This is a genomic window from Psychrobacter sp. 1Y11, assembly GCF_052259045.1.
In the GTDB taxonomy this organism is placed as follows: domain Bacteria; phylum Pseudomonadota; class Gammaproteobacteria; order Pseudomonadales; family Moraxellaceae; genus Psychrobacter.
Window position 1 is genome coordinate 57672 of sequence record NZ_JBQQER010000001.1, and the last position, 230686, is coordinate 288357.

Sequence of the window (230686 nt, forward strand, 5' to 3'; positions counted from 1 at the left end):
CACCGGAGAGGAGTCACTGGCACAAGTCGCTATGCGTGCCAAACGTTTAGACTTGCCAGCCGATAGATTGCGAGTATTGGCTGAGACTAATGTAGAGACGATTTGTGCAGCTTTGACTCAAGAGCAGCCCGCTATTGCCATTATCGATTCTATTCAGACTATTTATACCGATGCTATTAATTCGGCTCCCGGCGGGGTCAGCCAAATCCGTGAGTCAGCGGCGATCTTGACTCGCTATGCCAAGCAGACGGGGACTGCACTATTCTTAGTGGGTCATGTGACTAAGGAAGGTACATTAGCAGGACCTAGGGTACTTGAGCATATGGTCGATACGGTACTGTATTTTGAGGGGCAGTCCGACTCGCGCTTTCGTATGATTCGCGCGGTCAAAAACCGTTTTGGAGCGGTGAATGAGTTAGGGATTTTTGGTATGACCGATATGGGTCTCAAAGAAGTCGCCAATCCGTCAGCGATATTTTTGAGCCGTTATGATAAGCCTGTAGCAGGGTCGGTAGTTATGGTGAGCCGTGAGGGTACTCGGCCATTATTGGTTGAAGTGCAAGCCTTGGTCGATGATTCACAAGGGCAGCCAAGGCGTATGGCGCTAGGGCTTGATTATCAAAGGATGTCTATGCTGCTAGCGGTGATGCACCGACACGGAGGTATCCATACGAGTGGTCAAGATGTCTACGTCAACGTCGTGGGCGGCGTAAAGGTTATCGAAACAGGCTCTGATCTAGCAGTGCTGCTAGCTTGTGCTTCTAGTATAAAAGAGAAACCGCTACCTTCGTCGCTAGCGGTATTTGGGGAAGTTGGGTTATCCGGTGAGATACGCCCTGTGCCAAATGGACAAGAGCGCTTAAAAGAAGCGATGAAGCATGGCTTTAAACATGCCATTATTCCTAAGTCAAATGCACCCGCTGCCAACTCGGCACAGTTTAAGGGCATCAATGTCATAGCCGTAGAGCGTCTCGATGATGCTATTGAAAACGCGTTCGAGATAGAGTTTTAGGTACCCAGCTCCGTGGCCGTTCATTATACGCAATAAAAGAGCGCCTAGTTCATCAAACTAGGCGCTCTTTTTAGGTTATCAAGTTAGGTTATCAAGCTATCAGCTGCAAAAGTAATAAGGGCTAATCAAGATTAGGGCCCAGCAACCCGTTCGATTGAGACGTTGCCTACGCCTTTACTGGTAATGCCCAACTGTTTAGCTGCACCGTAAGATAAGTCCATAACGCGCTTACCATGGAAAGGGCCACGATCATTAACTTTTACAACGACACTTTTTCCATTATTTTTATTGGTCACTTTGACATAACAGTTCAATGGCAATGAGCGATGGGCGGCGGTCAAAGCATTCATATCGAAGGTTTCGCCGCTAGCCGTCTTGCGACCATGAAACTTACGGCCATACCATGACGCCAGGCCTGTTTGCTTAAATTTGCCGACAGAGTTTGAAGCGACAGCCGTTAGACGTTCAAGCACATCTTCGTCATTGCTCGCTTGTGAGCTGTCACTAGTAAGAAGTGGGCTATTTAGTGCCAAGGAGGTTGGCTGACGGGCTGATTTGACTAAACTCGATGCACCATCGTGTTGACGAGTTAACTCGCCCAATACGCGATCGATATGAGAGGCGTTATCTTGAGACAATGCGGATAGCGAAGGGCTCGTTTCTGCTGCTTGAGCGTTAGAGATTACAGCAGAGCCAGTAAACAGAACTACTGACATTGTAAGTAAACCAGATAGACGCTTATTCATATATACCTCTTTGGCTTATACTCTAAAACTTGAGCACGACAATATTAAAGAATAATAACCTAAATGGGTTATCAGTAAGCCATAAATCGGCTTTAATCGCGCTGACTTTTTAGAGTGATGCTGCTACTGTGTTCTTATAGTAGTAGCAGGTATAAAGGCCATTAGTTTTAAAGTAGGGTAAGTTTGTTGTTATACAAACAATTCAATAACAAATAATATAATCAACATCGGACTATACTGGCAAGTTATGACTTTATTATATACTTATGAAAAGTTGCTTAGCAGCTCTGTATAAGTTATGTACCACATTACGATTTAAACAGGTTAACGCAATTAAATCGTAATGACAAGTATAAAAACCTTGCGGTATTATACAAATTACATGATTAGTTAAGGCTAACTAATCAAAGCATCTCTTTTATAAAGTTATTTAGGTCTTGAAAACTTTAATATAACAATAAGGCTATCGAATAATTATAAAAAAATGCTAAATGATAAAAAAGCTAAGTGGATCTATGGGTATGGATAGACATTAACAGACCGAAGCCTGCCATCAGGGTGACAATCGCCGTGCCCCCATAACTGACAAAGGGTAGCGGAACACCAACCACAGGCAAAATACCGCCGACCATGCCTACGTTGACAAACACATAGACAAAGAATGACATAGCGATAGCTCCTGCCAATAGCCGACTGTAGCTATCAGGATGCGTAAAAGCGATGAATAAAGCACGGCTTAATAAACAGGCATAAATAAACATCAATAACATGACGCCGACTAAGCCAAACTCCTCTGAGAATGCCGCGATAATAAAGTCTGTATGACCCTCAGGCAAGAAATGCAGATGCGATTGAGTACCATCTAAATAGCCTTTACCCGTTATACCGCCTGAACCGATAGCAGTCTTAGACTGAATGATATTCCACCCAGCGCCTTGGGCATCTGCATCTGGATTGAGTAAAGTCAAAACTCGCGTGCGCTGATAGTCATGTAATAAAAAATACCAAGCGAAAGTCACCAACGGTATCGATAAAGCGATAGCACCGCCAATCATCCACCACGACAGACCCGCCAAAAACAACACAAAAATACCACTAGCAGCGACCAGCAGCGATGTCCCTAGATCGGGCTCTTTTGCGATTAATAAAACAGGAATAATAATCAGAGCCAGCGTTCCTGCAATACTAGTCATTGAAGGCGGCAACTCACGTCTTGATAGAAACCAAGCGCACATCATTGGCATACCAAGCTTCATAAATTCAGAGGGTTGCACGCTACCAAAGCCGGGTAAGTTGATCCAGCGCTGTGCCCCCATACGTACCTCGCCAATAATATCGACTAGCACTAACAAAAACAGCCCTAACACATAAAATATAGGAGTAAAGCTACGGTATATAGTCGGCGGTATCTGCGCCATAGCGATCATCACAGCAAAAGCTACCACGTAACTGATCATCTGGCGCATGACCATATCTACATTCTGAGTAGAAGCGCTATAAAGAATCGTCAGACCGATACAACACACCGCTAGTAGTAATAAGGTCAGCCAAGGATCAATGTGGATGCGCTGCCAAATGTTGGGCTCATGCCGCTGGCCGAGGTGATGGCTTTGACGTGAAAAACGATATTGCAAATTAGAGGACATAGATAAAGCCGATACTGAAGAAAGAAAAGTCTATAAGACGCCACTGATAACGCTAAGCTATAGAGAAGACGCAAAAGTCACGTGATTATGAAAATTATGATGATAAATGTTAAAAGCACGGCTATTGCCTATTATGACAGCCGATATTTTAGCCTGCTTACTCAAAATTTGATAGTATCCATAAACTATACTACAGCAATAGACTCAATACTCTTTGCTAAAGCTTGCTGGCGATATTGACTTGATAGTATAGCGACAGACGCTGTGTCCTAATAAATTCGATAAATATTTAGTGGTAATGATTGCATATGATGAACAAAAAAAATATTGCAGCTCTCAGTAAATTGTCGCTGATAACGCTGACTTGCACGACTAGTATTTATGCCAATGCCGCTATCCTAAATGACAGTAGCGAACGCCGTATTCAAGTGCGTCAGGGCAGTAGTGCCACTAATAATCAGGTTTATATCACCCCTGCAAATACAAATGTCATTAGAGGCGATAGTATGCAAGGGCTTATTGCCCAAAAAAATCGGCAGTATAATCTTGACGCCAAGCTGTCTATCGAAGAGAGTCAGCGCACTATCACGCCCAGCCGCTCACCACGTTATAATACCTCTTACAATACGCATTACAATAATCAGTACAGTAACCCGAGTAGTAATAACGGTAGCTACTATGGTGATAGCGCTACAGACTTTAATACTTGGTTAAATAGTAATCGCTATCGCGCGCAGCAAGTCGCCAACTATCAGCGTTATCTAAGCTCACAGCTAGGGGCGCAAAACGTGCCACCGATGGAACAGTTGCTGACTACTGCTCGCAGTTGGGATCGCTGTGGCTATGAGCCTTTTCAGCTACCGCCGCAGGAGCTTTGGTCAAATATGGTGCCGACGCTAAGCTTATATAGTCAGCTAAAAAATCAAGGCGTGCTGCCAGCCAGTACCGAGATTCGTTCCGTTTACCGCAGCCCTAACCTCAATGCCTGTGCAGGCGGTGCTACTAACAGTAAGCATATGACGGCCGGCGCGATCGATATCTGGGTGCCTGAATATGATGGGGACTTATGGCAGCTTAGCCGTATGCAAGATAACTTATGCCAGTTCTGGCAATATCAAGGGCAAGCTATGGACTTTGGCTTAGGCTTATATTCGACAGGAGCAGTGCATTTAGACTCGCAAGGCTATCGCAAATGGGGATTTAATAATGCTAGTAGTAGCTCGTCTTGTCGCTACTAGCGCTCTATTCTGAATAATTGTTTGCTTTTTAGACCTATTAGTCATTTATTAACGCTTAATAAAAGCCTAAAGTATGTTTTAATGCTTAGCTTGCATAGCAGAGATGATAAGTTTTTTCTTCTGTTGTCAATTGGCAGTATTGTCAAAATATTAAAGCTAGCAATAAAATAGTTTATCTTAAGGTTAAAGCGCTCAAAGAGGCTAAAAACGCAAAGGGTATAAAAGTGTCAGATCAAAAACTGCCTCGAGTAGCGAATAGCTTTTCGGCTCAAAATAATCCAGTAGGGCTAGCAAAGAAACGTCTGATATCTTTGGCTCTGGCAGTCAGTGTAGGCTTGCTCTTTATCGCTGCTTGTACTCCTGAGAATTCCAATTTACCTATAACAGACAAACCAGCCGTAGCAAGCGAGCAAGTCCAATCTGATATTGAAGATAAAATTATCAACTCGTATGCTCGCGTTGCTTCTCAGCAATCGCATCTATGTCCAAAGCTCGTGCAAAAAGAGGTAGATAATACCGTTATCGAACGCAAGGCTGAAATTATGGTAAATAACAGCTGCGATTATTTCTTATACCCTAAAGTAGGCGAGCGTATCGCGGTTAGTCTCAACAATAACCAGATTGAAGCGTTATTAATTACTCCAAAGACTTATAATTTTGCCAATGGTGACTACGAAGTGAAGTCTTATGATAAGCATGTGATACGCCTGGCTTATAATGGCGCAGGCTATAAGCCTGAGCATTTCAGTTATGACGTAACGATAGCAATCAAAGAGTAAGGTGTCTTTTTAGTCATAAAATTAGTAATCATAAAACTAGCAAGAAGAGCTATCGATCGATAACAATGAGGCTTGCTAGCGATGGTTTGCTGACTATTATTTGCTTATCTTTTTTATCACCCCTTACTCTTTAATGCTATCGCCTTTATCCTGCCAAGGATCATCCGCCCCTACAGTCACAATCAAAAACTTATCGGTATCTAGTGTGCTGCGCATCGTCTCATTGACTTCTGTTAGCTTGACGCTATTAATACGGCTCATATAATCGCTCAGATAGCTGTCAGGTAAGTTATAAAAGTTCATCATCCCAAGCAAGCCATTGATTCCCGCATTACTGGCAAAGCTCATAGGGAAGCTGTTTTTTAGATTATCGGTCGTGAGAAGTATCTCATCCTTAGTAATGCCTTCCTCTAAAGTGTTGTTAATAACGCCTAAACTGGCATCAATGGCTGCGCGGGCTTTATCATTGCGGGTTGAAAATCCAATCTGATAGGGACCGCGCGCAAGCATTGGATTCATCGAGCCTGAGATACCATAAGTGTAGCCCAAGTTTTGGCGGATCTCAGTCATTAGCCTAGCATTGAAATCCCCGCCTGCTAGGACATCATTACCTACGGCGAAGTTGGTCTGTTGCTGCTGGGCAATAGGATCAGTGGCACGCTTAGTACCCAATTGCCCCATCAAGACAGTCGTCTGCGTACTGGGAAAATCAATATGAATATTTTGCGACTGCGTTAAGGGTTTAGGCTCAGGTAATATCGCCGCCGTTTTGCCTTTCGGCAAATTATTGGTGATGTCATTTGCCAGCCGCTTCGCTTGAGCTAACGTTAAATTACCAGTCATCGCCATAGAAGCATTATTTGCGACTAAATAGCGATCCTTAAAATCTTGCAAATCTTTTTGGTTGATAGTCGGCACGGTGTCAAGGGTACCAGAGGAGGGGTGAGCGTAAGGGTGCGTGCCATATAGAGTCTTGTTAAAAGCGAGACTGGCAAGGCTACCCGGATCTTGTTTTTGTTGCTGTAGACCGACTAGGAGTCTGGCTTTATTGCGTGCCAATATTTGCTCATCAAAAGTAGGCTGAGTAAGAATCTGAGTCATCAAGTCGCTGGCGGGTAGTAAATGCCCATCATCAGATAAACTTCTGAGCGAGACGATAAACATATCCTTATAAGCGCTACTATTTAGAGTAATACCTAAAGTCTCCACCGCGCGAGTGAAGTCATCTTCGTCCCTTGTTTTGGTGCCTTGCGTGAGCATAGTAGCGGTCATGTTAGCGATACCAAAACCTTGCTCACGAATACTGCCATCACGGGCGCTACCCGCATTGAAACGCAAATCGATATCGATGATAGGCAAGGCGGTGGTACGGACGAAAGAGACTGGAACGCCAGCGCTAGTCGTGAAATGCTCAATATCAGGAACAGTCATTTTCAAAGGAGCGACGTTATCAAGGCTAGTGAGTTTTGATAGCGCGGCAATAGGTGCACTGCTATCAACATTCGTAGCCGAACCTTTATACTCTTCAACCATACTAGCATCGGCAAAAGCAGGATTGGAAAACACAGCTAGTCCTAACAGGAGGCTACTGGTTAAAGCGGCGAGTAAGGAGCTTTGAGTAGCCTTTGCAGTAGTTGTCTTGGTGACCAATGACGATTTCTTATTCATAGCTTGTTTCTTATTTGTAGTAGATATTTGAGTAGCGGTGTTCTAATTAATTATGCTTTTTGATCGCATTATCAGTACTAGTATTATCCGTGCTGTTAGGCGGCACGATATGCATGACAGTTAAATTATCTTTGATTAGATACTTTTGACTAGCGGCCTTAATATCAGCCACAGAAACCTCATCGAGCTTAGCTGGTAGAGTGGCAAGTAGCTTATCATCGAGACCAATCGTCTGTAGCGAGCCAATCATACGCGCTTGCCCTGCCATACTGTCTTGCGCGTAGACGAGACCGGTCACGGTATTAGTTTTTGCCCGTGCAATCTCATCAGCCTCGATAGGATCGCGCATCAGCTTCTCGATCTCCTCCGTGATAGCTTGCTGCGCCTGCTCTAAGCTGACGCCTTCGCGTGGGGTAGCCTGAATAAGAAACAGACCATCGCCGCGATCAAACAAATCATAAGAAGTACCGACGCTGGTGAGCAAGTTACGCTCACGTATTAATCTGCTCTCAAGTCTGGCAGAGAGTCCGCCATCTAGTACATCTTGCGCTAACGATAAAGCGTAAGCTTGGTTTTCATTACCTGAATCAACGGTTAGCAGACTAGGCACGTTATAGCCCATCAGTAATACTGGCACTTTTACCGCTTGTACTGAGTCGACTTGCTGATAACCGCGAAAGCCTCGTTGCCGCACTGCCGGACGCTCAGGCAGTTGGCTTGGCTTTAATTTGCCAAAGTAGCGTTTGACTTGTGACAATACCGCTTCAGGCTGCACGTCTCCTACGATGACTAACGTAGCATTATTAGGAGCATACCAAGCTTGGTACCAGTCTTTGAGCTCGCCAAGCTTGATAGATTCAAGCTCGCTCATAGGGCCAATTATCGACTCGCCTTTAGGACTATCAGGTAAGGCGAGCAGACGAAACGATTCATAGGCCTTGGCTAGCGGATTGTCGTCAGTGCGTTGGCGGCGCTCCTCCATGACCACTTGATGCTCTTTAGCAAATGCTTTTTCATCGAACAGTAAGTTAGTCATGCGATCTGCTTCAAGCTCTAATGCTAGCGGCAAGCGATTAGCCGGAAACAGCTCGTAGTAGCCAGTATAATCGTAGCTGGTAAAGGCATTGTTTGAGCCGCCAAACTTAGCGATTAGGCGCTCATAGTCATCGCTTGAAACGTCAGCGGTGCCTTTGAACATCATATGCTCAAGTAAATGCGAGATACCGCCTTTATTCACCGGTTCATCTGCTGAGCCGACACGGTACCAGATCTGGGTCATAGCGACAGGTGCGCGATGATCTTCTTTGATAATGACTTTAAGACCATTATCTAAGAGATACTCATGACGGCCTGAGAGATCAATTTGCAGATCAGAGGCGCTATTATCCGTCTCGCTATCCATGACTGGTGGGGTAGCGGTTTGCGCTGCTGGAGTTGCAGTCGTTGTTGTGGTCTGACAAGCGGCAAGCGTGGCTGATAAGCTTAGTACGCAAGCAGTGTGCCATAATAAACGAGACGGTTTGGATGAAAAGTGGTGACGCTTAGCAAGCATAGTATTCTCAAAGTATAAAAACGATAAATAGGCTCTAACACAAAGATGCTAGTTAATTAAATAGACTTATGTCCACCAACCATTACGCTCGCGGTAGGCTTAAAACCCTGTGTAGTGTTACAACCACTAGTCGCCAAAGCGGATACCGCGATAACTATAGCTAAACTACTGGTCACGATTGTCTTAGAAGCAGTAGCTTTCGGCTGAAGTTTTTTATTGCGTTTTTGAGTTGATAGAGTAGATGACATGAGCGTTCCTAATAATAAAAGCCTGAGCATAAAGGCAATAAATAAATCAAAGACTAAGGATAGGCGAAACTTATTTAAACTGAGGTCAGAGTTTTGTGTCTAAATCTTAAGCTAAGCTTGCATAGCTCTTTATTGAATGAGTTTACCGCTATTATCATATTTGCTATGGCGTCTCATTAGACTCCATAAAGTCTGTTTTTTATAAGCATAGACAACTACCATTAATGAGCCAGCGCCGAATTATGCTAAACTAAGATAAACGCATCTGACGCTATACTGTTAGTTATAACGTTTTTTATAAAAATGCAATTCATTAAAAATTAAATAATACTTTGATCAATTTTAGGGCAAGTTTATGAATAATGCTGACAATCCCAATCGCGTGGTTATCAATCTGGATGGTGATCTAGATAATTTAGATGACGATGATATTACCTTACCCAGTTTGCCGACGCAATCGGTAGCTATCGTTGATGAGGAACAGACCGCGAATACTCCTCCTAATGAGCCTATCAATAATGATGTTGAGAGCGCTTCAGATAAAGCCGCTAATGCTACGCAAGTGGGTAATATAGCCTTAGGTTCACCTATTTTGTCGCCTGAAGCCGACAGTGAGTCGTCAAAACAGTCCGCCGAAGTAGCGGCTAGTGAAAAAGTAGCTAATAATGACTTATCTCACTCTGATACTTCTAAGATTGACGTCCCCAAAATGCCCTTACAAGCGCAGTTAGGGGAGGCCGCGAACGCTAGCAAAGAGAGTACTCATTCAGAGCTAAGCGCCAAGCCTACAGCGCAAGACGATCTACAAACCACTGATTCTACTGAGCCTAAAGGCCGTCAAAAAGGTAGTTGGTTCAACCGGATGAAGTCAGGTCTGAGCAAGTCGCGAAAGAATCTAGCCGAGGGTATGGTTAGTATTCTTATCGGTGGTAAAGAGATTGACGATGAGCTGCTAGAGGAGGTAGAGGATCAGTTGCTTGTTGCGGATATTGGGGTAAATGCCACTAACCGTATTATCAAAAGCTTAACCGAGCAGACCGCTCGTGGTGATCTGATTTACGCGCATTCTCTCTATAAAGCCCTACAAAGCGAGCTGGTCGATATTTTAACGCCGAAAGTCGCGCCTTTGATGATTGATACGAGCAAAAAGCCCTTCGTGATCTTGGTCGTCGGGGTCAATGGAGTCGGTAAAACCACGACTATAGGTAAGCTTGCCAAACGTCTGCAAGGTGAGGGCAAATCAGTAATGCTCGCTGCTGGGGATACGTTTCGAGCGGCGGCGACTGAGCAGCTACAAATTTGGGGCGAGCGCAATAACATTCCCGTTGTGGCGCAAGGCCATGGCTCTGATAGCGCCTCGGTTATCTTTGATGCGATGCAATCGGCTAAGGCAAAAAATATCGATGTACTGATTGCCGATACCGCTGGGCGCTTGCAAAATAAAACCCATCTGATGAGCGAGCTTGAAAAAGTCGTCAGGGTCATGCGTAAAGCGGATGAGACAGCACCGCACGAAGGCATGATCGTACTCGATGCTGGCACGGGTCAAAACGCCATCAATCAAGTCGAGTTATTTAATAAAGCTGTACCGCTAACGGGCATTACGGTTACTAAGCTTGACGGTACTGCCAAAGGCGGCGTGGTCTTCAATATTGCCGAGACCACTGAGGTGCCTATTCGCTATATTGGCGTTGGCGAGTCGATTGATGACTTGCGTGCCTTTAGTCCTAAACAGTTCGTCGCAGCGTTATTCGAAACGGATGATAAAGAGTAAAAGAGTAGGGGCTGGTACTTAGGGTTTAAACATTGGTTTTTGAGAATAAGGAATAATGATGTTAGTCACCACGACCAAGCTACAAACTTATATGCTCGTTTTGATGGTCACTGAAAGTGATATCAGCTCAGCTGATGAACATGAGCCAAAGCTGGTGCAAGTCAGCTGGCTGTCACAGGATCAGTGGTGGACGGACTCAAAATCATTTACTAAGCTCAAAAAACACTATCAACTGGCAGATAGCGACTTTAAGTTTATTGAAAAAAATAGCCTAAGCATAGACGATCCTGCACAAGCGCTATTAATTAAGACTATTAAACAAATCAATGAGTATGCGTTAGATGAAAGAAAAGACTTTGACTTACCACTTGATTTGACACTAGGGACTGAGTTTCAGCAGCAAGTCTGGCGAGCACTGCAAAAGATCAAGCATGGCGAAACTATAAGCTATGCCACTTTAGCCCACCGTATCGGTAATCCCAAAGCATTTCGGGCGGTCGCCAATGCCAACGGCAATAATCCTTTTAGCCTCGTTATTCCTTGTCATCGAGTGATAGCTAGCGATGGTAGACTTGGCGGTTATACTGGTGGCCTAGATAAAAAAGAGTATCTGCTAGCGCTCGAAGGCGTGAAATGTAAGATATGAAATAACGGTTAGTTTTATATAAAAATAAAGGCTGAACGTGTAAAACGTTTAACCTTTATAAGTATTGGAATAAGTATTAGAGTCTAACCAAGCTTAGTTATTCTGTTTCCAGCTGCGCTATAACGTCATCTGAGATATGCACATTGCTATAAACCTCTTGCACATCATCGATGTCCTCTAACATATCAATCATTTTCATCACTTTTTCGGCGTCATCAATATTGTCAATCTCAGCACTAGTAGACGGCGCCATAGTGACCTCAGCACTGTCAGAAACTAAGCCTGCTTTATTAAGCGCATCTTTGACTTGACCGAAACTTTCCCACTCGGTAGTGACTAGCAACGACTCGCCATCATTTTCGACATCGAGCGCGCCAGCATCAAGCGCAGCTAGCAGCACTTCATCCTCAAGGCTGACATCATCAAAACGAATCTCGCCGCGTTTGGTAAACAGATAGGCGACGGAACCGGTCGTTCCTAAGTTGCCATCAAACTTAGTAAAAGCATGGCGGACTTCACTGACTGTGCGGTTAAGGTTGTCAGTCATCGTTTCTACGAGTACCGCTACGCCGCCGACACCGTAGCCCTCATAGCTAACTTCTTCCATGTTTTCGTTTTCACCGCCGCCAGCGCCGCGATCGACAGCACGATTGATGGTGTCGCGGGTCATATTGACAGAGAGCGCTTTTTCGACAGCGGCTCGCAAGCGCGGGTTTTTATCAGGATCGGCATCGCCTTGCTTGGCAGCTGAAACAATCTCACGGATGACTTTAGTAAATATTTTGCCTTTTACCGCATCTTGACGGGCTTTTTTGTGTTTAATGTTGGACCATTTTGAATGACCTGCCATATTACATCCTTAAAGTTTACCTAAACGGCTGATGTCTAAGTGTGCGATTTGTATATTGTTAAAAGCTATTTTTTGCTACACTGTGACAACCTGACTGCGGGTTAGTACGCAAATTAGCCTTAGTGAATGAGCAGTATTATAAACCACTTATGGCTATTTTGACAAAACTCCCCTTTGGCGACTGAGCCTATTTATCAGAATCACCTTCCTACTTAAGCCCTAAACTCTATGAAGCAACCAACCGCTGAAGCTATCACTCATATGCGTAATCGCATTCATGTCATCATCGAGGGCACCGATACGCGCTTGGGTAAGCTTTTTGATATCGTGTTACTGATTGCCATTTTGACCAGTGTAGCCGTGGTGATGCTAGATAGCGTGCTTTATATGCGTTTGCAATATGGCACCTTGTTTTTTTATGCTGAATGGTTTTTTACTATTTTATTTACCATTGAGTATTTGCTGCGTTTATTTTCAGCGCCCAACCGTTTTCGATACGTCTTTAGCTTTTTTGGTATCGTTGACTTACTATCGGTACTCCCAAGCTATCTAAGCTTACTGTTTGTGGGCGTGCAGTATCTGTTAGTTATCCGGATCCTAAGGATCTTACGCGTATTTCGGGTGCTCAAGCTCAAAGCTTATATGCAGCAAGCGGGCTTTTTGGCCTCAGCACTGAAGACCAGTCAGCAAAAGATTACGGTCTTCTTTTTATCTTTAGTACTGCTCGTGACTATCTTTGGCTCAGTGGTATACGTAGTGGAAGGTCCGGAAAACGGCTTTACTAGTATTCCGCTCTCGATCTATTGGGCGGTCGTGACGGTAACGACTACCGGTTATGGCGATATGTCACCGAAAACGCCAATCGGGCAGGCGATTGCATCGATGGTGATGATTACCGGTTATGCGATTATTGCCGTACCTACGGGTATTTTTACTGCAGAGTTGGCGCGTAATATGCGTCCCCAGCTCAATCCCATTACTTGTCCGAACTGTGGTAAGTTCGGCCATGCGGTAGGGGCTGAATACTGTGATCGTTGTGGTCACGCGCTACATGTCTAATCCGCTATCGGAGTGATTGGTAGCAGAGTTATTGCCAAAGCCTACTGGTTTTGAGTCTCAGTAAGCTGCGGCGATTTTGTCGGTTATGGCTCTACTTTGGCTAGATTCGCCGCTAGGGATTCTGGTTTAGCGACTCCTAGATACTCATCAACCAAAGGCGACAAATCAATCTCCACCCCAAGGTTAACTAAATTCCAGTACTGTCCCGACACCGTACGATCGAGCATCATCGTAGTCGCTGAGGGCTGGAATTGGCTAAAATACTTCAAAGAAGTCCGCATTTGAGTGATCGCTTCGTGATGGACTTGGCTGTTAGCAAAGTCAAAATCGCCTTCGTGATAAGGGGCAATAGATAAAGGTTTAAGACCGATAGCTAGCCACTGTTTATAAAACTCTCCTGGAATATTAGTATCATCGTTACGACGTATGCCTAGCGCAATAAGGTCTTGCTCAAGTGCGGTAACATCGCTGCGCACGGCATGCTGAGCAAAGCGGCGAAACAGCTGAACTTCATTATCGCTATAACTACGAATACCGCCGAAATCGTAAGCAATGACGCTGCCATCTGGGCGAAATGCAAAATTACCTGGATGCGGATCGCAGTGCATTCGGTACAAGCTAAAAAGCTGCCCGGCACTAAAATGAAATAAGCGTTCAGCGATTTTTTGTTTAATGTCGTTATCCCAAGTAGCAGCGGTCGCTAAGTTCTCGCCCATCTCTTCAGTCAAAGTAAGAATACGCTTTGAGGAATGACTACCGATCACTTTGGGGATAATAAGTCCGGCATCGCTAGCATGAAACGCGCCAAACACTCTTAGATTGCTCGCTTCTTTAATATAATCAAGCTCATCGTATAAGCTCTTACGAATCTCATCGAATAACTGATTTTGCAGCTCGCGACTCATATTGAGCACGCCAGCGATTTTCAGCGCCATACGTACCTGTTTTAGGTCGCTATCGCAGTTCTCATCAACATTCGGGTATTGTACTTTGACCACTACATTTTGACCGGAAGGCAAAGTCGCTTTGTGTACTTGACCGATAGAGGCAGCAGCAAAAGGCGTCTCTTCAAAATCAATAAATAGCTCATCAATAGGGGCTTTTAGTTCGCGCTCTACTTGCGAGCGTATCTGCGAGTAGGGCATAGGCGGCGCATCTTTTTGTAGCTTTTCAAGCGCCGCCGCGACTTCCGGTGGAAAGACGTCTTTGTATTGTGAGGCAATTTGACCTACCTTCATCACCGCGCCTTTCATCTCGCCTAGGGTGTCAGCGATTTGAATACCGACATCTTGCATCAACTCTGAGCGTGCTTGCATACGCTTTTCTTCGTCGCTAGATAAGTGCTTTAAGGAGTTTTTAGCGGCTTTGCCTGCAATGCTCGCGGTCATACCTGCAAGCTTCATAAAGCGTTTTCCGGACGTTTTTGCCATTCATATCACCATCTATCGAGTATTGATTCGTTACCCTTTTTATTAAGGCATTTTTGTTTTAATCAAGCGATTCCAGTTGTATTAGCCACAAGAGTTTACGCTTAAATGTTTATACTGAATCCTTTAAGTTTGCTTGATATAAGTGTGCTAGCCAATACTCTAGCGCCATCTGATAGCCTAAATGTCCAAGACCGCAGATGACGCCAGTTGCGATATCGCTTAGATAAGAGTGCTGGCGAAACGGCTCGCGGCTATGGACATTGGATAAATGCACTTCAATAAAAGGCTTTTGTATGGCGAGTAGGGCATCGCGTAGCGCCACTGAAGTATGCGTAAAGGCGCCAGGATTGATAATGACGGCATCGACTTGCGCTGCTATATCCGCTAACAAACCATAGTGCTGAATCTCATCGATGAGTTGTCCTTCGTGATTTGACTGAATACAAATCAGCTCAATATGATGTTTCGCCGCTTGCGACTGTAGGCGAGACTCGATATCAGCCAAAGTGGTATGGCCGTATATCTCAGGCTCGCGTTTGCCTAACAAGTTTAGATTGACGCCATTGACTACGAGTAGCTTATGGTTATAAGTAGATGCATTCATAACGGCCTCGGTAAATAAAAATAGCACAATGATGATAAGTAGAGAATATAAGAAGTAAATAATACAAGATGAAAAACAGCAGCTACTAAAATTTGACTTGCTAGTAGCCAATCATAATAACAGTTTAGCTGATTATTACTAAAAATTTATCCAAAAATTCTTTAACCCGCAAAAATCATGCTAAAAGTCTTTAAGTTACTAAAAACCCGTGCTATGATATTTTCAAGCAACATAGGTTACAAATTTATTACTGGTGAGTTCACTAATAATTTTCGTCGCCTGCCTACCATTACTGCGTATCTTTGTAGCTATCTGATACAAACTAATGGGTCTGTAATTCTAATATCATTATCTTAGTACCCGTTTATATGCAATGTTGCAAAGGAATTTGGGGCTAAGCGCACTATTTAGGAAGTTTTATTATGTCAGCTCGTGAGCAAGGTATCGTTAAGTGGTTTAATGACTCAAAAGGGTTTGGTTTCATTCAACGTGATGGCGGCGAGGACATCTTTGTCCATTTCCGCGCGATTCAAGGCGATGGTTACCGCTCCTTGAAAGATGGTGAAAAAGTAGAGTTCAGTGTAGTTGAGGGCGAAAAAGGCCTACAAGCTGAAGAAGTTAGAAAACTAGAAGAGTAGTCGCTGCAGACGTTATGGCATTTTGTCATAATATTTGTAGCAATTACGCTATACTATCGAGTCAAACCTGTCTCATCTAGCCAGTATTGTATGTATTATCGTATATATGTACAGGTAAAGATGAGCCACTAGGTTTGGCTTTTTTGTGTTTTATAGCTAGGATACTTGCTTCTGCTTTGCATTAACACTAGCAAACGCTCTCATTACTCTCAAAGTAATCGTAGTGTTGACTAGTATTGGCTGTAGGCGTTTTAATAAAAAGACGCTTCACCTAATAAGGATAATTTTTTGAGTAATTTTACGACTTTTAAAGACTTACCATTATCAGCGCCGACCTTACGCGCGATTAAAGATTTAGGCTTTACCGAACTTACCGCTATTCAAGCGCAAATATTGCCTCATACTTTAGCGCATCAAGACGCTATTGGTCAGGCACAAACGGGTACTGGCAAAACGGCAACGTTTTTGATTACTATTATGGAAGCGCTGCTTAATCGACCTTTTAGTGAGGATGAAGAGCGTTATCTTGGGGAGCCGCGGGCGGTTGTCATGGCACCGACGCGGGAGCTTGCGCAGCAGATATTTGATGATTGTGTGGAGTTGACTAAATACACCGACTTGCATAGCGTTTGTATTATGGGCGGTACTAGCTATGATGCTCAGCAGCACGAGCTTGAGCGCAAACACATCGATATATTAATCGCCACCCCTGGACGGCTGATTGATCTGATGCATAAAGGGATGGTGTATTTGGATCGGGTAGAGGTATTAGTGTTAGATGAAGCCGATCGTATGCTCGATATGGGCTTTATCCCTGATATCAAGCGACTGGTCGGCCGGATGCCGGCGAATAGCGATCGTCAAAGCTTATTATTTTCAGCGACTTTCAATCAAGACGTGATGAATCTAGCCTATCGCTGGCTACATGAGCCGCAGTTTGTAGAGATTGAGCCTGAGCACAAAACTAGCGAGCTGGTCGAGCAGCATTTTTATCTTTTGACAGAAGAGCAAAAGTTGGCCGCTTTGCAGGGTATTATTGCAGATAATAGCGTCGATAAAGTGATAGTCTTTGCCAATCGTAAAGATCAGGTAAAACGTCTATATCATAAACTGCGCCAATCCCACAAAGTCGTCATGCTATCGGGTGATGTGATCCAACAAAAGCGTGAGAAGTATTTGCAGCGCTTTAAAGATGGCCATGCCTCAATTTTGGTTGCGACTGATGTCGCAGGGCGCGGCATCCATGTCGATGATATCAGCCATGTGGTCAACTATACTTTACCCGATCAGCCAGATGATTATGTGCACCGTATTGGCCGTACTGGACGCGCCGGACAAACTGGGATCAGTATCAGCTTTGTGAGTGAAGATGACGCTTTTAATTTGCCCGCCTTGGAGAAGCACTTGGATACTAAGTTTAGTCTTGAGCAGTGGCAAGAGTAATAGGGTAAGCTTTGTGCTTATACTCTCAAGCCTAAACAAAAAACCTTCTACAAGAATCATTTGTAGAAGGTTTTTTTAGATATTTAACAAGGTTTAAGGCTTATGAATTAATGCTTACTGGCTATCCATATTATGCATACTATGACTGCTATCACTCATACTTTGATGGCTATTGTTAAGGTTGGATATCATAGAACTAGAACTCTCATGAGTCATATGGGCATCACCATGAGTATCTCCATGACCGGTATGCATACTCGCCATAACTATAGGGACAAAAACGACGGCTAAGCCCGATAGCACCATAATAGCGCCATTGAACTGGCGTAAACGCAAGCGGCCGATTTGACTACGTAGCCAGCTCACTGTTTCGTGAGTCGCAACCAACATCGGGATAGTGCCTAAGCCAAATACAAACATTAAGGCGGCACCGCTGAGAGGATCATGAGCGACGACAGCAATTAAGAGGGCACCATAGACTAAGCCGCAGGGTAAGTAGCCCCATAATAGCCCTGCTGCTAAGGCGCGCGGATAAGTATTAAGCGGAAATACTTTTTGGCGTATTGGACTTAAGAATTGCCAAAAGCGCATACCAACGCGCTCAAGCTTGGTCAAAAATGGCAAGCCAAGCATAGTAGCGCCAACAAACACCAAAACTAGCCCCAATAAAATACGCGGCATGCTATTGCCCATCATTAAAGGAGCCAGTACGGTGGTGCCAATCAGTCCGGCGACTAAACCTAACACGGCATAACTGGTCAAGCGCCCAAAATGATAAGTAGCGATTAGGGCGCGGCGCTTGGCGGGGCTGACATCCTTCATCGATAGACTAAAAGCGGCGACCAAACCTCCACACATACCTAAGCAGTGCGGAGAGCCAAAAAAACCCATAAATAATGCCGCAACGAGCAAAGCTGTGGTCATAAAAAACCTCTCCTACCAAACAAGAGAACTATTAGTCTTGAACTAAGGGTAAATAGAAATTAGGAATCAGGGTGCTGATTATCTTTGTTATTATTGATATTAGTATCAGCGGCATCAGATGGTTTATTCGTACCCTCTTCATGGGCTTGAATGACCTGACGACGCTCTTGACGATCTTCTAAGATAATACGCTGAGAGGCATTATCTAAATCCTCGAATTGATTGGATTTGACCGCATAACGCACCGCCCAAATGGCGACGACAAATAGCATTAAACTCAAGGGAATCAATAAAAAGATACTGAGCATCATGAACCTCTAAGGGATAACTCTAAAAACATTTCTCAGCTGCTATTATACGCTTAATAACGCTGAATCAGTTGAACGCGTTAGGCTTATAATGCTGTTTTATGACTAGTTAAAAGTCTTTACTGCCTCGCCTCTAGGAGTCAATAGCTCCTCATTACTCATCTCTTTAGCTTCACGGCAATTATTTTGCGGGCGAATGATATCGCGTAAGTAAGCCGCAATCTCATAAACCGCGCGCCTCGAATGGGTCAGGTTTTGCGCCGGTTCCATCCAATCACGCTTAACCGGCAACGGAGCGCTCAAAGCAGTGCTATTGATACCATTTAGAGCAAACTGCCTGCGCGCGCGCGGCATGTGATAACGATCAGTTATTAAATAAACGTGATGCAAAGGCACGCGTTTAGCGGTAAAACGCGCGTTTTCGCAAGTATTCATACTGGCGTTTTCACTAATCAAACCATCGATGCCGTGCTCAAGCAGCCACTGACCAAGCCAAGGAGCCTCAGCGCCGCTAAGTACAATAGGTAAGGGCAGATCATGATAAGCCGTAGCCGCAGTTTGCGCCCGATTGAGACTATAGCCATTAAGGACAATCTGATTATTATTATCATTAGTTAACCCGCCGCCTAGTACCACGTAAGCGGTTGGCGGCGAATTCATAGCCGATGAGGTCATAGCAGGGAGAGGCAGGCGCGTCAGCACATAGACAACAGCTTGCGAAAACAGGGGGGTAAATAAGCTAATAAGCACTAAAACAACGGCAGTTGAACCCACCAAAAAGGTGATATTAATAATACGAAATACTTTGACCATACGCTCAGCGGAACGTAGATAATAACGCCATAAACGTTTTGATAATGGTCGCTTAGTCGGCATATGCACTCTGTCCAATACTAGCGTTAGCATTGACCCAAATAGGTTCACGAGTTAAAGCCACCTTGAACTTATCATAGACTTGGCTGCTAATGAAATCTTGGGATTTTGCGACATCTATTTGCCGCGCTTGGTAGGGCTGCTGATTGGTCAAGACTAATGCTTGCTGCTGATGAGTGAGAATAGGCGCAATGCCGCCGCCCTTTAGCCCAGCATGCTCAATCAGCCAACCTGCAGCTACTTTGACCTTTTGCTCTGGCATCGGGTAGCCGACTATATTAGGATAGCGGCTTTGCAAATTGGCGAATTGCTCATTATCAATAATAGGGTTTTGAAAGAAGCTGCCACAATTAGGCAGCTGCTTAGGATCGGGTATTTTTTGTTGACGAATATGGATAATGGCCTGCATCACATCGCTAGGCTCAGGCTTAGCTCGGTTTTGCTGCTCAGCAAAGCTTTGCGCGACTGCTTTGACATCACCATAATTGACGGATATTCGCGCCGGATCGGTGTGCAAACGTAAGCCCAATCGGCTAATGAGCCAAGTATTAGGCGCGCGTTTAAATAGGCTATCACGGTAGCCAAATTGGCAGTCGTTAAGGGATAAGTCATGCCAAGTTTGGCTGGATAGATGGTAAGCTCGCACCGATAGCAAGCAGTCTTCTAATTGTACTCCATAAGCACCGATATTTTGGACGGGAGCCGCGCCAGTCAAACCTGGAATCAGCGCTAAATTCTCTAAGCCATACCAGCCTTGAGCGACCGTATAAGTCACTAGCTCATGCCAGTTTTCACCTGCCATCACTTCAATATCGACATATTCTGCTGTCTGTTTGATTACCTTAATACCGCGCATAAAGGGACGCAGCACGATAGCATGGAGCTGTGAAGGGAGTAACACGTTACTTCCGCCAGACAAGACAAATAAAGGCAGCTTATTAGATTGCTGATGATAATGAATCATAAACGCATCTAGCTGAGTTTCTTCAGTTATCACTACTGCTTTGTCCGCTACGCAAGCTAGTGCCATAGTATTAGCATGTGACAAATCGTGCGCCAAATCATATAAATCGCATAAGTTCTCTGTACTAACGCTTGGGCTATGGGGTAAAGCTGAGGCCATAAATAGTCCTATGCGAATAAAAGAGCATGATCTAAGAGTAAGGTTGAAAAAACTTATCAGCAAACCAAGCAACTGAAGGCAGAGTATTATAGAGGATAAGTCTCATCAAAGGAGCTAAAATAGTTCAATTAACAACCATTCAGTTAAAAAAAGCTTTTACTGGATTTTTAACTATGACTACAAAAGCTAATAGCAAAATTCAGTCAACTTCTAAGCACCTTAATTGGTCTTCCAGCTCTCAATCCAAGCTTGCGTACTAGATTCAATACGTTCAATAACGTCCTCAAACGCTTCGCTTTCCCCTTGATAAGGATCAGGCACATCATCACCGCCATACGTGGGGTCTTCTTCGCTAAATAAAGCCAATTTAGCTAAGGTTTCTACAGGTTCTTCTATCCCATCTTTTATGGCCTGCAAGTCATCTAAATTCTGAGTGTCCATAGCCAAGATTAAGTCAAACTCCCGGAAGTCATCAGCAGTCACTTGGCGAGCGACTAATTTGCCAATATTATAGCCATTGAGTTTGGCATGACGCTGAGCACGCGCATCAGGAGCATGACCTATATGCCAATCGCCCGTTCCTGCAGAATCTATTTTCATCGTTAGACCGGCTATAGCAGCCTGTTGACGAAAAATCTCTTCAGCGGTAGGTGAGCGACAAATATTGCCCAAACAAACCAAGAGTACAGATGAGGGTGCAGAGGCTTTAATCGGCATAAAGTAACCTTTTTTATCAGCATATTTACTATGTGTTGATTCTATAGCACACAAGCTATCTAGAGAAGAACAGCTGGCGTCTATTGTAAATATAAGATGAATTATTTGAAATTTTTTGAATAAGTAACGATCAATCACACTGTCATAAAATAGCCACTAGCGTAACGATAAATGGTGACAAAGGCAAGGAGAGCAATGAGATAAACGCTAGTGATAATAAGGGGTGCAGCGTTAGCATGTAGTAGATACTAGCGATATTAACACCAGCTTTAGTCTTGTTTATCTTTAAAACGTTGTAACTCTCGGCGCTGCTTCTTATTAGGCTTATTATCAGGACGTGCTAGATTGGCCAGTTTACGCTGCTCCGCATAATAGGCGCGGCGCTCGGTACTTTCATCCGTCTCTGAATAGAGCACTTGCGCAGCAGAGGCGTTACCACGCTGGGCACTTAAGGCCTCAACGATTACCGTTTTTTCGGTCATTGCTGTCGCTGATCCTTGCCGAATCTGCAGCTCATCGCCAACGGCAACTTCTTTGCTAGTTTTGACTCGGCTACCGGCATAATGCACACGCCCGCTTTCGATCGCTTCTTTGGCGAGCGTACGTGTACGATAAAAGCGCGCCGCCCACAGCCATTTATCGATACGCATGCGTACCGCTTCAGGTTTGCTATGGCTTGGCTGATTATGGTTTTTATTATGTTTACGCATCAAAACCTCATTGATATCAGTATATTAAGATATAAATGGTGATTTATTTGACAATTAAAAGAGTGTGATGCCTTAATTATAAAACCGCTACTTTAAAAACAGCTGATAAGCGACATTATCGTTAAGCATAGTACAGTCATAGCCGATATCTAATAACGCATCTTGTAGTTGACGCGAGTTACTTGTCGAAGCCTGTAAGCCGACCAACACGCGACCTTCAGCCGCGCCATGATTGCGATAATGAAACAAGGTAATATTAAAATCATCGCCAAGTTTTTCTAAGAAAGTCAGCAGCGCGCCAGGACGCTCTGGAAATACCACTTTTAATAGCTGCTCGTTTTCTACATGCGCATGACCACCAATGAGGTGTCGGATGTGAGATTTGGCGATGTCATCGTCGGTGAGGTCATGGGCAATGTAGCCATCGTCTGCCAGCTGCTTGCTGATGGTGTGTCGCTCTTTTTCACCCTCTTTTAGCGCGATACCGACGAAGATTGAGGCAGGCTCCATCGAGTCTGGTGATTTTTGGCTATCGGCACGGTAGTTAAACTCGGTAATGTTACGTCCATGCAAGCTACGGCAGAAATTTAAAAAGGCACCAGTCTGCTCAGGAATTGTTACGCCAAAGATGGCTTCTTTTTTCTCGCCGATTTCGGTACGCTCGGCGATATAACGTAAGCGGTCGAAGTTCATGTTGGCACCGCAGATGATACCGACGCAGTTTTTGCCTTGCAAATCATGCGCGGCGATATACTTTTTCATCCCAGCAACCGACAAAGCACCCGCTGGCTCAACGATGCTGCGATTTTCTTCGAAGATATCTTTGACCGCAGCACACACTTCATCGTTGCTACAAGTGACTACTTCAGGCTCGACAATAGGCCCTGAGCGATCACTTTTTTGCGTACGTACGACTTCAAAAGGCAGCTCACCAATTTGAGCCACTGCCACGCCATCGACAAACAGTCCGACTTGTTCAAGCTTAACACGCTCATTTGCTTCAAGTGCAGCTTTCAAAGAAGCAGATTGCTCAGCTTCTACAGCGATGACTTTGACGTGCGGCGCCACTTCTCCCAAAAACGCGGACACACCAGAGATGAGGCCGCCACCGCCAACCGCCACAAACACATAATCCATGTTGCGCCACTGCTGGGTGAGCTCAAGCCCGATGGTGCCTTGTCCAGCGATCACCAGCTCATCATCATAAGGCGGGATAAAGGTTAGGCCTTCAGTCTCGGCGCGGTTGATCGCGTAGCGGTTGGCCTCATCGAAGCTGTCTCCATACAAATCGACATTACCGCCTAGAGCTCTGACAGCTGATACTTTGATATCAGGGGTGGTGGTGGGCATGACGATAATATTATTTAACATGAGTTTGCGCGCAGAATAAGCAACCCCTTGTGCATGGTTGCCTGCTGAGGCACAAATGACGCCGCGTGCTTTTTGCTCATCGGACAACTGACTGATGCGATTATAAGCACCGCGCAATTTAAAGGATTTGACCGGTTGCAGGTCTTCGCGCTTAAAACGAATGTCATTAGCAAAACGTTGGGTCAGCTTGGGGGCAGCTTCTAGTGGCGTTTGAATAGCAACGTCATAGACGGTGGCTTGCAAGATGGCTCGTACCCAGTGTGATAGCATAATGATTCCTAAACGAAGTATGAATGACTATAAAAACGAAATAGATTAGCCTATGCTGATTTTGACTGTCTTGCAAGATACAATTGCAATTTTTATAGCAGTTTCACTGCACTGATAGTTTTTAATTAAAAAAAAGCCTTTTTATAGGGTCGTGGATTTAAACCTATTGAATTATTTTTATATGTCTGTATTATTGGACATATGGAAATAACTAACGCTATCGCAAGCTTTGCTGCGCTCTCTCAAGATACTCGACTTAAAGCCTTTAAATTATTGGTCAGTCAGGAGCCTGAAGGCTTACCTGCGGGTGAAATAGCCCGTCAGCTGTCGGTGCCGCATAACACTATGTCAGCGCATTTATCGGTGCTGGCGCGAGCAGGCTGGGTGGTGTCAAAACGCCAAAGTCGGCAAATTATATATCGCGCGTCGCTGTCACATATGGAGGCGGTCGTGCAGTTTTTATTGCAAGACTGCTGTGCGGGTCATCCAGAGCTGTGTGCCTCGCTTATAGATAATTTGAGTGGTTGTGAGACTACTAAACCTAACAGTCAAAACAGTCTGTAAAGCAAGCGCTAAGCCGATAGCTGATTCAATACCTATCTCTCAATAAATAGATTCTTAATAAACGTCTTTTGAACAAATACATTCTTAATATCCATAAAATAGGTGAGATTGCTATGAAACCGTTAATTTTTCATAACCCTAACTGCGGTACTTCTCGTAATACGCTTGCCATCATGAAGGCATCAGGCGAGCAGCCAGAAGTGGTGGAGTATTTAAAGAATCCGCCGAGCCGTGGCGAGCTGGTTGACCTATTGGCAAAGATGGATATCTCGCCAAGAGAGCTGTTACGCAGTAAAGAAGCCATCAATGATGAGCTGGGCTTAGATAATCCTGAGTTATCTGATGAGCAAATTATTGATGCAATGATGGCCCATCCTATTTTAATCAACCGTCCTATTGTGGTCACAAATAAAGGTGCAGCGTTGTGCCGACCATCAGAGCGAGTGTTTGCAATGTTAGAAAACCCAGTGAGCAGCTTTACTAAAGAAGATGGAGAGGTTCTACATCATGGTAAAGGTTAATACAGGGCAATCTGACGTCGATGACTTATCCAATCTAGATGACTTATCCAATCTAGATGACTTGCCTAATATTGATGCCAGTCAATTACAACCGATTGATATTGAGTCATTGATTGCGCCAAATGATCCGCGTCATCCGCCTAAAATACTAGTGCTATACGGGTCATTACGTGAGCGCTCGTTTTCGCGGCTGGCGGCTGAAGAGGCAAGCCGTCTATTACGTTGGTATGGCTGCGAGGTGCGGATGTTTAGTCCATCAGGTCTACCGCTACCTGACGATGCTGATAGCGATCATCCAAAGGTACAAGAGCTGCGCGAGCTGGCTCAGTGGTCAGAAGGCATGCTGTGGGTGAGTCCAGAGCGCCACGGCAGCATCACCAGTATTATGAAAGCACAAATCGATTGGATTCCGTTATCACTGGGCGGCGTACGTCCAACGCAAGGCAAAACCTTAGCGGTGATGCAAGTCAGCGGTGGCAGCCAAAGCTTTAACACGGTCAATCAGCTGCGCATTCTGGGGCGTTGGATGCGCATGATTACTATCCCCAATCAATCGTCTATCCCGAAAGCCTTTTTAGAATTTAATGATGACAATCGTATGGATATGTCGCCTTTATATCTGCGACTCGTTGATGTCTGTGAGGAGCTGGTGAAGTTCACTTGGCTCACTCGTGGACGTTCAGCATATTTGACAGATAGATACTCTGAGCGAGTGGAAAGCGCAGAAGAGCTATCACAGCGCGTCAATCAAAAGTAGCTGTAATATCTCCTAGTTATAATCAACACGCTGTAAATAAGGTTGCTCCATGCTCGCATTCATTATCTTTATCGTGACTTTAGTTTTGGTGATATGGCAGCCTAAAGGCTTGGGCATTGGTTGGAGCGCGCTGGGCGGGGCTTTAATCGCCTTGGCTTTTGGCGTGGTGCAATTATCCGATGTCGGTATTGTGTGGGATATCGTGTGGGATGCGACTTTTACCTTTGTGGCACTGATTATTATCTCGCTTATCTTGGATAAAGCGGGATTTTTTGGTTGGGCGGCACTACATGTAGCCAGACTTGGCAATGGGCAAGGGCGCTTGTTGTTTCCTATGATTGTCATACTTGGCGCGTTTATCTCTGCATTTTTTGCCAATGATGGCGCGGCTTTATTATTGACACCGATTGTCATCGCTATCTTGCTCCGGCTTAACTTTTCACCACCATCGGCATTGGCTTTTATCATAGCGACTGGCTTCATTGCTGACACCGCTAGCCTGCCGTTAGTGACCTCCAATCTGGTCAATATCGTTAGCGCCAATTACTTTGATATTGGCTTTGGACGTTATGCCGCGGTCATGGTGCCGGTAAATATCGTCTCTGTCATCGCGACATTAGCGGTACTATGGGTGGTCTATGCCCGCCAAATTCCAACACACTATTCCATTGCCAATCTTAGCGCGCCTGCATCCGCTATCGAAGATCCGCTGGTTTTTAAAGCCGCTTTTCCGCTGTTAGCATTATTACTTGTTGCTTATTTTGTGACTGAGTCATTAGGTATCCCTATCTCTGTTGTCACGGGTGTGGCGGCATTAGTATTAATGGCAATTGCAGGGCGCTGGTGGCAAGGTGGTCGAGATGCCGTTGTTTCTGTATCTGATGTTGTACGTAAAGCACCTTGGCAAATCGTGTTGTTTTCAATCGGTATGTATCTGGTAGTTTATGGCTTGGGTAACGCAGGACTGACGGCTTATGGTGCTCAAATACTCAACTGGCTAGGGCAGCAGGGCAATATCATCGCGACAGTAGGGACTGGATTTCTTTCGGCGATCGTGGCTTCTATCATGAACAATATGCCATCGACCTTAGTAGGTGCATTGGCCATTGATAGCGCGCAAGTACCCGCAGCGACTCGCGAGCTGATGATTTATGCCAATGTCATTGGTAATGATTTGGGACCGAAGTTTACGCCCATCGGTAGCCTTGCGACCTTATTATGGCTACATGTGTTGGCAGAGAAAGACTATAAAATTAGCTGGGGGCAGTATATGAAAATCGGGCTACTCATTACGCCGCCAGTATTACTAGCCACGCTGTTGGCCCTGGTGTTTTGGTTGCCTCATGTCTCTGGGTTTTAGAAGTCATTTATATTGGTTATCAATTCCAGGTGGAATACCTCATTATTAGAATCGGTTTTACGCTGACATATATCAAGGTCATCGGTTATAATAGCCGCGCATTTTACCTTTTTTAGTTTTTAATTTTTTAAGACATTACGTTTATTCTGCCAAGGATTTATGATGAGTGATCAGCAAGCACAAAAGCAAGCCGCAGCCCAAGCTGCTCTGAGTTATATCGAAGATGACATGATACTTGGCGTAGGGACGGGTAGTACGGTGAACTGCTTGATTGAGCTGCTGCCGACCCTCAAGCTTGCTGGCGCGGTGGCCAGCTCACAGGTGACAGAAGATAAACTACGTGCTTTGGGTATCGAGATTGTCGATCTAAACTTTGTAGGCCAGCTTGATGTCTATATCGATGGCGCTGATGAAGTTAACGCGCATTTGCAACTGATTAAAGGTGGCGGCGGGGCACTGACGCGTGAAAAAATCGTCGCCGCAGCTTCTAACAAGTTTATCTGTATGGTCGATGAAAGCAAACGTGTAGATATATTGGGCCGCGACTTTCCCGTACCGATTGAAGTATTGCCGCAAGCGCGCTCGTATGTGGCGCGTCAACTAGCAGCCTTGGGCGGTGAGCCTGTGTACCGCGAAGATTTTATCACCGATTATGGCAATGTCATTCTCGATACTTACGACCTAGATGTCAGCAATCCTATCGCTCTTGAGCAGCAGCTCAATAATATTGTTGGTGTGGTCTGTAATGGAATTTTTGCCGCCAATCAAGCCGATGTTTTATTAAAAGCAAGCAGTGAAGGGGTAACGACAGTCACTCGCTAATTGGGTCGGTAACCGACTTAAGCATTATTGGCTAACGAGATCTTGCTAAGCGCTTGATGACGATTAACTGATAAAAAAAGGCAGACCGTAATAAATGCGGTCTGCCTTTGTTGTATCTTATTTATGAGAGTTTATGCAGGCAGCTTGATTTTGTCTTTAAGCAAAAACTCCATCAAGGCTTTTTGTGCATGTAAGCGGTTTTCGGCTTCGTCCCAGACCACTGAACGCGGATCATCGAGCATGTCGTGTGATATCTCTTCGCCGCGGTGCGCGGGCAAGCAGTGCATAAACACCACTTCCGGATCGGCTTTATCTAACAATGACGGCGTCACTTGATAAGGCGCAAAACGACGGGCGCGAGTGTTCTGCTCAGACTCTTGTCCCATACTGGCCCATACATCGGTGACAATCAGGTTGGAGTCTTTAGCTGCGTCTTGCACGTTTTCGACTAAGCTGACGCAATGCGAGAAACGCTTCATCAGCTCAGGGTCCGGCTCAAAGCCATAAGGCGCGGCCACGCGCAGCTCAAAACCGAACTGATTAGCTGCTTGCATAAAAGAAGAGCACATATTATTGCCATCGCCGACCCACGTGACAATCTTATTCTCGATACTGCCGCGATGCTCATAAAAGGTTTGCATATCAGCGAGTAGCTGACAAGGGTGAAAGTCGTCAGTCAAAGCGTTAATAATAGGCACGCTAGAGTATTTAGCAAAAGTTTCGACCTTTTCGTGACCAAAGGTGCGAATCATTATAATATCGACCATACTCGATATGACGCGAGCTGAATCTTCTAAAGGTTCGCCGCGACCTAATTGGGTATCATTCGGCGATAAAAAAATCGCACTGCCGCCAAACTGCCCCATACCGGTCTCAAACGAGATGCGCGTACGGGTAGAGGACTTCTCAAATATCATGCCAAGCGTTCGGCCAACAAAGGGCTGATAAATCTCGCCTGCGTGTTGCATTTTACGTAGCTCGCTGGCTCGTTTAATTAGGGTTTCTAGTTCTTGTTTGCTTAAATCAGATAAGGTCAGAAAATGGCGCAAGCTCATAGCAGTCCTAGCAGTCGATCACGGTCAATTAAATAATGGGCTATCAGCCGTTGTTGGTAGTAGTGCCTCAGGACACTGACCGCGGTGATAACAAACTTTTAGTATAGCGTAATTACTTTTAATGTAAATGCCCAATTTTTGCGGATTGAGCATAATAAGATGAGGCTCAAAAACTAGAAAGGTTAGAGGGCTTGTTTACGTGCAGGCCGTGCACTCAAGCGGCAAAGCAGCTCGTAGCCGATAGTCCCTGCTTGGGCGGCGATGTCATCGACATGTGGCGCGTTACCCCAAAGGATCACTTTGCTATCTAAAGCAATATTGTTAGGGACGCTACTGACATCAATGACTATCATATCCATCGCCACGCGTCCGCGCACCGGGCAGAGATAGCTTTTATAGTCTTGATAGCTCTGATAGCTTTGACAGTTTTGTTCAGAGCCAACTGACTTATCTTTAACAAGTACACAAACGTGCGTCTCGTCATTTACCACGCGAGGATAGCCATCACCATAACCTATGCTGACCAGAGCCGTTCTAGTGGGCTTATCTGCAATCCAGCGACTGCCATAACCGATAGCCTCACCCGTATTTACGGTAGATAGCGCCATAATTCGGGCACTAAATTCCATCGCCGGTTGCAGCTCTAACTCGGATGCTGACTTATCGATGACGGGCGAGCTGCCATAAAGCATAATACCGGGGCGTACCCAATCATAATGACGATCTGGAAAATTAACGAGTCCTGCTGAGTTACAAAGCGAGCCTTGGATGTCTTCACTAACCGTACTTTTCAGTAGCGCTAGCATCTTATCAAAGCGTTGAATTTGTAGGTCATTCAAAGGATGCTCGCGGTCATCAGCATTGGCAAAATGCGTGGTTAAAATAAGCTGATAACCGGCTTGATGTAGCTGTTTTGCCGCTGTAATCGTCTGCTGATCATCAAAACCTAAGCGGTTCATACCGGTGTTATATTTGAGCCAAACGCTGCGAGTTGCGCTATCAGGGCTAGGTACATTAGCAAGCGCCCAATCAAGCTGCGGCTGATGATGAATCACGCAGCTGCACTCATAGTCAATAGCTTGTTGCCACTCGTCCGCGCTGAATACCCCTTCGACTAGACCAATGCTTTTCTCCCAGCCCAACTGACGCGCCTCGAACGCTTCGGTAAAGCTTGCGACCCCAATACCATCCGCTTGCTGCAAGGCCGGCAATACCATAGCGACGCCATGGCCATAAGCGTTGGCCTTGACCATCGCTAGTACTTTTGACTTAGGCGCTAGGCGTTTAACCTGCATCAGGTTATGAGTGAGGGCTTGAGGATCAATAATGACGGTAGCGGTACGCATAATAGGTTTCTTTCTGGCAAAATTTTTTGGGAATGTTTAGGGTATAAGCAGTTTTTTCAGCGAGTTCAAAGCCCCTAATTGGGTAGATGGCAAGCATTACTCATCATCGAAAGTGACGCCTTGATAGTATTCAGGTGTCAGGTTAGTAAAGCGGGTAAATTGTCCTTCAAAAGCTAGGCGTATTGTACCGATAGGGCCGTTTCGCTGCTTACCAATGATGACTTCGCCGACGCCTTTATGGTCAGAGTTTTCATTATAGACCTCATCGCGATAGATAAACATAATCAAATCCGCATCCTGCTCAATAGCGCCAGATTCACGAAGATCAGACATAATTGGTCGCTTGTTAGGGCGATTTTCTAGACTACGGTTCAGCTGTGAGAGCGCAATAACTGGACATTCAAGCTCGCGTGCGAGCGCCTTTAGACTACGTGAGATCTCAGAGATCTCGCCAACGCGGTTGCCATCGAGGCTAGGGACTTTCATCAGCTGTAAGTAATCAACGATAACCGCGCCAATTTTGCCATCATGGTTTTTGGCAATACGGCGACAGCGTGAGCGCAGCTCTGAGGGTGGCAGCGCAGTACTGTCATCGATGTACAGATGCTTGGATTGTAGATGCTGAATAGCATTCATCATCTTTGCCCACTCATCTTCATTCATCTGTCCAGAGCGCAAATGCGTCTGGTTAATCGCGCCCCAAGAGGAGAGCAGACGCATGACGATAGATTCAGCGGGCATCTCCATCGAGAAGACCACCACGGGTAAATCTTCGTTGAATAAAATCCCTTCAGCCAAGTTCATCGCAAAAGTAGTTTTACCCATAGAAGGGCGCGCCGCGACAATGACTAAATCACCTGCTTGCAAGCCTTGGGTCTTATTATTGAGCTCAGTAAAAGGCGTTTGCAGGCCTATCATGCCATCAGGGTTGGATTTGAGTTCTTGAATTTTGTCGATGACATTGGTCAGTACGGAGGTAATACCGACAGGGCCACGCTGTTCGGCGCGTTTATTATGCTGCTCGTTAATACTAAATATAGTCGCCTCAACGCTATCTAAGATATCACTAACCGACTGATCTTTTGGATTGTAGGCGAGGCTGAGCATATCGTTACTAGCGGCAATCAATTGACGTAAAGTCGACAGCTCGCGGACGCGCTGGGCATAAGCGGTCAGGTTAAATAAAGTCGCTGGGCTTTGACTCAAAATGTCAGCTAGATAGCTATCACCGCCGGCGCTTTTGAGGAGCTTTTGCGCCTCTAACCAATCGTGTACCATCACCGTATCATAAGGCTCATTCACTGCTGCCAAATGTGCGATAGCAGCGAAAATATGCTGATGCCGCCCAGCATAAAAATCGTTCTGGGTAACGATATCGGCAATCTTGTCGTACGCCTCTTCAATACTCATCAAAGAGGCCAGCAAGGCCTTTTCGATATCGATATTGTGTGGAGGCTGCTGATTGAGTAAGTCGTCGGTTTTGTCGTTATCTGCCATGAGCGCCTAATATTAAAATGAAAAACAATACAAAATGATGCAATAACTACTATATAGATTAAGTCAATTATTTATAAGCGAAGATTGCTGAGACTTCTAAAACGAAAAATAAAATTTAGCTTATTGATGCTACAATTAACAGCGAAGTTTAACACATTATGCCCTTTTTTTAGCGGAGAACGTTAATTATCTCTATCTTGGTCAGTCGTTAATCATCGTCTTATTGTTTTTTTAAGTTTTAAACTAAGGTAGAAGAAATATAATAAAAAACTAAATAAAATCAATTATTTAATAAAGAAGGATAGTTTAATATGCAAGATTTATTACCAAAACGACCCTTACTAGTTACCACAGGAGAGCCTGCTGGCATAGGCATGGATATCGTATTGATGCTTGCTGACGCCGATAAGCTACAGGATTTCGATCGGCCTATTTGGGTCACTGCTGATAACGAGGAGATGACCGCGCGAGCTGAGGAATTGATCAAAGCAGGTACGCTAAAAAACTGCCCTAAATGGCAGGTTGTTGATTGGCAAATGCTAAAAGACGATAACGATAATAGAGTTAACAATAAAAGTGATCTAGCAGCGTCAGCAGGCGCTCAGATTAAGCCGAATGATAGCGGTTTTACCTTAATCAATATACCTTGTCATGCTCCGGTAGTGGCTGGTCGTATTGATACCAATAATTCAGCAATGGTCGCGCAGCAGCTCACTTTAGCTCACAAGCTTGCCGCTAGCAAAAAAATAGCGGCCATCGTCACCGGTCCGCTGCAAAAGTCGGCGCTAATAGATGCTGATATCAAATTACCTGATGGCACCATGTTTAGCGGTCATACTGAGTTCTTTATGCAGCAGTGTGGCTGCGATAAAGTAGTGATGATGCTAGCCAATCAAGCCATGAAAGTAGCGCTAGTGACCACTCATCTGGCGCTTAGAGACGTGCCCGCTGCTATTACCCCGGATAACGTGCGGCAAACGGTACAAATCGTCCTCGATGATATGCGTACAAAGTTTGGTATGGATAAGCCGCGTATCTTGGTTTGTGGTCTCAACCCGCATGCTGGCGAGGGTGGTCATTTAGGACTTGAGGAGATCACTATTATCAATCCAGTATTGCAGGAGTTTATCGATACGGGTGTCGATATCTCTGAGGCGATGCCAGCTGATACTTTATTTACTACTAAGCATCTAAATAACTGTGATGCGGTCATCGCTATGTATCATGATCAAGGCTTGCCAGTGCTCAAGTCGCATGGTTTTGGCGATACGGTGAATCTAACTTTAGGGCTGCCTTATATCCGCACTTCAGTCGATCATGGCACCGCGCTTGACTTGGCAGGGCAAGGCGGCGCTAATGACAGCAGTCTTTACCAAGCGCTGTCAATGGCTAATGATATGGCAAATAAAGCGTTATAGCTAGAGGGTTGCCATGACGCTATAAACGCTAGGTCGCTAATACAGCTTAATTATGAGCTATGTTATAATTCTGGTCATGTTAAATGCTTCAGCTGATAAAGCTTCGTTGCACAAAAAATTTACCCTTATTCATTTTAAATTCTATATAAAGAACCTTTATGTCAAAACCTTCGTTCGACGCTCAAACCCTCTCGGCCAGTTTGCGCACTGCCAAACATCAACCGCGTAAACGCTTCGGTCAGAACTTCTTGCATGACAGCAGCATTATTCGTCAGATTGTCGATAGTATACGTCTGGAGCGCGATGATAATTTGATCGAAATTGGTCCAGGAATGGGCGCTTTGACTGAGCCGTTGCTAGCGGAGGTGGACGCTATGACGGTGGTGGAGCTCGATCGCGACTTAGCAGATAGCTTACGCATCCGTATCGGTGCCAACAGTCATCCTAATTTCACTATTATCAAAGCCAATGCCATGCAAGTAGACTATCGTGAGCTTTATAGTGCAGACGAAGGCAAGCTGCGAGTCGTGGGCAATTTGCCTTATAATATCTCTACGCCGATTTTGTTTCATTTACTTGAGTTTGCTGATGTAATCAAAGACATGCATTTTATGCTACAAAAAGAAGTGGTTGAGCGAATTACTGCGGAGGTCGGCAGCAAGACTTATGGGCGTCTATCAGTCATTATGCAGTATCACTGCGAGACCGATTATCTGCTGACGGTACCTCGCGGCGCGTTTAATCCACCGCCGAAAGTAACGAGCGCAGTTTTTCGTTTGACTCCGCATACCACTAAACCTGTAGTCGCTGAAGATGAAGAACACTTCGCTATCGTCGTTCGCGAAACCTTCAACCATCGCCGTAAAACCCTACGCGCTATTTTTAAGCAATCCGCCTTGCTGCCTACACTGAGCGCAGATGACTTTGCGGCTTGTGAGATTGATCCGCAAGCGCGGCCTGAGACTTTGAGCGTTAGCGACTTTGTCACCCTTAGTAATCGCTCTGGCACTTTATTGAGAGCAGAGTAATGAGAACAAAGTAATAAGAACAGCGCAAGGTATCAACGTTTTTTAGCTTTTACTTTTAAAATGTAAGTTCTCAGTTTCAAAAATAATAATCGACTCTTGAGGTTTTATGAGTTTTCGTCATCAATATGTCATAGGCGATCTACAAGGTTGCTATAAAGCCTTTAAGCAACTACTAAAGACTTTAGATTTTGACCCAAAACAAGACAAGTTATGGTTTGCAGGCGATATAGTCGCACGTGGTGAAGACTCACTTAGTACGCTACGTGAGGTCAAAGCGCTGTGTGAGCAAGGCGCTGCTGCCACCGTGCTCGGTAATCACGATATCAATCTAATCGCAGTATGGCGCGGCGCGGCAAAACTTAAGAAAAAAGATAAAACCGCGCCTATCTTTGCTGCAGAGGATAAAGATGAGCTATTAGAGTGGCTGCGTCATCAGCCTATCTTAGCCTATCCAAATGAGCAAACGGTGCTAGTGCACGCGGGCATTCCCCCGCACTGGGCGATTGATGAAGCGGCAGGCTACGCTAGAGAATTAGAAGCGCAGCTGCAAGGCAGTAGAAAGAATCTCGATAAGCTGCTACCGCATCTATACAGCAAAAAAGCTGACGCTTGGCACGATGATATCAGTGGTTACACCAGACTGCGCGCTATTAGTAATTACTTTACGCGGATGCGTTTATGCCAGCAAGATGGCAGCTTAGAGTTTAGCTTTACGGGTAAATTAGAGGAGGCTATGCCAAAAGACTATCTGCCTTGGTTTGAGTGGCAAGTTCCCCGCGTCCGTAAGATCCTTTTTGGGCACTGGGCTGCGCTAAAAGGCGATGTGGATCTGCCGCATGCCAAAGCTCTGGATGGCGGCTGCGTTTGGGGTAATTATCTACTAGCCTATCGATTGAGCGATGGCAAGGTAATCACCTCAAGCGCTTATTGTCCTAAGCCCTAACAAAGGTTATATAAAGGATAAAAGGAAAGTCTAAGTTCCACTTGCTGTCTCTAGCCTATAGCTAAGCCATCCAAATTATCTTTATTAATTAGGTAATTTAGGCGGTTTTTTGGGCTTTGGTAATGGCGATTTAGCATTGTTAGCTGTCTTATCCTCAGAGTCAGTTGCTGCTTTGGAATTCAAAGCTTCAGACTCTAAAGTCTTATTCATTTGCTCATATTGAATATCATCAGCATAAGGCACGCTATTTAGCTCTTCATCTTTTAGCCCATCATCCAAATCGATAACTTTCTTAAGTTTATTGGCGGCAGTGTTTTGCGCGGTATTTTGTGTACTGTTTTGCATTGAAGCGTTTGTAGCGTCTACCTGCGTAGCAGAGGAGGGGTTGTTGTAATGAATATCGGTATTTTCTTGCGCGACCGATTGCACCACCTCGGGCGATATTTTGACATCAGACAGCCGCCTTATCACATAGTTGCTTGGTAGGGCTTGCTTACCTTTTTGCGCCGAGCTGTCCTCAAATATCATATGCCCTTGTCTATCGATACGAGCATAACTCATTGGCTTGGGACGGGGCCAAAAGAAGTCAGAAGGATGGCTTATCACATGACCGAAGACAAGCCGTATGAGACGACTCCATTCAAAGAAGCGCACTTCTTTAGAGCGTAAAGCCACAAACAGTGCCAGTGAAAAACTCACCATCAAGTTGACGATACCGATTAAGGCAACACCCAAAATCGATATCGCAATAAGCCCCCAACTCATATCAGCAGCGGGTAAGTTAAATAACCCATGGGCTAGGTTGGCTGAGGCAAAGGCGATGTGGCGAATATCAATAGGTAGACCAAATATATAGCCGATCGTTGCTGTACTGCCTAAGAATACGCCGAATAAAAAATTGCCCATAATCGCTCCGAGATTGGCTTCCACGAAGCCGCCTAAACGCATGAGCCAAGATTTTGGTAAAACGAGCTTTAGCAGCCTATGGCGCTGAATACGCGCGCCTATATTGTTATAAACGGCCAAATTATCATAGTAGCCGGCGATCAGACCTGATAAGAACAAATACACTCCAGCAATGGCAGCATGAGGTAGCGCGAGCGAGCGAAAGGGGTCAAGATCATGCAGTAAGCTGGCTGCCTTATCGGGATCGATCATCGGCACGCCACTATATTGCCACCAAGCAAAAGAGATAAGCAGGGCGACTGGCATCGCGAGCATAATGTTACCCATAATAGCGATAAACTGCGTGCGCAAAATATCGACGACCAACTCAGAGAGCTTAGTCAGCTGATGGGATTTTTTGCCGGAGCCATCAGAGATAGTAGACGCAATAGCCGCTGCCGTCATCGCCGGTTGTTTGGTCGCAACCGTACCATGGACGACGTGGATAAAGACAAAACCTAAGCCATAGATCATGCTATTAATAAAAGCGCGGCCCATAGGGGCAAGGGCTAAGTGATAAGCGGATATCTTTAAGGTCGCCATAAACGCGATAAAGAAACCGCCGATAGAAGCCTTTTTGAACATCTTTTTATAGCCGGCTTTGTCAGTGCTAATATAGTGCTCACCAACACGGCTGGCATTTTCGGTGACTTTTTTGGAGAGCAGCTTAGTATTATTATCGATCAGATAGCCAATACTGTAACGACGACTGGCGGTACTAATTAATGATTGAATCAGCTCAATGATAGCGCCGTCACGCTTATGGTCTACATCTGAAACCAGCTCTGTCAAGATACGAATACGCTGCAGACTTTGTTCAAGGCGCATCATCATGTTGGTTAAGCGAATAGAGATACCCGTCTTGTAGATACGCTTACGAACAGTCGCTACTACCTCTTCACATTGCTCTAACATAACCAATAACGGCGCCGCATCCACTGCTTGCTCAGGAGTGATATCGGTCAAGGTATCAAGCTCATGTGCTTGACGATACTGATTGACAAATAGTACCGCTTCTTGATTTTGGGCCACAAAAGAGGCGGAATAATTCAATATTTGTGGATAAGATTCCATCAGTTCGGGATGGAGTCCTATGCCGCTGACTCGGTAAGAGAGAATAATAATAGCGTTTAATATGCTATTTTTGGCGGTAGCGACTAAGTATAAATGCTCCTCTTTGATCTGGAGGAGGGCAACCAGCTTATCCCATTTATCCTTGTCAATATGAGCAAGCCAGCGCTCATCAGTGCTTTTATCAAACAGATAGCCGACCAGCTCGACGACAGAGTCCTCTTGTGGCAGCAAAGGTAAAAATCTATGTCCTATGAGGCGTCGTAAACTACTAAAAAACCCCTGATCTGACATGATACCGGTATCGGTATACAAGGCAATTTGACGATACTCAATGATCAGCTTTATCACGAAGCTGGCAAGCCCGTCTCCGTATTCTGGATGTTTTTGCAAGATATCGATAAGTGCTTGTATCTTCTGATTGGCAAGCGCAGGCTCTTTATCAGTCACTCGCAGCTCATCGATTAAGCGTTTGAGCACCGAAGGTTCTGGCACATCACTTAAGGCAGTAATTTGCTGTAAAATACGTTTTATTTCAGACACATGGTACCCTTAGTTATTTTTATAGAGTAGGCCGTTGAGGAATAAAAATTAGCAAGCATTAAGTCAGTTGCTGATCTACGTAAACTCACACGATATTTTAATCGCAACCCAGAGTTTAAGGTTAATTATTTTGTTAGCAGTTATTTATAGGACTAAAAAAGTAATACAGACAAAAAAAAGGACAGCTCAAAACTGTCCTTTCTTCTTATAAAATTTATGGTACTACTTATGGTACTAAGTCATACGAGCATAAAGCTTGAAAATACACCATGCTACGTTATCTGCTTAGATAATAGCCGTATTAACTAGTAGCGGTGTCAAAATAAGCAAGATCAAAGTCCATCATCGGATCGCTGCCAGTTTCGACCATCTGTACATGGGCATCGATGCGCGGCAAAATACGACCGACGAAATAATCCGCAAGCTTCGCTTTATTGGTATAAAACTCACCTTCCTTACCGTCAGCGGCTTCGACCATCATCGCAAACATATAAGAGTAGCAGAGATAACCAAAGGCATGCATAAAGTCTACCGCACAGCCATTGATCTCGTTTTTGCGATCACTGATGTTAGCGAGTACCGTTGTGGTTAAGCTCTCAATTTTGTCAGCAGCTGCTAGTGTCGCTTGCTTAACTTTATGATCCGCTTGCATGTTATTCACAAAATCACGAATTTCGTTTAAGAAGTTATTGATATATTTGCCATTATTACGCGCCACTTTTCGGCCTAATAAATCAAGCGCTTGAATACCGTTAGTGCCTTCATAAATCTGAGCAATACGCGTATCACGAACGATTTGTTCCATACCCCATTCACGCACATAACCGTGACCGCCGAATACTTGCTGACAATCAATAGTAGCTTCAAGCGCTTTATCGGTTAAGAAACCTTTGGCAACCGGCGTCAATAAAGCCACGCGAGCTGCTGCTGCTTTGGCAACTTCAGGATCATCACTGAACTTTTCTTTGTCGAGATTCTGTGCGACATACATCGCAAAGCAGCGTGACGCTTCCGAGTTAGCTTTTGCATTAAGTAACATACGGCGCACATCAGCGTGATGGATAATGGCATCGGCAGGTTTTTCAGGGCTTTGCAATTGAGTATCGCTACGACCTTGACCCCGATCATTGGCATAGATAACGGCGTTTTGATAAGCCAGTTCAGAGCCGCCAAGACCTTGTAGGCCCATAGTCACGCGCTCGTAGTTCATCATCACAAACATTGACGATAGGCCCGTGTTTTCAGCGCCGACCATCCAGCCTTTAGCATCGTCGAAATTCATCACACAAGTAGCTGATGCTTTGATACCCATTTTATGCTCGATAGAGCCGACGGCTAAGGTGTTGCGCTCGCCTAAGCTACCATCTTCATTGACCAAGAATTTAGGAACGATAAATAACGAAATACCCTTTGAGCCTTCTGGTGCGTTTGGCGTTTTGGCCAATACCAAGTGAATGATATTGTCAGTTAAATCATGCTCACCGCCGGTGATGAATATCTTAGTACCAGAAATCTGATAGCTACCGTCATCATTAGGCACGGCTTTGGTTTTGATAATACCTAAGTCTGTACCAGCATGGGGTTCTGTGAGGCACATCGTACCTGACCATTCGCCATTGTACATCTTCTCAAGATAAGTCTCTTTTTGCTCTTCACTTGCCGCCGCGTTCATACACAGCGTCGCGCCAACCGTTAGGTTAGGGTAGAGGGCAAAAGATTGGTTAGTGGTAAAGATCATCTCTTCGGTCAGCATCGTCACCATTTTAGGAAAGCCTTGACCACCGTACTCAGGATCACCGCTTAATCCCACCCAACCGGATTCAGCATATTGCTTATAGGCTTCTTTAAAGCCAGTAGGGGTGGTGACTACGCCATCACCTTCAAAAGTTGCGCCTTCTTCATCACCGCTACGGTTAATGGGTAATAAGACATTTTTTGATAACTTTGCCATCTCTTCTAAGATCATATCGACAGTATCCATGTCAACATGAGCCAGCTTATCAGTACTTTGCCAAAATTCATGGGCACGAAAGACATCGTTTAAGATAAAGCGCATGTCATTAAGAGGGGCATTATAAACAGCCATAAAAAATCCTTTCATTCAAATGTAGTAGAAAATCGGCAAGTATCAGTGGCGAAATTGGCCTAGAGTCCAACTTAGAATCTAATATTGATAAGTGTGACAAGTTAGGCCGGTATATCGATTATCAAAAATACTAAGAGCGTTGCAATCATTAAAGTTTAGCAAATTAGCGCATTATCATGTGTATTTGTTCGTGAATACTGGGTGCACCAAAAGTTTCACAACAGCCTTGTGGTCCTTAAAGCTGCCTTAAAAGATAGTGAGGCATATAAAGCGCAGTTAATAGACAGCTGAAGCTAATCAATAAAAACAATCACAACACTAAAAAGGCAACATACCTAAATATGTTGCCTCTGATAACACCAGCTAAACAAAGCGAATTAACCGCTCATTATAGCAGCAGCTTAAAAAGCAAACTGTTCAACATCCATACTCATATATGGCGCAACACCTGTGCCGATACGCTGTGCATGGGTAGTGGTGCGAGGGAGCAGTTTGGCAAAATAGAACTGCGCTGTTTTAACTTTTGCATCATAGAATGCTTGTTCGCTATTGCCATTGGCAAGCTCAGTGTGCGCTACTAATGCCATACGCGCCCATAGATAAGCTAGAGTGACATAACCACTGAAATACAAGTAATCGACTGCTGCAGCACCAACTGCTTCTGGGTTTTCAGCCGCTTGCTTACCTATTTCAGTAGTCAGCTCGCCCCATTGTTTGACATGCTTGATGAGCGGCGCTGTAAACTGTGTCATGTCGTCATTGTCTTTATTATCATCACAGAACTTTTGAATGATAGTGACAAAGTTGGCAAGTAGTTTGCCTTGCGAGCCCAAGACTTTACGGCCCAATAGATCAATAGACTGAATCTCAGTGGTACCTTCGTATAAGCAGGCAATACGCGTATCACGGACGTTTTGCTCCATACCCCATTCGCTAACAAAGCCATGCCCGCCATAGACCTGAATACCGTGATTGGCAGATTCAAGCCCAGTCTCAGTTAAGAAAGCTTTGGCAATCGGTGTGAGCAGTGACAACATTTGATCAGCAAACTCAAGATCTTCGCCTTCACCTTTGGCTACCGTATCGGCAAAATGTGAGAGATAATAAACTAAGGCGCGTCCGCCTTCTGCAAATGCTTTTTCGGTCAAGAGCATATTGCGTACTGCTGGATGAACGATAATAGGATCAGCTGCTTTATCTGGCGCTTTGGCCCCAGATAGTGAACGCATCGCTAAGCGATCTTTTGCATAAGGCAGTGAGCCTTGGAACGCATATTCAGCAGCAGTTACCCCTTGAACGGCAGTACCAATACGCGCCACGTTCATAAAAGTGAACATGCACTGCAAGCCGCGGTTTTCAGGGCCAATCAGATAGCCAGTTGCGCCATCAAAATTGATTACACAAGTGGCAGAAGCTTTAATGCCCATCTTATGTTCAATTGATCCGCAGGTGACTTTGTTTGGCTCAGCTAAGCTGCTGTCTGCATTGACATTAATTTTTGGAACAATAAATAACGAGATGCCTTTAGTGCCAGCAGGGGCGCCTGGCAGACGGGCTAGCACGATATGAATGATATTATCAGTTAAGTCATGCTCACCGGCTGAGATAAAGATCTTTTGACCAGTGATGCTGTAAGTACCATCGTCGTTAGGCTGCGCTTTAGTACGAATAATACCTAGATCAGAACCTGCATGCGCTTCGGTAAGACACATAGTACCTGACCATTCGCCGGTAACCATTTTTTCTAGATAACTGTCTTTTTGAGTATCGGTACCGTGGTGTTCGATGGTTTGGATAGCGCCATGCGAGAGTCCAGGATACATAGAAAATGACCAGTTCGCTGTACCTACCATCTCATTGATAACCGTAGATAAAGAGAACGGTAGGTTCTGTCCACCAAACTCTTCTTCGGCAGATAAAGCGGGGAAGCCCAGCTCACAATACTGCTTATAAGCTTCTTTAAACCCTTTAGGAGTGGTTACTTTTCCATTATCAAAATGGCACCCTTCGGCATCACCGCTTTGATTCAATGGCGATAGTTCATTTTCTGCAAAGCTTGCGGCCATCTCAAACAAGCTATTCATCAGATCGCGATCCGCTTCTTGGAACTTTGGTAGACGCTTATAGTGACTTTCACTGTCAAGCAGTTCATGCATGACGAATTGGATATCACGTAGGGGCGCTTTGTATTGCATGTTATTTTGTCCTTTGTTTTTGGATGTAACCAATAACGACCTATAGCCGTTAATTATCGATTAAAAGTGCTGATATTAGCTATCTAAAATTGCCATGATAACCATCAAAGAGGAATACTGTAATGATAACAATAGCGATCTGAAGAGTAGTCCAGTGACAGCATCACTCGACCTTCAACGCTTACCCTTAAAAGATAGGCTTTCATAAACAATTATACAAGTTTTGAGCTAATACTGATAAGTCATCAACCTGCCTTGCAACCTTTACAGGAGAAGCATTAGCGACAATTTTTATTAAAATAACGAGGCTTTGTTTAGTGATTTGAGGCGCTGAGCAGCTGAGTGGCGGCATCTGCACTAACCGGACGACTCAACCAATACCCTTGTCCATATATGCAGCCCATCTCGCACAGCCGCTCATAGTGCTGCTCAGTTTCTATGCCTTCAGCGACGGCTTGCATATCCAAAGCCCGCGCTAAGTCTAGTATCGCCTGAACAATAGCTTGCTGAGTTTGATTCGAGTCAAGCTCTGAAACAAAGCTTTTATCGATCTTTATAAAATCAAAAGGATACTGTTGTAAATAGCTCAAAGAGGCATAACCCGTGCCGAAATCATCTAGCGCCAAACAGACCTTGAGAGCCTTAAGATCGGTGAGTCGCTGCTGTATATTATCGTTACTCGGCAGTAGCGACGATTCAGTCATTTCTATATGCAGCCGATAAGGCTCGATATGATATTTCACTAATAGCTGACTAATGGTCTGATTAAAATCAGGATGACTAAATTCGGCGGCATCAGCATTGATGCAAATGTGTTGGGTAAACCCCATACTCTGCCATTTGACTAACAGCTGCGCGGCTTGTTCTGATAACTGAGAAAAGAGCGCGAAGGAGAGACCATGACTGATAATATCAGCGATAAAGTCTTTGGGTTTTAAAAGGCCACGAGTCGGATGTTGCCAGCGTACTAATGCCTCAAAACCAACAATAGATTTGGTCTTTAGGTTGAATTTAGGCTGATAATAAGCTTCGAATTGGTTATCCGCAATAGCTTGGGCTAATAGTTGCTTTTGATCGGGTAGACTTGCCGAGAGTTTATTGTTTATTGCAGTATTATTTATCGTATCTTCATCTAGTAGATATGCTGATTGCGGCTCCTTGACTATCTCAGTGTCAGTATCTTGTACCGCGCCAATATAAAAAACCTTATCGTCGACGGTAAACTTTTTAAAGACAATAAGATGATCTAAGATTTGATGGTTTTTATTCGGTAAGGTAAAGGTTTTTTGGTAGCTGCTGTTATTTTGCAGGTGGCTGGCAAGATCTTTTAAAATCTCAGGCTTATGCTTTGTGAGGCACTGAGTGATAAAAGTGCCAAAAGGGTAGCCAATAAGCAGGTTTTCACAGTAGCCGGTCAACCTCTCATAAGCACTATTCATCGATAAGTAGCGCTTGTCAGCATCCAAAATAAAGACGGCCTGATCTAACTGCTGATAGTAGTTAGTGAGCAGTTGTTGTTTGCTGGTGGATGAGAGAGGCTTAAAGGAAGTCATAGCGAATCTCGTAATAGAAACAGAGGCTTTATGCCAAATAATTGTGCCAAACAATCATTATAGACAAAAAAGCTCATAGAGATGTTACTGTAGATTGAACGAACTATTGTTTTATAATGCTTGACTCACCCTTTTTTAAAAGTAAAATTCAATACACTTTAAAGATAATCTTACTAATCAAAGGCGACTTACTCAGTTTTGTTACACATATTGAGACAAAGCATATAAGGTAGACAGCGCTACGACGGGCGCGGTTTCGGTACGTAGTACGCGCGCGCCGATTTGCCAAGGCAAAAATCCCACTTGCTCTGCTTGCTGACATTCTGCTGCGCTTAAGCCTCCTTCAGCACCTATGAGGAGCTGAAGATAAGGGCTTGGTATCACTAACACCTCTCTGAGCGCAACTGGCATCAAGGGTTGATCAGCGGCGGGTACGCTCAATTGCAAACGTAGATCTGCTGGGCGCTCTAGTATTTCGTAATAGCTATCTTGAATTAAAGTGGAAATACTAGCGCTGACTGCTGATGACGAGGACGATACAGACATGTTTGCTGCGTCCACACTGTTGTCAGCCGCGCTTTGTGCTAACCATTGCTGGATGGGCAAAGGAGCTAAGATCAGCGGCGGACGATTCAAGCCACATTGCTCACAGGCCGCAATAGCAATCTGCTGCCAATGCGCCAGCTTCTTTTCGACTTGCGCCGGCTTGAGAGTGACTTCACCATGCTGACTGCTGAGCAGTTGAATAGCGGTTACACCAAGCTCTGTTGATTTTTGAATCGCATAATCCATACGCTCACCGCGGCTCATAACCAAGCCGATCTTCGTAATTATCGGCGCAGTACGATCGGCATCATTATAAGCGAGTAGGGTAACTGTCGCTTGCTTCTTACTGATGGTTTGTAGCTGGACTTGATATTCGCCGCCAAAACCGTCGAACAATATACCTTGATCGCCAATATTGGCCCGTAGTACACGGCACCAATGATGAGTGATGGCTTCGGTTAACCCAAGGCTTTGACCTATAGCTACGCTGCTAAGCTTTGGATACTCGTTATTGTTAGTGGCATAAAAAAAACGTCGCACGTTGAGGGATTCCTGTTAGGGTAAGATACGATATAAAAAATAGCCAAAAAAAACTGGCACTCCTAGAGTACCAGTAATTATACTTTCTTAAGCTAATTTAGCAATGGACTAGCTTATTTATAGCCTTATACGCTAGCCGTCTCAGAGCCTAAAGAGTTAGAGCCTAAAGTTTCAGGGACTAGGCCTAGAGCTTCAACCAAGCGCTTATTCGGCTCAACCTTGTTCATGCTGTAAAAGTGCATGGCCGGCACGCCCTCGCTTATTAAGCGCTCACAGAGACGATAGACGACATCAAAACCAAACTCGCGAATGGCTTTGCGATCATCGCCAAAGTCCGCTAACTGTTTGCGCACATAGCGCGGAATATCAGCGCCGCAGCTATCGGCAAAGCGTATGAGATTGCTCGAGTTGGTAATCGGCATAATACCGGCAACCAGCGGTTGAGCGGTAGTGTCAATACCGCGCTGCTCAAGCGCATCGCGTAGATGCAGATAACTATCGGCGTTATAAAAAAACTGCGTAATCGCTGTATCAGCGCCCGCTTTATACTTATTGACTAAGTTATCAATATCGAATAAAAAGCTTTTGGCTTGCGGATGCATCTCTGGATACGCGGCCACTTCGATATGAAAGTGGTCCCCTGAATGCTCACGGATAAATTTGACTAAATCCAGTGCAAACGGTAGCTCGCCCATGCCAACTTGACCCGAAGGTAAGTCACCACGCAGCGCGACCAAACGGCTAATGCCTAAGTCTTTATAAAGGTCTAGCAGCCCAGCAATCTCTACCTTATCATCGCCGATACAAGAGATATGCGGAGCCACTGGCGTATCACTGCGCTCGCATAGCGTCTGCACAATATCTAAAGTGCGATTACGAGTCGAGCCGCCAGCGCCATAGGTCACTGAAAAATACGTTGGTGACAACTGGTTCAGCTCATCAAAAGTAGCGATTAGCTTTTCATGTCCCTGTTCAGTTTTGGCTGGGAAGAACTCAAAGGAGAAAGCAGGCTTACTCATAGTCACATTCCTTGGGTTTAGTATTTGTATTCTTCAGGCTTAAACGGCCCTTCGACTGGGACCCCCAAGTATTCTGCTTGCTTATCGGTCAGCTTAGTCAGCGTACCGTTGAAGCCGGCTACCATAGCAGCGGCGACTTCTTCGTCAAGCTTTTTGGGTAGGACTCTGACATATAAGTTGTCGAAACGCTCATCGACTGGAAGGTCAGCGAATTTTTCATCGAATAGATACATCTGCGCGAGTACTTGGTTAGCAAATGAGCCGTCCATCACTCTTGATGGGTGACCTGTAGCGTTACCTAAGTTGACTAAGCGGCCTTCAGCAAGCAAAATCAAATAATCATCAGCATCGTCCGAGCGGAAGATTTGATGAACTTGCGGCTTCACTTCACTCCAGCGCCAATTGTCACGCATAAACTGCGTATCGATTTCGGTATCGAAATGACCGATGTTACAAACCACAGCGCCAGGCTTAAGTGCTGCGAGCATGTGTTTGTCACAAACGTGATAGTTACCCGTAGTGGTGACAATCAAGTCAGTATCTTCTAGCAGACGCGTGTTGATACTGTCGCTACCACCAGTGTTATCACCATCAATATATGGGGATAAGACTTCATAGCCATCCATACAGGCCTGCATGGCACAGATAGGATCAACTTCTGAGACGCGTACGATCATGCCTTCTTGACGTAGGCTTTGCGCGCTGCCCTTACCGACATCGCCATAACCGATGACCAAGGCGCGTTTGCCCGCCAAAAACATATCAGTACCACGTTTGATGGCATCATTTAGGCTATGACGGCAGCCGTACTTATTATCATTTTTGGATTTAGTAACCGCGTCGTTGACGTTGATGGCTGGTACTTTGAGCGTGCCGTTTTTGAGCATCTCAACCAAACGGTGTACACCAGTGGTAGTCTCTTCAGAGATACCATGAATGATATCTAGCATTTGCGGATAGTCATTATGCACAAGGGCGGTCAAATCACCACCATCATCTAGAATTAAGTTAGCATCCCAAAGCTGTCCTGATTCTTCGCCGCCAACGTGGATTTGCTGACGCAGGCACCATTCGTACTCTTCTTCAGTCTCGCCTTTCCAAGCAAATACCGGAATACCAGCTGCGGCAATAGCAGCAGCAGCGTGATCTTGAGTAGAGAAGATGTTACAAGAGGTCCAGCGCACTTCGGCACCAAGGGCGATCAAAGTCTCGATAAGCACAGCAGTTTGAATGGTCATGTGGATACAGCCGGCGATTTTGGCGCCTTTAAGCGGCTGATCGGCTTCGTAGCGACGACGCAAACCCATAAGGGCAGGCATCTCAGCTTCGGCTAGAGTGATTTCACGGCGGCCATAATCAGCAAGGCTGATGTCAGCCACTTTATAATCGGTGAAAGTGGGGTCGATTGTATGGACAGATGGGATATTAGACACTGCGTCCATCATATGCTCCTATTAGTAATAGATGTATGATAAAAAATAAAACGCAGGTGCCGTTGTTCATGCTTTTAATAAAAAGCTACCGAGCCTAACATAAAGAGCGATTAGCATAGTTTTAAAAGTTAAAATTACGAATCAGCTTTTATGGTGCAACACCTCTCGGAGGTCGTTATTGTAATATATGCGCTGCAGATTGTCACCTTTTGGTGGATATAATTAGTGAACGCTTATGGCATTAAAGAGCATAAATAAAGGCTATCGAGTGATAGCCTTTATTCTTGATAAACTAAGTTTTAACCGGTGCTAAGTAAGCTTAATACCAGTCATAGGTTAGTGAGGTGAAATAACTAGTACCTTCTGTGGCATATTCATTACCGAATTGACTGGCAAGGGTATAGTCCTCATCAGTGATATTATCTATACGTAGATTAGCCCGAAGATTAGGATTGATATAAACACTACTACTTAAATTGACTAGGGTATAGCTATCTAGCTTGGTTTGATTGGCTACGTCTGAAAACCTATCATCAGTATGCTTAGCTTCAAGACGCAAATCATAGCTAGGTTGCTGATAACCAACATAGATTAAACCACTATTTTTGGGACGGTAGACAAGCTCGTTACCTTTATTAGAGCTTCCTGAGGTATTATTCTCTGCTTTTAGGTAATCATAGCCCAAGCCAAAAATGAAAGAATTTACTTGCCAATCTGATGTCAGGCTCAACCCCTTAATTTTTGCTTCAGCAGTGTTAGTATTGCCGCCAATCAAATCTTCAACATCGGTATGATATCCTGTCAGACGCGACACCTGATTGCCTTTATTATATTCGACAAACACTTCTGTATTTTTACTGGTTTCAGGCTTCAAATCTGGGTTGTTATAGCCAGGATAATATAAATCATTGAAGGTTGGCGCGCGAAATCCTGTAGAGTAGCTAGCACCAATACGCATACCGTCTAACGGAAGAATAGCGGCACCTATATTGTAAGTACTTTCATTACCATATTGTGAATTGTCATCAACGCGGTAGTTGGCTTGTAAGTCATAATAAGTATCTGCTAATTGATAGCCAACAAAAGCACTTTTGACCTTTCTGTCATCAGGGTTATATGCGGTTTGAACAGGAGGTGTAGTGTCAGGGTAAGGGGGATAGACCAATACGTCTGAGGCATCCAATTTTTGCGATAACCATTCTGCACCAACGATAACTGTGCCAGGTTGCGCGTTAATGCTAGTCTCTAAGCGTGCCTGCTCTTGAGTAGTATCAAACTGGCTACCCTCGTTGTAATCAATGGAATTAGCATCATAAGAGGTGGATTTATCTATACTTTGACCATAGCTTAGCTTAGTAATCGTCAATGGAGTTTGATACTGAACAAAAGCATTAGCACTGCCATTTTTCTGATCTGAATGAACATCAGGAAAAGCATTTCCTCCTGAATCAAAATCAGTTGTAGAGTCTGAGTATAAACCGCTGACTCCTGCAGTTAATTCGTCAGTGAACCGATGCTGTAAGACCAAACTTGCGTTAGTAGACTCAAAGCCATCGTCATCATCGTTGTAATCATAAGAGTCAGAGTTAGCAATCGCATTAAAACCATCCGTTTCATTGCGACTGACACCTAAACTTAATGAGGAAGTATCATTTTTGAGCTGACCAGTTATACCCACTTGATAGTGATTGTTACTGCCGTAACCAGCTGTAGTAGAAATATTAGACTGCTCTACGTTATTACCTTTCGTAAAAATTTGAATCACACCGCCCATAGCGTCTGAGCCGTATACACTAGAACCTGAAGCACCGTATAAAATCTCAATGCGCTCGATTTGGTCAGCGGACAACAGATTTAAAGAAGGAGCGCCTGTAGAGATAGAACTATAACGAATGCCATCAATGATAACGAGAACCTGCTTACTATCATAGCCACGCATATAAAAATTACTAATAGTTCCCATACCGCCGCTTTGAGAGATGTTTATACCAGATTGACTCTTAAGAACATCTACGATCGTCTGACCTTGATAACGCTGTAACTCCTCTTTATCAATCACTCGTGTCTGCGCAATGATATTACTGGTTTTAGTTGGCGTACGCGTAGCGGTTACCACGATTTTGTCTAGCTCGACTTCTGGTAATGAGTCATCGCTAACAGGGCTAAGAGTCGTGGCGGCAGTAGCGCTCATAGTACATAAACCGAGCGTGCTCAAAATACAAAGTCGTAGGTAAGGGGTAGAAGAAGCTAACAACAGCATAGTGTTTTCCAAAGTTATCAAATCAAAAGGAAGCAGAGAAAAGTACCAATCATACAAAAAGGTCAAAAGTAATAAGGAATAAAAATAAAAGGGTTTAAAGTAATAAAACCAAAACATAGAGCAGCTAAAAAAGCCATGCCTTTATCAAGGGCTATATTATTGCTGAATTATAACGGTTTGTAAGCTGTTTTAAATGAATAATTATTCAGTATAAGCTGAGTGCTACTCAGCCTAACTAGCACGTAGGTAGCTAAGATAAGTCCTGTTGCGAATTGCTAGGTTAGTTTGTTCAATATAAAAAGATACCGCGTGGCTAGAAGATATTTTTTGTAGCTTACAAGAAAATTTGCCTAAAAGTAGGTAAAGATAAATAATTTAGTGATAAATAGTTGTTATCATAACGATGATTTTAATGCTGCAATAATTTAAGTGTTTTATATCCAACTCAAATGTCAGATTACTTAACCCAATAATTAAATGATGAGGCCTGTTTTGTCTATCGCGCGTCACAAAGAATCAGCCACAACACCAATACCGTCTCCCAAAGTTTTCACTATCATTGCGCTTATGCTAGCGATATTTATAGGGGTGCTATCGGCTCCTGCATTTGCGGCAGAGCCAAGCGCCTTGGGTGTCGGGAATAGTGCTGGCGAGAACAGTGAAGAGAGCGCTAGATCACCGATACCAGACTCTTTTGGGCGCGACACCCCTAGGCAAACGGTACAAAGCTTTATCAATGCTTTGAGTGAAAACGATTACTTACTGGCGAGTAATTATCTTAATTTATCCAAATCAGACAATCCAACGCCTATCGTTCGCCAATTCAAGCAAGCCCTAGATGCAGGAGGACGTTTCCAGCCCGATTTGCAAATCAATAATACGCCAGAAGGTAACCTTGCCGATCAGCTGCCGCCCAATCAAGAAAAAGTCGGTAATATCAGTATCAATGATAAGAATGTCTCACTCATCCTAGAGCGTGTCGTCGCTGAAAATGGTAAAAAGTATTGGCAGTTCTCTAGTGGTACGTTGAGCTTAGTGCCGGATGTTATCGAAAACACTGAGCCAACACTGATATCGCGTTATACCATGGAGAGCTTAGAGGACGAAAAGTTATTTGGCTATCAGTTGGCAGATTTGGTTGCCGCCATCATGCTGGCTTTAGGTAGTTTTTTAGTCACTTATATCGCGGTATGGCTCTGCTATCACTTTTTGCGTGTGTTCTATCCACGAGTGCGCGGTGAACCGTTGCCGTTGCCAGATAAGATTATACTACCGCTGTCTGTAGTCATTATGGCGCTAATATTGTCTGAGGTCATGGTCTACTCAGGGATATCTGTGACGCTGCGTGAGCCGATCAATCGCTTCACTGATATCGCTTCTTGGTTAGCAGTAACTTGGCTACTGCTGCGTATGGTAGATGTGCTGTTTACCCGCGCCGTTAATTTAAGCTATAAAAAGAACTACATTGAGCGAGTCTCTATCCTAGGACTGATGCGTAAGATAACCAAGGCGCTGCTGCTCATCTTTGCGGTGATTGTCATCTTCGGTAATTTAGGCTTTGATCTAACAACCGGTATTGCTGCTCTAGGTGTCGGTGGTCTTGCCTTAGCACTTGGTGCGCAAAAGACGATTGAGAACTTAGTCGGTAGTGTGGTGGTGGTCGCGGACTCACCAGTACGGATAGGCGATTATTGTAAGTTTGGCACTTATGAAGGAACGGTGATCGATATCGGTATTCGCTCTTCACGGGTGCGCACCCTAAACCGTACTATCGTCACCGTACCTAATGGTGATTTCTCCTCCATGCAGATTGAGAACTTTACCTCGCGTGATATGTTTCATTTTTTGCATAATTTATATATCAAACGCAGTGCTGATATCAACGTGATCTTTGAGATGGTCAATGATTTAGATACGCTACTCAAAGAGCACGAACTGACCAACAAAGAGTGGAATCAGGCAAATATCTTAGAGCTGCGTCAAGACTGTTATATTATTCAGTTAAGAGCCTACGTCAATTCCTTCGATGTGATTGAGTTTTATGGTAAACAAGATACTTTGCTAGTCGATATATTGACCAAAGTCAAAGACTACAAAGTGGAGCATGCGCTACCGACACAGCAGTTACTCGTCAATCAAGCTGATCTTGACGATCATTCAGAGCCTGAGACTGCTGATGATATCGCTCAAGACCAGCCTGATAATGGGTCAGATGGTGAAATGAAAGCTTCAGCTACAATGGCTGAGCAGAATAGCGGTTCGCAGCTCAACCAAACAGCGGTTCAAGCAAATAGCTTTGATAGTAGTAAGATAGATAGTAGCCAGACGAATAGTAGCAAGAGTGCAGTAAAAGAGAGAAAAGAGGCTAAACTGGCTAAAAATAAAGTCAGTAATCCTAATAAGTCTAAGCAAATTACCACGCTGAGGCTGGCCAAGCGCCACTTTAAACGCACTAAAAAGAGCTTCAATATCTCTATTTGGAATCAGCCTTGGAACAAGCATTAACTCTCATCATCACCTATGCACAAAACGGCGATAAAAGAAGCGACTGTAGCGATGTTACCGGCACTTATACCGGTATAGCTTCTTTGTTTCGTAGCCAGCCATAGTGTGCCCATAACAGTAAGCTGGCAGCGCTAAGATAAGGAGACCAAGGCTGCGCTGCTATCTTTAGCTGTTTTGGAGTAGGGCGATCGGGCAACTCTAACAGCGCCATAGCGGCTACTCGAATCGCTAAGTCATCGACAGCCAAAACATCAGCGCGGCCTAAAGAGAATAGCAAATACATCTCAGCGGTCCAGCGTCCTATACCAACAACCGCGGTCAAAGTGTCAATGACCTCGCTATCACTCATCGTTTTTAGTGCCTGATAATCGATATCATGCTCCACTAAAGAGCGGACATAGCGGGTTTTTTGTCTAGACAGACCTTGCGCTCTCAAACGCTCATCATCGGCTTGCATAAGCGCCTTGGGCGTTACTAAGTCTGCATCAACCAATCTTTGCCAAATACTACTAGCGGCAGCGACGGATAGCTGCTGCCCGACTATCGCTCGTAGTAAAGCTGCAAACCCGCCTTCATTACGCCGTAAACTTGGCACGCCCACTTGTTCATAGACAGGCGCAAATCTTGGTTCTATCTCGATAAGCGCTTGGATATGGGTTGTTAGCTCGGCTGAGGTATCAAGGGTATTAATGCTCATAATGATTCTTCCCCAATTATAGAATGAGTCATAAACTAGTCATAAAAAAGGACCGCGTTATGCAGTCCTTTTTTAAACTATTGTTAACTATAGTAATAATAACTTATTCACCATCGGCTTTAGGCTTTTTTAGCAGTACTAAAACCGCGCCATTACCACCGTCTTTTGGCGGCGCTGAGCAAAAAGCTAGTACTTCTGGTAGCTGACGTAACCAGCCATTGACGCAAGTTTTTAGGATAGCCTCAGAGCCTTTGCCATGAACGATTTTTACCATTGTCTCGTTATTTCGCTTAGCTTGCACCAATAATTGGGTCATGGCTTCGCGCGCCTCTTCGATGGTACAGCCGTGGATATCTACGGCATCATACCAGCGAAGCTTGCCTTGTTTAAGCTGAGTGAAGACTTTGTTTTGTAGCGTAGGCTGCTTGTAAGATAAATAAGCTTCGCTCGCTACTGGGTTCAATAGCGCTTGCATATCAGATAAGCCAGTACTTAAATCACCGTCTTCGTTACCTTGCGCTGCCGCTCGTTTCGATAGGGTGGCGGCGTCAGGTTTGCTGGCTTTATTCGCTTTGACCGGCGAGCGCACATTTTTGTCTTCTAATTGATCGACGCCATGCATCGCTTGCATAAACAGTACTTTGTCATCGTCGACATGCTCGCTGTCCATTTGCTTGACCGTCTTTTTGACCTGTTTTTGCGTGGGCAGAGAGACAGGCTCAGTCGGCTTTTGATTTTCGCCTTCAGGGCTATTGGTATCACGGCCTTTACTGAGTTGTCCTTTGAGCTCTTTGAGCTGGTCTTGCATTTCTTTTGAAAATAGAGAATTTGCCATAATGAGTATAAATCTGTTTGGTTGATAAAAATGAATGAGTAATTAAGCCTTTTAGGCTGCAGTACAGTGTTCTTACAATGCTCTCACAATGCTAATAGTAGGTGTACTTTACGCTTGTATATTCACGCTCGCAAGTAAGGATTGTAACGCCTGTCCTGGATGATCGGTTTTCATAAACTGCTCACCAATTAAGAAATGCTGAATACCTTGCGCTAGCATCAGCTCAATATCGTCGCTGCTATGTATGCCACTTTCGGTGACGATAAGTGGCTCTACAGTCGCATCATCATTAGCTAGGGTTGCAAGCAATCTATCCTTCAGCTTTAAGGTGTTTTGTAGATCCACCGCAAAAGTATTTAGATCGCGGTTATTGATACCATAAATATTATGGACAGAGCGCGGCAACTGTAGTGCGCGCTCAAGCTCATCGCTCGTATGAACTTCTATCAGCACATCCATACCCAGCTCAATACTTAGTGCGTGCAGCTCGTAAGCTTGCTTGTCATCAAGACAGGCCATAATCAATAGGATGCAATCAGCACCAAGCAGATAGGACTCATAAATCTGATAGGCATCGATCATAAAGTCTTTACGTAATACCGGCAGGCTAGCGGCATTATAGGCTTGCAGCAAGTACTGATCATCGCCTTGAAAATAGTCACGATCGGTCAGTACGGATAGACAACTAGCGCCGGCTTGCTCGTATTGCTGGGCAAATAAAGCAGGCGAGAAATTATGGTTAATCACCCCTTTAGAGGGTGAGGCTTTTTTGATCTCAGCGATAATGCCAATATCAGCTGCGCGTAAAGTATTAGCAAAGCCGCGGCGAGGCTGGGTTTCCTCTTTGGTTTTAGCTTGTAGCTCCGCAAGCGAGCGCTGTTTTTTGGCAGCAGCCACCTCTAATGTTTTAGTAGCGACAATGCGCTGTAATACTGAGGGAATGTCGATATCTGTTGTCGTATTTGCAGTCATGGGAGTATCCAAATTAAGAACGATAGAGTAGTGGCTAGATGACAGTTAAGCTTGAGCGGCTAGTTGCTGGGTATACGCGGCTAGTGAATCAAGCTTAGTCAAAGCGCTACCGTTTTGAATCACCTTTTGTGCGCGGCTAACGCCATTAGGATAGTTGCTAGCGAGTCCTGCGGTGTAGATAGCTGCGCCGGCATTAAGGGCTATCATATCACGCGCTTTGAGAACGGAGCGATCGTGAGTCTCTTCGCCTGATAAGGCGGCTTTAATGAGCGCCAGACTTTGCTTAGGTGAGTCGACATCGAGGCCGATAAGGGTTTGTGATTCGACACCGGCATCTTCTGGCATCATCTCATAGACCGTTATCTTCCCATCTTTGAGCTCAGCGACGGTGGTAGATGTGGCAAGACTGATTTCATCCAAGCCATCTTTGGCACCGACGACCATCACATGCTGGGCGCCTAGGTTTTTCATAACCTTAGCAAGCGGCTCACAAAGCTGGGCGGTAAAGACGCCAATAACCAGATTGGGCACGCCAGCAGGGTTGGTCAAGGGCCCTAAAATATTGAAGATAGTCCGCGCTTTTAAGGCACGGCGCACCGGATTGGCATAACGCATGGCGCTATGATGATTGGGGGCAAATAAGAAGCCAATCCCTTCATCCTCGATACATTTAAGGGCTTGGGCGGGGTCTAGCGCTAAGCTAATACCGGCCTGTTCTAATAAGTCTGAGCTGCCAGACTTCGTTGAGACTCCGCGGTTGCCGTGTTTAGCGACTTGTGCGCCCGCAGCGGCGGCGACTAAGGCAGATGCGGTGGAGACGTTAAATAAATTCGCACCATCACCGCCAGTACCGACGATGTCGACCAGATAATCGCACCCTTTAGGCTCGATATTCTCCGCTAAGTTACGCATCGCACTAGCCGCAGCGGTAATCTCGTCGATAGACTCGCCTTTCATTCGCAGGCCGGTCAAAATAGCGCCCATCAAAGCGTCGCTACATCTGCCTTGCATGATCACTAGCATCACTTCACGCATCTCATCAAAGGTTAGATCAATACGCTGCAAGATCCGATCTAAAGCCGAGGTCAGTAGTTTATGGACTTGCTCCTCTGAGAGCTCGGTAATCTGTTCTGGCGTGTTTTGGGATAGGGTGTCAGTCGTATTTTCGGCGCTCATGATGCCTCGCTTATTATTATGTTTTTCGTTTATTATAGGGTTAATTTTAGCAGTCTTAAGTTATTAACAAAATTTAGTTATTAGCAACCTGTCATTATCGACTGCCACTAACCAACTTGCGGTAACTCATCCGCGTCTAAAATCGCTAAATTATGGGTTTGCAAAAAGTTATTTAATAGCTGGTAGCCCGCCGTACTTAAGATCGACTCAGGGTGAAACTGCACCCCTTCGATAGCAAATTGCTTATGACGCACGCCCATAATCTCCTCAATGCTCCCATCGGCGTTTTGTGTCCAAGCGGTGACCTCTAAGCAGTCAGGCAGGCTCGCTTTATCTACTACTAAAGAATGATAACGAGTAAAGTCAGTAGGATTAGCCAAATCTTTGAACACGCCTTCATAATTATGATAAACCGAGGATAAGCGGCCATGCATGACTGCGCCGGCTTTGACGACTTTGCCGCCAAAGGCTTGACCGATAGCTTGATGACCCAAACAGATACCTAGTATCGGAATCACGCCTTTGAAGGTGTCAATCAGCTCCAGTGAAATACCAGCACGATCTGGATCGCAGGGGCCAGGGCCGATGACAATCAGCTTAGGAGCGAGCTTTTTGACTTGCTCGATTGTGGCCTGATCGTTACGCCAGACGGTGATGTCCTGCTGGAGTTCACCGAAGTACTGTACAATGTTGTACGTAAAGCTGTCGTAATTGTCGATCATTAGAATCATTGGCGTTTACTCATGTAAAAAAGGGAGTGTTTGGTGCTTGGTTAGTGCTTTGCTATCTTACCACTATTTTTAGCGCTAGCAAGTTTCTAGGGTGTTAACAAACAAATGGCATCCGCGATTAATAGTATAAGATCCATTATATACAGAGTCATTTTAAGTACGGATGCTGTAGGAGGATTATAATTATCTGCACTATTTTGGCTTTTACTAAATAAAAAAGCACTTATATAGTGCATTTTTGCTCTGTAAAGAGGCTTGTATTAACAATATTAAAAATAATTATACCTAAGGTTGTCTCCTTAACATGATAAATTAGCTTGATTTGAGACGGCTTCATGAGCACAGGCACTTTTATTAGGGCTTAAATAACATTTTGGCATAGCAGTTGCACCGTTACTATTGTAGACGGCGGTTGATATAACTGTATAACAGTTGAGCAGCATTGATAAGATGTTGTTAAAATAGCGTCTGATAACTGCCTTATTATATTTAGTGCATAAAGTGGTTTAGGATATAGCGACTCTTAGACTAAGCGTCAAATCACAAAACCGTAGCAAACTTTAATAACCAAAACCTAATAACCCAACGGAGATTATTCATGTCGAATAAATTATTAGACCTTATCGAATCCTCAAATGCTAAGTGGGTGGATTTTCGTTTTACTGATACTCGCGGTAAAGAACAGCACATCAGCTTTCCAGCGCATAGCGTTGATGAAGAGGTGATGGAAGATGGCAAAATGTTCGATGGCTCCTCCATTGCAGGTTGGAAAGGTATCGAAGCGTCAGATATGATCTTAAGACCTGATCCAGAGACCGCTTTTTTGGACCCTTTCTTTGATGCCGTTACCGTCGTCGTGACTTGCGATATCATAGAACCGTCAACGCTACAGGGCTATGATCGCGATCCGCGCTCTATCGCTCGCCGCGCTGAAGAGTATCTGAAATCTACTGGCATTGGTGATACCGCTTACTTCGGTCCTGAGCCAGAATTCTTTGTTTTTGATGATGTGAAATGGTCAATTGAGATGTCTGGCGTCAGCCATAAAATCACCGCTGAAGAAGCCGCATGGTCGACTAATGAGTCCTATGAGTGGGGCAATATGGGGCATCGTCCGCGTGTGAAAGGTGCGTATTTCCCAGTACCACCTATCGACAGCTCACAAGATATGCGCTCGGTCATGTGTGAGCGTATCGAAGAGATCATCGGTGAGGGTAGTGTTGAGGTACATCATCATGAAGTGGCGCCATGTCAGTCTGAAATCGGTGTCGCGTTTAACACGCTTGTGCGTAAAGCGGATGAAGTCCAACAATTAAAATACGTCGTCCATAATGTCGCCCATCAATTTGGCAAGACTGCCACCTTTATGCCAAAGCCGGTAGTCGGCGATAACGGCTCTGGTATGCACGTACATATGTCAATCTCAAAAGATGGCGTCAACACTTTCTCCGGCGATGAGTACGCAGGCCTATCTGAGACCGCTCTATATTTTATCGGCGGCATTATCAAGCATGCGCGCGCGTTAAATGCCATTACTAACCCCTCGACCAACAGCTATAGACGCCTAGTACCGCATTATGAAGCGCCGATTAAGCTTGCTTATTCAGCCTCTAACCGCTCAGCGTCTATCCGTATCCCACATGTGAGTAGCCCAAAAGCGGTGCGTGTCGAAGCCCGTTTCCCAGATCCTGCGGCTAACCCTTACTTAACTTTTGCCGCACTGCTCATGGCAGGCCTCGATGGTATCCAAAATAAGATACATCCAGGCGATGCCGCGGACAAAAACTTGTATGACTTACCGCCAGAAGAAGAAGCGCAAATCCCAACGGTTGCTGAAAATCTAGAAATCGCGCTACAAGCCCTGCGTGATGATCATGAGTTTTTATTAAAAGGTGATGTGTTCACAGAAGAGATGCTAGAAGCCTTTATTGCGCTTAAAGAAGAGGAAGTGCAGCGCGTCAATGTCACCGTGCATCCGGTCGAGTTTGACTTATACTATAGCTGCTAGTCGCTAGGGGATAAGCGAAACCATTTAGGATAAGCAAAACCAGCTAAGGTAATCTTAGCTGGTTTTTTTGGTTTATACATATTGGTTTATACCGTTTCAAAGCAATTACGGTATTAGCCGCAAAAATAAAGCATAATAATAACTATCACTATTATCTAGGTCAACCGACTATGACTCTCGCACTGAAACAAAAGCTTAAGATCAAACCATCAGCGATAAGCTTGCTAACGTTTTTCTCAATAATGACGGTTGGGGGCCATATCTTGTCAGCAAACGCAGCGCCCATCTATAAAGTCGTCGATGAGCGTACCGGTCAAGTTACCTTTACCGATAGTCCGCAGTCGTATGAGCAGCAAGCGGACAAGCGGATTAGTCAAACAGGTATTACTACTGGCAACACTATCGGCAATAGTAGTAGCTTTAATGCTGCTAGCACCAACCGCACAACTACTAGCGCAAATGGCAACGATCAGGCGAGTCAACTGGCAACAGCGCCAAAACCAACCTTACAAGCCGCTGTTAATTATCAGCTGACTATGGTTGAGCCTAAGGCCGAACGCGCTTATCAGCGTCCAGGGCAAATTATTACCGTCAATCTGCAACTGAGCCCAGCGCTGCAAGCAGGCGATCGCATTAGTATCTATCTAGATGATAAGTTGATCTCGCAAGGCGTAACTGCGTCAATCGCCACAATCGATCTCAATCCAGGAGAGCATACGATTCAAGCGATAATAGAAAATAAGGCAGGTCAAATTATAAACCGCCTTAGTCGTAAGGTTTATGTCATTCAAAATACCTCTATATTAAGACAAAAACAGCAGCTTGCGCAGCAATTACAAGCGTATCAGCGCTTGCCTTGGCAGCAAAAGCTACTACTAAAATTACGCCAAAAAGATATTGTCACTAATGATAAGTAATAATTAGCTCAACTGAAGTTTAATAATAAATATGACTCAAGCGTAAATAAGAGTATTATTGAACTAGCAATTAATGATGTGCTATCATTCTTAACTAATCTATCGTGGGTTTAATTGATTGGTCATGTTATTTTTTATAATGAATAACATGACCAATCTTGCAACTTCCAGCACGATGTAAAATAATACTGGTAAAGCGCATGAGCTTGTACTCCGACACTCTCATCTGTGCCTAATTTGTTTGTCAAAATGCATAATGACAAACCATATCACTTATTGTCGGAGTTGCAGGAGTTCACCATGCCTACTAGCTTTAACTCGACAGCTAGCCAAGATAGCTGCTTTTCTATATATACTCGGCACTACCAGCCGCGTCACCTTTTAGCCCTGCAAATCATTCAGCAAATACATAAGCTTGAGCTACGACCACAACATATTACTCAAAAGATGGGGTATCTACCCAAGCATACGCTACCTGCCTGTGAGCGCTTACGGCATGTGTTGTCGAATCAGTATTTAGGACTTGACGGTAGTTATATCGATGGGCGCTTCACCGCGCAGGAGTTTTTAGCCAAGCTGTTGTCGGTGGTGGAGATAGCCTATGAGACGGTTGAAGATGACCTCGCTCATATCCAATATCAAATAAGTATTGATGCTGATAATAGAACGAATACTGATAGTTTACAGAATAAGTGCTCAAGGCTAAAGATAGAGGCTGATTATAGTTAACTTGTATACAAGTTAACCGCACCTACCTTAAAGTCGATACGCTAATAGTAAGGTATCGACTTTTAGATAGATCAGCTATCATATGATTGACTACAAGTTAGTTAATCACTTGATAGCTGACTGTAGGTTCAGTGCTAGGAATGGCACTTGCTATCTTAATGTTATGAGTGATAGCAGAATCGGCTATAAAGAGCGAGATAGCGGTTAGCACTAGCGAGGTTAGCTCTTGCCCGCGGCAAACATCATCGCTTGCATTTAGTGTTTTATACTGCTGATAGTAGCTGACGGCTAGCTCTTGCATAGCGAGACTAGCAGCTGAGTCATTAGCATTGACAAAGGCTTCGCGTGCTTGCTCAAGCCAGCGATCCGCCATGCGAAAGTGAGAGCCTGAGCTGCGAGAGCCATGCTCACAATGATCAGCGGCGGCCCACACTAAGCTCACCTCACTAAAAGCAAGCTCGCGCGGCGCACTAGCGATACCGCCACTATCTTTTAGAGCACTGATATTGGCCCAAATATCTGGGCGCATCAGCGCAGAGGTCTTGGGGATATCGACCATTAAGTTTAAGCTATCTTCCCTGCCGCTTTGTAATGCTTGTAAAATGTTTTTTGCCTCATCAAAGGCATAGTCTCCGGCGGCGGTACTGCTATTGATGCTGTCCTCGTGATTGGTATAATTAAGCCAAGCCTGCGCTTTATAAGCAAAGTACTGCTGGCGGGCGCTCATGCTAGCGAGCTGGTAACTCTTGAGCTGTAGCTGCATACAAGCGATTGCGCGCTGACGGTTGCCTTTATAGTTGTTTTGAAGTTTTGTAGCGCCAATATGACAGTTGACAGCGGTAGGACTAATGACGACATCTTCATCAAGCGAAACGGCAGCCTGTACCGTAGAAATTCCAGTCAACCCTAACATTAGCGCAAATGATGAAGATGCTGCTGAAAGTAGGGTAGTCTTTAAAGTGCCCGATTTGTTTGTCATATTAGTCATAGAGCAGACCTCAAATTAAGGTAAAAGTATCGCTAAATAGCTTATAAGGTAGAGTTAGGGTCTAAACGTGGGTTAGTGCTAGTATCTTTACCTTTAAATAAGTCTTCGTCAAACTTAAAGCGTAATCTAAAGTAAGCGCCTTCTTGAGTTGTATCATCGTAGGCAATATCATCATCTTCAAAGCCCATAAAGTTATAGCCTAGTGACAACCATAGGTTAGTCATCGGGCTATAGCCGACTTCAGCGCCCAGCATATAAGACATATCATTGGCTTGCTCATTCCAATAAGTGCCCGCTTGCAGGCCAATATCCCAGCGCTCAGTTAAGTCATATAGACCACGACCATATAGAGCATGGGCAGTATTATCGCTGCTAATATTATCGGCATCGAACTGCGTGTATTTACCGGCATAACGACCCGATAAAGTCAAAGGACGTGTTGGATGATAGTTACCACTCAATGACCAGATAATCGTGTCTTTTTGATAAGTATCATCGCCGGTATTATTATCGTCTAAGCGGTATTCAAGCTTAGCTAAAGCGTCTAGCTGATTACTATCATAGTCACGGTATGCTGCGCCTAACTGGAAACGATTGACAGTACGATCGCCATCATCATAATCCACTTGTGAGTAGATGTCTTTAGCAAGTAAAGTTATCTCATTAGTATAGCGATAAGCAACACCCGCGCTACCGAGTAGAGTATCACTAGTCTCGCCCCAACGCTTCTCTAAACGTCCTGAGACTTTATAGTCCTCCTGCGCTAGATACTCAACGCCTACGCCTACTGCTGTAGCGGTATTTTCCGTCTCACCTTCTAAGGATTCGACACGCTCAAATAAGGTATTTACAGTCAGACCTTGCTGGATATACCATTTGTTTTTAAGACCGATAGCGGCTTCTGCTTCGCGAGCACTGATAGCATCACGCATACGGTATTCGCTATAGACTTTACCGTCTTTCATGTAGTTGGCATCAAAGCCAAATACTGTGCGCTGACGTTCTTCGGTATCATCGAGACCATAGCTGCCAGAGAGACTATTGATCAGATCGTGACGAGCATATAAACGGCCCAAATTACCGAGAGGCGTCTCACCACCGACAGAGGTGGCATTGCGCTCGCTGTTATCGATATCTTGCTCATATTCTGCAAACACTAATGAGTTATTGAGCTTAGGCAGACGCGCGGTGATACGAGCGCGCGCGGTAGTGCCTTCAATATCTTTATCAGCATTATTGACGCCGCTAAGCGCCGATTGGTTAATAATGTCATCATTAAAGAGAGTATCGTCAGTGACATCGACGACATCAGTGGCGTCTTGAATATTGCGAGAAGCGGCTGTCGCGTCCTGCTTATAATAACGGACACCAATCTCACCGACGACATTGGTGCTCAAACGCTGCTCGATACTCGCTAGCACTCCTTGACGACTAGCTTCGGTAGTCAAGTCTTTAGTACGTACACCTTCTAGCTTTAACGCGGTTTTCTTATCATTGATGAGATGTGCGACCTCAAAGCCAGACTCTTGACGACCCGCAGTTTGCGGAGAGGCTCCGGTGACAAACCCTTCATCCGTATCATTATAGTAAGCTTTAGCACGAGTGTTTTTCTTATCGTCATAATCAAGCTCGATACGTAGAGCATCGCCATCAGTATCATTAGCGTCTAATGCTGAAGCGTTAATCTGATTGCTAGGCTGAAAGTTTGGATTTTCCGCCTTGTTCATCGCATATTCAGCGACGAGCTTGAGCTTATCGTTCATTTTGACAACGGTGTTGACACTAGCCAATTGCTCTTCGTTTAGCGGATCATCACTATTGATATAGCTGCCACCGATGGCGATTTTTTCGGTGAGCTGTTGCTTAACTGCGATACCGCCCACGATATAATCGTCGCCGCCTTCGTCGACTTCTACGGTGACACGTAGGTAAATAGGATTACCCGCTAAATCTTGGCTTGCAATAGGAGATTTTAGAAATAAGCTGCGGCTAATTGGGTCGATCTCATAATCAGCAAAGCGCGTAAGGGTCTCGCGGCTGATAATTAAGCCTGGATTGTTGGCATCACGAGTGATAACTTCGATAGTTTCTGAGTTTTCTAATACCGCATCGAAGTCCTCCGCTAAAGGATAAGGGCCTGAGATACCTAAACCGCGAGTTTCATTAACGCGCTGGCTAGTGCTGGTCTCAGCGACGAAGGCAGTAACGCGAGTATTGTTGTCTTCATATTGAGCTTTTAGACCCGTTAAAGTACGGTTGTATTGACCGAGCTTGATGCCTTCATCATTATCGATTTGCGTCTTGAGATCGCCATACATAGCGAACGAGCGGCCTTTATCAACGCGCACATAAAGCTTGCTAGTCGACTGCGCATCGAAGCCTTTTGCTGAGCTATCACCATAGACTGGATAGTATTCACCCGGTTCGATGTCACGGAACAGGCGTTCGCCTTTTTTGTCGCTATCATAAGCTAATGTCAGCAGATAATCACCGCGTACTTTACCTTTGAGGAACATAGCGGCGCGGCCCGAGGCGGCGTAATCGTCATCACCTGAGATTTCATGTAGCTCTTGTTCAAATGCGCCTTGAGCATCAGTAATTTGACCACCATCGAAGTCTTTAAGTGAGATTGCGCCTTCGACGATACCGACGGCGATGAGCGGACGCAGCTTAGCGGTGAACTGTAGCGGAATGATTTGTTTGCTGCTACCAGTATCGATAACCAGCTCGCCTTTGCCGGGAACGCTTGGCGCGGTGACAGGTATCAACAGCTCGCCGCCATTAACGGTAATTTGTGTGCCTGCTTTGTCTTTGCTGCTATCTTTTAGATTAATGCGGCCGATATTGGTATCGATGGTGATCGGCGTAGAGGCGACGTAAGGGCTACCATCACGATCTTTTAGGCTGATAACTATTTGATATTCGCTGATGCCATCGGCAGGAACGAGCTGATCTTGAGTACGGTAGTCAATCGCTTGCAAGCTATCTGGCGTTGTTACTTTAATCGTTTGCTCAGAGATGACTTTACCATTGACGTCAGTTGCAACGCCGCGCAAGGTATTATTACCGCGCTTTAGATCAACTGCATAATAATCAAAAGCGGTTACCTTTTGCTTTTCTTGCTCAGCGGTTTTACCGATTTGCTGCTCTGAGACCGCTTTACCGTTAGCGTATAAAGTAAAGTTAGCACCGAGCGGCGCTTGTACTTGCACCATTTGCTTATAAGTACTGAGCTGCTGGCCTTCGCTTAGATTAATAAAAGCGACGTCATTATCGGAGACTTCTTTTAGAAACTCTTCGAGTACTTTTTCTTTTGGTTGGGCGATAGTATTGACTTTTAAGTCGATACGCTCGTTAGCTGGATTAACCATATCATTGACAATAGCTGAGTCACAGTTAATACCTTGATCTAAAGCATCGTTAGACTTACAGCCGCTAGCATCGACATTATCATCATAATCACGATCGTAGATTGGCTCTAGATCCAGCTGACTTTTTACCGCTTGCTCAAGCGCATTATTTTTGGCGCTGATAGACTTACTACGAGCGATGAGCTCAGCATTTAGACGCTCAGTGCTATCACCCATACCGCCGACGATACCGAAGTCAGCGCGGTGTAGCTCGCCATATTTCAAATCGACGAAACGGCTACCAGCGTCGCCAGCATTACGGTTACTTTGGATCACTAGCTCAGTGGCGCGCGGAATGGTAGTGCGATCGACTTTGAGTACGTGTGTCTTGGCACTCACGCCATAAAAGTTATACTTACCTTCAGGATCGGTGACGATGAAGTTACCGTTTTCCATATAGATGCGCACGCCTGCGACGCCAAGCTCGCCATCTTCTTTTTGTTGGATGCCGTCACGGTTGATATCGTGATAGACCTTACCGACGATGATGCCGTCAGTATTCATCACGCCGCGTTCTACTTCGATCTGCCACTGCGCTTCTCTTGAGACTAGGCTCTGACCTTGTTCATTATTGGCTACAGCGATAGCGCGGTTGATTCCGTCTCCGCCTAATGCTGAGGCACCGATCAATACTCGATAGGTGATCTCTTTAGACTCATTAGCAGCTAAGTTGCCTAGGCTTAACACCTGATATTTGCCTTCAGCGCTAAACTCAGTGGTCTGAGGCTGATTGATATCGATACCGTTATCAGTATTATTGTTATCGATACGGACGCTGTTGGCGACCATATCAAAACCGCGCGGCAAAGCATCTTTTAGCGCTACATCATAAGCGGTAGAATTACCATTATTAGTCACGCTAATCGTGTAGTTGACATAATCGCCAAGCTCAGCGCTCTTAACTTCACTTTCTTTGGTAACGACTAAGGTTGGGTTGTCATCGACGATATCGACTTTTGTGTCTAAATCTTCGATACGAAGGGTGAAGTCGCCTGTACTTGGTAGCTGTTCAGCGCCAGTGCCAACAGAAGGAGCGATACAAGCGTCTAGGCTCGCCGTTAAAGTATCGTTTGCTAAAGTCTGAATAATTTTATCATTGATAGCATTGGCGTTATTTTGAGTAGGCGCGGATAGCTGATATTTACCGGTACTGTTACCTGTCTCAAGCGCTTTTAGTGAGTATTTATCACCTGTCAACGAAGAGGTAACAGTGACCCAAGCTTGATCAGGTTTATCTAGCTGCACATTACACTGCGCGTAGCTGGCTTCGATATAGACGTCATCACCAAGTTGTGAGGTGGACTTATTGCCATCGAACTTAGGAGTCGTAAAGTTAATCTCAGGCTCAACAATAACTAGATTGTCGATAGCTGATGCAGTAATTGATTCGTCTTCTAATACCACAGCGCCAATCTTAATATCAGCGGTATCTCCGCTTTTACCGTTCACATCTGATAAAGCTTGAACAATAAACTGAATATTCTCGCTCTGACCAAGCTTGATCTGCGTGGTTAAGCTGTCGAAGATGATCTCGCTATCTTCCCCATCGATGATGCCGTTTTTATTTAAATCTTGATAGACTTTGACATTTGAGAGCGCCGGGGCAATATCAAGCGTTAGCTCGACAGTCTGATTGTTATAGCTGGTATTTTTGAGGACGTTTACCCAACTGACAGTAGTGCCAGGCTCGACGGTCTGTATTAGCGGCTGAGTTAGTTCAATACCATACTCAGGTAAAGCGGAAGACTTAACTTGTACTTGGTTTGAGGAGTTGCTTTGCTCAACCGAACCAACGTCATAGCTGGCGTTTGCCGTGTTTTTGATGATTTGTAAATTCGGGTTTGTATCATCTGCGGCTATGGCGATATTTGATTGCATAAGCAACATAGCAAACGACAGCGCAGATATCTTAGCTGTTGAGTGCGTGATGTGTTTAGACGTATTTATTACATGAGATGTCATAATATGTCGCTTATCCAATAAAACATAAAGGGTGGTAATGCTCTAGCTTGGCTGATATAAAATGCTTAGTTCAAGCTAGAGCGTTGTTTTATAGGCCTCAAGCGAGACTTATAGAAATGTCTAAAAATAGAATAGACCTTAATATGACCATAATTATTAAGGATTTGGAGCTGCTACAGGATCATTTTTGATTTTCACACGGAACTGTAAAGTTGCTGTTTCTTGTGGTGCAAGTGGGCTCACAGTAGTAGTGATAGCCGTGCCATTATCAGTAGCATCCGCAGTGACAGGAGCGTCACCTGTTGTGGCAGCAGAGTTATCTACATAAATTGCCCCATTAGCAAACTGTGCTTTAACATCTGAGATGACAACATCTGCGATCTCAAAGCCTAAGTATGGATTCGTTGTAGTAGGCACCGAAGAGGTGTTAGTCGCATCAATGTTGTAAATAACACATTGGTTTGGCTTTGCAGTGAATTTAGGACTCTGACTAAATGCTGTATCGGCAGTGCCATCACAAAATTCATCTAAAGCTGCAGTTTTAGCTAATGCCAAGCCTTTGATAGTTGTGGTATTAGTGGCGGCAACTGGATCTGAGCCATCATTACCTTGAGGATTAACTGTCACTACATTATCTTCTGTTGTATCAAGCGCATCTGGATCATCTGCATCTGCGACAACATCATAACGAATATCAACGCTCTCAGTAGGGGCAATAACGACAGAATCAGGAAGACGATATACACCATTCGGCGCATCAACTGGTATCAAGGCTTGCTCAGTACCGCTATCATCGATATAAACAGGGTTGTTGACTTTAAGCGCATTGCCAGCAGGGTCAGTAATAGTGATATTAATCTGACGTTTAGCACCACCTTCATCAGCATCGCCTTTATTGGTAATGGTATGAGTAAACTCTACTGTACCCTTTGGTGCAATCTCTTTATTCGTCCCTGGTGAGATAGCAATATTACGCTTGTTGACTTCTAACCCTTCAGTTGAGTCACCACCTGGTGTGGTAGGAGGTGTGCCATTGGTGTTTTCATTATCATCATTAGCAGGGTAATAAGTACCTGTGTTCTCATCAGTATCAGTATTATTTGTACTATCAATGATTGTTACGCCGTTCTTTAACGTATCTTCGACACGCGCATGGTTGACGACACCATTAGCAGGTGCAACATCTGGATTTTGCTTGACATTAAAGGTGATAGTCACGCTGTCACCTACTGCCAAATCAATGCCTGAGTAGACAAATCCTTGATTGGGGCCAGTGGTAGTTTCTTGTGCAGTAGCGCCAGTAGTGGCATCAACTGAAGTTACTGAATCTGGTACAAGGATCAGACCAGGTGGTAAGGTGTCACGGACAATAATATTTGTGGCATCAGCAGCATAATCGGCATCACCGTCGTTAGTGACTGTAATGCTATAAGTAGCAGTATCATTAAGATCGTTTAGGTTGAGCGTGTCAGTAATGGACTTGACGATACTAAAGACAGGCAATACTGTATTTGAGGTATCGGTATTAGTCAGTGTTGCGTCAACCCCTGTAGGCGTATTAGTGGATAGCGCTGTACTGGTAGCCGTAAGCGTTAGATCTTGAGTGTCACCGCCTATGTTGCCATTGGTCTTAGCATTGATAGTAAAGTCAACATATTGACCTGCTTCTAGCTCAAAAGCTATATTATTTATATCAGATACCTTAAGACCAGTACCCGATGCATTTGGTACGTTAGCATCTTTACCATCTTCGTTTTTGATCTGGTAGTCAACAGTGGAAGCACTAAGATTATAGTTAGCCTCATCACCTGAGCCGTTCAGTACGTTACTTAGTTTAACGGTGTACTCATCAGTACGGTTACCTGTATTTTGTAATCGATGCTTAAACTGTACGATTTCCTCGGGAGAAACATCACCGCCATCATTTAAGTCATCTTCTGGATCGTTATCAGCATTTTGCGCAGTTAAAGCAAATGAGATCTGCTCTGTAATGTTAATAGTAACGGTATTTGAGTCGACTGGTTCTTGGGTAATGCCGCCCACACTATAGCTAGCGCTAGCTTGGTTAGCTATAGATGGCTTGTTTTCAGCTTCGCCACTCGTTGCTGCCATCGCACCAGTAGAAACGCCCATCAGCGCAGCAACGCCAACAGCAAGCAGGCTATAGTTAAAAGTATTTGATCTCATGTATTGCTCCAAAGTGTTAAAGAAAGCTAGGGTGAAGGGTGGAAGGATCGCTCGGTTAAAAATAGTTCAATCAATTAACAGTAGTGTTCAGCGCAACAGCTGCTGATTTCTGTGCGGGTAATAATTTGATATTCCAGCGCAGCGTACGGTATTCAGAATAAGGAATTTTGATCATCTTGCCGTCGACCTTGCGCATCAAAGGCATATCGGCGTAGTTCTTACCATCAATGCTCGCTTGCGCACTGGCAGGGCTAGCTTCACCGGTGAAAGTCATGTTGGCCGGAATAGGCAACACGACTTCTAAATCTTGGATGTCTTCATCGATGGTATTAGAGTAAGTGGCTTTGTACTGTACAACCGTACCGGCAGGTGCGGTATTGACTGGTACGTAAGAAACCTTGCCCTCGCTATTGGTCACAACCTTATTAGCAGACAGTTGCATCTTTAGCGCGTCTTCAGCATGAGCAAAACTCATCAAACTGATAGAAGCTAAAGTAGCGATTAGAACCTTACGTAGGGTAGTGGTGTATTTCATAAATGTATCCTTGCTTATGTCATGATCGTTAGTAACAGTTATGTTTTTAAATTACTTTTGCTTGTTGCCGTCTTTACCGCTGATCTGCTATTTGCGATCTTTGATAATAACTTCAGATAGCTGTTTGAATTTATACAAGCAATATCTATGCCAAAATAAAATAATAGTTGCAATAATGCTAACGAAAATAAGGCGTTTGATTACATGGTGCATTTTTACAGAGAAAGGCCAGATAAACACCTAAAAAGCGATAGATGGTATTAAAAATCTGCTAAATGGTTAACTTATGAAGATATAAAACAGTTGTCGAAACAAGGACATAGAGAAGTCACTCAAGCCACGATAGCTGTGATTTGAGTATAGATAGTGGGATGAGAGATAGGGCTGAAGTTAAGGATTATTACCGTTAGTGGTGCCGTACTTAGTGTTAAAGTAGAAGTTACGACTTTTTCTTGGGTCCAGGCTAAGCTTTCTAGTTATCACCGTTCCATTCTCATCTATAGCGATACTATCGGTAGCGTAATCATCGGCATTATGTATAGGCCCTATCAACACCGAAGTGATTAAAGCACCTTTAATTCCCTTTTTCTGTAGAGTATCTTGCATCACAAAGTCGCTAATAGGAAGGTTGGCACGATTGGTTGCTGTGATTCTATAAGCAATACACTGACCAGGAATAAGGTTACTCCCATTGACTCCATCTTCACTAAAGCCACTTCTAGGGTTTGGATTATTTAGAGTGTTAAGGGTGGCTGCACTATAATCCAAAGTAGTAGGGCAATCATTGACATATTGAGCTTTTCTGAGAACTAAAGCTCTATTCGCTGCAACCACTCTGCCGAAGTTATCATCATAATTTAAGGTGTCGGGCTGAATAGTGATAGCTTTAGTAGCTAAGGTAGTCCGAATCGGATAATCATTTCCAACCCTTTCTTCTACGAGACATATATTATTTGAATTAGAATTGATAACGCCAGCTGGAGCAGTTATTTCAAAAGCACCTGTGCTAGATACAGTTTGGGTGCCATAAACAGTAGTCGACGTTGCACAATTGACTAAACTGACTGTACTATCAGTAATACCTGACTCTAAAGACGTATCGAATAGACCGTTAAAGTAACTAGAGTTGTTAGAATAAGGACTACTGATACTGGTGATATCTGCATTGTCAGCATCTGCTTGCATATTGGAGATACCGCCATTATCGTTGAACACTACACCTGAGAAAGTGTAGGCGGTTGGGGTGTTAGTAATAGTACAAGTTATCTCATCCCCAAAGTTCAGATTAGACAGCGTAAAAGAGCGGGTATTGTCTGAACTATTATAAACAGTACTACCGCTGGCAGAAGAGAGGTCGGTAGCGCTTAGAGTCGTGGCGTTACTACAGCTATACGTGGCATCGTAGTTTATAATATCACCGCCGCCTATCACGCTCTCGACAATAGTAAATGTTGTATTTGGGTCAACGGCCACTGCAGTCGCTGTAGTGTTATTGTCAATCGTAGAGCCTGATCCGGTAGTCGTGAAGTTGTTTGTAGGGACTGTATTATTGCTAGTTACCTGTAAACTAAATTGATCCGTCGTCTGAACACGAGCACCTGTCAACACTTTTTGGAGTACTATCCTAGGTGGAGCTAAGCAATAATAAAAATCTGAATAGCCAACTGCATGAGGACTATTTATGGAAGTCTCTGTAATACCATGTTCTAAAACGACTTCTGTGTTAGCAGGTGTATAGCCCCAAGCTGCATCGATATTGCACTCGTTAAGCGAGCAGTTGCGACCGGCAATACCAGTAATTGTACTACCGCCATTACTTACATCATGAAAAGGTAAGGCAGGAGGAGTATATGCCAGACTTAACTTACCGTTGTTAAGTGCTCTTGCTTGTTCAATATAAGCAAGGGAAGCTCCAGTATTAAGTGACGCATCCAAGTCTTGAATTTTAAAACCAATTTTGCTCATTGGCCAATTACTACTGAGCCTTACTGTATTATTGGTATTACGAACAGCAGGGGAGTTATGTGCTAAATTGATTGCATTAGACGTTGCACCGGTTATGCCACCGAAAAAAGGTGGAGTATTACGTCTATTGTTGTCTTGGTTGTTGATTTGATTATTATTTAAGTCAATACCAGTAAATTGCATAAAAAATATTTTATTGGTAGCGCCTTCATCAAAAGTAAATCTATCTCGTTCTTGGTTACCCTGTTTCCAGACCAAACCACGAGTCTCTTTAAGTGTGTAGGTAGGATTAGATCTCCCAATATAGTACATTTTGTGATCGGCTGGACACGCATTGGGAGCTGAATTAGGTATATTATTAGCGAATGGATTAGCTAAAGCAGACACACTACTCAATACGAACAGTAAAATCCCCACCATAATCAACATTTGTTGCAAATGCCTAAGATAGGTATAAATATCGGTGGCTTCGAAAAACTTTTGAGACTGTCGCATTTTGTCACCTTTAATATAGTTATCTATTCGATATCTTTGGCGTAGGTAGTAGATTTCTTACTGATTTATTTCTAATAAATGCCATGGTTTTAGCTATATTTGTGCATCTTGTTAAACTTTTCGACGAACGGTAATAATTAAAAGATAGGAGGGTGTTATAGTAGACTTAAGTTTAATTCTAAGATTATGAAATTTAATTTGTAGAATATAACTTTTCCATACCTTCCTGATAAACGGTCAGATAAACCGATAGAGAATTCATTCAATTATTACTGACTATAAATACAGCAACAAATATGCCAAAGCTATATTTAATCGATAGTATTCTTGTATATATATTAGCTACAAGCCTTTATTTATAAGGTTTTATTTGTCTTAAATATGACAATGCGAAGCTTAGAATGAATAGGGTGTGATGAGATTGGACAATAACTTTCAGTTATACAAAACGGGGCGGGCATTTACCAAAAATTGTCACTAGCGAAGATGATAATGTCAAATTTAGTTTTATGTGTGATGGTTTTATCGAGATAAAGGACGCAAAATGGTCAGGTCAAACTATCAAACTATGATAATTTAACAAACTTATGTTCTTAATATCAATGATTAAGTGGTGGAGAGAGATAGTAGAAGGAATAGATTTATCATCTAGTATAGCTAGCTCTGAGAGCGCTATTTTTCTAAAAAATGCTTAGCGTATGGGTATTTACCAATAGCCATAAACATTTAACTCATAAGGGCTTATAATAGAGGTCAGTGATTATATGTAAACTGACTTTTAGATTGTGATGTCTTATTAAACGAATCGACAAAGTCACTCTCATGCTAACCTCGCATTTAAACTCAAATCAGTAGACAGTATCCCTAAGCAGCACAAGGAAGTTGCAAAATTGTCTGTTTCTTCATTATTTTAATGAATAACGGTTATACATAAAGTAATATAGAAGCCTTAATTAAAGGCTTTAATATTGCTTTATATAACTCATAAATCTCACCCTTGCTTTTAAGGGAAATAACCTATCCTGTAGCAAACAGGAACTACTCATAAAAAGGACAAGTAAAGATGAATTATTACAAGGATGCCGATAGCACCGAAACACAGGAATGGCTAGATGCTTTTGAATCGGTGATTAAGCATGCCGATAAGGATCGTGCCCAGTTTTTATTAAAAGCGCTCTATAATATGTCGGTACAAGAAGGCCTGCCTTTTAACCGTTTGGACACCGCTTATATCAATAGCATTGCTGTTGAAGACGAGCCGATGTATCCCGGCGATTTGGGAATAGAGCGTAAGATTCGAGCGCTCATTCGCTACAACGCGCTAGCTATGGTCATGCGCGCTAACAAGAACGACGATGATTTGGGCGGTCACTTAGCGACATTCGCTTCCAGTGCTACGCTTTATGAGACGGGTTTTAACCACTTCTTCCGTGCCGCAAGTGATCACTTCGGCGGTGATATGATCTATTATCAAGGTCACTCCGCGCCTGGTATCTACGCGCGCTCTTATCTAGAGGGTCGCCTGAATGAGGAGCAATTAGAGAATTTTCGCCGTGAAGTCGGCGGCAAAGGTCTATCGAGCTACCCGCACCCTTATTTGATGCCGGACTATTGGCAGTTCCCAACAGTCTCTATGGGTCTTGGACCCATTATGTCCATTTATCATGCACACGTGCATCGTTATATGGAAAACCGCGGCTTGCTTGAGTCGGAAGGCCGCAAGATTTGGACCTTCTTAGGTGATGGCGAGACAGATGAGCCAGAGAGCTTAGGAGCTATCTCCCTTGCTGGCCGTGAAAAGCTTGATAACCTCATTTGGGTGGTCAACTGTAACTTGCAGCGCCTTGATGGACCCGTACGCGGTAACGGCAAGATCATTCAAGAGCTAGAGTCGGTATTTCGCGGTGCCGGTTGGCACGTTATTAAGGTCATCTGGGGTGGCCAGTGGGATAATCTACTCGATAAAGATGATACTGGTGTGCTCAAGCACCGTATGGAAGAAGCGGTCGATGGCGAATATCAGTTATATGAAGCCCGTGATCCAAGCTTTGTCCGTAACGAGTTCTTTGGCAAATATCCCGAGCTCGAGGAGATGGCGAATGAGCTATCAGATCAGGATATCTCCCGCTTGAATCGTGGCGGTCACGATCCTGTGAAAGTCTACGCCGCTTTTAGTGAAGCCATGAAGACCAAAGGTCAGCCAACCGTTGTGTTAGTCAAGACAGTAAAAGGCTATGGCCTATCTACGCAAGCACAAGCGGTAAATAAATCGCATCAGATCAAAAAGCTCGATCATGAGTCGTTGATGTATTTCCGCGATCGTTTTGATCTACCCTTTACTGATGAGCAATTAGAGACGCTGCCTTTTTATCGCCCAGAAGAAGACTCGGCGGAGATGAAGTATCTAAAAGGTCGCCGAGAAGCATTAGGCGGGCATCTACCTAATCGCCGTAGTGGTCATATTCCGCTCAATATCCCTGATTTGTCTATTTTTGATCGCGTGCTTAAGGGCAGCAAAGGTAAAGAGCAATCAACGACGATGGTGTTTGTGCGTCTGCTATCAGCGATGCTCAAAAACAAAGATATTCAAGACCGCGTCGTGCCTATCGTTCCTGATGAAGCGCGTACTTTTGGTTTGGAGGGTATGTTCCGTCAGTTAGGGATTTATTCTGCTTCTGGACAAAAGTATACGCCAGAAGATAGCGAAGCGCTCATGGGCTATAAAGAAGCTATCGATGGACACATGCTAGAGGAAGGCATCAACGAAGCAGGCGCGATGAGTACTTGGATTGCGCTAGCGACCAGCTATTCAGTCAATGCTCTGCCAATGATTCCGCTTTATATTTATTACTCAATGTTTGGTTTCCAGCGTGTCGGCGATCTTGCTTGGGCGGCAGGCGACTGTCAAGCACAAGGCTTCTTATTAGGCGCAACCGCAGGACGCACCACTCTAAACGGCGAGGGCTTACAGCATCAAGATGGTCATTCACAGATTTTATTCGGCGTAGTGCCCAACTGCGTAACCTACGATCCGTGCTTTGGTTATGAGCTAGCCGTCATCATGCATGATGGTCTGCGCCGCATGTATGGTGAGGGTGAGCGCGTTTATTATTACTTGACGCTAATGAATGAGAACTATGATCAACCTGCTATGCCAGAAGGTGTGGAAGAGGGTATTAAGCGCGGTATGTATTTGCTCGAAGATAATGGCTCAAGCCAAGTGCAGCTACTCGGCTCGGGGGTAATCTTGCGTGAAGTACAAAAAGCGGCGCAGATCCTCAACGATGAGTTTAATATTACTGCTAACGTCTGGAGCGTGACCAGCTTCAATGAGCTGACTCGTGATGGCATGGCTTGTGATGACTATAATCGCTTGCATCCTATGGATGATGAAGTCGTGCCTTGGGTTACAGAGCTGCTTGCACCGCACGAGGGCATCGTGGTAGCCGCAACCGATTATATGCGTAACTACTCAGAGCAGATTCGCGCTTGGCTGCCTGACAACCGTCCTTATACCACACTAGGTACAGACGGCTATGGTCGCTCAGATACTCGCGAGCAGCTGCGTAGCTTCTTCCACGTCGATGCCGCTCATATCGTCGTCGCCACGCTTAAGCGCTTGGCAGATGAAGGTGAAGTAGAGATGCGCTTAGTCAAAGATGCTATTTCAAGCTTCGGTATCGAAGTCGATCAGCCGCCCGCTTGGCAGACGCAGCCTCATTATGATCATTTCCCAGATGCACCCGCACCTGATAACGTCAATCCAAATCCTGTTCCTGATTTTGTCGGTGAAGATGATGATGAAATCTCTAGCGAAGGTCGCGCCGAAGATCAAGCCGACGCCGAATTGCTAAACGATGATGACATCAAAGAATAGCCCACAACTACATGACGAGATAATAAGGAGAAACTAGGATGGATATTAAAGCCCCCGATTTAGGTGTCGAGAGCGCCGAAGTCAGTGAGATCATGGTAGCAGTCGGTGATGTCATTGCTAAAGACGACAATATTATTTTATTAGAGTCTGATAAAGCCTCGTTTGAAGTGCCTAGCTCTGCTGCTGGTAAAGTGAGCAAAATCAGCGTTGAGGTTGGTGATCAAGTTAGTGAAGGGATGGTGCTCATTGAGGTCGATAGTGACGTTGATAGTGAAGCAGCTGATGAGTCTAGTGACAGCTCTAAAAATGAGCCGAAACCGTCTAAAACCGATACAGAAGACAGTAAATATACAGAAGCTGAAGATGCAAATAATGAGCAAGCGCAGCAGACAAAAGATAATGCTGATTCTTCTAAGACTCAGAATAATACCGGCAGCGCAACGACTCACGCTTTGCCTGACTTAGGCGTTGAAGAAGCGCAAGTGGCAGAGATTATGGTCAGCGTTGGTGATAAGGTCACTGCCGATGACTCTATCTTACTCATTGAGTCTGATAAAGCCTCGGTCGAAGTGCCCGCGCCCGAATCCGGTACAATAGAGAAGATCCTCGTGAAAGCAGGGGACATGGTCGCCAATGGCCAAGACTTTATCGTTATTATCGGTAGTAACGCTGATACGTCTGATAGTTCGGCCGCGGATAATAAAGCATCTGAGTCTGAGGACTCCAAACCACAGCAGTCAGCAGATAAATCCGAGCAAGCGACTAATGAATCCAAGCAAGCAGCATCGCCATCGAAAGATGATGCCGCTACTGATAGTAAGGCTGCTGCAAAAAGCGCAAGCAATAAGCTGACCGAAGCACAAGTGAATGAGAAACTCACTGAAGTTTACGCCGGTCCTGCTGTGCGTAAGCTTGCGCGTCAACTAGGCGTAGATATTACGCAAGTATCGGGCTCAGCGATTAACGATCGTGTCTTAAAAGAAGATCTGTTTGCGCATGTGAAAGAGAGCTTGACCACGCAAAAATCGGCAATCAATAGTGGCAGCGGAGCGGCTAGAGCGAGTCTACCAAGCTTGCCGGATATGAGTAACGTAGAGATTTGGGGCGAGACTGAAATAGAGGACTTAAGTCGTCTACAAAAAGTCTCGATTCCCCAGCTCAATTACAATACTTACTTACCACAAGTGACGCAGTTTGATCTGTCTGATATTACCGAGACTGAAAAACTACGCAGCGAGCTCAAAGGTGGAATGAAAGCGGAAGGCATTGGCTTTACGATTTTAGCTTTTATTGTCAAAGCCACGGCTTATGCTTTGACGCAGCACCCGCGTTTTAATAGCCATTTGAGCGATGATAATACGCAGATTATCTTACGTAAAACGGTTAATATGGGCATTGCGGTGGCAACCGATGACGGTCTTATTGTGCCAGTGATAAAAGACGTGCAGGATAAAGGTCTAAAGCAAATCGCTATCGAGATCGGCGAGCTGGCAGGCAAGGCTCGCGATAAAAAGCTCAGCACTAAAGACCTGCAAGGGGCGAGCTTTACGATCTCAAGCCAAGGTAACTTGGGCGGTACGGCGTTTACGCCACTAGTAAACTGGCCACAAGTCGGTATCTTAGGCGTCTCTGAGGCGAGCATGCAGCCGCGCTGGAATGAGAGTAAGCAAACCTTTGAGCCGCGTCTGATGCTACCATTATCTTTGTCCTATGATCACCGCGTGATTAATGGTGCTGATGCTGCGGTATTTACTCGTTATATCACGACTTTGCTAGCGGATCCGCGCCGTATTTTATTATAGATAAACGCTAACGAATATTTATAGTTATGATTAGAAGATCGTCTTAGGGCGGTCTTTTTTTTATGGCTAATTATTCAACACCCTCGGGGTTGTTAGCTATGATAAATGCTAGTCACTTGCTATTTTTCTCAATCATTAGATACGAAAAAGCCAGCATTAGCCGGCTTTTTGATGTTTTATTAGATCGTATTTTGCTTTATGTTAGAAGCTTTTTACGAAAGCAACGCCATAAACCCAAGGGCTGATATCCACTGAGCCAATATCGTCGCCATTTAAGCTAACGTCTGGCTCGATATCCATGTAACGCGCATCGATACGGAAGGCTTCGGTTGGCGTGAATGGAATATCAACACCGATATGACCGGCGACACCAACGCTGTCATCGATATCTAAATCGTTACCATTGCCTAGATAAATTCTTTCTTTAAAGAAAGTGGTGTAGTTAACCCCAACGCCAACGAAAGGTTTGACGTTCATAGGTAGGTTATAGTCATCGAAGTGATACTGCAGCGATAGCGTAGGCGGTAGATGCTGAGTTTTTGCATCGACCTTATTGCCGTTTGCATCGGTTAAGGTAATGTCATGATGAAACGGAATAGCAGCTAGTAGCTCAATACCGACATTATTTGCGACAAAATACTCGCCACTTACGGTTGGGCGAATATCATCATCAACTTCTACAGAAAAAGCACCGTCGGCTAAGGTACCGTTATCGCTTTTTGGGTCAACCATATGAGCGCCGGCGGCGACCGTCCAAGTACCAGCAGGTACAGCAAAAGCAGAAGTCATAGTCAGGGTAGTAGCAGCAGCTAAAACTAGGGATTGTAGTTTCATCATTTGATCCTTGAGGTAATAAATGATTATCAGCGTATTACTGGTGAGGGATGACACCAGTTCTGATATCCTATGTTACAGTGATAAGATAAAGTATTTATCTTGTATTTATTATAATATAAAAACCCTACAAAGAGTAGTGAATTAAAATAATCTAGCAATATATTATGGCCTAGAGATAGTTTTTCGAAGGATTTATACGGTTATTGAGGATAAAAAGATAATAAGAATAAAGAGGTGATGGGTATAGAAAGATAATGAAGCTCAAGAGATTGAGATAAAGGGTTGATAGAGGTTTTGAAATAAGGAGGAACAGATGACAGGCTATTGTAGTAATTCGCCGCTTCGTTGCAGCAAGGCGATGTCAATGACGATCTTAAATGAGACGAGTAATAGCTGCCCTCAGTGCGGTCTAGCGTTAATCTCTGATAGTAGCAATAGCAGCTCACTTATAGAACAGCGCGCTCTACAATTAGGTTTAGTGGTTGTTATCATATTACTGTTAACACTCATTTATAGCTATTATGCGCTATTAATCTAAGCCGATTTTCTTGGTTAGTCTTATGGGTTGGTTATTCTATTCTATATCAGCTTTCGTAAGCTTTCGGATCTTCTCAATTAGTTTTGACGATCTTCTAAGCTCACGATTTTTAATCAAAACTGTCGCTATTTTCTATGAGTTTTGTTTTGTTAAATATCAGCTGAGCGTTTAGAGTGGTAAACTTTATAATTCGTAATTTCTCTTCTTTATTCAACTATCGCTCTTGTTAAAAGGATCAGCATGGCCTTTCATCCCATTCGGCAATTACGTCATTTCGTTTACAATGTTTTGCAAAATGATGAACATGACACGCTATTTAGCCGTAGTGTTGATTACTTTCTAATTTTCTTAATCATGGCCAATGTCACAGCGGTGATTGCTGAGTCTGTTGATCAATGGTATTACCCTTATCAGGAGTATTTTACTTTATTTGAAAATTTCTCAATCGTGGTGTTTTCGATAGAGTATCTATTGCGGTTATGGAGCGTAGCCGAGGCCAAACCTGATAATACGACTTGGCGTCAACGTTGGGAGTGGCTAAAAAGTCCTTCTGCTTTAATCGATTTGGTTGCGATTGCGCCAGCCTTCTTAAATTTCTTTGTGACTATCGATCTGCGCTTCTTAAGAATATTGCGCTTGTTCCGTATTTTGAAGCTCACTCGCTATTTTGCTTCAATGCGTATTTTGCTCGTGGTCATCAGTAAAGAAAAAGGCTCGTTCCAAGCGGTCATTTTTATCTTAATCATTATGATAGTGACCGCGTCCAGTGGTATCTATTTGGTTGAGAATCATGCGCAGCCAGAAGAGTTTGAGTCGATACCTAAAGCGATGTGGTGGGCGGTTGTGACTTTAACGACGGTCGGCTACGGGGATGTGACGCCGATTACCAACGCCGGTAAAATACTCGGCGCTATTATCACTATTTTGGGGGTAGGTTTGGCGGCGCTACCGGCAGGTATTTTGGCGACAGGTCTTGCCAACGAGCTGGCTCAGCGCCGTGATGAGCTAGAACAAGACTTTCGCGAGCAGCTGATTGAGAGTGATTTTGATCTGGTGCAAAATCAGACAATGATCGACAAAATCCGCCGCGAGTTGGGACTTGATAGAGAGCAAGCGCAAGATATTGTGCTACAAGTATTGCGTGAGCAGGAGCTTGAGCGCCGAGAAAAAGAAGTGTCTAAAGCAAAAAACTTCTGCCCGCACTGCGGAGAGTCATTACGCTAACGGTTATCTTCTGGGTATCTAAAGGCTAGTTGTCGTTGGCTGCGCTATCGGTAGCGCGCGGGCTAGTTCGTGGGCAACTTGCTGCGCTAATTTTTCGATATTTTCAGCTTTTAGAGGCAGCTGTTGTACCGTTAGATACCAGTCGTCAACCTCGCGGCGCAAGTTTGCGACCCAAAGTCCGTAGCAGTCACGCGGCAGCTGCTTTAGATCGACGGTAAAAGCTCGGTTGTATTCGTCGTCACTCAAATGCACCTCACCTGCTTCTACGCCTGCAAGCGGTTGTTCATTGTAAGAATGGGCAATCATAGCCACGTGGCGAATATGAGCGGGAATGTGATCTAAATATAGGCGGATTTGTTCTTGATCTAGTGGCGCATGATAAAGGGCTTGCTCACCGCGATCTTTGCCATTTAAGCTATCGCCTTGATGCCGTACTGACTCCGCTTTATCACGCAGCTGCTTGAACCAAACGATGTCATCTATGACACAATTATCATCATAGAGCACGCAGGCGATATCGACATCGATAGCTTTATCATTTTGTTTGAGCCGTTTTTTCAGTCCGGTCGCTTTTGGCGGAGTGAATTGATAATTCATCGCAAAAAACAATCTATCCGTAGCGAAACCAAGAGCGCTTAAGCTCTCTGATAAAGGCAGTGATGGGGTAGAGGCTGACATAAGTTTCCTTCAATAATGCGGCGGTTTAAGAGTATATTTTTAGCTGATTAGGCTTGCTCTACTAGGCTGAGCTTAATAGCTTATAGCGGATTATGAGTTTTTCCTAACACCACTTGATGTAGAAGATCAGGTTTGGCAGCCAGTAAGCCGTCACCGAAACCGCGCAGCCACCAGACCAATTGTGAGGTCATATTGACGGTAGCTTTTACGCTCAAAGTATCGTCATCATTGATAGTAACGGTTTGATCCTCACTCAGCTGGCTCTCCGTCAAGCTTTTACCTGCCCGCCTAGTAAAGGTCAGCTCAACAGCAGTATTTTTGCCATGATCGGGTAACTGACTGAGCAGAGGATGAGTAAAGCCCATACCGCCAGCATCTAGATAGCTATCTAATAAGAAGTCCTCAGGCGTTACAGCACTTGTCTCTAGGATCTCAACGCTCGCAAAACGATGCAGAGCAAAGGTACGAATAATGAGCTCAGGGTCATCCGTGCGCGTTGCCAGTAGATAGATAATCACCCCGCGCTGAATAATGGCGATAGGGTTTAGGATATATTCGCTGGCCTCATTTTTATTGCTACGAGTGTAACGAGCTTTGATTTGTTGTTGATAAAATAGCGCGTGATAGATATTGTCTTTACTTTCTATATCGATAGGGGGCGCGATTAGGGGCTGAGTAGCCGGCTCAATACGGACTCGGTCGATCCAAGAGTGGGTGACTTTACTATTTTTGAGCTGTCGTCGTGCTAAATCAAACCAAGGAAACAGCTCATCTAAGATAGCAGGCGGTAGCAGCTGGGTCAGATTGGCCTCAACCATGTTGAAGGCGACGGCTTGCGATAGGTTCATATGCGGTAAGCTCTGTAATGGCGCATCATCGCACCAGCGCCAGCCTTGCGGATTGGCGTTGTTCTTCTCAATGGGAAAGCGCTTGGCTAAGGCATTGAGATCACGCTGCACCGTACGTAAGCTAATATCAAATCCGGCTAACTTTAGCTGCTCATAAATATGAGTCGTACCGACCCAGCGGTTGCGCTGAAGCTGTGATAATACTTGCCACTGCCGCGCGGTGGTAGCGGCGCCATGGCGGCTAGCTACCGAGTCAATCGTTGCCTCCGATGCAAGATCGCTAGCTACATCGACAGATTCAGAGTCGGTCAGTGATTGTTTCATATTCTTTATGGTGTCGGTGTCAGTCGCTTTAGTATTTTGCGCAGTCATTGGCTGATAACCTATATAAAGTCAAGTTGGATATCTTAAGATTAAAGCTTTAGCCCAATATCGTCATGAGTATCGGTATGAGCAACAGTAACAGTCTCAATATAGACTATAGCCGCAAATCTGTCTTACTTGTTTCAATCAATACGAATCAACACGCCTCAATCAAAGTGTTTTATCATCGCAGAAAATATGACTAGCGTCTAGGGACGATTGTCCATCCTAATCTGTCTCATAGGGCTCATCGCTTATGTCGTGGCTGTCATAGACATCGCTATCTTCATTATCATTATGCTCTAAGTCATCTTTTGCCTGTCTAGGGTTGGTATTACCGCTATCACGCTTTTTGCTAAGCTCGTCACGGCGCTTGTCGGTCTTTTTTTGACGTTTGGCTTTGCGCTTTTTTTTGGCTTTTTTGTCGGCCTTTTTATCTTCGATTAGCTCATCTGCCGCTTGGCTCTCATCCCATGATATAAGCCGCCTTAAGATTTTGCCAAATAAAGTGTCTTTATGATAGTGACCTTTTTTATTGAGAGTATCAATGGGTAGACCGGTCATCAAAGTGAGCGCTTCATTGATAGTGCGCACGCCGTAAACGTAGAAGCTACCAGCTTCGACCGCTTTGATAATATCATCACGGAGCATCAACTGATTGATATTAGCCATAGGAATGACCACCCCTTGTTCCCCTGTCAGCGCTTGCTCGCGGCAAGCATCAAAGAAGCCGGCGATCTTGGCGTTAATGCCGCCGACGGCTTGCACTTCGCCCAACTGATTCATCGAACCGGTAATGGCAAAGGCTTGGTTGATAGGCACATCAGCGAGCGCTGATAGTAATGCACAGGCTTCGCTCACCGTAGCGCTATCGCCGTCGATATGAGCGTAGCTTTGCTCAAACGCTAGCGAGGCGCTAAAGTTGAGCGCATGATGCTGACTAAAGAGCGCACGCAGATAGCTGGTCATAATCAGCATGCCTTTAGCGTGCAAGCTGCCGCCTAAATCGACATCGCGCTCGATGTCTAAGATATCTCCTGCGCCAATATTAGGCTGAATCACCGCCGTCAACCTTGCGGGCATACCAAACTCACTATCGGCGTAGCTGACGACCGTTAGCGCGTTGACTTGACCAACCGCTACTCCCTTCGTTTGAATCAGCTGTTGGCCGTTTTTTAACTCATCCCAGTATAAGTCGCGCAGGTAGCCTGAGCGTTCATCCATATCGCTAATGGCTTGCTCTACATGCTGAGCGCTGACGATTGCTTCATTAGTGTTTTGCTGCGTAGAAGTTTTATGATCTAAGCGCGCATGACGATGGGACTCATGCAGCAGCTTGATCAAGCTATCACTGTGTAAACTGAGCCGATTTTGGTCTTCTGCTTGCAAGCTTAAATGCTCAAGAAGTGCCGCTTGCGCGCGGCTATCGAAGGGATAAAGATTGGCGTGATCGATAATATCAGCCATCTTAGCGACTAGCGCCAGTTCATGCTCTTGACTGCGAATGACGTCGTCATGAAAGTCCGCGCGCACCTTAAATACGGCATCAAATTCTGGCTCTAGCTCTAATAGCTCATAATATAGATCCGCTTCACCCAGCAAGATAACTTTGACATCGAGATCGATAGGGACAGGCGCTAAGGATAAGCTACCGGTCAAGGTTAACATTTGCTCAAGGCTTGAGAGCTTGATTTTACGCGATTGCAGCGCGCGCTTGAGACCTTGCCAAGCATAAGGGTGTTCAAGCAAGTGACTGGCCTCTAACAGTAGATAGCCGCCATTAGCCCGATGTAGCGCGCCGGCACGTATCATGCTGACATCGGTTGTCACGGTCCCTAACTGAGTGACTTGCTCCACATGACCGAGTAGGTTCAAATGAGTCGGCAAGTCTTCAAATATCACTGGCGCGCCACTATCAGGCTGATGATTGACCATGACGTTGACCGCATAACGACTCGGCGTGGTGGCTAGTAGTGCGGTAACAAACTCCTCATCATCGCCATTGACGATGTGCGGAGCGTGAGCGACCATGTCGTTAAGCAGCGCTTGCAAATAGTCGAGCACGACTTGTTGGCTTGCGAACTGCTCGCGTACCTCAGTGAATAAAGGCTGCAGTGCTCGCTGAGCGATATCACGATGTAGAGTTTCAATCGTGTCGTTGGCTTCATCTTCTAATTGTTCTAAGGCGATGGTCAGCTGATTGAAGCGTTTTTGCATGTGGTTTTTGTGAGTGAAATGACCTTTATTATTTTCGGTTTGCGTAGGCTTGTTGGGTTTATTTTGCTGATTAGGTTCATTTTCTTCTGCATCAGCAGCGCGGCTTTCGGCATCTGCTGATAATTGACTAGGATGCACAAATACCGCTTTATTATCCGAGGCGCGAAAGCTCAAAGCTAAGTCATATTGTTTGCCTTCAGCATTTAAGGCCTCGTAAGCATGGCTTTCTTTTTCGTGAGCGGCATTTTTTATCGCTTCGATCTGGCTTTGATAGTAGTCGCTACGAAAGCGCTGACTGAGTCGTTTTTTGGCCTGTAGCCATAAGCTATTGACTTGCTGCTGCAACTGTTTAGCTTGTCCTGCGGGCAGGCGCAACGACAAAGGCGTACGCGGATCGGCAAAATTATGGACATAGACCCAATCATTAGGCGTGGGATCTTTGGCAGCGATTTGCTGTAATAAGCGGCTGATAATAGTACGTTTGCCAAGCCCATTTTCGCCAGCAGCAAAGACATGGTAGCCACTAGCGTCGATATCTATTGCAGTCTGCAAGGCTTTAAGGGCGCGCTGCTGACCGAAGCCGATATCTAAGGGCGGCGCACTGCGAGTGTCATTAGGCAAAGGCTTAGCCTGAGTGTAACGCTTCAATTGCTTGGTATCGATCAGGCAGCGCTGTTTGGTTTCAGCGAAGACAGGATGAGGGGTCATTGATGCTTTATCCTCATCATGGTTTGTATGATTTGAGAGATTCGAGGGTTTGCTAGCAGCAGTGAACGATTTGATCATAGGGTATAGTAATCATCTAGATAAAAGAAATTTGGTAAATAAATGGTGTTAAGGGATAAAAGTGATGAGTAGCGAAAGTCATCCTGTCTAACAGGACTAAACGTATTAACGATTAAATGTAAGGTAGATAGTATAAGATGACCAAGATTGAAGCAATCTATAACTATTCAAGCGTTGAGGTGCATGATAAAATAATCGGTTCAAATAAATAATGGATAACGTGTTATATGTCAGCTTCTGCCACTTCCTCGTCCGCTAGCCCTACCATTGACCCTACTGGATTTGCAAAGCTTGGCTCGCAGTTGCCGCTACTGGCAGGTATCTTGGCACAGGCAACTGAGCAGTTATCTTTAACGCTAACCGATACCCAGCAGCGCCAGTTATTATTATACTTAGATCAGCTTTTATTGTGGAATAAAGCGTATAATCTGACCGCCATCACCGATCCTGTCGAAGCCCTTATCAAACACGTTATCGATTGTTTGGCTATTATAGCGCATTTGCCAGCCGGGGATTTGTTAGATATAGGTACGGGTGCAGGCTTGCCGGCAGTGATTATTGCCATTTGTCAGCCTGAGCGTCACTGCACCGCGCTCGATAGCAATCAAAAAAAGATTCGTTTCATCAGGCAGATCAGCAGTGAGCTTGGTCTGGATAATGTGCAGCCTATCGCTGCTCGTATTGAGGCGCATGACGCACAATATCAGGTGGTCACCTCGCGGGCTTTTGCTAGCTTAACAGATTTTGTGTCAGTGGCGCAGCCGCGGCTAGCCGAGCAAGGCTATCTATGTGCGATGAAAGGCAAAGCGCCAAGTGCCGATGAATTATCAGCTCTAAAGCCAGCATGGCAGATAAAAACCATCAAACTAACCGTGCCTCGTTTGGATGACAGCCGACATTTAATTGAATTATCCAATAAAAGTGTCTAAGCTGTCGCCACTTTGTGTATGATAAAACAGCCGTGATCAAGATAAGGCAACATAGTTTGCTAATAACAGTTCAGCCATATGTATTGAAGGCAACCTTAACGTTAAAACTATATTAAAATAAAAAGTTTGATATAAATATCAGTAATAGACCTAATAAATTGAGTGAGTGTATGGAAATCATAGCCATTGCGAATCAAAAAGGCGGCGTAGGTAAAACCACCACGGCTGTGAACTTGACCGCAAGCTTAGCCGATAAGCGTAAGCATGTTTTGCTGATTGACTTAGATCCGCAGGGCAACGCCACTACCGGCACTGGCCTGCAAAAAAACGAGCTTGAGCTGACCATAGCAGATGTGCTGCTCGATGGTGTGTCGTTGCAAGAGGCAATCGTTAAAAGCCCAGCAGGGTTCGATGTCATCGCAGCAAATCGTGAGCTGGCTGGTATGGATATTACTTTGATGGGGCAGACCAACAGCCATGAGCTGCTAAAATCAGCCCTGAGCGACTTAGTCGCAGAGCAAGCGAATAAACAAAGCCAGCCTTACGACTACATTATTTTAGACTGTGCGCCAAGCTTGAATCTTTTGACGGTGAATGCGTTGGTGGCGACTGATGGGGTGATTATCCCGATGCAGTGCGAGTACTATGCGCTCGAAGGTTTAGCCGATTTATCACAAACGATTGAGCGCTTGACTGAGCTTAATCCTAAGCTGCATATTCGCGGCGTCGTGCGCACCTTATTTGATGCGCGTAATACCTTAGCCAATGACGTCTCCCAAGAGCTAGATGCGCACTTTGGCGATATCATGTATCGCACCCATATTCCAAGAAACATTCGCTTGGCAGAAGCGCCTGCGCACGGCATACCGGTATTGGCTTACGAGCGCTGGTCCAAAGGCGCTAGAGCTTATCAAAAGCTTGCTGACGAAGTCATCGAACAAAGCAGTTAAGACTGCAGAGTCGTTAGAGATAAATAGTCGTTAGAAATAAAGACTTAAAACATTTAGTATTGAGCAGTATATTTATAAATGATGGCATCGAAAAAAGAGTGAGTCGGTGTCTTCATTATTATCATTTGGTTTTTATTGTAGCGTTAGAGGATAAGGAATCATGGCGAAAAAACGAGGATTGGCTGCCAATCGAGGTTTAGATGCCTTATTAGGGTCAATAAAAAAAGAAAAGCAAATCACCGCTTCAGCATTGCAAGATGACATGGCAGCGCGCGCCGGTAATGCTGAGAACGATGTTGCCAATGATGACTCTGCCAGTGATAAAACTGCTCGTAAAGATCAGAGCGCTACCACCCCTATAACCGGTGATGTGACGGTCAGTAAAAAGGCAGCGTCGACAAAATCTATAGCTGCTAATCAAGATGATGCCCCGCAGTCAACTAAACGATCGGCGCGTGCTACTCGTAACCCTGCTAAAATGCGCAATCATAAACCTCGCAGCAATGAGCAGGATAATACAGCGTCAGAAGATCAAATCAGCTTAGTACAAATAGATGTCAATCGCCTGCAAGCGGGTAAGTATCAACCGCGCCGCGATATGAGTGAGACGGCCCTAGCAGAACTGGCTTCTTCTATCGAGCAGCACGGCGTCATGCAGCCGATTGTGATCAGACCACTACTAGCCAATGAAGATAAAAGTACAGATGAGGTCACGCATGAGATTATCGCTGGCGAGCGCCGTTGGCGCGCCGCTAAAATGGCAGACAAAGCGGTTATACCAGCAATTGAGCGTGCCTTGTCCGATGAGCTCGCTATAGCGCTAGCTTTGATCGAAAATATTCAACGCGAAGATTTGTCCGTTATCGAACAGGCAGCGGCGCTTCAGCGCTTTCATACAGAGTTCGGTATGAGTCATGCTATGATCGCTGAGGTAGTAGGGAAGGCGCGTACGACGGTATCTAACTTACTACGCCTCAATCAGCTCCACGATACGGTCAAAGACCATCTCTCAAATAGCGCGCTTGATATGGGTCATGCGCGCACGCTTTTGGCTTTGTCTTCCAAGCAGCAGCCGATCATTGCCCAAAAAATCATCGATGGCAATATGACGGTACGTGAGGCGGAAAAGCTGGTCAAGTCCATTTTGCAGCCTACCCAAAAAGCTAAAAATAAAGACGCCTCGCAAACCCACGATGTCGAGCGCCTGACCCAGCGTTTAACAGATGCGCTAGGGGCACAGGTTAAGCTGAAACACAAAAAAGGCGGTCAAGGTAGCGTCGAGATATTCTTCCACAACCAAGACGAGCTGACCGCTCTTATCAAACATTTAAATGTGCAAAGCTAGTCTTTGTTCTAGCCTCTATTGCTGTCATTAATAGTTCCTAGAAGCTATCTGGCAAATAAAGCTCAGTAGAAATCTCAAAAAAAAAGAGAAGCCTTATGTGGGAGTTGGTAAAAGCAGGCGGTTGGTTAATGATGCCCATCGTCGTCTGTTCAGTCGTGGCGCTTATTATTATCATTGAACGTAGTAGTACTTTACAGTTCAATAAAGTGGTGCCAATAAAACTGCGTGAGCAGCTGATCAATCGTTTACGCGAGAATGGTACTATCGGGCGCACACAATTGGTCAATGTCAAAGAAAAAACTCCGCTAGGCGACATTTTGGCGACCGGCTTGCTCTATCGCCAGTATGGGCTTGACTCTATGACCATGCACATGCAAAACCGAGCGAGCGTACAGATTCATCAATTAGAAAAAAACATCAATATGCTCGGCACTATAGGGGCCATAGCGCCGTTATTAGGTCTATTAGGTACCGTATTGGGTATTATCTCTTCGTTTTTGGCCATTACCGATGGCGCTATGCAAGATCCGACCTTGCTGGCCGCTGGCGTCTCACAAGCGCTGATTACTACTGCTGCCGGTATGATTGTCGCTATACCAGCGCTGGTTGCCTACCGTTACTTTCAGCGGCGTATCGTTGATATTAACGCCCATTTTGAGACTGAAGCGGGGCTGATGATCCAAGAGCTCTATGATTATAAGCTGCTAAATGTCGCTCATGACTCGGCCTATGATTTAGATCTATTAGCAGCGAATAAAGCTGGAACAGGGCGCTCTAAGCACTCGCATAGCCCTGATCATTCTTTAGACAAATCTTTTAGCTTAGAGTCCTAGCTAACGATTGACTGAAATACTGACATGACTGTCTTTATGTTGAATTTTGAATACTCATGTATTGATACTACTCAATACCATTAGATTGGTACCACCAAGAGTTAGCTCCATCAAAGAGATTGCTATGCGTTTTAGAAAGCCTACTGTCGAGCCGCTTGAGATTAATCTGACGCCAATGATTGATTGCTTGCTCTTTTTAATTATATTTTTATTACTTGCTACGTCCTTTAACCACTTTAGCCGTCTTAATATCATCCTGCCTGAGGCAGAAGGTGTTGAAGTAGTTGAACAGCAAGAGAGTATTGAGGTAGCGGTACAAGAAGACGGCAGTTATCTGGTTAATGGTATAGCGCTTGCTAATAGCAATGCGGCGGAATTGACCAGTTTGCTTCAGCAAGAAGCAGGGAGTAATCGTCAGCTACTGTTCGTAATTGCTGCTGATGCAAACGCTACTCATCAATCAGTAGTACAAGTGATGGACGTCGCTGGTAAACTGGGATTTTTGAATATTAATATCAGTACCGTCGTCCCTTTAGGTCAGCCGCTACCGCAGTAGAACACTTAAGACTACAAGGATAAAGTAAGCGCTATCAATGAGTGGTTAGAGCACTTATCCTGAGTTTTTTATCTGTCATACCTTGGATCTGAAGTCTTTTGCAGACATAGCTATCCTCTCCCTCATGATGGTATACTTTGTCGCAGTTTTCAGCCGCTCTCGTAAGAGTAATTCATTTTGTTTTAACTTGGGGCTTTTATGAGCCAATCTCGCCTATTACGTAATCATAACAACAAGGCTAAAACTAAGCCTGAGCGAGTAGCACCGCCCAAACATAAAACTTTACTGCGGCTACTGCGTTATTTAAAGCCATATTGGTGGGCGCTATTACTGACTGTGCTTGGTTTTGCGATTAATGCGGCTACCGAGATCTGGATCGCTAAGCTGCTGCAGTACATTACTGACGCGATTAATCAAAACGATCAAGCCAAACAAAATCTATTCCCTCTATTGATTATCAGTCTATTCTTTGTGCGTGGCGTTGGCAGCTTCTTAGGGAACTACTATTCAGCGCTAGTGTCTAGAAACTTAGTTTATGAGCTGCGAGTCGAGGTATTTAATAAGCTTTTACGCCTACCGAGCTCGTTTTATTTGGCCAATCCTGCCGGAACCATCTCTTCAAAGCTTATCTTCGATGTCGAGCAAGTCACCGCTGCCAGTACGGATTCGATGAAGACGGTATTACGCGACGGCTTGACGGTTGTGGCTTTGATAGGTTTTTTACTCTACAGTAATTGGCGCTTAACCCTTATTTTGTTTTTGGTTCTGCCGCCTATTTTATGGCTGATCCGCATCGCCTCCAAGCGTTATCTTAAGCTCTCAAAGGGTATTCAGCAAACGATGGGCGACGTCAGCCACATTACCAATGAGGTGATTGGTGGCTATCAGGTGGTCAAAAACTATGGCGGTCAGGCTTATGAGTCTAAGCGCTTCGATAAGACTTCTAAGAAAAACCTGCGCCAAGGCATGAAAGTCGTTGTGACTAACAGTATTAACACCCCAGCGGTGCAGCTACTGATGGCGATGGCGATGTCTGTGGTGGTGTGGTTGGCACTGCGGCCGCAAGTGATCAATAACATCTCAGCAGGTGAGTTCATCTCTTATATTGCCGCCGCTGGACTACTGAGTAAGCCGGTACGCTCATTGACAGACGTCAATCAAAAATTGCAAAAAGGCATCGCGGCTGGTGAGTCGATATTTGCCCTTATCGATGAGCCTGAGGAGCAAGATACTGGTACCTTAAACCCAAGACTTTCAGGCGCTTTGCAATTAGATAAAGTCGGCTTAGTTTATCCTGACTCAACCGTGGCGCTACAAGACTTTAGCTTAGAGGTAAAAGCGGGCGAGACGGTGGCGCTAGTCGGACGCAGTGGCGCTGGTAAATCCTCACTCGTCAATTTGCTGACGCGGACATTAGCGACGTCCTCAGGTCAGATTACTATGGATGGCATGCCTATTGAGGATATTACTTTAGAGAGCCTGCGCTCGCAGATCGCGATGGTCAATCAGCAAGTGGTGCTGTTTAATACGAGTGTCTTTGAAAATATTGCTTATGGTAGTTTGGCGGCTAAGAGCCAAGCTGAGGTTGAGCGCGCGGCAAAGGATGCTTTTGCCCATGATTTTATTATGAAAATGCCGCAAGGCTATCAAAGCCAAATAGGCGCAGAAGGGCTACAACTCTCTGGGGGCCAGCGCCAGCGTCTGTCGATTGCGCGAGCTCTGCTAAAAGACGCGCCTATTCTCATCCTAGATGAGGCGACTAGTGCCCTTGACAATGAGTCGGAGTATTATATCCAGCAAGCGCTTGATAATGTCATGAAAGATCGTACGACCTTAGTTATCGCTCATCGCCTGACCACTATCGAGTCCGCTGATCGCATCGCGGTGATGGATGGTGGGCGTATCGTTGAGATTGGCACCCACGAGTCGCTGTTACAAAAGCAAGGCTATTACGCGCAGATGTATGAGCGTGATTTTGAATAGTACGTAGCCATAGCTGTATTTTTATCGAGAATAGACTTTTAAGAGTAAGGCATAATATACCTGACTCAACAAGTATCTGACTGATATGGCAATAAAAGAGTAGTGTTAGCGCTATGAAATTAGAGACATTGATTACTGATGCGTGGCAGCGAAAGGCGCTTTGGCTTTGGTTATTGCTACCGATAAGCGGCTTGTACGGACTACTAACCGCTATGCGCCGCAAGGCCTATCAGCTAGGATGGCTAGCCAGCTACCTCGCCCCTGTGCCGGTTATGGTCATCGGTAATATTACTGTCGGCGGCAGTGGCAAAACGCCACTCATCATAAGCTTAGTGCACTATTTACAGCAGCGCGGTATCAAAGTAGGCGTCATCAGTCGCGGTTATGGCGGCGATAGTACGCAAATGCCAACGCTGGTGACTAAAGATAGCCTGCCAAGTGCCGTCGGCGACGAGCCTTGTTTGATCGTCAACACGACTGGTGTCGCTATGGCAGTGTGTCCGAATCGCGAGCAAGCGATAACGACTTTGCTTGAAGCTCATGAGGACATCCAGCTGATTATCGCTGATGATGGTTTGCAACATTATGCTCTGCAGCGCGATATTGAGTGGATTGTGGTAGATGCTGCGCGCGGCTTTGGTAATCGCCAATTATTGCCGGTAGGCTATCTTCGCGAGCCGCTATCACGGCTCAAGGACAGCACTGTCATCTATCACAAAAAAATTGATAATCCAGTTTTGAGCGATAGCCTGCAAGCGACGAATGAATTAACCATGCATTTGCAGCCTAGTCCATTAAAGCGGTTGCTAGCGCACGAATTAAAAGAAAACGGTACTGACAGCGTCAGTCATCCAGCAGCGCCCAAAGCTGGCAGTACAGTGCACGGGGTTAGCGGTATTGGTTATCCGCAGCGGTTTTTTGACACTTTGCGCACGCTTGGCTTTAAGGTTATCCAGCACCCTTATCCTGATCATTATGACTTTAGTTTGGCAGAGCTTTTACAATATACCGAGCATCCTATTGTGGTCACTAGCAAAGATGCGGTGAAAATAAAAGCGTTATGGCGGCAAAAGCGCCAACAAGTAGCAAGTAGCGAAGAGGCTAAGTCTAGTCATGACTGGGATGAGCTAGTTACTAGGCTTTGGGTATTACCTGTGAGCGCAGAGTTATCCGCTGCTTGTTATCAAACGCTAGAGCAGCAACTCAAAGCGTTAGGTATCAATACTGCGCCGATAGATAACGTCACTCATAATGTACCTATTCACTAAAATATCAACTGATAGTATTTATTTTATGATTTCTTATGGAAATAGCTATGGCACCTGCATCTTTTAAGACTCACATTGTCATTCCTGCGCGCTTCAAAAGTACGCGCTTGCCGGGTAAGCCGTTATTAGCGATACATGGCAAGCCTATGATCCTATGGGTGGCAGAAAAAGCGCAAGCGGCAGATTTTGCGGATGATATGTGTATCGCTACTGACGATGAGCGCATCGCTAAGCTCTGCATGGAAGCAGGCTTTGAGGTCGTCATGACGCGCAGTGATCACGCTTCAGGAACCGATCGTCTGGCAGAAGTGGCCGCCATTAAAGGCTGGGACAAAGATGATATTGTCATCAATATGCAAGGTGATGAGCCGTTAGTGCCGCCTTTGCTATTAGAACAAGTCAAAACGCTACTAGTCAATGATGTCGCCAGTGTCATGGCAACTTTATATGAGCCGATCGAAGATTTTGCTAGCTTTATGCGTCCTTCAGTGGTTAAAGTCGTGAATGCTACCGTCAATCAGCAACAGCGTGCGCTTTATTTCAGCCGTGCGCCTATTCCTTGCGATCGTGATCTCGCTTTAGCTATGGCTAGCGTTCATCAAGAGACCTCATCAGCTGCCGTATCACAAGATTTAGAATCTAAAACGCCAAAAGATGCTCATCGTCATTTAGGCTTATATGCTTATAGAGTCAGCCTATTAGAGCAGTTCGTGGCGTGGTCACAGACACCGCTTGAGGTGCTTGAGAGCTTAGAGCAATTACGTATTTTAGAAAACGGTGGTCATATTGCAATTGCCGCTGCCGCGCTGCAATTACCGGCGGGAGTGGATACGCAAGAAGACTTAGATCGACTCAATGCTATGAGCCTGAACGATTTCCAGCAATACCATAACTCATAGGCTTATAAAAGTTAAACAGTTAAATAGCCTAAGTAAAATAAATAGTAAATAATAGATTATTAGTAATTATTTTGCAGATGACAGTTGATGATAACGATTGAAGGTAATAAGGAATATGACCGATAGTATTTATTTTTCGCCGTTATTACCTTGGCAGCAGTCGCTATGGACTCAATTGACTGAGCGAGTACTAGCGCCGCCGCACAACCTACCGCACGCATTGCTGGCAGCAGGGATGGCGGGCATGGGTAAGCGGGCGTTTGTCTGGCGCTTTGTCGCTTGGCTATTGTGTCATCAGCAAGCCAGTCATCGGCAAGGGGCCTGCGGTCATTGTGAAAGCTGTCAGTGGCTAAAGTCAGGGACTCATCCAAGCTTACAAGTATTGCCCCTAACGAGTATGCCGCTTGATGCCGAGCATGAGAATGCTCGAGAAGGCGCTAAGTCTAATCATAAAAAATCGAACAGCAGTAACAAATCAGCCAAATCGACTAGTAAGGCGCTAGTCACTATTAAGGTCGATGATATTCGCGCGCTACAGCCTTTTATTTATCAAGGCGGACAGGGGTTACGGATTTGTGTATTGGATTATGCCGAACAAATGACTATCGCCGCTGCTAATGCGCTACTAAAAACACTGGAGGAGCCGCAAGCGCAAGTCCATCTGTTTTTACTGAGTGATACGCCGAGCAAATTACTTCCCACTATAAAGAGCCGAGTACAGCAATTGCCTTTGCAGCACATTGAGCCTTCTATCGCAGCTGACTATGTGCAGCAGGCGCTTGGCGTGCAGCAGGCGCTTGGCGTGCAGCAGGCGCTTGGCAGTACTATTAATCGCGAAATAGTCAGTCCAGAGCAGATCAAGCAACTCCTACAGCTTACTAATGGCGCGCCTTTAGCTGCGGTAGCTTTGGCGCAGGCCGATTGGTATGGTAGCCGAGCATTGTGGCTAACGACTTGGCAGGCTTTGCGTAGTGGCAAGCGTAGCAGCTTAGCAGCAAGCGACTACTGGCAGCAGCAGCTCAGTCTCAGCGATTTCATCAAATTAACCGAGCTTATGCTCCTAGATATTCGCCGGATAAATATGGGTTTAGTGAGTATTCAAAACGATACTGAGCTACCCAAAGCTCTAGCGCAGCACAAGCCGACAGAGATGTCGATGCAAGGTCTTGTCGATAGTTTGCAACAAATCAAAATTTCTCTACAACAAAATATCCAAGAGAAGTTCGCCTATGATAAGCTCATGCAAGCATTAGCAGTGTTATAACTCATTCACTTTGAAAAGATTACAGTGAGGCTAATAGCAACTGTTCTAGCCTTTATACGCAAATAGACAAACCTGCAACCAACCTTATATCCAAAAGCCTAACCTTCAAGGAGCTGATTATGGCTATGCCAGGACGCGGTGGAATTCTTACTTGTCATATTGAAGATATCACCACTTTATATGCCAGTTATTTATCTTTTGTCGATAATGGCGCCTTATTTGTGCCCAGTAACCTCGAGCAGCGCTTAGGTAATGAGGTGTTTGTGGCTTTTACTCTGCCAAACTCAAAAGAGCGCCTACCGATGAATGGCAAAGTAGTCTGGATCAATCATAAAGCCAATGCCCATCGTCCAGCAGGATTCGCGGTGCAAATCGGTAAAGATGTCACCGGTCAAAGAATTAAGAACGAAGTGGAGCGTTTGCTCGCCGGCAAGATAGACAGTCAGCAAAACACTTATACGATGTAGATTTTTATACTACGTCGGTTTTATAGTTGCCTAATACCGCGAAGGCACGTACATATCATCGGGGATAGGCTCGCGGTAATACTCGTCATCACGCTTACGATCCGGTAGGTCTACCTCATCACGCGGTACTTCGACATAAGGGATTTGCTCTAACAAATGTGCGATGCAATTGAGCCGCGCGCGCTTTTTATTATTACCTTCAACGACCCACCACGGCGCTTCTGGAATATGGGTGCGCTCGAACATCGTCTCTTTCGCTTTAGTATAATCTTCCCAGCGCCGACGCGATTGTAGGTCCATCGGTGACAGCTTCCACTGCTTTAGCGGATCATGGATACGACTCATAAACCGTGAGTGCTGCTCATCATCAGTAATCGAAAACCAATACTTCACCAGCCGGATGCCTGAGCGCACTAGCATACGCTCAAACTCAGGCACTGATTGAAAAAACTCCTCGTATTGCGCATCGGTACAAAACCCCATGACTCGCTCCACACCAACGCGGTTATACCAACTGCGATCAAATAATACGATCTCACCCGCCGCCGGCAAATGCGCCACATAGCGCTGAAAATACCACTGTGATTGCTCACGTTCGGTAGGCGCAGGCAGGGCTGCCACACGACAAACCCTTGGGTTTAATCGCTGAGTGATGCGCTTAATAGCGCCGCCTTTACCCGCAGAATCGCGTCCTTCAAAGACCACAACGATACGCTCACCGCGATCCACCACCCAGTCTTGGAGTTTTATCAGCTCTCGTTGTAAGCGCACCAACTCTTGAAAGTAGGTACGCCGCTCTAAAATTTCATGCTCGCTCATCTCAATACCATCGAAACGAAAATCCCGCACATAATCGTCAATTTCGTTTTCAAGCTCTTCATCATAGGTATCGATTAAATCTAGATGCATTTTGCGCCGCAGCTCATCATCGAACACTTCTTTGTCCATACGTTCTACAAAGTTATCCTGCTCAGATGGGCTTAATTCGCGTCGCTCTTGAATGGTCAGTGAGTCAGGGTCTATTGCTGATGGTATCTTAGTCATATAACACTCATTAATATAAAAACGTCGTAGCAGGGATAGGGGTATCTTTACTTTATCATACCTTTCAAAAAATCTAGAGATAGGTTAGGTGATATTAATAAAAAGCAACCTCAATAAAAAACCTTACAACCATAAAAAACGCCCCCTGATTATCACCAGAAGGCATTAGGATAATTAACGAATCATCGATTAGTTAATAAACAATAGGATCTCAGACTACTTCTCTAAAATACAAGTGACGCCTTGACCACCAGCGGCACAGATAGAGATAAGCGCACGACCTGAGCCTTTTTCATCGAGCAATTTGGCTGCTGTCGCTAAGATACGACCACCGGTTGCTGCAAAGGGGTGACCGGCTGCTAGTGATGAACCGTTAACGTTAAGCTTGCTACGATCGATAGAGCCTAATGGCGCATCAAGACCTAAACGCTCTTGGCAGAAAGTCTCATCTTCCCAAGCTGCTAGCGTTGAGAGTACTTGTGAGGCAAAGGCTTCATGAATCTCATAGAAGTCAAAGTCTTGTAGAGTCAGACCGGCACGCTCAAGCATACGCGGCACGGCATAAGCAGGTGCCATGAGTAAGCCTTCTTTTTCGCCAGACTTACCGATGAAGTCTACCGCGGCTGTCTCTTGATGAACGATATAAGCTAATGGCTTTAGACCGTGCTCTTTGGCCCACTCATCGTTGGCTAATAGTACACATGAGGCACCGTCAGTGAGCGGCGTAGAGTTCGCAGCAGTCATGGTTGGATTGGCATTTTTCTTACCAAATACTGGCTTGAGCTTAGCTAGTTTTTCTAAAGTGGTATCTGGACGCAGGTTATTATCACGAGTCAGACCTTTATAAGGAGTGATCAAGTCGTCAAAGAAGCCTTCGTCGTAAGCTCGAGCCAAGTTTTGATGGCTATTGAATGCCAGCTCATCTTGATCTTCACGGCTGATGTTCCATTCAAGAGCAGTGATCGCTTGATGCTCGCCCATAGATAGGCCAGTACGTGGCTCACCGTTCTGTGGAGAATCAATGATATCTTTTGGATTAAGACCCATTAGTGCTTTTAGGCGCTGCTTATTAGTCTTAGCCGCTCCTAGTTTGATCATAACTTTACGTAGGCCGTCACCCACTGCGATAGGCGCATCAGAAGTGGTATCAACGCCGCCGGTGATAGCTGAATCGATAATACCTAGAGCGATCTTATTGGCAGAAGCAAAAGTCGCTTGCAAGCCAGTACCACAAGCTTGGGCGATATCATAAGTCGGTGTGTGTGCGTTTAGAGCGGTGTTTAGCACTGATTCACGAGTTAAGTTGATATCGCGGCTTAGTTTCATTACTGCGCCTGCAACTACTTCACCGACTACTTCATCTTGCAAGTTATAACGCTCGATGAGACCGTTTAAGGCTGCGGTGAGCATATCGATATTACTGGCGTCAGCATAAGAACCATTTGAGCGTGCAAATGGAATACGGTTACCGCCTAAGATAGCGACGCGCTGCTGCTCTGAGCTTGATGCTGTACTCTTCTTTTTAGGCGCCGTACGAGGTTTTTTAGTGGCGGCTGCTTTTGGTTCATCTTTTTTGTCTTGCATAGCTTTTTTCTCATTAGCGTTGTTTTTAGTCGTGGTGCTTTTTTTAGAGCTTTCGCTAGTGGTAGTGCGCTTACTAGCTGATTTCTTATCAGTGGTGTTTTTATCAGCGCTATCTGTTTTGGCTTTGTCAGTCGTTTTAGACTCAGAAGTAGCGCCAAGGGTAGCAAGCTCTTCCTCTTTAGCTGCTTTTTTGTCACTAGCCATGTCTTCTTTGATTTTAGCTTTTTTATCCGCTTCGGCACTGTTAGCTTGCTCGGTAACTGGATTACCTTCAGCATCAAGAATATCAGTATGCTGCTTTAGATCAGCGATAGAATCATACTGCGCATCGTTGCCTGTAGATGGAGTAGAGCTTGGGTTACTGGTCGTCGCTTTTTTAGTGCTAGCGCTGTTATCGTCACCTTTAACGACTGTCGTTCCAACAATAGGGCTGTCTTTTTTGTTACTCATAAAGGTATCCTTAAAGTAGTAGTGAATGTTAGGGCGTAAAGAATAAAAAATTATTAGTCAATATATAAGATGATAACTGCTAATCATAATAATTTTAATGACCTTCTTGTAGGGCTTTAGCAAATATTTGCAGCTCAAAGAGACAAAATTGCAAAAAGCGAGCTATAAATATTAGACTGAGCAGTATTGACTAGACTGAATACTGAGTAGCTCATTCAATAATATATTGTTATCATTGACAGTGAAGATCATAACTTATAGTAAGTACCGAACAGATTTTAACATAAGCGTGTTATTTTTGAATGATTATAGAGTAACTGTGCTGTCTACGTTTGTGATTGAGAAGGTCTATTGACTTTTATCCGGTTTGCAGATGTTGTCGATAATTCGTTAATATAGTTGCTTTACTAAGGTCGTTCAAAAGCTATTTAACCCTATTCTTAAGTAAGTATTGATAAGTTTTACATGCGCTACTGTCAGCGATGACAAGTTGGCAGTATTCTATAATAGGCCTATTGTGGGTAAGAGTTATATAGCAGTACTTACTAAACACTTATAATCATCGCCTAGGTGAGTCTTTATAATAAGTACATGTTTTGTTCAGACGCTTTAGGTTAGCAACGTTTTATTAAGTGTTATGAGCTAGATGGCTGCAAAATGTAGCTGTTCGGTTTTTATCCGTAAGCGGCGATTTAGCGTTAGTCGCTAATCTTATTCGTTTTACAGTATTCAATTTAATAACCATTTATTCTTCTTCATTTTTATATACAGGAGTATTTTATGTCAGACCGTTATGGTGATTTTGTACAATCTTCAATTGGTAAAAAAGTAGCCAAAAATTTAGGCTTGCCGCAGCCGGTAAGTCTAGATCGTTTTGAGAGCGGTCAACGCTTAGTACGCGGTAGCGTCTTAGTCGGCCGTGCACAAGGCGATGACATGAGTGTTAGCAGCTCAGTTGCGCGTATTTTATCGAACTTGCATGCTGAGGTTTATGTTAATAGCCGTGACGACGCCAAAGACGCGTTAATAGAAGCAGGCGTCGAAGCAAAAGCAAATACCGGTAGCAAAGATAAGTTTAAAGTACTGCTATTTGATGCCAGTAATATCAGTAATGCTGATGAGCTCAAACAAGTGTACGAGTTTTTTCATCAAGTCGCGCGTAGCGTTGAAAAATCTGGCCGCGTCGTTATTATTGGTCGCCCGCCTGAAGATATTGACGATGTTCAGACCGCGCTTGCCCAGCGCTCGCTTGAAGGTTTTGTCAAGTCCGTAGGTAAAGAGTTCAAACGCGGCATCACCGCACAACTTATTTATGTGGCAAAAGGCAGCGAGAAAAATTTAGATTCAGCACTGCGCTTCTTTACCTCAGCTCGCTCAGCTTACGTCTCGGGCCAAGTCGTCCGTGTTGGCGCGGGTAATACCATCGATATCGATTGGTCACAGCCGCTCGCGGGCAAAACGATGCTAGTCACTGGCGCAAGTCGCGGTATCGGCGAAGCTATCTCGCGGGTATTAGCTCGTGAAGGCGCACATGTGATTTGTCTTGATGTGCCGCAGCAGCAAGCGGACTTGCAAAATGTCGCAAGCGAAATCAGTGGTTCAACTTTGACTGTGGATATCACCAGCGCCGATGCAGGCGAGCAAATTGCTGATGCAGCGAAAAAGCGCGGTGGTCTTGACGCTATTATCCATAATGCTGGCGTGACACGTGATAAAACGCTTGCCAACATGGATGAGAAAAAATGGGATATGGTTATAGACATCAACCTAAACAGTGTGGCTGAGCTTAATAAATACTTACTCGAAAAAGAAGTACTAAAAGACGATGCACGAATCGTTTGCGTCTCTTCAATATCAGGTATCGCGGGCAACTTAGGTCAGACCAACTACGCCACCTCAAAAGCGGGCGTTATCGGTTTAGTCGATGCAACCGCCAGACAGTTAGCCAATGAGGGCAAAGGTATGACGATCAATGCGGTCGCACCAGGCTTCATCGAAACGCAAATGACAGAAGCTATTCCATTTGCTATTCGTGAAGCGGGTCGCCGTATGAACTCGATGAGCCAAGGCGGACTGCCTGTCGATGTCGCAGAAACTATCGCTTGGCTTGCCTCTCCTGCCTCTGGTGGCTTAAACGGTAATACTGTGCGCGTCTGTGGTCAAAGCTTGCTAGGCGCTTAGTCTGCTATTTTTATGTAAGCTATTGATTTTATTAGAATAAATAAATTTAGCTCACATATGCTTACGAAAAAAATACCAATAAATGTTAATAAAGCTGCCCGAGGGTGGCTTTTTTATGATAAAAACACAGGAATAGATAACCATGAGACTGAAACCGTTAGGTCACTCGTTCCATTGTTTCATTAAAAGTTTGCCAAGCCCTACCTAGGATAGATTTATGTCAGATACCCATTATGATGCGCTGCCAAAAGCGCATACTACTTATGCCAATATCATCAAAAGCTTACTGCCAATTGGCGACAGCACGAAGGTCAGTAAAGATGCATTGCCATCAGCCACTTATACTGTAGACGATTTGCATATCGATCAAAGCAACTTAGATGATTATCGTAAGATTTGCGGCTTCAGTGACAACGGTAAAGTGCCGATTACTTACTTTGCAGTACTGTCACAAACTCTGCAGATGAATATGATGGTCAAAGAGCCATTCCCGTTTCCGATGTTAGGGTTAGTGCACGTTGATAACTTAGTGACCCAGCATCGCCCTATCGGTGAGCGTGAGACTGTGACCTTGTCAGTGAGTTTTGCCAATCTACGCGATCATGCGCAAGGTCAGCAGTTTGATTTTGTGACGACGGTGAAATCGCAAGAAGACATCATTTGGGAAGGGACTTCTACTTATTTGGCTCGTGGCAAAAAACCTAAAGGTAATAGTACTGAGAGAAGTAAACCACGCCCAGTAACCGTCAAACCTATGGTTGATGATAAAGGCGTACATAAAGTGTTCGAAGTGCCAGAGGATATCGGTCGCCGTTATGCTTTTATCTCAGGTGATTTTAATTTGATTCATTTGCATCCCTTATCGGCAAAAGCCTTTGGTTTTCCAAAAGCTATCGCTCATGGTATGTGGTCAAAAGCCAAGTGTTTAGCGATGATGAATGATCTGCCAGATGCTTATAGCGCTGAGGTGTCTTTTAAGCTGCCTATTTTCTTGCCGTCAGAAGTGGAGCTCATCGCTGAGCCCGCCGATAAGCTCGAAAGTAGCGATGATCATTGTAATTTTGGCTTATATAGCGCCAAAAACGATAAGCCGCACTTAGCTGGCGTCGTCAAATTAATAGAAGACTCGCAATAACTTGCAGTAATAAACAGCACCGTTTTATTTATATTTAAGTAACTCATATTGAAGTAACTAACGCTGATAGATGTTCGCTAGCAGCGTTAGTTACTTCGATAGTTACTTCGATTTCGGTGTTAAATACGGTCAATATTTTATATTGTTACGACAGTGAGCAAATAGTCTTTCAACTTCAACACAGCCAACAAAGCCAATCTTAATTATTCATTTATTACTTAATTCCTTTATCACTATGATCCAAAATACAACTCAATCGACAGAATCACAAGATACAGATACTCGCTACGACTCTGATAACGGAGTATTGCTCACCGAGACGCTGACGCCTTATTTTCGTCCTGCTGAGCAGACTATCGTTTGCGGAGCACTTGATGAGCAAAAAATAAGTGCTCTTGCGCAAGCAGGAGTAGAGCTAGTCATTAACTTGCAAGCAGATGAAGAGCTGGCCTTCGATGAGGCCGAAGCGGTCCAGCAAGCAGGAATGGCTTACGAGCATCTGCCTATTGCTAGCGCTGCCGATCTTAAGCAGCTCAATATCTTAGCCTTTGATAATATCTTACGCCAGTATCATGGTAAAAAAACCGTCATGCACTGCGGCTCAGGCAGCCGAGTAGGCGCGGCTGTTGCTCTGCGTGCAGGCTGGTTACGTGGCCGTAAAATGGATACCGCTATGGAGCGTGGTCATAGTCATGGACTAACCGAAAAGTTTGAGCAAGAGACTTATAATCGCTTGCTAGTGCCGCGTTAAAAGGGTTACTTACTAGCGAATAAATAGCATAGACGCTACACAATAACAGGCGACTTATAATCGTATAGGTCGCCTGTTTCTTTATCTGACACTCAGGCTTGTGCTTGTATAGTGACTTAGGAATAAAACAGTGATAGATTCAAACCTAATCCAGGTGTAATTTTCACTTTTTTCTTTAGTTATATTTTATGTAGGGAAGTATTATGACCAAAAGCATTAACAGCGACTTGCAGCTTTGCTTACAACAATGGCTCAATGATTTGCAGCTAGAGGACTCGCCAGCAGGCGGCTCGGTTGTGGTTTATCAGGCAGGCGAGTGCGTAGCTGCTGCAAGTATAGGGCAGGCACAGAGCGATGGTGAGTGGCAAGCAGATACTTTGGCGCTTAACTTTTCTACCGGTAAAGGGGTGCTGGCGACGCTAGCGCATGTTTTGGTCTCTGAGAATATGTTGGCTTATGATGAACCTATTGCCAGCTATTGGCCTGAGTTCGCTGCTAATGGCAAAGCTGAAATTACCTTACGTGAAGTGATGTCGCACCAAGCCAGCTTGTTTGCCATTAGTGCTATCGAAGTGGACAATGCGACTTTATTAAACTGGTCAGCGATGCTTGAAGAAGTGGCTGCAATGCCGATCAATGAGATCGATGCTGCTGAGCGTTTTGTCAGCGCTTATAGTGCGCTGGTGTATGGCTGGGTATTAGGCGGCTTGATAGAAAAGTCGACTGACATGACGCTAGCTGCAGCGCTACGTCGTTATCTCACTGAGCCTCTAGGTATTGCTGAGAGCTGCTATTTTGGCGTGCCTGCAGACAAAGTAGATAAGATCGCCAAATTAGCGAAAGACTTTGCCCATGCAGCGCCAGAAAATGAGTCATTACCAACGAGACGCCATAAGCCAGTATTAAAAGCGGAGTCAGAGCAGACGTTAGCGACTTACAAGCAGCTACCGAGCTATGAGTGTTGGCAGCAACTAAATGACAAGCAAAAATCCTTATCCTCAGCTGATAAAAATCAGCATGATGCGCCATTGACTGCTACAAAAATCAATCGTTTATACTTCGATCACAGCGCTATTAATGCGAGTAATTACCGAGCCGCGCTAGTGCCCGCTAGCAAGCAGCCTATCGATTATTATCAGCCGCAAACGCTGCAAGCCGTTATCCCCGCTGCCAATGGCGTTGCTTCAGCGCAAGCCCTCGCCATTATCTACGGGATGCTCGCTAATGGCGGCGTATGGGAAGGTAAAACCTTGATAGATGCAGATACTTTTGCGCAGCTGTCTGAGCCACAAGCTGTAGGTATGGATGCGGTGATGCCGGCCGCAATGAATTGGCGCTTGGGCTATCATAAACTCTTTAGCGTTTGTCAAAGTGGCGATGATAGCGTTAATCCAAACACCGAGCGAGGTTTTGGGCATATGGGCTATAACGGTTCAGTGGCATGGTGTGAGCCGTCACGGCAGTTATCTTTTGCTTTTATTCATAACTTCGATGTCACTATGCTTAATGATATTCGTCAGTTTGCCCTGACTGAAGCGGTGATAAAAATGATTGATGCTCAGTCCTAAAAGATATAAAGAATTTATTGAAATAAAAGCGCGTATAGCTAAAAGTTATCGGCGCGGTTTGTCTGGCGTCATGTTTAATAGTGACGGCGCGCTCAGGCCATGAATGAAGATAGAGATCAAGATGACCATTATGCAGACTATCCAAAGCTTAGTGGCATCAGCTTCGCTAAATAGATCTTTATTAAGCGCATAGGATAGATAGTACAACGTACCAATACCGCGAATGCCCAAGGCAGAGATTGCGTACTTTTCGGTATGATGCATATTCAGCCCGGTGAGTCCTATCACGCCGCTGATAGGACGTATCAAAAATAAAAAAGCAAAGCTGACAAGGTATACCGACCATGTCAGCTCAATACCAGAGTGTAGCCACTGACCGATAAGCATACCGAAAGCCACTAAGACGACTGACATCAGCAGGCCCTCTGATTGCTCTGCAAAGTCGTGTAGCTTTTGATGATATGAGTGCTTATGTTCTGAGCGGCGAAAAGCAAAGGCGGCGATAAATACCGCGATAAAACCATAACTATGTACGTATTCTGCTAAGCCATAGGCCAATAAAGTTAAGGCAATAACGGTATAGCCTTGCGATATATTGGTCTCATCAGAGTTCTTAGCAAAAACAACTTTTGCTAGGAGCTTGCCAACTAAGATACCAACGACAACGCCGGCTAATATTTTCCACAATACCTCATAAGTAAACCACGACCACAGCATCTCCCCAGTGAAGCGCTGGCCATCATTGTAAGCTTCGGCAATATTAATCGCTAGATAAACAAAAGGAAAAGCAAGACCATCATTGAGACCGGCCTCTGAGGTTAGGGTAAAGCGTGGTGTATCTTCACCCCCGGTATTAGGTGGCCCTACTTGAATACTAGAAGCTAAGACAGGGTCAGTAGGAGCGAGTACCGCACCTAACAATATCGCAGCGCCTATAGTCAATCCAAAAGTGTAATAGCCGAGTACCGCCATAGCAAAAATACAGATCGGCATAGTAATAAATAATAAGCGCAGCGTAGGACGCCATAAACCCCAAGCCAGCTCAGTGTCTATTTTGATACCTGCGCCAACTAAAGACACTAATACTACAATTTCAGTCACCTTTTCGATGACGATACTATTGTCTAAAGGGTTTAAAAAGGATAGCGTGAGCCAAAAATAGCCAACTATCATCCCGAAAGCGACTTGCAGCATAGGCAACGAGATAGGGACACGTTTGGAGATGATGGGAAAGATCGCCCCTAGCAAAAACGCGACGCCGCCTATTAAAAGGATATAGTTATAGTTTTCGAGCATAAGAGTTGCGTACGCCTATAAGTTAATATTTATCAACATCTAAATAGCCTGAGTCGTTACTTATAATGAAGAAAAAGTCTAAGCATTTCCGCAAAAAAACGTTATCACTTTAAATAATACGTTGGTTTTTGGTAGTAGCGGGTAGGATTACCCGAGGTTACTAAGGATAGGTCAGCTATTTTTAGACAACAAAAAGCCAGCGCGTAGGCTGGCTTTTTGTTAGGGGTAGCGAGAAGTATTTATAAAGAAGCTATTAGCGCTCTACTTGACTGACATCACGTACCGCGCCAGTATCAGCGCTAGTCGTCATTGCGGCATAAGCACGTAGAGCAGGGGATACGTGGCGTACGCGATCAACGGGCTTCCAAGCATCGCGGCCACGTGCTTCCATCTCTTCGCGGCGCGCTGCTAAATCCGCATCGCTCACGTCCATATTGATAGTACGGTTGGGGATATCAATGTGAATCGTATCGCCCTCTTGCACTAGACCAATAGCGCCGCCCTCAGCAGCTTCTGGGCTGGCATGACCAATGGATAATCCTGAAGTACCGCCAGAGAAGCGGCCATCGGTAAGTAGTGCACACTCTTTACCTAAGCCTTTGGACTTGAGATAAGTGGTCGGATAGAGCATCTCTTGCATACCAGGACCACCTTTAGGTCCTTCATAGCGAATGATAACCACATCGCCTGCAACGATTTTATCAGCTAGTACCGCCTCGACAGCAGCATCTTGCGACTCAAAGAGACGCGCGCGACCAGTGAACACTAAGATGCTCTCATCGACGCCTGCGGTTTTGACCACACAGCCACGCTCGGCGATATTGCCGTAAAGGACTGCAAGACCGCCATCCGCAGTATAAGCATGCTCAGCGCTACGGATACAGCCTGACTCACGGTTAACGTCAAGGTTTGACCATTCTTGTGACTGTGAGAAAGCTTGTGTAGTACGTACGCCACCAGGAGCAGCAATATAACGCGCGCGTGCCTCAAGATTATTAGGATTCATAATATCCCACTTATCGATCGCCTCTTTCATAGTAGCGCTATGAATGGTCGGCAAATCAGTAGTGAGCAAGCCTGCACGATCCAGCTCAGCTAACAGCGCAAATACGCCGCCCGCCCGATGCACATCTTCCATATGGTACTTTTGTGAGGCTGGGGCAACCTTAGCCAAACAAGGCACATTGCGACTTAACTCGTCGATATCGTGCATCTTAAAATCGACTTCGGCCTCATTAGCAGCAGCCAATAAATGCAAAATAGTATTGGTCGAGCCACCCATAGCGACATCTAGCGTCATGGCATTTTTAAAGGCAGCTTTGCTAGCGATAGAGCGTGGTAGCACTGAATCATCATCTTGCTCATAACGACGTTTGGCTAGAGATACAATAGTACGACCGGCTTCTAAGAATAACTCGCGGCGTAGAGAGTGCGTTGCTAGTAATGAGCCGTTGCCTGGTAAAGCCAAGCCTAAGGCTTCAGTCAAGCAATTCATGGAGTTGGCGGTGAACATACCAGAGCATGAGCCGCAAGTTGGACAAGCTGAGGCTTCAATGGTAGCGACGTCTTCGTCACTGATGCTGTCATCAGCGGCATCCATCATCGCATCGACAAGGTCAAGTTTACGTATGGCACTGCTGTCATCACCATCGGTATTGTGGCTTTTACCGACTGTACTCGCAAGAACTTTACCCGCTTCCATCGGGCCACCTGAGATAAACACCACTGGGATATTGAGACGCATAGCCGCCATCAGCATACCGGGAGTGATTTTGTCGCAGTTAGAAATACACACGAGGGCATCGGCGCAGTGAGCATTGACCATATACTCCACAGAGTCAGCGATCAAGTCGCGACTCGGCAACGAGTAGAGCATACCGCTGTGACCCATCGCAATACCATCATCAACGGCGATGGTGTTGAACTCTTTTGCTACGCCGCCTGCGCTTTCGATCTCACGTGCGACCAGTTGCCCTAAGTCTTTTAGATGGACGTGACCGGGTACGAACTGAGTAAAAGAGTTGGCAATGGCAATGATAGGCTTACCAAAGTCGCCATCCGTCATCCCCGTTGCGCGCCATAAAGCTCGTGCGCCTGCCATGTTACGACCACCGGTAGAGGTTTTTGAGCGATAATCCATGTGATATTCCTTACTAATCTAATAAAAGGTGCGTTTGTTTTTGGTTTAATCGTTGCAATTGAATAGTGATAATTATTATTGATAGCATATTGCACTCTAGCGTGCTGCATATAGTCAGTGGCTCAGATACTACTCAATGCGTTCTAGTATAGCCGCCTCAAACCAAGGTAGTTTAGATTTGTGTTCTTCAAGTTTTGAGAGGATGCTCAGAGCATGGGTAGCGGGTAGCAATTGATAATCACTGCTAGCGGCAAGGGTCAGCACCCAATCATCGACGTTGCTGTCTTTATCGATACTGTACTCATCGATGCTGATTAAAGCTTGTTTGTGGTTTTTGTAGAGTACATCAACGCGGCCAAAAAACTGCCAGTCTTTAAAGGCAGCAATCACCGCATCAGCTTTGTTTTGGGTATAAATTTGCTCAGTAGTCTTGGCAGTATTGGTCCAATGTAATCGCACTGCTAATTGCAGCGCCTCACTAAAGACAACTAACGAACCGATTACTTTGACATGCCAAGGCGTCGCTATCAAGTCGGCACTGATGCCTAAAACCGCCGCTGCCTCTTTAGCGCTCATCAGGGTGTTAAACTGTGCCAGCAGCTTTGGAGTCAAAGGATGTGTCTGTTTGATACCATCATCAAGGCTATCATAGTGATATAAGAATTGCAGCGGCAACTCCTGACTAACGGTTTTTTCGCTGATTTTGCAATTATGAATGCGCCAGCTAATAGCCGTGTCCGTTAGTGCTTGCGCCAAGATAATCGCATTAGGATCAATGACGTTTGCTTGCTTTTGTGACGTACTGTCTGCAGTCTTATCAGTAGACGTCATGTTATCTGATGACACTATATTTTGGGAGTTTAAGGGGATATTTTGATCAGTAGTCATATTAGTCGCTGATTGAGTCGGCAAGGCAGTTAAATCCATAACAGTCGTGTTATCAGAGTAGAGGTTTAATATAACATTGATAGCTAGAAAACGTTAATAAATTAGTGGAGTGACAGGGCAAAAGATTGGTTATAACTCTTTAATCTATCTGAAAGCTGCCAGTCATGGTTTATGCTCTCTTGCTATTTCGTTCACTATATTGCAGTATTCTTTTATATATAGAACCGAAAAATTACTATTAAGGATATAGATTATGAGTCAAAACAATCAACCTAGCCGCTACGATGACAATAATATTTTCGCCAAAATGCTTGACGGTGATATTCCTTATCATAAGGTTTATGAGGATGATAAAACGCTAGCTTTTATGGATATCATGCCGCAAGCCAAAGGTCATGTGCTGGTGATACCTAAGCAAAAAGCGGTAGATCTAGCCGATCTTGAGCCGGAGTATGCCGCCGCGGTATTAATGACTGCCAAAAAAGTTATGAAAGCTCAGCGTCAGGTGTTCGAGCGTGAAGGTATTATTCAAATGCAGCTCAATGGTAGTGAAGCTGGACAGACAGTGTTTCATTATCATGTGCATCTGATTCCTAGCAGCATTCATGAGTTGGGTCGCCATGCCGTTACCCAAGCAGATAGCGAAGAGCTTGCTCATGCTGCACAGCAACTTGCAGCAGCGATTTCAGCTTTTTAATATGTTTTTACTGTTTTTAGGCTTCATAAAGTAACTGCATTAAATAAGGGTATTGAGTTCTAATGATCTTATCTTAGATATAGAAAGGCAGTTGAAAAGCTGCCTTTTTTATTGCTTAGTAATAATCATGTAACAAGCGTTAAATTAATGTTACAACGCAAGCTTGTATCTGGGGTTTGATTACAGAGTATGGTAAAAAACATACTTTGTTGGGCGCATCTGTACCACTTCATCTGTACGAATGAGCTTTTCATTCGATAAAAGTGCCCTTAATTTGAGGACAATATCTTTTATGAGTAAATTACCTCGCTCCACTATTTTGTTGCCAGTATTTGTGCCAGCCGCCGCCATCATGCTGTTATTAGTCATTGGCACAGCGATTAATCCAGAAGCGGCTGGCGAGTTATTTAGTTCAGTACTGGCGTTTACCACCGATACTTTCGGTTGGTTTTATATGTTGGCAGTCGCTATATTCTTGGTCTTCATTATTGCTTTAGCATTTTCGCCCTATGGCAGTATTAAATTGGGTCCTGACCACGCCGAGGCTGAGTATAAGTTCCTTGAGTGGTTCGCTATGCTGTTTTCCGCAGGGTACGGTATTGCCTTACTATTTTATGGTGTCGCTGAACCTGTGCTACATTTTGCTAGTCCGCCACTTTCAGAACCCCAAACCATTGCTGCTGCCAAAGAAGCCATGCAGATTGCCTATTTTCACTGGGGATTCCACATCTGGGCGATATACGGCGTGGTAGGGTTGTCCCTGGCCTATTTTTCTTTTCGCCATGGGTTGCCATTATCAGTGCGCTCAACGCTATATCCGTTAATTGGTGACAAAATTCATGGGCCTATCGGTCATACCGTCGATGTATTTGCGATTCTGGGTACAATGTTTGGTATTGCCACCAGTTTGGGTTTATCAGTAGCGCAAATCAATGCAGGTTTGAATTATTTGTTGCCCAACATGGTTCCTGTGAGTACAACGGTGCAGGTCATTATCATTGCCTTGGTAACGTCGGCAGCGCTACTCTCGGTATTGGCTGGGATGGATAAAGGGGTTAAACGGTTGTCTATCCTAAACATGGTGTTGGCAACTGCGTTGATGATATTTGTGTTTATCGTTGGTCCATCGGTATTTATCCTCAATGCTTTTATGGAAAATACAGGCAGCTATTTGGGCAATATCGTTGAGCGCACCTTTAGCTTACAAGCTTATCAGTCGAGTGATTGGATCGGTAGCTGGACGCTATTTATCTTTGCATGGACCATTGCATGGGCTCCTTTTGTCGGTCTGTTTATTGCTAAGATTAGTCGCGGCCGCACCATTCGTGAGTTTGTAGTGGGTGTGATGTTGGTGCCAACTCTCTTTACTTTCTTTTGGTTTTCGGTATTTGGTGATACTGCGCTACATATGATTATGGTTGACGGTTATGACGCCTTGATTGGCGAAGTGCAGAACAACCAAGCGATAGCGTTATTTAAATTATTAGAGAACTTACCCTTTACCCAGATAGTCTCGTCCTTGACAGTATTGTTGATTATCACCTTCTTTGTCACCTCATCGGATTCAGGGTCGTTGGTTATCGACTCGCTTGCTGCGGGTGGACGTAGTGATACGCCATGGTGGCAGCGCTCGTTTTGGGTGGTAACCGAAGGTGCGGTCGCCGCAGTTTTACTCATCGCAGGTGGTTTAAGCGCGTTACAAACAGCCGCTATCGTCAGTGCTTTGCCGTTTGCGGTCATTATATTGATTTCGACATTTGGTATGTGGCGTGCGCTACGTATCGAAGGACATCGTAATCAGAGTTTAGCCAATGACAATCATTTGCCGCCCCATTTACTTAAACTCGATGCATGGCGTGACCGTATTGACTACATGACCAATCAGCCAACTCGCGATAAAGTGCTTGATTATATCAAAGGCACAGTTATGTCATCAATGAATGAGGTTGCAGAGAAGTTCAAAGAGACAGGTTGGTTGCCTGATGTTAATTATGATGAGGTCAATAATCGCGCAGTGCTTGAATTAAGACGTGGCGAAAACGTTGAGTTCTGGTACGAGGTTCGTTTGTCTGAGCATGACATTCCTGATTATTATACAGAGGATACGGCGAATTCATTGCCGCAAGAGCACCATCATCGTGCTGAGGTATATCTGCGCCGTGGTGGTCAAACTTATGATCTATATGGCTATCAGTCAGAGTCAGTGATTAACGACATCATCGATCAGTTTGAAAAATACCTACACTTCGTTAATGTCTCCCCAAATATTCTGCCTTGGCGTATGCAAGAGCATGATGAAGACATCACACTTGAACAGGGCAGTGTGTTTGATAAGTAGACCTTTTGTTTTTAAATGAAGAAAGGCAGCTGAAAAGTTGTCTTTTTTTAGGGCCAAACTATTTCTCATGCTTTATTTTTCTATAAAGGTAGTTTTACTAATAGATCTATCAATACGGATTTTTACATGAGTCACGTATGTAATGGCAGTTAGCAGTCATTTTTAGGTGGTTTTTTATCATTTTAAAGGCGTTTTAATTATCAACAACTGTTATTTGTGAATACAATAGACACTTTAATACTTTGAAAAATTGATGGTTATATAACAGTATTAGACGCATATACCATTTTATTATTTGAGAGCATTTTATGAGCCAGTTATCCCGCTCCACGATTTTGATGCCAGTCTTTATACCGACTGCCATTGTGATGATTTTATTAGTCATTGGTGCTTCGGTGAACCCCCAACTGGCAAGCGGTCTATTCGAGCAAGTGCTTATCTTTACCACTGAGAGTTTCGGTTGGTTTTACATGCTTGCCACCGCGCTGTTCTTAATCTTTATTGTGACCTTGGCGTTTTCGCCTTATGGTAGCATTAAGCTTGGGCCGGATCATGGCGATGCACAATATAACTTTATCGAATGGTTTTCGATGTTGTTTTCGGCAGGCTACGGTATTGCGTTGCTGTTTTATGGGGTCGCCGAGCCGGTATTGCATTTTGCTACACCGCCGCTCTCCGAGCCACAAACGATTGCCGCTGCCAAAGAAGCCATGCAGATTGCTTATTTTCACTGGGGATTCCATATTTGGGCGATCAACGGTGTTGTTGCGTTGACATTGGCTTATTTCGCGTTTCGGCAGGGTTTGCCTTTATCGATGCGCTCAACGCTTTATCCTATTATCGGTGACAAAATATATGGTCCTATTGGGCATGCAGTCGATGTGTTTGCTATCTTGGGCACCTTGTTTGGATTGGCAACCAGCTTGGGTATATCGGTCTCGCAGATTAATACCGGCTTGAATTATTTAGTGCCAAGCATCCCTGTCAATACCACAGTACAGGTCATTGCGATTACTCTGATTACTGGTTTGGCACTGATATCCGTATTGGCTGGGATGGACAAAGGGGTAAAAAGACTCTCCATCTTGAATATGATATTGGCGACATCGCTGATGTTGTTTGTATTTATTGTTGGTCCTTCCGTGTTTATTCTCAATGCCTTTATGGAAAATACAGGCAGTTATTTAGGCAATATCGTTGAGCGTACCTTTAGTCTACAAGCCTATCAGCAAGGCGATTGGATCACTAGCTGGACACTGTTTATCTTTGCCTGGACGATTTCATGGTCGCCGTTTGTCGGTATCTTTATCGCCAAAATATCTAGAGGTCGCACCATCCGTGAGTTTATCGCCGGTGTCATGTTGGTACCGACTATTTTTACTTTCTTTTGGTTTGCGGTTTTCGGCGATACCGCCTTAAACATGATTATGGTACAAGGTTATGAGACACTGATTAGCGAGGTACAAAATAATCAAGCGATTGCGCTATTTAAGTTACTAGAAAACCTGCCCTTTACACAAATCGTTTCAGCATTAGCAGTGGTGTTGATTATCACCTTTTTTATCACCTCGTCTGACTCAGGTTCATTAGTGATTGACTCGCTAGCGGCGGGCGGTCGCAGTGATACACCAGCATGGCAGCGCACGTTTTGGGTACTTATATTAGGCGTTGTGGCTTCTGTACTTTTGCTAGCAGGGGGTCTACAGGCTCTGCAAACAGCAGCTATCGTCAGTGCTTTACCATTTACCATGATTATTCTGATTGCGATGTTTGGCATGTGGCGCGCGCTACGTATCGAGGGGCATCGTAATGAAAGCTTAGCCGATAATAATCATCTACCGCCGCATCTGCTCAAGCTTGAGGCTTGGCGAGATCGTATTGACTATATTACCGACCAGCCGAGTCGTGAGGAAGTGCTCGCTTATATTAAGGGTACGGTGATGGCCTCGATGACTAAGGTCGCTGAGAAGTTTGCTGAGAGAGGCTGGGTACCTGAAGTCAATTACGATGACACTAATAATCGCGCGGTACTAGAGCTGCAACGCGGAGATGATGTTGAGTTCTGGTACGAAGTGCGCTTATCTAATCATGAGCTGCCCGATTACTATGCCAAAGACGCTTATGGCTCAACAGATGACAATGCAGCAGTAGATAAAACAGAAGAAGCAACGCAAACTCATCAATACCGCGCTCAAGTGTACTTGCGCCGCGGCGCCCAAACTTATGATCTGTATGGCTATCAATCGGAGTCGGTCATTAACGACATCATTGATCACTTCGAGAAGTACTTAAAGTTCTTACATGAATCACCCAATAGTCTACCGTGGCGCATGCAAGAGCACGATGATAATATTACTTTAGAGCAGGGCAGTGTGTTTGATAAATAGTTTAGTCATGCATGTTAATCACTTGCAATAAGGATATTAATCCTTAGAATAACGGTTTGTTTTCATTCACTTATTTTTATGAAGGGCAAGCCGTTTTTTATGTCGATAGATATCTTAGCTCATCCTAATGTGCAATCGCTTGCTGTTGACGATCACTCGTTATTGCAGCCACTAAAAATTGGCGACTTAACGATAGAGAATCGTCTGATGGTTGCGCCGATGGCAGGGGTCACAGACAACCCTTTTCGTAGGCTTTGTAAGTCCTTTGGCGCCGGGCATGCAGTGAGTGAGATGATTATCGCTGATACCGCGCTTTACGCTCGCAAAAAATCCTTATATCGAGCCAATTTCGATGGTGAGATTGCGCCAATATCAGCGCAGATAGCGGGCGCTGAGCCGGATAAACTTGCTGAGGCGGCGCGTTATCAGATCGACAACGGCGCCCAGATTATCGACATCAATATGGGCTGTCCGGCTAAAAAAGTCTGCCGTAAGCTCGCAGGATCGGCGCTATTGCAGGATGAGGATTTGGTTGCGCGTTTGCTTGATGCGGCGGTAAATGCCGTTGATGCGCCTGTGACGCTAAAGACGCGTTTGGGCTTTGAAAATGGCCGTGAAAATATCTTGCGAGTTGCCAAGCGCGCAGAGCAAGCAGGCATAGCGGCTATCGCCATTCATGGGCGTACGCGCGAGGATATGTACACAGGTAATGCCCGTTATGAGCTGATTCGTGAAGTCAAAGACAGCATCAATATTCCGGTGATTGCTAATGGCGATATCGATAGCGCGCAAAAAGCGCAACAAGTGTATGAGCTGACGGGCTGTGATGCGGTGATGATAGGCCGTGCCGCACAAGGCCAGCCGTGGCTGTTTCGCGATATTGAGCACTACTTGCGTACCGGTGAACAATTAGCTGCGCCTACTATCCGCGAGATCAAAGATATAGTGTTAGCGCACTTGCAAGAGCTGTATGACTTTTATGGTGAGTATTCAGGATGCCGTATCGCGCGTAAACATATCGCTTGGTACACCACAGGTATTCCTAGTTCTAACGCCTTTCGTCAAGCGATGTATGGCGAGGAGAGTACAGCAGGACAGTTTCGAGTAGTGGAGGAGTTCTTACAAGCGCACGAATGATAGTAAGCCTTTATTTTTCTGCTCAAACGGTATGCAGCGTCAAAGCTGAGATGAAGTCACTAGATAAAACGTTCTCAAAGCACCTTTTACGCTTAGAGTGTCTCGATGACCATTGTATATATTCTCCAAATCAAGTAAAGTCAAAGATGCAGGTCTTACTATGTAGTCTTTATAGGAGTAGGGGCTATATTCTGCTCGAGGTTACGCTGTACACACAGCCAGTCACGTATACAATAATTAAATAACAAGGATGTTTTATGGCAAACCCTTCAAAGAAAAAAATTAGCAAAGTCGTCAAAGGTAAAAATATTATCATCACCGGTGCTTCAAGTGGTATCGGTGAGCGTACGGCTTTTTTACTTAGTGAGTGCGGTGCACACGTTATCTTACTTGCCCGTACTGAAGAGAAGCTAAAAGTCGTCAAAGAAAACATCGAAGTATTAGGCGGTAAGGCCAGCTACTATCCTTGTGACTTGACCGACATGGACGATATCGAAAAGACCAGTCAGCTCATCCAAGAAGACTTCGACAGTATCGACGTACTCGTCAATAATGCAGGCCGCTCCATCCGCCGCTCCGTTCACGAGTCAGTCAATCGCTTTCATGATTTTGAGCGCACGATGGATATTAACTACTTTGGCGCAGTTAAGATTATCTTGGCTTTCTTACCTGGCATGATAGAGCATAAAACCGGTCAAATCGTCAATATCTCTTCGATTGGCGTACTAGCCAATAGTCCACGTTTTGGCGCTTATGTCGCCTCAAAATCTGCTCTAGATGCTTTTAGTCGCTGCTTAGCTGCTGAGGTCAAAGGCGATAACATCACCATTACCAATATCTTTATGCCGCTGGTGCGCACACCGATGATTGCACCGACCAAACTATATCGTTATATGCCAGCCCTCATGCCTAATGAGGCGGCTATGATGGTAGCCAAAGCTATCGTGAAAAAACCCAATAGTATCGCCAGCGGCATGGGTAAGTTTGCCTCTGCAACTTATTCGCTAGCGCCAGCCATCAACGTTGGCATTCAGTCTATCGGCTATCGTATCTTCCCAAGCTCATCGGCTGCGCAAACGACAGATACTAAGCCTACTTTAGCGCAGCGCGCCTTTGCTAGAATCCTGCCAGGCGAGCATCATTAAAATAGCATTTTAGTTGACTTGGTATGAATAAAAAGGATGCTTCGGCGTCCTTTTTAGTTTGTCGTCAGTTTTGTTAAGGGAGCAACGAGTGGTTCCCTAGTGAGGATTTGAACCTTTGTCTAGGAGCTAATGATATCAATATCTCTACTCATTGAAACAGCTTCGGTTTACCTAACCTATCATGCATACTCTATTCGTAATCGGTACGCTATAGATATTAACTTGGGAGGTTCTAGTTATATAGCTCAACAATAATAATCAAACCAAAAATTATGCGTTTATTAAAATCAGCTCTACGGTTTTTTAGCAAGCTTACTGGTTTTCATTTACTTCACTCGATTAGATAAAATAACGCCAATTGAGCTTAACATTATGCCGCATACCACTACTATTGTTAAAGGCTCATGAAGTATTAACGCTGCAAGTAAGGCGGTCAGTCCAGGAGACAAGGAACCAAGTAGCAAGGTGCGAATAGAGCCCAGCTTGTTGACTGCATAAGAAAACCCAATGGTTGAGACCACCCCAACACCAACGCCTTGTACCAAAATAAAAGGTAGCGCGTCGTCAAAAGAAACGACTCCTAGGTTTGTCTTTAGAATGCCAACAAGAGCCATTACTAATACTATAAAAAATGATGTGTAAGAAAGTACGATAGCCACCGCTATTGGACTTAACTTTGTATTTTTAAGACCCAAGGTATAACCTGCCCAGACCAAGCTTGCAAGCAATAAGAAGGCCACGCCATGTAGCAAACTTTCAGGCGAAGACCCTGCATTCCCTATAATCATAGCGGTTACACCAAACAGAATCAGCATGAATGCCAAAAACTTTTTTAACGATATCTTTTGACGATAAAAAATAAAAGATAAGAGGGCGGCAAAGAATACTGGCGTCCCTGTCAAAATAGTACCAACGTAAGCAGCAGGAGCAGTTCTTGCGCCAAAGGAAGCTAGTAAAAGAAAGGGCACGCCGCCACATAATATAAATAAGACATCAAACCATTTGATATTTTTGATCTCCTTCAAACTGGAGTATGCCCAAGGTGTCAATAAAAGTAATGGCACGCTAAATCGAATGAGCATGACATCAGCAATACTTAGCGATGACCCACCAATAGCTCGGACAGTCAATGCAAAACCTGACCAAATAAGTAGCACGGCAATCATAGCCACATAGCCTTTCGCTAGCGGAGACATTGCAAATGAGGTGTTTTTGCGCGGAGATGATTGAAAGATTGTATTCATGTCGATATCTTAAGCTTATATACAAAGCCTAATTATCAATCAAATATCGCGCTTTTATCTTTATTCTTTTATTGCAAATCTATACTTATTTAGTGGATAATGCCAATTAATGTAGAATTATTGGCTTAAAAAACCAGAAAGGCAATACATGGATAAAATCGACCGTCATATTTTGGAAGTGCTTCAGAAAGAAGGACGCTTATCGACAGCTGAATTAGCTGAGCGCATTGGTCTGTCACCCTCACCTTGTGCTAGGCGCCTGAAACGTTTAGAAGATGAATCCTATATAGAGGGTTACCAAGCGAACGTTAGTAGAGTGAAAGCTGGCATTAAGATGAGCTTTTTTGTGGAAGTCAGTCTCAATAATCATCAAGAAGCGTCAATTATCGCTTTTGAAAATGCGTTATCTGAGATGGAGGAAGTCATTAATGGCCATGTGGTCTCGGGCCCTTATGATTACTTATTGGAAGTAGTCAGCGCAGACCTCAACGGTTATGAAGAGTTTACACGTAAGTTGCATAAGCTGACTAGCGTTAAAGACATACATACTCACTTATCAGTGAGAAAAGTGGTTAATAAAACAACGTTGCCCATTTTTACATGATATCTTTTGATGCCTATTAGGGTCTGTGCTCAGTTTAAAAAACAGTCATTCAAATGACTTAAATAATTAATAAACTTAAGAAGATGCCATGAAGACTTTACAACTCAGCTCAATCATTTTATTAGTAGCCTTATCTGCGCTAACCGGTTGCCAAAAAACTGACAAAGCATTAGAGACATCACTAGAAACACAGTCCCCTAGCGTCATGAAAAAGTTATTCAATATTGATGTTGGTAAAGCATTTTATATCACTTTTCCCGATCATAAGAATCAAATCCAATTGACAGAGTTTACCAAGTTGAGCACTAGTAAAAATGAAAAGCCTTATGTAAAAGGCGTCCTGTCAAACAATGAACATTATGCAGCATGGCTTGACTATACTAATATCACTGCGTTGAACATTTCAAATGATAAAAACATTTTTAAGTTTGTTGCGCCTTATACTCTAACGAATACCAATCCTGATACGGATAAAAAATCCAGTCTAGATAGCCCTAATCTACCTAGTAGCGCACTCTATCTAGGTGCTTTTGAGCTAGATTACCGTACTAATGACATCAACCAATACGGGCAACAGCTCTTAGGTAAGTACAGTACACTGACTGCGATAGATTATGATGGACAAAAGACTGTTGATGTCACTATACGTCAGTATCCAACACAGGCTGACCAAGATAAGGAAATCAACTCAAGTGCTCATAGGCTAACGTTTGATGTAGATGAAGGGTTGAGCTTAGTTGATGACGTTATCGTAGAATAAGCGTTAATGGCTTTAATAGACCAAACACAGGCACTTTGCTACCAGCACCTCGCCCTCGCTTGCCTTTACGAGTTCCACCAAAGTATGATTCGTCTACTTCGATTTCGCCTTCAAATAGACCAGGGTCTTGGCTATTCGCGTAAATAAGCAGTCTTAGCCTATGAAAGTAATAACTGGCTGTCGTTTTATTAACACCAACTAAGCTTGCTGCTGTTCTCGCGGTAGAACCGGCAACAAATAGCTCGATTAGTCTGTTTTGTTTATACCAACTTAGTTTACTCTTTCTCATAGTGCTATCCTAAATAATTTTACTTATCTAGGACAGCCCCAATTTTATAGATATGTTACATTAGAATTACTAACATAAAGAGTGTATCGGTAAGGTACTAATGGGCATACCTGTAATGAATAGTGTGAACCAATGCGCTAGCCAAAACCTGAATTTCATCACGTAAACCAAGAGAATACTGCTAGATAGCAGTGTTCTCTTATTATATTCAAAGGGAAAATCATGCGTTCTTTGCTTCTAACGACAATATGCTTAACGGGCAGTTTAGCTCTAGTGGCGTGTAATAACCATCGAGCCGAAACCACGGATCTTAGTCAGCAATCTACAATGAAAATGCCGGTAGCATCAGCGGCATTTACCGCTTTTGGCAATAAAGGAAAAAGTTGGCGGACAGTGGTTAAAGGAAATAGATTAAGTGTAGAAGCAGATTTCTTAAAGCCCACAACAGTTGTGGTAGTGGGCTCCGCTAATACTAACGGCTTTGAATACGAGAGCACAATAAACGGGCAACCTATTATTTTGAATATACGAAAAAATATCTGTATTGATGACAATGGCTATCAAAATGAATTTATTGCCACATTAAGCTATGCAGGTAGAACATATCAGGGTTGTGCTGTTGCCGGTGCAATAGAAATTGCGCCCACATAGAAGATAAGTCTAAGCGGTATCCAACGTATGCCTATGACAAACCAATTTCACTGGTTCGGTTCCCTAGTGAGGACTTGAATACTAGGCTGTGTGCTAATGATGTCAACGTTTTAACTCACTAAGATAGTCGCGGTGTACTTCATGGTGTACCTACCATACATATTCTATCTATGATCGATGCGCTATACAGGCATAGAAGCTAGCGTTAGATATGAGTTTAATGGCTATAAATCGATGGTATGATTAACGAATAAACCACAGTTAGTGACGCGACTCTATGATCTTTCCTAAATCCAAAATGACAACTGCCTTTCTTTTTCTTTTATCCTCACTATTTCTGCTGATAGGTTGCCAACAAATTCAAAGTGCAACTAATCAACAAGCTTCTCAGACGCAATTAAGTCATAAGGAAAAAAGTGACGTTACAAAACTACAAAAATTGGCCGAACAAGGTGATGTAGAAGCTCAGTTTGAGCTCGCTGAGAAATATAGAGAAGGTACAGAAATAAATCTAGATACTGTAAAAGCAGTCTATTGGTACACAAAAGCAGCCGATCAAGGAAATGTAGCGGCTCAGTCTAACTTAGGCGTGATATACGGTTTAGGTTATGGCGTATGTCAAAATACTATGAAAGCAGTCTATTGGTATACAAAAGCAGCCAATCAAGGAGATGTAGCGGCTCAGTTTACTTTAGGTGATTTGTACCACAAAGGTTCTAGTGTGCCTCAAGATTATAATAAAGCAATTTATTGGTACAAAAAAGCAGCTAATCAAGACTATCCGTTTGCTCAATATGCTATAGCCACTATGTACGAAAAAGGTCAGGGCGTACGTCAAGATTATGCTATTGCTAAAGAATGGTATGACAAAGCATGTGATATTGGATTTCAATCATCAGGTTGCGATGAATATAAGACTAATTATAGTAAATAGTTTTGAATACAGAAGAATTGATTTAGATTAGTCTTCCTGAGGTATACCCCAGCGGAACCAGTCATTTCACCCTTCAAACCTATTAACAGACTACTTAAAACAGACCACTATTAAACAACCACCTATAACAGACTCACGAAACTGTCATCTAGCCAAAAATACGCCACAATATCCAAAACAACCCTAACATCACGACAGCGATAATTAATAGGCGTTTAGCCCAATAGGGCAGTAGGGGTTTTTTATAGCCGATATCATCGAGCTTACTATCGACACCGCGCTGCAAGCTCTTAAACCCTGCTTCAGGAGGCGTAGATTTCACCCGTTGTTTTTGTAGAGGTGCAGTATCTTCATTAGCGACCTCTCTATCTGAGCTAATAGCACTATTTGGAATGCCTTGCTTACTGGCGATAGAAGTGAGTTGTTGGTGTTGTTTGGTTTTGAGGGCGGCTTCATATTCATCGATACACGCTTTAGCGGCGTCCATACTGATACCCTCGTCAGCGGCTAATGTCTTGATGGCCATGACAAGATTACCTTTTTCGATCATTATGACGACCGACTTTGGCAGTTTTTTACGGATGGCTTGAGAGCTGGCGTCTGGATTAAACATAAGGAGCCTTTTTTGATAGTAATATTTGGTCAGATAGGGTTTATTATAGCAACTCTAAAAGCGCTAAGGGATAAGCAAAACGTTACCTAAATTTGTATATAGAAAAATTATGCAAAAAAAAGCCGCAATCCATTCGGATCGCAGCAAATAAAAACTCGCTCTCAAATACTAAGCGACGACAGTAACGATTAAATTGAGAGCGGCGTCATAAACGCAAGTCTTAACTTATAGATTTTTCCAGCGTTGGATAGATTCTTTGATCACTTCTTTGGCTTCCGCAACATCGCCCCAAGATTCAACGACAGTAGTACCGGCTTTTTTCAGGTCTTTATAATGACTGAAATGGAAGTTCAGCTGATTGATCAGCTGCTTAGGTAAGTCCTCTAAGCTGTTATAAGCATTGCCCGTATCGCGATCATCAGCAGGCACGACAACGATCTTATCATCGACTTCGCCATCATCAACGAACTTCATAACGCCGATGACTTTAGCTTTCAAAAAGATACCCGTCGGTAGGGGCTGCTCAGTGATGATTAGCGCATCGAGTTCATCGCCATCTTCATCAAGGGTCTGCGGGATAAAACCATAGTTACAAGGCTTAGCAAAGATTTGCGGATCGATACGGTCAAGCTCGAATACGGCAAGCTCACGGTTCCACTCGATTTTGTGGCTGCTACCAGTAGGTATCTCAACGACCACATTGATAACGCCGCCATCAACATCACCAGCATCCAAAATCTGATTAAAATCTGCCATAAAGGGTCTCCAACTGTTGCTATTATTGAATATTAAAAAGGGATTTGTATGTATATCGCGCCATTAAACGACAAATATCATAGCGCTTAATGGTTGCCGAGTGCGAGTATAGCAAGTTTGCATTTATTTTTCTTGTTTGCCTTAAGTCTATACTGGCACGATATTATGCAGTCTAAGACTTTGGACCTACAGGACGCAGAACAATATCGCCGGTATGACGTTGAGCAATATTATCAATAAGCAGTTGGGTGACTTGCTCGTAGCTGAGTGACGCTTTGTTGTCATCCATAGAGATAAAGTCTGCTAACCGTAACATTTGCATGCCAGCATAACCGCAAGGGTTGATCGCGTTAAAAGCTGATAAGTCGCAGTTGATATTGAGCGCTAGACCATGATAACTAAAGCCATGTTTAATCTTGAAGCCTAATGACGCCACTTTACCTAGCATAATACTATCAACCTCTTTTACGTCAGCATTAGCTTCATCACAGCTCATATCTGAATACAGATAAACGCCTGGGGCATCGCGGCGAGCTTGAGCCATGAATCTGGAAGCTGAGCTTTCACTTAAGCCGTAACTCCTGAGGCAATCATTGATCACGTCTTCTAATGCTTGTTCTGCATGAGAGACTAAGTTACGTACGCTCCAGCCTAAGCTGTCTAAGTCAAACAGCCAATAGATCACTAACTGGCCATGTCCATGCCAAGTCACTTGTCCGCCGCGATCGGTTTGAATGATAGGGGTGTCTGTCTGCTGCAGTATGTGCTCTTTTTTGCTTGCTTGTCCTAAAGTATAGACATCGTTGTGATCGACGATCCACAGCTCATCGGGGGTACGCACGCCTTGCTGCTGCTTTAGCGCAATACGTTCTAATATGCGCTCTCGCATAGCATCATTGGTCGGAATATAGTCAGCAGCATTTAGGGTCTTGCTAACGAGCGTATCGGTAATCTTCAGCATTGGTTTTGCCATTTTTATCTCTATTTTCAAAAACAGGACGCGCCTTACTTATCAGCCTGACGTAATGGAAATAATTAGGAGATTTAGTGTAGCAGTTTTTATAACAGACGTATAAAAAGATGAGCAAAAAGTTGTTTTAGTAGGCGCTTAAACACGGTTTAAAGGAGCAAGCTCACCTTATTTTCCTCGCACAAAATCGCAGCGTAGTTAAAGCTTAATTATGGTCGAAGTAGATAAATGACAAACGAAGAAAATAGATTCGAACCTATAAGTCTGTTAATCGTGCTTTTCATTCGCCAATCAATAGGCTACATTAGATAGCAACCCGCTAGTGCGTCTTGACGCTAGCTTTTATGACAAGGACGACAAATGACAGATACACAGCAAACCAACTATCAAGCTGATGATCATATTATTGAGCAAGCCGGTGATCATATGGCAGACAAACCAAGTAAGTCGCCTAGCATTGCGACGACTATTGATGAGATGCAAGCACAGTTTTCGCGCTTATATAAGCTGAGCCGCGATCAGCCTATCAATGATTGGGCCACTCGTGATGAGCAATTAGATAACTTGGAGCTGATGTTAAGCGACAAGCAACATAGCTTAGCGCAAGCGATCAATGCCGATTTTGGCTATCGTAGCGAATCTGAGACGCAGTTTGCAGAGCTATTTCCAAGCTTTACCGGTATCAGCCACGCAAAAAAATACGGTAAAAAATGGATGAAGCCGCGCCGCGCTGCCATCTCGGCGCTCTATATGCCAGCTCATAATGAGATTCAGCCGCAGCCACTAGGCGTGGTCGGTATTATGGTGCCATGGAATTATCCGCTATTCTTAGCCGTAGGGCCGATGATAGACGCTCTTGCGGCGGGTAATCGCGTCATGGTAAAAATGAGTGAAGCGGCGCCGAAATTTGCGCAAGCATTTGCAGAGGCGGTGGCGCGCTATTTTTCGCAAGATATGGTCTGCGTAGTATTAGGAGAGGTTGATATTGCTGAGGAGTTTAGCAAACTGCCTTTTGATCATCTGCTCTATACCGGCTCAACCGCCGTCGGCAAAAAGATAATGGCAGCAGCAGCACCTAATCTAACGCCAGTGACGCTAGAGCTCGGTGGTAAATCGCCGGTTATCGTTTTAAATGGTGCCAATCTTGAGTCAGCGGTCAACCGCGTAATGATGGGTAAAACCCTCAATGCTGGTCAAACTTGTATCGCCCCTGATTATGTCTTGGTACAGCGTAAAGATCATGAGGCATTTATTAGCTTAGCCAAAGAGTGGATGGATAAGCACTATCCTAATATTGCTGATAATCCAGATTATTCCCGAATCATTAATAATCAACAATTCAAACGCGTAAAAGGCTATCTCGATCAGCTATCTGGTGAAGGCGTGCATCAATTAACCGATGCCCAGCCTAATATCGACACCCGCTTGATGCCGCCAGTTATCGTCAGCGAGCCTAATGATGATAGTGAAGTCATGCAAAATGAGATTTTTGCCCCTGTGCTGCCGTTAGTGCATTATGACACGCTAGAGGACGCTATCGACTATGTCAATGCGCGCCCGCGTCCACTTGCGCTATATGTCTTTGGTGATGATCAAAATGAGATTGAGCAAGTGCGCTCGCATACAGTATCAGGTGGTATGTGTATCAATGAAGTCGTGCTACATGTCGCGCAGCATGATTTACCGTTTGGCGGTGTGGGTCATTCGGGGACTGGAGCCTATCATGGTCAAGCAGGTTTTGAGCGCTTAAGCCATATGAAGCCTGTCTTTATCCAAAGTAAAGTCAATGGCTTGAACTTACTATTGCCGCCTTATGGTGGGTTCTTTAAACGAGCAATGGGCTTGATGCTAAAGTAGCTTTTGCTTTAAATGACTTGAAGTAGATAATAGCGTTTATTTTGATAAACGCTATTTTTTTGAAAAAATACTGTCAAAACTCGTGAAGGTTATACATACTATTTAATACCCATATTTCATGGTACTGCGATCACTGTCTAATGACTATAAGCTAACGGCTATAAAAACGAATAGCTATGAAGACCAGTAGTTATATAGACTAATAGGCATAAAGACTAATAGCTATAAAAGTTCGCCTTGATCATGAGTAGACATCGCTAAAATAATAAACAGGATTTATTATGCGCCAATGGATTGCTTTTAGCTTACTACTATTAAGCTCACTATTACTGCCTCTATCTGCCTCAGCTGCGGATTCTTTATCGTCTTGTCAGACCCCTATAAAGTTTGGCTCACTCACTTGGGAGAGCGGGCAATTCACCACAGGTGTCCTCAAATACATCACCGAAAGTGGCTACGGCTGCGTCGTTGAAGAAGTACCAGGAGCGGGGCCTGCGCTTGAGAACGCGCTATTGCAAGATGATATACAAGTCATCGGTGAGCAGTGGATAGGGCGTTCCCCCATCTTAGAGCAAGCTATCGAAGATAATAAAGTGACGATCATTGGCGACACGTTAGAAGGCGGTGCGACGCAAGGCTGGTACGTTCCGCAATACGTGATGGATGATAATCCAGGTCTACGTCGCTATCAAGACCTGCCTGATTATGCTGAGCTATTCACCGATCCTGAAAACCCTGGCGAAGCTCGTTTTATGAACTGTCCTGCAGGCTGGGCTTGTGAGATATTCAATGTGCGCTTGCTCAAAAATACCGGCTTAGATCGTATCTTTAATGTCACTAGCCCTGGAACAGGAGCGGCACTCGACGCTGAGATTTCCTCAGCGTTTGAGCAGCGTAAGCCGTTATTGTTTTATTACTGGCAGCCGACAGGGCTGATGGCGAAATACGACTTTGCGCCGCTCAAGTTTCCGGCACATGATGAGAAGTGTTGGGATGATTTATTATTAGCTAATGGTACCTCCGATTGTGTGACTGGCTTCCCCGTTTCCCCGTTAGCTATCGCGGTATCTACTCCGTTTCTCGATAGCAATCCAGAATTGACGCAAGCCTTCAAAAAAGTACAGTTCACTCCCGACCAGCTCAATGGCGCTATCTTGGAGATGAGTGAAAATAAGCGTAGCGGTGATGAGCAAGCTCTGCTGTTTTTGCAACAGAACCCTGATATTTGGCAAAACTGGCTCTCTACAGAAGCCGCCACTGCATTGGCGACTGATCTAGGTATTCGTTTGACAGGTACAACTGCTGGGGATACGAATATTGACTCGCCGCTAAATGACGCTACCCAATCGGGTAATTTATTAGGTCTGTCATCGAGCTTTCCAGAATGGTCGCTTGAGACCCCGCTTAATAAGACGCTAGCATTGGTGGTTCGAGATTATGGAGAGGTGTTTCGTAGTATTAGTCGCGTGACCCTAACATATTTATTATTGCCTATTGAGCGCTTGTTGACAGTGATTCCCCCTTGGCTGATTATTGCGTTAGTGACTGTATTAGCTTGGTTTGGGGTGCGTAAAGTATGGTTTGCTATCGCTTGCGGAGTCGGGCTGTTTTTGATTGGCGCTTTTGGGCTGTGGGGCGCTTTGATCGATACCTTGGCTTTATTGATCGTCTCAGTACTAATCACTGTAGTCATCGGTATTCCTATCGGTATTGCAATGTCGGGGAGTGTCTTATTACGCAAAATCGTTACCCCCATTCTCGATGTCATGCAAACCATGCCAAGCTTTGTCTATCTGATTCCAGTGCTGATGCTGTTTGGTATCGGTAAGGTGCCGGCGCTATTCGCTACTATTATTTATGCGCTACCGCCTTTGATACGTTTGACGACTTTAGGAATCAAGCAGGTCAATCATGAAATGATCGAAGCGGGTCGCTCGTTTGGTAGTACGCACTGGCAGCTGCTGATATGGATTAAGCTGCCGCAAGCGCTGCCGAGTATTATGGCAGGGATCAATCAGGCAGTGATGATGTCGCTGGCGATGGTAGTACTAGCCTCGATGATTGGTGCACCGGGGCTTGGCGAAGATGTACTACAATCTATTCAAACGCTCAATATCGGTCAAGGGTTACAAGCAGGTACAGCAATCGTCATTGTAGCGATTATTATTGACCGTATCAGCCAAGCTTTTGGTCAAGGTAAGCGTGCGCGCCAAAAGACTATTGAAGAAGGCAGGCGCCCAACGATTGGTTAAGTTGCCCTTTTTGTTGTGCTTATACGTCTAAATCGCAAACACGGACATGAATAATAAATATTGAGAAAAATGATGGATCATATTAAATTAGAAAATATCAGCAAGATCTATAATGCAAGCCCCAAGCAAGCGCAGTCTGCCTTAGACTTATTGGCTGAGGGAATGGATAGTACGCGTGTTAAGGCGCAAACTGGCTATTCGGTCGGTCTATACGATATCAACTTATCAATCGAAGCTGGCGAGCTGCATTGTATTATGGGCTTATCAGGCTCAGGTAAATCAACCTTGATACGCCACCTCAATCGCCTAATTGATCCTACTACCGGTAAGATTTGGGTCAATACGCAACAGGATAGCGGCGCCACTCACAAGCCAAGTGAGACGAGTCAAAAGCCTTCATTAGCTCACAATACCAGCTCTGAAATCAATATCTTAGATTTAGATGATAAAGGCCTGCAGCAGTATCGCCAGCATACGGTTAGCATGGTGTTTCAGCATTTTGGGCTGATGCCGCATATGACGGTGATACAGAATGTCGCTTATGGACTGCGTGTGCGTAAGATGAGTGTCAGCGAACGTCATCAGATTGCTCGTCATTGGCTAAATGAAGTCGGTTTGCCCAATCTTGAGAATAGCTATCCTGATGAGCTATCGGGCGGTATGCAGCAGCGGGTAGGGTTGGCGCGCGCTTTAGCCACTGACAATCCAATATTGCTGATGGATGAAGCCTTCTCCGCACTTGATCCGCTTATACGTGGTCAACTACAAGATCAGCTATTAGAGCTACAAGCTCGGCTGAATAAGACCATCGTCTTTATCACACATGATATCGATGAAGCGGTCAAAGTCGGTCAGCGTATTAGCATCTTAAACGGCGGCCGCTTAGTACAAACAGGAACGCCAAATGGGCTGCGAGACCATCCTGCCGATGACTATGTCGCGCAGTTTATGAGCGCTAAGCATTAAGCCACGATAGATAATGATATTTCGCGCTAAAAACCTGTCTAAAGTAAGTTTTGTATAGCGCTCTTTTGAGTAAAATATCATTACTTATTAACAGAATCTTAATATTCAGACAGTATTGTTAACATTGCCTCATTGTTTTAGCTTATTAATGCTCATATTATATGGCTAAAACAAGCTGCTTAACATAGCGTTAATTCACTTTAGAAATAACGTAGCACGCTTAAATGCACAATAGTCTTACTTTAGAAAAAAAAGATCAGCCAAAGCTCTTTTCTCTTCAACACCTATTCTATACAGCCCATAAAACCTTCTTTAAGTTGGCTCTCGTTTTTCAAGAATCCGTAATAACCTTTTGATGTTAAAGCTGTTATACAAAAGACTTTGCCAAAAATAAATATTGCCTATAAAAGAATGACCGACGCTATAGATAATGAATTTGGATAAATAACATGATGACAAATAATAAGCCTCGTCCGCTTTGGCTCAAGCAGATCAGCGCTGCAAGCTTAACAACCGTATTGAGCGCCGGATTATTACTAGCCTGCGGTCAAGTCAGTAACGCTGAAAGTGGCGCGAGTAACACGCCAAAAAGTCAAAACAAAGGGGTGAGCCGTTCACGTGATATGCTGCCATCTGACATGTTAAAACAAATGCAAGCCTTGCCGCAATTGACACAAGGACTAGGTAGCAGTGGCTCCTCAGTTATTGACCCTAACAAGCCGACCTTGATAAAGTTTTGGGCAAGCTGGTGTCCGTTATGTTTAGGCACGCTTTCGGAAACCCAAGAGTGGCGCACAGATCCTAAGTTTGCGGATCTAAATGTCGTCACCGTAGCCAGTCCGGGACATCTCAACGAAAAAGCTGCAGGCGAGTTTGCAAGCTGGTACGCTGGTATCCAAGCCGACTATCCTCAGCTGCCCGTATTAGCAGATGCTTCTGGTCAGCTAATTAGCACCCTTGGCGTCCAAGTCTACCCAAGCTGGGCGATACTCGATAAAAAAGGCAATCTAGTACATCTGGTTAAAGGCAATATTTCAGCCGAGCAAGCCTATGCGCTAGCGGATAATGCGGACAATGACTTTGCAGAACTCAAGAGCGGGCAAACCAAATCGGTACAAGCGCAGACCTTAGATAATAACCCTAAGATAGAGACTATCAAGCAAAAACAGGGCGTTTATTATAATGATAAAGGCCTGCCAATTAAGACACGTAGTATCTACTTAGCCGGTGGCTGCTTCTGGGGTGTAGAGGCTTATATGGAGCGCGTCGCTGGCGTCGTCGATGCGGTATCCGGCTACGCCAATGGCGATACTGCCAACCCAAGCTATGAAGAGGTTATACGCGGCTCAGGGCATGCTGAAACGGTAAAAGTCACTTATGACGCCGATAAGACCGACTTAGAGACTATTTTGAAATACTACTTACGTGTGATTGATCCGACCAGTGTCAATAAGCAAGGTAACGATCGCGGCGTGCAGTATCGCTCAGGGATTTATTATACTGATAAAAAGGACAAGGCTGTTATTGATGCGGCGCTGACACGAGTGCAGAGTCAATATAAGCAGCCCATAGTCGTTGAAAACGAAGCGCTCGATAATTTTTATTTAGCGGAGATGTATCATCAAGATTACTTGGCCAAAAACCCTAACGGCTATTGTCATGTTGATTTGAGCTTAGCTGATGATAAGCTGGAAGAGAGTGGCAGTAATAACAGTAACGACATTCAACCAACCAAACTTGCGCCTGTCAGCACCGTTGCTGAGGCTTTAGATCCAAAACGCTACAGTGGCTATAATAAAAATGCACTAAAAGATACTCTGACGCAAGCGCAATATAATATCACCCAAGAGGCGGGCACTGAGCGCGCGTTCAGTCATGAATATGATGACTTATTTGCACCCGGCATTTATGTCGACGTGGTGAGTGGTGAGCCGTTATTTTTATCGACCGATAAATATCAGTCGGGCTGCGGCTGGCCGAGCTTTACTAAGCCTATCGACAAGCAAGTGATCACTGAGCGTGATGATTTATCTTATAACATGGTGCGTACTGAGATTCGCTCGCGAGTAGCCGACTCACATTTGGGTCATGTGTTCCCAGATGGGCCGAAAGATCGCGGCGGTTTGCGCTATTGCATTAATGGCGGAGCGTTACAATTTATCCCCGTCAGTGTCATGCCGCAATCAGGGTATGCACCGCTTGTGAAACTGGTTAAATCGTAACCGTCTTAAGGTTATTAAGCGGCAAATAGGCAAATGCTAGATAATGGCGTTATACTTAGGCTTTGATTTGTTTATCGTCGTTTGTTGCAAAAGCCCTTTATTACAAAAAATCATATGCTAAGGTTACCGCATGGCTGTTATTCATACCCCAATTATTACCTCATTGCTTGACAATGATCTCTACAAGTTCACTATGCTACAAGCAATGCTGCATCAGTTTCCGCAGACGCATGGGGTATATCGTTTTCGCTGCCGCAATAACAATGATGTCGCTTATCCACTAGCGACTATCAAAGACTCGCTAGAGCAGCAATTAGACAGTTTATGCCAGCTGCGATTTTTGCCTGATGAATTAGAGTACTTGCGAACGCTACGCTTTATGCGCTCAGATTTTGTCGATTATTTAGAGCTATTTCAGCTCAAGCGCCGCTTTATCACTGTGAGTACTGATAGCAAAGGGCGCTTGTTTATCGATATCGAAGGACCAATGATTCAAGCGATGTTCTTTGAGGTATTTGTTCTAGCTATCGTCAATGAGCTATATTTCAATGCGTTATCCAATCCGCAAGTCATCGCAGAAGGGCAGCGCCGCCTAGATGCCAAAGTGGCTTTGCTGCATCAGTATGCCGAGCAGCAGGACAACAATGAGCGTGATGTACCGCGCTTTATCGTTGCTGATTTTGGCACGCGTCGGCGCTTTAGTAAACACTGGCAAGCGCATGTAGTCAAGACTTTGCATCAGGCCGAACCCAAAATTATCAGTGGTACCTCTAATGTTCTCTTGGCAAAGACACTAGAGATGACGCCAATAGGTACGATGGCGCACGAGTTTATGCAAGCGTTTCAGGCCTTAGATGTGCGTCTGCGTGACTCGCAAAAGGCAGCACTAGAAGCTTGGGTGCACGAGTATCGCGGCGATTTGGGTATAGCCTTGACCGATGTGGTAGGGATGGATGCGTTCTTACGCGATTTTGATTTGTACTTTGCTAAGCTATTCGATGGCCTACGCCACGATAGCGGTGATCCTTATCTTTGGGGTGATAAAGCTATTGCCCACTATAAAAAGTTAAAAATCGATCCAAAAACCAAGATTATCACTTTCAGCGACGGCTTAAACTTAGAAAAAGCGTGGGAGCTGCATCAGTACTTTAAGGATCGCATCAGAACCAGCTTTGGTATTGGTACTAATCTCACCAATGACATGGGGTTGACGCAATTAAATATTGTTCTCAAACTGGTGGAGTGTAATGGTCAGCCAGTTGCGAAAATATCGGATAGCCCTGGCAAAACTATGATTAATAATGACACTTATCTGGCTTATTTACGGCAAGTGTTTGAGGTGGATGAACCAGAGTAATAGAATTATTTACAAGTAAAATCTCTTTAACAAGTAGCATTAGATCTAGATGTAGGGTTCGTCCCACGGACCCTACAAAAATTTTATTATCTAGTTCAACTACTGCTCTTCATTCTTCTCAATTACCTCTTCAGCGAAGGCGGCATCTAGCGCTTGCTGTACGGCGTTGATTCGAGTCTCACAGACACGGTAGGCCGCTATAGACTCTTCGACTGTGGTCATAAGATTGTCGATATCTGGCTCATCCTGCTGTTGTAGCTCTGCGGCATTAGTTTTTAGAATATCGTAGGCCGCCTTAAAGGTTTTTGGGGCGGCTTTTTTACGTCTGCGAGTCGAAGTGGCCATAAGGTTTCCTTGATTGCTGTTAAATTAAAATCATTGTAAATGAAAATTTCTATAGAGTGTTATTGTCGTCGTTGGTACGACTATTAGCTTCTAAGCTTTTGACGTTTAAGATTTGCGCCGTTGCTTGCCCATCTTTTAGCATAATCTTAATAGTTTGGTCAGGATAGAGCTGACTGCTACTAGTCAATACTTGCTGACCTTTATCAGCCATTAGCATACTATAGCCTTGTTTTAGTACTCGCGTAGGCCGATGCAGTAGGACAATATCGCGTAGATGTTCGCTGTTGCGCTGCGCTTGCGCTAGTTGCTGCTCGGCGCTATGTAGTAACGTTTTTTGATAGTTTTTGGCTGCGATACTGGCCGCTGTTAAGTGCTGGTGCGCGCCTTGCTGTATTTGAGCTTGCCAGTCGCTAGTCACTCTAGCCGCTTGTTTGACTTGACGCTGCGCGCTTTGCTGAATGCTTTGCCAAGCGTAATTGCTGTCTTTTTTCAGCGCGGTAAGTTGCCCGATAGTCTGTGATTGTAGTTGGCTCAGTTGTCTCACGCTTTGCTGCTGAGCAACTTTGAGCTGACGCTGCGCCGCTTGCTTGATCTGTGCTTGATAAGTCAAAGTTTGCGCTGTTAGGCGAGCTAAGTGAGCGATAATTGCGGCTATCACTTTGGATGGCGTATCAAAACTGCTATGCGCCACTTCATCTAAGATAACTTTATCGCGCTCATGACCGATACCGACCCAAACCGGTACCGGCTGCTCAGCGACTAATGCTGCAAGCTCGTAGTCATTGAGATAAGCTAAGTCGCCAACCGCGCCGCCACCACGAATAATCACTAGAAGATCAGGCAGACGCTGATAGCGCTCATAAAACTGCTGCTGAGCGCTGACGATAGCTTGGCGTATCTCGCTTGGCGCGTGATTGCCCTGAAAAGTGGCATGATGATAATGAAATTGGCAAGCACCAGTTGTCGCTAGACGATTGGCATCCGCTTGAAAATCACCTAGTCCGGCGGCTTTTTCTGGCGCAATGACAATCACGTGCTCGATATCGAAAGGAGCTTCTAGCTGCTGATTGAGTTGCATTAAGCCTTCGCCGCTCAAGCGATCGACCATCTGCGCGTATTGCCGCGCCAGATCTCCTAGCGTGTAGCTTGGATCAATATCTTCAATCGTTAAGGAAAATCCATATTGAGGGTGAAAGTTCGCTGATACTTTAAGTAGGACGGTCAGATCACGACTGAGCGCCATACCCGTAGCGCGTTCAAACTTAGCGAGTACGCGCGCGGCTTTAAAGCGCCAGAGGTTACCTCGGCAGCTAGCAACCACTTTGCCATCATCATCCTTTTCGGCTAATTCAAAATAATAGTGGCCGCCTTTGCTAGAGAGGTTACGAATCTCAGCCTTCACCCAAACCCGGTGGGCGAAGGTTTGCTTGACGACCATCTCAACTGCGCTCAAATAGTCGCTTAAACGTAGCACGGTGTCTTCAAGGTTATTTTCCAGACTACTCTCAACCTCAGCCAATTCTGCTTCTAAAGTCGCTAAATCTTTGGCAGGCGCTAAAGTTTTGGCATTAGAGGGCTTAACAGAGCTGAGGTTAGGTTTGCGCATAGAATCAGACCGAGTAGGGAGAATAAAAATAAACGATAATAAGTTGCTACGACATTTAAGCCCTCTACTTTACCTTAAAACATAGCGCTAAGCTAAACCAAATTGAGAAAATGGCTCAAGTTTGAAGAGGCAGCTAATGTGTTTAAGGGAGGGATCAAACGCTAAATAAGCTTTGAGCCTTACTGGCAGCGAAAGTTAATCGTATATTCATAGTCATCATCGCGTGACAATTCAGGCGAGCCTGTCCCAAATATAGTTCCTATTACCGCGCCAGCCTGTCCAACCATACGGCCAGTACGCTCATTCAAAATTCCATTATATTTAACGGTGTCTTTGACGACGATGACTTGTTTACTACGACAAGTTTTATTAGCACTAGTGATGGCATTTTGCTGAGCTTGTATCTTTGTTTCGCCAAGTCCAGTGGTCTCATAAGTTGAGTCAGCGCGCTGGATAACTGGAGATGAGGGCGTACTTTGACAAGCGCTCAGCGCCAGTGCTGCTATCAGGGTTGCTGCCAAGCTTATAGGCTTTGTCATGCTATGAGTATTGCTAGGTGCTATATTAAATATTGTCATAAGTTACCTTCCTGTTCATATTGAAAGACGAGTGTTAAGAGACTAGAGTCAAAAGCCGAGCATCTCTAAAAGCTCAAAAAGTTACTAGTCGTTATTGACGCTATATATTTAACCCATTTGTCGCCTTAACGTCTAGGGGCTTACTATATGTACTTACTTGCTGTCAGTGCCAAGGCCGAGTATTAAGCCGGCCATGATTTAGTGGCAGCAGGATTAAAACAGCAAATCACTTGAAATATAGCAGATTTCTAGCATAATTGACCTCACTCTCTTAACTGGTCGTTACTATTATGCCCTTAATTCCTGCTCCTGCTGGTGTGCTAGAAGTTGATGCGCTTTGGCAACAAGACAATCCTTGCAACCCTAATACCGATACTGTAGCGCTATTATGTCATCCGAACCCGTTATTTGAGGGCACGATGAATAATAAAGTAGTCACTACCATGTACCGATTTGCCCGCGACAACGGCATGCACGTAGTACGTTTCAACTTTCGCGGGGTGGGGCAATCGACAGGAGAACATGACTATGCTGAAGGTGAAGTTGTCGATGCCATGACCGTGTTACAATGGTTAGCAGGACAGACCGATGCCCGCAAGCTGTGGCTAGGAGGCTTCTCTTTTGGCGGGTATGTGATTGCTCGTACCGCTGAGCAAGTCTTAGTGTCGCCGCACGTCTGGGGGTTAAGCGATTTTGAGATTGCGAATGTCGCGCTCATCTCGCCTTCAATCGAAAAAAACGATAGTGAGCATATTGCTTTGCCGATTGAGAAAACGTTTGAGATTTATGGCGATGCTGATGAGGTCATCTCACCTGATAACATGCAAGCTTTTGCTGAGCGTTTAGGGATTGATGTCAGTGTAATCGAAGGCGCGGGGCATTTTTTCCACGGGCGTTTAACAGAGCTAAAAAAGCTATTAGAGCAGCATAGTTTCGGTTCTGACAGCTAGCTGAGTGCTTACAAAGCGTAGGTACTACTTACAAAGTGCAGGTGCTATATAATAGCTATAGAATAGTAGACCTAGAGCACGTTATAGTATTCGTATAGCTAGAATAATAATTATTGCTTTATATAAGTTGCAATATAGTCGTAAACATTTAGCCGTGTTGGTCTAGAGGGTAGGGTTGGTATAGCAAGCACAACTGCTTCAGCACACCTTACTTTGACGAGTCTATCCTTATTGTCTCAGTGTAAAAGACATAAGTTAGTAAGAATAGACGGCCAAAACACTTTTTTACTTTTGTTAAATATGAGTCGTATTATGAGATTATCTCCATTACAGCGCTACGAGCAAGCCATCAGCTCTGAAGACTTTACCCGAGATGAACAACAATATATAGCAATGAGCTATCTTGATGATCTTTATCATCAGCTTAATAATACGGTCGAAGAAAAAAAGGGCATTTTTGGGTTTTTTAAATCTAAACCTGCCGCGCCAAAAGGCCTATATATGTGGGGCGGCGTCGGCCGCGGCAAAACCTGGATGATGGATATGTTTTATGATTCGCTGACCATAGAGCGTAAGATGCGCCAGCATTTTCATCATTTCATGCAGCGAGTGCACAAAGAGCTTAACCAGCTCCAAGGCCAAAGCGATCCTTTAGAAAAAGTAGCCGATATTATCTATGACGAAGCCGTGATTATCTGCTTCGATGAGTTTTTTGTCTCTAACGTCTCAGACGCGATGATATTAGGCGACTTGTTTACGATGCTTTTCAATCGCGGCGTCACTTTGGTTGCTACCTCAAATATTGAGCCGGCAGGACTGTACAAAGATGGCCTGCATCGTGACCGCTTTATGCCAGCTATCAAAGAGGTTGAGACGCATACTACGGTGATGAATATCGACTCCGGTATCGATTATCGTTTGCGTGTCTTGCAGCAAGCAGAGCTATACAAATCACCTATGACGCGTGAAAACCATAATTGGCTTGCCAACCGTTTTGCTAGTCTATCGAACAATCTTAAAATCAGTAGCGAGCCTATCACCGTCAATGGCCGCGAGATTAAGATTAATGCCCGCACCGAAGATATCTTGTTTTGCGACTTTCGCCACTTATGTATGCAGCCGCGCTCCGCTGCTGATTTTATTGAAATTGCCAATCGTTTCAGCACCGTTCTGATTAATGCTGTCCCGGCGTTAGATGATGACCTGCGTGACCCGACCCGCCGCTTTATCTACTTAGTCGATGAGTTTTATGATCGTAGGGTTAAACTTTTGGTACGTGCTGAGCAGTCTATCCTGGATCTCTATCAAGGAGAGAAACTAGCCTTTGAGATTGAGCGTACTCGTTCACGCTTGCTTGAGATGCAATCAGAGGACTATCTAAAAATGAAGCATCGACTTGATGATGCCGCATAAGCATTTTATAGGTTTAAGTGCCTTACAAGCTTAAGCACCTTAAAAATCAAAGGATAATAGTGTAAAACTTCTCGATAAAATGATAACGGTAAAAGAGCTATTTATACCCATAAAAGCAATAATAATCATAATAGCCGACTACTATAAAAGGATGACAAATGAGTACGCCAAGAGAGCGCTTAATCACCGAGGAAGATGAACAGAGCGTAGCAACCAAAGAAACTTCTAATCATGAGAGTGACAGTCTTGAAACTAACCTTCGTGAAAATAGTAATGATCAAAGCGATATGGAAGGCAAACAGTTGCTAGATGAGACAGCACTTTCGGAGAGTATGATGCTCAGCGATGAGCAGTTGATAGAGTGGATTAAGTCCAGGCGCACCATTGGCAATCTACAAGAGCCGGCGCCTACTCACGAACAAATCAGAGCAGCGATTGGCTGCGCGGCAACAGCACCCGACCACAAAAAACTGCGGCCTTGGCGTTTTATCGTGAGCGAAGGTGAAGCGCGTCAGCAGCTAGGACAAGCATTACTTGAGGCAGCAGAAGCGCAGGCGGCGAGAGCAGGCGTGACGCTATCGGATAAGACCCGAATAAAGACCGCCAATCTGCCAATGCGAGCGCCAGTGATTATTACGGTCGTCACCAAGATGCAAGAGCATAAAAAAGTTCCGCCCTTTGAGCAGATGCTTAGTGCTGGGTCAGCGGTGCAAAACCTACTATTAGCGTTGATGGCCCAAGGCTTCGGCACCGTATGGCGCACGGGTCTGCTATGTAACGAGCCTGCGGTTAAAGCTTATTTTGATGTTGCTGATGATGACTATGTGGTCGCCTTTATTTATACTGGCACGAGTCCAAAAGCAAAACCTCGCAGAAAACCTATGGACATAGAGCCGCTGCTGCGTTTTGAGTCTTAAAGACTTATTGCGGCTAAGAGTAATGATAGTTGCCCTAGATTTGCGCCAAAAGATTTGCGCCAAAACATTTTTGATGAAGAAGTATAAAGTGCATGATAGCTACTCGATTCATCCTTTAAGCACTGACAATATGGATATAAGTATATGACAAGCTCCTCAGATACAGATAGGCAAGATAAAAATGCTGATAACGCAGAGCTCGAAAATAATCAAGCTAAAGAAACTGCAGGCCGCGACAATCTTAAAAATAACGACAATAGCAATGAAAACAAACCTACTGGCCTGATAGCTAGTATCCTTGATCGAGCTACTAAATCAGGATTTGGTCGCAAAAAATTAAACCCTAATAAAGTTGAGGCGGCGGTAGCCAAACAAATGGATCAAATACATAAAAACCCAGAAAAGATACGTCTGACAGTATTGGGCGGCGGTAGTTTCGGTACCGCAATGGCAAACCTAGCAGCGCGAAACGGCTGTGACACCACACTTTGGGTACGTAATAAGCGCACCGTCAAGTCTATGGCAAAAACGCAGATGAATAAAAAGTATCTGCCCGGGTATAAGCTAGACAATCGCTTAAAGTATAGCTACGACTTAGAAGCTGCGGTGAAAAATAAAGATATTATCTTTTTAGCAGTACCCAGCTCAGCCTTTCGCGAGACTCTCAAGAACATCAAACCATTTATCAGTGGCCAATCGATTGTTTCGCTTACGAAGGGCATGGAAAAAGACACCTTTGCAATGATGAGCGATATCATTAAAGATGAGTTGCCGGAGGTGAACTTTGGGGTAATGTCAGGGCCAAACTTGGCGGTTGAAATCATGAAAAATATGCCGTCAGCGACGGTGATCGCCAGTGAGTCAGAGCCGCTACGGCATGCCGTACAAGCGGCGTTACACAGCGCTTTTTTCCGAGTATTTGCTAGTGATGATATTCGTGGTGTTGAGCTTGGCGGCGCGCTTAAGAATATTTATGCTATCGCTATGGGCATGGCCGCTGCCTACGATGTTGGTGAAAATACCAAAGCGATGCTTTTGACGCGCTCACTGGCTGAGATGAGCCGCTTTGGCGTAGAAGAAGGCGCGAATCCGCTTACTTTCTTAGGTTTATCTGGCGTAGGCGACCTTTATGCTACTTGTAATTCAGAGCTGAGTCGAAACTTTCGAATTGGCAACATGCTCGGACGCGGTATGAATATCGATGCGGCGGTCAAAAAGTTAGGGCAAACCGCTGAAGGGGTCAATACTATTCAGCAAGTACACGAAAAAGCCAGTAAGCAAGGTATCTATATGCCCATCACGCATGCTCTGCACGCTGTCATCTACGAAGACAAGGCGGCGTTAGGAGTCGCGCTACATTTGATGGAAGCAGGCTTTCGCAGTGATGTAGAGTTTGTCATGCCGCATGACCATAGTAATGCGTCGCTTACCGCGCAGATGAATGCTGCTAGCAGTACTAACGACAGTGGCGAGGATAGTCGCGACAACAGCATTGACAACAATGACAGTAATAACGACAAAAATAAATAATTATTATTAAAAGTAAATCAAATAATGATTAGCAAAGGGAGTGCTATGAAGATTATACTTATGCGCCATGGACAAGCTGAAGACTATCCGCATCCAAGCAGTACTCATCCAGAGGATAATCGATCCGACAGCACTCGGCAGTTGACCGAATACGGTCGTCAGCAAGCAGCGCAGACGGCTGATTATATTATGGAACATTATCGTCCTGACTATTTTGTGGTCAGTCCGTACGATAGGGCGCAGCAGACGCTAGCTGAGCTCCAAGCGCGTGCGACCGATGTGCCAGCTAGTATACAAGATAATATTACGCCCTCAGACGATGCTCATGCAGCACTGATAGAACTTGGACATATTGAAGCAAACTGTCTGGTAGTAGTTTGTCATATGTCTATTATAGCTCATATTGCCAGCTTACTAACCGGCGCTAGCCCTGAGGCGTTTTCATTAGCTGAAGCGCGAGTGTTTGAGATGGAGTTTGTGATGTCAGGAATGGCCAAAGAGAGTGACCGTTTTGTGCCTATGCAGCTTTAGTCAGCACTAATAAATCATGCCTTCTCAAAAATAGTCAACTTCAACCGCTAAATATCAAAGGACACCTCTATTGTTACATGTTTGGTTAAGAGAGCAGCATAGCCCACTCGCAGTTTGGCAAGCAGAGGCTAAGCAGTGGCAGCTAGTAGATAACTGGCAGCAGCTGCAAGAGCGTTATAACAGCTATAAAGGTGGTAACGCCAAGCGGTTATGTCTGTATTTTCCTTCTAGACATGTGCTACAAGTGGATACTGAGCTAAGTGCTAATCAGCTTAAGCAGTTAGGCGATACTGGCAAGCAGTACTTATTTGAAGAGACCTCAATCACACCAGTCGAGCAGCTGATGGTGCGTCAGCAAAGTTACGCGAGTCATCATCATCTCTATGCGCTAGCGAAAGAAGATATTGACTCATGGCAACAAAGCGCGATACTGGCAGGGTTTAGTATTGGCGCGCTGCTGCCTGATTTTTTGTTGTTACCGGTTCCAGAGGAAGGTGCAGGTCAGCAGGTAGTGCTGTATGAAGATAAACACACCACTTTACTGCGTCAGTCGTTGCAGCAGGGCATGGCAGTCAGCTACCTGCCACTGATGGTTGAGCGCTTGCCTCATCTCAGTGAGCTATGCCTAGTAAGCGCTGTCGATGACTCTGTAGCGAGTATAGAGTTGTCACAATTCGCCGCCCAGCAATTACTATTAACTCAGATTGCTGCTCAGCCTGAGCCCGTCGATATACCCGATCGTCACGCTTTGAACTTTTTTATAAAAACCTCAGACACTAAACTATCCCCTTATTTACGGGTGGCTGCTATGGTGGCGCTATCAGCACTGGTATTACAAATGGCTGCAGATGGTTTACAAGCCTATCGCTATAACCAAGCAAGTGTGGCAACCCAAAGCGCTATCGGCAAACAATTTCAGTCTTGGTTTCCAGAAGATCGCCTTAATTCGCGTACGCTACTACAGACGCAAATGGAAGCAAAATTGCGCAGAGATAGCCAAGCTCAGTCTTCCCACATAGCAACTCTAGCGCGTATATCGCCTCTCATTAAACAGTCTTCATTAACTGCGCAAAGCCTAGTTATGCAGCCAAGCTCTCTTAGTTTTACGCTTATTGCGCCGAATCGCAATAGCCTTGATGAGTTTGCTAATACGCTAGTCACTCAAGGAATAGCGGCCAGCTTGCAAAGCGTCAATGGCAATGAGCAAGGCGAGTTCAGTGGCCAGATAATGGTAAATATAGGGGATAATAACGTTGAAACTGGCAAATTATCAGCCTCTTAATCTAGTTGTTCAGTGCCATACGATATGTCATTTTTAATTATTTATAACTTATTATCATTTAGGTAAAATAAGGTTCAGTGATGAATAGACCGCATCGCCGTAATAGCACTAACTCTTCAAATGCTTCAAATATGGCGACTAGCAGTAGTGGCTCTAGTCATACTTTTTCTGAGCGTTTAAGTCGCTACCAATCGATATTATGGACACGCTGGCAAGCGCTTTCTCCACGCGACCAGTTGGCTTTAGGAATCTTGTCGCTATTTTTATTGCTGTTTATTGGCGGTTATGGCGGCTATAGTGTCAATCAAGCTGCGAAAGATAGTAAGGCGCAGTACCAGCGGCAAGTGGCTGATTATTTTTGGTTGCGCGCGCAAGCGAGCAATATCGACAACAACGCGCTCAATGCTAATACTGATGGCGCGATAGTTGCCCCTGCGACGACGGTCAGTTCTCTGTTAACCAATGCGGGTATTGCTAATGCTCAGGTTGCTGCGGTTGGCGATACGGTGCAATTAAGCTTTACCAACCCGAGCCAAGCGCTTGTCAGTAGCGCGCTTGGTAAGCTTAGTGAGCAAGGTTGGCAGTTCACTCAGCTCGAGATGCAGCAAGATATCAATACCAAGCAAATTCAAGTACAAGCCACGCTTGCTTCTTAACGGTTAGGTTGGCCTGCAATCTTGAAAATCGTTTTAATAGCCGCAATATCAGATAGGTAGGCGCTACTGAGTATTCAAGCTTTATTATTAAAGCTATAACTTGGTTTTATGATTATGCGCCTTAATTTTTTGTCATCATTACGGTCAAGCGTGATAGGGATACTTATTATGACCTCACCTTCTAATCCTAATTCTGATAACTCTGATGATTTTGCATCTCAGCCAACCTTAGAGAAGTCAGGGTCTCGCTTTGAAAATAACATTGATGCTGAAGAGACCCATGACCTCACACGCTCAAGACAAAATACTACTCTCAATGATAAGCAGCAGCGCTCGTTAATCACTTATAATCATCTCACCTATCTACTTTATGTCATCAGTTATCTAACGGCAGGGCTGCTATGGATTGTGCCTATTGCTATGAATTATGCTAAGCGTCACGATGCTGATGGCACTTGGCTGGCCACGCATTTTGATTGGCAAATCAAGACTTTTTGGTATAGTATCGTCTGGTTCGTTATCGGTCTTATCATAACGCTAATGGCAGTTGGCGGCTTAGGTATCAGTGTGCTAGCCGAAAGCAATAACCTAGCTATTGGCTCAGGGTTATTTACCGGGTTAGGAATCTTGATTATCTTATTTACGATCATTTGGCATTTATATAGAATTGCTCGTGGCTGGATAGCTTTGAGCGATAAGCGGCCAGTGCCTTGATGGCTGCTGTGTTTGATAAGTAATGTTGAATAACGCTCAGTCTATCTAACTATCAAGTCGTCAGTAGCTACAAATTTATAGAATAATATTTAGGGTTATTTTGGCTAAGCCTAAAGCAAGCTGATATAATCGCAGCGCTCTACGGCAAGCATTTTGCCTTTTTATTCACTCTTTGATCAGGGTTTATTGTCACTATGTCCTACGCCTTACTTCGTCCGTTTTTGTTTAAGATGGATCCTGAGCGCGCTCATGATATGACGCTGTCTTTATTAGACAAAGCGCACAAAGCTCGCACCTTAGGCTTAGTTTATGGTCAGCCGATGCAGCCCACCACTTGTATGGGTCTACAATTTGCCAACCCAGTAGGACTAGCCGCAGGTTTGGATAAAAATGGCGATTATATCGACGCTTTAGCCGAATTAGGTTTTGGTTTTATTGAAGTTGGCACGGTGACGCCGCGTCCGCAAGAGGGTAATGACAAACCGCGCTTGTTTCGGCTCAGACAGGCTGATGCTATTATCAACCGTATGGGGTTTAACAACCAAGGCGTGGATTATTTAATTGATAATGTCAAACGCTGCAAGTATAAAGGCAATATCGGTATCAATATCGGTAAAAATGCTAGCACGCCTGTTGAGCAAGCCGCTGATGATTATGTGTATTGCTTAGAGCGCGTCTATCCCTATGCTTCTTATATTACTGTCAATATTTCCTCACCTAATACCGCCAATCTGCGCGATTTACAAAGCGGTGAAGCGTTGACCCAGCTACTAGATACTATCAAAAATCGTCATAGCCAACTGGCTACTGAATACGGCTTTTATGTGCCGTTAGTGCTAAAAGTCGCTCCTGATCTGGAGCCGCCGCAAGTCGATTATATCTCGCAGCAGCTTATAGATTTTGATATTGATGGCTTGATTGCGACTAATACCACCTTGAGCCGAGTCGGGGTAGAGGACTTGCGCGATGGCGATCAAGCGGGCGGGTTATCTGGTCGTCCGGTGAGTCATACGAGTACCCAAATCTTACAGCAATTCTCTGATCAGCTAGAGGATAAGGTTGCACTGATTGGCGTTGGCGGTATCGATAGTGGTGATAAAGCAGTCAAAAAGATCAAAGCTGGCGCTGAACTAGTGCAACTTTATACTGGCCTTATCTATCGCGGACCAGGATTAGTACAGTCTTGTATTCAAGCTATCGGTGGTTATTACGATACTATTTATGATACTCCCTATCATACTACGCAAGAGTGATTAGTAGGGTCTGTTGCACATCCGGCCTTGGTACTGATAGAGGCTAACCGTTTATCTATGTATTTGACTGATATACTTAGCGATAGATATGGATAAAAATACTTTTATACCTTTCCCTAAACGAATGAGGCAGTAGAGATGAGTGGTCTAGATATTATCATTGCTATCGTAGTACTCATTGGTCTATGGCGCGGCTTTCAGGTAGGTTTGATCAAAACGGCGGTGGGATTAATGGGCTGGTTTGTCGCTCTGATTGCCGCCACTCGACTAGCAACGTCAATTGCTCCGCAGTTATCAAGTCTAGTTGAAAATCCGGTACTGCAGACCGCTTTGGCTTTTTTGATAGTAGTGATCGTCATTTTAGCTATTATGCATGCACTAGCGTTTATCTTCTCAAGCGCGCTTAAAACATTAAATCTTAGCGTGCTCGATAAGATGGCAGGTGGCGTATTAGGAGCGGCCAAGAACGTCTTGATGGTCTTAGTAGTACTCAGTATCAGTGCGCCTTTATTGGTACAGTTGCCGCAGTGGCAGACCTCAGTACTCGCTCCTGAGCTGATGCCCTATGCTCCAATGGGCAAAGAGCTGGCTACCGACATGCTAGGCGTGGCTTGGGGCCAGATTAACCAATCTTAGTAAATTTATATTAGCTGCAGATCAAGTTCATTTTTAATCTCATTATTCTCTACTCATGGTTAGAGAATACGGTGCTATTTAGTCTTCAGCATAGTGATTTTATGGAATTAAACTAAAACATATCTTACGAACTTGCGTTATTACGGTAAGATTCACTCTTTAATTTTAGACGTTTCAACATCATATAGCCGTTGCATTATTTCTAAATTTTCTCGTTACTAATCTTTGCTCTAAAATAGGACATAACTATGTGTGGAGTCGTTGGGGTTGCAGCTCATGAGCCCGTTAACCAAATTCTTTATGATGGCTTGACTATGCTTCAGCATCGTGGTCAGGATGCAGCAGGTATCGTCACTTTACAAGATGGGCGTTTATTTTTGCGTAAAGAAAATGGCATGGTGCGCGATGTGTTTATGAACCGTCATATGATCAAGTTGGTTGGCGAATATGGTATCGGTCACGTACGCTATCCGACAGCCGGAACTTCTAGCAGCGCTGAGGCGCAGCCCTTCTATGTCAACTCACCTTACGGTATTACGCTTGCGCATAATGGTAATTTGACGAACGCTGAGAGCCTGGCGAAAGAGCTGTATAAAGAGGACCGTCGCCATTTAAATACTGACTCAGACTCTGAGGTTCTATTAAACGTACTTGCGCATGAGATGCAAAACTTAGGCAAAAATCATCCTAGCGCTGATGATATATTTGAGGCAGTAAAAGCGGTCTATAAGCGTTGTGAAGGGGCTTACGGCGTGGTGGCTTTGATTACCGGTCATGGCTTATTAGCCTTTCGTGATCCTAACGGTATCCGTCCGCTGGTGTTCGGTGAACGCTTGGCCGCTAACGGCGGTACAGAATATATGGTGGCCTCAGAGTCAGTAGCTCTAACAGGCTCAGGGTTTACGATCATTCGTGATGTGAAACCAGGCGAGGCGATTTTTATCGATTTAGATCATAATCTGCACACCCATCAGTGCGTTGAGCAACAAGAATATACGCCTTGTATCTTCGAGTACGTCTATTTTGCGCGTCCCGATTCAATTATGGATAATATCTCAGTCTATAAGTCGCGTCTGCGTATGGGCGAAAAACTAGGCGATAAAATTCTGGCTGAGTGGGGCGAAGATCATGATATCGATGTAGTCATTCCTATTCCTGATACTTCGCGTACCTCAGCGATGGAACTGGCGCTGAAGATGAATATTAAATACCGTGAAGGCTTTATGAAAAACCGTTACATCGGTCGCACTTTTATTATGCCAGGTCAACAGCAACGCAAAAAATCAGTACGGCAAAAGCTCAGTGCCGTGCCGTTAGAGTTTAAAGGTAAAAACGTGTTATTGGTGGATGACTCTATCGTGCGCGGTACCACTTGTCATGAAATCATTCAAATGGCGCGTGACGCTGGCGCGCGTAAAGTTTTCTTCGCTAGCGCCGCGCCGCCGGTGAAATATCCCAATGTCTACGGTATCGATATGCCAGTGCGTAGTGAGCTTATCGCCTCTGGTCATAGCGTGGAAGAAGTACGCAAAATTATCGGCGCGGATCGTCTAATATTCCAAGATTTAGATGACTTGATTGATGCGGTAAAAGATACTAAGCACAGTAAGGTGGAAGGCTTTGATTGTGCAGTATTCAATGGCTGTTATATCACCGGACAAATTAACGAAGCTTATCTTGATCATCTGCAGGCTCAGCGTAATGATACCGCGAAGACTGGTAAGAAAGGCGTACAAATTGTCGCTGATACACCAGTCGATATGATGGGTATTGAGGAGATATAATCCTTATGTTTATATCATAGTCAATGCTTGTCGTACTCAAAAAAAGCGAGCTTCTCTACTTAAATTGGAGAAGCTCGTTTTTTTATGGTGATATTTAATTGCTTGATGTTTGAGTATCCGCTTTTAAGGACGCTGTTAATGAGTAGCGTTCAAATCAAGAACTGAGCAAACACCCACAGAAAACCATTTAGAGCTGCTATACCGACTATCATACTTACTAGCAGCTGTTTACTGAAATGATAAATTAAAAATACCAGGGCTAATGCGCCAATCTGAGCTAACAACAGTTGCACTTCAGGACTGGCTAAACTGTGACTCAGCGACAAGTCTTGATAAGCTAAACTAGTCAAAATAAGCAGCACCATCACCGATAAGGGTAAGCTCTCATTAAGCCTGTGTAGCCAAGGCGTATCTAGGATTTTTTTAGGAATTAAAGCGGGGACAGCTCGGGTAATAAAAGTCACTGCTGCCATAGCGAGAGTGGCTATGATTAGATATTGGCTAGTCATCAGAGCTCTCTCCCAATACATGGTACTGCAACCAAAAACCTCGCGCTAAGATAAGTAGCATACAAAAGCTAATAGCGACTAATAACAGCCAATCATTGGTGAATAAGGAAGCCAATACAAGACCAATAACCGCTATAACGATAGGAAAGAGCCGCTTAACATTTTGAAACTGCTCGTAGGCCAAAATCGCAAATAAACAAACTAAGGCAAAGTCTAAATGCGGCACTAAATCATTAAGAGCGCTACCTATAATTACCCCAATGAGAGACGCTAGTACCCACCAGCTTTGATTAAATAGACTGATAGGCAGAATTAACGCTTGGCGTTCCTCGACGGGTAAGCTCGTCATTACCGAAAAGGTCTCATCGGTCAGCGCGAATAAGCAATACGTCTTAGCAAGCTTTTGGGTGGGCATCGTTTGCAACAGCGGCATAGCATAGAAGACATGACGCAAGTTGATCGCGGCAATGTTGGTTGCGATACTACCCACAGGCAGACCAGCGCTTAGCATGGGCAAGCAAGCATACTGCGCCGCGCCTGCATAAAGAAATAAGCTAAGCATCAAAGTCGCCCAAATAGGAATGCCAGCCACTTGTGCGAGGACGCCAAAGGCAATACCAGCAGGCAAATAGCCCATTGCCACAGCCAAGCTTTTCTTGAAGCCATCTGCCCACCGGTAGGAGACTTGTGTTTGTTGTTTGGAATAAGAAGCTGTCACGTTAGGTCCTAAGTTTTTCAATATTTTTATATATTAGATGCGGCCTGTATTTACAAGGTTTAGTGCTTTTAGTAACGTTACATTTGCGGCTACAACTCTATTTTTTAGCTTATTCTAATTTTTAATTAGGTTGCAGCTGCTCATAATTGCCTGTCCGATAAGCACGATATAAAAACCCACCGAGAATGACCAAGCGCAGTGCTAATAAACACCAAACACTGAGCCAAATACCGGTCATATCATAGCGCTGATAGAGTAGCCAGCTGATAGGGAAGAAGACTACTGCTAAGAGTAGGGATGCATTACGAATCACGCTACCCGCAGTTAAACCAAAAAATATACCATCGAGCCAATAAGCACCTACGCCTATCAGCGGCAGTAGTATCGCATAGTTCTGATACTGGCGGGTGAGTGTGAGTACCGGTTCGATATTGGTCATCGTCTGTAGATAAGTGGGCATGGCCAGTAACCAAAGCAGGCTGAGCAAGAGTGCCAAAGCGTAGCTGACGATACCTGTCCGCTTGACAATAATAGCAAAGCGTCGCCAATCGCGTCGTCCGGCGGCTTGTCCGGCGAGTGTTTCTGCAGACACAGCTACGCCATCTAAAGCAAAGGCTGAAATACTGAGAACTTGTAGAAGAATAGCGTTAGCGGCCAAAACAAGGTCGCCACTTTGCGCTGATAGCCGAGTCACCCAAGCAAAGCTCAAAGTCAAAATAAGCGTACGAATAAAGATATCTTTATTTAAAGAAAATAGCCTAAGCATTTTCGAGCGAGTAAAATGCTCTGCATCGGTAGTGAATAATGCATGCCATGACAGCTGCAAATGCTGACGACTCAGCCAAAGCGCTAATACTACCCCTGACCAAAAAGCGATGGTTGTCCCTAACGCGACACCGGCTAATCCTAGACCCATACCATAGACAAAGAATAGCGTCAGTATAATGTTTAATAGCGCAATAAAGCCTTGCTGATAGAGCATGTAACGCGTCTTGCCTTGCCCTGCGAACCAGCCAATAAAAGCAAAATTCATCAGCTCAGCAATGACTCCCCAAAAGCGTACGTCTAAATAAGTTTTGGCAGCGATCTCGCTCGCTGGGTTAGCCGATAACGCTCGTAGACCATACTCGATGAGCCAAGGTTTCGCTAATAATAATAGCGCTCCGATAATAAAAGCTAATACCAAAGCTCGCTGTAAAATAGACAATAAGGCCGAAGCCATTTGCTTCGAGCTTGAGCTATTATTTAAGCTATTAGCTGTTGCGCCGCTAGATGAGTTACTAGTACTGAGCTGACCCAAAGCTTGAGCCGATAGGCCAGAGGAGGCGTATTGTAAAAAGTTAAAACTAACTAATAATAAAGATAATAGCTGTATCGCAAGCCCCATACCGGCAAGATTTGCCGCCTCATTCATATTACCAACGACTGCAGTATCGATGAGGCTTTGTAGCGGCATAGCCAAGTTGGCCAACATCACAGGCACGGCGATAGAGATGATATGCCGATAGCGGGTATCGATAGGTTGTGTCGTTGCTGCTGAGGTTATGGTCATATCATATCACTACTTTTTAGATGTTTTATTTTTTGAGTAATCAAGAACCATACAAAAATAAAAGCACCCAACACTCATCAGTAATGAGTCAGGTGCTTTTATAAAAACCGTCTAGCTGCTAATTATTGTTGATCATTAGCAGCTAAAAAAAATGGCAAGAGTCAATCCACTATAAAAAATACAGTGCTACTGGGATGAATGTTGTGCAGCCTCTAGGAACACAGCACGCAAATAAAATTTATACCAGTAGCACGCTGTCGTAGCTGTAAAATTTTGATTAAGGATTCATTATACAAAAGTTATTCAAACATTTTTGGATCATTGAAGCTGACGATTTCTTCTTCAAATTCAGGTTTTACTTTTACCACAAAATCATCGCGCGACAGACCCATGGCTAGTGGAATAGAGCTGGCGATATAAGTAGAAGAATAAGTACCAGCAAGCAGACCGATAAATAACGCCACTGAGAACCAGTATAAGCCATCACCGCCTAAGAACATCATAGCCAGCACCACTAGTAACACTGTTGAGATGGTCATGATCGTACGGCGCAAGGTCTCTGTTAATGACAAGTCGATAGTCTGACGCGGAGTGATACCGCGAACCCGGCGGAAATTCTCCCGGATACGGTCATAAACAACGATAGTATCATTCAGTGAGTAACCGATCAGCGCGAGTACCGCTGCCAACACTGTCAGATCAAATGGGAAACCAAAGAGCGCAAAGACCCCGATAGTAACAATAGCATCATGAAATAACGATAATACTGCGCCTAATGATAGCTTAAACTGAAAGCGTAGCGCGACGTAACCTAGCATACTGACTAAAGCTAAGGCCAGCGCCATGACTGAGTTGAGATAGACTTCATTACCCACTTGGCTACCGATAATATTGACATTACTAATGCTAGCCGGATTATTAGGTAAGTCCAATGCGGTGTCTAGGCTAGTATTGAGACCATCGATATTATCAGATTGCGGCGGCAACCGTACTAGCAGCTCTTTGTTAGTACCTAAGTACTGAACGACAGCGTCATCGAAACCGTTATCGGCCAAAGCCTCAACCACAGCTACCTGCTCGACGGATTGCTCGTAGCTGACATCAGCTGAGACCCCGCCGGTGAAATCAAGTCCTAGGTTCAAGCCATTAACGGCAATGGCAATAATACTAGCGATAACCATAAAGATAGAGAGTAAGCCCATAGGCTTTTCTAACTTCATAAAAGGAATAATGCGCTGATTGCCAATGGCTTTTATGCCGCCTTCAGCTAGTGCTGCAGCGTCGTCAGCGGCATCGCCTTCAAATCGACTAGGATCTAAAGCATTGGCAGGCTCTAGTGCTTGTGAGTCTTTAGCGCTGTCACGCTTACTCCCTTTGGACGTTTTATTTAAGGTATTGGTTTGAGTATTGCTACCTTTACCATCACGGCGCGGCTTATTACGGCGGCGACGCTTGTTGCCTTTTTGATTGTTATCTGAGCCACTGCTACCTGACTGATTGCCTGAGCTATTTGAGGTTGGCAGGTTGTCTTTATTGTTCGGATTATTCTGATCGATCGCCATAGTAGTCTCCTAACCGATGCTCAAACGTTTAATAGATTTGCGCTTACCGTAAGCGATTTGTACTAGCGCTCGCGTCACCAAAATAGCGGTGAACAGTGAGCTGACAATACCAATCGCTAAAGTAATAGCAAAGCCTTTGATCGGACCGGTACCGATAGCGAATAAGATAAAAGCCACCAACAGCGTGGTAATGTTGGCATCAAAAATACTACTAAAAGCACGATCAAAGCCAGCCACGATAGCGGTTTTTGGCCTTACTCCATTTGCTAATTCCTCGCGTATACGTTCAAATATCAGTACGTTGGCATCGACCGCCATACCGATAGTCAAGACGATACCCGCAATACCGGGTAGGGTCAGCGACGAGCCTAATATTGACATAATAGAGATAATGATAATTACGTTAATAGCCAAAGCGACGTTAGCAATTATACCGAACAAACGATAGAAAATAATCATAAAGACGAATACTAATAGATAGCCAACTTGCGTTGAGAACAGACCTTTATCGATATTTTCTTGACCGAGTGAGGGGCCAATAGTACGCTCTTCTACAAAATACATCGGCGCAGCTAGAGCACCTGAGCGTAGCAGTAGAGCAAGCTCAGCAGCTTCAGCGCTACTATCTAAGCCTGTAATACGGAACGACGAGCCAAGTACCGCTTGAATATTGGCACGATTAATCACTTTAGTTTCAGCGTATGGTGTACGAACTTCAGTCGTCTCCCCAGTCGCCGGATCTTCTTCATAAGTGATGCGCTGTTTATTTTCAATAAACAGCACCGCCATTTGCTCGCCAACTGAGGTGCGAGTGGCGTTTTGCATGAGTCTACCGCCAGCACTATCTAAGGTAATGTTTACCTCAGGCGTGCCGCTCTCATCGACGCCTGTCTGCGCATTAGTGACTTTGTCACCGGTGACAATAGCTTGACGCTCTAAGAGTACTGGTGGGCCATCTAGCGATTGAAAAGGGAAGGCTTCAGTGCCAGCAGGAGGAATGCCGCCGGTATAATTTTCGGCATCTTTAGCGACCATGCGAAACTCAAGGTTTGCGGTACGACCGAGTACCCGTTTGGCTTCAGCTGTATCTTGTACGCCCGGTAACTCCACTACGATGCGGCTAGCGCCTTGCGACTGTACTAATGCCTCCGCTACCCCAAGCTCAGCAATCCGGTTACGCAAAGTCGTTAAGTTTTGATTGACGGCATAACTGTTAATCTCATCGACCATCGCATCGTTATAGGACATAACCAGCGCAGGACCCTGATCGTCGATAGTCGACTGTAGCGTAAAGTCATTACCCATGGACGCTTGTAAAATATTCTGTGCGCGCCCGCGGGCTTCGGTGTCAGAGAAGTGTAGAACGATGCTTTGACCTTCGGTCTTGATACCGGTTACTGCGACTCGTTCAGCACGCAAATCTCGGCGCACATCACGGCTGGCGCTGCTAAGACGCTGCTCTAGTGCCTTATCCATATCCACTTCTAGCACGAAGCGTACCCCGCCGCGAAGATCCAAACCAAGCTTCATAGGCTTAGCACCAATATCGCGTAACCATTGCGGCGTCGTTTGTGCTAAGTTCAGCGCGACGACGTAATCATCGCCCAAGTTTTGGCGTAAGACTTCCTGAGCTTTTAGCTGCGCATCTGGAGTATCTAAGCGTACTAAGGCGCTGTTGCCCTCAAAGCTACCATCGTGAAAGTCGATATTGGCTTCGTTAAGCAGACGTTCAGACTCGGTTAACACTCCCTCAGACAGCTGAGTACCTGCCGCAGCACTTGTAATCTGCACCGCAGGCTCATCAGGATAAAGGTTAGGAGCCGCGTAAAGACCTGCCACGATAAGCACGACAATGATAACTAGGTATTTCCATGCGGGATATTGCATAATGACTTCTTTATATTGATAAAAGACTGGTGATGCAGACCATAAGTGTGTAGATAACAGGGTAGCTAATAGCCAAAAATGACCGTAATCAGTGAACGGTCATTACAATATAAGTGACTACAAAAACCGATTATAATCTAGCTTATATTATCAAGCAGCACCGAGCTGAGACTTAAACGCTCTCAATAGTGCCTGCAGGAAGTACTGAGATCACAGATGCACGCTGCACTTTTACATCGGTGTTATTGTTTAAACTCACAACGGCGTAGTCGCCTTCGATTTGCTTGATGCGGCCCATCAAGCCACCGGCGAATATAACTTCGCTGCCTACCGTTAGCGAGCTGACCATAGCGCGATGCTCTTTGGTACGCTTAGACTGCGGACGAATAACCAAAAAATAAAAGATGGCAAAAAAAGCGACGGGCAATAATAACTGACCAAATAGTGACGCACCACCGACGGCGCTACCAGCTGCTTCAGCGGCATGGGCTGACTGGATAAAAAAGCTCATAATTTCTCTCAATAAGTGATGTACAATAATAAAATTAGACGCATAGTAACAAAAAATCTGAGACTTAGTAACTGTTAATCATAGCATGAGCGTATTTTTCTTAGACTGATAACGGGCGTAGCGCTTGTGAAAGCGACTAGAACAGTGAGTATCAGCGCAGATAAGTGCTTCTAAATGCTAGTTTTAGACCTAAATTGAGACTAGACATAAACAGCGCAAAGTAGGTTAGGGTTCGTATAATTATAAACCGCATACTAGAAATATAATATAAATACAGTATAAAAACTAAGTTACCCAACTTAATAAATTACTCAGCTCAATAAATACGGCTACAAGTGTCAGTATACCGATAAAAATGCTGCCAGGTCTGCTAAATTCAAGGCTGTATCGTCCGTAGCTCTATCGCGATCGCGTGAAGACAAAATATTGTGAAACCCGAGTATCAATGATAATATCGAATGCTTATAAAAGTGTTGGCTTTATAGCGGCGCTTTATTTTTTCGCTTTACCCTTTCTTAAATCATTATTTAGGTTACCCGACTTGCTGCTTACCTCTTTGGTTACTTCTCGTTTATATCGTTCGCGCGCTTGTCGTCAACAAGCTTCAGCGGAGCCTCCCCCTATAAAAAATTCAAGCTGTTATAAATGGTTGCTATCGGTTTGTACTGCTATATTTAGTAGTTTATTGCTTTTGCTGCCGACTTCTGTACTAGCAGCGAGCTCAGCTGCAGCGGTAGACGTCGCAGCACAAGCGACTACGAGCAGTGTGCTACTACTAGTGCTATTTGTATTGCTAGCGATTGGTATCTCGTTTGTCTGCTCCCTTGCAGAGTCAGCACTACTGACTATGACTCCTTCTTATATCGCTGATGTACAAGAGACGAACCCTAACAAAGCTTTGATGCTTAAACGACTTAAAGTCGATAATATTGATCAGTCGCTTGCGGCTATCTTAACTTTGAATACGGTAGCGCATACGGTTGGGTCTATCGGCGCCGGCGCGCAAGCGACAATCGTTTTTGGTAGCGCTTGGTTTGGCGTGTTCTCAGCATTTATGACGTTGGCTATTTTATTCTTATCTGAGATTATTCCCAAAACGCTAGGAACGGTTTATTGGCGTCAGCTCAGTGGTATGGTTGCTTATTTTGTTCGCGGTATTATTGTGCTTTTATATCCGCTGATATGGGTATCAGAGCGCCTCACTAAACTGCTGGTAAGAAGCAAAGAGAGCGATGTCTTTAGTCGCCGTGAGTTTGCCGCACTTGCAAGCATAGGTGAGGAAGCCGGTCAGATTGACCCGCTAGAATCTCGTATTATTCGTAATCTTCTAGCATTTGGCGCCATAAAAGTCGAAGATATTATGACTCCGCGCTCAGTGATGCTAGCTTTTGAACAAAACAAAACCGTTACTGAGCTGCTAGCGGATCGGCCCAAACTGACTTTTTCACGGCTGCCTATTTATGATGGCGACTTGGATAATATTACCGGTTTTGTGCTAAAAACAGATATATTATTAGCAAAAGTTAATCATGCTACCCATAAGCCTTTAACTCAGTTTCAACGAGAAATAACCTTTGTTTTCTCCAAGATGAAATTGTTTGACTTACTGGAGCTGATGCTAAAAAATCGAATTCATATTGCTATTACCGTCGGTGAGTACGGTGAAGTCAAGGGACTAGTGACTTTAGAAGATGTGTTTGAGACCTTATTAGGCCTTGAGATTGTCGATGAGATCGACCGAGTCGAGGATATGCAAGCATTAGCTCGGCAAATGATGGATCGCCGCGTTGAACGTTTAGGAATGAAGCTCAGTGACGACGAGCATGAGAATTATTCTGGAGCGGGTGAGTATCATAATACTGACAAAAGTACTGACAAATCTAAGCCCTAGTGATTCAAATAGGGGTGATAGGCAAGATAGGCTAGCGCTTTAGACATGCAATTATCACACAGGGTGTTACATGACTGTGAGAAATTAGTGATAGGCTAAAACTTTCAAGATAACCGCTGAGGATGAAGATGAAACGATTAAGCAGTAAGGGTCTACTGGCTTTATTGATTAAGAGTGCAAGTGTTACTACCATTACGGCTCTAGCTAGTATGGTCGCTATTAGTGCACAAGCCGCTACGATGAGTCAAAGCTTAGTACAAAACTATGCCAGCTCTATGAAGACTGCGGCTAATAACAAAAATATTAGCCAAGTGTCGCGTTTGGTGTCTGACGATGCGCTTATCTCTTTATCCAGAAAAGGTAAATCAACCAGCCTTGATAAAGATGCATATCTAAAATTATTACAAAACAGTTGGAACCAGACCTCTAACTACCGCTACGACATTAATATCGATAATATTGTCATTACCGGAGACCAAGCCAAAGCCAATGTCAACACTACGGAGAGCTGGGTTAAGGATGGCAATAATGTCTCATTCGTGACTACCTCAAGGGTGACGTTAACCTTATCAACGGGCAATGCTGTACTATTAAGAGCAGTATCACAAGTGACTATTAATTAATAAGTCGTAACTAATTAGTCATGACGAATAAGCTGTAACTGCTGAACGATAAGTCGTGAATGATAACTAATGAATTGATATGATTTATTGAATCATTTGCTAAAGCTTTCGATACGGTTACTAAGGTATAAAACGCCACTTTAAACTTATCGAAGTAAGCGAAAAGACACATGACAGTTATACGCTTAGCCAGCAATTATCTGTGCGATAGTTATGGTTTTTGTCTTATGTTGCGTACTATACTATCTGCTAAAAGCTAACTTTGTTAAAAGCTATACTATGCTTTATTAGAGCTTACTCTTATCTAAGTCTTGAGGATTCATCTTAAGTCAGCTTTTTTTATCTATTCTCAATTTTATCTATTCTTGTTGCTAGGAAGCCGCCATTATCATGTCTATTGTGCCGTCAAACTCCCGTTCGTTCATCGCATTGCCCTTGACTCTTGCCGTGTCAGCTCTACTTATTAGTGCCTGTAGTAACACCTCAGCAGTAAAAAACACGGGCGCTAAAAACCAAACCCCTGTCGTTGTTAAACGGCCAACTGTGGCGTCGAAAACAACAGCTAGCGATGATTATTCAACGGCTTATTTGGATGCCGAAAGCTTAGATGAGCTGGCAGATCTATTAGAAGCCAGCGACATGACTATGGTTGAGGGTAATAAACTTGCTATTCAACAGTACGGTGATTTGTGGAACCGTCTGCGCGCCGGTTATCGCATGAATGCTGGACGCCCTATCTATAATCAACGCATTGAAGGGCAGAAAGGCTGGTTTACGAGTAGACAAGACTACTTAAACCGTTTGACCGCGCGCGCCAGTCGCTATTTATATCATACGGTGCGCGAGGCGGAGCGTCGCAACATTCCTACCGAGTTGGCATTGTTGCCAGTTATCGAGAGCTCGTATGATCCTAGTGGTACTAGTAGTGCCGCCGCCGCAGGCTTATGGCAGTTTATCCCAAGTACGGGCCGTATCTATGGCCTGAACCAAAGCAGTACTTATGACGGTCGCCGTGATGTTATCGAATCGACGCGGGCTGCTTATGACTTTTTGACCGCGCTGCATAATCAGTTCGGTAGTTGGGAGCTAGCTTTGGCGGCTTATAACGCAGGTCCTGGACGCGTACAAAAAGCCATTGATGCCAATGCTGCACAGGGATTACCAACAGATTATTGGTCACTAAGATTACCGACTGAGACGATGAACTATGTGCCGCGGTTCTTAGCAGTCGCTGAAATCGTCGCAAATCCATCACAGTTTGGGGTTTATCTGCCTGCCATCGCTAATCGTCAGCATTTTCGCAGTGTTCCTGCCAACTATGGCGTCAGTTTGGCTGAAGTCTCACAAATCACTGGTGTCAGCTACGATGAGCTTGAAAGATTAAACACCGCACTTACTTCTGGCCGTATTGATGGCTCAGGCCCACAGCGAGTCATTATCCCTAACGATGTCGATGTCAATATCGACGCAAAACTAAGTGCACTACGAGGTAATGGCAGTAGTAATGTCATAGCTTCAAGTACCGCTGCTACGCCAAGTACCTCAGGATCGACTATTTATAACAGCAAGCCTTATAGCAGCGGATCACTGCCTTCAACGGGAGGCGGACTGGCTGAATATGCTGCTAGCGCCAGCGTACCGCAGCAAACGACCAGTTATATCTCGCCGGCTGCTACGCCTTCGAGTAGCTCAGTATACAGCAGTACTAGCAATACCAGAACTGAGCCGCCAATCACTAGCAGTGAAACCCAAAAAATCAACGCCGAGCTAAAAAGCAGCAACAGCTTACCGACGACTTCAGCGCAGATAACAAGTAACAATACTATCGTGCAAGAGCCGCCGCTTAGCCAAGAAGAGCGCGACTTTATTGCCAAGCAGATTCAATTACAAACCCCAGATCAGCGTGAGGTGGTCAGCGCGGTTGATGGTAATATTAAACTGTCTGCCGTACAGACTCAGCAATCTGTGTTAGAGGCTAGTGGTAAAGAGAAACGGCTTAGTTTTGCAACCAGCGCTAACAGTAAAGCAAAGCCACAAGGCAAACGTAGCACTTATACCGTAAAACGTGGTGATACCTTGTCTAATATTGCAAGCCGTGCAGGGGTGAGCTGGCGTGATATTGCCGAGTGGAATCAAATAGACTCTAAGGCTAACTTACTCTCTGGCAGTACTCTATACTTATATAATGCCAAACCTATCGAGCCTTTAAGCAGTGTTAATACGCCAGCTCAACCTGAAAGTTATGTGGTGCAAGGCGGCGATACACTGATAGGTACAGCGAATCGCTTTGGCTTATCAGTCACTCAGTTAGCGACTTATAATAATCTAAGTAGCCGCGCTGATTTGCTGCGGGGTCAAAAGCTTTGGTTAGTACCAGGTAAAGTAACCGCGCCTGCTGTTACTCCTGCTGCTCCTTCACGTAACCGGGCAAAATCGACTACCGAGACCAAGAGCTATAGAGTTAAATCAGGCGACGGGCTTATAGCACTTGCTAAGCAGTTTGGTATCTCAACTCAAGCTTTAGCTGATCTCAATGGTCTAGGCAGTACAGATTCGCTATATGTGGGTCAAACGTTAAAGATACCGGCAGACGCGGATACGACAGCGCCAAGTAGTAGTACCGCTAGTGCTAGCAGCTCGGTGGCAACCAGTAATTATAAGGTAAAATCTGGGGAGACGCTCATAGGTATTGCTAATAGTTTGGGTGTTAGTGCGGCGCAAGTAGCAGCCGTTAACAGTAGCTTTGATGAAAGAGCTCGATTGCAACGCGGTCAAACTATTAAAGTACCAGTAACAGCATCACAAGTGGATAATAAGCTCAATGATAAACCTATTAGCTATAAGATTCGCTCGGGTGATACCTTAATTGGCGTAGCCAACCGCTATAAAATTGGCGTTAGTGATTTGGCCGCCGCCAATAATTTAAGCACCACCTCAAACCTTATATTAGGGCGCAGTTTGACGATTCCAGCTGCGGGCAGTCGCTCTAATACTACGACAAGCGCTGCTAGTAGCGTTTCATCGACTAGTAAGGCCAGTACGGGTAAAAGTCTGAATAATACTGAGAACTACAAAGTACAATCAGGCGATGGCTTGATAGCTTTGGCAGCACGCTTTGGGGTACCAGTTGCCGATCTCGCTGCTACCAATAACTTAGCCACAAACGCGCAACTGCAGCGCGGGCAGACGATTAAAGTGCCAAAGATGACTGTTAGCTACACCGTGGGTTCTGGTGATAGTTTGATTGGACTGGCGCGTAAATATGGCGTCTCTACCAAAGAGCTGGCTGATATGAATAATATCGCCCCTGATACGATGCTACAACGTGGTCAGCGTCTAACCGTACCTAATCACTAGTCGTGCCTCAAGTTGGTTCTATATTAATGAGCTCATTAATATAGAATAAAAAAAGCTGCTCTTAATAATAAGAGCAGCTTTTTATTGCTAAATACTTTTTATAAAGTAAGCTTTATAAATTAAGCATCCTATCTATTACACGCTATAGGTCTTGATCGTTTCAAGATAACTTCTGATATTACTGACATAATGCATGGCTTGACCGTAACGGCTGTTGGAAGCTCTGTTATCTGATAAGTAGGCATATACGTTTGCCCAGCTTTTATCATCGATACCTTGCTCACGCAGCTTACGCTGAATACGTTTGACTGCATTAGGCCCCATATTGTAGCCGGCAAGCGCAAACCAGATCCGATCTGATTCTGGTACATCAGCAAAGTCAGCTTTTACTTGCTCTAAGTAGCGAGCGCCGCCGCCAATGCTTTGATACGGATCGACGCGATCAGAGACGCCCATAGCTTTTGCGGTGCTATTGGTCAGCATCATGATACCGCGTACTCCAGTGGGGGAGACGGCGTTAGCATCTAGATGTGACTCTTGATAGCCCATCGCTACTAGTAGCTCCCAGTCATGATTATAGTTCTGTGCTTGCTGCTCGAACTGAGTCTGATAATCAGGTAGCTTCTCCGTCAAGGTCTGCTGGAAGTGATTTTGACTATAAGCGTCTTTGAGCAGTTTTTGGTTATAAAAAGCGGCGAGTTTCTGTGTGTTATTGATCTTGATATTATCACACAGATAACTACTAGCCGTTTGTGATAACAAATCACTAGCATCGTTGAACGTCCAGCTTACCTTTGGATTTAGACCGTTATTAGTCAAGCTAGTATCATAACCACAGCTTAGATTCACTGAAGCAAGATTAAGCTGATTGGTTAGCTGAGTACTAGCGGTAGTCAAGGCCATATCGGCCTCACCATTCTTTAATGCCGCAAGCGCCGTCTCTTCTGTCGCATAAGCTTTTAGATCGACAGTGACGCCAAGCTCGTCAGCATAACTGCGGACCAGATCATAACCAAAACCATGCTGAAAACCATCAGTAGCAAAGTAGGTGCTATCCCCAGGTACAGCGGCTATGGTTAAAGTTTTATCTAGCATGACCTGATCATAGGTCGGTACTGGCACCTCCATAGTAGTAAGGCTTCTAGCGGGTAAAGACAATAACGCAATACTAGATACTTGAGCGATTTTTTTGGATTTGGCAAAACGAGTTACTTTAGCCGATGGAACGATCTTACTTTTGGTGCTAAGTGTACGGCTAGCTGGACGTAATATATATGAAATACGACGTCTAGCACCTTGCGCGGATACTTTTACACGATAAGTAATACGCTGCATGGATGTCTCCTAATTGTAGCCATCCTACTTACCCTTAGACTGAAATATATACTCAAACCTTCGTCTTCGTATAAATTTAGGTCTTCAACACTTTTAAACTCATCGCTAAGGCAATAGCTTAATTATAGTAGTCTAATAAGCAAAGTGTCACTTGGCACCTCTATAAGATAGTCGACTGAACGAGCTTGTCAAACCTGCTGGTTAGAGCAGCACTATCGATAGCCTCTAACATCCATAAGCTTAAGGACGCAATAGGATTAATGAAGAGAGTAACTAGGTATAGTTTCTTCACTAGACGTTAGGACTATAAGGTACTAAGGTAAGGCCATGAAAAAGTTATTGCATAAAAGCAGAAGCAATAGACCTGATCAAAGGTAAGATAGTAAACAAACCTTTAACAGTACTTCCTTCTACAAATAGCGAGCCGTTAATAGTATTACGACTGCCACTCATAAGCTCTTATCCAGCGCTAATGCTAGCCTTTCGATGACAATGATCTACCGAAGTAGGATGCCTTGAAAGGACTAACATCTCATGCAACATTGAAGTGAACACCCAGATAACTATGAAAATCATCACAACTAAAAACTAAACGGTACTCAATCAAGGTCATAACCGGAGGCTTTATTAATGGAAAGTCTCATGGCAAAACATTCTCTTACAATTATACTTTATGAGGAATATATAGCAATTATTCAAGCTACGTTAACAAAGCAGTAATAAAACTTAACGGTCATGCAGGGTTGACAATATCGACAAAAGTCACAGGCAAATCAAACTGTTTCGCAACTAATTCTCCTAGCGCTTGTATACCGCTGCGTTCGGTCGCATGATGACCACAAGCAAAGTAATCAATGCCCAATTCGCGAGCACTGTGCGTGGTACGCTCAGATATTTCTCCTGAAATATAAGCGTCGCAATTCATAAGAGCAGCTTGTTCAATCATATCTTGCGCGCCCCCAGTACATATGGCGATACGCTCAATATACTTGGGCGTTGTTTTTGCTGAAGGGGTAGCACTGGTTTTATTGTTTCTTATGTTTGGGGCAAGTGACTGATCAGTGTTGCCGCAAGCGAGCGAAAAGTCACTTGCAATGTGCAAAGGTTTACGCTTTAGAGTCTGGGTAATCGTCTCAACCAAATCTGCTGCACTTTGCGGCTTACCAGTTGCTATATTACCAACGGGATGGGTCTCATGAGGGTAGAGCGCACCAGTGATGGTCAGTCCTAGACTTTCGGCAAGCTTGGCGTTATTGCCTACGACCGGATGCGCGTCAAGCGGTAGATGATAAGCGATCAGTGAGATGCCATGCTGCATCAGTTTACGAATACGCTTGCCTTTCATGCCTGTGATAGGCTCAGGCTCGCCTTTCCAAAAATAGCCATGATGCACCATAATGGCATCAGCGTCAGCTTCGATGGCCGCATCTATAAGAGCTTCACAAGCGGTTACGCCAGTGATAATACGCTGAATAGGACGCCCGCCATCGACTTGTAGACCATTGGGGCAGTAGTCTTTAAACGCATTGGCGTCTAGATAATCATCACAGAATTTGGCCAAGACCTGTGCGCTTATCGATGGTACTTCGCTCTTGCTGGTGTTACTAGCATTCGGGCTAGTAGATTCTAAATTATGCTTTTGGTTCATAAGTTCTCCTGGCTGTTTTAATTATGACTTTCATTGTTTGACGGCTTTCATTTCCTAGATAAGTAGGACAAATAAATAAGTAGTAAAAAGGTTTTGCGTTGCAGCTGAAATGAAGCACTTAAATGGAGTCTAGTTTAACATATCGCTATTAAGTCAATTCATTATGCTTATTTGAAGCGGATATAGTCCATCCACTATAAAATTTATACCAGTAGCACGCCGTAAAAGCTGTACTCTTTTTATTTAGCATTCACTATAGCTGGTACCGTTAGACCGAGAGTCATTGTATTGAGTGCTACTAATCAGTTTAGACTCTCATAAAATTACCTTTGAGCATAATAACTGAAAGGCTACACGATGCCTCACTACTGTATAATAAGCGAAGCTATAATTGGTGAGCGTAGCTATTGCATATAGTCTCTTTCATTTAGCTTTTGCCTTTAAAAAAGCTTATCGTAGCCCTATCTAAACTATAATATTTATCAGCGTTTTATTCATTAGCATAACATTTACAGAGGTTCTCTATGTCGTCTTCCCCAAAGCCTAACAGCCAGGTATCGCTTTTGAAGTGGTTACCTTGGGCTTTATTATTAATAGTAATTGCAGCGTTTGTTTGGCTATTTATGAGTATGAAGACGCCCTCGAAGGCAACGTGGGAGCCACCAAGAACGACACCTACTGAACAAGAAGCCTCAGCGCCAGTCGCTGATACGCCAGCGCCAATCTCCTCTTATCATAATGCCGTGGCGCGTGCTTCGCAGTCGGTGGTCAATATCTATACCACGCAAGCGATGGCAGAGCATCCTTATATTGATGATCCAGTATTGCGCCGATTCTTTGAAAACCATGGTGACCAGCAACAAGGCCCAGGACCTACTAACTTAGGCTCGGGCGTTATCGTCTCTGAAGATGGTTATATTGTCACTAATGCGCACGTGGTCGAAAAAGCCGATGAGATTACCGTTGCCTTTAGCGATGGTCGTAAGAGCCGTGCTAAAGTCATCGGTACCGATCCAGATAGCGATCTAGCAGTGATTCGCGTCGATATGACCGGGCTGACACCATTAGGGTTTCGTGAAGAGCCTATTCGCGTCGGTGATCTTGCGCTAGCGATTGGTAATCCCTTTGGCGTTGGTCAAACGGTGACGCAAGGCATTATCTCAGCCACTGGTCGTACAGGACTTGGTGTCAATAAGTTTGAGGACTTCATCCAAACGGACGCCGCTATTAACCCAGGTAACTCAGGTGGGGCACTTGTTGATGCACACGGTGAGCTGGTCGGTATTAACACCGTTATCTTTTCGCGATCAGGCGGCTCGATGGGTATCGGCTTTGCTATTCCAACCGCGCTGGTTGAGCAAGTGATGAACGCGCTGATCAAAGATGGCCGCGTCAGCCGAGGTTGGCTCGGTATTGAGATTCAGTCGCAGCTGCGCGATCCGACTCAGCTTGAGACCTCAACAGGCGTCGAAGTGCTCAACGTCGTACCGCAAGGGCCTGCCGCGCTCAGTGGTTTAGAGACTGGTGATATTATTTTGACTATCGATGGCGTTGAGATGACTGATGCCAATACGCTAATTCAGTATGTCGCGCGTAAACCGCCTAATACGATACTAAATACGCAAATTTTACGTAATGGCAAAAACGCTAGTATCGATGTGACTCTAGCAGAACGGCCTACACAAGAAGTGGTACAGCGTCCTGTCATTATGGAAGGTGGCCCTGAAGAGAATTATCACAGTGAGTCACAGGAGCGTCCGATGATGACTGAGGAGGAGCGTGACCGTATGCGCGAGGAGCTGATGAAGCTATTCGAAAACGAAGGCGCCCCTCAATAATGGTTTAAGTTGCCTAAGCACTCCTGTTTAAGCAAGATTAATTATCTAAGTAATACTAATAGACGTCCATAAAAAACGCCCTGTCTGATGAGATAGGGCGTTTTTCGATTTACTGGATTGTTTGCAGGCCATGCTGATTATGAGTATTTTTACAGGAAGTAAATAAAACAGGCAAGAAATAAAGGGACGGTTACCAGCTAAAATAGATTCTTAGTCCTTTATCGTTTCATGATCGATATAGATAACCCCTTGTACGCGGCAGCAGCAGGGCAATATCTCATTGTCCTCAATCATTGCCAGTGGCGGGAAGGGGTAATCGACCACATGCGAGCTGGCGATACGACGTACGCGGCAGCTACCACAATAGCCCTCACGGCATTGAAAATTAACCTCATGGCCAGTACGCAAAAGCCCATCCAAGAGACTCTCGTCATCATGTAAATAGAACTGCTGCTTACTGGTCATTACCCATGTCATAATTCACCTAACATTATTCATTTAGCATTATTCACCTAGCATTATAAATAATGCGTCATTAGTTCATAATAAAGCCTAAACTTGGCTGCGAGTATAAAACCTAAATCAAAACTCTTTATAGCTCAAAATCTTATAACTCACAATCTTATAATTCAAAGTCATCGAAGTCGCTATCCGATAAGTCGGAATCAATCTGACCGACCAGATATGAGCTGATCTCAGTCTCTTGCGGTGCCACTTGCACGTTGTCAGACGACAGCCAAGTATTGATCCAAGGAATCGGGTTGGACTTCGAATTTGGAAAGGCGGAGGGTAGACCGACCGCTTCCATACGCAAGTTAGTGATGTACTCAATGTACTGGCAAAGGATATCTTTATTGAGTCCGATCATTGAGCCATCTTTGAACAAATATCCCGCCCATTCTTTTTCTTGCTCAGCAGCCTTCCGGAAGATCTCAATGCCTTGCTCATGGCACTCAGCGGCAATCTCCACCATCTCTGGATCATCTTTACCATTACGCATAAGATTGAGCATGTGCTGCGTACCGGTCAGATGTAGCGCCTCATCACGAGCAATTAATTTAATAATTTTGGCATTGCCTTCCATCAGCTTACGTTCAGCAAAGGCAAAGGAGCAAGCGAACGACACATAAAAACGAATCGCCTCGAGCACGTTGACCGCCATAATGCACAGATATAATTGCTTCTTTAATGAGCGTAAATCAACGCTGATCTCTTTGCCATTGACGTTATGCGTGCCGGCACCGTATAAGCTATAAAGCTGCGAGTTGCGATACAGCTCATCATAGTAGCCTGCGATGTCGGAGGCGCGCTCTAAGATATGCTCGTTCTGCATAATATCGTCGAACACCACGCCCGGATCATTGACGATATTACGAATGATATGGGTATAACTGCGCGAGTGAATGGTCTCAGAGAAGGACCAGGTCTCAATCCACGTCTCAAGCTCCGGTATCGACACCAGTGGCAGCAGTACGATGTTAGGGCTACGACCTTGAATCGAGTCAAGCAGAGTCTGATATTTGAGATTACTGATAAAGATATGCTGCTCATGCGAGGACAGATTGCTATAATCGATACGGTCTTTTGAGACATCGACTTCTTCAGGACGCCAAAAAAACGACAGCTGCTTTTCAATCAATTGCTCAAAGATAGGGTGCTTTTGTTGGTCATAGCGGGCGACGTTAACCGGCTGACCAAAAAACATCGGTTCTTTCATCGCATCATTTGCGGTTTGATTAAAGATTGAATAAGTCATGAAACTGCCTTTATAGGTTATACGGTTGTTAGTTGGTGTAGGCTGAGGCTTTAGCCCAGCAAAAATAAAAGTGTTCGTTATACAATTATAAATCGTCTAAAGTTACTCGTACTGGTAGTTGCTCGTCATCTATACGAGCTTCTATTATTGCAATTAATTCTACATCGCTCAGCTTTTCACAATTCCCCAAATCCTGCGCTGATTGTGATACGTTTTGCTTCTTATTATCTACATCAGTCATCGTCTGCGCCTTTATAGAAGGTTGTTCAATATCGTTTAATTATAGCAACTTCCTATAGCTATTTGAGTTTGATATAGATTGCATACCCTACAAGTTCTCCAAAGATATCTGCCCTTCGTTGACATAAGCTTTGAGCATCTCGCTGAGCTCACCATCATCTAAGGCTTCCAATTCATCGATAGCGCTTTTACGCTGTGGGCTTAATCCTTCGTCTTGAGGCTGTTTTGCCGCTGTTTTCTTAGTGACACGCTTTGCTGGTTTCTTTGGTGCTTTCGTCACTTCTTTTTTTATGCCTTCTTGGTTTAAGGCAACGCTTGGGTCTAATTGCTCGCGTGCGGCTTCGATGTCCACTTCTATTTGCACAATGTGCGAGCTACCATCATTAATCTCTGAAAATACGTTAGGGATAAACAAACCACCGTCTTTGATAATTGCGGTATAGTGCACGTCTATGACCTCCGTTTTTGTTTTGTCTGTATGTTCCAATTATGGTTTTCGTGTCGCAAGACTGTCGTATACTTTATTATTTTCTCTTTTACCTACGGCTAGCACATAAACGACCACTACATCATCTTTGACGATATACACCAGACGATAGCCTATGGTGCGTAGTTTGATTTTATAGGCATCTGTATGTCCTGAAAGTTTTGACGCAGGAACACGAGGGTTTGATAAGCGCTGCTGCAGCTTCTTCTTAAACTGCTGCTGAATACTGGGCGCGAGCTTTTTCCATTCTTTTAATGCGAGAGGATGAAACTCAAGACTATAAGTCATCCAATGTAACCTTTATAGGTACTTGCCCATCATTCGTTCGTGCGCTAACGGTTTGGCTAAGTGCCATATCGTCCATGGCTTCCATCATACGCTCATACATATCGGTTGACACTAAATATGCCACGGGTTTATTGTGATTTAAAATAGCAACGGATTCACCATCCGACTGTTTAATCAGTGCCGAAGGGTTGGTCTTGAGCTCTGAGATGCTAGCTGTCTGTGTCGCAAATATCGGTTGCATGATTCATTCTCCACTAATATTGTGTCCTAAATATAGGGCTAATTTTAGCACGAAAATTAGGTCTTATTTGTTAATCTATTAAACTTAACTATTTAAGTAGCCAATCCCGCCTTCCGCTTGTATCTGCCTAGCCGCTGGCGTGCAGTCTATCGTGTCTGGCCGCATTCCTGTTGCCTCGATACTACGTCCAGCCACAGACTGCATCGCCATCGTCGTTGGCAGGATACCGCTACAGTCGGGGCTAAACGATCGTGTTAAGACGTCTTTCTTTTTTCTTAATGACTCTTCCTTCCGTTTGGGCATAGTTTATAGGGTGCACCTCGCGAACTTCTAAACACAATTTCCATATCATTGGTGTCCTAGGCTAACCCTATAACTAAGAAAGATTCGCTTGACCTAGGCTTATTAGCTTTCAAAACAATGATTTAAAAACCTTTTTAATTTTCTATGCTTTTTGCTACTTATCAAAGGCGTAAATTGTCTCATATTATCTGCACTAAATAACTTAAAGCCATCCGTAATAATACTATGAGCTTCACGAACACTATCGTTTAATTTTTCATTCTCTTTGATCATTTTGCTAAGTTCTTTGAGAGTTGTCTTGTCCTCGTCAAAATCATTTAAACGATCAAGAGTTGTTTTGTTGTTTAGAATGATGGTCTTAATTTTGATTCTATCAGTAAGATAGTTTAGACCTTTCAAGTCACCTAAGTTATCAGAAATATAGAAAGGGTCTTGAACATCTTTTCCTGTTCTAACCTCTTCAATCTCAATCTCAGATTTTGTAGCTCTACGCTGTATTGCAATAATAGAGCTCTTACTATGTTCCATTTGTTCTAACTGGTCGTATAGCCTATCAAGACCTTCAGATTTTATAGCTCTATAAACGCTTTCAATATTCTTCCAATCAGCTTCTATTGCATTTAATTTTCTATAATTTTCAGCAATATTCAATTTAGCTAATTTTATATTCTCGATTTTGTTTGAGTAATCAATCTCTTTGCTAAGTTTGTTACTCAAAGACGTAAAGTTTTCTCCAAAATACTTCTTGCCACAGTCATTTCCTAAATTAGTCAACCTACCAGATTCAGTTTCAACAATACATCCAATATTGTGAGGTGTGCGACAATTTGATAAACCGCATCTACCCTTGTTTGGAAGTTCATATTTATTAATAACTTGCTTTAATTTTTCCTTCTTAGGATCTAATGAGTCAGTATATCCACTCATTTTATAAATATCATCCCAAGTAGTAATTCTCAAAAAATGTTTTTTACTAACTGAAATATTCAAATTCTTATCCCTCTTAGCAACTTATACTTAATAGTGCTAAGGTGTCGAAGCACCCTAACACTAAACCATTAAGGTCATACCAAATACCTATGCTATTTTTCTAGCATAAGTATGTTTAGCGTTTAAGTTTATGTATCTGTTAAGCCCATTTCCCATTCTAGCCAGTCTTACCATATTATTGACATGGTGAGAGCCAGTTGTGAAATAGTTATACAGATACGTACCACCTTTCGTAAAACGTACAATTATAAAGTCGGTACCGACTTCAAACGCGCTTACGCCAGAATCACTATCGGTATCACAATAAATCTCCATACTCATTACTCCTGAGTTGAAATATTTGTGACCATCACTTCACGGTTTGTCTTGGACAAGAGATAAGTTTTGAATTAGAATAGCTGCCTTACAATGGAAAGTTATTCTGTTTTCTTACCACTTGTGGAAGTCGATAGTCTTAACTCCCTGATATTAGATACGCCAATATTTAATATCTCCAATGGCAAAGATGAGAAATCGTCTTTGCCATTTTTATTGCTTGATACTTGTCATATCAAACAAATTTTAAAACTTTCCAACTATATGTTAGTTATAGATAACGGACTTAACTCCAAAAGCCAAGCCCGCAATTCAAGTAAATCTAAATCTTACAAGCCCCGCCAGCACAATCATCTTCCATATCCGCTTGCGCATCATTGGCACCATCACGCGTGTTGTGATAATACAGCGTCTTCACGCCTAGCTTATATGCGTTGAGCAAGTCTTTGAGCAAGATTTTCATTGGTACACGGCCGCCTTCATAACGAACCGGATCGTAGTTAGTATTGGCCGAGATACTTTGATCGACGAATTTTTGCATGATAGCGATAAGCTTGAGGTAGCCATCGTTATTTGGCATTTGCCACAGAAGCTCGTATTGACCACGCAATTTCTCAATATCTGGTACCACTTGCTTAAGGATGCCGTCTTTTGAGGCCTTGATAGAGACCAGACCACGTGGGGGCTCGATACCGTTAGTGGCGTTAGCGATTTGGCTTGAAGTCTCAGACGGCATCAGCGCGGTGAGGGTAGAGTTACGTAGACCATGCTCAGTAATCTCGCCACGAAGCGTTTCCCAATCGAGATGCAATGGCTCTTGGCAGATGTTATCCAAGTCTTTCTTATAAGTATCAATCGGCAAGATACCTTGCGAGTAAGTGGTCTCGTTAAAGGCTGGGCACGCGCCTTGCTCTTTAGCGAGTTTGTTTGACGCTTTGAGTAAATAGTACTGCAGTGCTTCAAAGGTTTGATGGGTCAGGCCTAGTGCTGAATCATCTGAATAGCGCACGCCATTCTTCGCAAGATAATAAGCGTAGTTGATGACGCCAACGCCAAGGGTACGGCGGCGCATACTGCCATTTTCAGCGGCTTTGACTGGATAGTCTTGATAGTCGAGGAGAGCATCGAGGGCGCGCACGATCAGCTCAGCTGGCTCTTCGATATCGCTGACGCTCTCGACTTTACCTAGATTAACCGCCGATAGCGTACAAAGCGCGATTTCGCCGGTTTCGTCATTGATGTTATCAAGCGGTTTCGTCGGTAGCGCGATTTCCATACATAGATTAGACTGACGAATCGGCGCGATGCTGGCATCAAACGGGCTATGGGTGTTGCAATGGTCGACGTTTTGGATGTAGATACGGCCAGTGCTAGCGCGCTCTTGCATCATGAGACTAAATAGATCCGCCGCTGGTATTTGGCGCTGACGTACGGACTCGTCACCTTCGTACTTGGTATATAGCTCTTCAAATTTGTCTTGATCTTCAAAAAAGGCATCATAGAGACCAGGGGTGTCATCAGGCGAGAATAGGGTGATGTCTTGGCCTTTAATCAAGCGCGTGTACAAGGTTTTATTAATCTGTACGCCGTAATCCATGTGACGTACTCGGTTGTCCTCGACGCCGCGATTGTTTTTTAGCACTAGTAGCGACTCAACTTCTAAATGCCATAGCGGATAGAAGAGGGTGGCCGCGCCGCCGCGTACCCCGCCTTGTGAGCAGCATTTTACTGCGGTTTGGAATAGCTTATAAAAAGGGATACAACCGGTATGCTGAGCTTCGCCGCCACGGATTGGGCTACCAAGGGCACGGATACGACCGGCATTAATACCAATGCCGGCGCGCTGCGACACATAACGGACGATAGCGCTAGTGGTAGCGTTAATAGAGTCAAGGCTATCACCGCACTCAATGAGTACGCACGAGCTAAACTGGCGCGATGGTGTACGTACGCCCGACATGATCGGCGTCGGCAGTGAGATTTTAAATTGTGAGGTCGCATCGTAGAATCGTTTGACATAGCTCATGCGCTCAGCTTTATCGTAATTGGCAAATAGACACATGCCAACGAGCATATAAAGGAACTGCGGGCTCTCGTAGACAGTTTTAGAGACGCGGTCTTGCACGAGATATTTACCTGCCATTTGCTCAACGGCAGCATAAGCAAGATTCATATCGCGCCAGTGATCGAGGTAGGCTTCTAACTCATCAAATTCCGCGCGGCTGTAATCTTTTAGGATATGTTCGTCGTACTTGCCTGCTTCGGTTAAGGTGGTGACATGGTCGAATAGATGCGGCGGCTCGAACTGGTTATAAGCGATCTTACGTAGGTGGAAGATTGCGAGGCGCGCGGCTAGATACTGATAGTCGGGCGTCTCTTCTGAGATCAAATCAGCGGCTGACTTGATGATAGTCTCGTGGATATCACGGGTTTTGATGCCTTCATAGAACTGAATGTGCGATTTGAGCTCTACTTGTGAGACTGACACATTATTTAAATCGTGAGCGGCCCATTCGATCACCTTATGGATTTTGTCCAAATCTATTGGCTCTAGGCGTCCGTCGCGTTTGGTTACTTGGATATTATCAATATGTGTCATACCGCCCTCATAAATTATCAATTGTTAGTCGTGTTACCCAGTCAAAAACTGGCCTATAGTGTTATCGACTTCTTTTATTAAGCAAGCTATAACCAGAAAGCTTCCGTGCTTTTTTTAGGCAAAAGAATACCGAAGGCTCTAGTAAGGTACAAAACCTCTGAGCACTACATATAGCGTATTTGTTAGTAAGTAGACACAATATAGCGGGAATATTTTGAAAATGCTATATTGATTTTAGATTGAATTTATGTTGTTGAGGCGCTGAATTTAAGCAAAGAGCGATGGTATAAGGCTTAGAAGATATGTAAAGATTAATAAAATTTTTTATAAAAAATAGCTTGCTTGTTATTTTTGCTAATTTGATATCTCTGACACAGATAACAGCAGTGCGAAGAGCAAAATAGCGGCAGAGATTGTACCCGATAAGCCCAGTCAATGCCATAAAAAATCGTCACCTAAACAGTGACGATTTTCGATGTGCTTTTCGATATACAAAGAGGTATGACTCACCAAATAACGGCTTAGCTTAGATAGCTCGGTAACTCGTTTTGGCAGCAGCTCGCAAGAGACTTGCTTTTTATACCACCATACGTACCGTTTGGGCGTTATCGAGCGCCGCGTAAAGCTCATTAACTTGCTCAACGCTAGTCAGATACAAATTGACCCGCGCTGAATGAAAGCGATTCGTCTTTGAAGGTTTGACTTCGATAGAAGCTAAATCAAAATCAGGGAACTGACTGCCTAAAATAAGTTTAAGCTCATTAAGTAGAGTCTCATGCTCGCCCTCATGACCGATCACACTCATCGGATAGTTCATGGGAAATTCCCACAGCTCTGGGTTTTGAATGTCCGTTTTTTTACCTTTTAAGATGCCGTCATTGGCCACTAATTCGGTGACTTTGACGTCTCTTTTGTTGGCTTGCTGATTGTCAGGATTGTTTTTTGGATCGTTACTCATAATGAAACCCTTATTGTTTTTGAAGATTAATATCTTTTAGCTGCACACAAAAAAGCTGAGACTCGCTCAGCTTTTTTACTTTTGCTTGCTACTGTCTTGCCTTCTTTATAAGGCTTCAACAGCGCTTTTTCAAGAACCTATGTTAGTCATTTTCAAGGAATGAACGTAGGTGCTCAGAGCGAGAAGGGTGGCGCAGCTTACGTAGCGCTTTGGCTTCGATCTGACGAATACGCTCACGAGTAACGTCAAACTGCTTACCGACTTCCTCTAGAGTGTGATCGGTCGGCATATCGATACCGAAACGCATTTTGAGCACGCGTGCTTCACGCTCGGTCAAGTTACCTAGTACATCACGAGTGGCTTCACGTAAACCCGCTGAGGTTGCGTCATCAACAGGGCTTGAGATAGTACCATCTTCGATAAAGTCACCTAAATGCGAGTCTTCATCGTCACCGATAGGTGTCTCCATAGAGATCGGCTCTTTGGCGATTTTCAGTACTTTACGGACTTTAACTTCGTCCATCTCGAGACGTTCGCCTAATTCCTCAGGCGTGGGCTCGCGGCCCATTTCTTGCAAGAGCTGACGCGAGACGCGGTTGATTTTGTTGATCGTCTCAATCATATGCACCGGGATACGAATGGTGCGCGCTTGGTCGGCGATTGAGCGGGTAATCGCCTGACGGATCCACCAAGTGGCATAGGTCGAGAACTTATAACCGCGGCGATATTCAAACTTATCGACCGCTTTCATCAGGCCAATGTTACCTTCTTGAATGAGATCCAAGAACTGTAGACCACGGTTAGTGTACTTTTTGGCGATCGAGATGACTAGGCGTAAGTTAGCCTCTACCATCTCTTTTTTGGCGCGGCGTGCTTTGGCTTCACCAACCGCCATACGGCGTGCAACATCTTTCATGTCGTGAATTTCCATATCGAGCTGCTGCTCATAATCACGGATTTTACGCTGTAAAAGAATCACATCGTCAGTGACTTTCTCTAAAGTCTCAGCAAAGGCAGGCTTACCTTTGAGGCGCTCTGTAAGCCAGTCGACGTTGGTCTCATTACTTGGGAAGGTCTTACGGAACTCGCTACGCGGCATACGTCCACGGCGAATGACCAGACGCATGATCTGACGCTCTTGCTTACGCACATCATCATAGACATCGTGCATAATCGCCATGACTTGATCAGACATGCGATTGTTCAGCTTGAGCATCATAAAGCGTTCAGCAAGTAAGGCATAAGCTGCTTTTGCTTGCTCGCTACCTCGGCCATATTCGATCAAGGCTTTTTTGGCAGTGATAAATAAACCTTCGATCTCCTCAACACGTAGGCGGACGGCTTCTGGGTCGATACCGCCGCTTTCTTCCTCTTCTGCTTCTTCTTCCTCGACGTCGTCTTCATCTTCGTCTTCGTCGTCATCGAGTTTGCTCTTATCTTTGGCTTTGATGACAGGCGCTTTTTCTTTCTCTTCGCGGGCTTTTTCTTTTTCTTCCTTAACGCGATCTTTTTCTTCTTTTGCTGCCAGGCGATCTTCTTCGGTCTCAGGATCTAAAAAGCCGGTGATCACATCAGAGAGTTTTTTCTCACCCTCTTGAACCTTTTGATATTCATCAAGCACGAACTGTACCGTGCCTGGCCAGTAGGCCATCGCATGTTGCACATCGCGGATCCCTTCTTCGATACGTTTAGCGATAGCAATCTCGCCTTCACGAGTCAGTAGATCGACGGTGCCCATCTCACGCATATACATACGTACAGGGTCGGTGGTGCGTCCAGGTTCTGTCTCCACAGAAGCAAGTACAGCTGCTGCTTCATCCGCTGCCATATCATCATCGCTTGAATCATCACTCATCAAGATATCATCAGCATCAGGGGCAGATTCAAAGATTTTGATCCCGACGTCCGTCAGCATTTGTACGATATCTTCGATCTGATCGCTTTCGGTAATAGAGTCTGGAAGTTGATCATTCACCTCAGCATAGGTGAGATAGCCTTGCTCTTTACCCATTTGGATTAAGGTAGCTAGCTGGGAGGTGGAATTAGATAAGGACTTATCGTTCATAATTACTCGCTTGCATCGGGCATTGTCATAAAAAAATATAAAGGCTAAACGCTTGGATTGACCAGTGAGCTTAGCGATTAATCGTCATCTGTTATGACAATGAGTTGATATGAATAAGGGCTCAAAAACATCAATACTGTAAATAAACTATAAATAAAAATAGCAAAAACAAAATAATAAAAAATTGGTTCAAATCGCTCAAATCAAGCTGATAACGGCGTAGTTTAACACAGACCTATGAAAACAGAATACGGCTAATCAGCGCAGACGCTAGAATCTATAGTTTTTTAACCGCTGATCTTGAAAGCTTGTTGAGCATTATCATAGATGATGGGGTCAGCCTCTAGGGTTTTAAAGGGCTTCGCTAAGATAAAAAGTAAATTAAACCCGTCCTAGCTAATCTATAGCGATAGGCAAGTCGCAGAAATCTACTCAGCTGCCGATCATTTGCGCGGATTGTTCGGCCTGCTGCGCCCGCATCCAATCATTGAGGTGCTGGGTTTGTTTTCTGACGATGGCTAATTTGACATGATTGGGGTTTTTTATCAGCTCTTGGGTCTTTTTTTGCATATGTAGCTGCAGTAGTTGCATGACTAGAGTCTCAATCAGCGCGTCCAAGCTCAAAATGTTTCTGGTATTTAAGGTTTTATAAAAAGGACCCCAGCTGCGGCTTAGTGACTCTTGAGTGCTAGCTGCAAGATTGGATAATATAAAATGCGCCGCAGCGTTGGCATCTTTTGGCAAATAATTCATACAGCGCTTAATCGTACTAACCACATCTATGAGAGGGGCATCTTGCAAATCCTCCCAAACCAAAGCTCGCATGGCGTCATTCGAAGCTTTTTGCTGAATGTGGGCAGGCAAGTGTAAGCTATTGAGCCCTGCTTGCTGCCAAATCATCTCAATAGGATCTTCACTCAAGGCTAGAGGCTGGAATAAAAAACACAGTTGCAGCTGTTGGCTGATGGTCATATCGCCATCAAAGTCTAACAGGGCATCCTTAGCTTCGCTGTTTTGACTGCGTTTGCCTCCCAATTTTTGATAGATATCGTTGTTAAGCAAATAGCGAAAGCTACTGCCTTTTGGCAAGGATGCCGTCAGTGTTCGCACTTGCGACATGAGCTTCGCTTTGCCTTCTGCTAAGCTCATGTCATAACGCTCGCTTAAGTAAGCAAAGATATATTGCGACAGCGGCATGGCGTTTTTGATTTGCTCGCGCATAGCTTCATTGCCATGAGCTTTAATAAAGGTGTCGGGATCATGGTTATTCGGCAAGGTCAAAAACCTAAGCTCTTTGTCATCGGCGAGTACCGGTAGCGCCACCTCGAGCGTACGCCAAGCGGCTTTTTGTCCGGCGCTATCGCCATCGAAGCTTAAGGTGAGTGTCGGATTTAAGGTCAAAAGTCTCGATATTTGACTCTCGTTGATCGCCGTACCCATAGAGGCCACCGCGCCATAAATGCCCGCTTGATATAGCGCGATGACATCCATATAGCCTTCAACGACGAGCCAATCATTAGCCCGCTGCTGGCGCGACTCATAATAACCATAGAGCACATGCTGCTTATGAAAGACTGGCGAATCTGAGGAATTAATATACTTAGGCTTGACCTCATCATCGAGAGCGCGACCACCAAAACCAATCGTCCGCCCTTGATTGTCACGAATCGGGAAGATGACGCGATCACGCAATAGATTATAATCACGACCTGACTCCGACTGGCGCACCAGTCCTAAAGCCTTTAGCCCTGCTATGTCTTGTGGAAATTCATGTTCAAGATGCTGCCAGCCAAAAGGCGCGTAGCCTAAGCCAAAATCCTCAACACTCTGCTCAGTGATACCGCGGGCGCTAAAGTAATGCTTGGCGTGCGGATGCGTGCGCAAATTACGCTGATAAAACTGCTGAATCTGAGTCAACAGCTCATATAAGTTACCGTCTTGTTCATTGACGCTATTATCTACAAGCGTCACCGAATAATCATCAGCCATAAGCCAATCAGGCGGCTGTTGATCATCGATAGGGTTATAATCTGTAGGGTAAGCTATAGCTGCGGACATGTCGCTAGTATAGCTATCAGAATAATCACTATTTTCACGGTTATCATAGAACGCGTAATCGCTATGATAGTCAGGTGCAATATCAGAAGTTTGCTGAACCGGCGCAGATATATTTTCTACCGCTTTATGAGACGAGGGTTGAGCAATGGGCTTAGGCTTAATGCGCTGGTAGCTGACGTTTTTTTGCTCGTCTTTTGGGACTTCGATGCCCGTCTGCTTAGACAGCTCGTTCACTGCCTCCATAAAGGTGAGGTTTTCATAATCGCGCAAAAAACTAATCGCATTGCCGCCGACGCTACAACCAAAGCAGTGATAGATGTTTTTTTGTGGATTGACGTAGAAGGAAGGCGATTTTTCACCATGAAAAGGGCAGCAGCCTTTGTACTCAGAGCCCGCCCGTTTGAGCGTAGTATGCCGACCAATAATGCTGATCAAGTCAGCTTGGCTATTTAATTGCTCGAGAATATGGTTAGGAATACTCATAAGGATAATTATTTTAGCACAGAGTCCGAGCGAGATTATGCTCAGCAGTTGGTTTTGATGAAATATTTAGGGATAACTTTACCCATATTTCATAATGAAGCTCGCTAATATTAGCTCAAAATAAATAAGGCCAACGATAGCGTTGACCTTATATTTATCCACTTACGTCATAATTTAATACAATATTAGTCAGCAGACTATTCAGCGTCTTCTTCAACGACATCAGTATCTGCTGGCGTGAGCTGAATACGCTCGCTAGTATTATCATCAGGTAGCGTAGAGCGGCGCACAGGGTTAGTGGTTTGCGGATTGACAATAGCGGATCTGGCAGTAGAGCCGGTGCTCGCTTGGTCGGTGATGCGCTCGCTTTCATTTTCAGGCAGACCTAGACCGATATTGACACCGCGATTTCCGCCTGTAGCAAGGTTACTTATAGAGGCATTGGCATCGCTAGTTGCTGCTGCATTGTCGCTTGGCAAGCGTAGCTGAGTGGCACTACGAACGATCTGCTCTTTGGTCGCGCCAGTATATTGGTCCGTTGCTATAGACGACTCGCTAATACCGGAACGACCAAGCTTGCCAAAGGTCAGCTTATTTATCCAAGAGCTATCACGTTTGGTATTGATTTTAACCCGGCCATCATTAGTTAACCAGCTTGGATAGTTGATCTGTAGTAGCGTTTGGTACTCTTGCGCAAGATCAGTAATACCAAGCTTTTGATGCGCGTAAGTTAAGATAGCTAGCGCTTCAGGAACGGACTCACTCAGCGGGTAATACTGTACGACCCATTTGGCACGGTTGACGGCAGCGACATAAGCTTCGCGCTCGATATACCAGTTAGCCGCCGTCAGCTCGCTTTGTGCAAACTGATTGTAGATAAAGGTCATACGTTGAGCGGCGTCAGGAGAATAAGGGCTATTAGGGTACTTATTGACCAGCTCTTGGAAGTTGGCAAAGGCAAGACGTAAATAAGCCGTATCACGCTCCGCTTGATTGACTTTGAAGATTTTTAAGCCATCAGATGAGCCTTCCATATTAGCTACTCCGCGTACGTAATAGGCGTAACTGACTTGCGGATTAGAAGGATAAAGACGAATGAACTGTTCGGCGCTGGCGGCAGCGAGCTCATAGCTACCATTAGCGTACTGAGCGTACATCACATCAAGCAGTGCTTGCTCTGCGTAAGGCCCAGTAGGATAAAAAGTACGCAAGTTATTCAAGTCATCGATGGCTTGGTTATAACGGCCTTTGTCGATTTGTGCAATGGCATCGTTATAATAAGCTTGTTCAGACTTTTCAGCCGTTTCGACGGCATCTACATCATCGCCTGTTAGGTTTTTGAAAGTCTGGCAGCCGGCCAAGCTTACACTTAAGGTAAGCAAGGTTATTGAAGATAGTTTGATAAACGTGTTGCCTACAGGGCGCATACTTCTCTCCGCACAAAAGGCATAATAGCAGCGACGCTACTATGCAACATAACAGGTTAATGATAAAAGTCAGTAGTAGCACCAATCGATAGGCTACTAGCAAAAGTTCTGCCTACTTTATAGAATAATGCAAGCTTCGTCTATTTTTTCACAGTTTATTTTCGCAAGCTTAGCGATTTTACCTAACATAATTTCCAACACCTAACATTGTGCCTAACTTAGTATACTCAACTGAATATATAGCCGAACCCAAATAAACTAGAGTAAGACGGTTATCAATTATATCATTAAGCCTAAGTTAAATAAGCGCTACTGAATGAAGGTAAATAAAGCCCAAAACCGCTACGGCAACAGTTTAGCATGAGCGGCATCAATGAGCGATAATGAAAAGAGCAACTGGGGGTAAATATACAGGAAGTTACTACGATGTTATATTCCAGAGATATGAGCGCGTCTATTTTGGGCAGACTTTGGTAGCCAGATTTATAGAGAGCGTTCTAACTAGGCAATAAATGCATGTGAACTACTTAACCGCCCTAATAACAGATAACTTAATGACGCTGTAGGGTCTGAGCGTTTGCCATGCTACAATATAGCATTAATTAACGGGTATTTTATTTTGATAGTTAGTGATTTTAATTATCAAATAATTATCTACATTTCTATAAAGTGCACTATGGTGACTTTACGACGACTGAATATGCTATGAATGATAATGCCACAAATACAACCCTAAATGCTGATGATGACCTGATCGAAAATGAAACAGTGTTAGCAGACTTTGAAGATGACTCTCTTGCTGATGATGGTCTTATTGATGAAGAGATAGAAGACGATGAAGAATCGGGCGATGAGCAGCAAGGCTCTCAGCTAGCGGGTCAACGCGTATTAGAAGTCATTGATGTAACGCATACAGTGACTGAGAAAGAGTCAGGCCTACGCATCGATAAGCTCGCCTCACAAGTCTTTACTGATTTCTCGCGCGGGCAGCTTCAAGGATGGATCACTGACGGTAGTTTGCTGTGCAATGGCAATGTAGAAAGACCCAAATATCGGGTAAAGGATGCTGACGTTTTACATTTATCCACGACGCTACAGCAGCATAGTGAAGATCAGCCAGAAAATATCGCTATCGAAGTCGTCTATGAGGATGAAGCGGTACTCGTCATCAATAAGCCAGTTGGCATGGTGGTGCATCCTGGCGCCGGCAATCAAACAGGCACGCTGGTTAATGCGCTATTATATCACTATCCGCAGCAGCACCATTTGCCGCGCGCAGGTTTGGTGCATCGTATTGATAAAGACACCTCAGGACTGCTATTGATCGGTAAAACGAAACCGGCGCAAATGGCGCTGATGGAGCAACTTAAAGATAAGAGTGTATATCGTCATTATCAGTGTGTGGTGGCCGGGGATCAGGCCAGTTTGAGACGGCATCAAAGGATCGATGCGCCTATCGGTCGCCACCGCAATCAGCGCACCAAAATGACGGTTATGACTGCTGGACGCGAAGCAGTCACCCATCTATTGAAGATCACCCCTTTGAATGAAAACTACTGTTTATTAGATGTCGCGCTTGAGACCGGACGCACGCATCAAATCCGAGTGCACTTGAGTCATATCAGCCATCCTATCGTTGGTGATCGGGTCTATGGCGGTCGTCGTCAGTTGCGTGCTGGCTTAAGCGAGGAGCAGCGCCAAACTATCGGTAGTTTTCCGCGTCAAGCTTTGCATGCTTACGCTTTAGGGTTTGTGCATCCGTTTACTGGTGAGGACATCGAGGTCACCGTGCCGATCCCAGAAGATATGCAGCAGCTTATAGCGGTGTTGAGCGATGATTATGATTCAGAATAACCGTTGGTAAGCTAAGCTTTTAAGACAGCTTGTTAAGCCAATTTAAATCTATATGAAGCGTAGAATATGACAGACAAGACAACCGCTTTAGGCAAGCCCCCAGTGCGATTAATCGCTCAGCGCGAAGGCGTTTATGTTTTTCAGACAACAGCGCTTGCAAAGACTGCTGATGATAATGACCTGCTCGCGGCCAAAAGCGAGCAATTGCAAAAAGCCCAGGCAAGCTACGGGGAGTTTAATCTAGGCTTACATGTCAATGACGCTAGTCTGGCCGTATTGATGAACCGTATGCGCTTATTAGGTACAATCAATAAGCAACTAAGCGTGCATCACTCAAGCGCGCAACCACCAATAATTGATAGCTTACACTGGGTCAATCAAGTGCATGGCAAGCAGGTTTATGATATTGATAACAGCGCTGATGATGCACTTCATAACGTCAAGCTGAGCATGCGCCCAGTAGATGCTGACGCGATGATTAGCCGGCAAGCTGGTACGGCTTTAGCGATTATGACTGCAGATTGCGTGCCTATTGTATTGTACCAGCCGGCGACTAAGCAGATTGCAGCGATTCACGCTGGCTGGCAAGGTTTAGCGTACGGAATTATCAAAGCGACTACTGAGCGTTTCGATAGCAGTGCACCTATCATAGCTTGGATAGGGGCTTGTATTAGCCAAGCCAATTATGAAGTAGGTCGCCAAGTGTTAGCAAAATTATTAGCTGGCTGCACTGATAATCAGTTACTAGACTCGAGAACTCTCAATAATTTTGCCTCTTTTTTTAGTAGCTCCACTTTGACGGAAGCAGAGATGAGCGATGACAGTCATCTTGATAATAGAATCAATAGTAGTGATTTACATAAGCGTATTGCTAAATTATCAAATCGCGCTACCCTAAGCACAGATAAAAACTCTATCGATAAAATTAAGCTCAACTTACCGAAGTTAGCTGCCGCACAACTAGAGTATTCAGGGGTACAAATAGCGAATGATGCCGCTATTGATTGTAGCTATGAAGATATTCATTATTACTCTTATCGCCGGCAGACCCATTTACAACAGCCAGCTACTGGGCGCATGGCTTTAATTATTGTCCGCGGCTACTAATTGCCACTTATTCCATAAACCAATTCATTATTCGAGCTCGTATGACCACATCTATAGCCGCGACGGCAAATCATCTTGATAGAACCTCTAACTTATCCATAGCTGTTGTTTATCACAGTAATTATGGCCATACCAAACGTGTTGCAGAAGCTATCGCTACAGGCGCTCGTCAGCAGTTGGCAGATACACAAGTAAAAGCTATCGATGTCCATGAGGTCGATTGGGATTTTTTGGATCAAGCCGATCTGATTGTGCTTGGCAGTGCGGTATATATGGGCAGCTTAACGGCGGGACTTAAGATCTTTATGGAGGAGACCTCAAAGCGTTGGTTCCATCGCAAGTGGGAAGGCAAGTGGGCGGCAGCCTTTGCGAACTCAGGGGGGCTGAGCGGCGATAAGCTCGCGGTACTACAACAAATCAATCTGTATTGTATGCAGCACGGGATGAATTGGATTGGTTTGCCACTTATGCCAACGGGACACGGTGAGAATGATCTAAACCGGCTATCGAGCTATTTGGGCTTAATGACGCAATCTGCTGATGGGCCGCCAGAGGAAACTCCTGGCAAAGGCGATATAGATACTGCGATATGGTTTGGTAATCATTTAGCCAAGACGATTATCAAGCATCAGCCAATAAACGATTGATAGTTTATAAAAAACCACTAAGTAGCTAGCCGTGCAAAAGGGCAGATATCATCTAGATACTTGCCTTTTTTTATGCGTTTTTACTTATTGAGACTCGTTTTGAGTGGTGGGATGAGATTATAGTCTGACTTTCTAGACGAGTATTACGGCTGAGCATAAACGTTATAAGAGATAACAGGAATAGGGCTAGCACCAAACTGCATAGACTGACAACCGCTTTGCAGCGTTGCAGACATAATGACAGCGCTGAGGATAAGCGCGCGTATAACAGGAATTTTAAATATTGTTTTCAAAATAATAAGTCTCTTAACGTACATAAAAAATGGATAGTTGAAGTATACCTGATGCGAGCAGCCGCGAGTTGTTAGCTATTAAAACAAAACGTTTGTACAGAGGTGAACCATATAAACTAGTCTAATTTTTGTAAAGTATTTGAAGGAATACGTTAATAAACTAGCAATACTTTAGAAATAATATAAAGTTGACTTAATAAGATATTAAATGACGTTGATAGGGCGCAGTATTCAGTATAAAGGTGTTATAGCTTTTCAGAACACTAAGTTAAGAGTATTGTTAAAAGTACTATGTTAGTTAAGAAGTTAAGAACACTGTGCAACCCAGTCAACGCAAAACAACAAATTAAAAATCAAGCTGCTAGCTATACGAGGATATTATGAAGCCACTTTATCTGATGCTATCGATGTTTGCTATCGGTCTCACCTCTACTGCTGCATTAGCAGAAGCTGCAAGTCTACCTGATGCTGCAAGCCTACCTAATGTTAGCCCTGCCAACAGTGATCTTGTCAATCGCGGTGCTTATATTGCTCGCGCTGCTGACTGCATGGCCTGTCATGGCGATGACTACACCGGCGGTAATGCTATCGAAACGCCTATGGGCGATATTTATTCAACAAATATTACTCCCTCCAAACAATACGGCATCGGTAAATATACTGAAAAAGATCTGAAAAATGCGCTGAAGAAAGGGCGGGCGCCTAATCATATGATTTATCCCGCTATGCCATATCCCTCTTATAGCGGCATGACTGATGAAGACATCAGCGCCTTGTTTGCTTATCTACAAACGGTACCGGCTTATGACGAAGCTCCTGATTATAAGACCAGTTTGCCATTTCCCTTTAACTTTCGCTTCTTAATGCTAGGCTGGAATGTGCTCAACGTACCTTCTACTGAAAATCGCGAAGGTCTAAGCGCAACTCAGCAGCGCGGCGAATATTTAGTGAATAACCTTGGCCATTGCGGTACTTGTCATACGCCGCGTAACAGTACCATGGGTTTTGATAAAGACAAATACTTATCAGGGGCCGAGCTTGGCAACTGGTATGCGCCTAACATTACCCCTGATGAGTCGAGCGGTATCGGTAGCTGGAGTGAAGAAGATATCGTCACCTATCTGCGCACTGGCCAGCTTGATCAACGCGCTTATGCTGGCGGGCCCATGGCGGAAGCGGTGGCCCACAGTACTCGTTATTTGAAAGATGAAGATTTAGGGGCTATTGCTTCTTATCTAAAAGTAGTACCTGTCGTACAAACTGAAGATAAAGTGAGCCCGGTAGACGCCTCGCGTTTGCCAAGCCCAATCAATGAGTCTATTACTCATGATCTGCTAGCTCAGGATGATTATCTTACCCAAGCTAAAGCGCAAGTCACTGGCGGTAGTAACTCTCCTGAAGCGTTATATTTAGCAGAATGTGCAAGCTGTCATGGCGTTAACGGTTATGCCCAGCCTGATGCCCGCTACGCACCTATCGTAGGTCTAAGCAGCATCCGCAGTGATAATCCTAATGCTTTAATCAATGTCATCGTTCACGGCGCAGAAGGCGCGACCGATACCACGCCTAAGATGCCAGGATTTGAAGAAGAGCTGAGTAGCGAGCAGATTGCTAATATTGCCAACTATGTCAGAGTTAAATTTGGTAGCTTGCCTAGCAGTAATTTGACTGCGGATGATGTTGATCAAGTGATAACAGCTGAACCTGCGCAGCCCTTTTTAATAAAATATGCCGGTTGGTTGGCCGCTCTTGGTATCATCGTTGCTATCGTGATTATATTCTTTATTATTCGAGCCATTATACGCCCAAGACGTGATAGCTAAGATGGACTTTTATGCTCAATAATGGGTTTTATTGAGCCGCTTAGGACAAGTTATGACTAAGCTTAGCAATAGTTAGCGTATGAATTATCGCAAGACTACTCAGAGTAATACTAGCGATATGCAAACCAAAAACATCGTATTTAAAACAATAATAGGGTAAATGACCAAGTAATAATAACTGATTTAGATAAACTCATTTGATCTCTCATCCACACTCACAACTTCGAGATCATTGAGCTCATAGAGAAATAGCATCAATCAGATATTAGGTAGTATGACCGTCATACCAAAAGGACAACATCATGAAAGATATGCTTCAATCACCAACACGTCGACAACTGCTCTCAATGATCGGCAAGACTGCTGGAGCCACGGCTATGTATCAAGCCATGACTACTTTAGGATTTGCCTCAGAGTCTAGCTTCAAAGAAACCGTGGATCTTAAAGGCGCTCCTCCAGGTGCTAGTATCGTCATCCTTGGCGCCGGTCTTGGTGGACTAACCGCAGCTTATGAGCTACGCAAAGCCGGTTATGATGTCAAAGTGCTCGAATATCAAAATCGCGGCGGTGGCCGGAGTTGGACGCTGCATAGTGGTGATAAATATACTGAGCTTGGCGGCGAAGAGGTGACTTGTGATTTTGCAGAGGGTAATTATTTCAATGGTGGACCTTGGCGTTTGCCCAGTCATCACTATGCCGTCTTTCATTATTGCAAAGAGTTTGGCGTTGAGATGCAGCCTTTTATTCAGACCAATGATCGCGCTTATCTACATCGTAGCACTCACTTTAATGGTGTACCGCAGCGTTTGGGTGATGTAAAAAACGATATTCAGGGTAATTTAGCAGAGTTGCTGTCAAAGTCAGTGAACGTTGGTGGCCTTGACCGTTCGGTTAATAAAGAGGATAAAGAGAAGCTGCTTGAAGGCTTAAAGGGTTGGGGTGTACTTGATAAAGACTATCGCTACCGTTCCAGCAATGCTACTAGTAAACATCGCGGTTATAGCGTTTTTCCGGGTGGTGGTTTGATGCCAGATGAGCAGCCCTCTAAGCCTTTACCTATTAGTGAGATATTAGACTCAGGCATGTGGGCAGATATTTATGGCAACCATATGACTTACGCCCATCAACCGACTATGTTTCAGCCGGTTGGCGGTATGGGTAAGATCGGCGATGCCTTTACTCGTGAATGCCGTGAGATGATCGAGTTTAATGCTAAAGTAACTAAAATTAATCAAGACGATACTGGGGTTACGGTAGATTACGTCGACAGCAATAGTCCTGATGGTGCAACTAAATCAGTACGTGCGGACTGGTGCATCTGCAACATACCACTTACGGTATTGACTCAAATCGATATCAATGTTTCACAACCAATGAAGCAAGCGATGGCGGCAGTACCTTATGAGACTTCTTATAAGGTTGGTTTAGAGTTTAATCGCCGCTTTTGGGAGGAGGATGAGTGGATCTATGGTGGTCTCACTTATACTGATATGCCTATTGCGCAGATTGCCTATCCTTCAGAAGATATGTTCAATGATGGTCCTGGGGTATTATTAGGAGCTTATGGTTATGGTCCAACCTCTTATAAATTCAATAGTTTAACCCCAAAAGAGCGTATCAACGTCGCGTTAGCCTACGGCAAATATATTCATCCCCAGTATCCTGAAGAGTTTAAAGCAGGGACATCAGTCGTTTGGCACCGTATACCGTGGACATTAGGGTGCTATGGTATTTGGAATGAATCGACTCGTCGTCAACATTACGATACCTTGTGCAGTATTGATAACCGTATTGTACTAACAGGCGAGCATTGCTCACATATCCCAGCATGGCAAGAAGGCGCTATTTTATCTGGTATGGATGCAGCGAAGCGTCTCCATAAAAAAGCAAAATTGTTAGGTTAAAGACTAGGTTAATGTGAACAACTATAAAAATTCAGAGGCAATCATGGACAATGCAATCGTGAAAAAATTAATCATGAAAAACATGACACCTAAGCTGCTGACTGTGATGTTGCTGAGTGCGATGGGCAGTACAGCACTTTTAGGCTGTAGCCAACAGTCAGACGATGTAGAGACTGTAGCTAGTATACAAGAGCAAGACTCGATAACGACAAATGACTATCAAGCGAGCCGTAACACAGGGGCTTGGGGCGGTGTCTACATGAGCCGTGAAGAGCTGGCAGCACCTGCTGTCAATATCGTCGATGACAGCTCGCTCCCTGATATGGAAAACGACCCTAGTATTGCTGAATGGGAGGTAAAGTTTGAGGGGAAAAATGCTTTTGTGACAACGGATGGCAAAAAGCTGTATCATGATTCTTGTGCTGCTTGTCATATGCACAAAGGCGAGGGAGCTTACGGTGCAGGCTACTATCCTCCATTAGCTGATAACAGTAAGATGCAATCAAAATATTATATTATCGATATTTTGATTAATGGTTTCCGGGGCATGCCGTCATTTCATGGAATGATGAACGATGAGCAAATGGCGGCAGTGACTCAGTATGTGGTCAGTGATTTAAATGGTTTTAACGATACCGTCACTGCTGAAGATGTCGCGCAGCTGAGACATGCTAAGCCACCAGCGGGTGATCCAAGCGATGAGTAAGTGTCTAATCAATTAATTAACACCTTTTAAGCTTTTAGTATATTTTCTATTATCAGAAATCTCTAATTGCAGTAAGCTGAAACCAAAAGCGCCTAATGATTTATTAGGCGCTTTGTTGTATTTAAAGTGCTATGAAACTGCAGAACTGAGGCTAATCCGCTATTTAGGACTGGCTGACCAAACAGGCGAGCGCACTGTGCCACTGCTAGGTACATTTATAGCGTTACCACCAGTTAAAGACTTAATAGTTAAGACCCCTTTGCCACCTTGTCTTGAAGCATACACAACGCGTTTACCATTAGGTGAGAAGCTGGGCGCTTCATCAATACCGGTATTCCCCAAATTTGCAGTTACCCCGCCGTTACTATTCATAACAGCTGCTGAGCTGCCGTTCAAAAAGGCAATCTGCGTACCATCACTACTGAACTGCGGGCTTGTGGCATAGCTGCTATTGGATACTTTAGTGGTGCGCCCTGAGCCAAACTCATAACGATAGATTTGCGGCCTATTAAAGCCCGCTTTATCAGAGACAAAAACGAAGGATTGGCCGTCAGGCGCATAGTTTGGCTGTACTTCGCTACTTGGCCAGCTGATGAGCTTACGTAGATTACCACCATTAGTATTTATCTGATAGATATCAGCGCTACCCTCAAAGCTGCTAGAGAATAAAATCTTGTTGCCATCAGGAGAGAAGGAAGGACTTAAGTTGCTGCCTTGATAATTGGCTATAGCCGTTGCTCCGCCGCCACTGACATTTTGAATGTAGATGACTGGATAGGACTTTTCGCGCTGCACCGAATAAGCGATACGGTTACCATCAGGAGACCAAGCAGGCGAGAAGATAGAGCCTTGTACCTCTGTCATCGTTCTTGCATTCTCGCCATCAGCGTCCATCACCTTTAAGCGTGAGACTTTATTTTTACCGGCTCCAGTTTCCTCAATATAAGCGATACGACCCGAAAAATCACCTGGCGTACCAGTGATGAGCTCGTAGATCTTATCTGCTATCACATGACCGGCATAGCGCATACTTTGGGCATCATTCTTAGCAGTTAGGCTTTGTTTGCCTTGAATGATACGACCAGATTTGACATCGATTACCTCATAATCTGTAGTCACTTGACCGCGATTGCTGCGAGTGCTACCGACGACTAAGTAGGGGATGCCCATACTTTGCCAAACTGGCAGAGTACCTGCAAGCTCACTACTACTACGCGGCTGCTGCGGCAGACCCTGGCTGGTGACCTTTAACTCAGTTCGGCTCAAATCGTTTAAAATAATAGAAGATAAAACACTGTCACCTGCAAAGGGTACAAAGGCGACTTGGTTTTGTTGTCTCGGCGCTACGACGGTGACATCGATCTCCATAGGCGCAGCATTAGCAGAATATAGAGGAGCAAACATCAATGGCGTTATCAACAACGAAGCTGACGCTATGTTTAGAGCTGAGAAGGCTGCTAGCTTTGGGGTTGTTAGCTTTAAAAGTAATAATTTCATAGGTTAGTGCCCTAGGTTAATAATAGTTCTAAAATAATCGGCGGCGAGAGACAAATGTCAAAAGGCTCTAATTTAGTCATCTTCAACACTATGTTCAAATATGCCCAAAGTCATGTATACCTTAATCTATTGAACCACAACGTTGATATTTAAAGCCGCGAAGCTGGCAGGGTTGGCTAAATCAATTGGTAAGGGGCTTGCGGCAAAAGCGGCTTTTTCTGCGGCATTATTAACCGCGCTATTGGAGCCAGTGGCTTCGGCGGATAACACGTTACCTTGATTATCTAACCTTAAAGCCACTTTAGCAGTAATACCTTGGGTTTCAAGCGGCGCTTTTAAATTTCTCTGAATTTTAGCTGCTATGCTTTTTTTAAAATCACCAGTAGAACGTGAAGCGCTACTATTATTATTAGCTGATCTGCTATCAGCCGTTGATTGACCTTCTGATAAATCAAAGGTTTTGCCCGCGCTGCTCGGAAGCCCCGTTTCTATCTCTATATTACGATCAGATTTGCTAGGGCGATTGATTCTAGGGTTTGTCGTGTTTCTTTGTTTATTACGATACTCTTTGAGTCGTTCGCGCTCTTCTTCACTATCTTCTTGCTTACGCTGTTCGACTTGCTCGAGCCGCTCGCTCGCTAATGCCTCGGACTGAGCATTCCATTCCGCTAGATTGCGCTCATAATCTGCTGATTGTTCAGCCAGTCGCTGTTGCTGATCTTCGCTCATGAGTATAGGCTCATCAGCCGCGTCATCAGAGCGCATAAATACGGGCACTCTTTGTGAGCTTGATGGCGCAGAGTCTGAGGGATCTGCAGAAGAATTGCTAGCAGCACTCTCAAAGGTTTCAGCTGATAAAGCACTATTGGCTTGACTAGCCGCTTCAGCAGCTGCGCGATTGCTCAATATTTGAGACTGCATCTCAGCTAATTGCTCAGGCGACACCATCGTTGTCTCAATCGCGCCGCTCGTCTCTAAACTTGGCTGCTGATAGGTGTAGATCAGGAGACCGAGCACTATACCGTGCGCGAGCAAGCTTAGCAGCGTAGGCATCGTTAGCCCATCACTTTCAGGCTGAGTGGGGATATAGACTAGGGGCGCATTATTCATAAGTATGAGGGGGCATTTAAGTTAAAGGGCATGGATAGCATTTTTTATTGTGGCATAGGCAGAGGTGGGCCTGTCAGTAGTCCGACTTTTTCAATACCGGCTTGTTGCAAGTTTGCCATCAGCGAAACGATAGCGCCGTATTGATTGTTTTGATCAGCATTGATCATAATTTGTAATGGCTGTCCTGTTTCATTATTACTTTGCGTTTGTAGATTGAATAGAGTGTTAATCAGCTCAGGCTCACTGATGGGCACATCTATATTATCCTCATAACTCATAAAAATCTCACCACTATCGGTCAAAGAGACAATAATCGGCAGCTGGTTTTGGCTCATGCTTGCCGCTTGCTCTTTGGGCAAGTCTACTTCTACGCCAGTTGTCAGCATCGGCGCGGTTACCATAAAAATCACTAACAGTACCAGCATCACGTCGATATAAGGCACGACATTCATCTCGCTATTGAGCGTGGCTTTTTGACGCTTATAAGGACTTGGCTTCATAGACCAGCACCTTGAGCGCTCTTCATAACCTGAGTGGTAGCCGTTGGGTTTTCAATACTGGTTTCGCGCTGAAGCATGCCGGTCATCTCATCGCAGAACAAGGCGCGCGACTCATAAAGCCGTGCTGACTTAGCCGTGAAGTGATTGTAAGCTAAGACAGCAGGAATAGCAGCAAATAGCCCCATAGCGGTAGCGATTAGCGCCTCAGCGATACCGGGTGCGACAGAGGCGAGGGTGGCCTGATCGGTTTGTGATAAGCCCAAAAAAGCATTCATAATGCCCCAAACCGTACCGAATAGACCAACATAAGGAGCGACTGACCCTATACTTGCCAGCGTAGTCAGACCTGACTCTAACAACTGCTGCTGACGGCCAAGACCAACGCGCAGCTTACGCTCAACGCCGTCGATAATATCGTCTTTAGGTTGGCGCTTTTTGTGCATTCTTAGATATTCAGAGAACCCAACATAAAAAATCTGTTCAAGACCTTGTCGATCAGGTGAGCCTTGTACGCCTTGATAGAGCTTCGCTAAGTCTTCACCTGACCAAAACCAAGTCTCAAACTGCTCATCGAAGCTTTTGGCACTACCTAAACGCGCGCTGAGCCGAAAGATAACCACCCAACTAAGCAGTGAGGCTAATAATAATAAGGCCATTACGATTTGTACTAGCAGGCTCGCTTGGGTAATAAGGCCGATAATATTTAAAGATTCAGGCATCTAGTGGACTCACAATAATTAACGATAACTAGCAATAGCTAAAATAGACAGCATACTCAGACCCAATTAAAGGGCGTAAAAGCAAGTGAGTAACTGAATGATTATAAATCAATATTGCTGACAATATTAGGTGTTATAAAATAACAGAGCAAAAAAGAGATTGAGTATTTAAATGCTTCTAGGTCATATGAACTCGTTAGTGTACGTCTAAATGATAAAAAGGTCATTATTAATGTATTAAGTAATTACTAATAATTGATTTCGCTAAATAACGGATGACAACACGTCGTAAATATAATATGGTTTAGCTTGCAGGTTGAATTGTAGTTTTAACTTACTTAATTGTCACAAAGTATATTTTTTTATATACTACGCCTTGAGGCAAGTTATCACTAATTTTAAATGTGTTTATTCTACAAAGCACCACTGCTGATAGCGACAACCTTGTCAAAGCTGAGGCAATGTAAAACGCAAAATCAGACCTTGTTATCATAACTGATTTTGTTACGGAGAATGAGATGATAATGACGTCAACTTTATCTTAAAGACGGAGGCGAGACTTCTAAAGACGTTACGTTATAAACTCATTCGGCTAGAATGACTAAACTAGATAAGCTTCTTCTCGTATCGCTTAAAAACCATTCTACATCACATCATGAGCTAGTAGCATGATGATAAAACATGTTTAAAAATATACTCATTGAGCTAAAAACGCCAAGTTAATTTTGGTATGGATAGCTTTTTGATCGACCTGTTAAACAATGAGGTTTTAGTTTGGAAGCGATACTTAATTAATGCAACTTGGAAGCGACACTATGAACGCAATTGAACGATATTATGGGATTACTGGTGAAAACACCACCATAAAAACAGAACTTCTCGCCGGTTTAACAACCTTTTTGACCATGGCCTACATTATCTTTGTCAACCCGAACGTCTTAGGTGATGCGGGTATGGATAAAGGCGCGGTCTTTGTCGCTACTTGCTTAGCTGCGGCGATTGGTTGTTTTATTATGGGTATTTATGCCAAGCTGCCAGTCGCACTAGCGCCTGGGATGGGGCTTAACGCCTTCTTTACTTACGGCGTTGTTTTGGGTATGGGCTATACTTGGCAGGTTGCACTTGGAGCGGTCTTCTTATCTGGGTGTATCTTTGTACTTTTGAGTCTATTTAAGATACGCGAAATTATTATTAACTCTATACCCAACTCACTAAAGCAAGGGGTTGTGGCCGGTATTGGTGCTTTTTTGGCTTTTATTGCACTCCAAAGTGCTGGCGTCATCGTCAATAACGATGCCACTTTGGTCGGCCTAGGGGATATGACGACCTTCTCTCCTGCTATGGCAGCTTTTGGCTTTATCGTTATTATTGCTTTAGCTTATAAAAAAGTACCTGGCGCTGTGACTATCGGTATATTACTCGTTGCGCTCATCAGTTTGTTAACAGGTAATACCCAATTTACAGGGATTATTTCAGCGCCGCCTTCTATGGCACCGACTTTCATGCAGGTTGATATTGCAGGCGCTCTAAATGTCGGCATGATCAGTGTTATCTTTGCTTTCTTATTCGTTGATTTATTCGATACCGCAGGGACTCTAATTGCGACCACTAAGCAGGCAGGTTTAGTCGATAAAGATGGTAATATACCTAATATGGGTAAAGCGCTATTAGCTGATTCTACTGCAACTGTCGCAGGTACTGTTTTGGGTACTTCATCAACGACTAGTTATGTTGAGAGTGTCTCTGGTATTGCGGCTGGTGGTCGTACAGGCTTAGTCGCGGTGACAGTCGGGGTGCTATTTTTACTGAGTACGTTCTTTGCACCACTTGCTGGCATGATTCCCGCTTATGCTACTGCTGGCGCTATCTTTTATGTCGCAGTACTGATGCTAGCCACGCTAAAAGATGTGGAATGGTTTGACTTAACTGAAGCCGGCCCAGTCGTCGTTGTGCTACTATTTACGCCTTTAACGTATTCTATCGCTGATGGTATCGCACTTGGATTTATCACTTATACTGCTGCTAAAGCATTAACAGGTAAGTTTGCCGATATTAGTATAGCGGTTTGGATACTGACGATAGTACTGCTTGGCAAAATCATATTTGTCTAAAGCCGGGTTATAAGTTTACGAAAGAGTCACTCCAATCTAACCCTTCTTATCACTCCTAGATAAGAAGGGTTTTTTATGAGCTTTTATAGCTTTTTTAGGAGGTTTTGAATGGATAGAACGCACTCTTTTATTGAGTGCTGCTATCGTTTGTTAACCGTTAATTATCATATTATAAGCGTGGATATAGCCATAAAGTCGACAAAGAGTAAACAAAAAAAGATATCTTGAGCGTCAATAGCAAGATGAATATGGTATCTAATTGTTTTTAAAGGTAATAGTAGTTGAAAATAAATCTCGGCTAACCATAGTTTGATTATTTTTTTCATGATAATATGACCGAGTTAAGCGCATCACCTCAAGCAACGCCGTAGAGGTTTTTCTTACAGTGAATTTGCAACACCCTGATCATATATTAACCGCTATCAGAACCATCAGCTCAGACTATGATCGCACTCCTTCACTACCGACAAGAAGAAGGCACTAATGCCGCTTAACATTATTTTGCCTTTGTATTGTTAACGTAGTCCGTTTAACACGCAACGATCTACTTAACCGTATCCAGCTTTTGCTGGATGTGCTCGTTTTGTGATAGCGCCGTCTGGTCTTTTATAATTTGGTTTTTGTCTTTATCTATAGCTACTTTAGAGATCGCATTTAGAGAATTATTTCTATCTTAGATATCTCTCTATAAGTGAATGATTATATTTTTCATCGCTCTAAATACCTAATAACATCAGTATAAAGATATGAGATTATAAAAATCTTGACGCTCTATTTATCATAGTTTTTTAAACGATAATTATGGAGTTGGTATGCACCCAATAGATCAGTTTACCCCACAAGAGCCAATACTATTTAAGCCAACAGAGCTGCTTTCGCCTGATTATATTAAACAGTCAAGTGATGAGCTGTATGCGCGTATCTCACCATTATACAGTGTCGATGAGGAGCGCTGGCTGTCAGAGCTATTGCCTTTGGCTAAGCCAACCGACGCAGAGCGCGACGCGGCAAGTGAGCAGACGCGCAAGCTCGTTGAGTATGTGCGCCGTGATAATAAATCAGTCAAAATGGTAGACTCGCTACTATTAGAGTACAGCTTGGATACGCAAGAAGGCATCCTACTGATGAGCTTGGCTGAGGCTTTGATTCGCGTACCAGACAACTATACGGCTGACGCGCTTATTCGTGACAAGATGAGTGTTGCCGATTGGAAAAAACATCTCAAAGATGATAATGGATTTATGGTCAATGCCTCCACTTGGGGCATGATGATGACCGGGCGGGTGGTTAGTATTGATAGCAGTACGACGGCGTCAGGATTTTTGGATCGCATGACCAAAAAAATGGGCGAACCTATGATCCGTAGTGCGATGCAAAAAGCTATGCGGGTAATGGGTCATCAGTTTGTCTTGGGCGAGACCATTGAAGGCGCCAATAAAAACAGCCAGCCATATCGCAATAAAGGCTATACCTATTCATTCGATATGCTAGGTGAAGCGGCTATCACTAACCGCGATGCTGAGAAATACTTCAATGATTATCTGCATGCGATTAAGTCTACGGCTACTATTAAAGTAAAGGAAAGTATGCCCAAACCTTCAGTCTCCATCAAGCTATCAGCGCTACATCCGCGTTATGAGGCGACCCAAGAGTCGCAGGTACTTGGACTATTGCGTCAGCGCTGCGTGCTACTCATTGAGGCTGCCCGCGAAGTCAACGTCGATCTAAGTATCGATGCCGAAGAAGCCGATCGCTTAGAGATCTCTTTAAAGCTATTTGAATCATTATATCGCGATCCTATTACTGCTGGCTGGGATGGTTTGGGTCTTGTGGTACAAGGCTACTCTAAGCGCGCCATCGCGATCTTTGCTTGGCTTGCACGCTTAGCGACTGAGGTTGGCGACCGTATTCCACTGCGTTTGGTCAAAGGTGCGTATTGGGATACTGAGATTAAGCTGGCTCAGCAAAAGGGCTTGTCAGGCTATCCGGTATGGACACGTAAAGAAGGCACTGATACCGCATATCTAGCCTGCGCGCGTTTCTTACTCTCAGATCATCTGCGTGGTCTGATTTGGCCACAGTTTGCCACTCATAATGCGCATACTTTGGCATCTGTCATGACCATGAGTAGTCACAGAGATTTTGAGTTTCAGCGTCTACACGGTATGGGCGACGCGCTCTACGATCATATTTTGCAAACCTATCAGATACCAGTACGTATTTATGCCCCAGTTGGCGCGCATCAAGACTTGCTGCCGTATTTGGTGAGACGTTTACTAGAAAACGGCGCGAATAGCTCATTTGTGCATCAGTTGTTAGATAAGTCTTATCCTATCGATAAGCTCACCGTGCATCCTTATGACAAGCTAGTGGCGAATGAGTATCTGCATAATCCAGAGATTTCATTGCCATTAGAAATATACGGCGAGCGTAAGGCGAGCTATGGTCCTAATATCTTTGTTGAGTCACAGTGGCAACCTTTCGAAGCGGCGATTGCAGAGCAGCGCAAAAAAACTTGGTCGGCGACCTCAATCATCGATGGTCAAGCGATCAGTGAGTATACAAAAGATGGCAGCACCCATCAGCTCGATAGCCAAACTATCCGTGCGCCCTGGAATCATGATGTTAAAGCTGGCGACGTCAAATACGCTAATGCCGATATTGCTAACCAAGCCATTGATGCGGCAGTAGCGGGCCAACAAGCATGGCAAGCGGTTCCTGCTGCGAGGCGCGCTGAGATACTACGTAAAACGGCAGACTTGTATGAGGAAAACTACGCCGAGCTGATGGCGCTTTGTCAGCTCGAAGCGGGTAAAACCATGCAAGATAGTATTGATGAGATCAAAGAAGCGGTGGACTTCTGCCGGTTTTATGCTGATGAAGCGGAGCGCTTAGCGGCTGAGGTTCATGAGTTGACTGATTTATCTGGCAAGCCGCTGCGTCAAGTGTATAACGCACGTGGCACCTTTGTCTGCATTAGCCCATGGAACTTTCCTTTAGCGATTTATACCGGTCAGATTGTCGCCGCGCTCGCTGCTGGTAATACGGTAGTGGCAAAACCTGCTGAACAAACCAGCTTGATCGCTCATTTTGGCGCGCAGCTCATGTATCAAGCGGGCGTACCCGCTGAGGCACTACAGTTCGTAGTTGGCGCAGGGGAGGTGGGCGGTGCTCTGACTGCCTCTGATAAGATCGCAGGCGTCATCTTTACCGGCTCAACGCAAACTGCTCAGCGTATCAACCAAAGTTTGAATAATCATGCGCAGACAAGTGGTGAGCTGCCGATATTGATCGCTGAGACGGGAGGCCAAAACGCGATGATCGTCGACTCAACTGCATTGCCTGAGCAAGTAGTCACCGATGCCGTGTTATCCGCGTTTGGCTCAGCAGGTCAGCGCTGCTCAGCTTGTCGTATCCTTTGTGTACAAGAAGATATTGCCGATGGCATCATCGAGCTACTACAAGGTCATATGGCAGAGCTGGTAGTGGGCAATCCGACTTATGTTTCAACTGATGTTGGCCCTGTCATTGATAGTGATGCCAAAAAAGGCTTAGAGGCGCATATTGCACGGATGCAAGACGAGTCGACCGCGACTATTTTGGGACAAACCCCTATGAGCGCAAGCTCAGTCGTTAGCGAAGACGAAGCGACCTTTGTATTGCCTACCGCGATTGAGGTGAATAGTATCGATGTCATCGGTGGTGAGCATTTTGGTCCGATATTGCATGTACTACGCTACCAAGCGCGTGACCTCGATAAGCTAATAGATGCGATCAACGGTACGGGCTTTGGTTTAACTTTAGGCATTCATAGCCGTATAGAAAACATCGCTGAGCATATCGAGCGCCGTGTGCTAGTCGGTAATACTTACATTAACCGTAACCAAATCGGTGCGGTGGTCAATGTCCAGCCTTTTGGTGGTACTGGTCTATCTGGTACGGGACCCAAAGCTGGCGGACCGCATTATGTCGCGCGTTTAATGAAGCTCAGCGCTGAGCAAAGCGCCGCTGACGACAATGCACATAGTATAAACAATCAATCATCCACGCAAACAGAGCTCGCATAAGGAGTAGCAAGATGGCAAATGAATTCAAAAAAAATCATGCTGGGGTCTGTGAAGCTTGGCGATTATTAGGTGCCGTCAAACGTTCGGCGTACTTGGAAGCAGCGATACCTAAGCTTGCTTTGCTTACTGGCGATGCCAATAAGGCGCGGCGTCTATTTCAGCATTTACTAAGCGCAGCTCCAAAGCTTGATGAAGTTCAGCGGATGACTGGCGCTACGGGCGAGTCCAACGATCTATATGTCACCGCTCGCGGCAAAACTATGGTCATCGGCGGTGAGTCTGCTAGAGCGATGGCGGTCTTGGGTCAGCTCATTGCCGCACTGCTAACAGGCAATGAGGTGATTTTGCATTGTCCAAGCCAAATCGATATGTGCGAAGAAGCGGCGAAGATACTTTATAATGTGGGGATCAGCGATGATGTGCTTAGTGTCGCTAATGACTCACAAACGATCACCCTGTTATACATTGATCGCCTTGCGCAGGTGGCAGTAGCAGGTAGCCAAGCAGAAGTGCAAAGCATCAGTCAAGAGCTTGCTAATACAGATGGTATCTTGACGCAGGTGATTGCGGTAACTGATATGGACGGCTTCTCTGAGATGCTAAGTCTTGATTATCTGCACCGCTTCGTCACTGAGCGTGTTATCACCATCAATACTACAGCTATCGGCGGTAATGCCAGCTTACTTGAGCTCGGTAATGATTAACCGTTCAAGATAAATCCTATAAGTTTAAACATCACAAGTTTAAATACCGTAGCCAGCGTTTGTTCATTAGTTATTTTGATAAATGAACGCTGGCTTTTTTGTGCGGCTAGAAACAATAGATGATAACCAGTAACTTTAAACTTATTGAAATTATTTAGTATAAATACTGTCTTTGAGTTGTAAAATAATTAAATATAATGCTAGTATTATAATGTTAACCAAATAGTCAGCTTCAAAGCAGAGGTTTGGCTAGTTAAATAAAATACGGAATATTGATTGGCGAGAAGCTAAAATAAATGGACGTTTTTTTCAATCTTCGTAACTATGATAAGCGCTTAAAAAAGCTTGGATAGATACCGAAGCTCCATCCTAAATAAAGATTAAGTCTGAACCAGTCAGCAGTCTCATAGGCAGTCAGCTTATTCAATACCTGTATAACTATCAGTATTGATGTAGGTATGATGATCGTCGTATAAATTTTATTACTATAATAATTGAATACTACCTTATGGCAGTGTCGCTGTATGCGCCTGACCTTTGATATATTGATTGTTAACATATTATTATCCGATTAAAGATAAAAGTTTACTTTTTATCTTCCTTTTATCCAGACAGCCGAGTATAGCTATGATTCGTTTTTATCTTAATGGCAAGCCGCATCAAGTGCGTGATATCAACCCTAATACTACCGTGCTTGAGTATTTACGTTTGCATGAGCGTCAGACTGATGCTAAGGAAGGCTGTGGTAGTGGCGATTGCGGGGCGTGCACGATTATGGCTCAGCGCCTACCTCCGCAAGATACTACCGATAGTGCCCCTTTCTATACCTTCAACTCTTGCATTACACTACTGTCACTGATGGATGGTCATCATTTATTGACGGCTTCTTATCTAGCGGATAATCCTAGCAACCACCCCGACCGGGCATTATTGCATCCCGCGCAGCAAGCGATGGTTGAGTGTCACGGCTCGCAGTGTGGGTTTTGTACGCCGGGCTTTGTGATGTCATTGGCTAATCTATACGAAAACAGACGCCTGCAAACAGATCGTGATTCAAACGCAAACGCCGACGATACAGCCTTTAACTACGATGAGATCGTTGCTTCTATATCAGGCAATTTATGCCGCTGTACCGGCTATCGACCTATCATTGATGCAGGTTTAAAGATGCAGCAAATCGGTCAACAGCTTGACAGTGCCAACACGCCATCGAAAGTGCTAAGTTTGGCGACAAATGCTATGGCCAATAATGTTTCTCAGACAAGCTCCGATAATCAGGCTGAGTCAAACTCTCAATTCGACACTATAGAGCCTGCCTTGATTGATGGCTCAAAGCAGCTATTTATACCGCGCTCTATCAGTGAGCTTAATCAATTACTAGCCGTGTATCCCACTGCCACGATCTGGGCAGGAGGCACTGATTTAGGACTGACCATTACTCAGCGTTTGATGGATCATGAAGTTATTATCCAGCTCTCAGCGCTCGATGAGCTACAGCAATGGTCGCTATCAGAATCTGCTGATATGCAAGAGTTGAGCTTTGGCGCGGGCATGACCTATCAGCAGATGCTTCCGATTCTAGAGCAACATTTTCCTGCTTTTGCTGACTTATTCGCAAGAACAGCCTCACCGCAGATCCGTAATATGGGCACGCTTGGCGGCAATATAGCCAATGCTTCACCGATTGGTGATCTGCCGCCTGTATTGTTAGCATTAGAGGCGCGAGTGCATTTACGTCATTGTGATGCCATTGGTAAAGAGACTGTCGCTAAAGAAGCTAGCGCTGAGCAAAATAGTAAAAAATCATTTGAAGTCTCTGATGAAACCATCTCTTTAGCTGAGTTTTTCTTAGAGTATAAAAAAACCAAATTGCGTCCAGGCAGTTATGTGGTAGCGGTGCATATTCCTTTGATGCAAGCGCATCAGCACTTATTTATTCACAAAATTAGTAAGCGTTACGAAGATGATATCTCAGCCTGTTTGCTAGCGGCGAGAATTGATTTGTCTGCAGATACTACGACTATTGCTAATGCAAAAATTGGCTTAGGCGGTATGGCGGCGATTCCTTTATTAGCGCAGCATTGTCAGCAGACTTTGATAGGACAAAAAGTTGATATCGCTAGTTTTAAAACAGCAGCTAACGCCCTATCTTTAGATGTGTCGCCTATGACTGATGTGAGAGCGAGTCGTGAGTACCGTATGCACGTGGTGCAGCGCTTATTGGTTAAATGTGCCAAGCAATTAATAGTGGATATACAAACGCAGGGAGCAGCATAATGAGTCATCATTCAAGCCTTTTTGATAGCTACAACATTCGCCGTGTGCGTCCACCCAAAAACAAAATTGGCACCTCCGCCAAGCATGATAGCGCCATTAGTCATGTGATGGGGACCGCGACCTATGCCGATGATATCCTAAAACCGCAGGACACACTGCATTTGGCAATCGGTAAAAGCACTCATGCTCACGCGCGCCTTGTCAGTATGGACTTAGAGGCAGTGAGAGCGGCAGAAGGAGTGATTGACGTTTTTACCTTTAAAGATTTACCTGCGGCAACGGATATCGGACCGGTGTTCGATGGTGATCCTTTGATGGTCGATACCATTACAGAGTATGTCGGTCAGACACTGTTTGCAGTAGTAGCCACAACCCACCGCGCAGCCAAAAAAGCCGTTTTAAAAGCTAAGGTCGAATATGAGCCGTTGCCAGCGATAGTAACGGTTGAGGCCGCTTTAGAGCAAGAGCAGTTTGTGCGTCCTAGCCATTTTATGCAGCGCGGCGATAGTGAAAACGCCTTGAGTAGTGCTCCTAAACGCCTGCAAGGTCATATCCATATGTTAGGGCAAGAGCACTTTTACCTTGAAGGTCAAGTGTCTTATGTGGTGCCTTGTGATGATGGCGGCCTTGAAGTTTATACTTCCTCTCAACATCCTAGTGAAGTGCAGCAATTAGTCGCTGAAGTAGTCGATCTGCCTTTTCATGCGGTCAGCACTGTAGTGCGTAGAATGGGTGGCGGCTTCGGCGGTAAAGAAACCCAAGCTGCGGCATGGGCTTGTCTGAGTGCTATCGTTGCCAAGCGCTACAATGTGCCTGTGAGTATGCGCTTAGATCGTCAAGATGACATGGTGGTCACTGGTAAACGTCATGAATTCTCCAACCGCTATGAAGTCGGTATTGATGAGTCTGGACACATTTTAGGCGTCGATATGCAATTATCAGGGCTGTGTGGTTATTCACCTGATCTATCTGACGCTATTGTCGATCGTGCGATGTTCCACTGTGATAATGCTTACTATTATCCTGCGGCAAAAGTTGCCGGTCATCGCTGTAAGACGCATACGGTCTCAAACACGGCTTATCGCGGATTTGGTGGGCCGCAAGGTCTGATGACTGCTGAATATATGATGGATCATATTGCTTATACTTTAGGTAAAGATCCGCTAGAGGTGCGCCTAAATAACCTTTATCAAGACGGTCAAACGACCCATTATGGTCAACCGATTGAGCATTTTGATTTGGCCACTTTGATGGACACTCTAGCCAAAGACTGTGATTATGATGCTCGCCGTCAACAGACGATCGAATTTAATAAAAAGGCTGAGGCTGAAGGTAGCGATAAACGTCTAGGTTTAGCCTTAACGCCTGTCAAGTTCGGCATCTCGTTTACCGTGCAGCATCTAAACCAAGCTGGCGCGTTAGTGCATATCTACACCGATGGTACCATTCAGATTAATCATGGTGGCACGGAGATGGGACAGGGCTTATATATTAAGATCGCCCAGATCGTCGCTAATGAGTTTGAAGTGGACTTAGATACGGTTAAAGTCACTGCGACGCGTACCGATAAAGTGCCCAATACTTCACCGACCGCCGCCTCTTCCGGTACCGATATCAACGGTAAAGCCGCGCAAAATGCTTGTCTTACTGTCAAGCAGCGTTTAGTTGAGTTTGCCGCTGAGCATTTTGAGGTGTCGTCCACTGCGATAAAGTTTGAAAACAACCACGTGCAGATTGGCGATAAAGAGACTTTAACTTTTGCAGAGCTGGTATTACTGGCCTATCAGCACCGCATTAGCCTCTCTGCTACTGGTTACTACAAGACCCCAAAGATATTTTATGATCGCTCCAAAGCTTGGGGCCGTCCTTTCTTTTACTTCGCCTTAGGAGCTGCCTGCGCTGAGGTTGAGATCGATACTTTGACGGGGGAGTATAAGGTGCTGCGCTGCGATATTTTGCATGATGTTGGGCAGTCGATCAACCCAGCTATCGATATTGGGCAGATCGAAGGCGGCTTTGTACAAGGCATGGGTTGGCTAACCACAGAAGAGCTCACATGGGACGATAAAGGCACGCTTGCTTCCAACAGTCCGGCCAATTACAAAATCCCAACTTCGCATGATTTACCCAAACAGTGGCGCGTTAAGCTGTTCGATCGCAAAAACGAAGAGCAGACCATTTATAATTCCAAAGCGGTGGGCGAGCCGCCCTTTATGCTAGCTGCTAGTGTTTGGTGCGCTATCAATAATGCGGTGGCAAGCTTAGCTGATTATAAAGTCAATCCTGATCTGACTATGCCAGCGACTAGTGAGGCCGTGCTAAAAGCAGTGATGCGCTTGCAAGGGGAGGAGTGGCAGATACCTGCAAGCAAAAATCATACTGATGACATAAATACTGATAACCTCCCAAAAGTAGAAGAGCAGTTCAGCGCCGATGGTAAGGTGAAGATGGATAATAAAGATAAAGCGCAGTCGGTGCCACACGCTGAGGACAGCAATCCCCCTAAATCGGCAGGCGAGCAAGTCGATGAGCAGCCAGAGGCAATAAAAGATCCTAATGTCTCGGTCGCTAGAGGTCCGGCGCACAGTGAGTAATCTCTCTGCGCTGCCGCCTGAGCGTTGGTATGAGGCGCTAGCACGTTGCCAGCAGCGGGGAGTGGCGCATGTTATGGCGACTGTGGTCGCTATCAATGGCTCAGCCCCGCGCGCGCTGCAAGCGAAAATGGTCGTAACGCTCGATGATTTTAGCGATACCTTGGGCGGCGGCGGTTTAGAGCATGATGTGATAGCAACGGCAAGGCAATTACTAAAGGGGGAGATTGATGTTAAGGAGCAAAAGCTTAATAACAAACTCTCCAAATCCCTAAAAGTTAAAAACGCTGATACAGCTGCAGAGCAAACGGCTAATGACTCAGCCCCCTCAAGCTCATCAAAATCAAAGTCGGTGCGCCGTGATAGTGTCTATACTAAGCATTATCCGCTAGGGGCTAAGCTTGCTCAGTGCTGCGGTGGTAGCGTCACGGTGATGTTTGAGTGCTTCAATGTGACGCCGCCACTCTCGTTATTGGTTTTTGGTGCTGGGCATGTGGCCGCGGCGCTGATGACCATACTAGCCGAGCTTCCTTGTCAGGTAGATTGGGTCGATAGTCGGCCTGAGATGTTTGAGCGTTACTTGACTGCCTCAAACAGTAATGACTCGCCATCTTATACCTTGCCAAAGCATATCCGCGTGCATATCGATGATGATCCTATCGATTTTGTTCGCCCCTTTATAGAGCAAGGTGGCAAACGCTTTATGTTAGTCATGACCCACGATCATAGTGTTGATTTTGAGTTAGTGCGAGAGGCGTTAGAGGTGCTCAGAGCTGAAGAGAGCTCAGTTAATACAGATAACTTTGCAGCACCCGCTGCTTATATAGGCTGTATTAGCTCTGCTACCAAAGCCAAACGTTTCAAAGATCGCCTGCTACAGCGTGGTTATAATCAGCGGTTAGTCGATCAGTTGACTATGCCTATAGGCTTGCCGCTAGGGGGTAAGGAGCCAATGGCGGTAGCCGTATCTATTGCCGCGCAAGTCATGCAGCAGCACTATTTACAGCCCTAAGCTATCACTACCAACTAGTACTATAAAAAGATAAAGCACTGTACCTAAGCGTCATTAACTATCCAATACTTAGCGGTAGTTTAGCTACCTAAACTACTTGCTACTGACTATCCTCACTGAGCTATCTGTAAGTGCCGATGAAGAGTACAACATAGCCATAAAAAGTAACCATTTTTACGATTTTAAGCCCTTAACCCTTTCTTATTCTATGAGCAATAGCCTATAAATATAAGCGCTATGACTTGAGATGTGAGACTTTTTTATGACTATCCATATTTACCAAGCGCAATTATTACATTATCTGACGGAAGACGAGTTTGCTAAAAGAGTAGCACGCACCAATGCTGAAAGTTCTGCTCCTCTTGATACTACCGTCGTTGAAAAAAATGTAACTTTATTACCAGTTATGGCTGGGGTGACCATCCATCCTGAGTATATCGCTAATGGTGCACTAGTTGTTGATGATGAAACGGGTCTAGTTGTTGATTATGGTCATAAAGAAGCGATCATGACCGATTATGCCAATGCTAACGAGGGCAAAGCGCCGGTACAGATTCATGATTACCAGCATAAGCTGATTATGCCAGGCTTTATCGATACGCACGTGCATTATCCGCAGATAGATATGATTGCTTCTTACGGTGAGCAATTACTCGATTGGCTCAATAACTATACTTTTGTCACAGAAGCAAACTTTGGTGACCCAAAAGTCGCACACGATGCCTCAAAGTTTTTTTTGAATCAGCTATTTGCTAATGGTACGACTACGGCAATGGTATTCGCTACTAGCCATCCTGAGTCTGTTGAGGCGTTTTTTACCGAGAGCGAAAAACTCAATACCCGTATGATTACTGGTAATGTGCTGATGGACACCAATGCGCCTGAGCACTTATGCGTGCCAACAGAGCAGGGCATTCGTGATAGTCAAAACCTTATTGATAAGTGGCATGAGCGTGGTCGTCAGCATTTTGCTATTACGCCAAGATTTGCCATTACCTCAACGCCAAAACAGCTAAAAATGACCGGCGAGCTTTATACCAGTTATGACAGCGTTTATCTACAAACCCATTTAGCCGAAAACCATGCCGAAATTGCCTTTGTGCGCGAGCTTTATCCCAATCATAAAGGCTATCTCGACGTCTATGACGATATGGGTTTTTTAGGTCGCTATACCACTTTTGCGCATGGGATTCATCTTGAAACTTCAGAGTACGAGAGATTACGGGATACAGGCACCCAAATCGCACATTGCCCAACGTCTAATCTATTCTTAGGCAGTGGTCTATTTGATTTGCCAAAGACTCTAAGCTACACCGGTGTGAGTATCGCAACCGACGTAGGCGCGGGCACTAGTCTCTCGATGTTGACCACCTTAAATGAGGCTTATAAAGTACAGCAATTACAAAGCAATCCGTTATCCGCGCATCAAGGGCTATACCAGATCACCTTAGGAAATGCGCAATCATTGGTATTGGACGATAAAATTGGTAATTTTATGCCTGATAAAGAGGCAGATTTTGTCGTTATTGACTTAGCAGGCACGGCATTGTTAGAGCGTCGTATGAGTCAGACTAAAACCTTAGAGGAACAGCTGTTTGTACTGATGATGCTCGGTGATGATCGAGTGATTGATGAGACGATCATTGCTGGGGTGAGTCGTTATAAAAAAGCTTAATGCTTAAAATGAGTTTTGAAGCTGCCGTTTTTATAGCACTATTTTTTAGTAGTCCTGTTTTTTAATGGTGACATAATTTGATATAGTCAGCGTTTATTTACTAAACAGGTCACTTTAGTAAATAAACGCTGGCTTTTTTTATCTATAAGCGGTAAATAAGTATTCTATTAGGATATGTACTTTGTCTTAAATTATACCTAATCTATTGAGTATCTATTAAATGTCAAAACGTTTAGCCAAAATAATTTTATTTTCTATATTAGCGACAGGTATTTCACTGGCTGCGCTAATAGCTGTTTATTGGGCATCTGATAAAAGCGTTGAAGCGCTTAAAAAATGGCAGCTCCCCGATAGTGAGTTTATCGAAATCAATGGGATGCAAGTTCATGTGCTGCGCTCTGCTAAATGCACTAACGTAGATAATGCAAAGACTATCGTTTTACTGCACGGCACCTCAGCAAGTTTGCATACTTGGCAAGGCTGGATAGATGAGCTTAGTGATGAGTATTGTGTGGTCAGTATGGACTTGCCAGGCTTTGGCTTGACTGGGCCTTTTGTAGATGAGACTACTCAATATACTAGCGTCAACTACGCCGCTTTTGTGATAAAAGTGTTAGATAAGCTCAAGCTAGATAAAGTGATACTAGCAGGTAATTCTTTAGGCGGTAAAATAGCTTGGCGCACCGCAGCGCTATATCCCAAGCGGGTGGATAAGCTTGTCTTAGTCGATGCGGTGGGTTATCGGACCACTCCGAAGAGTATTCCCATCGGTTTTAGACTCGCCGCCTATCCAGCATTGAAGCCTATCTTAAGCAATATTTTACCGCGCAGCTTAGTCAAAAAAAGCATTCTTAGTGTCTACGCTGATAAGAGTAAAGTCGATGACGCTTTAGTCGATCGCTATTATGAGCTGTCATTACGTACCGGTAATCGCAGCGCGTTAGCCGATCGATTGCGTGAGTTCGATAATGTTGAAGATCAGGCGCAAATTAAGCAGTTAACGCAGCCAACGCTTATTTTATGGGGCGCGCAAGATAACTTAATACCACTCGAAAATGCTGAGCTTTTTTATCGAGATATCAAAGGTAGCCAGCTAAAGATATTCGATAATTTAGGGCATGTGCCGCATGAAGAGGATCCTAAAGCGACGGTCGCTGTGGTTAAAGAATTTTTAGCGCAAACTGATTAGGATCTCACCGTTCTTTAACTTTTAGTGGTAATAAACTCCACCGTTGAGGATAGCCCTAAATTTACACATACTGATAATAATAAAGAGTATGTCATAATGAGGTGTTTGTAACCAAAGCAAGGGAATTCGTATGGCTTTAAATATGTATTATAAAAATGGTATGTTTCGTAAGACGCGCTGTCAAATCTCTGATGAGCTCGTACCTACACTTTATCAGGTTCATAACAGTGCCGACTTTCCGCAATTAACTTGGCTCATCGATACTCTATATGACAACCCACAGATTGAGCCTAACATTGCTAAGGCTCTAGCTGATGAGATGGTAGCATTTGAGAGGGTGATACTCTCCTTGCAACTGCCTTTTCCTAGAGTGCCACTACAAAAGCTGCACGACTTTTTTGCAAAAGCCGCTAGAGATGAACAGAGGATTTATACCAGTAGCGATTGATTATTTAAACGGTTCCTATACTTTTATAGAATCTAGAAAGGAGCATCTAAAAAGGTTAAGAGCAAATCTAAGCTGCCAAGCAAACACTATAACCACCTTGAATCCCGCCCAAAATACCCCCATACTCTTAGCACTTATAAACAATAAATAGCCTAAGCAAATATGTCTAACACTTTGAAGAATACGCCAAACTTAGCAGAAGATAACTCAGCGAAAAATCTAAATGATACGATTAACAATCTAGCTCAAATAAAAGATGCAGATAGCTTCACAGAACTACCTGTGCTTGCTAAGGATAGCCACTATTTAGGACGGTTAGAGCGTGAGCTGGCGCGCGCGGCTGTATCTAAAAACAAGAATTCAAATACTGATGATAAGCTAGAAAAAGCGCAAAAAGAGCTGTCTAAAAAGCGCGCGCAATACGACAAAATAAAAACCCGCTCACAGCAGACAGTGCAAGCACGTATCGACAGTATTCCGCAGGACCTTCCAGCGAAGCTCAACCTTGATCTGCCAGTAAGCCAACGTGCCGAAGATCTAGTTCAAGCGATCATCGATAACCAAGTGATTATCGTGGCGGGTGAGACAGGTTCGGGTAAAACGACACAGCTGCCGAAGCTTGCGATGTTAGCAGGTCGCGGTATTACAGGGCAGATCGGGCATACGCAGCCGCGCCGATTAGCAGCGCGCAGTGTTTCTAACCGTATTGCCGAAGAGCTTGGCGAGAAGTTAGGCAATACCGTTAGTTTTAAGATTCGCTTTAATGAGCAGGGGACGGCGCAGTCGGTTATCAAGCTGATGACCGATGGTATTTTGCTAGCTGAACTCGGTCACGACAGATTCTTAAGTAAGTACGATACTATTATTATCGATGAGGCGCATGAGCGTAGTCTTAATATTGACTTTATCATGGGCTATCTCAAAAAGCTGCTGCCTAAGCGCCCTGATCTAAAGGTGATTATTACCTCAGCGACGCTTGATACTAAGCGTTTTAGCGAATACTTTAGTCATTATGATAGTAAGCTAAAACGTAAAATCCCTGCGCCTATCTTCAACGTCGAAGGTCGTAGCTTTCCGGTTGAAGTGCGCTATCGTCCGCTGACTGATGAGCCAGTGACTAGCTCGGATGATGATAGCTATGACGACTTCGAAGAAAACTTGCCGCGTGCGGTTGTCGCAGCGGTAGAGGAATGCTTTAGTGATGCGCAGAGTAAAGGGCATGCCGATCAGGCTGATATCTTAATCTTTGCCGCGACTGAGGCTGAGATTCGTGAGCTACAAGATGTACTTATTCAGTATGGGCCCAAGCACACCGAAGTGCTACCACTCTTTGCGCGCCAGACTTATGAAGAGCAGCAGCGTATTTTTCAGCCTTCCGGTCGTGGGCGCCGTATCGTTATTGCCACTAACGTTGCCGAAACTGCACTAACCGTACCCGGTATTCGCTATGTGATTGACTTAGGCTTTGCACGTATATCGCGTTATTCCTATCGCTCGCGCGTACAGCGCCTGCCTATCGAGGCGATTTCACAAGCGGCTGCTAATCAGCGTAAAGGACGCTGTGGTCGTGTTGCCCCTGGGGTTTGTATTCGCCTTTATAGCGAAGAAGACTTTAGTGGTCGTCCTGAATTTACTGAGCCTGAGATTTTGCGGACTAATCTTGCCTCGGTTATTTTGCAAATGGCGAACCTGCGTCTAGGTAGTGTCGAGGATTTTGAATTCATCGAGCCGCCCGATAGCCGTTTGGTTACCGATGGTCATAAGCTACTCGATGAGCTTGGCGCGATTACCTCAAAAAACGACAAAGCCAATATTCCAAAGCGCAAGCAAACTTTAGATCATCTACGTCTGACCCGTATCGGGCAAAAAATGGCGCGTATGCCTATCGATCCACGGTTAGCTCGTATGTTAGTGGCGGGCAGCGATTATGATTGTATTCGCGAGATGCTGATCATTGTTGCCGCTCTAGCAGTACAAGATCCACGCGAACGCCCTGCTAATAAGCGTCAACAAGCTGATCAAAAGCACGCTGAATTTCGTCAGGATGACTCGGATTTCTTATTTTATTTGAGTTTATGGAAGGCGCTGTTTGAGACTGACGAGAATGGCAATAAGCTCTCTGGTAATCAGCGTAAAAACTTCACTAAGAAAAACTATCTTAGCTTCCCACGTGTGCGTGAGTGGAATCAAACCCATCGCCAACTGGTGCAGATGGTCACTGACTTAGACCTAACCGATGTGAAAGAAGTAAAGGGTGATGGTAAAATCAAGCAAAACAATGCTAAAAACGCTAATAGAAAACAGAATAAAAAGAACAAGACAAGCAGCGACCCCACCGTAATTGAAGATGAAGAAGTCAAAGCGGTTAAATATGCCAATTTGCATCGAGCGCTACTAACAGGATTGCTTTCTACTATCGCGCACAAGACCGAAAGCCGCGGCGAGTATCTGGCCGCGCGTCAACAAAAAGCCAAGATATTCCCAGCCAGTACCGTATTTAAGCAAATACCGCCTTGGGTCATGGCTTTTGAAGTGGTTGAAACCTCGCAAGTGTTTATGCGTACCGTTGCCAAAATTGAGCCTGAATGGATTATCGCCGAAGCGGGCAATCTGCTTAAATACCATTACTTCGAGCCGCATTGGTCAAAGAAAACCGGCCGCGTCAAAGCTTATGCACAGATTAGTCTATTTGGTTTAATTATTATCCCAAAGCAGCTCACCAACTATGAGCAAGTTAACCTCTCTGAGTCGCGCGAGATCTTTATTCGTGATGGTTTAGTGACCGGTAATCTAGGCCGGCAAGCGCCGTTCTTACAGCACAATATGGACAAGATCGCTCATGTCGAGCGTATCGAGGACAAGCTGCGTCGCCGAGATTTGCTAGTCGATGAAGAATCGCTGTATCAGTTCTATGAGAAAAAAATCCCTGAGCATGTCGCTAGCCGCAAAGCTTTTGAAGACTGGCGCGCGGAGATGGAAAAGAGCGATAGTGAGTTTTTATTCTTTACCGATGACGATGTGCTTAATAGCCAAGCACCGACTACAGGCGACTTCCCGGAGGTTTGGCAATTAGGCGATCTGCGTTTGCCGCTCCGCTACGTGTTTGATCCTGCCAGCGACGATGACGGCGTGACCATTCGTGTTCCATTGGCTGCACTGCCGCAACTAGACGCCATTGAGCTACTGTGGGGCGTCCCAGGTTGGCGCTACGAGCTAGTACTACAATTGCTCAAATCTCTACCTAAAGACATTCGCCGTCAAATTGTACCGATTCCAGATACCGCTGATAGCTTGTTCGATGAGCTCAAGCCTGAAGGCGAACAAGGTCTGCTTAAGCAGCTTTGCCATGCGCTGAGTCGTCGCGGTATTACATCGGTGACGCCTGATAAATTTGACCCTTCCTCTATTGACCGCTACTTGCAGCCGCAGATATCGGTTGTCGATGATAAAAACCGTATTATCGAAAAAGGCCGTGATCTACAAACTTTGCAAATTCGTCATGCTAGTGAAACCAGTCGAGCGGTGACCGAACAGCAAGGTGCGCATACGAGTTTCCCTGAGCACTTTACTTTTAGTAAAAATCGTCATAGCGCTGGCGTGGTGATGAAGCAGTTCTCTGCTTTGGTCGCTGACGAAGCAGGCACAGCGGTATCGATTCATCAATATACCGATGTTAATGCGGCATTAGAGGCGCATCGCACGGGCGTGTTGACGCTAATTAAAGCCAAGCTCGGCGCTAAGAAAAAGCAGTTGACGAGCCAAATCGACAAGATCTTTAAGCTTGCCTTTGCCCCCCTTGGCGATATGGAAAAGCTTAAGACTATCGTTATCGATGCGGCGCTCGATGCGACTCTTGAGGAACACTACGTATTATTCGACCATAGCACTGATTTGCCTGAGAGCGCTGATAGTATCGCGGTTGGCTTAGCTGAGGAGCTACCATTTACACTAGAGGAGTATCAGCAAACCCAAGAGGTAGTGGTCAGTAATTTCCTGCTGACGGGTCAAAGCGTTATTAAAACTCTCAAGGAAGTTTATACACGCTGGCAGCGTATTCGCCAAAGTCTACTGATGCTCGATCGTGAAGTTTTTGGTGAGTCCATTGATGATATCGAAGATCAGCTCTCAGACTTGTATCTAGCGGACTTTGTATACCGTATGGATTATAGCCATTGGCAGCAGTATCCACGCTATTTGGAGGCGCTAGAGCTAAGGATTGAGCGGCTTGAGCATAATCTTGAGTCTGATCTTGAAGGTGTCTATGCGCTCGATTTGCACATGGAGCGACTGGTCAATCGTGCCAGTGACGCCGCTATTAGCGAATACCGCTGGATGGTAGAGGAGTATCGTATTCAGCTATTTGCACAACCGATGAAAACGCGTATGGCCGTTTCACCGAAACGCCTTAAAAAGGTTTGGGATGAGATACGTTAAAAAATTACATGACAATTTTAGTGTCGCAAGTAAAAATTTCTTAAAGGGAATGTTTTGGACACGTTAAAAAATTGCATGCTGCCAGAAAATCATAGATTTTCTCTTGCGCTAGGAGCTACCTATTAAAATCAGCCCTTAAAGAAAGCTTTTTGGACGCTTTGAGAAACCGCATTAAAAAACGGTCTGTTTACTTTAAAACTTGACATGTTTTTTTTGGTTAAATTCTTACTTATAAGTTTGTTAAACAAGGTGAATAAAAATGTGGGATGAACGCTACAGTGAACCAGGCTTTGCTTATGGTACTGAGCCTAATGACTTTTTGAAAGCAGAGCATGGAAGAATACCTGCAGGCGGGCGCGTCTTATGCCTAGCAGAGGGCGAGGGCAGGAACGCGGTATTTTTAGCGGAGCAAGGTTATGAAGTCACGGCGATGGATTTATCCGAAGTTGGCTTACGTAAGGCGCAGCAATTAGCTGACGATAAAGGCGTAACGATTACTACGCAAGTGGCTGATTTAGCTGATTATGAGTTTGAACCCAACAGTTGGGACAGTATCGTCTCGATTTGGGCGCATGTTCCTGAGACCATTCGGCAGCAAATCCATACACAAATTGCTCAAGCCTTAAAGCCCAATGGCGTATATTTACTCGAAGCTTATACTTACGAGCAAACTAAAATGGATGCGGTTGGTGGGCCGCCTGCTGATCAACAAGATCGTTTCGGCTCATTGATAAACTTACGAGCAGAGCTTACAGAGTTAGAAGAAATCATAGGCATTGAGAAACAGCGCATGATATCAGAAGGCGCGCGTCATCAGGGGTTAAGCGCGGTCGTACAGTTTATCGGTAGGAAAAAATAGTCAAAAAAGATATTTTATTTAACTGATTATTTATTTAAGTAATTATATAGTAAATATTTCTGCCCTAAAAAAGGGTGATAGACTTTGAATCTATCACCCTTTTTTATTCATGAATGGTATCTTATCGATTACATAGTGCAGTTTACACTGTATTCTTTACCATTAGCGAGCTTTGCGCTGATGATGCCGTAGTCTGCTTTGGTTTGCCATTGTAGGTTCATTTTAGGATTGTCGTTATTAACATAGCGTGCGCCAGAACCAGATACCGCTTGCGTCATGATAACTTTTTGATTGCTAATACCGAATTTTGGCATAGTAATATTCAAGTTAGCAGCGCTACCGTCTGCAGCATAAGCTGCCGTGACTTTACCATTACCTTCGCAAGTATAAGAGTTGACGACTTGATTAGTAGCACCTGTTTGATCATTACCCACGAATGGATTGTTCGCACAAGCGGCTAAAGCTAAAACAGCTGGTGTTAGTACTAATAATTTTTTCATAACTTTCCTCAAGAAATTTAAGAATGAAGTGTTTAAATCCCAACGAGTATCCTACACTTTAATAAAAATATTCTCGTTATCATTTGATATCTGTCTCGTAAACATCGTGTTTCAAAGTGTATAAGTTTAAATTTTAAGCTAGCTAGATTTGAATAATTAAGCTCTAGTTATGACTCTATAATGACAGCAGAGTCTTTATAGTTATCAGGCTGCTTATTCAACACAAACACTAGTACCGCTCCCAAAATAATGATACTAGCGATAATAAAGCGTAGACTCAGAGTTTCTGATAAAAACAAAACACCTGCTAACGCTGCGATTATCGGTACACAAAGCTGCACCACCGCAGCTTGAGTATTTTTTAATAATGGCATAGCCACATACCATATACAGTAGCCGAGGCCAGAAGTAATCGCGCCTGATATGACTGCTAGCATCACCCCTTGCATACTTATCTCTACCCAATAGCTAATAGCGACTATTAATAAAAAAGGAATAGCGACTAAGCTTCTAATAAAGTTAAACCCTGTGGCTCGTAGCGGCGAGAAACAAGCTTTGCCGCGTATGCTATAGATGCCCCATGCTATACCGCTAAGCGCCATAGTCAGAGCGCCTGTAAAGGAGGGTATAGCCGCTGAAGGGAGCATCAAATATACAAAGCCAATAAGCGCGCAAGCTAGCGCTAGCCACTGCAGCACAGTCAATTGCTCCTTTTGGTAAATACCCCAACCTATCATCGTCAGTTGTACAGCGGCGAACAATATGAGCGCCCCAGTGCCTGTATCTAGATCGACATAAGCTAGCGAAAGGCAAAGCGCGTACACTACTAAGCTGATACTACTAAGCCAGCTGCCTCTATCAGCTAAAATAGCAGCAGTAGAGGCGTTGTTATTATTGTCAGTGCTAGAGGCACTGCTGAAAGAAGTAGCGGTTTGTACTTGGTGTTTTAGGCGATGTGTATGAAGGGTTATGATAAAGCCTAGACAAATAGCGCCACTCAGCAGCCGCAAAATTGTAAAGTTCCAAGGATCGATAGCATCTTCAATTAAGGCCATTCGGCATAGCAAAGAATTGGCGGCAAAGGCGAGCAGGGCGATGATAGTATAAACAGTAGCTTTCAAAATAATCCTTTAGTACTGAGCTTCATTAAGCTTCAAAAGAGGCGGTTAAACTTGGATAAAAGTTAGACCCTAAGCTAATGTCACAACACTCTAATTAGAGCGATAGCAAAAATCATAATAAAGAGGCTATCGCGCGCTTACTAGACGTAAATCTGCGATCATTTGCTCTAAATGCGCTTTGCTTTGCGCGCTCCAAACGTTATAGAAGCAGTTATTCTGCGTTATGATGATATAGGCTAGCCAATTAGCCTCAGGGTTGCCGCCTTCATGACCGTAGCTTGCCATGCTGCCATCTCGATATACCACATTGAAAGGCCAGTTATTATAAGACTCATTCGGATCAAGCGTGCCTGTATTGGCGACGCCATAAGCACTGCGTAGAGTAGGCAGGTCATAAGCCACACCCCAACCCCCAGCGAAGTTAGCTCGGCGTGCGCTGAAACCTTGCAAATGTGCTGAAGATTGTTTTGGTAGCGCTAAAATAGGACAGGTGGCTCGGCTTTCGGACTTTAGCCATTCCTGCCGGTAAACTGTATCAATTTCGCTATCACTAATAGGCACCTTACTCCAAGGCGCCTGCTTCATGGTGCTTTTATTCGCTTGATTAATAATAGTCGTACTCATGGTTGCTGGTTTATCGTCCGCTTGAGATATAGGGGTAGCTTGGCGAGCACTTAAAGTCAGCGTAAGAAAGATCGAAGATAAAATAACTGCTACAGTAGCTCTAGGTTTAGTGATAAATGCCATCGGAAGACCTCAATCAATCGTTTAGAATGTCAGTTATATTGTTAACCGCTCTTACACTTTTGTCTGTGTGTTTTGGTTATTGCTAGGCTCAAGTGGCTCTTGCTATCACAGCACTGATAGCAAGATTATAGGTATTATATTTAGCAGCCTTTAGCTAAGCGACTTTATACCAGTCAATTTTACGGGTCATAATCATGACGCAGGCGAGAAGTATAAAGCAGAATACCGCGCCTAACAGCAAATTTAAATCCTCGGTGGTGAGAATACCGTAAAAGGCGGCGTAGAGACCGGCTAATATAGTCGTAAAGATAACCGCACGTTTGACGCCGTCTAAGACATAATAAGTGTACCAACCGATCAGCCCAACGCAGCTACTGCCAGCAATAGCATAAGCTTGCCAAAAAGCGATTTGTTCAGCCAAAGGTAATAATAAGACGTAAAAGGTCAATAGCGCGCAGCCTACTAACAAATATTGAATCGGATGGATACGACTAGATTTAATCACTTCGAATAAAAAGAAAGTGCCAAATGAGATCAAAATTAAAAGTAGAGCATATTTCATGGTACGTTCTGTTTGTAAATAAACATCGTTAGGTTCTGCGAAACTGACGCCAAAGCTATTTAGACGCACGCTATTTAGGTTGCTGTGGTTGACGCTATCTATGCTACCGGAAGCTTCTTGTACGACGACTGCCGCCGCCTCATAATCAGCATAATGACCACTCTCTAAGCGCGCCGTGCTATCAACAGTGCAGCTCTTGTTTGGCGTGCTCAAGCACTGCGATAAATATTGATTATTAGCCACAGTAAGATACTGGTTTTGCCAATTAGCAGTGAAGCCCTCAGCGCTAAAGTCTTTAGTATTCGGTAAGGCTTTACCTATAAAGTTGGGCGCATGCCAGTTGCTTTGCATGCTCAAGTCAAAGTTTGAGCCGGTAGGTACAGTGTTTAGATTACTAATACCGGATAGAGGCAAATCAATATTGATCTTAATGTTTTCGTTAGCGTCAAGTCTATTGTCTGCGGTGATAGACGCAGTCGTAGCATTGGCTTTTAATTGAGCTATAACATTTCTTGGTAAGGCAACTTCTACGTAGCTCAAGCCGTTAAGCATAGACATGCTGGGATAAGTTGCCTTGATAGTTTGCTTGTCGATGGTGACGGTAGGCAAGGTGGGCACGCCGCGTAAGTCTGACACTGGAATGATAAGCTTAGCTTGATTCCAATGAGTAGTCGTCTGTCTGGCAGATGATAAGGTATTATTCGCTACAGTAGTACTCAATAGGTTGGTTTGCACATCAGTAGTCTCAATAGCTTCTGCATCTGTATTTTGGGTTATATTTAAATCAGCTGTTGCTAAGGAATTTAAAGTTTCATTGCTTGTCTGCAGCTTATAGCTTTGCTTAAAGATTATATCGCCATTATAACTAGTCGCGTGATAGATGCCGCGCTGATAAGTGTCGGTACTGACGGCAAGGTTTTGAGTAGTTGAGGTTTGCGCTGCGAATACTGTCTTTATGGTTGTGAAAGGCGGCGCGCATTTATTCGCTTTATCGGCGGCGCTTGTACATTCTGGTGTCGTTGTGACCGGAATGGCAATGAAGGGAGTAATAATCTCTTGTGGATTAACATGCTGATCGGCTATTTCTCGGACCACAGAGTTGGCATAGTACTGTCTTTCGGTAATGACAGTACTGAACATCGTCAGGCCAATAGCGAAGATCACACAGAGGCTAGCGATGATAGAGAGTTTTATAAACAGGGTTTTTTGCATGCGGATTATCCTCAAGCTGATGATTTAATTGTCGACTGAGCTAACAAGCCGATAAGATTAAATAACAGCGTAGAGGAGCTATGCTAAAAAGAAATGCAAGAAAGATGGAGAATTTATGAAAATAAATTGGCTGACTGATATTGGCAGGTTTTGACGTTGTTTTAATAGCTTAGCTTTTATAGATAGCCTAAGCAAAATTAAATTAAACTTTCTAACCAAGTTGCTACTTGTTGGACTCTCTGTTTTCTATCGCCACCGATACGTCGGAACGCTTTATGATAACCATTCAACTCATTTTCAAAGCGCGTACTAATAGCCTTACGATCGTAAGGACTATCACGCAAATCATCAGCAACCCAAGGCGTGTCTACTTCTGTTAATATAATCAAATCATAATTATGGGTTAGGGCTGCTTGGGTCAGCTCGTTTGGGCAGTCGCCATAATACCAATTGGCATAAACCATCAGCTCAAAAAGACTGGTATCACAAAATAAATAACGGTTATCGGCTATGTTATTTGTTTGCGCGACTTGCTGAGCGAGCCTGTTCTCAAGCTCAATTTGACCTTGGGCGATAGGAATTAAATCCTCCCAAGTACAAGTCGCTTGCTGCTGATTCCATTTCGCCTGCAAATAAGTACGCATATATTCAGGTACCCACAGGCTATCAAAGTGCTCGGCTAAATCACGACATAAAGTAGTTTTTCCGGTACTCTCTGCGCCCAAAATAGCCACTGTTATGACAGAATTAGGCGTATGTTGCCTCAAACGAGGACTGACTGCGGTAGCGTTGTTGCCATTCATAATAAGCCCAAATTGCGATCAAGGTGAATATCACATATTGAAATGCGGTGAAAGTAAAGCCTTTATAAAAGTACAAGGGAACGGAGATAGCGTCAGCGACTATCCACAGCAGCCAGTGCTCGATTTTTCGCCGAGCCATCAGCCACATCGCCATCAAAAACAGCGCTGTGGTGAGCATATCGGTATAATCCACCCAAGTAAATAAGGCTAGATCTAAAACGACGCCATCGAAGCTAAAGTTATTATTAATAACGGGCCTAAAATAATATACTAACGCGACAAAGGCCATAGTCGCTACTGCCAATAGCGCTAATATCGGCAGATCCTGTTTGTTAATATGCTCAACTTGTACCTCATGCTCAGAGCTGTGCTTAGTATTGTTTCCAGTATTCTGCTGAATATTGGCTTTATTCTTAGTCCAATTAAACCAGCCGTACAAGCTCATAACGGTATAATAGGCATTGATAAACATATCGCCAAACAGCTGCCATTGCCACAACAAGTAGACAAATATCGCTGTGCTAATAAGACCAATGGGAAATACTAATACATTGAGCCGACTAGCCAACAATACGCTTGCGACGCCGAAGCTGACAGCGATTAACTCTAAGCTAATAAATAGGGTGGAGTAGTCCGCATATTGACCAAATAGCCAATTAAAAAGTTCTACCATGGTAGTTTCCAGAAGTCTAATAGCGTGAGGTCAGTCATAAATCATATTCAGATTGTCTTATTATAGCTTAGCTAAGCACAACAGCGATAATCTATACAGCCAATAGGTAGTTGATAGTTATTTGTAACAAACTATTAGCAAAATTATAATAATCAGGCATAATAACAACAACCGTTTAAGTTTACAGTTATTCACTGAAAAAAGACTCTCATAACTAATGATTCTTATTTTCACAAATTTTATGCTTATCAAAGACAACACAGTAGTAGACAAGGAAGCTTATCATGACGACTTGTATCACCGGCACTGGCCTGTATATCCCTCCCTATAGCATCAGTAATGAAGAGCTAGTTGAGTCCTTTAATCAGTATGTAGAGAACTATAACCAACAACATGCTGACGATATTGCTAATGACACTGTCACCGCCCTTGAGCCTTCATCGGCTGAATTTATCGAAAAAGTCTCAGGCATTAAATCACGTTATGTGATGGAAAAAGACGGCATTCTTGACCCTGAGATTATGGCGCCCGTTATCGCTTATCGTAATCTGGGCGAAGAGCTATCGGTTATGGCCGAAATGGGTGTGGCCGCATTGAATGACGCCCTAGCGGATGCAGGGCTTGAAGCGAACGATTTAGATGGCATTATTTTAGCCTGTTCTAATTTTCAGCGCACGTATCCTGCGGTCTCCATTGAGATTCAGGACGCTATCGGTATGGTAGGCGGTTTTGCTTATGACATGAACGTCGCTTGTAGCGCCGCTACTTTCGGCTTATCGCAAGCGCATGGTTCTATCATTTCAGGACTAGCTAAGCGCGTCGCCGTCGTCAACGTCGAGATTACCTCAGCGCATCTGAACTGGCGTAACCGTGACAGCCATTTCATCTTTGGCGATGTGGCAACAGCTAGTATCGTTGAGGAGTTAGACACTCCAAAAGGCTATGAGATTCTAAACTCTAAGCTATTTACTCAGTTTTCAACCAACATCAAGAACGAATATGGCTTTATGGATCGCTCCGAGTTCTTGGCCGCTGAGACTGAGATGTATCCAGATATCAAAGATCCAGTAACGGATAAATTGTTTCTACAAAATGGTCGTAAAGTCTTCCGGGAAGTCTGTCCAAAAGTGTCGGAGATTATCACCGAGCATTTAACAGAAAACGACTTAGCAGCTGATGATGTGAAGATGATGTGGCTACACCAAGCCAATGCTAATATGCTTGATTTAATCTTGCGCACGGTGGTGGGGAAAGAAGCAGATAAGGCTATCGTGCCAAGTGTCATCGATGAGTTTGCCAATACCAGCTCGGCAAGTCCCATGATTGTTTTTCACCGTTATAAGGATGACTTACAATCAGGTGATTTGGGCGTGATTTGCTCATTTGGTGCCGGTTACTCTATTGGTTCGGTGTTGGTACGTAAGGTATAAAGCAAGTTAAAGTTCTATATTAGATTTATCTTAATAATAGCCAAGAGTACTCTTGGCTATTTTTTTGGTTTTGCATGAGCTTATACCTTTATAGATATGTAGTTTAGAGCTTAAACAAGAAGATTACTCAGTGTTTTTAATATAAGGGCAAAAATTTGCTATAATTGCTCTCTTATTTTACTTAGCTAATAAAAAGATTTTTTATGAAAGAATCCTTACGCCTGCGCTTAGATCAAATGGTAGACCGCTATGAAGAGGTCACCGCCTTGTTATCCGACCCCGGTGTCATCAGCGATAACAATAAATTTCGTGAGCTATCCGTTGAGCACAGCGACTTGATGGATATTACTACTTTGTGGCTCAATTATGGCCGTGCGGAGACCGATCAAGCCGACGCCGAAGCTATGCTTGAGGACGCATCAGACCCTGAAATGAAAGAGATGATGCAAGATGAGATTGATAGCGCTCGTGATGCTATCGTTAAGATGGAAGAAGATCTCAACGTCATGATGCTGCCAAAAGATCCTAATGATAAAGTGCCTGCTTTCCTAGAAATTCGTGCGGGTACGGGCGGTGATGAAGCTGCTATCTTCTCAGGGGACCTGTTTCGCATGTATCAAAAATACGCGCAAAATCAAGGCTGGACGATGGAAGTATTGTCTGCCAATGAAGGTGAGCATGGCGGCTATAAAGAAATCATCAGCCGTATCTCGGGCAATAGTGTCTATGGTCGTCTAAAGTTTGAGTCAGGTGCGCACCGTGTACAGCGAGTACCTGAGACCGAAAGTCAAGGCCGAGTGCATACCTCAGCGTGTACGGTAGCGGTGATGCCAGAGGTTGAGATTGATGACAGCGTCGATCTTAACCCTGCTGATATCAAGATGGATACTTTTCGCGCAAGTGGCGCTGGTGGTCAGCACGTTAACACAACGGATTCAGCGGTACGCTTAACGCATATCCCTACTGGGGTAGTAGCAGAATGTCAGCAAGAACGCAGCCAGCATAAAAACCGCGCCAAAGCGATGCAAATGCTCATCTCGCGTATTCAGCAAGCCAAAGTACAAGCGCAAGTTGATACGGCAGATGAGATGCGCCGTGACCTTGTGGGTAGCGGCGATCGTAGCGAGCGCATTCGTACTTATAACTTTCCGCAAGGGCGCATGACCGATCACCGTATTAACTTGACCCTTTATAAGCTAGATTCCATTATGGAAGGCGATTTAGATGAGCTTCTAGATGCGCTATTACGCGAACATCAGGCCGATCTGATGGCGAGTATTGGCGGTGAGTAGTCTTATCCTATTTCATAAGCTTAGCTTTCGGCGTAGGCTAGGTTTTTAGCCTAGAATCTTTTAATCTAGTATCATAGTTTTATCAGTTTCCAAAAAGAACAAACCCATCAAATTTGAGAATGTTATGTCAAAGCCCAACAATCAAAACAATCAAGACCAACAACAAGCGCCTACCGTCGAGGAAGCCAATGAGCTCATCGCACAATTGCAAGCTAAGCTTGATGATATTGCATCTTCTGGTAAAACCCCTTATCCCAACCAGTTTAAACGCACTGACTATGCGCAGGATTTGCAAGCTGCGTTTGAAGGTATCGACAAGCAAGAGATTGAAGAAAAAGCGGCCAATGGTGAGAAGACGCAAGTTAACGTCGCAGGACGAGTGATGCTCAATCGTGGCTCTTTTATTGTTATTCAAGATATGACGGGACGCATTCAGCTCTACGTCGCTCGCAAAGAGCTAGATGAAGAAACACGCGCTAGTATTAAATCGCTAGATTTGGGCGATATCGTTGGAGTATCAGGTTATATTGGGCGTTCGGGCAAAGGCGATCTTTATGTGCATATTGAAGAGTTTACGCTGTTGACTAAAGCGCTACGTCCTATGCCCAATAAATTCCATGGCTTAGCCGATATCGAAGCACGTTATCGTAATCGCCATTTAGACTTGATGACTAATGAGTCGACGCGCGATACTTTTATGATTCGTAGCCAAGTCATCAGTGGTATCCGTCAATTTATGCTGAATGAGCGCTTTATGGAAGTAGAGACACCGATGATGCATCCGATACCAGGCGGTGCCGTAGCTCGTCCGTTTGAGACTCATCACAACGCCTTGGATATGCCGTTATATTTACGTATCGCTCCAGAGCTATATCTCAAGCGCCTGGTGGTTGGCGGTTTTGAAAAAGTCTTTGAGATTAACCGCAGCTTTCGTAATGAGGGTGTATCGACTCGTCATAACCCAGAATTTACCATGATTGAGTTTTATCAAGCTTATGCTGATTATCATGACTTGATGGATCTGACCGAGCGTTTATTCCATAAGTTAGCGATTGATATTTTAGGCACTACTGAGCTGACTTATCAAGACGAAGCTATTAGTCTAAAAGCGCCGTTCGCGCGCTTATCGATGTCTGATGCGATCGCTCAGTACGCTGAGGGCTTTGATATGAAGCGCATTGACGACCGAGAGTATTTGGCAGACTACGTTGACAATACCCTTAAGCAACCCGTGAACGATGTATTTGGCGTTGGTAAACTCAAAACGATCGTCTTTGAAGAGACCGCTGAGCACCAATTGCGTCAGCCAACCTTTATCACCGAATATCCGGCAGAGACCTCGCCGCTGGCACGCCGTAATGACGATAATCCTGAGATCACCGATCGCTTTGAGCTGTTTATCGGTGGTCGTGAATTGGCTAATGGCTTTAGCGAGTTAAATGATCCTGCCGATCAAGCAGAACGTTTCCGTGGCCAAGTTGCTGAAAAAGACGCGGGTGATGACGAGGCGATGCATTTCGATGAGGATTATATCGAAGCTTTGTCTTATGGTTTACCACCAACTGCCGGCGAGGGTATCGGTATCGATCGCCTAGTGATGTTATTTACCGACTCGGCTAGTATTCGTGACGTGATATTGTTCCCGCACATGCGCCGCAAGATCGAAGACTAGTCTTCGAGGCTAATTTGGCAATTAGTTGCTTATTGGACATAAATCTACTATAACGTTTAATTGACGATATAATCATCGTCAGTTTTTGAAATAATGCTGGTGAGTAACCGTATAGGGAGAGATTCGATACTGCCCTATGCGGCTTAGTTACGAGCAACGATTTTAGAGAAGTTATTTATAGGGATATCATTTATAGGGATATTATGGAAAATTCGCAAAGCGCTTCATCTTGGCAAGCACTGATTCGTCAAAGCTTTTTATCTTTGTATGAAGTCAGTGATCAAAACGCTACTAGCAGGGATTATTTTCAAGGCTATGACTTTGTTTTTGAGTTCTCCGAAGCGGTGCTTTATGTGCTAGTGAATGAGGTCACAGCTGAGGTTAGTCAATACGATATAGATGCCTCGCAGATAAGAGTTTGGAGAAAGGATGTTGTTAATCAGCTGATGAAGCGCCATGCGCAAGTCTACTTAAGCAACGAGAGCCTCATGGATAGGCAGAGTACTCTAAATGCGGATAAAGCTGTATATTTTATCGGTTTAACGTCCCTAACGATTAAGCATTTGAATAATCAAGGCAACACTCAGAGCAATAGCTCGTTACATGACGTGCAGTACGAGTACGGTAGTCCGTTCTTTGCAGAGGACTGTGTGCTCGATTTGGATGATGAAGAAAGGATTTTACAGATATTTAGTCAGCATAATTTTAGTAAAATTTTAAAACAATTAAAAACTCCTGCCGATGTCACGGCATTTTTACAGTTTCACCGCAGCCATTTGACAGCACTTAAGTCCTTTACTGATGAGTCGACACTTTTAGAAGATTTCTTACAATCAGCAGACTTTTATCAAAAAGCGCTACAAGTGCAGCAACAGCTAGTAGAAAACAACTTGTTAGACCAGATTGAGCCGCGTTTACTGGAGATAATGCATGCTTCGACATCAGCGTCTATTGAGGGAGTATCTGCCGATATTCTTAAAAAGTCTGACATGTGGTACAAGCTTTTTAATAGCCTTGTGCAAGGTTACTATGAAGCAGGATCGCCTCTGCCAAAAGAGCAAGTTGAATTATTAGTAGATGAATCCATCTATACTTATGCCAGTTTGGTAGAGCGAATATTAGACTATAAGTATAAGGATGGACAAGCGCGTTGGAATGGTTATATCGATCATCAGCCCTCTTATAATCGCTCTGGTTGCCACTATATGCTGGTGTTTTACGCGCAATACGAAAGTAGCCCGCTTAGCGCTGATAAGGTTCGTGCCAACTATCGAGATTTATTATCAGAGCTCAATGCGCATCTCCAAGAGCCTATTAGGGAAGATTTGTTCTTAATTGGGGTAGAAAATAGAGACTCTGAGGACAGCGTAAACACTGAAATAATGATTGATATTTTTTATCAAAGTGGCGCCATTATAAATGCAGAAATGCAGCGCTTATATGAGCAATTAGCTGAGTTAAAATTACAGTCTTAGTATCTATAAGTGACTCAATTCTGTTTAAACGACATAAACAACAGATTATAAGCGTTTGCAAACGATCTATACTTTTATGACTAAAAACAGGTATTGCTAGAAATATGCATTATTAAGAATAGGTGTTGCTAGAAATAGGTATTACTAAAAGTATGATTATCAATACCTAAGCCCATCTGTTAATGATAAACCTCTATACCTCTCATTTGGCACTGCTATATTGGCAACTATTATGACGCAACAGTATCAAGTCTTAGCTCGAAAATATCGCCCAAAAAACTTTCATGAGCTCGTAGGGCAGACACACGTCTCACAAGCCTTGATTAATGCGATTGACTATAATCGTCTGCATCATGCTTATCTGTTTACCGGTACTCGCGGCGTCGGTAAAACCACTATTGCGCGTATTTTATCGAAATGCTTGAACTGTGATACGGGTATTACTAGCACGCCTTGCGGAGTATGCGATAACTGCGTGGCTATCGATCAGGGACGCTTTATTGATCTCATTGAGATCGATGCCGCCTCTCGTACCAAAGTTGAAGATACCCGCGAGCTATTAGACAATGTACCTTATGCACCAAGCCAAGGACGCTACAAGGTTTATCTCATTGATGAAGTGCATATGCTATCGACGCACAGCTTCAACGCGCTGCTCAAGACCTTAGAAGAGCCACCTGAGCACGTTAAGTTCTTACTCGCGACGACTGACCCACAAAAGCTGCCGGTTACTATTATTTCGCGCTGCTTACAGTTTGTGCTTCGGCCCTTACCGCAGACTTTACTTAGTGAGCATTTGGCAAAGGTATTAACCCAAGAGCAAGTGCATTTCACGCAGCCCGCTCTTTGGCAATTGGCGAGCGCAGCGAAGGGCTCAGTGCGCGATGCCATGTCATTGACCGACCAAGCGATTGCCTTTGGGCAAGGAGCGCTTGATGATGAGACGGTCAATGCCATGCTTGGTTTGATTGATGCTGCAGACTTAGTGCGCTTGATTACTGACATTTATCATCATGATACAGTAGCGGTAGCCGCACATATTGAGCAGATGCGCGCGCAAATGGTTGATGCTTCTAGTATGTTCGATGGACTGGCTGAGCTGCTGCATCAATTGGCGTTGACTCAGCTGTTGCCTGAGGTGGCTCTAAACGTCAATGAAGCGCAAGCACAAACGATCAATGAGTTGGCACAACGTATAAGCCCTGATGTATTGCAGCTATATTATGAGATTGTGGTGCAAGCTCGTGAAGGCATTAAGCTGGCGAGTACTCCCATGCAGGCGCTGGAGATGTGTATTTTGCGCCTGCTAGCCTTTCGTCCGCTGCCGACTGATGAGGTATTGACGTCTAGCATTGCTCGTGATGGAAAGACTACTCCTGTGGTAAGCTCTATAGTCAGCTCGCAACAGGATTCAACGTCCTATGACATCGATCATGAAAACACTTATGAGCCAAGTTATGAAGAGCAAGACTCTGAAAACGCTAGCGTTGAGAACCAGTCTGAGCATGAAGCAATGCCAGATCATAAGCAAAATATAGAGAATGAAAACGCTGAAGTTGCTAATCCACCAGTAGCAACCGTTACTGAACCTGAGTCTGTTGTTGAGCCTAAGATTGCAGTTGTTGCTGAGACTGAATCTATTGCTGAAATTGAACCTACTACTGAACTTGAACCAATACCAAATCAAGGACAAGGGATAGGTAACGAAGCAGTTGATACTCCTGATTTAACGTTAGAAACCGTTGCTGAAACGGAAATGGAAGCTACTGTCGAGCTAGAGCCTAGCGCTGATCTAGAAGCTATTATTGAGCCTGATACTACTGAAGATTTACAGCAAACTAACTCGCACAGTCATACTCAACACAACTCTCAGTTAGCCCTTGATGATCCAAGATCCCTGCTGCGCTGTGCGCCACAAGAGCTAGCAGGCGAGTGGACGCCTGAGAAGTGGGATTATTGGCTACAGACTGCACGCGAAGAGGATGTTTTGGCCTCAGATGAGCTAGCTTTAGCTCGTCAAGGGACAATGGTTGGTCTGTGCGATGGTCGCTCTACTTTTTTGACTAATATTGATAGTAAGCATTTACAAGCCACTTTTCAGCAGCTAGCCGCGAAGCTTAAACAGCAGTTTACTCAAGCAGATATCAGTTTGGAGATAGACGACAGTGCTCAGCGAACTGCAGATAAAACACCCGAAAGTCGTCAAAAGTTACGACTTGAACAAGCCGCACAAAGCGCGCAAGAGCTGCTATTAGCGTCACCAGTGATGCGTTATCTCACTGAGCGTGGCGAAGGTAAAATGGGTAAAGTGAAGCTCACCTAAATTTGGGAATCCACTTATGACTATAAATTTAAAGTTCTTATAGACAACCATATAACTTAGTCAAAGGTCATTTTATTGATATATATCATTTTATTAAAATATATGACTCATTAAGTGTACGCTTTAGATATATTAAAGATAGGTAAAGTTTTTTTTAATTAGTTATAATGGTTAAGTTATATTAAAAATTAAAAAAGAGTTTAGGTGACAATATGTTAGATAATTTACGCGGTATGGCCGTGTTCGCTAGTGTGGTCGGGCACGGCTCTTTTAGTGGCTCAGCGCGGGAGCTTGGCATTACTACTAGTGCCGTGAGCCAACAGATACGCTCATTAGAAAACGAACTAGGTGTGGTGCTTTTACATCGTTCTACTCGTAAGCTTAGCTTAACAGAAGCTGGCGAAAGTTTTTATGAAGCGGCAAAAGATGTCGTTAGTGCCGCTGAGCAAGGCCGTATAAAAGTTAATCAATTGCGTGATGAGCTGGCAGGTAGTTTACGTATTGCTACCACGCCTGAGCTTGGTGTTCATCATATATTACCAGCGTTATCGACTTGGATGGCGGCTCACGATGATTTGAGTATTACTTATCTAGCAGACAACCGTTACGTGGATATGATTGATGAGCGCATCGATATTGCTGTGCGTATGAGCCCAAGTATTGACGACTCTGCGCTTAGTAGCCATCCTTTGTCTGATGTGCGTCAGCTGCTAGTGGCCTCGCCGCAATATTTACGCCAGCATAAAAAGATAGAGAGCCCAAAAGATTTAGCTGATCATCAGCTTATTGTCATCGATATTATGCAAGATGCCAGCTATGTTGAGCTCCTAAAAACAGAAACTAGTAAAAAAACGCGTATCAAAATGGACTCGCGTATCCATACCAATAATGTCTTTATGGCGCTAACTTTGGCAAAAGAAGGTCATGGCATCATTAGAATTATGGAGATGGATGTTAAGCGTGAGCTTGAAAACGGAAATTTAGTAGAAGTTCTAACCGGTTACCAATTACCAAGCTTTGTACTTTATGCAGTGACCTTAAATCGTGAACAGCAGCCTGCTAAAATTACACGCTGTTTAGAAGTATTGAAAAAGTACTTTCACGCGAATTAAGATGTTTTGAATGGCGGGCCTCTTTACTGCTTATTGTGTTTATAGCATTTAAAAGAGTCTTTAGAGTTATTTCATCTAAAGGCTCTTTTTTGCAACTCTGTTTTTTTAGCTAATTTTTTAAACTGCATAACAAAAGCTAGAGTTAAAGTAGCGGCCTTAACAAGTTATGCAGACGCTCAACCACTTGCTTGCTTTCATTACGGCTGATGTTGAGTGGCGGCAGTAAGCGAATGACATGACCACCAGTGACATTGATGATAAGCTGCTGCTCATCACGGGCAAGATCAACCAATTGACTACAATTCATCTCTTCTGGCAAGACAATACCTATCATCATGCCCGCGCCGCGAGTCGTGATACCAAATTGCTGCAACTCGCTAGCTAGGCTATCGCGAATAAACTGGCCTTCAAAGACAGCGTTCTCCATAACGCCGCTATTGGATAACACCTCGTACACGCTATGGACGACGCGGCTTGCTAGGGGAGTGCCACCGTAAGTAGAGCCATGACTGCCTGCACCGAATAAGTCTTTAGCGCGGCCACGCACCAAACAAGCGCCTACCGGAAAGCCATTCCCTAAGCCTTTTGCTGTGGTTAATACGTCAGGACGCGCCTTACTGTGCTGATAAGCAAAATATTTACCGGTACGACCATTGCCAGTTTGTACTTCATCGAGCATAAAGAGCCAATCATGAGCGTCACAAACAGCTTGCAGCTCTTCTAAATAAGTAAAGCCATTAGCAGCGGTGTTCAAACCACCTTCACCTTGTATAGGCTCTACAAAGATAGCGCAGATATCATCGTGATCGATAGCGGCTTGCTTGATAGCGGCAATATCACCGAACGGCAAGCGGATAAAATCCTCATCTAAAGTAAAGAAGCCTGCACGCGCCTTGGGATTAGCTGTGGCAGACAAGGATAATAAAGTACGACCATGAAAGGAGTGCTCCATAACGACGACTTTGGGACGTTTAAAGCCTTTATTATGGGCATAAAGCCGCGCCATTTTCAGCGCCGCCTCATTGGCCTCAGCGCCACTATTAGCAAAAAATACGCTATCCATTTGTGCGGCTACGCATAGCGCTTCACCCGCTCGCTCTTGCCAGTCGATACCGAATAAGTTACTAGTGTGCACCAAAGTAGCGGCTTGCTGCTGAATAGCTTCGGTGACTTTTGGGTGACAATGGCCTAAACCGCAAACGGCAATACCAGTCAGTGCATCTAAATAAGGAGTGTCGTTTTTTGTATAGAGCCAACTGCCTGAGCCGCGTACAAAACTGATCGGCTGACGATTATAGGTAGGCATCAGATAAGTCGCTGACATACGGACATCCTTAAAGTATAAATATGAGAGGGTAGGTTTTAGGGTGATTTATTAAAATACATGGCTCAGCTGTTAGGCGCTGCCATACTGACCTTCAAAAACGCTAGCGTTATAATTCATCAGAAAACGGGGTGGATTCAGCTGGCAAGGTGTATTCTTCGCTAGCCCAAGCTCCTAAATCGATAAGCTTACAGCGCTCACTACAAAAAGGTTTGGATTTATTGTCTTGCCAAGCCGTTAGGGTGCCGCAGCGCGGGCAGGGGTAGCTTTTTGGTAGGGGGGTATCAGTCGTATCAGTCATAAGAACAGGCAACTTTTTTAGATTTTAATAAATAACAGCCGTTATAATAGCATGTGCTTTATAAAAGACAACGCAGACTAAGTCGCAAATACTAAAAAGAACGACAAAACCCAGAGCGAAATTCTACAAAGAGACAATATAATAGAGTTATCATAAATAGCCTAAGCAATAATATATTTACAAGATAAACCCTATATCATATAAAGAGAAATTAATGACCCACATAAAAAACTTATCACATAAACAAAAAAGACCATTCCAGCCTGCAAAATTATCAAAACCGCGTAATTTTATCCTGCCAGAGATAATAGCTAACAAACAAAAAAGTCGGTGTCCTTTAGTTGTTGAGATCGGAGCAGGGAAGGGCATGCATGCTTTAAGCTTTGCTAAGCAAAACCCTGATAAACACCTAATAGCTATTGAGCGCACTCGCAATAAGTTTGACGCTTTTTTTAAAATGACTCAGACGCAGCAGCTACCAAACCTTACTGCCGTACATGCAGACGCTATCGCTTGGATAGTACAAGCGATAGGACCGAATAGCCTCACGCGAATATACTTACTCTATCCCAATCCTGAGCAGCACAACTCTAATCAACAGTGGCTAAATATGCCATTCTTTGAGTTTTTAATATCACGTCTGCAGATCGGCGGTGAGATAATATTAGCGACTAATATTGAGGAGTATATGGACAATGCAGAACAGCAAGCTGATGCGCTCTGGTGTTTACCTGCAATAAGACAAGAGGTGCCAGTAAACAGTCAGCGTACCCATTTTGAGATCAAATATTTAGCCCGTAAAGAAAAGTGTTGGCAGCTGACTATGACTAAGCCTGAAGGGTATCAAACTAGGTTTGATGAGTGGCAAGCCAGCTAATATAGTTTAGAGTTTAATAAGGCAAAAGGCACTGATAGCGGTAAAGTAAGATTGCTACTAAAGTCTATAAATACAAAATAGCCTAAGCAGATAAAAACCAGAATAAAAAACCGCCACTAAAGGGCGGTTCAAAATTCGGCTTATATATATACTATAAAAACGGCTTCACTAATTTGTCAGAATCAGTATGGGCGTCTAACACCGTCAAAAAAGTATAAGCGCCGATAAACTTGCGACTTATAAACATAAACTCTTTTGGAGGTAGATTAAATTCAAAAGACTGCATAGCCGTGGAGGCAGCGGCAGAGATACGTGAGTGCAGCTTACTCTTAGACCAGATATAGCGCTCATTGCCATCTAAGACTTCAGCCGGAATGTCTGGATTACTAGCCGTATCACTAAAGGGTTCGGTAGCCAATAAAAATATGTTAGCAATATCGGAGCTGACTTTTTGGCTCATAGTGTCAAAAAAGTCATAGCCAGTCATAGCTTCCATCATCGCTTGATGATCATGGTGATAACCCGCCTTTAACAATCCATGAGCAATCGTTAATAACTCATAATCGAACTGGCGAATCGCCCCAAAGTCGAGTAATACTAGTTTGTCAGGCTCATCCATGCTATCACTAATGCGTACTAGATAATTACCAAAGTTGGGATCAGTTTGCATCTCGCCCCATACAAAGATCTCCTGCATCATAATCTCGATAGCTGCTTGGCCTATGGCGTTACGCCGCTCACTAGATAATTCCTGTAATAATGGTGAAGTCACTGAAACGCCGGACTCATAAGACATGCACAATAAGCGCTGACTCGAAAAATCACGATATATCTTTGGGACAGCATAGCGCGGGTCATCTTGCAGACGCCCATAAAAACGCTCAGTGGTCGCAGCCTCGATATTATAATCGACCTCAACATGTAGTAAATCCCGAATCTCTTCAAACCAAGTGTCCAAAGCGCGAGTTTGTGGTACCGCGTTACTGACTTTTAATAGACGCTTAAATAACGCTAAGTCTGAGTCGATGGCATCGGCAACGCCTGGATATTGAATCTTTAATACCACCTCTTCGCCAGTCGCTTTTATAGTAGCGCGATGCACTTGGGCGAGGGAAGCGGTACCGATAGGTACTTGATCGATATCAAGCTCATCAAACTTTTCGCCTAAAGTGTGACGTAAGGTTTGCTCTATTCCCGGCCATGTCAAGGTTGCCGTATCGTCATTTAGGGTTTGCAGCGCGCGAGTGATCTCAGGAGGTAGAATGTGCTCTCCATACAAGGCTAGCATCTGTCCAATCTTGACTACTGAACCCTTGAGTTTACCAAGCTCCTCTGCAACATAATTAGCCTGCGCTTCCATAAAAACTTGATTGCGCGCTGAACGAGCTTCTTTACCCAAAAACATGCCGGACACGCTATTACCTGCCCAGCGACGGCCAATATTTAGCGAAGTCTTAGCAATAGACATCCGACGTTCAAAACCAGAGGTTTTTAGGTTATCAATTGACTGCTTATTATTAGTAGGTTTATACACATCATTTGCCATAAATATAATCATTCACTAGGTTAATAATGATTTGTGGGTGCGTCGCCGTGAATGCAAGTGAAAAACCTTGCGAGTGCACAAGATTGTATCACAGCAGCGCCACCTTGCCGATAATAAGGGTTTGGCCGTTTCTCAGTAAAAATTCCAGATTTTTATTTTAAGCTGGCTTTAGCTTTCGCGAGCAATCGCTTGATGACCAATATCACGGCGATAATGTGCACCCTCAAAGCTGATAGCTCCTGCGACGGTCAAAGCTGCTTGCTGAGCATCTGAGATACTATCTGCAAGCGCGGTAACACAAACCACACGCCCGCCGTTAGTGACAATTTCTCTATCACTATCATTTTGAGCATTGGCGTTAATATTGGCATCTAGATTATCTGCTTCCTTAGCAAAGTCAGTACCGGCATGAAATACTTTTACAAACTGTTGATCGTCAAGCTCAGGTAGGCCTGATATTACATCGCCTTTAGACGAAGTTTCTGGATAGCCTTTAGAGGCGATCACGATACCTAGAGCAGGGCGCTTATCCCAATCAGCCTCATCAGGTAGCTGACCTGCCAGCCCCGCCGCGACTAAATCCACGATCGATGATTGCAGGCGCATCAAGATAGGCTGCGTCTCTGGATCACCAAAGCGGCAGTTGAACTCGATAACCGAAGGGTTGCCAGCGTCATCAATCATTAAGCCTGCGTATAAAAATCCTGTGTAAGGGTGACCGGCGGTTTTCATGGCATCGACAACAGGCTGAATGACCTGCGTCATAACTTTGTTATGGACATCATCGGTGACCACCGGAGCAGGAGAGTAGGCGCCCATACCACCTGTGTTCGGGCCGGTATCACCTTCAAAGGCACGCTTATGATCTTGGCTAGTGGCCATCGGCAAAATGTTGTCGCCATCAATCATACAAATAAAGCTGGCTTCTTCGCCTTGCAAAAACTGCTCAATAACCACGCGGCTACCGGCGTCGCCAAACTTATTATCAGCTAGCATATCATCAATAGCAGCATAAGCCTGCTCAGTAGTCTCGGCGACAATAACGCCTTTACCTGCGGCAAGGCCATCGGCTTTGATAACGATAGGCGCGCCTTGTTCATCGACATAAACTTTGGCACTGGCTGCATCCGTGAAGCCTTGATAAGCTGCAGTCGGGATATTGTTGTTTTGCATAAACTCTTTGGCAAAGGTTTTTGAGCCCTCTAGCTGCGCGCAATAAGCAGTCGGACC

The 230686-nt window shown here is 44.4% G+C and carries 176 protein-coding genes and 2 pseudogenes (2 of these 178 only partly in view); 90 read left to right on the plus strand and 88 right to left on the minus strand.

Features of this window, described 5'->3' with window-relative positions; genetic code table 11:
• Positions 1-1012, plus strand: partial view of a DNA repair protein RadA gene (radA, locus tag ACTXGJ_RS00255; protein ID WP_443564742.1) — the 3' portion only. 431 nt of this gene lie to the left of the window's left edge; 1012 of the gene's 1443 nt are visible here — the last part of the coding sequence; the start codon falls outside the window, past its left edge; its stop codon occupies positions 1010-1012.
• A 131-nt stretch (positions 1013-1143) separates the two neighbouring features.
• Here the strand turns inward: radA and ACTXGJ_RS00260 are convergent.
• Both ACTXGJ_RS00260 and rodA read right to left on the minus strand, forming a co-directional pair.
• Positions 1144-1485: pseudogene (locus tag ACTXGJ_RS00260) on the minus strand (septal ring lytic transglycosylase RlpA family protein); the annotation flags it as partial.
• Between the two features lie 776 nt (positions 1486-2261).
• Positions 2262-3404 (minus strand): rod shape-determining protein RodA, encoded by a 1143-nt coding sequence (gene rodA, locus ACTXGJ_RS00265; protein WP_443564743.1) that lies wholly within the window; start codon positions 3402-3404, stop codon positions 2262-2264.
• A 308-nt stretch (positions 3405-3712) separates the two neighbouring features.
• On the opposite strand from rodA, the gene ACTXGJ_RS00270 reads away from it, so the two are divergent.
• Entirely contained in the window at positions 3713-4642 is a 930-nt protein-coding gene (locus tag ACTXGJ_RS00270; protein ID WP_443564744.1) for a D-Ala-D-Ala carboxypeptidase family metallohydrolase, read from the plus strand.
• Between the two features lie 224 nt (positions 4643-4866).
• Positions 4867-5421, plus strand: coding sequence for a hypothetical protein (locus ACTXGJ_RS00275; RefSeq protein ID WP_443564745.1), 555 nt, complete (start codon positions 4867-4869; stop codon positions 5419-5421).
• A 123-nt stretch (positions 5422-5544) separates the two neighbouring features.
• On the opposite strand, the gene ACTXGJ_RS00280 is transcribed toward ACTXGJ_RS00275, so the two are convergent.
• The 3 genes from ACTXGJ_RS00280 to ACTXGJ_RS00290 are packed head-to-tail and all read right to left on the minus strand — an operon-like array spanning position 5545 to position 8889.
• Complete coding sequence (locus ACTXGJ_RS00280; protein ID WP_443564746.1) at positions 5545-7089, minus strand: M16 family metallopeptidase; 1545 nt, start codon at positions 7087-7089, stop codon at positions 5545-5547.
• A gap of 46 nt (positions 7090-7135) precedes the next feature.
• Positions 7136-8641, minus strand: coding sequence for a M16 family metallopeptidase (locus ACTXGJ_RS00285; RefSeq protein WP_443564747.1), 1506 nt, complete (start codon positions 8639-8641; stop codon positions 7136-7138).
• A gap of 56 nt (positions 8642-8697) precedes the next feature.
• Positions 8698-8889, minus strand: coding sequence for a hypothetical protein (locus ACTXGJ_RS00290; RefSeq protein WP_443564748.1), 192 nt, complete (start codon positions 8887-8889; stop codon positions 8698-8700).
• Positions 8890-9751: 862 nt separating this feature from the next.
• On the opposite strand from ACTXGJ_RS00290, the gene ftsY reads away from it, so the two are divergent.
• Together ftsY and ACTXGJ_RS00300 are read left to right on the plus strand one after the other, a co-directional pair.
• Positions 9752-10663, plus strand: a complete 912-nt coding sequence (gene ftsY / locus ACTXGJ_RS00295) for a signal recognition particle-docking protein FtsY (protein ID WP_443564875.1) — start codon at positions 9752-9754, stop codon at positions 10661-10663.
• 58 nt (positions 10664-10721) lie between these two features.
• A complete protein-coding gene (locus ACTXGJ_RS00300; RefSeq protein WP_443564749.1) occupies positions 10722-11309 on the plus strand; it encodes a methylated-DNA--[protein]-cysteine S-methyltransferase in 588 nt (195 codons plus the stop codon).
• Between the two features lie 97 nt (positions 11310-11406).
• On the opposite strand, the gene ACTXGJ_RS00305 is transcribed toward ACTXGJ_RS00300, so the two are convergent.
• The gene (locus ACTXGJ_RS00305) at positions 11407-12159 is read right to left on the minus strand and encodes a YebC/PmpR family DNA-binding transcriptional regulator (RefSeq protein WP_443564750.1); all 753 of its coding nucleotides are present in this window, start codon (positions 12157-12159) and stop codon (positions 11407-11409) included.
• A gap of 228 nt (positions 12160-12387) precedes the next feature.
• Between ACTXGJ_RS00305 and ACTXGJ_RS00310 the strand changes: the two genes are divergently transcribed.
• Positions 12388-13218 carry an ion transporter gene (locus ACTXGJ_RS00310; RefSeq protein WP_439241169.1) on the plus strand — a complete coding sequence of 277 codons (831 nt, stop codon included), beginning with the start codon at positions 12388-12390 and terminating at the stop codon, positions 13216-13218.
• 83 nt (positions 13219-13301) lie between these two features.
• Here the strand turns inward: ACTXGJ_RS00310 and ACTXGJ_RS00315 are convergent, their stop codons facing one another.
• Together ACTXGJ_RS00315 and aroQ are read right to left on the minus strand one after the other, a co-directional pair.
• The gene (locus ACTXGJ_RS00315; RefSeq protein ID WP_443564751.1) at positions 13302-14648 is read right to left on the minus strand and encodes an ABC1 kinase family protein; all 1347 of its coding nucleotides are present in this window, start codon (positions 14646-14648) and stop codon (positions 13302-13304) included.
• A gap of 109 nt (positions 14649-14757) precedes the next feature.
• Positions 14758-15252 (minus strand): type II 3-dehydroquinate dehydratase, encoded by a 495-nt coding sequence (aroQ, locus tag ACTXGJ_RS00320; protein WP_443564752.1) that lies wholly within the window; start codon positions 15250-15252, stop codon positions 14758-14760.
• Positions 15253-15674: 422 nt separating this feature from the next.
• On the opposite strand from aroQ, the gene ACTXGJ_RS00325 reads away from it, so the two are divergent.
• Both ACTXGJ_RS00325 and ACTXGJ_RS00330 read left to right on the plus strand, forming a co-directional pair.
• Positions 15675-15890, plus strand: coding sequence for a cold-shock protein (locus tag ACTXGJ_RS00325; RefSeq protein ID WP_025646588.1), 216 nt, complete (start codon positions 15675-15677; stop codon positions 15888-15890).
• A 288-nt stretch (positions 15891-16178) separates the two neighbouring features.
• A complete protein-coding gene (locus ACTXGJ_RS00330; protein WP_443564753.1) occupies positions 16179-17333 on the plus strand; it encodes a DEAD/DEAH box helicase in 1155 nt (384 codons plus the stop codon).
• 114 nt (positions 17334-17447) lie between these two features.
• Here the strand turns inward: ACTXGJ_RS00330 and ACTXGJ_RS00335 are convergent, their stop codons facing one another.
• From ACTXGJ_RS00335 to ilvA, 7 genes are all read right to left on the minus strand, one after another.
• Positions 17448-18257, minus strand: coding sequence for a sulfite exporter TauE/SafE family protein (locus ACTXGJ_RS00335; protein ID WP_443564754.1), 810 nt, complete (start codon positions 18255-18257; stop codon positions 17448-17450).
• A gap of 59 nt (positions 18258-18316) precedes the next feature.
• On the minus strand, positions 18317-18568 hold the full coding sequence (ccoS, locus tag ACTXGJ_RS00340; protein ID WP_443564755.1) for a cbb3-type cytochrome oxidase assembly protein CcoS: 252 nt from the start codon (positions 18566-18568) through the stop codon (positions 18317-18319).
• A 102-nt stretch (positions 18569-18670) separates the two neighbouring features.
• Positions 18671-19441 carry a YdcF family protein gene (locus tag ACTXGJ_RS00345; RefSeq protein WP_443564756.1) on the minus strand — a complete coding sequence of 257 codons (771 nt, stop codon included), beginning with the start codon at positions 19439-19441 and terminating at the stop codon, positions 18671-18673.
• Positions 19431-20561 (minus strand): UDP-N-acetylmuramate dehydrogenase, encoded by a 1131-nt coding sequence (gene murB, locus ACTXGJ_RS00350; RefSeq protein ID WP_443564757.1) that lies wholly within the window; start codon positions 20559-20561, stop codon positions 19431-19433. Before murB ends, ACTXGJ_RS00345 begins: the two co-directional genes overlap by 11 nt.
• Positions 20562-20780: 219 nt before the next feature.
• On the minus strand, positions 20781-21278 hold the full coding sequence (locus ACTXGJ_RS00355) for a low molecular weight protein-tyrosine-phosphatase (protein WP_443564758.1): 498 nt from the start codon (positions 21276-21278) through the stop codon (positions 20781-20783).
• A gap of 269 nt (positions 21279-21547) precedes the next feature.
• Complete coding sequence (locus ACTXGJ_RS00360; protein WP_443564759.1) at positions 21548-21988, minus strand: RNA-binding S4 domain-containing protein; 441 nt, start codon at positions 21986-21988, stop codon at positions 21548-21550.
• 87 nt (positions 21989-22075) lie between these two features.
• A complete protein-coding gene (gene ilvA / locus ACTXGJ_RS00365) occupies positions 22076-23629 on the minus strand; it encodes a threonine ammonia-lyase, biosynthetic (RefSeq protein WP_443564760.1) in 1554 nt (517 codons plus the stop codon).
• Between the two features lie 201 nt (positions 23630-23830).
• On the opposite strand from ilvA, the gene ACTXGJ_RS00370 reads away from it, so the two are divergent.
• The 5 genes from ACTXGJ_RS00370 (at position 23831) to rpiA (ending at position 27653) form a co-directional block, all read left to right on the plus strand.
• On the plus strand, positions 23831-24193 hold the full coding sequence (locus ACTXGJ_RS00370; protein WP_443564761.1) for an ArsR/SmtB family transcription factor: 363 nt from the start codon (positions 23831-23833) through the stop codon (positions 24191-24193).
• A 113-nt stretch (positions 24194-24306) separates the two neighbouring features.
• The gene (gene arsC / locus ACTXGJ_RS00375; protein ID WP_443564762.1) at positions 24307-24714 is read left to right on the plus strand and encodes an arsenate reductase (glutaredoxin); all 408 of its coding nucleotides are present in this window, start codon (positions 24307-24309) and stop codon (positions 24712-24714) included.
• On the plus strand, positions 24701-25471 hold the full coding sequence (gene arsH / locus ACTXGJ_RS00380) for an arsenical resistance protein ArsH (protein ID WP_443564763.1): 771 nt from the start codon (positions 24701-24703) through the stop codon (positions 25469-25471). Before arsC ends, arsH begins: the two co-directional genes overlap by 14 nt.
• Before the next feature lie 49 nt (positions 25472-25520).
• A complete protein-coding gene (locus ACTXGJ_RS00385; protein WP_443564764.1) occupies positions 25521-26831 on the plus strand; it encodes an arsenic transporter in 1311 nt (436 codons plus the stop codon).
• 162 nt (positions 26832-26993) lie between these two features.
• Complete coding sequence (gene rpiA / locus ACTXGJ_RS00390) at positions 26994-27653, plus strand: ribose-5-phosphate isomerase RpiA (RefSeq protein WP_443564765.1); 660 nt, start codon at positions 26994-26996, stop codon at positions 27651-27653.
• Between the two features lie 131 nt (positions 27654-27784).
• Here the strand turns inward: rpiA and argF are convergent, their stop codons facing one another.
• From argF to dnaB, 3 genes are all read right to left on the minus strand, one after another.
• Positions 27785-28708, minus strand: a complete 924-nt coding sequence (gene argF / locus ACTXGJ_RS00395; protein ID WP_443564766.1) for an ornithine carbamoyltransferase — start codon at positions 28706-28708, stop codon at positions 27785-27787.
• Between the two features lie 182 nt (positions 28709-28890).
• Positions 28891-30054, minus strand: coding sequence for an alanine racemase (gene alr / locus ACTXGJ_RS00400; protein ID WP_443564768.1), 1164 nt, complete (start codon positions 30052-30054; stop codon positions 28891-28893).
• Positions 30055-30150: 96 nt separating this feature from the next.
• Complete coding sequence (dnaB, locus tag ACTXGJ_RS00405; RefSeq protein ID WP_443564769.1) at positions 30151-31551, minus strand: replicative DNA helicase; 1401 nt, start codon at positions 31549-31551, stop codon at positions 30151-30153.
• A 311-nt stretch (positions 31552-31862) separates the two neighbouring features.
• Here dnaB and pdxA point away from each other — a divergent pair, with 311 nt between their 5' ends.
• From pdxA to ACTXGJ_RS00420, 3 genes are all read left to right on the plus strand, one after another.
• On the plus strand, positions 31863-32969 hold the full coding sequence (gene pdxA, locus ACTXGJ_RS00410) for a 4-hydroxythreonine-4-phosphate dehydrogenase PdxA (RefSeq protein ID WP_443564770.1): 1107 nt from the start codon (positions 31863-31865) through the stop codon (positions 32967-32969).
• A 158-nt stretch (positions 32970-33127) separates the two neighbouring features.
• Positions 33128-33997, plus strand: coding sequence for a 16S rRNA (adenine(1518)-N(6)/adenine(1519)-N(6))-dimethyltransferase RsmA (gene rsmA, locus ACTXGJ_RS00415; protein WP_443564771.1), 870 nt, complete (start codon positions 33128-33130; stop codon positions 33995-33997).
• Positions 33998-34103: 106 nt separating this feature from the next.
• A complete protein-coding gene (locus ACTXGJ_RS00420) occupies positions 34104-34940 on the plus strand; it encodes a symmetrical bis(5'-nucleosyl)-tetraphosphatase (RefSeq protein ID WP_443564772.1) in 837 nt (278 codons plus the stop codon).
• Between the two features lie 84 nt (positions 34941-35024).
• Here the strand turns inward: ACTXGJ_RS00420 and ACTXGJ_RS00425 are convergent, their stop codons facing one another.
• From ACTXGJ_RS00425 to ACTXGJ_RS00460, 8 genes are all read right to left on the minus strand, one after another.
• Entirely contained in the window at positions 35025-37499 is a 2475-nt protein-coding gene (locus ACTXGJ_RS00425) for a site-specific recombinase (RefSeq protein WP_443564773.1), read from the minus strand.
• A 301-nt stretch (positions 37500-37800) separates the two neighbouring features.
• Positions 37801-39585, minus strand: coding sequence for an acyl-CoA dehydrogenase C-terminal domain-containing protein (locus ACTXGJ_RS00430; RefSeq protein WP_443564774.1), 1785 nt, complete (start codon positions 39583-39585; stop codon positions 37801-37803).
• 401 nt (positions 39586-39986) lie between these two features.
• Entirely contained in the window at positions 39987-41780 is a 1794-nt protein-coding gene (locus ACTXGJ_RS00435; protein WP_443564775.1) for an acyl-CoA dehydrogenase C-terminal domain-containing protein, read from the minus strand.
• A 314-nt stretch (positions 41781-42094) separates the two neighbouring features.
• The gene (locus ACTXGJ_RS00440) at positions 42095-43333 is read right to left on the minus strand and encodes an EAL domain-containing protein (protein WP_443564776.1); all 1239 of its coding nucleotides are present in this window, start codon (positions 43331-43333) and stop codon (positions 42095-42097) included.
• 201 nt (positions 43334-43534) lie between these two features.
• The gene (locus ACTXGJ_RS00445) at positions 43535-44419 is read right to left on the minus strand and encodes a 16S rRNA (uracil(1498)-N(3))-methyltransferase (RefSeq protein WP_443564777.1); all 885 of its coding nucleotides are present in this window, start codon (positions 44417-44419) and stop codon (positions 43535-43537) included.
• A 125-nt stretch (positions 44420-44544) separates the two neighbouring features.
• Complete coding sequence (locus ACTXGJ_RS00450) at positions 44545-45438, minus strand: methylenetetrahydrofolate reductase (RefSeq protein ID WP_443564778.1); 894 nt, start codon at positions 45436-45438, stop codon at positions 44545-44547.
• Between the two features lie 17 nt (positions 45439-45455).
• Positions 45456-46880, minus strand: a complete 1425-nt coding sequence (gene ahcY, locus ACTXGJ_RS00455) for an adenosylhomocysteinase (RefSeq protein ID WP_443564779.1) — start codon at positions 46878-46880, stop codon at positions 45456-45458.
• 310 nt (positions 46881-47190) lie between these two features.
• A complete protein-coding gene (locus tag ACTXGJ_RS00460; RefSeq protein ID WP_443564780.1) occupies positions 47191-49062 on the minus strand; it encodes a TonB-dependent receptor in 1872 nt (623 codons plus the stop codon).
• Positions 49063-49608: 546 nt separating this feature from the next.
• On the opposite strand from ACTXGJ_RS00460, the gene ACTXGJ_RS00465 reads away from it, so the two are divergent.
• Entirely contained in the window at positions 49609-51636 is a 2028-nt protein-coding gene (locus ACTXGJ_RS00465) for a mechanosensitive ion channel family protein (protein WP_443564781.1), read from the plus strand.
• 64 nt (positions 51637-51700) lie between these two features.
• Here the strand turns inward: ACTXGJ_RS00465 and ACTXGJ_RS00470 are convergent, their stop codons facing one another.
• The 5 genes from ACTXGJ_RS00470 to ACTXGJ_RS00490 form a co-directional block, all read right to left on the minus strand.
• The gene (locus ACTXGJ_RS00470; protein ID WP_443564782.1) at positions 51701-52333 is read right to left on the minus strand and encodes a DNA-3-methyladenine glycosylase family protein; all 633 of its coding nucleotides are present in this window, start codon (positions 52331-52333) and stop codon (positions 51701-51703) included.
• 103 nt (positions 52334-52436) lie between these two features.
• On the minus strand, positions 52437-53168 hold the full coding sequence (locus ACTXGJ_RS00475; RefSeq protein WP_439241106.1) for a Smr/MutS family protein: 732 nt from the start codon (positions 53166-53168) through the stop codon (positions 52437-52439).
• 108 nt (positions 53169-53276) lie between these two features.
• Positions 53277-54140, minus strand: coding sequence for an indole-3-glycerol phosphate synthase TrpC (gene trpC, locus ACTXGJ_RS00480; protein WP_443564783.1), 864 nt, complete (start codon positions 54138-54140; stop codon positions 53277-53279).
• 45 nt (positions 54141-54185) lie between these two features.
• Positions 54186-55316 carry an anthranilate phosphoribosyltransferase gene (trpD, locus tag ACTXGJ_RS00485; RefSeq protein ID WP_443564784.1) on the minus strand — a complete coding sequence of 377 codons (1131 nt, stop codon included), beginning with the start codon at positions 55314-55316 and terminating at the stop codon, positions 54186-54188.
• Between the two features lie 107 nt (positions 55317-55423).
• A complete protein-coding gene (locus ACTXGJ_RS00490; protein WP_443564785.1) occupies positions 55424-56047 on the minus strand; it encodes an anthranilate synthase component II in 624 nt (207 codons plus the stop codon).
• Between the two features lie 598 nt (positions 56048-56645).
• Between ACTXGJ_RS00490 and glnA the strand changes: the two genes are divergently transcribed.
• From glnA to ACTXGJ_RS00505, 3 genes are all read left to right on the plus strand, one after another.
• Positions 56646-58055, plus strand: coding sequence for a type I glutamate--ammonia ligase (glnA, locus tag ACTXGJ_RS00495; protein ID WP_443564786.1), 1410 nt, complete (start codon positions 56646-56648; stop codon positions 58053-58055).
• Between the two features lie 170 nt (positions 58056-58225).
• The gene (locus ACTXGJ_RS00500) at positions 58226-58972 is read left to right on the plus strand and encodes a DUF4124 domain-containing protein (RefSeq protein WP_443564787.1); all 747 of its coding nucleotides are present in this window, start codon (positions 58226-58228) and stop codon (positions 58970-58972) included.
• A 300-nt stretch (positions 58973-59272) separates the two neighbouring features.
• A complete protein-coding gene (locus tag ACTXGJ_RS00505) occupies positions 59273-59701 on the plus strand; it encodes a hypothetical protein (protein WP_443564788.1) in 429 nt (142 codons plus the stop codon).
• 97 nt (positions 59702-59798) lie between these two features.
• Here ACTXGJ_RS00505 and ACTXGJ_RS00510 read toward each other — a convergent pair whose 3' ends face one another.
• The 5 genes from ACTXGJ_RS00510 to ACTXGJ_RS00530 form a co-directional block, all read right to left on the minus strand.
• Positions 59799-60689: a hypothetical protein gene (locus ACTXGJ_RS00510; protein ID WP_443564789.1), complete on the minus strand. Its 891-nt coding sequence runs from the start codon at positions 60687-60689 to the stop codon at positions 59799-59801.
• A gap of 41 nt (positions 60690-60730) precedes the next feature.
• Entirely contained in the window at positions 60731-65977 is a 5247-nt protein-coding gene (locus ACTXGJ_RS00515) for a hypothetical protein (protein ID WP_443564790.1), read from the minus strand.
• Between the two features lie 240 nt (positions 65978-66217).
• Entirely contained in the window at positions 66218-68248 is a 2031-nt protein-coding gene (locus ACTXGJ_RS00520) for an isopeptide-forming domain-containing fimbrial protein (protein WP_443564791.1), read from the minus strand.
• Between the two features lie 70 nt (positions 68249-68318).
• Positions 68319-68783, minus strand: a complete 465-nt coding sequence (locus ACTXGJ_RS00525; RefSeq protein ID WP_443564792.1) for a hypothetical protein — start codon at positions 68781-68783, stop codon at positions 68319-68321.
• Between the two features lie 390 nt (positions 68784-69173).
• Positions 69174-71243, minus strand: a complete 2070-nt coding sequence (locus ACTXGJ_RS00530; RefSeq protein ID WP_443564793.1) for a hypothetical protein — start codon at positions 71241-71243, stop codon at positions 69174-69176.
• Between the two features lie 1063 nt (positions 71244-72306).
• Between ACTXGJ_RS00530 and aceE the strand changes: the two genes are divergently transcribed.
• A complete protein-coding gene (gene aceE / locus ACTXGJ_RS00535; protein ID WP_443564794.1) occupies positions 72307-75120 on the plus strand; it encodes a pyruvate dehydrogenase (acetyl-transferring), homodimeric type in 2814 nt (937 codons plus the stop codon).
• Positions 75121-75158: 38 nt separating this feature from the next.
• Entirely contained in the window at positions 75159-76922 is a 1764-nt protein-coding gene (locus tag ACTXGJ_RS00540; protein WP_443564795.1) for a 2-oxo acid dehydrogenase subunit E2, read from the plus strand.
• Positions 76923-77123: 201 nt separating this feature from the next.
• Here ACTXGJ_RS00540 and ACTXGJ_RS00545 read toward each other — a convergent pair whose 3' ends face one another.
• Positions 77124-77756, minus strand: coding sequence for an OmpW/AlkL family protein (locus ACTXGJ_RS00545; RefSeq protein ID WP_443564796.1), 633 nt, complete (start codon positions 77754-77756; stop codon positions 77124-77126).
• 781 nt (positions 77757-78537) lie between these two features.
• Here ACTXGJ_RS00545 and ACTXGJ_RS00550 point away from each other — a divergent pair.
• Positions 78538-79521, plus strand: a complete 984-nt coding sequence (locus tag ACTXGJ_RS00550) for an ion transporter (protein WP_439273911.1) — start codon at positions 78538-78540, stop codon at positions 79519-79521.
• Between the two features lie 18 nt (positions 79522-79539).
• Here the strand turns inward: ACTXGJ_RS00550 and ACTXGJ_RS00555 are convergent, their stop codons facing one another.
• The 3 genes from ACTXGJ_RS00555 to ACTXGJ_RS00565 all read right to left on the minus strand — a co-directional run bounded on the left by ACTXGJ_RS00555 (position 79540) and on the right by ACTXGJ_RS00565 (position 84335).
• Positions 79540-80199, minus strand: a complete 660-nt coding sequence (locus ACTXGJ_RS00555; protein ID WP_443564797.1) for a TerD family protein — start codon at positions 80197-80199, stop codon at positions 79540-79542.
• Positions 80200-80279: 80 nt separating this feature from the next.
• Positions 80280-81419 carry a helix-turn-helix transcriptional regulator gene (locus ACTXGJ_RS00560; protein WP_443564798.1) on the minus strand — a complete coding sequence of 380 codons (1140 nt, stop codon included), beginning with the start codon at positions 81417-81419 and terminating at the stop codon, positions 80280-80282.
• Between the two features lie 219 nt (positions 81420-81638).
• Positions 81639-84335, minus strand: a complete 2697-nt coding sequence (locus ACTXGJ_RS00565) for a Lon protease family protein (RefSeq protein ID WP_443564800.1) — start codon at positions 84333-84335, stop codon at positions 81639-81641.
• 305 nt (positions 84336-84640) lie between these two features.
• Between ACTXGJ_RS00565 and rsmG the strand changes: the two genes are divergently transcribed.
• The 10 genes from rsmG (at position 84641) to ACTXGJ_RS00615 (ending at position 94907) form a co-directional block, all read left to right on the plus strand.
• Positions 84641-85342, plus strand: coding sequence for a 16S rRNA (guanine(527)-N(7))-methyltransferase RsmG (gene rsmG / locus ACTXGJ_RS00570; RefSeq protein WP_443564801.1), 702 nt, complete (start codon positions 84641-84643; stop codon positions 85340-85342).
• Between the two features lie 170 nt (positions 85343-85512).
• Complete coding sequence (locus tag ACTXGJ_RS00575; protein WP_443564802.1) at positions 85513-86292, plus strand: ParA family protein; 780 nt, start codon at positions 85513-85515, stop codon at positions 86290-86292.
• A 160-nt stretch (positions 86293-86452) separates the two neighbouring features.
• Complete coding sequence (locus tag ACTXGJ_RS00580; protein WP_443564803.1) at positions 86453-87637, plus strand: ParB/RepB/Spo0J family partition protein; 1185 nt, start codon at positions 86453-86455, stop codon at positions 87635-87637.
• Positions 87638-87732: 95 nt separating this feature from the next.
• Complete coding sequence (locus tag ACTXGJ_RS00585; protein WP_443564804.1) at positions 87733-88470, plus strand: MotA/TolQ/ExbB proton channel family protein; 738 nt, start codon at positions 87733-87735, stop codon at positions 88468-88470.
• Between the two features lie 124 nt (positions 88471-88594).
• Positions 88595-89026, plus strand: coding sequence for an ExbD/TolR family protein (locus ACTXGJ_RS00590; protein ID WP_439241058.1), 432 nt, complete (start codon positions 88595-88597; stop codon positions 89024-89026).
• 198 nt (positions 89027-89224) lie between these two features.
• A complete protein-coding gene (gene msbA / locus ACTXGJ_RS00595; RefSeq protein WP_443564805.1) occupies positions 89225-91009 on the plus strand; it encodes a lipid A export permease/ATP-binding protein MsbA in 1785 nt (594 codons plus the stop codon).
• Positions 91010-91122: 113 nt separating this feature from the next.
• The gene (gene lpxK / locus ACTXGJ_RS00600) at positions 91123-92277 is read left to right on the plus strand and encodes a tetraacyldisaccharide 4'-kinase (protein WP_443564806.1); all 1155 of its coding nucleotides are present in this window, start codon (positions 91123-91125) and stop codon (positions 92275-92277) included.
• Between the two features lie 47 nt (positions 92278-92324).
• The gene (gene kdsB / locus ACTXGJ_RS00605; protein WP_443564807.1) at positions 92325-93176 is read left to right on the plus strand and encodes a 3-deoxy-manno-octulosonate cytidylyltransferase; all 852 of its coding nucleotides are present in this window, start codon (positions 92325-92327) and stop codon (positions 93174-93176) included.
• A gap of 115 nt (positions 93177-93291) precedes the next feature.
• Positions 93292-94440 carry a DNA polymerase III subunit delta' gene (locus tag ACTXGJ_RS00610; protein ID WP_443564808.1) on the plus strand — a complete coding sequence of 383 codons (1149 nt, stop codon included), beginning with the start codon at positions 93292-93294 and terminating at the stop codon, positions 94438-94440.
• 119 nt (positions 94441-94559) lie between these two features.
• A complete protein-coding gene (locus ACTXGJ_RS00615; RefSeq protein ID WP_439241048.1) occupies positions 94560-94907 on the plus strand; it encodes a PilZ domain-containing protein in 348 nt (115 codons plus the stop codon).
• A 30-nt stretch (positions 94908-94937) separates the two neighbouring features.
• On the opposite strand, the gene ppk2 is transcribed toward ACTXGJ_RS00615, so the two are convergent.
• Positions 94938-95951, minus strand: a complete 1014-nt coding sequence (ppk2, locus tag ACTXGJ_RS00620) for a polyphosphate kinase 2 (RefSeq protein WP_443564809.1) — start codon at positions 95949-95951, stop codon at positions 94938-94940.
• A 216-nt stretch (positions 95952-96167) separates the two neighbouring features.
• Positions 96168-97985 carry an acetyl-CoA C-acetyltransferase gene (locus ACTXGJ_RS00625; RefSeq protein ID WP_443564810.1) on the minus strand — a complete coding sequence of 606 codons (1818 nt, stop codon included), beginning with the start codon at positions 97983-97985 and terminating at the stop codon, positions 96168-96170.
• Positions 97986-98765: 780 nt separating this feature from the next.
• Between ACTXGJ_RS00625 and ACTXGJ_RS00630 the strand changes: the two genes are divergently transcribed.
• From ACTXGJ_RS00630 to ACTXGJ_RS00645, 4 genes are all read left to right on the plus strand, one after another.
• Positions 98766-100166 carry a 3-oxoacyl-ACP reductase gene (locus ACTXGJ_RS00630; protein WP_443564811.1) on the plus strand — a complete coding sequence of 467 codons (1401 nt, stop codon included), beginning with the start codon at positions 98766-98768 and terminating at the stop codon, positions 100164-100166.
• 217 nt (positions 100167-100383) lie between these two features.
• Positions 100384-101301: a MaoC family dehydratase gene (locus ACTXGJ_RS00635; RefSeq protein ID WP_443564812.1), complete on the plus strand. Its 918-nt coding sequence runs from the start codon at positions 100384-100386 to the stop codon at positions 101299-101301.
• Positions 101302-101536: 235 nt separating this feature from the next.
• Positions 101537-102052, plus strand: coding sequence for a protein tyrosine phosphatase family protein (locus ACTXGJ_RS00640; RefSeq protein ID WP_443564813.1), 516 nt, complete (start codon positions 101537-101539; stop codon positions 102050-102052).
• Positions 102053-102255: 203 nt separating this feature from the next.
• Entirely contained in the window at positions 102256-103620 is a 1365-nt protein-coding gene (locus ACTXGJ_RS00645; RefSeq protein WP_443564814.1) for a serine hydrolase domain-containing protein, read from the plus strand.
• 45 nt (positions 103621-103665) lie between these two features.
• On the opposite strand, the gene ACTXGJ_RS00650 is transcribed toward ACTXGJ_RS00645, so the two are convergent.
• From ACTXGJ_RS00650 to ACTXGJ_RS00660, 3 genes are all read right to left on the minus strand, one after another.
• On the minus strand, positions 103666-104916 hold the full coding sequence (locus ACTXGJ_RS00650; RefSeq protein WP_443564815.1) for a cation:proton antiporter: 1251 nt from the start codon (positions 104914-104916) through the stop codon (positions 103666-103668).
• 253 nt (positions 104917-105169) lie between these two features.
• Entirely contained in the window at positions 105170-107056 is a 1887-nt protein-coding gene (gene ilvD / locus ACTXGJ_RS00655) for a dihydroxy-acid dehydratase (protein WP_439241034.1), read from the minus strand.
• A gap of 129 nt (positions 107057-107185) precedes the next feature.
• Positions 107186-107983 carry a hypothetical protein gene (locus ACTXGJ_RS00660; RefSeq protein WP_439241032.1) on the minus strand — a complete coding sequence of 266 codons (798 nt, stop codon included), beginning with the start codon at positions 107981-107983 and terminating at the stop codon, positions 107186-107188.
• A 214-nt stretch (positions 107984-108197) separates the two neighbouring features.
• Here ACTXGJ_RS00660 and ACTXGJ_RS00665 point away from each other — a divergent pair, with 214 nt between their 5' ends.
• The 5 genes from ACTXGJ_RS00665 to ACTXGJ_RS00685 all read left to right on the plus strand — a co-directional run bounded on the left by ACTXGJ_RS00665 (position 108198) and on the right by ACTXGJ_RS00685 (position 115648).
• A complete protein-coding gene (locus ACTXGJ_RS00665) occupies positions 108198-108641 on the plus strand; it encodes an HIT family protein (RefSeq protein ID WP_443564816.1) in 444 nt (147 codons plus the stop codon).
• 292 nt (positions 108642-108933) lie between these two features.
• Positions 108934-110979, plus strand: coding sequence for a BCCT family transporter (locus ACTXGJ_RS00670; RefSeq protein WP_439241028.1), 2046 nt, complete (start codon positions 108934-108936; stop codon positions 110977-110979).
• 308 nt (positions 110980-111287) lie between these two features.
• Entirely contained in the window at positions 111288-113366 is a 2079-nt protein-coding gene (locus tag ACTXGJ_RS00675) for a BCCT family transporter (protein WP_439241026.1), read from the plus strand.
• A gap of 99 nt (positions 113367-113465) precedes the next feature.
• Complete coding sequence (dusB, locus tag ACTXGJ_RS00680) at positions 113466-114503, plus strand: tRNA dihydrouridine synthase DusB (protein ID WP_439241024.1); 1038 nt, start codon at positions 113466-113468, stop codon at positions 114501-114503.
• A 257-nt stretch (positions 114504-114760) separates the two neighbouring features.
• The gene (locus tag ACTXGJ_RS00685) at positions 114761-115648 is read left to right on the plus strand and encodes an SDR family NAD(P)-dependent oxidoreductase (protein ID WP_299039571.1); all 888 of its coding nucleotides are present in this window, start codon (positions 114761-114763) and stop codon (positions 115646-115648) included.
• A 326-nt stretch (positions 115649-115974) separates the two neighbouring features.
• On the opposite strand, the gene ACTXGJ_RS00690 is transcribed toward ACTXGJ_RS00685, so the two are convergent.
• Positions 115975-116892: a DMT family transporter gene (locus ACTXGJ_RS00690; protein WP_439241021.1), complete on the minus strand. Its 918-nt coding sequence runs from the start codon at positions 116890-116892 to the stop codon at positions 115975-115977.
• A 148-nt stretch (positions 116893-117040) separates the two neighbouring features.
• On the opposite strand from ACTXGJ_RS00690, the gene ACTXGJ_RS00695 reads away from it, so the two are divergent.
• On the plus strand, positions 117041-117496 hold the full coding sequence (locus ACTXGJ_RS00695) for an Lrp/AsnC family transcriptional regulator (RefSeq protein ID WP_299039575.1): 456 nt from the start codon (positions 117041-117043) through the stop codon (positions 117494-117496).
• An 88-nt stretch (positions 117497-117584) separates the two neighbouring features.
• Entirely contained in the window at positions 117585-118256 is a 672-nt protein-coding gene (locus tag ACTXGJ_RS00700) for a hypothetical protein (protein WP_439241019.1), read from the plus strand.
• Between the two features lie 10 nt (positions 118257-118266).
• On the opposite strand, the pseudogene ACTXGJ_RS00705 reads toward ACTXGJ_RS00700, so the two are convergent.
• Positions 118267-118545 (minus strand): annotated as a pseudogene (locus ACTXGJ_RS00705) (IS1595-like element ISPssp3 family transposase); the annotation flags it as partial.
• Between the two features lie 327 nt (positions 118546-118872).
• On the opposite strand from ACTXGJ_RS00705, the gene ACTXGJ_RS00710 reads away from it, so the two are divergent.
• On the plus strand, positions 118873-119196 hold the full coding sequence (locus ACTXGJ_RS00710) for a hypothetical protein (protein ID WP_439257375.1): 324 nt from the start codon (positions 118873-118875) through the stop codon (positions 119194-119196).
• Positions 119197-119473: 277 nt separating this feature from the next.
• Positions 119474-120130 (plus strand): tetratricopeptide repeat protein, encoded by a 657-nt coding sequence (locus ACTXGJ_RS00715; protein WP_439241017.1) that lies wholly within the window; start codon positions 119474-119476, stop codon positions 120128-120130.
• A gap of 148 nt (positions 120131-120278) precedes the next feature.
• Here ACTXGJ_RS00715 and ACTXGJ_RS00720 read toward each other — a convergent pair whose 3' ends face one another.
• From ACTXGJ_RS00720 to lipB, 3 genes are all read right to left on the minus strand, one after another.
• The gene (locus tag ACTXGJ_RS00720; protein WP_299039589.1) at positions 120279-120743 is read right to left on the minus strand and encodes a hypothetical protein; all 465 of its coding nucleotides are present in this window, start codon (positions 120741-120743) and stop codon (positions 120279-120281) included.
• A 225-nt stretch (positions 120744-120968) separates the two neighbouring features.
• A complete protein-coding gene (locus ACTXGJ_RS00725; protein ID WP_439241014.1) occupies positions 120969-121499 on the minus strand; it encodes an inorganic diphosphatase in 531 nt (176 codons plus the stop codon).
• A gap of 172 nt (positions 121500-121671) precedes the next feature.
• Complete coding sequence (gene lipB, locus ACTXGJ_RS00730) at positions 121672-122472, minus strand: lipoyl(octanoyl) transferase LipB (RefSeq protein ID WP_439241012.1); 801 nt, start codon at positions 122470-122472, stop codon at positions 121672-121674.
• Between the two features lie 357 nt (positions 122473-122829).
• On the opposite strand from lipB, the gene ACTXGJ_RS00735 reads away from it, so the two are divergent.
• From ACTXGJ_RS00735 to pncB, 5 genes are all read left to right on the plus strand, one after another.
• The gene (locus ACTXGJ_RS00735) at positions 122830-124326 is read left to right on the plus strand and encodes a coniferyl aldehyde dehydrogenase (RefSeq protein WP_439241010.1); all 1497 of its coding nucleotides are present in this window, start codon (positions 122830-122832) and stop codon (positions 124324-124326) included.
• Positions 124327-124607: 281 nt separating this feature from the next.
• Positions 124608-126578: a glycine betaine ABC transporter substrate-binding protein gene (locus ACTXGJ_RS00740; RefSeq protein ID WP_439241008.1), complete on the plus strand. Its 1971-nt coding sequence runs from the start codon at positions 124608-124610 to the stop codon at positions 126576-126578.
• A 72-nt stretch (positions 126579-126650) separates the two neighbouring features.
• Complete coding sequence (locus ACTXGJ_RS00745) at positions 126651-127544, plus strand: ATP-binding cassette domain-containing protein (protein ID WP_439241006.1); 894 nt, start codon at positions 126651-126653, stop codon at positions 127542-127544.
• Between the two features lie 452 nt (positions 127545-127996).
• Complete coding sequence (gene msrAB / locus ACTXGJ_RS00750; protein WP_439241341.1) at positions 127997-129766, plus strand: bifunctional peptide-methionine (S)-S-oxide reductase MsrA/peptide-methionine (R)-S-oxide reductase MsrB; 1770 nt, start codon at positions 127997-127999, stop codon at positions 129764-129766.
• 130 nt (positions 129767-129896) lie between these two features.
• Positions 129897-131123: a nicotinate phosphoribosyltransferase gene (gene pncB / locus ACTXGJ_RS00755; RefSeq protein WP_439241004.1), complete on the plus strand. Its 1227-nt coding sequence runs from the start codon at positions 129897-129899 to the stop codon at positions 131121-131123.
• Positions 131124-131222: 99 nt separating this feature from the next.
• On the opposite strand, the gene xseB is transcribed toward pncB, so the two are convergent.
• The 3 genes from xseB to ACTXGJ_RS00770 all read right to left on the minus strand — a co-directional run bounded on the left by xseB (position 131223) and on the right by ACTXGJ_RS00770 (position 133613).
• Positions 131223-131468: an exodeoxyribonuclease VII small subunit gene (gene xseB / locus ACTXGJ_RS00760; protein ID WP_439241002.1), complete on the minus strand. Its 246-nt coding sequence runs from the start codon at positions 131466-131468 to the stop codon at positions 131223-131225.
• A gap of 49 nt (positions 131469-131517) precedes the next feature.
• Entirely contained in the window at positions 131518-133074 is a 1557-nt protein-coding gene (xseA, locus tag ACTXGJ_RS00765; protein ID WP_439241000.1) for an exodeoxyribonuclease VII large subunit, read from the minus strand.
• A gap of 179 nt (positions 133075-133253) precedes the next feature.
• Positions 133254-133613, minus strand: coding sequence for a hypothetical protein (locus ACTXGJ_RS00770; RefSeq protein ID WP_439257377.1), 360 nt, complete (start codon positions 133611-133613; stop codon positions 133254-133256).
• Positions 133614-133942: 329 nt separating this feature from the next.
• On the opposite strand from ACTXGJ_RS00770, the gene ACTXGJ_RS00775 reads away from it, so the two are divergent.
• The 11 genes from ACTXGJ_RS00775 (at position 133943) to purF (ending at position 145318) form a co-directional block, all read left to right on the plus strand.
• Entirely contained in the window at positions 133943-134602 is a 660-nt protein-coding gene (locus ACTXGJ_RS00775; protein ID WP_439240996.1) for an alpha/beta hydrolase, read from the plus strand.
• Positions 134603-134914: 312 nt separating this feature from the next.
• The gene (zapE, locus tag ACTXGJ_RS00780; protein ID WP_439240994.1) at positions 134915-136015 is read left to right on the plus strand and encodes a cell division protein ZapE; all 1101 of its coding nucleotides are present in this window, start codon (positions 134915-134917) and stop codon (positions 136013-136015) included.
• A gap of 287 nt (positions 136016-136302) precedes the next feature.
• Entirely contained in the window at positions 136303-136932 is a 630-nt protein-coding gene (locus tag ACTXGJ_RS00785; RefSeq protein WP_439241339.1) for a nitroreductase family protein, read from the plus strand.
• A 144-nt stretch (positions 136933-137076) separates the two neighbouring features.
• Positions 137077-138462: an NAD(P)H-dependent glycerol-3-phosphate dehydrogenase gene (locus tag ACTXGJ_RS00790; protein WP_439240992.1), complete on the plus strand. Its 1386-nt coding sequence runs from the start codon at positions 137077-137079 to the stop codon at positions 138460-138462.
• Positions 138463-138507: 45 nt separating this feature from the next.
• On the plus strand, positions 138508-138993 hold the full coding sequence (locus tag ACTXGJ_RS00795) for a SixA phosphatase family protein (RefSeq protein WP_439240990.1): 486 nt from the start codon (positions 138508-138510) through the stop codon (positions 138991-138993).
• 70 nt (positions 138994-139063) lie between these two features.
• A complete protein-coding gene (gspL, locus tag ACTXGJ_RS00800) occupies positions 139064-140275 on the plus strand; it encodes a type II secretion system protein GspL (protein ID WP_439240988.1) in 1212 nt (403 codons plus the stop codon).
• Positions 140276-140355: 80 nt separating this feature from the next.
• Complete coding sequence (gspM, locus tag ACTXGJ_RS00805) at positions 140356-140931, plus strand: type II secretion system protein GspM (protein ID WP_439240986.1); 576 nt, start codon at positions 140356-140358, stop codon at positions 140929-140931.
• 168 nt (positions 140932-141099) lie between these two features.
• Entirely contained in the window at positions 141100-141645 is a 546-nt protein-coding gene (locus tag ACTXGJ_RS00810; RefSeq protein ID WP_439240984.1) for a DUF4870 family protein, read from the plus strand.
• Between the two features lie 194 nt (positions 141646-141839).
• Positions 141840-142898 (plus strand): quinone-dependent dihydroorotate dehydrogenase, encoded by a 1059-nt coding sequence (locus ACTXGJ_RS00815; protein WP_439240982.1) that lies wholly within the window; start codon positions 141840-141842, stop codon positions 142896-142898.
• A 138-nt stretch (positions 142899-143036) separates the two neighbouring features.
• Positions 143037-143534 carry a CvpA family protein gene (locus ACTXGJ_RS00820; protein ID WP_439240980.1) on the plus strand — a complete coding sequence of 166 codons (498 nt, stop codon included), beginning with the start codon at positions 143037-143039 and terminating at the stop codon, positions 143532-143534.
• 248 nt (positions 143535-143782) lie between these two features.
• Complete coding sequence (purF, locus tag ACTXGJ_RS00825; RefSeq protein WP_439240978.1) at positions 143783-145318, plus strand: amidophosphoribosyltransferase; 1536 nt, start codon at positions 143783-143785, stop codon at positions 145316-145318.
• A 149-nt stretch (positions 145319-145467) separates the two neighbouring features.
• On the opposite strand, the gene ACTXGJ_RS00830 is transcribed toward purF, so the two are convergent.
• The 6 genes from ACTXGJ_RS00830 to yajC form a co-directional block, all read right to left on the minus strand.
• Positions 145468-145827: an AzlD domain-containing protein gene (locus ACTXGJ_RS00830; RefSeq protein ID WP_439240976.1), complete on the minus strand. Its 360-nt coding sequence runs from the start codon at positions 145825-145827 to the stop codon at positions 145468-145470.
• Positions 145820-146464: an AzlC family ABC transporter permease gene (locus tag ACTXGJ_RS00835; protein ID WP_439241337.1), complete on the minus strand. Its 645-nt coding sequence runs from the start codon at positions 146462-146464 to the stop codon at positions 145820-145822. Before ACTXGJ_RS00835 ends, ACTXGJ_RS00830 begins: the two co-directional genes overlap by 8 nt.
• A 202-nt stretch (positions 146465-146666) precedes the next feature.
• Positions 146667-148097: an MATE family efflux transporter gene (locus tag ACTXGJ_RS00840; protein WP_439240974.1), complete on the minus strand. Its 1431-nt coding sequence runs from the start codon at positions 148095-148097 to the stop codon at positions 146667-146669.
• 299 nt (positions 148098-148396) lie between these two features.
• Positions 148397-149659 carry a protein translocase subunit SecF gene (gene secF / locus ACTXGJ_RS00845; RefSeq protein ID WP_439240972.1) on the minus strand — a complete coding sequence of 421 codons (1263 nt, stop codon included), beginning with the start codon at positions 149657-149659 and terminating at the stop codon, positions 148397-148399.
• A gap of 9 nt (positions 149660-149668) precedes the next feature.
• A complete protein-coding gene (secD, locus tag ACTXGJ_RS00850) occupies positions 149669-151546 on the minus strand; it encodes a protein translocase subunit SecD (protein WP_439240970.1) in 1878 nt (625 codons plus the stop codon).
• 172 nt (positions 151547-151718) lie between these two features.
• A complete protein-coding gene (gene yajC, locus ACTXGJ_RS00855) occupies positions 151719-152057 on the minus strand; it encodes a preprotein translocase subunit YajC (protein WP_439240968.1) in 339 nt (112 codons plus the stop codon).
• Positions 152058-152847: 790 nt separating this feature from the next.
• Between yajC and ACTXGJ_RS00860 the strand changes: the two genes are divergently transcribed.
• The 3 genes from ACTXGJ_RS00860 to ACTXGJ_RS00870 all read left to right on the plus strand — a co-directional run bounded on the left by ACTXGJ_RS00860 (position 152848) and on the right by ACTXGJ_RS00870 (position 157928).
• Positions 152848-153948, plus strand: coding sequence for a CNNM domain-containing protein (locus ACTXGJ_RS00860; RefSeq protein ID WP_443564876.1), 1101 nt, complete (start codon positions 152848-152850; stop codon positions 153946-153948).
• A gap of 128 nt (positions 153949-154076) precedes the next feature.
• Entirely contained in the window at positions 154077-154571 is a 495-nt protein-coding gene (locus ACTXGJ_RS00865; protein ID WP_439240966.1) for a nuclear transport factor 2 family protein, read from the plus strand.
• Positions 154572-154961: 390 nt separating this feature from the next.
• A complete protein-coding gene (locus ACTXGJ_RS00870) occupies positions 154962-157928 on the plus strand; it encodes a LysM peptidoglycan-binding domain-containing protein (protein WP_439240964.1) in 2967 nt (988 codons plus the stop codon).
• A 135-nt stretch (positions 157929-158063) separates the two neighbouring features.
• Here ACTXGJ_RS00870 and ACTXGJ_RS00875 read toward each other — a convergent pair whose 3' ends face one another.
• Entirely contained in the window at positions 158064-159263 is a 1200-nt protein-coding gene (locus ACTXGJ_RS00875; protein WP_439240962.1) for an MltF family protein, read from the minus strand.
• A 733-nt stretch (positions 159264-159996) separates the two neighbouring features.
• Complete coding sequence (locus ACTXGJ_RS00880) at positions 159997-160911, minus strand: Nif3-like dinuclear metal center hexameric protein (RefSeq protein ID WP_439240960.1); 915 nt, start codon at positions 160909-160911, stop codon at positions 159997-159999.
• Between the two features lie 524 nt (positions 160912-161435).
• Here ACTXGJ_RS00880 and ACTXGJ_RS00885 point away from each other — a divergent pair.
• Positions 161436-162749, plus strand: coding sequence for a S1C family serine protease (locus tag ACTXGJ_RS00885; protein ID WP_439240958.1), 1314 nt, complete (start codon positions 161436-161438; stop codon positions 162747-162749).
• A gap of 210 nt (positions 162750-162959) precedes the next feature.
• Here ACTXGJ_RS00885 and yfaE read toward each other — a convergent pair whose 3' ends face one another.
• The 13 genes from yfaE to ACTXGJ_RS00950 form a co-directional block, all read right to left on the minus strand.
• On the minus strand, positions 162960-163226 hold the full coding sequence (gene yfaE, locus ACTXGJ_RS00890) for a class I ribonucleotide reductase maintenance protein YfaE (protein WP_439240956.1): 267 nt from the start codon (positions 163224-163226) through the stop codon (positions 162960-162962).
• Positions 163227-163371: 145 nt separating this feature from the next.
• Positions 163372-164505, minus strand: coding sequence for a class Ia ribonucleoside-diphosphate reductase subunit beta (nrdB, locus tag ACTXGJ_RS00895; RefSeq protein WP_439240954.1), 1134 nt, complete (start codon positions 164503-164505; stop codon positions 163372-163374).
• Between the two features lie 85 nt (positions 164506-164590).
• On the minus strand, positions 164591-164746 hold the full coding sequence (locus ACTXGJ_RS00900) for a hypothetical protein (RefSeq protein ID WP_439240952.1): 156 nt from the start codon (positions 164744-164746) through the stop codon (positions 164591-164593).
• Positions 164747-164833: 87 nt separating this feature from the next.
• Positions 164834-165193, minus strand: coding sequence for a hypothetical protein (locus tag ACTXGJ_RS00905; protein WP_439240950.1), 360 nt, complete (start codon positions 165191-165193; stop codon positions 164834-164836).
• 39 nt (positions 165194-165232) lie between these two features.
• Positions 165233-165520, minus strand: coding sequence for a type II toxin-antitoxin system RelE family toxin (locus tag ACTXGJ_RS00910; protein WP_439240948.1), 288 nt, complete (start codon positions 165518-165520; stop codon positions 165233-165235).
• Entirely contained in the window at positions 165510-165761 is a 252-nt protein-coding gene (locus tag ACTXGJ_RS00915) for a type II toxin-antitoxin system Phd/YefM family antitoxin (RefSeq protein WP_439240946.1), read from the minus strand. The genes ACTXGJ_RS00910 and ACTXGJ_RS00915 overlap by 11 nt, the downstream gene beginning before the upstream one ends.
• An 84-nt stretch (positions 165762-165845) precedes the next feature.
• Positions 165846-166064 (minus strand): hypothetical protein, encoded by a 219-nt coding sequence (locus ACTXGJ_RS00920; protein ID WP_439240944.1) that lies wholly within the window; start codon positions 166062-166064, stop codon positions 165846-165848.
• Between the two features lie 102 nt (positions 166065-166166).
• The gene (locus ACTXGJ_RS00925) at positions 166167-167054 is read right to left on the minus strand and encodes a hypothetical protein (RefSeq protein ID WP_439240942.1); all 888 of its coding nucleotides are present in this window, start codon (positions 167052-167054) and stop codon (positions 166167-166169) included.
• A 637-nt stretch (positions 167055-167691) separates the two neighbouring features.
• Positions 167692-169968, minus strand: a complete 2277-nt coding sequence (gene nrdA, locus ACTXGJ_RS00930; RefSeq protein WP_439240940.1) for a class 1a ribonucleoside-diphosphate reductase subunit alpha — start codon at positions 169966-169968, stop codon at positions 167692-167694.
• Positions 169969-170545: 577 nt separating this feature from the next.
• The gene (locus tag ACTXGJ_RS00935) at positions 170546-170926 is read right to left on the minus strand and encodes a YbeD family protein (protein ID WP_443564817.1); all 381 of its coding nucleotides are present in this window, start codon (positions 170924-170926) and stop codon (positions 170546-170548) included.
• 142 nt (positions 170927-171068) lie between these two features.
• Positions 171069-172991 (minus strand): RNA polymerase sigma factor RpoD, encoded by a 1923-nt coding sequence (rpoD, locus tag ACTXGJ_RS00940; RefSeq protein WP_439240936.1) that lies wholly within the window; start codon positions 172989-172991, stop codon positions 171069-171071.
• A gap of 432 nt (positions 172992-173423) precedes the next feature.
• Positions 173424-175532 carry a DNA primase gene (locus tag ACTXGJ_RS00945; protein ID WP_439240934.1) on the minus strand — a complete coding sequence of 703 codons (2109 nt, stop codon included), beginning with the start codon at positions 175530-175532 and terminating at the stop codon, positions 173424-173426.
• Between the two features lie 197 nt (positions 175533-175729).
• Positions 175730-176959: an outer membrane protein assembly factor BamD gene (locus tag ACTXGJ_RS00950; RefSeq protein WP_439240932.1), complete on the minus strand. Its 1230-nt coding sequence runs from the start codon at positions 176957-176959 to the stop codon at positions 175730-175732.
• Positions 176960-177664: 705 nt separating this feature from the next.
• On the opposite strand from ACTXGJ_RS00950, the gene ACTXGJ_RS00955 reads away from it, so the two are divergent.
• The 6 genes from ACTXGJ_RS00955 to ACTXGJ_RS00980 all read left to right on the plus strand — a co-directional run bounded on the left by ACTXGJ_RS00955 (position 177665) and on the right by ACTXGJ_RS00980 (position 185293).
• A complete protein-coding gene (locus ACTXGJ_RS00955; protein WP_439240930.1) occupies positions 177665-178813 on the plus strand; it encodes an RluA family pseudouridine synthase in 1149 nt (382 codons plus the stop codon).
• Between the two features lie 66 nt (positions 178814-178879).
• Positions 178880-179920: a polyphenol oxidase family protein gene (locus ACTXGJ_RS00960; protein ID WP_439240928.1), complete on the plus strand. Its 1041-nt coding sequence runs from the start codon at positions 178880-178882 to the stop codon at positions 179918-179920.
• Between the two features lie 41 nt (positions 179921-179961).
• Positions 179962-180567, plus strand: a complete 606-nt coding sequence (locus ACTXGJ_RS00965) for a flavodoxin family protein (protein ID WP_439240926.1) — start codon at positions 179962-179964, stop codon at positions 180565-180567.
• A gap of 673 nt (positions 180568-181240) precedes the next feature.
• Complete coding sequence (locus ACTXGJ_RS00970) at positions 181241-182683, plus strand: cytochrome c (RefSeq protein ID WP_443564818.1); 1443 nt, start codon at positions 181241-181243, stop codon at positions 182681-182683.
• Positions 182684-182985: 302 nt separating this feature from the next.
• The gene (locus ACTXGJ_RS00975) at positions 182986-184587 is read left to right on the plus strand and encodes a flavin monoamine oxidase family protein (RefSeq protein ID WP_439240922.1); all 1602 of its coding nucleotides are present in this window, start codon (positions 182986-182988) and stop codon (positions 184585-184587) included.
• 73 nt (positions 184588-184660) lie between these two features.
• Positions 184661-185293: a c-type cytochrome gene (locus ACTXGJ_RS00980; RefSeq protein WP_443564877.1), complete on the plus strand. Its 633-nt coding sequence runs from the start codon at positions 184661-184663 to the stop codon at positions 185291-185293.
• A gap of 159 nt (positions 185294-185452) precedes the next feature.
• On the opposite strand, the gene ACTXGJ_RS00985 is transcribed toward ACTXGJ_RS00980, so the two are convergent.
• From ACTXGJ_RS00985 to tolQ, 4 genes are all read right to left on the minus strand, one after another.
• Entirely contained in the window at positions 185453-186790 is a 1338-nt protein-coding gene (locus ACTXGJ_RS00985; protein ID WP_439240920.1) for a translocation protein TolB, read from the minus strand.
• 126 nt (positions 186791-186916) lie between these two features.
• The gene (locus ACTXGJ_RS00990; protein WP_439240918.1) at positions 186917-187900 is read right to left on the minus strand and encodes a cell envelope integrity TolA family protein; all 984 of its coding nucleotides are present in this window, start codon (positions 187898-187900) and stop codon (positions 186917-186919) included.
• 44 nt (positions 187901-187944) lie between these two features.
• Positions 187945-188400 carry a protein TolR gene (gene tolR / locus ACTXGJ_RS00995; RefSeq protein WP_439240916.1) on the minus strand — a complete coding sequence of 152 codons (456 nt, stop codon included), beginning with the start codon at positions 188398-188400 and terminating at the stop codon, positions 187945-187947.
• A complete protein-coding gene (gene tolQ, locus ACTXGJ_RS01000; RefSeq protein WP_439240914.1) occupies positions 188397-189119 on the minus strand; it encodes a protein TolQ in 723 nt (240 codons plus the stop codon). The genes tolR and tolQ overlap by 4 nt, the downstream gene beginning before the upstream one ends.
• 815 nt (positions 189120-189934) lie before the next feature.
• On the opposite strand from tolQ, the gene ACTXGJ_RS01005 reads away from it, so the two are divergent.
• The 11 genes from ACTXGJ_RS01005 (at position 189935) to ACTXGJ_RS01055 (ending at position 210486) form a co-directional block, all read left to right on the plus strand.
• Positions 189935-191230, plus strand: coding sequence for an NCS2 family permease (locus ACTXGJ_RS01005; RefSeq protein ID WP_443564819.1), 1296 nt, complete (start codon positions 189935-189937; stop codon positions 191228-191230).
• Between the two features lie 812 nt (positions 191231-192042).
• Positions 192043-195297: a bifunctional proline dehydrogenase/L-glutamate gamma-semialdehyde dehydrogenase PutA gene (putA, locus tag ACTXGJ_RS01010; RefSeq protein WP_443564820.1), complete on the plus strand. Its 3255-nt coding sequence runs from the start codon at positions 192043-192045 to the stop codon at positions 195295-195297.
• 11 nt (positions 195298-195308) lie between these two features.
• The gene (locus ACTXGJ_RS01015; protein WP_439240908.1) at positions 195309-196001 is read left to right on the plus strand and encodes a 1-pyrroline-5-carboxylate dehydrogenase; all 693 of its coding nucleotides are present in this window, start codon (positions 195309-195311) and stop codon (positions 195999-196001) included.
• 627 nt (positions 196002-196628) lie between these two features.
• Positions 196629-198278 carry a xanthine dehydrogenase small subunit gene (locus ACTXGJ_RS01020; RefSeq protein WP_443564821.1) on the plus strand — a complete coding sequence of 550 codons (1650 nt, stop codon included), beginning with the start codon at positions 196629-196631 and terminating at the stop codon, positions 198276-198278.
• Complete coding sequence (gene xdhB, locus ACTXGJ_RS01025) at positions 198278-200872, plus strand: xanthine dehydrogenase molybdopterin binding subunit (protein WP_443564822.1); 2595 nt, start codon at positions 198278-198280, stop codon at positions 200870-200872. The genes ACTXGJ_RS01020 and xdhB overlap by 1 nt, the downstream gene beginning before the upstream one ends.
• The gene (locus ACTXGJ_RS01030) at positions 200865-201881 is read left to right on the plus strand and encodes an XdhC family protein (protein ID WP_443564823.1); all 1017 of its coding nucleotides are present in this window, start codon (positions 200865-200867) and stop codon (positions 201879-201881) included. Before xdhB ends, ACTXGJ_RS01030 begins: the two co-directional genes overlap by 8 nt.
• A gap of 262 nt (positions 201882-202143) precedes the next feature.
• Entirely contained in the window at positions 202144-203556 is a 1413-nt protein-coding gene (guaD, locus tag ACTXGJ_RS01035; RefSeq protein WP_443564824.1) for a guanine deaminase, read from the plus strand.
• A gap of 220 nt (positions 203557-203776) precedes the next feature.
• Positions 203777-204745, plus strand: coding sequence for an alpha/beta fold hydrolase (locus tag ACTXGJ_RS01040; RefSeq protein ID WP_443564825.1), 969 nt, complete (start codon positions 203777-203779; stop codon positions 204743-204745).
• A 142-nt stretch (positions 204746-204887) separates the two neighbouring features.
• The gene (locus ACTXGJ_RS01045; protein ID WP_443564826.1) at positions 204888-205193 is read left to right on the plus strand and encodes a hypothetical protein; all 306 of its coding nucleotides are present in this window, start codon (positions 204888-204890) and stop codon (positions 205191-205193) included.
• Between the two features lie 162 nt (positions 205194-205355).
• A complete protein-coding gene (hrpA, locus tag ACTXGJ_RS01050) occupies positions 205356-209627 on the plus strand; it encodes an ATP-dependent RNA helicase HrpA (protein ID WP_443564827.1) in 4272 nt (1423 codons plus the stop codon).
• 259 nt (positions 209628-209886) lie between these two features.
• On the plus strand, positions 209887-210486 hold the full coding sequence (locus ACTXGJ_RS01055; protein WP_443564828.1) for a class I SAM-dependent methyltransferase: 600 nt from the start codon (positions 209887-209889) through the stop codon (positions 210484-210486).
• A gap of 128 nt (positions 210487-210614) precedes the next feature.
• Here the strand turns inward: ACTXGJ_RS01055 and ACTXGJ_RS01060 are convergent, their stop codons facing one another.
• From ACTXGJ_RS01060 to pnuC, 6 genes are all read right to left on the minus strand, one after another.
• Positions 210615-210986 carry an MliC family protein gene (locus tag ACTXGJ_RS01060; RefSeq protein WP_439240888.1) on the minus strand — a complete coding sequence of 124 codons (372 nt, stop codon included), beginning with the start codon at positions 210984-210986 and terminating at the stop codon, positions 210615-210617.
• 167 nt (positions 210987-211153) lie between these two features.
• Positions 211154-212107 carry a DMT family transporter gene (locus tag ACTXGJ_RS01065; protein ID WP_443564829.1) on the minus strand — a complete coding sequence of 318 codons (954 nt, stop codon included), beginning with the start codon at positions 212105-212107 and terminating at the stop codon, positions 211154-211156.
• Positions 212108-212233: 126 nt separating this feature from the next.
• Entirely contained in the window at positions 212234-212854 is a 621-nt protein-coding gene (locus tag ACTXGJ_RS01070; protein ID WP_443564830.1) for a hypothetical protein, read from the minus strand.
• 154 nt (positions 212855-213008) lie between these two features.
• Positions 213009-214628 carry a cell envelope integrity protein CreD gene (creD, locus tag ACTXGJ_RS01075; RefSeq protein ID WP_443564831.1) on the minus strand — a complete coding sequence of 540 codons (1620 nt, stop codon included), beginning with the start codon at positions 214626-214628 and terminating at the stop codon, positions 213009-213011.
• Positions 214629-214825: 197 nt separating this feature from the next.
• Positions 214826-215431 carry an AAA family ATPase gene (locus ACTXGJ_RS01080; RefSeq protein ID WP_443564832.1) on the minus strand — a complete coding sequence of 202 codons (606 nt, stop codon included), beginning with the start codon at positions 215429-215431 and terminating at the stop codon, positions 214826-214828.
• Positions 215376-216104, minus strand: coding sequence for a nicotinamide riboside transporter PnuC (gene pnuC / locus ACTXGJ_RS01085; protein ID WP_443564833.1), 729 nt, complete (start codon positions 216102-216104; stop codon positions 215376-215378). Before pnuC ends, ACTXGJ_RS01080 begins: the two co-directional genes overlap by 56 nt.
• Before the next feature lie 284 nt (positions 216105-216388).
• Between pnuC and ACTXGJ_RS01090 the strand changes: the two genes are divergently transcribed.
• The 6 genes from ACTXGJ_RS01090 (at position 216389) to ACTXGJ_RS01115 (ending at position 225408) form a co-directional block, all read left to right on the plus strand.
• Positions 216389-217534: a beta-ketoacyl-ACP synthase III gene (locus ACTXGJ_RS01090; RefSeq protein ID WP_439240875.1), complete on the plus strand. Its 1146-nt coding sequence runs from the start codon at positions 216389-216391 to the stop codon at positions 217532-217534.
• Between the two features lie 203 nt (positions 217535-217737).
• Positions 217738-218826 (plus strand): peptide chain release factor 1, encoded by a 1089-nt coding sequence (prfA, locus tag ACTXGJ_RS01095; protein WP_439240873.1) that lies wholly within the window; start codon positions 217738-217740, stop codon positions 218824-218826.
• 124 nt (positions 218827-218950) lie between these two features.
• Positions 218951-220498: a lysine--tRNA ligase gene (gene lysS / locus ACTXGJ_RS01100; protein WP_443564834.1), complete on the plus strand. Its 1548-nt coding sequence runs from the start codon at positions 218951-218953 to the stop codon at positions 220496-220498.
• Positions 220499-220701: 203 nt separating this feature from the next.
• Positions 220702-221973, plus strand: coding sequence for a hypothetical protein (locus tag ACTXGJ_RS01105; RefSeq protein WP_443564835.1), 1272 nt, complete (start codon positions 220702-220704; stop codon positions 221971-221973).
• Between the two features lie 232 nt (positions 221974-222205).
• Positions 222206-224296: a DNA polymerase III subunit gamma/tau gene (gene dnaX, locus ACTXGJ_RS01110; RefSeq protein ID WP_443564836.1), complete on the plus strand. Its 2091-nt coding sequence runs from the start codon at positions 222206-222208 to the stop codon at positions 224294-224296.
• A 212-nt stretch (positions 224297-224508) separates the two neighbouring features.
• Positions 224509-225408, plus strand: coding sequence for a LysR family transcriptional regulator (locus tag ACTXGJ_RS01115; RefSeq protein ID WP_439240865.1), 900 nt, complete (start codon positions 224509-224511; stop codon positions 225406-225408).
• A 142-nt stretch (positions 225409-225550) separates the two neighbouring features.
• Here ACTXGJ_RS01115 and ACTXGJ_RS01120 read toward each other — a convergent pair whose 3' ends face one another.
• A complete protein-coding gene (locus tag ACTXGJ_RS01120; RefSeq protein ID WP_443564837.1) occupies positions 225551-226732 on the minus strand; it encodes an aspartate aminotransferase family protein in 1182 nt (393 codons plus the stop codon).
• Positions 226733-226841: 109 nt separating this feature from the next.
• A complete protein-coding gene (locus ACTXGJ_RS01125) occupies positions 226842-227033 on the minus strand; it encodes a DNA gyrase inhibitor YacG (RefSeq protein ID WP_443564838.1) in 192 nt (63 codons plus the stop codon).
• Positions 227034-227247: 214 nt separating this feature from the next.
• On the opposite strand from ACTXGJ_RS01125, the gene ACTXGJ_RS01130 reads away from it, so the two are divergent.
• A complete protein-coding gene (locus ACTXGJ_RS01130; RefSeq protein WP_443564839.1) occupies positions 227248-227910 on the plus strand; it encodes a class I SAM-dependent methyltransferase in 663 nt (220 codons plus the stop codon).
• Between the two features lie 151 nt (positions 227911-228061).
• Here the strand turns inward: ACTXGJ_RS01130 and ACTXGJ_RS01135 are convergent, their stop codons facing one another.
• Positions 228062-229456: an ABC1 kinase family protein gene (locus ACTXGJ_RS01135; RefSeq protein WP_443564840.1), complete on the minus strand. Its 1395-nt coding sequence runs from the start codon at positions 229454-229456 to the stop codon at positions 228062-228064.
• Positions 229457-229624: 168 nt separating this feature from the next.
• A protein-coding gene (gene purD / locus ACTXGJ_RS01140; protein ID WP_443564878.1) for a phosphoribosylamine--glycine ligase crosses the window boundary here: on the minus strand, positions 229625-230686 show its 3' portion. It continues 288 nt past the right edge of the window; 1062 of the gene's 1350 nt are visible here — the last part of the coding sequence; its start codon lies beyond the right edge, outside the window; the stop codon is at positions 229625-229627.

Coding starts and splice junctions, on each gene's coding strand:
- ACTXGJ_RS00610 (WP_443564808.1), top strand. CDS start 93,292: ATGACCGATAGTATTTATTTTTCGCCGTTATTACCTTGGCAGCAGTCG.
- ACTXGJ_RS00580 (WP_443564803.1), top strand. CDS start 86,453: ATGGCGAAAAAACGAGGATTGGCTGCCAATCGAGGTTTAGATGCCTTA.
- ftsY (WP_443564875.1), top strand. CDS start 9,752: ATGAAGTCAGGTCTGAGCAAGTCGCGAAAGAATCTAGCCGAGGGTATG.
- ACTXGJ_RS00615 (WP_439241048.1), top strand. CDS start 94,560: ATGGCTATGCCAGGACGCGGTGGAATTCTTACTTGTCATATTGAAGAT.
- ACTXGJ_RS00840 (WP_439240974.1), bottom strand. CDS start 148,097: ATGACCATAACCTCAGCAGCAACGACACAACCTATCGATACCCGCTAT.
- alr (WP_443564768.1), bottom strand. CDS start 30,054: ATGCGTACCGCTACCGTCATTATTGATCCTCAAGCCCTCACTCATAAC.
- ACTXGJ_RS00465 (WP_443564781.1), top strand. CDS start 49,609: ATGATGAGGCCTGTTTTGTCTATCGCGCGTCACAAAGAATCAGCCACA.
- arsC (WP_443564762.1), top strand. CDS start 24,307: ATGAAACCGTTAATTTTTCATAACCCTAACTGCGGTACTTCTCGTAAT.
- dusB (WP_439241024.1), top strand. CDS start 113,466: ATGTCGATAGATATCTTAGCTCATCCTAATGTGCAATCGCTTGCTGTT.
- ACTXGJ_RS00815 (WP_439240982.1), top strand. CDS start 141,840: ATGTCCTACGCCTTACTTCGTCCGTTTTTGTTTAAGATGGATCCTGAG.
- ACTXGJ_RS00385 (WP_443564764.1), top strand. CDS start 25,521: ATGCTCGCATTCATTATCTTTATCGTGACTTTAGTTTTGGTGATATGG.
- ACTXGJ_RS00935 (WP_443564817.1), bottom strand. CDS start 170,926: ATGAGTAACGATCCAAAAAACAATCCTGACAATCAGCAAGCCAACAAA.
- ACTXGJ_RS00565 (WP_443564800.1), bottom strand. CDS start 84,335: ATGACCCCTCATCCTGTCTTCGCTGAAACCAAACAGCGCTGCCTGATC.
- ACTXGJ_RS00300 (WP_443564749.1), top strand. CDS start 10,722: ATGTTAGTCACCACGACCAAGCTACAAACTTATATGCTCGTTTTGATG.
- ACTXGJ_RS00970 (WP_443564818.1), top strand. CDS start 181,241: ATGAAGCCACTTTATCTGATGCTATCGATGTTTGCTATCGGTCTCACC.
- ACTXGJ_RS00775 (WP_439240996.1), top strand. CDS start 133,943: ATGCCCTTAATTCCTGCTCCTGCTGGTGTGCTAGAAGTTGATGCGCTT.
- ACTXGJ_RS01070 (WP_443564830.1), bottom strand. CDS start 212,854: ATGGCATTTATCACTAAACCTAGAGCTACTGTAGCAGTTATTTTATCT.
- ACTXGJ_RS00735 (WP_439241010.1), top strand. CDS start 122,830: ATGACAGATACACAGCAAACCAACTATCAAGCTGATGATCATATTATT.
- ACTXGJ_RS01045 (WP_443564826.1), top strand. CDS start 204,888: ATGTATTATAAAAATGGTATGTTTCGTAAGACGCGCTGTCAAATCTCT.
- ACTXGJ_RS00630 (WP_443564811.1), top strand. CDS start 98,766: ATGTCAGACCGTTATGGTGATTTTGTACAATCTTCAATTGGTAAAAAA.
- ACTXGJ_RS00915 (WP_439240946.1), bottom strand. CDS start 165,761: ATGCAACCGATATTTGCGACACAGACAGCTAGCATCTCAGAGCTCAAG.
- ACTXGJ_RS00525 (WP_443564792.1), bottom strand. CDS start 68,783: ATGAAATACACCACTACCCTACGTAAGGTTCTAATCGCTACTTTAGCT.
- ACTXGJ_RS00325 (WP_025646588.1), top strand. CDS start 15,675: ATGTCAGCTCGTGAGCAAGGTATCGTTAAGTGGTTTAATGACTCAAAA.
- ACTXGJ_RS00870 (WP_439240964.1), top strand. CDS start 154,962: ATGTCTATTGTGCCGTCAAACTCCCGTTCGTTCATCGCATTGCCCTTG.
- ACTXGJ_RS00675 (WP_439241026.1), top strand. CDS start 111,288: ATGAGCCAGTTATCCCGCTCCACGATTTTGATGCCAGTCTTTATACCG.
- ACTXGJ_RS00310 (WP_439241169.1), top strand. CDS start 12,388: ATGAAGCAACCAACCGCTGAAGCTATCACTCATATGCGTAATCGCATT.
- ACTXGJ_RS00510 (WP_443564789.1), bottom strand. CDS start 60,689: ATGACTAATATGACAAACAAATCGGGCACTTTAAAGACTACCCTACTT.
- lpxK (WP_443564806.1), top strand. CDS start 91,123: ATGAAATTAGAGACATTGATTACTGATGCGTGGCAGCGAAAGGCGCTT.
- yajC (WP_439240968.1), bottom strand. CDS start 152,057: ATGAGCTTTTTTATCCAGTCAGCCCATGCCGCTGAAGCAGCTGGTAGC.
- ACTXGJ_RS00960 (WP_439240928.1), top strand. CDS start 178,880: ATGACAGACAAGACAACCGCTTTAGGCAAGCCCCCAGTGCGATTAATC.
- ppk2 (WP_443564809.1), bottom strand. CDS start 95,951: ATGACTAAGATACCATCAGCAATAGACCCTGACTCACTGACCATTCAA.
- dnaX (WP_443564836.1), top strand. CDS start 222,206: ATGACGCAACAGTATCAAGTCTTAGCTCGAAAATATCGCCCAAAAAAC.
- ACTXGJ_RS00820 (WP_439240980.1), top strand. CDS start 143,037: ATGAGTGGTCTAGATATTATCATTGCTATCGTAGTACTCATTGGTCTA.
- ACTXGJ_RS00315 (WP_443564751.1), bottom strand. CDS start 14,648: ATGGCAAAAACGTCCGGAAAACGCTTTATGAAGCTTGCAGGTATGACC.
- ACTXGJ_RS00360 (WP_443564759.1), bottom strand. CDS start 21,988: ATGCGTAAACATAATAAAAACCATAATCAGCCAAGCCATAGCAAACCT.
- nrdA (WP_439240940.1), bottom strand. CDS start 169,968: ATGACACATATTGATAATATCCAAGTAACCAAACGCGACGGACGCCTA.
- ACTXGJ_RS00985 (WP_439240920.1), bottom strand. CDS start 186,790: ATGAAATTATTACTTTTAAAGCTAACAACCCCAAAGCTAGCAGCCTTC.
- murB (WP_443564757.1), bottom strand. CDS start 20,561: ATGGCCTCAGCTTTACCCCATAGCCCAAGCGTTAGTACAGAGAACTTA.
- dnaB (WP_443564769.1), bottom strand. CDS start 31,551: ATGGCAGATAACGACAAAACCGACGACTTACTCAATCAGCAGCCTCCA.
- pnuC (WP_443564833.1), bottom strand. CDS start 216,104: ATGGTAGAACTTTTTAATTGGCTATTTGGTCAATATGCGGACTACTCC.
- ACTXGJ_RS00515 (WP_443564790.1), bottom strand. CDS start 65,977: ATGCAATCAAATATCGCCATAGCCGCAGATGATACAAACCCGAATTTA.
- ACTXGJ_RS00590 (WP_439241058.1), top strand. CDS start 88,595: ATGCGTTTTAGAAAGCCTACTGTCGAGCCGCTTGAGATTAATCTGACG.
- ACTXGJ_RS01020 (WP_443564821.1), top strand. CDS start 196,629: ATGATTCGTTTTTATCTTAATGGCAAGCCGCATCAAGTGCGTGATATC.
- secF (WP_439240972.1), bottom strand. CDS start 149,659: ATGGCGATCGATCAGAATAATCCGAACAATAAAGACAACCTGCCAACC.
- ACTXGJ_RS00810 (WP_439240984.1), top strand. CDS start 141,100: ATGACCTCACCTTCTAATCCTAATTCTGATAACTCTGATGATTTTGCA.
- ACTXGJ_RS00795 (WP_439240990.1), top strand. CDS start 138,508: ATGAAGATTATACTTATGCGCCATGGACAAGCTGAAGACTATCCGCAT.
- ACTXGJ_RS00885 (WP_439240958.1), top strand. CDS start 161,436: ATGTCGTCTTCCCCAAAGCCTAACAGCCAGGTATCGCTTTTGAAGTGG.
- rsmA (WP_443564771.1), top strand. CDS start 33,128: ATGTCAAAACCTTCGTTCGACGCTCAAACCCTCTCGGCCAGTTTGCGC.
- arsH (WP_443564763.1), top strand. CDS start 24,701: ATGGTAAAGGTTAATACAGGGCAATCTGACGTCGATGACTTATCCAAT.
- ACTXGJ_RS01090 (WP_439240875.1), top strand. CDS start 216,389: ATGACGACTTGTATCACCGGCACTGGCCTGTATATCCCTCCCTATAGC.
- ACTXGJ_RS00695 (WP_299039575.1), top strand. CDS start 117,041: ATGGATAAAATCGACCGTCATATTTTGGAAGTGCTTCAGAAAGAAGGA.
- ACTXGJ_RS01135 (WP_443564840.1), bottom strand. CDS start 229,456: ATGGCAAATGATGTGTATAAACCTACTAATAATAAGCAGTCAATTGAT.
- ACTXGJ_RS00975 (WP_439240922.1), top strand. CDS start 182,986: ATGAAAGATATGCTTCAATCACCAACACGTCGACAACTGCTCTCAATG.
- ACTXGJ_RS00645 (WP_443564814.1), top strand. CDS start 102,256: ATGACCAAAAGCATTAACAGCGACTTGCAGCTTTGCTTACAACAATGG.
- ACTXGJ_RS00530 (WP_443564793.1), bottom strand. CDS start 71,243: ATGCGACAGTCTCAAAAGTTTTTCGAAGCCACCGATATTTATACCTAT.
- pdxA (WP_443564770.1), top strand. CDS start 31,863: ATGCAAGATTTATTACCAAAACGACCCTTACTAGTTACCACAGGAGAG.
- lipB (WP_439241012.1), bottom strand. CDS start 122,472: ATGGCAAAACCAATGCTGAAGATTACCGATACGCTCGTTAGCAAGACC.
- ACTXGJ_RS01060 (WP_439240888.1), bottom strand. CDS start 210,986: ATGAAAAAATTATTAGTACTAACACCAGCTGTTTTAGCTTTAGCCGCT.
- ACTXGJ_RS00900 (WP_439240952.1), bottom strand. CDS start 164,746: ATGACTGATGTAGATAATAAGAAGCAAAACGTATCACAATCAGCGCAG.
- yfaE (WP_439240956.1), bottom strand. CDS start 163,226: ATGACATGGGTAATGACCAGTAAGCAGCAGTTCTATTTACATGATGAC.
- ACTXGJ_RS00640 (WP_443564813.1), top strand. CDS start 101,537: ATGATCCAAAATACAACTCAATCGACAGAATCACAAGATACAGATACT.
- ACTXGJ_RS00545 (WP_443564796.1), bottom strand. CDS start 77,756: ATGAAACTACAATCCCTAGTTTTAGCTGCTGCTACTACCCTGACTATG.
- rsmG (WP_443564801.1), top strand. CDS start 84,641: ATGTCAGCTTCTGCCACTTCCTCGTCCGCTAGCCCTACCATTGACCCT.
- trpC (WP_443564783.1), bottom strand. CDS start 54,140: ATGACTGCAAATACGACAACAGATATCGACATTCCCTCAGTATTACAG.
- ACTXGJ_RS00575 (WP_443564802.1), top strand. CDS start 85,513: ATGGAAATCATAGCCATTGCGAATCAAAAAGGCGGCGTAGGTAAAACC.
- kdsB (WP_443564807.1), top strand. CDS start 92,325: ATGGCACCTGCATCTTTTAAGACTCACATTGTCATTCCTGCGCGCTTC.
- ACTXGJ_RS00720 (WP_299039589.1), bottom strand. CDS start 120,743: ATGTTTAATCCAGACGCCAGCTCTCAAGCCATCCGTAAAAAACTGCCA.
- ACTXGJ_RS00785 (WP_439241339.1), top strand. CDS start 136,303: ATGGAAGGCAAACAGTTGCTAGATGAGACAGCACTTTCGGAGAGTATG.
- ACTXGJ_RS00450 (WP_443564778.1), bottom strand. CDS start 45,438: ATGAGTAAGCCTGCTTTCTCCTTTGAGTTCTTCCCAGCCAAAACTGAA.
- prfA (WP_439240873.1), top strand. CDS start 217,738: ATGAAAGAATCCTTACGCCTGCGCTTAGATCAAATGGTAGACCGCTAT.
- zapE (WP_439240994.1), top strand. CDS start 134,915: ATGAGATTATCTCCATTACAGCGCTACGAGCAAGCCATCAGCTCTGAA.
- ACTXGJ_RS00270 (WP_443564744.1), top strand. CDS start 3,713: ATGATGAACAAAAAAAATATTGCAGCTCTCAGTAAATTGTCGCTGATA.
- ACTXGJ_RS00725 (WP_439241014.1), bottom strand. CDS start 121,499: ATGGCAGATTTTAATCAGATTTTGGATGCTGGTGATGTTGATGGCGGC.
- ACTXGJ_RS00745 (WP_439241006.1), top strand. CDS start 126,651: ATGGATCATATTAAATTAGAAAATATCAGCAAGATCTATAATGCAAGC.
- ahcY (WP_443564779.1), bottom strand. CDS start 46,880: ATGGACGCAGTGTCTAATATCCCATCTGTCCATACAATCGACCCCACT.
- ACTXGJ_RS00660 (WP_439241032.1), bottom strand. CDS start 107,983: ATGGATTTAACTGCCTTGCCGACTCAATCAGCGACTAATATGACTACT.
- ACTXGJ_RS01005 (WP_443564819.1), top strand. CDS start 189,935: ATGAACGCAATTGAACGATATTATGGGATTACTGGTGAAAACACCACC.
- ACTXGJ_RS00420 (WP_443564772.1), top strand. CDS start 34,104: ATGAGTTTTCGTCATCAATATGTCATAGGCGATCTACAAGGTTGCTAT.
- ACTXGJ_RS00685 (WP_299039571.1), top strand. CDS start 114,761: ATGGCAAACCCTTCAAAGAAAAAAATTAGCAAAGTCGTCAAAGGTAAA.
- glnA (WP_443564786.1), top strand. CDS start 56,646: ATGTCGAATAAATTATTAGACCTTATCGAATCCTCAAATGCTAAGTGG.
- ACTXGJ_RS00910 (WP_439240948.1), bottom strand. CDS start 165,520: ATGACTTATAGTCTTGAGTTTCATCCTCTCGCATTAAAAGAATGGAAA.
- ACTXGJ_RS00950 (WP_439240932.1), bottom strand. CDS start 176,959: ATGCGCCCTGTAGGCAACACGTTTATCAAACTATCTTCAATAACCTTG.
- ACTXGJ_RS00280 (WP_443564746.1), bottom strand. CDS start 7,089: ATGAATAAGAAATCGTCATTGGTCACCAAGACAACTACTGCAAAGGCT.
- ACTXGJ_RS00345 (WP_443564756.1), bottom strand. CDS start 19,441: ATGCCGACTAAGCGACCATTATCAAAACGTTTATGGCGTTATTATCTA.
- rpoD (WP_439240936.1), bottom strand. CDS start 172,991: ATGAACGATAAGTCCTTATCTAATTCCACCTCCCAGCTAGCTACCTTA.
- ACTXGJ_RS01120 (WP_443564837.1), bottom strand. CDS start 226,732: ATGTCAGCGACTTATCTGATGCCTACCTATAATCGTCAGCCGATCAGT.
- ACTXGJ_RS00880 (WP_439240960.1), bottom strand. CDS start 160,911: ATGAACCAAAAGCATAATTTAGAATCTACTAGCCCGAATGCTAGTAAC.
- ACTXGJ_RS00625 (WP_443564810.1), bottom strand. CDS start 97,985: ATGAGTAACAAAAAAGACAGCCCTATTGTTGGAACGACAGTCGTTAAA.
- ACTXGJ_RS00555 (WP_443564797.1), bottom strand. CDS start 80,199: ATGTCAGCCTCTACCCCATCACTGCCTTTATCAGAGAGCTTAAGCGCT.
- ACTXGJ_RS00370 (WP_443564761.1), top strand. CDS start 23,831: ATGGAAATAACTAACGCTATCGCAAGCTTTGCTGCGCTCTCTCAAGAT.
- trpD (WP_443564784.1), bottom strand. CDS start 55,316: ATGAGCGCCGAAAATACGACTGACACCCTATCCCAAAACACGCCAGAA.
- hrpA (WP_443564827.1), top strand. CDS start 205,356: ATGTCTAACACTTTGAAGAATACGCCAAACTTAGCAGAAGATAACTCA.
- ACTXGJ_RS00540 (WP_443564795.1), top strand. CDS start 75,159: ATGGATATTAAAGCCCCCGATTTAGGTGTCGAGAGCGCCGAAGTCAGT.
- ACTXGJ_RS00690 (WP_439241021.1), bottom strand. CDS start 116,892: ATGAATACAATCTTTCAATCATCTCCGCGCAAAAACACCTCATTTGCA.
- ACTXGJ_RS01080 (WP_443564832.1), bottom strand. CDS start 215,431: ATGAATGGCAACAACGCTACCGCAGTCAGTCCTCGTTTGAGGCAACAT.
- ACTXGJ_RS00990 (WP_439240918.1), bottom strand. CDS start 187,900: ATGAATAATGCGCCCCTAGTCTATATCCCCACTCAGCCTGAAAGTGAT.
- ACTXGJ_RS00830 (WP_439240976.1), bottom strand. CDS start 145,827: ATGACTAGCCAATATCTAATCATAGCCACTCTCGCTATGGCAGCAGTG.
- ACTXGJ_RS00790 (WP_439240992.1), top strand. CDS start 137,077: ATGACAAGCTCCTCAGATACAGATAGGCAAGATAAAAATGCTGATAAC.
- xseA (WP_439241000.1), bottom strand. CDS start 133,074: ATGCGCAAACCTAACCTCAGCTCTGTTAAGCCCTCTAATGCCAAAACT.
- ACTXGJ_RS00500 (WP_443564787.1), top strand. CDS start 58,226: ATGACTCTCGCACTGAAACAAAAGCTTAAGATCAAACCATCAGCGATA.
- tolR (WP_439240916.1), bottom strand. CDS start 188,400: ATGAAGCCAAGTCCTTATAAGCGTCAAAAAGCCACGCTCAATAGCGAG.
- ccoS (WP_443564755.1), bottom strand. CDS start 18,568: ATGATGCTCAGTATCTTTTTATTGATTCCCTTGAGTTTAATGCTATTT.
- ACTXGJ_RS00550 (WP_439273911.1), top strand. CDS start 78,538: ATGGCCTTTCATCCCATTCGGCAATTACGTCATTTCGTTTACAATGTT.
- ACTXGJ_RS00700 (WP_439241019.1), top strand. CDS start 117,585: ATGAAGACTTTACAACTCAGCTCAATCATTTTATTAGTAGCCTTATCT.
- ACTXGJ_RS00435 (WP_443564775.1), bottom strand. CDS start 41,780: ATGCAATACAAAGCGCCCCTACGTGATATCCAATTCGTCATGCATGAA.
- ACTXGJ_RS00835 (WP_439241337.1), bottom strand. CDS start 146,464: ATGGGCTATTTGCCTGCTGGTATTGCCTTTGGCGTCCTCGCACAAGTG.
- ACTXGJ_RS00865 (WP_439240966.1), top strand. CDS start 154,077: ATGAAACGATTAAGCAGTAAGGGTCTACTGGCTTTATTGATTAAGAGT.
- ACTXGJ_RS00650 (WP_443564815.1), bottom strand. CDS start 104,916: ATGCTCGAAAACTATAACTATATCCTTTTAATAGGCGGCGTCGCGTTT.
- purF (WP_439240978.1), top strand. CDS start 143,783: ATGTGTGGAGTCGTTGGGGTTGCAGCTCATGAGCCCGTTAACCAAATT.
- ACTXGJ_RS00955 (WP_439240930.1), top strand. CDS start 177,665: ATGAATGATAATGCCACAAATACAACCCTAAATGCTGATGATGACCTG.
- ACTXGJ_RS00740 (WP_439241008.1), top strand. CDS start 124,608: ATGCGCCAATGGATTGCTTTTAGCTTACTACTATTAAGCTCACTATTA.
- ACTXGJ_RS00305 (WP_443564750.1), bottom strand. CDS start 12,159: ATGGCAGGTCATTCAAAATGGTCCAACATTAAACACAAAAAAGCCCGT.
- rodA (WP_443564743.1), bottom strand. CDS start 3,404: ATGTCCTCTAATTTGCAATATCGTTTTTCACGTCAAAGCCATCACCTC.
- xdhB (WP_443564822.1), top strand. CDS start 198,278: ATGAGTCATCATTCAAGCCTTTTTGATAGCTACAACATTCGCCGTGTG.
- ACTXGJ_RS00355 (WP_443564758.1), bottom strand. CDS start 21,278: ATGCCGATTAAAGCCTCTGCACCCTCATCTGTACTCTTGGTTTGTTTG.
- creD (WP_443564831.1), bottom strand. CDS start 214,628: ATGCAAAAAACCCTGTTTATAAAACTCTCTATCATCGCTAGCCTCTGT.
- ACTXGJ_RS01055 (WP_443564828.1), top strand. CDS start 209,887: ATGTGGGATGAACGCTACAGTGAACCAGGCTTTGCTTATGGTACTGAG.
- ACTXGJ_RS01115 (WP_439240865.1), top strand. CDS start 224,509: ATGTTAGATAATTTACGCGGTATGGCCGTGTTCGCTAGTGTGGTCGGG.
- tolQ (WP_439240914.1), bottom strand. CDS start 189,119: ATGCCTGAATCTTTAAATATTATCGGCCTTATTACCCAAGCGAGCCTG.
- ACTXGJ_RS00505 (WP_443564788.1), top strand. CDS start 59,273: ATGCCTACTAGCTTTAACTCGACAGCTAGCCAAGATAGCTGCTTTTCT.
- guaD (WP_443564824.1), top strand. CDS start 202,144: ATGACTATCCATATTTACCAAGCGCAATTATTACATTATCTGACGGAA.
- ACTXGJ_RS01125 (WP_443564838.1), bottom strand. CDS start 227,033: ATGACTGATACGACTGATACCCCCCTACCAAAAAGCTACCCCTGCCCG.
- ACTXGJ_RS00290 (WP_443564748.1), bottom strand. CDS start 8,889: ATGTCATCTACTCTATCAACTCAAAAACGCAATAAAAAACTTCAGCCG.
- ACTXGJ_RS01040 (WP_443564825.1), top strand. CDS start 203,777: ATGTCAAAACGTTTAGCCAAAATAATTTTATTTTCTATATTAGCGACA.
- ACTXGJ_RS00770 (WP_439257377.1), bottom strand. CDS start 133,613: ATGACAAAGCCTATAAGCTTGGCAGCAACCCTGATAGCAGCACTGGCG.
- ACTXGJ_RS00520 (WP_443564791.1), bottom strand. CDS start 68,248: ATGAGATCAAATACTTTTAACTATAGCCTGCTTGCTGTTGGCGTTGCT.
- ACTXGJ_RS00965 (WP_439240926.1), top strand. CDS start 179,962: ATGACCACATCTATAGCCGCGACGGCAAATCATCTTGATAGAACCTCT.
- ACTXGJ_RS00710 (WP_439257375.1), top strand. CDS start 118,873: ATGAAAATGCCGGTAGCATCAGCGGCATTTACCGCTTTTGGCAATAAA.
- msbA (WP_443564805.1), top strand. CDS start 89,225: ATGAGCCAATCTCGCCTATTACGTAATCATAACAACAAGGCTAAAACT.
- ilvA (WP_443564760.1), bottom strand. CDS start 23,629: ATGCTATCACACTGGGTACGAGCCATCTTGCAAGCCACCGTCTATGAC.
- ACTXGJ_RS00490 (WP_443564785.1), bottom strand. CDS start 56,047: ATGATTCTAATGATCGACAATTACGACAGCTTTACGTACAACATTGTA.
- ACTXGJ_RS00335 (WP_443564754.1), bottom strand. CDS start 18,257: ATGACCACAGCTTTGCTCGTTGCGGCATTATTTATGGGTTTTTTTGGC.
- nrdB (WP_439240954.1), bottom strand. CDS start 164,505: ATGACTTATTCAATCTTTAATCAAACCGCAAATGATGCGATGAAAGAA.
- msrAB (WP_439241341.1), top strand. CDS start 127,997: ATGACAAATAATAAGCCTCGTCCGCTTTGGCTCAAGCAGATCAGCGCT.
- ACTXGJ_RS01015 (WP_439240908.1), top strand. CDS start 195,309: ATGGCAAATGAATTCAAAAAAAATCATGCTGGGGTCTGTGAAGCTTGG.
- ilvD (WP_439241034.1), bottom strand. CDS start 107,056: ATGGATTATCGCTCAAAAACCTCTACCGGTGGTCGTAACATGGCAGGC.
- ACTXGJ_RS01130 (WP_443564839.1), top strand. CDS start 227,248: ATGACCCACATAAAAAACTTATCACATAAACAAAAAAGACCATTCCAG.
- argF (WP_443564766.1), bottom strand. CDS start 28,708: ATGAGCTTGCGCCATTTTCTGACCTTATCTGATTTAAGCAAACAAGAA.
- ACTXGJ_RS00470 (WP_443564782.1), bottom strand. CDS start 52,333: ATGAGCATTAATACCCTTGATACCTCAGCCGAGCTAACAACCCATATC.
- gspM (WP_439240986.1), top strand. CDS start 140,356: ATGAATAGACCGCATCGCCGTAATAGCACTAACTCTTCAAATGCTTCA.
- ACTXGJ_RS00430 (WP_443564774.1), bottom strand. CDS start 39,585: ATGGCTGTTTATAATGCCCCTCTTAATGACATGCGCTTTATCTTAAAC.
- ACTXGJ_RS00670 (WP_439241028.1), top strand. CDS start 108,934: ATGAGTAAATTACCTCGCTCCACTATTTTGTTGCCAGTATTTGTGCCA.
- ACTXGJ_RS00920 (WP_439240944.1), bottom strand. CDS start 166,064: ATGCCCAAACGGAAGGAAGAGTCATTAAGAAAAAAGAAAGACGTCTTA.
- ACTXGJ_RS01105 (WP_443564835.1), top strand. CDS start 220,702: ATGGAAAATTCGCAAAGCGCTTCATCTTGGCAAGCACTGATTCGTCAA.
- secD (WP_439240970.1), bottom strand. CDS start 151,546: ATGCAATATCCCGCATGGAAATACCTAGTTATCATTGTCGTGCTTATC.
- putA (WP_443564820.1), top strand. CDS start 192,043: ATGCACCCAATAGATCAGTTTACCCCACAAGAGCCAATACTATTTAAG.
- ACTXGJ_RS00440 (WP_443564776.1), bottom strand. CDS start 43,333: ATGACTTCCTTTAAGCCTCTCTCATCCACCAGCAAACAACAACTGCTC.
- ACTXGJ_RS00460 (WP_443564780.1), bottom strand. CDS start 49,062: ATGAGCGCTACTGCCGCCACGACTCTTAGCCCTGTTAGCGATGACTCA.
- xseB (WP_439241002.1), bottom strand. CDS start 131,468: ATGGCCACTTCGACTCGCAGACGTAAAAAAGCCGCCCCAAAAACCTTT.
- ACTXGJ_RS00665 (WP_443564816.1), top strand. CDS start 108,198: ATGAGTCAAAACAATCAACCTAGCCGCTACGATGACAATAATATTTTC.
- ACTXGJ_RS00875 (WP_439240962.1), bottom strand. CDS start 159,263: ATGCAGCGTATTACTTATCGTGTAAAAGTATCCGCGCAAGGTGCTAGA.
- aceE (WP_443564794.1), top strand. CDS start 72,307: ATGAATTATTACAAGGATGCCGATAGCACCGAAACACAGGAATGGCTA.
- ACTXGJ_RS00475 (WP_439241106.1), bottom strand. CDS start 53,168: ATGGCAAATTCTCTATTTTCAAAAGAAATGCAAGACCAGCTCAAAGAG.
- ACTXGJ_RS00980 (WP_443564877.1), top strand. CDS start 184,661: ATGAAAAACATGACACCTAAGCTGCTGACTGTGATGTTGCTGAGTGCG.
- ACTXGJ_RS00285 (WP_443564747.1), bottom strand. CDS start 8,641: ATGCTTGCTAAGCGTCACCACTTTTCATCCAAACCGTCTCGTTTATTA.
- pncB (WP_439241004.1), top strand. CDS start 129,897: ATGGCTGTTATTCATACCCCAATTATTACCTCATTGCTTGACAATGAT.
- ACTXGJ_RS00585 (WP_443564804.1), top strand. CDS start 87,733: ATGTGGGAGTTGGTAAAAGCAGGCGGTTGGTTAATGATGCCCATCGTC.
- rpiA (WP_443564765.1), top strand. CDS start 26,994: ATGAGTGATCAGCAAGCACAAAAGCAAGCCGCAGCCCAAGCTGCTCTG.
- ACTXGJ_RS00945 (WP_439240934.1), bottom strand. CDS start 175,532: ATGAGTATTCCTAACCATATTCTCGAGCAATTAAATAGCCAAGCTGAC.
- ACTXGJ_RS00635 (WP_443564812.1), top strand. CDS start 100,384: ATGTCAGATACCCATTATGATGCGCTGCCAAAAGCGCATACTACTTAT.
- aroQ (WP_443564752.1), bottom strand. CDS start 15,252: ATGAATGCATCTACTTATAACCATAAGCTACTCGTAGTCAATGGCGTC.
- ACTXGJ_RS00560 (WP_443564798.1), bottom strand. CDS start 81,419: ATGACTGCGCAAAATACTAAAGCGACTGACACCGACACCATAAAGAAT.
- lysS (WP_443564834.1), top strand. CDS start 218,951: ATGTCAAAGCCCAACAATCAAAACAATCAAGACCAACAACAAGCGCCT.
- ACTXGJ_RS00715 (WP_439241017.1), top strand. CDS start 119,474: ATGATCTTTCCTAAATCCAAAATGACAACTGCCTTTCTTTTTCTTTTA.